At 36.2% G+C, this 230686-nt stretch carries 217 protein-coding genes (1 of these 217 cut by a window edge); 87 read left to right on the top strand and 130 right to left on the bottom strand.

Annotated features, from left to right (window positions below; translation table 11 throughout):
* Positions 1–156 carry the 3' end of a hypothetical protein gene (locus B5X53_RS10705; RefSeq protein WP_079713222.1) on the top strand. The gene continues 324 nt to the left of window position 1, outside the view, so the window shows 156 of its 480 coding nt (coding positions 325–480); the start codon falls outside the window, past its left edge; it ends in the stop codon at positions 154–156.
* Between the two features lie 142 nt (positions 157–298).
* On the opposite strand, the gene B5X53_RS10700 is transcribed toward B5X53_RS10705, so the two are convergent.
* The 3 genes from B5X53_RS10700 to epsC form a co-directional block, all read right to left on the bottom strand.
* Positions 299–1813: a DEAD/DEAH box helicase gene (locus B5X53_RS10700; protein ID WP_079713221.1), complete on the bottom strand. Its 1515-nt coding sequence runs from the start codon at positions 1811–1813 to the stop codon at positions 299–301.
* 363 nt (positions 1814–2176) lie between these two features.
* Complete coding sequence (cysM, locus tag B5X53_RS10695; RefSeq protein WP_079713220.1) at positions 2177–3061, bottom strand: cysteine synthase CysM; 885 nt, start codon at positions 3059–3061, stop codon at positions 2177–2179.
* Complete coding sequence (gene epsC / locus B5X53_RS10690; RefSeq protein WP_079713219.1) at positions 3061–3849, bottom strand: serine O-acetyltransferase EpsC; 789 nt, start codon at positions 3847–3849, stop codon at positions 3061–3063. The genes cysM and epsC overlap by 1 nt, the downstream gene beginning before the upstream one ends.
* A 460-nt stretch (positions 3850–4309) precedes the next feature.
* On the opposite strand from epsC, the gene B5X53_RS10685 reads away from it, so the two are divergent.
* Positions 4310–5524, top strand: a complete 1215-nt coding sequence (locus tag B5X53_RS10685) for an MFS transporter (protein ID WP_079713218.1) — start codon at positions 4310–4312, stop codon at positions 5522–5524.
* Here the strand turns inward: B5X53_RS10685 and B5X53_RS10680 are convergent.
* The 3 genes from B5X53_RS10680 to B5X53_RS10670 all read right to left on the bottom strand — a co-directional run bounded on the left by B5X53_RS10680 (position 5513) and on the right by B5X53_RS10670 (position 10244).
* On the bottom strand, positions 5513–7366 hold the full coding sequence (locus tag B5X53_RS10680; protein ID WP_079713217.1) for a T9SS type B sorting domain-containing protein: 1854 nt from the start codon (positions 7364–7366) through the stop codon (positions 5513–5515). The genes B5X53_RS10685 and B5X53_RS10680 overlap by 12 nt on opposite strands.
* 112 nt (positions 7367–7478) lie before the next feature.
* Positions 7479–8000: a DUF6155 family protein gene (locus tag B5X53_RS10675; RefSeq protein WP_079713216.1), complete on the bottom strand. Its 522-nt coding sequence runs from the start codon at positions 7998–8000 to the stop codon at positions 7479–7481.
* Positions 8001–10244, bottom strand: coding sequence for an FUSC family protein (locus B5X53_RS10670; protein ID WP_232764164.1), 2244 nt, complete (start codon positions 10242–10244; stop codon positions 8001–8003).
* 294 nt (positions 10245–10538) lie between these two features.
* Here B5X53_RS10670 and B5X53_RS10665 point away from each other — a divergent pair, with 294 nt between their 5' ends.
* Positions 10539–11534, top strand: a complete 996-nt coding sequence (locus B5X53_RS10665) for an NADP-dependent oxidoreductase (RefSeq protein WP_079713215.1) — start codon at positions 10539–10541, stop codon at positions 11532–11534.
* A gap of 306 nt (positions 11535–11840) precedes the next feature.
* On the opposite strand, the gene B5X53_RS10660 is transcribed toward B5X53_RS10665, so the two are convergent.
* The 5 genes from B5X53_RS10660 to B5X53_RS10640 all read right to left on the bottom strand — a co-directional run bounded on the left by B5X53_RS10660 (position 11841) and on the right by B5X53_RS10640 (position 16070).
* Positions 11841–12587 (bottom strand): SDR family oxidoreductase, encoded by a 747-nt coding sequence (locus B5X53_RS10660; protein ID WP_079713214.1) that lies wholly within the window; start codon positions 12585–12587, stop codon positions 11841–11843.
* Positions 12588–12752: 165 nt separating this feature from the next.
* The gene (locus B5X53_RS10655) at positions 12753–13808 is read right to left on the bottom strand and encodes an ArsO family NAD(P)H-dependent flavin-containing monooxygenase (RefSeq protein ID WP_079713213.1); all 1056 of its coding nucleotides are present in this window, start codon (positions 13806–13808) and stop codon (positions 12753–12755) included.
* Positions 13808–14857, bottom strand: coding sequence for an ACR3 family arsenite efflux transporter (gene arsB / locus B5X53_RS10650; protein ID WP_079713212.1), 1050 nt, complete (start codon positions 14855–14857; stop codon positions 13808–13810). The genes B5X53_RS10655 and arsB overlap by 1 nt, the downstream gene beginning before the upstream one ends.
* A gap of 72 nt (positions 14858–14929) precedes the next feature.
* Positions 14930–15262, bottom strand: a complete 333-nt coding sequence (locus B5X53_RS10645; protein WP_079713211.1) for an ArsR/SmtB family transcription factor — start codon at positions 15260–15262, stop codon at positions 14930–14932.
* Positions 15263–15359: 97 nt separating this feature from the next.
* A complete protein-coding gene (locus tag B5X53_RS10640; RefSeq protein ID WP_079713210.1) occupies positions 15360–16070 on the bottom strand; it encodes an SDR family oxidoreductase in 711 nt (236 codons plus the stop codon).
* Positions 16071–16337: 267 nt separating this feature from the next.
* Between B5X53_RS10640 and B5X53_RS10635 the strand changes: the two genes are divergently transcribed.
* The 4 genes from B5X53_RS10635 (at position 16338) to B5X53_RS10620 (ending at position 18820) form a co-directional block, all read left to right on the top strand.
* Positions 16338–16712, top strand: a complete 375-nt coding sequence (locus B5X53_RS10635) for a hypothetical protein (protein WP_079713209.1) — start codon at positions 16338–16340, stop codon at positions 16710–16712.
* Positions 16713–16903: 191 nt separating this feature from the next.
* A complete protein-coding gene (locus tag B5X53_RS10630) occupies positions 16904–17521 on the top strand; it encodes a YqaA family protein (protein WP_079713208.1) in 618 nt (205 codons plus the stop codon).
* A 272-nt stretch (positions 17522–17793) separates the two neighbouring features.
* Positions 17794–18570, top strand: coding sequence for a DUF1206 domain-containing protein (locus B5X53_RS10625; RefSeq protein WP_079713207.1), 777 nt, complete (start codon positions 17794–17796; stop codon positions 18568–18570).
* 91 nt (positions 18571–18661) lie between these two features.
* The gene (locus B5X53_RS10620; RefSeq protein ID WP_079713206.1) at positions 18662–18820 is read left to right on the top strand and encodes a YqaE/Pmp3 family membrane protein; all 159 of its coding nucleotides are present in this window, start codon (positions 18662–18664) and stop codon (positions 18818–18820) included.
* Positions 18821–18892: 72 nt separating this feature from the next.
* Here the strand turns inward: B5X53_RS10620 and galE are convergent, their stop codons facing one another.
* Entirely contained in the window at positions 18893–19933 is a 1041-nt protein-coding gene (galE, locus tag B5X53_RS10615) for a UDP-glucose 4-epimerase GalE (protein WP_079713205.1), read from the bottom strand.
* 154 nt (positions 19934–20087) lie between these two features.
* Here galE and B5X53_RS10610 point away from each other — a divergent pair, with 154 nt between their 5' ends.
* The 6 genes from B5X53_RS10610 (at position 20088) to B5X53_RS10585 (ending at position 26956) form a co-directional block, all read left to right on the top strand.
* The gene (locus B5X53_RS10610) at positions 20088–20372 is read left to right on the top strand and encodes a DUF3817 domain-containing protein (RefSeq protein ID WP_079713204.1); all 285 of its coding nucleotides are present in this window, start codon (positions 20088–20090) and stop codon (positions 20370–20372) included.
* A 3-nt stretch (positions 20373–20375) separates the two neighbouring features.
* Positions 20376–21683 carry a mechanosensitive ion channel family protein gene (locus B5X53_RS10605; RefSeq protein WP_079713203.1) on the top strand — a complete coding sequence of 436 codons (1308 nt, stop codon included), beginning with the start codon at positions 20376–20378 and terminating at the stop codon, positions 21681–21683.
* Between the two features lie 118 nt (positions 21684–21801).
* Positions 21802–22887, top strand: coding sequence for an endonuclease/exonuclease/phosphatase family protein (locus tag B5X53_RS10600; RefSeq protein WP_079713202.1), 1086 nt, complete (start codon positions 21802–21804; stop codon positions 22885–22887).
* A gap of 232 nt (positions 22888–23119) precedes the next feature.
* Positions 23120–24964: a peptidase MATCAP family protein gene (locus tag B5X53_RS10595; RefSeq protein ID WP_079713201.1), complete on the top strand. Its 1845-nt coding sequence runs from the start codon at positions 23120–23122 to the stop codon at positions 24962–24964.
* The gene (locus tag B5X53_RS10590) at positions 24964–26013 is read left to right on the top strand and encodes a glutathione synthetase (protein ID WP_079713200.1); all 1050 of its coding nucleotides are present in this window, start codon (positions 24964–24966) and stop codon (positions 26011–26013) included. The genes B5X53_RS10595 and B5X53_RS10590 overlap by 1 nt, the downstream gene beginning before the upstream one ends.
* A gap of 22 nt (positions 26014–26035) precedes the next feature.
* Positions 26036–26956, top strand: coding sequence for a M14 family metallopeptidase (locus B5X53_RS10585; protein WP_079713199.1), 921 nt, complete (start codon positions 26036–26038; stop codon positions 26954–26956).
* A 115-nt stretch (positions 26957–27071) separates the two neighbouring features.
* Here the strand turns inward: B5X53_RS10585 and B5X53_RS10580 are convergent, their stop codons facing one another.
* Together B5X53_RS10580 and corA are read right to left on the bottom strand one after the other, a co-directional pair.
* Positions 27072–28190 (bottom strand): lactonase family protein, encoded by a 1119-nt coding sequence (locus tag B5X53_RS10580; protein WP_101023138.1) that lies wholly within the window; start codon positions 28188–28190, stop codon positions 27072–27074.
* A 12-nt stretch (positions 28191–28202) separates the two neighbouring features.
* The gene (gene corA / locus B5X53_RS10575) at positions 28203–29279 is read right to left on the bottom strand and encodes a magnesium/cobalt transporter CorA (protein WP_079713198.1); all 1077 of its coding nucleotides are present in this window, start codon (positions 29277–29279) and stop codon (positions 28203–28205) included.
* Positions 29280–29550: 271 nt separating this feature from the next.
* On the opposite strand from corA, the gene nhaA reads away from it, so the two are divergent.
* From nhaA to B5X53_RS19465, 10 genes are all read left to right on the top strand, one after another.
* Positions 29551–30873, top strand: a complete 1323-nt coding sequence (nhaA, locus tag B5X53_RS10570) for a Na+/H+ antiporter NhaA (RefSeq protein ID WP_079713197.1) — start codon at positions 29551–29553, stop codon at positions 30871–30873.
* 77 nt (positions 30874–30950) lie between these two features.
* Entirely contained in the window at positions 30951–33350 is a 2400-nt protein-coding gene (locus B5X53_RS10565; protein ID WP_079713196.1) for a heavy metal translocating P-type ATPase, read from the top strand.
* Positions 33351–33410: 60 nt separating this feature from the next.
* Entirely contained in the window at positions 33411–33605 is a 195-nt protein-coding gene (gene ccoS / locus B5X53_RS10560) for a cbb3-type cytochrome oxidase assembly protein CcoS (protein ID WP_075326798.1), read from the top strand.
* Between the two features lie 2 nt (positions 33606–33607).
* Positions 33608–35809 carry a cytochrome-c oxidase, cbb3-type subunit I gene (ccoN, locus tag B5X53_RS10555; protein ID WP_079713195.1) on the top strand — a complete coding sequence of 734 codons (2202 nt, stop codon included), beginning with the start codon at positions 33608–33610 and terminating at the stop codon, positions 35807–35809.
* A 2-nt stretch (positions 35810–35811) separates the two neighbouring features.
* A complete protein-coding gene (locus B5X53_RS10550) occupies positions 35812–36000 on the top strand; it encodes a cytochrome C oxidase subunit IV (RefSeq protein ID WP_079713194.1) in 189 nt (62 codons plus the stop codon).
* Positions 35997–36878, top strand: coding sequence for a cbb3-type cytochrome c oxidase N-terminal domain-containing protein (locus B5X53_RS10545; RefSeq protein WP_079713193.1), 882 nt, complete (start codon positions 35997–35999; stop codon positions 36876–36878). The genes B5X53_RS10550 and B5X53_RS10545 overlap by 4 nt, the downstream gene beginning before the upstream one ends.
* Positions 36879–36902: 24 nt before the next feature.
* The gene (gene ccoG, locus B5X53_RS10540; protein WP_079713192.1) at positions 36903–38318 is read left to right on the top strand and encodes a cytochrome c oxidase accessory protein CcoG; all 1416 of its coding nucleotides are present in this window, start codon (positions 36903–36905) and stop codon (positions 38316–38318) included.
* 66 nt (positions 38319–38384) lie between these two features.
* Entirely contained in the window at positions 38385–38831 is a 447-nt protein-coding gene (locus B5X53_RS10535; protein ID WP_079713191.1) for a FixH family protein, read from the top strand.
* Complete coding sequence (locus tag B5X53_RS10530) at positions 38832–39533, top strand: sulfite exporter TauE/SafE family protein (RefSeq protein WP_079713190.1); 702 nt, start codon at positions 38832–38834, stop codon at positions 39531–39533.
* Between the two features lie 15 nt (positions 39534–39548).
* Positions 39549–39683 carry a hypothetical protein gene (locus B5X53_RS19465; protein WP_262507281.1) on the top strand — a complete coding sequence of 45 codons (135 nt, stop codon included), beginning with the start codon at positions 39549–39551 and terminating at the stop codon, positions 39681–39683.
* A 96-nt stretch (positions 39684–39779) separates the two neighbouring features.
* Here B5X53_RS19465 and hemN read toward each other — a convergent pair whose 3' ends face one another.
* Entirely contained in the window at positions 39780–41135 is a 1356-nt protein-coding gene (gene hemN / locus B5X53_RS10520; RefSeq protein ID WP_079713188.1) for an oxygen-independent coproporphyrinogen III oxidase, read from the bottom strand.
* A 292-nt stretch (positions 41136–41427) separates the two neighbouring features.
* Between hemN and B5X53_RS10515 the strand changes: the two genes are divergently transcribed.
* From B5X53_RS10515 to B5X53_RS10485, 7 genes are all read left to right on the top strand, one after another.
* Positions 41428–41892, top strand: a complete 465-nt coding sequence (locus tag B5X53_RS10515) for an SRPBCC family protein (protein WP_079713187.1) — start codon at positions 41428–41430, stop codon at positions 41890–41892.
* Between the two features lie 75 nt (positions 41893–41967).
* Positions 41968–43035, top strand: coding sequence for an AI-2E family transporter (locus B5X53_RS10510; protein ID WP_079713186.1), 1068 nt, complete (start codon positions 41968–41970; stop codon positions 43033–43035).
* 43 nt (positions 43036–43078) lie between these two features.
* Positions 43079–43909, top strand: a complete 831-nt coding sequence (locus B5X53_RS10505; protein ID WP_079713185.1) for a DUF1853 family protein — start codon at positions 43079–43081, stop codon at positions 43907–43909.
* An 81-nt stretch (positions 43910–43990) separates the two neighbouring features.
* Complete coding sequence (locus tag B5X53_RS10500; protein WP_079713184.1) at positions 43991–44881, top strand: cation diffusion facilitator family transporter; 891 nt, start codon at positions 43991–43993, stop codon at positions 44879–44881.
* Between the two features lie 98 nt (positions 44882–44979).
* Positions 44980–46140: a baeRF7 domain-containing protein gene (locus B5X53_RS10495; RefSeq protein ID WP_079713183.1), complete on the top strand. Its 1161-nt coding sequence runs from the start codon at positions 44980–44982 to the stop codon at positions 46138–46140.
* 183 nt (positions 46141–46323) lie between these two features.
* A complete protein-coding gene (locus tag B5X53_RS10490; RefSeq protein WP_079713182.1) occupies positions 46324–47064 on the top strand; it encodes an NYN domain-containing protein in 741 nt (246 codons plus the stop codon).
* A 79-nt stretch (positions 47065–47143) separates the two neighbouring features.
* Positions 47144–47542, top strand: coding sequence for a GlcG/HbpS family heme-binding protein (locus B5X53_RS10485; protein WP_079713181.1), 399 nt, complete (start codon positions 47144–47146; stop codon positions 47540–47542).
* Positions 47543–47680: 138 nt separating this feature from the next.
* Here the strand turns inward: B5X53_RS10485 and hisIE are convergent, their stop codons facing one another.
* The 20 genes from hisIE to B5X53_RS10385 all read right to left on the bottom strand — a co-directional run bounded on the left by hisIE (position 47681) and on the right by B5X53_RS10385 (position 68633).
* Positions 47681–48298 carry a bifunctional phosphoribosyl-AMP cyclohydrolase/phosphoribosyl-ATP diphosphatase HisIE gene (gene hisIE, locus B5X53_RS10480; protein ID WP_079713180.1) on the bottom strand — a complete coding sequence of 206 codons (618 nt, stop codon included), beginning with the start codon at positions 48296–48298 and terminating at the stop codon, positions 47681–47683.
* 241 nt (positions 48299–48539) lie between these two features.
* Entirely contained in the window at positions 48540–49295 is a 756-nt protein-coding gene (hisF, locus tag B5X53_RS10475; RefSeq protein ID WP_079713179.1) for an imidazole glycerol phosphate synthase subunit HisF, read from the bottom strand.
* A 102-nt stretch (positions 49296–49397) separates the two neighbouring features.
* A complete protein-coding gene (gene hisA / locus B5X53_RS10470) occupies positions 49398–50135 on the bottom strand; it encodes a 1-(5-phosphoribosyl)-5-[(5-phosphoribosylamino)methylideneamino]imidazole-4-carboxamide isomerase (protein WP_079713178.1) in 738 nt (245 codons plus the stop codon).
* Between the two features lie 182 nt (positions 50136–50317).
* Entirely contained in the window at positions 50318–50902 is a 585-nt protein-coding gene (hisH, locus tag B5X53_RS10465; RefSeq protein ID WP_079713177.1) for an imidazole glycerol phosphate synthase subunit HisH, read from the bottom strand.
* A gap of 77 nt (positions 50903–50979) precedes the next feature.
* Entirely contained in the window at positions 50980–52122 is a 1143-nt protein-coding gene (gene hisB / locus B5X53_RS10460) for a bifunctional histidinol-phosphatase/imidazoleglycerol-phosphate dehydratase HisB (RefSeq protein ID WP_079713176.1), read from the bottom strand.
* 163 nt (positions 52123–52285) lie between these two features.
* A complete protein-coding gene (hisC, locus tag B5X53_RS10455; RefSeq protein WP_079713175.1) occupies positions 52286–53332 on the bottom strand; it encodes a histidinol-phosphate transaminase in 1047 nt (348 codons plus the stop codon).
* Between the two features lie 134 nt (positions 53333–53466).
* Positions 53467–54756 carry a histidinol dehydrogenase gene (gene hisD / locus B5X53_RS10450; protein WP_079713174.1) on the bottom strand — a complete coding sequence of 430 codons (1290 nt, stop codon included), beginning with the start codon at positions 54754–54756 and terminating at the stop codon, positions 53467–53469.
* A 1-nt stretch (position 54757) separates the two neighbouring features.
* Positions 54758–55621 (bottom strand): ATP phosphoribosyltransferase, encoded by an 864-nt coding sequence (gene hisG / locus B5X53_RS10445; RefSeq protein ID WP_079713173.1) that lies wholly within the window; start codon positions 55619–55621, stop codon positions 54758–54760.
* A 329-nt stretch (positions 55622–55950) separates the two neighbouring features.
* Positions 55951–57249, bottom strand: coding sequence for a serine hydrolase domain-containing protein (locus B5X53_RS10440; protein ID WP_079713172.1), 1299 nt, complete (start codon positions 57247–57249; stop codon positions 55951–55953).
* Between the two features lie 10 nt (positions 57250–57259).
* On the bottom strand, positions 57260–58078 hold the full coding sequence (locus B5X53_RS10435; protein WP_079713171.1) for a prohibitin family protein: 819 nt from the start codon (positions 58076–58078) through the stop codon (positions 57260–57262).
* 14 nt (positions 58079–58092) lie between these two features.
* A complete protein-coding gene (locus tag B5X53_RS10430) occupies positions 58093–60123 on the bottom strand; it encodes a hypothetical protein (RefSeq protein WP_079713170.1) in 2031 nt (676 codons plus the stop codon).
* Between the two features lie 52 nt (positions 60124–60175).
* Complete coding sequence (gene fabG, locus B5X53_RS10425; protein ID WP_079713169.1) at positions 60176–60922, bottom strand: 3-oxoacyl-[acyl-carrier-protein] reductase; 747 nt, start codon at positions 60920–60922, stop codon at positions 60176–60178.
* Between the two features lie 131 nt (positions 60923–61053).
* Positions 61054–61929, bottom strand: a complete 876-nt coding sequence (gene sucD, locus B5X53_RS10420; protein WP_079713168.1) for a succinate--CoA ligase subunit alpha — start codon at positions 61927–61929, stop codon at positions 61054–61056.
* A gap of 141 nt (positions 61930–62070) precedes the next feature.
* Positions 62071–62466 (bottom strand): nuclear transport factor 2 family protein, encoded by a 396-nt coding sequence (locus B5X53_RS10415; RefSeq protein ID WP_079713167.1) that lies wholly within the window; start codon positions 62464–62466, stop codon positions 62071–62073.
* A gap of 6 nt (positions 62467–62472) precedes the next feature.
* Positions 62473–63402: a UDP-3-O-(3-hydroxymyristoyl)glucosamine N-acyltransferase gene (locus tag B5X53_RS10410; protein ID WP_079713166.1), complete on the bottom strand. Its 930-nt coding sequence runs from the start codon at positions 63400–63402 to the stop codon at positions 62473–62475.
* A gap of 191 nt (positions 63403–63593) precedes the next feature.
* Positions 63594–64160, bottom strand: a complete 567-nt coding sequence (gene efp / locus B5X53_RS10405; protein WP_079713165.1) for an elongation factor P — start codon at positions 64158–64160, stop codon at positions 63594–63596.
* A gap of 9 nt (positions 64161–64169) precedes the next feature.
* Positions 64170–64955 carry an acyl-ACP--UDP-N-acetylglucosamine O-acyltransferase gene (gene lpxA, locus B5X53_RS10400; protein ID WP_079713164.1) on the bottom strand — a complete coding sequence of 262 codons (786 nt, stop codon included), beginning with the start codon at positions 64953–64955 and terminating at the stop codon, positions 64170–64172.
* Positions 64956–64960: 5 nt separating this feature from the next.
* A complete protein-coding gene (locus tag B5X53_RS10395) occupies positions 64961–66361 on the bottom strand; it encodes a bifunctional UDP-3-O-[3-hydroxymyristoyl] N-acetylglucosamine deacetylase/3-hydroxyacyl-ACP dehydratase (RefSeq protein WP_079713163.1) in 1401 nt (466 codons plus the stop codon).
* A complete protein-coding gene (lpxD, locus tag B5X53_RS10390) occupies positions 66351–67379 on the bottom strand; it encodes a UDP-3-O-(3-hydroxymyristoyl)glucosamine N-acyltransferase (RefSeq protein WP_079713162.1) in 1029 nt (342 codons plus the stop codon). Before lpxD ends, B5X53_RS10395 begins: the two co-directional genes overlap by 11 nt.
* 24 nt (positions 67380–67403) lie before the next feature.
* Positions 67404–68633 carry an HD domain-containing protein gene (locus B5X53_RS10385; RefSeq protein ID WP_079713161.1) on the bottom strand — a complete coding sequence of 410 codons (1230 nt, stop codon included), beginning with the start codon at positions 68631–68633 and terminating at the stop codon, positions 67404–67406.
* Positions 68634–68822: 189 nt separating this feature from the next.
* On the opposite strand from B5X53_RS10385, the gene porX reads away from it, so the two are divergent.
* The 6 genes from porX (at position 68823) to B5X53_RS10360 (ending at position 73499) form a co-directional block, all read left to right on the top strand.
* The gene (porX, locus tag B5X53_RS10380; protein ID WP_079713160.1) at positions 68823–70373 is read left to right on the top strand and encodes a T9SS response regulator signal transducer PorX; all 1551 of its coding nucleotides are present in this window, start codon (positions 68823–68825) and stop codon (positions 70371–70373) included.
* Positions 70374–70456: 83 nt separating this feature from the next.
* The gene (gene tsaE, locus B5X53_RS10375) at positions 70457–70861 is read left to right on the top strand and encodes a tRNA (adenosine(37)-N6)-threonylcarbamoyltransferase complex ATPase subunit type 1 TsaE (protein ID WP_079713159.1); all 405 of its coding nucleotides are present in this window, start codon (positions 70457–70459) and stop codon (positions 70859–70861) included.
* 280 nt (positions 70862–71141) lie between these two features.
* Positions 71142–71294, top strand: coding sequence for a hypothetical protein (locus B5X53_RS19195; RefSeq protein ID WP_198550782.1), 153 nt, complete (start codon positions 71142–71144; stop codon positions 71292–71294).
* Between the two features lie 232 nt (positions 71295–71526).
* Positions 71527–71826, top strand: coding sequence for a hypothetical protein (locus tag B5X53_RS19355; protein ID WP_232764165.1), 300 nt, complete (start codon positions 71527–71529; stop codon positions 71824–71826).
* A gap of 59 nt (positions 71827–71885) precedes the next feature.
* Positions 71886–73085, top strand: coding sequence for an alanine dehydrogenase (locus B5X53_RS10365; RefSeq protein ID WP_079713157.1), 1200 nt, complete (start codon positions 71886–71888; stop codon positions 73083–73085).
* Positions 73086–73124: 39 nt separating this feature from the next.
* On the top strand, positions 73125–73499 hold the full coding sequence (locus B5X53_RS10360; protein ID WP_079713156.1) for a DUF4258 domain-containing protein: 375 nt from the start codon (positions 73125–73127) through the stop codon (positions 73497–73499).
* A gap of 84 nt (positions 73500–73583) precedes the next feature.
* Here B5X53_RS10360 and bcp read toward each other — a convergent pair whose 3' ends face one another.
* Positions 73584–74039, bottom strand: a complete 456-nt coding sequence (gene bcp / locus B5X53_RS10355; protein ID WP_079713155.1) for a thioredoxin-dependent thiol peroxidase — start codon at positions 74037–74039, stop codon at positions 73584–73586.
* Between the two features lie 124 nt (positions 74040–74163).
* Here bcp and B5X53_RS10350 point away from each other — a divergent pair, with 124 nt between their 5' ends.
* Complete coding sequence (locus B5X53_RS10350) at positions 74164–74820, top strand: endonuclease III domain-containing protein (protein ID WP_079713250.1); 657 nt, start codon at positions 74164–74166, stop codon at positions 74818–74820.
* Positions 74821–74984: 164 nt separating this feature from the next.
* Here B5X53_RS10350 and B5X53_RS19190 read toward each other — a convergent pair whose 3' ends face one another.
* Together B5X53_RS19190 and B5X53_RS10345 are read right to left on the bottom strand one after the other, a co-directional pair.
* Entirely contained in the window at positions 74985–75137 is a 153-nt protein-coding gene (locus tag B5X53_RS19190) for a hypothetical protein (protein ID WP_198550783.1), read from the bottom strand.
* 59 nt (positions 75138–75196) lie between these two features.
* Positions 75197–75781 (bottom strand): RNA polymerase sigma factor, encoded by a 585-nt coding sequence (locus tag B5X53_RS10345; RefSeq protein ID WP_079713154.1) that lies wholly within the window; start codon positions 75779–75781, stop codon positions 75197–75199.
* Positions 75782–76019: 238 nt separating this feature from the next.
* Here B5X53_RS10345 and uvrA point away from each other — a divergent pair, with 238 nt between their 5' ends.
* Positions 76020–78806, top strand: coding sequence for an excinuclease ABC subunit UvrA (gene uvrA / locus B5X53_RS10340; RefSeq protein ID WP_079713153.1), 2787 nt, complete (start codon positions 76020–76022; stop codon positions 78804–78806).
* Positions 78807–78898: 92 nt separating this feature from the next.
* Positions 78899–80200 (top strand): hypothetical protein, encoded by a 1302-nt coding sequence (locus B5X53_RS10335; protein WP_079713152.1) that lies wholly within the window; start codon positions 78899–78901, stop codon positions 80198–80200.
* An 82-nt stretch (positions 80201–80282) separates the two neighbouring features.
* Here the strand turns inward: B5X53_RS10335 and B5X53_RS10330 are convergent, their stop codons facing one another.
* The 4 genes from B5X53_RS10330 to B5X53_RS10315 all read right to left on the bottom strand — a co-directional run bounded on the left by B5X53_RS10330 (position 80283) and on the right by B5X53_RS10315 (position 85821).
* Complete coding sequence (locus B5X53_RS10330) at positions 80283–81746, bottom strand: MATE family efflux transporter (RefSeq protein WP_079713151.1); 1464 nt, start codon at positions 81744–81746, stop codon at positions 80283–80285.
* 4 nt (positions 81747–81750) lie between these two features.
* Entirely contained in the window at positions 81751–83040 is a 1290-nt protein-coding gene (locus tag B5X53_RS10325; RefSeq protein ID WP_079713150.1) for a glycosyltransferase family protein, read from the bottom strand.
* Positions 83041–83048: 8 nt separating this feature from the next.
* Positions 83049–85466, bottom strand: a complete 2418-nt coding sequence (locus tag B5X53_RS10320) for a YfhO family protein (RefSeq protein WP_079713149.1) — start codon at positions 85464–85466, stop codon at positions 83049–83051.
* A 79-nt stretch (positions 85467–85545) separates the two neighbouring features.
* Positions 85546–85821, bottom strand: coding sequence for a DUF4834 domain-containing protein (locus B5X53_RS10315; protein ID WP_079713148.1), 276 nt, complete (start codon positions 85819–85821; stop codon positions 85546–85548).
* Positions 85822–85927: 106 nt separating this feature from the next.
* On the opposite strand from B5X53_RS10315, the gene B5X53_RS10310 reads away from it, so the two are divergent.
* The gene (locus B5X53_RS10310; RefSeq protein WP_079713147.1) at positions 85928–86902 is read left to right on the top strand and encodes a transporter; all 975 of its coding nucleotides are present in this window, start codon (positions 85928–85930) and stop codon (positions 86900–86902) included.
* Positions 86903–87083: 181 nt separating this feature from the next.
* Here the strand turns inward: B5X53_RS10310 and B5X53_RS10305 are convergent, their stop codons facing one another.
* From B5X53_RS10305 to B5X53_RS10295, 3 genes are all read right to left on the bottom strand, one after another.
* Positions 87084–88349, bottom strand: coding sequence for a cysteate-C-fatty acyltransferase (locus B5X53_RS10305; RefSeq protein ID WP_079713146.1), 1266 nt, complete (start codon positions 88347–88349; stop codon positions 87084–87086).
* Positions 88350–88495: 146 nt separating this feature from the next.
* On the bottom strand, positions 88496–89536 hold the full coding sequence (locus B5X53_RS10300) for a cysteate synthase (RefSeq protein ID WP_079713145.1): 1041 nt from the start codon (positions 89534–89536) through the stop codon (positions 88496–88498).
* Positions 89537–89623: 87 nt separating this feature from the next.
* Complete coding sequence (locus B5X53_RS10295) at positions 89624–91684, bottom strand: S9 family peptidase (RefSeq protein WP_079713249.1); 2061 nt, start codon at positions 91682–91684, stop codon at positions 89624–89626.
* A gap of 99 nt (positions 91685–91783) precedes the next feature.
* Between B5X53_RS10295 and B5X53_RS10290 the strand changes: the two genes are divergently transcribed.
* Positions 91784–92137, top strand: coding sequence for a YbaB/EbfC family nucleoid-associated protein (locus B5X53_RS10290; protein ID WP_262507280.1), 354 nt, complete (start codon positions 91784–91786; stop codon positions 92135–92137).
* A 45-nt stretch (positions 92138–92182) separates the two neighbouring features.
* Here B5X53_RS10290 and B5X53_RS10285 read toward each other — a convergent pair whose 3' ends face one another.
* The 3 genes from B5X53_RS10285 to B5X53_RS10275 form a co-directional block, all read right to left on the bottom strand.
* Positions 92183–92695: a redoxin domain-containing protein gene (locus tag B5X53_RS10285; RefSeq protein WP_079713143.1), complete on the bottom strand. Its 513-nt coding sequence runs from the start codon at positions 92693–92695 to the stop codon at positions 92183–92185.
* 101 nt (positions 92696–92796) lie between these two features.
* Positions 92797–93825 carry a threonine aldolase family protein gene (locus B5X53_RS10280; RefSeq protein ID WP_079713142.1) on the bottom strand — a complete coding sequence of 343 codons (1029 nt, stop codon included), beginning with the start codon at positions 93823–93825 and terminating at the stop codon, positions 92797–92799.
* Positions 93826–93919: 94 nt separating this feature from the next.
* Complete coding sequence (locus B5X53_RS10275) at positions 93920–96331, bottom strand: zinc-dependent metalloprotease (protein ID WP_079713141.1); 2412 nt, start codon at positions 96329–96331, stop codon at positions 93920–93922.
* Between the two features lie 98 nt (positions 96332–96429).
* On the opposite strand from B5X53_RS10275, the gene prfB reads away from it, so the two are divergent.
* The 4 genes from prfB (at position 96430) to B5X53_RS10255 (ending at position 100988) form a co-directional block, all read left to right on the top strand.
* Positions 96430–97528 (top strand): peptide chain release factor 2 gene (gene prfB, locus B5X53_RS10270; protein ID WP_143533256.1). Its coding sequence is split into 2 segments (ribosomal slippage): positions 96430–96492 and positions 96494–97528, totalling 1098 coding nucleotides; the frame shifts between segments, so codons are not numbered across the junction.
* Between the two features lie 68 nt (positions 97529–97596).
* The gene (gene arsC, locus B5X53_RS10265) at positions 97597–97941 is read left to right on the top strand and encodes an arsenate reductase (glutaredoxin) (RefSeq protein ID WP_079713139.1); all 345 of its coding nucleotides are present in this window, start codon (positions 97597–97599) and stop codon (positions 97939–97941) included.
* Between the two features lie 28 nt (positions 97942–97969).
* Positions 97970–98341: a hypothetical protein gene (locus B5X53_RS10260; protein ID WP_079713138.1), complete on the top strand. Its 372-nt coding sequence runs from the start codon at positions 97970–97972 to the stop codon at positions 98339–98341.
* 118 nt (positions 98342–98459) lie between these two features.
* A complete protein-coding gene (locus B5X53_RS10255) occupies positions 98460–100988 on the top strand; it encodes a TonB-dependent receptor (protein ID WP_079713137.1) in 2529 nt (842 codons plus the stop codon).
* 93 nt (positions 100989–101081) lie between these two features.
* Here the strand turns inward: B5X53_RS10255 and B5X53_RS19185 are convergent, their stop codons facing one another.
* Positions 101082–101258, bottom strand: coding sequence for a hypothetical protein (locus tag B5X53_RS19185; protein WP_093302571.1), 177 nt, complete (start codon positions 101256–101258; stop codon positions 101082–101084).
* Positions 101259–101440: 182 nt separating this feature from the next.
* On the opposite strand from B5X53_RS19185, the gene fumC reads away from it, so the two are divergent.
* On the top strand, positions 101441–102838 hold the full coding sequence (gene fumC, locus B5X53_RS10250) for a class II fumarate hydratase (protein WP_079713136.1): 1398 nt from the start codon (positions 101441–101443) through the stop codon (positions 102836–102838).
* A gap of 165 nt (positions 102839–103003) precedes the next feature.
* Here fumC and ccsA read toward each other — a convergent pair whose 3' ends face one another.
* The gene (gene ccsA / locus B5X53_RS10245; protein WP_079713135.1) at positions 103004–106192 is read right to left on the bottom strand and encodes a cytochrome c biogenesis protein CcsA; all 3189 of its coding nucleotides are present in this window, start codon (positions 106190–106192) and stop codon (positions 103004–103006) included.
* A gap of 122 nt (positions 106193–106314) precedes the next feature.
* Here ccsA and B5X53_RS10240 point away from each other — a divergent pair, with 122 nt between their 5' ends.
* From B5X53_RS10240 to B5X53_RS10200, 9 genes are all read left to right on the top strand, one after another.
* Positions 106315–107076, top strand: coding sequence for a Rossmann-like and DUF2520 domain-containing protein (locus B5X53_RS10240; RefSeq protein WP_079713134.1), 762 nt, complete (start codon positions 106315–106317; stop codon positions 107074–107076).
* Positions 107060–107572, top strand: a complete 513-nt coding sequence (locus tag B5X53_RS10235; RefSeq protein ID WP_079713133.1) for a KdsC family phosphatase — start codon at positions 107060–107062, stop codon at positions 107570–107572. Before B5X53_RS10240 ends, B5X53_RS10235 begins: the two co-directional genes overlap by 17 nt.
* Positions 107573–107899, top strand: a complete 327-nt coding sequence (locus B5X53_RS10230) for a DMT family transporter (protein ID WP_079713132.1) — start codon at positions 107573–107575, stop codon at positions 107897–107899.
* A gap of 8 nt (positions 107900–107907) precedes the next feature.
* Positions 107908–108825, top strand: a complete 918-nt coding sequence (locus B5X53_RS10225; RefSeq protein WP_079713131.1) for a geranylgeranylglycerol-phosphate geranylgeranyltransferase — start codon at positions 107908–107910, stop codon at positions 108823–108825.
* A gap of 75 nt (positions 108826–108900) precedes the next feature.
* The gene (locus B5X53_RS10220; RefSeq protein ID WP_079713130.1) at positions 108901–109491 is read left to right on the top strand and encodes a Maf-like protein; all 591 of its coding nucleotides are present in this window, start codon (positions 108901–108903) and stop codon (positions 109489–109491) included.
* A gap of 151 nt (positions 109492–109642) precedes the next feature.
* Positions 109643–110182 (top strand): mechanosensitive ion channel domain-containing protein, encoded by a 540-nt coding sequence (locus B5X53_RS10215; protein WP_079713129.1) that lies wholly within the window; start codon positions 109643–109645, stop codon positions 110180–110182.
* Between the two features lie 166 nt (positions 110183–110348).
* Entirely contained in the window at positions 110349–112835 is a 2487-nt protein-coding gene (locus tag B5X53_RS10210; protein ID WP_079713128.1) for a PIG-L family deacetylase, read from the top strand.
* 108 nt (positions 112836–112943) lie between these two features.
* Positions 112944–114650, top strand: coding sequence for a sodium:solute symporter family protein (locus B5X53_RS10205; protein ID WP_079713127.1), 1707 nt, complete (start codon positions 112944–112946; stop codon positions 114648–114650).
* Positions 114651–114662: 12 nt separating this feature from the next.
* On the top strand, positions 114663–115631 hold the full coding sequence (locus tag B5X53_RS10200; protein WP_079713126.1) for a Gfo/Idh/MocA family protein: 969 nt from the start codon (positions 114663–114665) through the stop codon (positions 115629–115631).
* Between the two features lie 166 nt (positions 115632–115797).
* Here B5X53_RS10200 and trxB read toward each other — a convergent pair whose 3' ends face one another.
* Complete coding sequence (gene trxB / locus B5X53_RS10195; RefSeq protein ID WP_079713125.1) at positions 115798–116790, bottom strand: thioredoxin-disulfide reductase; 993 nt, start codon at positions 116788–116790, stop codon at positions 115798–115800.
* Positions 116791–116952: 162 nt separating this feature from the next.
* Between trxB and B5X53_RS10190 the strand changes: the two genes are divergently transcribed.
* A complete protein-coding gene (locus B5X53_RS10190) occupies positions 116953–117582 on the top strand; it encodes a trimeric intracellular cation channel family protein (RefSeq protein ID WP_079713124.1) in 630 nt (209 codons plus the stop codon).
* 31 nt (positions 117583–117613) lie between these two features.
* On the opposite strand, the gene B5X53_RS10185 is transcribed toward B5X53_RS10190, so the two are convergent.
* The 9 genes from B5X53_RS10185 to B5X53_RS10145 all read right to left on the bottom strand — a co-directional run bounded on the left by B5X53_RS10185 (position 117614) and on the right by B5X53_RS10145 (position 126376).
* Positions 117614–118027, bottom strand: coding sequence for a DUF6691 family protein (locus B5X53_RS10185; RefSeq protein ID WP_079713123.1), 414 nt, complete (start codon positions 118025–118027; stop codon positions 117614–117616).
* Between the two features lie 9 nt (positions 118028–118036).
* The gene (locus B5X53_RS10180; RefSeq protein WP_079713122.1) at positions 118037–118594 is read right to left on the bottom strand and encodes a YeeE/YedE family protein; all 558 of its coding nucleotides are present in this window, start codon (positions 118592–118594) and stop codon (positions 118037–118039) included.
* A 136-nt stretch (positions 118595–118730) separates the two neighbouring features.
* Entirely contained in the window at positions 118731–119633 is a 903-nt protein-coding gene (locus B5X53_RS10175; RefSeq protein WP_079713121.1) for an NAD(P)-dependent oxidoreductase, read from the bottom strand.
* A gap of 28 nt (positions 119634–119661) precedes the next feature.
* A complete protein-coding gene (locus B5X53_RS10170; protein WP_079713120.1) occupies positions 119662–120261 on the bottom strand; it encodes a helix-turn-helix domain-containing protein in 600 nt (199 codons plus the stop codon).
* 125 nt (positions 120262–120386) lie between these two features.
* Positions 120387–121928 carry an acyl-CoA carboxylase subunit beta gene (locus B5X53_RS10165; RefSeq protein WP_079713119.1) on the bottom strand — a complete coding sequence of 514 codons (1542 nt, stop codon included), beginning with the start codon at positions 121926–121928 and terminating at the stop codon, positions 120387–120389.
* A 29-nt stretch (positions 121929–121957) separates the two neighbouring features.
* Positions 121958–123400, bottom strand: coding sequence for an acetyl-CoA carboxylase biotin carboxylase subunit (gene accC / locus B5X53_RS10160; RefSeq protein ID WP_079713118.1), 1443 nt, complete (start codon positions 123398–123400; stop codon positions 121958–121960).
* A 56-nt stretch (positions 123401–123456) separates the two neighbouring features.
* Positions 123457–123942 carry an acyl-CoA carboxylase biotin carboxyl carrier protein subunit gene (locus B5X53_RS10155; RefSeq protein WP_079713117.1) on the bottom strand — a complete coding sequence of 162 codons (486 nt, stop codon included), beginning with the start codon at positions 123940–123942 and terminating at the stop codon, positions 123457–123459.
* A 182-nt stretch (positions 123943–124124) separates the two neighbouring features.
* On the bottom strand, positions 124125–125465 hold the full coding sequence (locus B5X53_RS10150) for an MBL fold metallo-hydrolase (protein WP_079713116.1): 1341 nt from the start codon (positions 125463–125465) through the stop codon (positions 124125–124127).
* Positions 125462–126376 (bottom strand): sterol desaturase family protein, encoded by a 915-nt coding sequence (locus tag B5X53_RS10145; RefSeq protein WP_079713115.1) that lies wholly within the window; start codon positions 126374–126376, stop codon positions 125462–125464. Before B5X53_RS10145 ends, B5X53_RS10150 begins: the two co-directional genes overlap by 4 nt.
* A gap of 223 nt (positions 126377–126599) precedes the next feature.
* Here B5X53_RS10145 and B5X53_RS10140 point away from each other — a divergent pair, with 223 nt between their 5' ends.
* A complete protein-coding gene (locus B5X53_RS10140) occupies positions 126600–127592 on the top strand; it encodes an aldo/keto reductase (RefSeq protein WP_079713114.1) in 993 nt (330 codons plus the stop codon).
* Positions 127593–127660: 68 nt separating this feature from the next.
* Here B5X53_RS10140 and B5X53_RS19350 read toward each other — a convergent pair whose 3' ends face one another.
* The 6 genes from B5X53_RS19350 to B5X53_RS10125 all read right to left on the bottom strand — a co-directional run bounded on the left by B5X53_RS19350 (position 127661) and on the right by B5X53_RS10125 (position 131261).
* Positions 127661–127813 carry a hypothetical protein gene (locus tag B5X53_RS19350; protein WP_232764166.1) on the bottom strand — a complete coding sequence of 51 codons (153 nt, stop codon included), beginning with the start codon at positions 127811–127813 and terminating at the stop codon, positions 127661–127663.
* A 42-nt stretch (positions 127814–127855) separates the two neighbouring features.
* The gene (locus tag B5X53_RS19345) at positions 127856–128005 is read right to left on the bottom strand and encodes a hypothetical protein (RefSeq protein WP_232764167.1); all 150 of its coding nucleotides are present in this window, start codon (positions 128003–128005) and stop codon (positions 127856–127858) included.
* A 17-nt stretch (positions 128006–128022) separates the two neighbouring features.
* Positions 128023–128241: a Fic family protein gene (locus tag B5X53_RS19340; RefSeq protein ID WP_232764168.1), complete on the bottom strand. Its 219-nt coding sequence runs from the start codon at positions 128239–128241 to the stop codon at positions 128023–128025.
* A 144-nt stretch (positions 128242–128385) separates the two neighbouring features.
* Positions 128386–128577, bottom strand: a complete 192-nt coding sequence (locus B5X53_RS19335; protein WP_232764169.1) for a hypothetical protein — start codon at positions 128575–128577, stop codon at positions 128386–128388.
* A 59-nt stretch (positions 128578–128636) separates the two neighbouring features.
* Positions 128637–129875: an MFS transporter gene (locus B5X53_RS10130; protein WP_079713113.1), complete on the bottom strand. Its 1239-nt coding sequence runs from the start codon at positions 129873–129875 to the stop codon at positions 128637–128639.
* 15 nt (positions 129876–129890) lie between these two features.
* Positions 129891–131261: a hypothetical protein gene (locus B5X53_RS10125; protein WP_143533255.1), complete on the bottom strand. Its 1371-nt coding sequence runs from the start codon at positions 131259–131261 to the stop codon at positions 129891–129893.
* Positions 131262–131399: 138 nt separating this feature from the next.
* Between B5X53_RS10125 and B5X53_RS10120 the strand changes: the two genes are divergently transcribed.
* From B5X53_RS10120 to B5X53_RS10100, 5 genes are all read left to right on the top strand, one after another.
* Positions 131400–132098, top strand: a complete 699-nt coding sequence (locus B5X53_RS10120) for an acetolactate decarboxylase (RefSeq protein ID WP_232764170.1) — start codon at positions 131400–131402, stop codon at positions 132096–132098.
* The gene (locus B5X53_RS10115; RefSeq protein ID WP_079713111.1) at positions 132098–132454 is read left to right on the top strand and encodes a hypothetical protein; all 357 of its coding nucleotides are present in this window, start codon (positions 132098–132100) and stop codon (positions 132452–132454) included. The genes B5X53_RS10120 and B5X53_RS10115 overlap by 1 nt, the downstream gene beginning before the upstream one ends.
* A 58-nt stretch (positions 132455–132512) precedes the next feature.
* Positions 132513–132914 carry a DoxX family protein gene (locus B5X53_RS10110; RefSeq protein WP_079713110.1) on the top strand — a complete coding sequence of 134 codons (402 nt, stop codon included), beginning with the start codon at positions 132513–132515 and terminating at the stop codon, positions 132912–132914.
* Positions 132915–132950: 36 nt separating this feature from the next.
* Positions 132951–133367 (top strand): DsrE family protein, encoded by a 417-nt coding sequence (locus tag B5X53_RS10105; RefSeq protein WP_079713109.1) that lies wholly within the window; start codon positions 132951–132953, stop codon positions 133365–133367.
* Between the two features lie 143 nt (positions 133368–133510).
* Positions 133511–135166, top strand: a complete 1656-nt coding sequence (locus B5X53_RS10100) for a bifunctional metallophosphatase/5'-nucleotidase (RefSeq protein ID WP_079713108.1) — start codon at positions 133511–133513, stop codon at positions 135164–135166.
* 45 nt (positions 135167–135211) lie between these two features.
* On the opposite strand, the gene B5X53_RS10095 is transcribed toward B5X53_RS10100, so the two are convergent.
* The 7 genes from B5X53_RS10095 to trhA all read right to left on the bottom strand — a co-directional run bounded on the left by B5X53_RS10095 (position 135212) and on the right by trhA (position 141628).
* The gene (locus B5X53_RS10095; protein WP_079713107.1) at positions 135212–135829 is read right to left on the bottom strand and encodes a class I SAM-dependent methyltransferase; all 618 of its coding nucleotides are present in this window, start codon (positions 135827–135829) and stop codon (positions 135212–135214) included.
* Positions 135830–135835: 6 nt separating this feature from the next.
* Complete coding sequence (locus B5X53_RS10090; RefSeq protein ID WP_079713106.1) at positions 135836–136450, bottom strand: class I SAM-dependent methyltransferase; 615 nt, start codon at positions 136448–136450, stop codon at positions 135836–135838.
* Positions 136451–136452: 2 nt separating this feature from the next.
* The gene (locus B5X53_RS10085; RefSeq protein ID WP_079713105.1) at positions 136453–137484 is read right to left on the bottom strand and encodes a cytochrome d ubiquinol oxidase subunit II; all 1032 of its coding nucleotides are present in this window, start codon (positions 137482–137484) and stop codon (positions 136453–136455) included.
* A gap of 2 nt (positions 137485–137486) precedes the next feature.
* Complete coding sequence (locus B5X53_RS10080; RefSeq protein ID WP_079713104.1) at positions 137487–138857, bottom strand: cytochrome ubiquinol oxidase subunit I; 1371 nt, start codon at positions 138855–138857, stop codon at positions 137487–137489.
* A 533-nt stretch (positions 138858–139390) separates the two neighbouring features.
* On the bottom strand, positions 139391–140188 hold the full coding sequence (locus tag B5X53_RS10070) for a sulfite exporter TauE/SafE family protein (RefSeq protein ID WP_079713102.1): 798 nt from the start codon (positions 140186–140188) through the stop codon (positions 139391–139393).
* 69 nt (positions 140189–140257) lie between these two features.
* Complete coding sequence (locus tag B5X53_RS10065; RefSeq protein WP_079713101.1) at positions 140258–140890, bottom strand: Crp/Fnr family transcriptional regulator; 633 nt, start codon at positions 140888–140890, stop codon at positions 140258–140260.
* 96 nt (positions 140891–140986) lie between these two features.
* Positions 140987–141628 carry a PAQR family membrane homeostasis protein TrhA gene (trhA, locus tag B5X53_RS10060; RefSeq protein ID WP_079713100.1) on the bottom strand — a complete coding sequence of 214 codons (642 nt, stop codon included), beginning with the start codon at positions 141626–141628 and terminating at the stop codon, positions 140987–140989.
* Positions 141629–141837: 209 nt separating this feature from the next.
* On the opposite strand from trhA, the gene B5X53_RS10055 reads away from it, so the two are divergent.
* On the top strand, positions 141838–143055 hold the full coding sequence (locus tag B5X53_RS10055) for an exonuclease SbcCD subunit D C-terminal domain-containing protein (protein ID WP_079713099.1): 1218 nt from the start codon (positions 141838–141840) through the stop codon (positions 143053–143055).
* Positions 143056–143058: 3 nt separating this feature from the next.
* Positions 143059–146082: an AAA family ATPase gene (locus B5X53_RS10050; RefSeq protein ID WP_079713098.1), complete on the top strand. Its 3024-nt coding sequence runs from the start codon at positions 143059–143061 to the stop codon at positions 146080–146082.
* A 28-nt stretch (positions 146083–146110) separates the two neighbouring features.
* On the opposite strand, the gene B5X53_RS10045 is transcribed toward B5X53_RS10050, so the two are convergent.
* Positions 146111–146986, bottom strand: a complete 876-nt coding sequence (locus tag B5X53_RS10045; protein WP_079713097.1) for a cation diffusion facilitator family transporter — start codon at positions 146984–146986, stop codon at positions 146111–146113.
* 168 nt (positions 146987–147154) lie between these two features.
* Here B5X53_RS10045 and B5X53_RS10040 point away from each other — a divergent pair, with 168 nt between their 5' ends.
* Positions 147155–148417 carry a carboxypeptidase-like regulatory domain-containing protein gene (locus B5X53_RS10040; protein ID WP_232764171.1) on the top strand — a complete coding sequence of 421 codons (1263 nt, stop codon included), beginning with the start codon at positions 147155–147157 and terminating at the stop codon, positions 148415–148417.
* Between the two features lie 357 nt (positions 148418–148774).
* Here B5X53_RS10040 and B5X53_RS10035 read toward each other — a convergent pair whose 3' ends face one another.
* The 4 genes from B5X53_RS10035 to B5X53_RS10020 form a co-directional block, all read right to left on the bottom strand.
* The gene (locus B5X53_RS10035; RefSeq protein ID WP_079713095.1) at positions 148775–149758 is read right to left on the bottom strand and encodes an alpha/beta hydrolase; all 984 of its coding nucleotides are present in this window, start codon (positions 149756–149758) and stop codon (positions 148775–148777) included.
* 901 nt (positions 149759–150659) lie between these two features.
* Entirely contained in the window at positions 150660–151154 is a 495-nt protein-coding gene (locus tag B5X53_RS10030) for a MepB family protein (protein ID WP_079713094.1), read from the bottom strand.
* Positions 151155–151248: 94 nt separating this feature from the next.
* A complete protein-coding gene (locus B5X53_RS10025) occupies positions 151249–152196 on the bottom strand; it encodes a cation diffusion facilitator family transporter (protein ID WP_079713093.1) in 948 nt (315 codons plus the stop codon).
* Positions 152197–152243: 47 nt separating this feature from the next.
* Positions 152244–152666, bottom strand: a complete 423-nt coding sequence (locus tag B5X53_RS10020) for a Fur family transcriptional regulator (protein WP_079713092.1) — start codon at positions 152664–152666, stop codon at positions 152244–152246.
* A 452-nt stretch (positions 152667–153118) separates the two neighbouring features.
* On the opposite strand from B5X53_RS10020, the gene B5X53_RS19630 reads away from it, so the two are divergent.
* The 8 genes from B5X53_RS19630 to B5X53_RS09980 all read left to right on the top strand — a co-directional run bounded on the left by B5X53_RS19630 (position 153119) and on the right by B5X53_RS09980 (position 163808).
* Positions 153119–153349 (top strand): IS110 family transposase, encoded by a 231-nt coding sequence (locus B5X53_RS19630; RefSeq protein WP_232764173.1) that lies wholly within the window; start codon positions 153119–153121, stop codon positions 153347–153349.
* A gap of 1032 nt (positions 153350–154381) precedes the next feature.
* A complete protein-coding gene (ggt, locus tag B5X53_RS10010) occupies positions 154382–156085 on the top strand; it encodes a gamma-glutamyltransferase (protein WP_079713247.1) in 1704 nt (567 codons plus the stop codon).
* Positions 156086–156178: 93 nt separating this feature from the next.
* Positions 156179–159052 (top strand): TonB-dependent receptor, encoded by a 2874-nt coding sequence (locus B5X53_RS10005; RefSeq protein WP_079713090.1) that lies wholly within the window; start codon positions 156179–156181, stop codon positions 159050–159052.
* Positions 159053–159570: 518 nt separating this feature from the next.
* Entirely contained in the window at positions 159571–160377 is an 807-nt protein-coding gene (locus B5X53_RS10000; RefSeq protein ID WP_232764174.1) for an SDR family oxidoreductase, read from the top strand.
* 358 nt (positions 160378–160735) lie between these two features.
* The gene (locus B5X53_RS09995) at positions 160736–161200 is read left to right on the top strand and encodes a DUF2243 domain-containing protein (RefSeq protein WP_198550784.1); all 465 of its coding nucleotides are present in this window, start codon (positions 160736–160738) and stop codon (positions 161198–161200) included.
* A gap of 257 nt (positions 161201–161457) precedes the next feature.
* Positions 161458–161892 carry a transporter substrate-binding domain-containing protein gene (locus B5X53_RS09990; protein ID WP_079713088.1) on the top strand — a complete coding sequence of 145 codons (435 nt, stop codon included), beginning with the start codon at positions 161458–161460 and terminating at the stop codon, positions 161890–161892.
* The gene (locus tag B5X53_RS09985) at positions 161889–162836 is read left to right on the top strand and encodes a cation diffusion facilitator family transporter (RefSeq protein ID WP_079713087.1); all 948 of its coding nucleotides are present in this window, start codon (positions 161889–161891) and stop codon (positions 162834–162836) included. The genes B5X53_RS09990 and B5X53_RS09985 overlap by 4 nt, the downstream gene beginning before the upstream one ends.
* Before the next feature lie 288 nt (positions 162837–163124).
* Positions 163125–163808, top strand: a complete 684-nt coding sequence (locus tag B5X53_RS09980; RefSeq protein ID WP_079713086.1) for a site-2 protease family protein — start codon at positions 163125–163127, stop codon at positions 163806–163808.
* A gap of 57 nt (positions 163809–163865) precedes the next feature.
* Here B5X53_RS09980 and B5X53_RS09975 read toward each other — a convergent pair whose 3' ends face one another.
* Positions 163866–164594, bottom strand: coding sequence for a YqjF family protein (locus tag B5X53_RS09975; protein WP_079713085.1), 729 nt, complete (start codon positions 164592–164594; stop codon positions 163866–163868).
* A gap of 441 nt (positions 164595–165035) precedes the next feature.
* Between B5X53_RS09975 and B5X53_RS09970 the strand changes: the two genes are divergently transcribed.
* Positions 165036–166298, top strand: a complete 1263-nt coding sequence (locus B5X53_RS09970) for a DUF389 domain-containing protein (RefSeq protein ID WP_079713084.1) — start codon at positions 165036–165038, stop codon at positions 166296–166298.
* A 106-nt stretch (positions 166299–166404) separates the two neighbouring features.
* Here B5X53_RS09970 and B5X53_RS09965 read toward each other — a convergent pair whose 3' ends face one another.
* The 23 genes from B5X53_RS09965 to B5X53_RS09855 form a co-directional block, all read right to left on the bottom strand.
* The gene (locus tag B5X53_RS09965) at positions 166405–167121 is read right to left on the bottom strand and encodes a hypothetical protein (protein ID WP_079713083.1); all 717 of its coding nucleotides are present in this window, start codon (positions 167119–167121) and stop codon (positions 166405–166407) included.
* A gap of 153 nt (positions 167122–167274) precedes the next feature.
* Positions 167275–168114, bottom strand: a complete 840-nt coding sequence (locus tag B5X53_RS09960; protein WP_079713082.1) for a hypothetical protein — start codon at positions 168112–168114, stop codon at positions 167275–167277.
* 101 nt (positions 168115–168215) lie between these two features.
* On the bottom strand, positions 168216–169304 hold the full coding sequence (locus B5X53_RS09955) for an AI-2E family transporter (protein WP_079713081.1): 1089 nt from the start codon (positions 169302–169304) through the stop codon (positions 168216–168218).
* A gap of 152 nt (positions 169305–169456) precedes the next feature.
* Complete coding sequence (locus tag B5X53_RS09950) at positions 169457–170263, bottom strand: SDR family NAD(P)-dependent oxidoreductase (RefSeq protein ID WP_079713080.1); 807 nt, start codon at positions 170261–170263, stop codon at positions 169457–169459.
* Positions 170264–170427: 164 nt separating this feature from the next.
* Complete coding sequence (locus B5X53_RS09945) at positions 170428–171285, bottom strand: MBL fold metallo-hydrolase (RefSeq protein WP_079713079.1); 858 nt, start codon at positions 171283–171285, stop codon at positions 170428–170430.
* A 123-nt stretch (positions 171286–171408) separates the two neighbouring features.
* A complete protein-coding gene (locus B5X53_RS09940) occupies positions 171409–172278 on the bottom strand; it encodes a manganese catalase family protein (protein ID WP_079713078.1) in 870 nt (289 codons plus the stop codon).
* A gap of 44 nt (positions 172279–172322) precedes the next feature.
* Complete coding sequence (locus B5X53_RS09935) at positions 172323–172676, bottom strand: SPW repeat domain-containing protein (protein WP_079713077.1); 354 nt, start codon at positions 172674–172676, stop codon at positions 172323–172325.
* A gap of 24 nt (positions 172677–172700) precedes the next feature.
* The gene (locus B5X53_RS09930; protein WP_079713076.1) at positions 172701–173186 is read right to left on the bottom strand and encodes a YciE/YciF ferroxidase family protein; all 486 of its coding nucleotides are present in this window, start codon (positions 173184–173186) and stop codon (positions 172701–172703) included.
* Positions 173187–173651: 465 nt separating this feature from the next.
* Entirely contained in the window at positions 173652–174665 is a 1014-nt protein-coding gene (locus B5X53_RS09925; RefSeq protein WP_079713075.1) for a Gfo/Idh/MocA family protein, read from the bottom strand.
* Between the two features lie 134 nt (positions 174666–174799).
* Entirely contained in the window at positions 174800–175822 is a 1023-nt protein-coding gene (locus B5X53_RS09920; protein ID WP_079713074.1) for a helix-turn-helix domain-containing protein, read from the bottom strand.
* 46 nt (positions 175823–175868) lie between these two features.
* Positions 175869–176888, bottom strand: coding sequence for a helix-turn-helix domain-containing protein (locus B5X53_RS09915; RefSeq protein WP_079713073.1), 1020 nt, complete (start codon positions 176886–176888; stop codon positions 175869–175871).
* A 180-nt stretch (positions 176889–177068) separates the two neighbouring features.
* Positions 177069–178052: an NAD-dependent epimerase/dehydratase family protein gene (locus B5X53_RS09910; protein ID WP_079713072.1), complete on the bottom strand. Its 984-nt coding sequence runs from the start codon at positions 178050–178052 to the stop codon at positions 177069–177071.
* Positions 178053–178063: 11 nt separating this feature from the next.
* Positions 178064–178342 carry a hypothetical protein gene (locus tag B5X53_RS09905; RefSeq protein WP_079713071.1) on the bottom strand — a complete coding sequence of 93 codons (279 nt, stop codon included), beginning with the start codon at positions 178340–178342 and terminating at the stop codon, positions 178064–178066.
* Positions 178343–178361: 19 nt separating this feature from the next.
* Positions 178362–179156: a TIGR04290 family methyltransferase gene (locus B5X53_RS09900; RefSeq protein ID WP_079713070.1), complete on the bottom strand. Its 795-nt coding sequence runs from the start codon at positions 179154–179156 to the stop codon at positions 178362–178364.
* Between the two features lie 5 nt (positions 179157–179161).
* Positions 179162–180232, bottom strand: coding sequence for a CgeB family protein (locus tag B5X53_RS09895; RefSeq protein ID WP_079713069.1), 1071 nt, complete (start codon positions 180230–180232; stop codon positions 179162–179164).
* A 12-nt stretch (positions 180233–180244) separates the two neighbouring features.
* Positions 180245–181351, bottom strand: a complete 1107-nt coding sequence (locus B5X53_RS09890; RefSeq protein ID WP_079713068.1) for a CgeB family protein — start codon at positions 181349–181351, stop codon at positions 180245–180247.
* Positions 181352–181354: 3 nt separating this feature from the next.
* Positions 181355–182467 carry a CgeB family protein gene (locus tag B5X53_RS09885; protein ID WP_079713067.1) on the bottom strand — a complete coding sequence of 371 codons (1113 nt, stop codon included), beginning with the start codon at positions 182465–182467 and terminating at the stop codon, positions 181355–181357.
* Positions 182464–183567: a glycosyltransferase family 4 protein gene (locus B5X53_RS09880; RefSeq protein ID WP_079713066.1), complete on the bottom strand. Its 1104-nt coding sequence runs from the start codon at positions 183565–183567 to the stop codon at positions 182464–182466. Before B5X53_RS09880 ends, B5X53_RS09885 begins: the two co-directional genes overlap by 4 nt.
* Positions 183557–184564, bottom strand: coding sequence for a Gfo/Idh/MocA family protein (locus tag B5X53_RS09875; RefSeq protein ID WP_079713065.1), 1008 nt, complete (start codon positions 184562–184564; stop codon positions 183557–183559). Before B5X53_RS09875 ends, B5X53_RS09880 begins: the two co-directional genes overlap by 11 nt.
* Positions 184557–185588 (bottom strand): MDR/zinc-dependent alcohol dehydrogenase-like family protein, encoded by a 1032-nt coding sequence (locus tag B5X53_RS09870; protein WP_079713064.1) that lies wholly within the window; start codon positions 185586–185588, stop codon positions 184557–184559. The genes B5X53_RS09875 and B5X53_RS09870 overlap by 8 nt, the downstream gene beginning before the upstream one ends.
* Complete coding sequence (locus B5X53_RS09865) at positions 185575–187605, bottom strand: SDR family NAD(P)-dependent oxidoreductase (RefSeq protein ID WP_079713063.1); 2031 nt, start codon at positions 187603–187605, stop codon at positions 185575–185577. The genes B5X53_RS09870 and B5X53_RS09865 overlap by 14 nt, the downstream gene beginning before the upstream one ends.
* 9 nt (positions 187606–187614) lie before the next feature.
* Entirely contained in the window at positions 187615–188727 is a 1113-nt protein-coding gene (locus B5X53_RS09860) for an NAD-dependent epimerase/dehydratase family protein (protein ID WP_079713062.1), read from the bottom strand.
* Between the two features lie 17 nt (positions 188728–188744).
* Positions 188745–189443 (bottom strand): SDR family oxidoreductase, encoded by a 699-nt coding sequence (locus tag B5X53_RS09855; protein WP_079713061.1) that lies wholly within the window; start codon positions 189441–189443, stop codon positions 188745–188747.
* 318 nt (positions 189444–189761) lie between these two features.
* Here B5X53_RS09855 and B5X53_RS09850 point away from each other — a divergent pair, with 318 nt between their 5' ends.
* From B5X53_RS09850 to B5X53_RS09840, 3 genes are all read left to right on the top strand, one after another.
* Positions 189762–190223 carry a DUF2267 domain-containing protein gene (locus B5X53_RS09850; RefSeq protein ID WP_079713060.1) on the top strand — a complete coding sequence of 154 codons (462 nt, stop codon included), beginning with the start codon at positions 189762–189764 and terminating at the stop codon, positions 190221–190223.
* Between the two features lie 379 nt (positions 190224–190602).
* Positions 190603–190800, top strand: a complete 198-nt coding sequence (locus B5X53_RS19030; RefSeq protein WP_159447902.1) for a histidine kinase dimerization/phospho-acceptor domain-containing protein — start codon at positions 190603–190605, stop codon at positions 190798–190800.
* A gap of 215 nt (positions 190801–191015) precedes the next feature.
* Positions 191016–191453, top strand: coding sequence for a hypothetical protein (locus B5X53_RS09840; RefSeq protein WP_079713058.1), 438 nt, complete (start codon positions 191016–191018; stop codon positions 191451–191453).
* A gap of 99 nt (positions 191454–191552) precedes the next feature.
* On the opposite strand, the gene B5X53_RS09835 is transcribed toward B5X53_RS09840, so the two are convergent.
* From B5X53_RS09835 to aceE, 12 genes are all read right to left on the bottom strand, one after another.
* Positions 191553–192101: a hypothetical protein gene (locus tag B5X53_RS09835; RefSeq protein WP_101023140.1), complete on the bottom strand. Its 549-nt coding sequence runs from the start codon at positions 192099–192101 to the stop codon at positions 191553–191555.
* 35 nt (positions 192102–192136) lie between these two features.
* The gene (locus B5X53_RS09830; RefSeq protein WP_079713056.1) at positions 192137–193195 is read right to left on the bottom strand and encodes a class I fructose-bisphosphate aldolase; all 1059 of its coding nucleotides are present in this window, start codon (positions 193193–193195) and stop codon (positions 192137–192139) included.
* 244 nt (positions 193196–193439) lie between these two features.
* Positions 193440–193796: an SPW repeat domain-containing protein gene (locus tag B5X53_RS19725; protein ID WP_079713055.1), complete on the bottom strand. Its 357-nt coding sequence runs from the start codon at positions 193794–193796 to the stop codon at positions 193440–193442.
* Positions 193797–194128: 332 nt separating this feature from the next.
* The gene (locus tag B5X53_RS09820; protein WP_079713054.1) at positions 194129–194995 is read right to left on the bottom strand and encodes a DMT family transporter; all 867 of its coding nucleotides are present in this window, start codon (positions 194993–194995) and stop codon (positions 194129–194131) included.
* Between the two features lie 10 nt (positions 194996–195005).
* Positions 195006–195383: a sensory rhodopsin transducer gene (locus B5X53_RS09815; RefSeq protein ID WP_079713053.1), complete on the bottom strand. Its 378-nt coding sequence runs from the start codon at positions 195381–195383 to the stop codon at positions 195006–195008.
* On the bottom strand, positions 195383–196573 hold the full coding sequence (locus B5X53_RS09810) for a D-arabinono-1,4-lactone oxidase (RefSeq protein WP_079713052.1): 1191 nt from the start codon (positions 196571–196573) through the stop codon (positions 195383–195385). Before B5X53_RS09810 ends, B5X53_RS09815 begins: the two co-directional genes overlap by 1 nt.
* The gene (locus B5X53_RS09805; protein WP_079713051.1) at positions 196574–196945 is read right to left on the bottom strand and encodes a sensory rhodopsin transducer; all 372 of its coding nucleotides are present in this window, start codon (positions 196943–196945) and stop codon (positions 196574–196576) included. It abuts the gene before it with no gap.
* Positions 196946–197133: 188 nt separating this feature from the next.
* Entirely contained in the window at positions 197134–198759 is a 1626-nt protein-coding gene (locus B5X53_RS09800; protein WP_079713050.1) for an alpha-amylase family protein, read from the bottom strand.
* A gap of 30 nt (positions 198760–198789) precedes the next feature.
* On the bottom strand, positions 198790–199743 hold the full coding sequence (locus tag B5X53_RS09795) for a TIGR03885 family FMN-dependent LLM class oxidoreductase (RefSeq protein WP_079713049.1): 954 nt from the start codon (positions 199741–199743) through the stop codon (positions 198790–198792).
* Positions 199744–200305: 562 nt separating this feature from the next.
* Positions 200306–201712, bottom strand: coding sequence for a dihydrolipoyl dehydrogenase (gene lpdA, locus B5X53_RS09790; RefSeq protein WP_079713048.1), 1407 nt, complete (start codon positions 201710–201712; stop codon positions 200306–200308).
* A gap of 18 nt (positions 201713–201730) precedes the next feature.
* Complete coding sequence (locus B5X53_RS09785) at positions 201731–203122, bottom strand: 2-oxo acid dehydrogenase subunit E2 (RefSeq protein ID WP_079713047.1); 1392 nt, start codon at positions 203120–203122, stop codon at positions 201731–201733.
* Between the two features lie 10 nt (positions 203123–203132).
* On the bottom strand, positions 203133–205799 hold the full coding sequence (gene aceE, locus B5X53_RS09780) for a pyruvate dehydrogenase (acetyl-transferring), homodimeric type (RefSeq protein ID WP_079713046.1): 2667 nt from the start codon (positions 205797–205799) through the stop codon (positions 203133–203135).
* A 366-nt stretch (positions 205800–206165) separates the two neighbouring features.
* On the opposite strand from aceE, the gene B5X53_RS09775 reads away from it, so the two are divergent.
* Both B5X53_RS09775 and B5X53_RS19330 read left to right on the top strand, forming a co-directional pair.
* Positions 206166–206525: a helix-turn-helix domain-containing protein gene (locus B5X53_RS09775; RefSeq protein WP_079713045.1), complete on the top strand. Its 360-nt coding sequence runs from the start codon at positions 206166–206168 to the stop codon at positions 206523–206525.
* A gap of 77 nt (positions 206526–206602) precedes the next feature.
* Positions 206603–206725, top strand: coding sequence for a VOC family protein (locus B5X53_RS19330; protein ID WP_232764175.1), 123 nt, complete (start codon positions 206603–206605; stop codon positions 206723–206725).
* Between the two features lie 419 nt (positions 206726–207144).
* On the opposite strand, the gene B5X53_RS09770 is transcribed toward B5X53_RS19330, so the two are convergent.
* Complete coding sequence (locus B5X53_RS09770; protein ID WP_143533254.1) at positions 207145–207591, bottom strand: hypothetical protein; 447 nt, start codon at positions 207589–207591, stop codon at positions 207145–207147.
* 339 nt (positions 207592–207930) lie between these two features.
* Between B5X53_RS09770 and B5X53_RS19625 the strand changes: the two genes are divergently transcribed.
* Both B5X53_RS19625 and B5X53_RS19620 read left to right on the top strand, forming a co-directional pair.
* Positions 207931–208098: a response regulator gene (locus tag B5X53_RS19625; protein WP_079713246.1), complete on the top strand. Its 168-nt coding sequence runs from the start codon at positions 207931–207933 to the stop codon at positions 208096–208098.
* Entirely contained in the window at positions 208043–208282 is a 240-nt protein-coding gene (locus B5X53_RS19620) for a response regulator (RefSeq protein WP_079713043.1), read from the top strand. The genes B5X53_RS19625 and B5X53_RS19620 overlap by 56 nt, the downstream gene beginning before the upstream one ends.
* A 576-nt stretch (positions 208283–208858) precedes the next feature.
* On the opposite strand, the gene B5X53_RS09755 is transcribed toward B5X53_RS19620, so the two are convergent.
* Positions 208859–209338, bottom strand: coding sequence for an Hsp20/alpha crystallin family protein (locus B5X53_RS09755; protein ID WP_079713042.1), 480 nt, complete (start codon positions 209336–209338; stop codon positions 208859–208861).
* A 688-nt stretch (positions 209339–210026) separates the two neighbouring features.
* On the opposite strand from B5X53_RS09755, the gene B5X53_RS09750 reads away from it, so the two are divergent.
* Positions 210027–210614: a porin family protein gene (locus B5X53_RS09750; protein ID WP_079713041.1), complete on the top strand. Its 588-nt coding sequence runs from the start codon at positions 210027–210029 to the stop codon at positions 210612–210614.
* A 603-nt stretch (positions 210615–211217) separates the two neighbouring features.
* Positions 211218–212213: an Acg family FMN-binding oxidoreductase gene (locus B5X53_RS09740; protein ID WP_079713039.1), complete on the top strand. Its 996-nt coding sequence runs from the start codon at positions 211218–211220 to the stop codon at positions 212211–212213.
* Between the two features lie 322 nt (positions 212214–212535).
* Here the strand turns inward: B5X53_RS09740 and B5X53_RS09735 are convergent, their stop codons facing one another.
* The 7 genes from B5X53_RS09735 to adhP form a co-directional block, all read right to left on the bottom strand.
* Complete coding sequence (locus B5X53_RS09735) at positions 212536–213129, bottom strand: TlpA family protein disulfide reductase (protein WP_079713245.1); 594 nt, start codon at positions 213127–213129, stop codon at positions 212536–212538.
* A gap of 267 nt (positions 213130–213396) precedes the next feature.
* Positions 213397–214779, bottom strand: coding sequence for a serine hydrolase (locus tag B5X53_RS09730; RefSeq protein ID WP_079713038.1), 1383 nt, complete (start codon positions 214777–214779; stop codon positions 213397–213399).
* 95 nt (positions 214780–214874) lie between these two features.
* The gene (locus B5X53_RS09725; RefSeq protein WP_079713037.1) at positions 214875–215324 is read right to left on the bottom strand and encodes a hypothetical protein; all 450 of its coding nucleotides are present in this window, start codon (positions 215322–215324) and stop codon (positions 214875–214877) included.
* Positions 215325–215490: 166 nt separating this feature from the next.
* Positions 215491–215790, bottom strand: coding sequence for a ribosome small subunit-dependent GTPase A (locus B5X53_RS19180; RefSeq protein ID WP_198550785.1), 300 nt, complete (start codon positions 215788–215790; stop codon positions 215491–215493).
* Positions 215791–215831: 41 nt separating this feature from the next.
* Positions 215832–216005: a GTPase RsgA gene (rsgA, locus tag B5X53_RS19175; RefSeq protein WP_198550786.1), complete on the bottom strand. Its 174-nt coding sequence runs from the start codon at positions 216003–216005 to the stop codon at positions 215832–215834.
* Between the two features lie 399 nt (positions 216006–216404).
* Complete coding sequence (locus tag B5X53_RS19170; RefSeq protein WP_198550787.1) at positions 216405–216581, bottom strand: hypothetical protein; 177 nt, start codon at positions 216579–216581, stop codon at positions 216405–216407.
* A gap of 81 nt (positions 216582–216662) precedes the next feature.
* Complete coding sequence (gene adhP, locus B5X53_RS09715; protein WP_079713244.1) at positions 216663–217697, bottom strand: alcohol dehydrogenase AdhP; 1035 nt, start codon at positions 217695–217697, stop codon at positions 216663–216665.
* A 239-nt stretch (positions 217698–217936) separates the two neighbouring features.
* Here adhP and B5X53_RS09710 point away from each other — a divergent pair, with 239 nt between their 5' ends.
* Complete coding sequence (locus B5X53_RS09710) at positions 217937–218560, top strand: WG repeat-containing protein (protein ID WP_157822138.1); 624 nt, start codon at positions 217937–217939, stop codon at positions 218558–218560.
* Positions 218561–218653: 93 nt separating this feature from the next.
* On the opposite strand, the gene ppsA is transcribed toward B5X53_RS09710, so the two are convergent.
* The gene (gene ppsA, locus B5X53_RS09705; RefSeq protein WP_079713035.1) at positions 218654–221032 is read right to left on the bottom strand and encodes a phosphoenolpyruvate synthase; all 2379 of its coding nucleotides are present in this window, start codon (positions 221030–221032) and stop codon (positions 218654–218656) included.
* A gap of 493 nt (positions 221033–221525) precedes the next feature.
* Here ppsA and glk point away from each other — a divergent pair, with 493 nt between their 5' ends.
* A complete protein-coding gene (gene glk, locus B5X53_RS09700; RefSeq protein WP_079713034.1) occupies positions 221526–222581 on the top strand; it encodes a glucokinase in 1056 nt (351 codons plus the stop codon).
* Between the two features lie 277 nt (positions 222582–222858).
* Here glk and B5X53_RS09695 read toward each other — a convergent pair whose 3' ends face one another.
* A complete protein-coding gene (locus tag B5X53_RS09695; RefSeq protein ID WP_232764176.1) occupies positions 222859–223941 on the bottom strand; it encodes a transporter family protein in 1083 nt (360 codons plus the stop codon).
* 223 nt (positions 223942–224164) lie between these two features.
* Between B5X53_RS09695 and B5X53_RS09690 the strand changes: the two genes are divergently transcribed.
* Positions 224165–225433 carry a sensor histidine kinase gene (locus B5X53_RS09690; RefSeq protein ID WP_079713032.1) on the top strand — a complete coding sequence of 423 codons (1269 nt, stop codon included), beginning with the start codon at positions 224165–224167 and terminating at the stop codon, positions 225431–225433.
* Positions 225423–226124 carry a response regulator transcription factor gene (locus B5X53_RS09685; RefSeq protein ID WP_079713031.1) on the top strand — a complete coding sequence of 234 codons (702 nt, stop codon included), beginning with the start codon at positions 225423–225425 and terminating at the stop codon, positions 226122–226124. Before B5X53_RS09690 ends, B5X53_RS09685 begins: the two co-directional genes overlap by 11 nt.
* Positions 226125–226277: 153 nt before the next feature.
* On the opposite strand, the gene B5X53_RS09680 is transcribed toward B5X53_RS09685, so the two are convergent.
* The 5 genes from B5X53_RS09680 to B5X53_RS09660 all read right to left on the bottom strand — a co-directional run.
* Positions 226278–227216: an NAD-dependent epimerase/dehydratase family protein gene (locus B5X53_RS09680; RefSeq protein ID WP_079713030.1), complete on the bottom strand. Its 939-nt coding sequence runs from the start codon at positions 227214–227216 to the stop codon at positions 226278–226280.
* Positions 227213–227650, bottom strand: coding sequence for a dTDP-4-dehydrorhamnose 3,5-epimerase family protein (locus tag B5X53_RS09675; RefSeq protein ID WP_198550788.1), 438 nt, complete (start codon positions 227648–227650; stop codon positions 227213–227215). Before B5X53_RS09675 ends, B5X53_RS09680 begins: the two co-directional genes overlap by 4 nt.
* Positions 227632–228735: a CDP-glucose 4,6-dehydratase gene (rfbG, locus tag B5X53_RS09670; RefSeq protein ID WP_079713029.1), complete on the bottom strand. Its 1104-nt coding sequence runs from the start codon at positions 228733–228735 to the stop codon at positions 227632–227634. The genes B5X53_RS09675 and rfbG overlap by 19 nt, the downstream gene beginning before the upstream one ends.
* Positions 228736–228753: 18 nt before the next feature.
* A complete protein-coding gene (rfbF, locus tag B5X53_RS09665; RefSeq protein WP_079713028.1) occupies positions 228754–229524 on the bottom strand; it encodes a glucose-1-phosphate cytidylyltransferase in 771 nt (256 codons plus the stop codon).
* A 267-nt stretch (positions 229525–229791) separates the two neighbouring features.
* On the bottom strand, positions 229792–230686 hold an 895-nt coding region (locus tag B5X53_RS09660), incomplete at its 5' end, for a malectin domain-containing carbohydrate-binding protein (protein ID WP_143533252.1).

The raw sequence follows: 230686 nt of genomic DNA, 5'->3' as shown, positions 1-230686 counted from the left end.
GAAGTTTGCTTTGAAAACTTCCCATTTGTACTCACTACCGAAGGCCAGTATATTATTAAAAACCTGGTGTTAATTAGCGCAGCTATAGTAGTTGGTGGCTCGGTTAGGGAAAGGGAATTTATAGAGCGTGATATAAAATCGGCAGACACCGATTAGTTTATTTGTCTTTAAAAAAATTCTGAACCCGCCAGACGCCTAAGGCAGGTTCAGAAAAAAACTCTTTTCGAAAACTATCGAAATGAGATCTTTTGGGTTGAGTTTTTAATTTCAGCTTGTTCTGAGCTAATCGAGAAACTGTTTAAAATTCTTTATTAATTGACATTCTCAATTTTCGGGAGTAATCTTCTTCCAGCCAGTCACGGTAGTTTTTAGTACTCTTACTTATACAATAGGAATATTGCTTAATGCGGGAACTAATATCATCTTTAAGCTCTTTTGCAAGGATTCTCGCATCAAAAACATCTTCAGAATTTTCTACGCACATTTTTACATGTTGTTCCATAGACCATTCTAAAACCGCTTTAGATTTTAGTCCTTTTTTAATCACTATATCGTATGCTTCTTCAACATCAAAATCTACATCTTCGGTATTAGAAAATTGTTCCCTTATTTCGGGAGGCATTACGTATTTAAACTCACGCTCAATTTCTTCATCACTTAATAGGTTTTCAAAATAGAAATCTGGAGCCCTAAAGATTTGTTTCCAGTCTACCGGAGAACTCCACTCGCCAAAACGAGCCAGGTTATTACCTAAATCTATCACATTGAATTCAGATTTTCCCGGTAAAACCCTGGAGCCACGGCCAATCATTTGAAAATAAAGTGTCAGGGATTTTGTAGCCCTGTTCAATACAATGGTTTCTACCGTAGGTTCATCAAAACCGGTGGTAAGAATACTTACTGAAGTTACAATGGCATCAGGCGTGTGCTTAAACCATTTTAAAATATCCTTTCTATCCTGTTTACTCGTGGTATTATCTAAATGCCGAATAGGTAAACCGGCATTTCTAAAGGTTTCATATACTTCAATTGAAGTATTGATACCGTTATTAAAAATCAGGGTTTTCTTTCCTTTGGAGCGTTCGTAATACGCTGTAAGCAATTTTTCCTGCATGGAAATATTAGAATATAATTCTTCAGAAGATTTTACGGTATAATCTCCATTCATTCCCACCTTTAAACTGGTAAGGCCTACATTATAACTAAAAGTATTGGCACGTGCTAAAAAGCCTTTTTCAATAAGCGAACCTATGGAATCTCCAACGATAAGTTCGCGGTAGTTATCCTTCATAGGTAGTTTTATGTTAGAGCTTAGCGGCGTGGCCGTTACTCCAAGAATAAAACACTTTTCAAAGAATTTGAATAATTTCCGGAAAGAATTATAATGCGCCTCATCTATAATTACAAGACCAATATCTTTAATTTCTAGCTTTTCATCGTGAAGGCGGTTATTTAAAGTTTCTACCATCGCCACAAAACACATATAGTCTTCCTGATCTGGTAATTCTTTAACCTTGGAATTTATAATTTTATTACGCACTCCAAACCCGTCTAACATATTAGAGGTTTGTTTACATAATTCTATTCTATGGGTTAGAATAAGGACCTTTTTTTGAGTACGTTGAATATACTCACGCACCATTTGCGAAAAGATAACCGTTTTACCTCCACCGGTAGGCAACTGGTAAAGCAGGTTATAATGTTCAGGATGCTTATCTATCACATTAAAGATTTTATCAATATCTTTTTGTTGATAGTCATAAAGTTCCTTGTCAACTTTTTTGTCTTCTATTCCAAAGGTTTCCACCGCCATAATTTTTTTTCAGATCTGCAAGTTTGCAAAAATAGCTGATTTCTTAGGTTTAAAGAAATTTTTAGGACAGAAATACAAATAGGGAATCTACACCTGCGTGGAAATAAGGTTCATTTTTACTGATTTCTGCAGAATTTAATAAGTAAACGACCTCGGAATAAGCTCATGGGATATTCATTGAGAACCATTGTTTAATTTTCGAGAGAAGCTCCCGATTATTGAGTAAAACCTTTGATTAGGAATTAAAAAGGAAAGATAATGAGTTACCATTAATTCTATATAAAAATATAAGAACTGCATTAGGCGCAGCTGATGCCAAAGCAAGAGCTCCGAATGTGCTGAAACCATTTCCGGAGTATTTTTTTAATCGAAAATATTGGAAGACAAATACCTATCTCCGCGATCGCAAACTATACTTACCACAATCCCCTCTTCCAGCTCATTACATAATCTTACAGCTGCAGCTGCAGCACCGCCACTGCTCATTCCGCCAAAAACTCCTTCTTCTACGGCGAGTTTTTTAGTCATTGCCACGGCTTCATCCTCACTTACTTCCAAAATGCGATCTACTCTCTCAGGCTTAAAGATCTTAGGTAAATAAGCTTCAGGCCATTTTCTAATTCCGGGGATACGGGAATCATCGGTAGGTTGAACTCCCACAATTTGTATGTCTTTATTTTTTTCTTTTAAATAGGCAGAGGTTCCCATAATAGTTCCAGTAGTTCCCATTGAAGAAACAAAGTGGGTGATTTTATGTTTGGTATCGTTCCATATTTCCGGTCCCGTAGTATTATAATGTGCCTGCCAGTTATCGTTATTACTAAACTGGTTAATCATAAAATAATCGCCCCCGGCCATTTTTTCTTCCGCATGATCACGTGCTCCTTCAATCCCAACATCTGCATCGGTAAGGGTAACTTTAGCCCCGTAGGCGCGCATAGTTTGTACCCTTTCAATAGTAGAGTTTTCAGGCATAACCAGTTCTATATCCAGTTTAAATATTCCGGCAATCATTGCCAGGGCAATTCCAGTATTTCCGCTGGTTGCTTCAATAAGCTTTGTTTCCTTAGTAATATCTCCCCGGTCCAATGCGCTTTTAATCATATTATAAGCAGCCCGGTCTTTTACACTACCTCCGGGATTTTGACCTTCTAGCTTAAAATAAAGCATAACCTTTGGGTTTTTAACCAAGGTTTGCGCTTTTACCAGAGGCGTATTTCCTATTAGATCTAATATAGAATCGTTCATTATTTACTCGTCTTTTTAATATTGATTTGAGGCGTATGGGAAACCATAGAATCTTTAGGTACCGATGCGGTTAACCAAACATTTCCTCCAATTATACTATTGGCTCCTATTACTGTCTCACCCCCAAGAATAGTGGCATTTGCGTAAATAGTCACATTTTTTTCTATGGTAGGATGCCTTTTTACATCCTTCAGGTTACGATCTACAAAAAGGGCGCCGAGGGTAACTCCCTGGTAAATCTTTACATTATCTTCAATTACTGCAGTTTCCCCAATCACCACACCAGTAGCATGGTCTATAAAAAATGGAGTTCCTATTTGCGCCCCGGGATTAATATCGGTTCCCGTAAGTCCGTGGGCACACTCCGTCATTAAACGTGGAACCAAAGGAAGTCCGAATTTATAGAACTCGTGGCTAAAACGATAAATTGCAATGGCGAAAAAACCGGGATAAGAAAGAATTACCTCTTCCAGCGAGTTTGCAGCAGGATCGTTCTCTGAAATAGCCCTTGCATCTTTATTGAGTTTCTCAAGAATTCCCGGTAATCTATCTAAATATTCCTGCCAAATATCCCGGCAGGGAGTTTTCGGTTCCCAGCAAACAAGATCTGCCAGTTCTTCAAAATCTTTACCCAGTTTTATAATATTCTCTTCTACCGGTGTTTCTTCATCAAACAACGTGTAAAAGAGGTTATTTGTAAAAGCCTCTGTTTTCTCTTTTATACTGAATTTTAAATTCGGTAGTTTCTTTTGTGCTTTTATCTGCTTTATAACCTCATTCTGGCTCATTTAAAACTATAATTTTAGAATGATAATCTTTGATTTTTTCAAATGTAAACAATAGCCAGTCAAATTGCATTCAAATTGCCATAAATGCTTTCAATACACCTATTTAATTTCCGGGGTATTAAATATTCTTCTAGTTAATATTTTCATAATTATCTACTAACCAGTTTATTATAAGCATATCTTTATTCTATTAATCAATAAATATAAATAAAATGGCACAGCAAGGAAATCACAAAAAGGACGATGCAAAGAAGGAGCCTAAAAAACCACAGGCATCAAAAAAGCAACCCGCCAGAGAAGAAAAACCTAAAAAATAATTAGGTTTAATTTATTAGAAAAAAGAATCAGGCCACCTCAAAAGGGTGGCTTTTATATTTAAAGGAATTAAAACACATACTTTTATCTATTGTTCCCTCGTAGCCTTACCTTTGCAACTTTCAAAAATTGAAAAAAAAACAGTTTGAAAGATTATTTCTACTTTTTACGAGAAAATTATAGGAAAGTCAGTTTTGGGTGGCTTCTTACATTTCTATCCAGTTTTGGACAAACTTTTCTAATTTCATTATATGTTCCAGAAATTGTAAAAGCATTCTCTATCACTGAAGGTACATTTGGTGCTATTTATGCCGGTTGTACCGTAGCGGCTTCAGTAATAATGCTTAGTGTTGGTCATACTGTAGACCATAAACCGGTAAAAAAAGTAACCGCTTTTACCGTGCTAAGCCTGGGACTTTCCAGTATTCTGCTAGGACTTTCTTATCATATTGCTATACTCTTTTTGGCTTTAATCGGACTTAGATTATGCGGGCAGGGATTAATGAGTCATATAAGTATGACTATAATTTCCAAGTATTTTGATAAAAACCGCGGAAAAGCACTTAGCATTTCTTCCCTAGGATATTCCATGGGAGAAGCAGTTTTTCCTATTATAATCACTTCAATAATCGCTTTTTTTGACTGGAGAATGGCTGCAATTATTAGTGGTATTGCCCTCCTACTCTATTTAATTCGTCTAAAATTCACAAATTTAATAGCTTTTGACCAACAACTTTCTACCGAAGGAAAACCTTCTACCTGGTCGCTTTTAAAAGATTACAAAAGCGTAGTAGCCGATAAACGTTTTGGGATTATGATGCCCGCCAGCTTTATTTTGAGTTTTACAAACACTGCTATTTTCTTTTATCAATACGTGTTTGTGGAAAACAAAGGCTGGTCTCCGCAACTCTATGCTACATTTTTCACTGTTTATGCAGTTTCCAGGTTTATATTTTCCCTGGTTGGCGGCACCTGGGTTGATAAATTTACAGCGAAAAAATTGTTTAGGATCTACCTGGTTCCAATGACTTTGGGATTAATTCCCTTCGCTTTAATGGATAGTATTATTGGAGCACTTCTATTCTTGATTACTGCCGGAATTACCGGTGGGATGGCCGGAACGGTAAAAACCTCGTTAATTGCTGAAATCTACGGCACTGAAAAAATGGGAGCCATACGAAGTGTTTTTACTATGTTTATGGTTATTAGTACCGCTTTAGGCCCTTTATTAGTTGGTTTTATGATTGATGGCGGATTTGATTTTAGTACCATTATCCTGGTTTTATTTGCAGCAATGCTATTGATTAGCATTAACTCACAGCGAATAAAAAATATTTCTAAAACAGCCTCACCGCTTTAAACTGAAAGAACCTTTTAGCGTTTTAAAACCTTCAATTTTAATATGATACCAATAATCATCTGACGGAAGGGAGCGCCCATCTAAAGTTCCGTTCCAGTTAAAAGTTTTACCATCTTCGGCTTTTAGTAACTTTCCATAGCGATCAAAAATTCTAATTTCTGAAGAAGGAAAATATTCGAGGCCGTCAATGCTGAAATTATCATTATAACCATCACCATTGGGGGTTATAAACTTTGGAATTACAATATGAGGAAACTTTTGCACTACGGTGTTACAGGACGAAAGATCACGCATATAAATCGTATAAATTCCGCCGGGAACCATGGTAAAAATGTTTGAAGATTGAAAATTGGTGCCATCTATAGAATATTCAAAATCACCTTCATTCGCCGAAGTAATCACAATATTTTCTTCATCTGAAGTTACCGTTTCAATTTCAGCAATATCTACCCGGTTAATTTCAAAGTTTTTAGTTGCAGAACATCCTTCGGCAGTAGTAAGAACTACGCTGTAATTTCCTTCGGAAGTTATTTCAATTTGGTAAGAATTTTCCCCGGTGGACCATTCATACGAAAGTGCGGATAAACCGGCTTCAAGGATCAGGCTGGCACCAGCACAAATTTGTAAAACTTCATCTTCAACCTGAGGGGTTTCATTGATAGTAAATTCAATCGCTGTTTTAGCACTTGGAGTACATTCTAAGCCTTCGTTTATCGCTTCAACATAATAAGTTCCGGGTGATTCCGGCAGATAAGAACTGGTATTTTGCGCCAGTAAATTGCTATTTTCATCATACCAATTTGCGACTTCATTTTCTTCAACTTCAACATTTAAAGTTGGAATTTCTTCATGACTGCAGATACTAATATTACCCGCACTATGTGGTGGCGAGGGAGTTTGTAAAATATTCACCGTAAAAATTTCTGAAACAGAACTGCAAAGATTTGCGTTTAAATTCACAGGATCTTCAGCCACTTTCACCCTGTAGTACCGGGAATTATTTAAAGGCGGAGTGTTATAAATTTCATTATTTTCGCCGGGAATATTTGTCCAGGTTTGGTTATTGTTACTTTCCTGCCACTGGTATGCGTGCGTGTTATATACCGTATTATCTGGAGTCGCTTCCAGCCTAAGGTTTACAGGTGTTTCTTCAGCACAAACATCTATTTTCTTTTCGTCATTTTCAGCAGTAACCGTAGTTAAATCACCGCAAGATCTAAAAATTATATCGTCTATGGCAAGATCGTTTCCGCAGCCACCATCACCATTATTAAACATTTTTAGAATTACAGCATCCTGCCCTACTTCGGTTTGAAAAGTTAGCGCGTATTGCTCCCATTCCGGACTGCTTTTCGAGGGAATATTCCCAGTATTTCCTTCTTTTAATAAGTTCTCATCATTCTCATCCCAGATTTCAAAACGTACATTTATGGGAATTCCACCATCTGGACATACCGTGCTTGAACGATTGTAAATATTGATTAAGTAAGCAGAAAATTCATAGGTGGTATTTTCGCAAAGTCCACTAATCTCTGTTCGGTAAAATCGGCCTGAACTAAAAGAAGCATTTACAATTAAAGCGTCCCGATTGGAAACGGTGCCGTTGGGCAAACTTGAATGCCAGGAAGTGATTACACCACCTATTTGACTGGAAAGTGTATATTCCCCATCATGTGGATCTTGGTCAACATAGGTATAATTGGTAGTGCCGGTAGGTAATTGCGAGACGGTTTCAAAATCTTCGTAAAAAATAGGATCTCCCTTGCTCCCTTCACAAAAGCCTAACTGGGCAAAACCTGAAGTGCATATTATAAGAAAACAAAAAAGAAAGAAAACTTTCATTAAATATAAGGTGAATCCCATAGCAAAAATCCCTGGCTTAAATCTATTTCTGGTATTATGCTACTGTTAGATTCCAGCATCATGCTGGTTTCATATTCCCAAATGTACACAATTACGGCGCTTCCTGAAATTGCATTTCAATTTTTTCAAACCTGTAAGCGTTTGGCCAGCTTTGATTTTCGGCTTCTGCAGCTATTTTCAGAATTCTATTTTTAAAATCGGGTAGTACGCCTTCCTTCAAAATAAATTTTACGACTTCTTCATAAGATTTGAAGATACTTTTACAAAAAGCCTCCTTTAAATTGCTTTTTTCCTCAGCAAAAGTTTGGGCAATTTCGATATTAAAAAGCATTAAATCTGCAGTTAAATGTGGTTCTACCCCAAGTTGCTGAAAATGCTTAATTTCCTTTTGCGCAATAGATCTACGGGCTTTTGGTTTGCGCCTGGTTTCAGGAAAATACTCTTTAGAGATCTTTAATTTGGCTTTTCGAATTAATTCTTCTTCCCGCGGATTAAACACAAAATCGTAAAAAATCTTTACCGGTTTAAAGCGTTCGTAAAGATCTACAATTTGCTCTTCCAGCTGTTCTTTATCTAATTCCTGAAGGTATTTTTTTAATTGGCGTTTACTCATTTAGCTGAATTTTGTTTTCGCTATGGTTTTTTGAAGGTTTTCTGAAATTTCTAATAACCACTGCACCTGGCTACTTACCAATTGCGCTTCCTGTAACCTTAATTGCACATCTTTTTGGTCTTTATCCGGATCTTCTTTTAACTGATTTTCCCTTTCTGCGAGTAATTCCTTATAGGTTTTTAATAAAGCAGAAGCTGCTTTTTCTGTGCGGGCAGCATCAAAATCTTTTAAAGTCTCCTCCTCCGCTAATCCCTTTATTGCATTTTCTAAATTAGTACAAATATGAGAAACAAAAACATCGAAATTCTTAGAAGCAGCTGTAGTTTTATGATTCTGAATAAAAGTCCCCAGCGAAGCCAGCGCCGAAAGAAAAGTTTGATTTAAACCTACAATTTTATAAAGCTGTGCCAATTCTTTCTGCTTGTATTTTGGCTCCTGCGTCATTCGTTGAAAAGATGCACTTAAATTCCCCATTTCTAAAAATGCCTTTTTTCTCGAAAGTTTATAAGATGTTGGTAAAGTTCCTTTTTTATGATAAAACCTATCAATTTCTTCCAGGTATTTTTTGTTGGCGCCAATACTTTCTTTAATCACATTTTTAATATGCTGTGATTCCCAGGCCGGCCATAAAACAAAATTTCCCAGGGCAGCTAGGCCGGCACCCAATACCGTGTCTATAACCCTAAATTGAATTACATTAAAAACATCTGGCTTTAAAAGCGAATAAATAAAAACAATACTCAAAGTAATAAAAACGGCAGCGGTACGGTAGTTTCGTTGAATTAGAGAAAAAGCAAGAGTGAGTGAAAACAGCCCAAGAATCCCATAAACTACCTGGTTTTTTGTTATAAAAACAATTCCCAGGGCTATTACCGCACCAATCAAGGTTCCCACAATCCGCTGTTTAGAACGGTCTTTTGTAAGTCCGTAATTAGGACGCATAATTACCACAATAGTGAGAATTATCCAGTAAGCATTTTCAAACGAAAAGTATAATCCTATGCTGAATCCAACCAGAATTACAATAGCCAGCCTTAAGGAATGCTTAAAAATTGGAGAGCCAAAATTGAAGTTTTCAATAAGCATTTTAGGATCGTAATCCTGCGGAGTAATAAATTGGGAAACTTCTTTATTCTTCAGTAAAACTGGCTCGCGGGTATCTAAATTATGTAAAACCCTCACGATAGTATTTATCTTCTGACCCTGCTTTTCTAAATAATCGAATAAATTCTGAAGTAAAAATGTTTTCTCATTATTTTCTAAAGAAATAAGCACCCGTACTTCCTTGAAATTTTCTTCTACAGCCTTTAAATATTGCCGAATCTCCTTGGTGGTAGATTTCTTTTTCTTCTCAATAACCACAGATATTTCATCGAGCTGAGATGCGATTTTTTTAATCAATTTCTTGAAACGTTCCAGCAATTCCCGGTCTTCCTGTAAAACTTCATCCATTTTATTATAGTCTACAGGATTGGCCATTGCCAGCTCTAAAATATCTACTAATTCAATGAAAATAAGTAGGCGCTTTCGGGCGTAATTCGAATTTCCCGAAGCGCGTCTTGAATTTATAAGAATATTCCGCAGACTTTCGTGCTTCTCATTAAGATCGGTTTGGAGTATAAATAATTCTTTCTGAAGCTTTTCCCTTTCGGCGGTTTCGGTGAGTAAATGTGCCCTTGTCTTTAAATATTTTGCAGTGAGTTCAAGACATTCGGCTAAAAGCTGTTCGGTATGGTGTTTAGGATTTAGAAAATTCCAGATATTGCTTAAAAGTAAATACCACAAACCACCTCCAACGATGAGCAAACCGCGTTCCCAGGGAAGAATTTCAGTAGAAATATTTGCAAAACTTAGTACAATAGCAAACAAACCGGCAAAAGCCACAAGTGATGCCCTAAAACCATAAACCGCCAGATATGCAATCCCAAACATTAAGATTCCTAAAAGTGGCAAAACCAGCCAGAGATAAGCGGAGGCATAACCCATAATAATAGAAACAATTCCTGCCAGCAAAGCTGCGAGAATCACCCCTATATTCCTATGTCTAAAACTACCAGGAATATCACTAGGCGAACTTAACAGTGCACCCATTGCCAGAGCAACACCAATTTCAAAATTACCCAGCCAGATAAAAACCCCCACGGGCGAACCTATAGCAAAAGTGAGCACCATAGCCTTAGAGAAATCGGTGCTTCTAATATATTTCAGGAATTCCTGCCAGTAAGTAAGTATAATGTTGGGCAAATCTTATGCATTTATCGAGGCAAAGTTACGGTGTATTATAGAGTATCAACCAATACTTTAAGAAATGATAACATTTGCCATATAACGAGAATGAATACCCCCGTGAGCTAAAAGCAACAGGATTCAGAATATTTATCAATAATGCTAGGTAGGAAGGATGATTTTAAGTTTAAATTAATATTCGTGAGTTGCAGGGCTACTTTCTTAGCAGTAATTTACTCGATAAGTAAAATTTTTGAAGACCGGATTACCGGTTTGAGAATTTCAGTATTAAAATAATTAAATGGTTTAAAAATGAATAAGAGTATACTTTTAAAGAACCGTCCAAAGGGAAAGCCTTCCCTTTCAGATTTTGAAATCAACGAAATTGAAAAGCCTTCTCCTAAAGATGGAGAGATTTTACTAGAAACCAAATATATTTCGGTAGATCCCTATTTACGCGGAAGAATGCGCGATGAAGAATCTTATATCCCGCCATTTGAGTTGAATGAACCCATAGAATCTATGTTAGTTACCGAAGTTATTGAAAGCAACAACAAAAATTTTAAAAAGGGAGATTTTGTAAGTGGAATGTTGAAATGGGAACTTTTTCAAACCCATAGCGGTGAAAATTTAAATAAAATTGACACAAATCTGGCAAAACCCAGTGCCTATCTTGGCATTTTAGGTTTAACCGGCTTAACCGCACACTTAGCGCTTAAACATATTGGAAAACCCGAAAAAGGTGAAACCCTGGTAGTTTCAGGTGCCGCCGGTGCCGTAGGGAGCGTGGCAGGACAAATCGGGAAAATTAAAGGCTGCAAAGTAATTGGAATTGCGGGAACCGATGATAAAATAGATCATATTAAAGAGAAGTTCGGTTATGATGCTGGTATCAATTATAAAACTACCGAAAATATGAAAAAAGCTATCGCAGAAAACTGCCCGGATGGTGTTGATGTTTATTTTGATAACGTTGGAGGTGAAATTCTGGATGCGGTAATGATGAATATTAACCAATTTGCACGAATTATTAATTGTGGTGCGATTTCTATTTATAATGAAAAAGAAATGCCTACCGGCCCAAGACTGGAAGGAATTTTAATTAAGAAAAGCGCACTAATGCAAGGCTTTTTGGTAAGAAATCACTTTGATGAATTTGAAAGTTCTATAAAAGAACTCGCCGGTTGGTTAAATGAAGGAAAATTAAAATACGACGAAACAATTGTAAAAGGTTTTGATGAAACCCCGCAGGCTTTTTTAGACCTTTTTGAAGGAAAAAATACCGGAAAAATGGTTGTGAAAGTTTAAGTGAATATATATGCGATTTCATTTAAAAAAGAATACTTTCCTTTTTTTGTCATTCGGAGCGCAGTGAAAGGGTCAATAAAAAAGTCTCTACTGCGCTCAACGTGACATTTTTTAATTTGAATTTTGAGCATAACCAGGAATGGATAAACAAAAAAAGAGATTGGCTGAAAAGTCTAGCCGTAAAGCTGAACTTGTTTCAGCTTCTAAGATGTTTTGATATCAACATTTTTAAATCCTGAAATAAATTCAGGATGACGAGTAAAAAAACTTTTCAGGCAACCTCTTTCTACTTATTTCCAATTACACTTATTGTTCTTGGTCTGTGGGCATAATATAAACATCATTGATGTTCGCTCTTTTCGGCTGACTTAAAGAATAGAAGATCGCATCAGCAATATCTTCAGCCTGTAAAGGAGTTAGTTCCTTAAACATGGGCTCCATATCCTTTTTAATTTCGTCGTCGGTAATTGTATCTGTTAATTCTGTAGATACAAAACCGGGATCTATAGAAGTTACGTTAATTCCGTAATTAGGAGCTAATTCTGCTCTTAAACCTTCGGTAAACATTTTTACGGCTGCTTTGGTAGCACAGTAAACCGCGCCGCCAGGATAATATTTATGTGCTGCACTGGAAGAAATATTAATTATATGTCCGCTTTTTTGTTCCATCATAGTTGGCAATACCGCGGAAACTCCATTGGTTACACCTTTAATATTTACGTCTATCATTTTATCCCATTCCTCTACGTGGAGATTTTTAACGTAAGAAAGAGGCATTAAACCGGCATTATTTATTATCCCGTCAATACTTCCAAATTCTTCTAAAGTCGAAGAAACAATCTTTTTAAAGTCTTCTTTTTTGGTAACATCTCCCGGAATCACAAGAGTCCTACCGCCGTTCTTTTCAATTTCATCTTTTAAAGATTTCAATCTATCTTCACGGCGCGCACTTAATACTACATTTGCGCCTTCTTGAGATAATTTTTTAGCAGTAGCTTCTCCAATTCCGCTGGAAGCGCCGGTTATAATTATAGTTTTTCCTTTAATACTCATATCTAATTTTTTTAGGTTTTAATCAAAACTATAGGAATGAAAAGATGGAAACCAATAATTTTAGATTTTTAGTACGCCTTTAACGGCAGTGCCTAACATATATCAATATTTAGGAGCTATACCTCTTAATTTTTTTAGAAAATAAACTATTAAAACAAAATTGACTCACTCTTTTAGAAATTCAGTAATTTCTTTTACTGTTTCTCGAGCACTCCTCCCTACTCCAATTAAGGTTGCTGAAGCATAACCTGTCCAGCCACCATAACCTACTAACCAAAGTCCGTCAATATTATCAGCTTTAGTTCCAGCTGTTTTGATCTTACCTTTAGAATCCGGCTCCACAATTTTATTCAAATGACTCGTGGCATAATGAAAACCCGTACACCAGATAACGGCATCAAAATCTTCTTTGGTCCCGTTTTCCCAGATCACACCGGTTTCAGTAAACTCTATAAAACTTCCGTTAGATTGAAGCACTCCCCTTTCCCGGGCATCTTTCACGGTTGGAACCATCACAATATTTCCCAGACTGTATTGTGCAGGATTAAATTTTTTTCCTTCTTTTTCGGCTTTATACTTTGCGGTAGCTACGTTAAAAAGTACACGTCCGTCAACATTATCGGGTAAATACTCGGGGGCGTTTAAAGTAGCCCAGCTTGTTTTAGCTACTTTTGAGACTTCAGCTAAAATTTGTGCACCAGAATTCCCCTCACCTATAATAAGTACATTTTTACCTTCAACATTATTTGCATTTTTATAATGAGCTGAATGAATTTGTTTTCCGCGGAAAATATCTATTCCTTGTATTTTAGGGGTAAAGGGGGCTTTCCAGGTACCGGTTGCGGATATCACAGCCTTTGCTGAAAATTCTCCTGCAGAAGTTTTAATCTTGAAAACCCCTGATTCTTTTTCAACGTTTTCAACTTTTACCGGACGTTTTACCGGAATTTCATATCGCTCTTCATATTTGCATAAATAATTTATCACGTGATCTTTTGGCGGAAATCCGTTTTCATTTTTCGGCATTAACCAACCCGGAAGCGAAGAATGATCGGCAGGGGAAAAAAGCCTTAACGAATCCCAGGTTTGTAACCAGGCGCCGCCACAGGTTTCCTGCTCATCAAGAACTAAATAATTGAGCCCCGTTCTTCTGAGGTAATACGCACAAGCGAGACCGCTTTGACCACCACCAATTATTATTACATCATAAACTTCAGCCATTATACTAATTTTTCTTTAGGATAATATTTATGTTTTAACCAAAATGCTACGCTTACCAAACCAATTAACACCGGTACTTCTACTAAAGGCCCAATCACGCCGGCAAATGCCTGGCCACTATCAATTCCGAAGACAGCAATAGCAACCGCAATGGCGAGTTCAAAATTATTCCCGGTAGCGGTGAAAGAGATAGAAGCATTTTGCCTGTACCCGGCACCAAAGAATTTGGAAACAAAAAAGCTAATAAAAAACATTAAAATGAAATAAACTACCAGCGGAATTGCTATTAAAACCACATCTATTGGAATTTCTACAATAGTTTCGCCTTTTAAACTGAACATTACTAAAATTGTAAATAACAGCGCAATAAGGGTAAGCGGTGAGATTGCCGGAAGAAAGTTTTCTCTATACCAGGTTTCTCCTTTGGCCCTAACCAAGAAAAACCGACTTAAATATCCGGCCAGGAAAGGAATTCCCAGGTAAATAGCAACGCTTTCGGCAATTGTACCTATAGAAATATCTACGATAGCACCTTCAAAACCAAAATATGGAGGTAATACACTAATAAAAATCCATGCATAAAAACTATAGAAAAACACCTGAAAAATACTGTTTAAAGCTACCAAACCGGCTCCATATTCGCTGCTGCCTTCCGCAAGATCGTTCCATACTAAAACCATAGCGATACAACGAGCAAGACCAATTAAAATAAGGCCTACCATATATTCGGGATGATCCTGGAGAAATATTATGGCAAGGAAAAACATTAAAATTGGCCCGATGATCCAGTTAAGCAATAAGGATACGCTAAGGATTTTTACATTTTTAAAAATCTTGGGCAAATATTTATAATTCACTTTCGCCAGCGGCGGATACATCATTAAAATTAAACCAACAGCAATGGGAATATTGGTAGTGCCAACACTGTAAGAATCTATAATTCCGGCGCTTTCGGGAGCATAATACCCAATGGCCACCCCAATAAACATTGCCAGGAAAATCCATAATGTGAGATATTTGTCGAGGAAATTCATCTTTTTTCGAGCCATAACAAAAAGAAGTTTTTATTCTGTAAATAAGGTTTGAGTAGAAAATTTAATACCAGGAAGCTGCCTGTAAGATTAGCAACATTCATCCCCGGGAGAAATATTAGAATTAAGAAAAGTGGTAAAAAGTTCTTTTATCTGATTCCACTTTTCAGGATTTATGCAGTAACAAACCCGAGTACCTTCAATATCTCCTTTTATGAGTCCTATATTTTTCAGCTCTTTTAAATGTTGGGAAATTGTAGGTTGCGCAAGTCCTACCTCTTGTACGAGATCGCCGCAAATACAGGATTTAGATTTAATAATCTCCTGCAGAATTGCAATTCTTGCCGGATGGCCCAAAACTTTGGCAATTCCAGCCAATTCGTTTTGCAAAGGGCTAAATATTTCAGATTTTGTAACACCCATTTTTAATCGTTTATTGCAATATTACGATAAATAGATTGCTAAAAAAAGAGGTTTTAAAATTTAAACTTAAAAACCTCTTTTAGAAAAAATCTCTGTATTATTTCTTTGGTGGTTGCGATGGTCTCACCTCTATTTTACTTGGTAAGGTACGCTTATTCATTTTGAGTAGATCTACCACCAATTCACCAATATCTTCCGGCTGAATTTTCCACGCATCTTCTTCGTTTGGCGTATGATCGTTAAAATGTGTCGCCACAGAACCCGGCATAATCGTACTTACATTAATTCCTTTTTGCCTAAGATCTAACATAACAGCTTGGGTAAATCCTGTTAAACCAAATTTACTGGCGTTATAGGCGGCTCCTCCGGCAAAGAAGTTAGTTCCTGCAAGACTGGAGATTGTAATAAGATATCCTTTAGATTTTTCTAAAGCATCTAAACTGGCTTTCACACTATAGAAAACGCCGGTTAGGTTTGTATCTATAGTTTCCTGCCATTTCTCTGGTGATAACTCGTCTATAGATCCAAAATGACCAATTCCCGCATTTGCAACCATCACATCCAATTGACCAAATTTATCAATGGCTGCTTTTACAGCTTTCTCCTGACTTTCGTAATTTCTTACATCGGCTTCTAAACCTATAGCATCAGTAGCGCTTAATTCTTTCGCAGCTTTTTCGGCAGCATCTTTAGATCGGCTTGTTATAGCTACATTCATACCCAAATCTAAAAGAGATTTGGCCACGCCGTAACCAATACCTTTACTTCCACCGGTAATAAATGCAACTTTTCCTTTTAATGAACTCATAGTATTTTTAATTTTTAGTTAGGTTAAAGCTACTAAACAATGCAATTTTGCTGAAATCTGAAGAACTAAGATATTGTTAATTTTAGAGGCTATAACCCACACTATATCTAATTAGGGATTAAGTTGAAGTTGTAAGAAATAAAAATTATAAAAACTCTTTTATAGTCGTATTAAAGCTTCTTAATTTCTGTGTTAAATTGTTTCATAAAACTACGAAAGCAGTACATTTGCAAAAAAATTAGTTTAACCTGATTAACCTATATTCTCTTGAATAATATCAAAGCCCAAAAATTACTCAATAAGATTCAGCGTGATTTAATGCGCAACGGAATAATTACCAATACGTTGGTAAACGACCTGAAAGAATTAAGAACCCTTGTGGTAGAAGAAGGACAGCCTTTATTGGCAAAAACCATCAGGTTAACCTATGAACACGTAGACGCATACGATTCTTTTAATATCGCTATCCCCGAGGATGATCCGGTAGAAGAGGGTGAAGAAGCACCTGTACAGGAAGAAGCAACTGGGCAGGAAAGCCTTGATTATCTACTTTCTTTAATGGCAGACCCTTCTAATCGCGTAAATGAATTGGAGCTACGTGAATACGTAAAAGCTTTCAATGAATATGCTGATGAAAACTAGATCTTAGCCCAAATGGGTAAACTGGTCTGGTATTTGAATATATTCGGCATAAAAAACCTTATTGAAGTACCTCGATAAGAAAAAATCCTCGGGGTAACCCATAAGGCATTAGGTGAGATTATTAAAAGGAGCCGATATAAATCGGAATATTTAAATCTCGCTTAGTGAGTAAATTGCTAAAGGAGAATTTGATGAAGAAAGATGCGAAATCTAAAAAGAAGTCGCGCATACGCTTATTGCACCAGTATTATAGTTATACCGGTTTTTACAGCTTTGTTTGGAAAAGTGTAAAAAAGGCAATTTTACCCATAGTTTTATTTGTAGCAGCGCTTTGGGCAATAGATCGTTGGGTGCTGGATATTGAGCAAATGCTGGTAACGGTAACCGAAACTTATTCGCCGCTAGGTATTATAAGTGTTTTCTTTGCTTCAGAATCTTTACTGGGATTAATCCCGCCTGAACTTTTTATAGCCTGGTCTGGAAAATCTTCCAGTCCTATTCTATACCTTTCTTTACTGGCTTTAGCTTCCTATTTAGGAGGTGTTATTTCTTACTTTATAGGTAGATGGATGACTAAGATCCCGGCAATACACGAAGCCATTGAAGTAAAAATGGCGCAACATATTAAAAACACCAGAAAATGGGGTGGATTTTTAATTATTGTGGGTGCCCTACTTCCTATTCCGTTTGCGATGACGAGTATTGCTGCCGGAATTATAAAATTCCCCTTCCCGAGTTATCTGATGTTTGGCTTACTGCGGTTTGTAAGATTTTATCTGTACGCCCTGGTAATATTTGAAATGGTTTAAGGTTTTTGCTTTAAATATATATCATATTTATCCTTTCAAAAGTCAGGAATTTAAAGATCATTTCCGTTTTTTAAATCTTCACTAAACTTCCTCTGGGCAAGCTCCCGAAGTATTCTCCCCGAAGTATTCTCAATGAACCATTATTTAATTTTCGAGGCAAGTCTCGGAGCATTAAACCTCTATCGAGTAACCTTTAAAATTTTCCCAAGTTTTCGTTTATCTGTTTTCAAAGAATTAAATTTAGTTTACTAACCAAACAAATTTTTAAGAAAATGGATTCTAAACTGAAGAAAATAGCCCGGGTGGGTTATGTCGCCAAAGCTACTGTTTATGGTATCATGGGAATACTTACATTTCTCGCGGCCTTTAATATGGGTGGACAAAAATCAAGTAATTTACAGGTAATAGAATTTTTGCAGAAACAGGCATTTGGAAATGCATTACTGGTTTTAATAGGCCTAGGGCTTTTGTGCTACTCGGCTTGGCGATTTATTCAGTCAATTCAGGATCCCGAAAATATTGGTGATGATAAAAAGGGTAAAGGAAAACGTGTAGCCTATTTTATAAGTGCCGTTTTGTATCTGGGTCTGGCCGTTTACGCATTTATGAAGTTGATAAATGCCGGCTCGTCCTCGGGTGGCGGCTCTGGTGGCGGACTTACAGGAACTCTTGGTGTCGTGGTTTTTTCAATTATAGGCGTAGGACTTGTTGTAGCCAGTATTGCCCAATTTAATAAAGCAAAAACAAAGAAATTTCTTGACGATTTTGGCTACAATTCTATTACAGATGAAAAGAAACGAAAAACAGTTAAAAACACAGGCTATCTCGGCTTGATTGCGCGCGGGATTATTTTTGGGGTTTTAGCTTATATTTTTATAAGGGCTGCCGTAGAATCTAATACTTCAGATATGAAAGGAACTGCTGATGCTTTTTCTTTCTTACAGGATTCACCTTATGGTTCGTGGCTAATGGGTTTAGTTGCTGCAGGTTTAGTTTGCTACAGTATTTATGTATTTATGCTGGCCAAATACCGAAAATTTAAAGCATGATATTTTGTTAAACCCATACCAAGAACCCGTTAAATCTAATTGGAGGATTGACATTTCTATGTAATTTCGATAGAAATAACCAATTAAAAAAATTATTATGTTAACGATCATTTTAAATATTCTACTACCTCCTTTGGCCGTTTTTATGAAACATGGTCTGGGAGTTACTTTTCTAATAAGTTTATTATTAACCGCCTTAGGCTGGATTCCCGGCGTAATTCACGCCTTTATAGTAAACGGCTCACGCTAAACTTTGAAATCAACCAACCAATAAAAAGGTCTGAAAATACTTCAGACCTTTTTATTTATAATTAACAGGAAACTAATTTTCTTCCTCTTCTCTCTTTACCACTTCTTTCTGCCATTCCCAGGCGCTTTTTAAAGCTTCATCTAAATGTTTTTCAGTCTTCCAGCCTAATTCTTCGTTTGCTTTCTGCGTATCGGCGTAAGCAGCAACAATATCGCCTTCTCTTCTTCCTACAATTTTATAGGGTAATTTTTCACCGGTAGAACGTTCAAAAGAATTAATTACTTCTAAAACCGAACTACCTTTACCTGTTCCGAGGTTAAAAACTTCAAAATTGCTCTTTTCTTTATTCTGCTGAAGTCGCTCTAAAGCCACAACGTGAGCTTTGGCAAGATCCATTACGTGAATATAATCTCTAATACAGGTACCATCTGGTGTTGGATAATCGTCTCCAAATACCGAGAGCTCTTTTCTTTTGCCAATGACGGTTTGCGTGATAAAAGGAATTAAATTCTGTGGCGTCCCAATGGGCAATTCTCCAATTTCAGCTGTAGGATGCGCGCCAATAGGATTAAAATATCTAAGGGAAATGGCTTTAAAATTTTTATTTATTTTAGCTGTATCAGTAATAATCTCCTCTCCTATTTGCTTGGTATTTCCGTAAGGAGATTCAGCTTTTTTAACGGGAGCATTTTCGGTAATGGGCAAACTATCGGCCTGGCCGTAAACGGTGCAGGAAGAGCTAAAAATAAAATAAGCGTTTTCCTTTAATTGCAGTTCCTGAAGCAGGTAAATTAAGCTCGCCAGGTTATTTTCGTAATATAATAACGGATTTTCAACACTTTCTCCCACTGCCTTAGAAGCGGCAAAATGAATAACTCCTTCAATATCGGGATATTTCTCAAAAAACTCTTTTACCTGATTTTTATTTCTAAGATCTATATTTTCAAAAATTGGGGTTTTTTGAGTGATTTTTGTAATCCCTCCCAGTACGTCTATAGAAGAATTTGAAAGATTATCTATAATTACCACTTCGTAACCTTGTTCCTGAAGCGCAACAACCGTGTGAGAACCTATAAATCCGAGTCCGCCGGTTACCAATATTTTTGAGCTCATTTTGTTTATTTTAATGAAGATGCAAATTAATAAAAATGAATTTGCTAAACCTCAAAGGAAAATATTAATTCCCTGCTAAATATTTCAAGGAAAAGTCTATTCTAAATTACCAGATTCTCTATAAAACCTATCTTTGCAATCTAAATTTTAAACTATGCCCTTAGAAAAGCAAAAAAAGGTATTTAAATATGTAAGTATCCTAGAAGGACTTTCATTTTTACTATTATTATTTATCGCTATGCCGCTAAAATATATCTGGGAAATGCCGCAAATGGTACAACAGGTGGGAATGGCTCACGGTGTACTTTTTATCGCCTATGTAATGGGAGCCATCTGGCTTTTTAAACCTTTAAACTGGAATTTTAAAGAGTTGCTAATCATACTTGGTTGCTCCTTGGTGCCTTTTGGCCCTTTTTACGTAGAAAAAAAATACCTTTAAACTATGAATATAGAGGAAGGATTTAAAAATCTCATTTGTCTTTTTGAAACTTTTCTAATAGACCAGGGTGTAAACCCCACACTCGCACTGTATCTTAATTTACTGCTGAATATCCTGGTACTAATCATGATAATTATAGGAGTAAATTACCTGATTAAAACTTTTGTGATTGAAGCTTTTAAAAGTTTCAGTAATAAGACAAAAACCACTTTTGACGATTTTTTAATCCAAACCAATTTCCCAAAATATATTGGGCAAATTCTTCCTCTGGTTATAATTTATTTTACGGTTCCTTATATCCTGGTCGATTTTCCGCTGGCTATCAAAGCTTTTTATTTTCTAATTGATATTTATATCATATTCCTTATTGTATGGTTAATTAGAAGCTTCCTACGCACCACCAAGAGCTACCTTAGAACTTTGGAGTCCTTTAAGGATAAACCGGTAGAAAGTTACATTCAGGTAGTAATGATTATCGTGTGGTTGTTCGCCTTTATCTTTATTATCGCAGAAATTACCGGGAAAGATGTACTTAATTTTATTATTTCCCTAGGTGCTGCATCGGCAATTTTACTATTAATTTTTAAAGATACCATCTTAGGTTTTGTCGCTTCCATACAGGTTAGCGTGAACGATATTGTAAGAATTGGCGACTGGATTACTTTTAGCAAATACGGCGCAGATGGTACCGTGACCGAAATTACCCTGGCCACCGTTAGGGTACAGAATTTCGATAATACCTTTACTTCTATTCCCACCTATAGTTTAATTTCTGAATCTTTTCAGAATTGGCGCGGAATGCAGGAATCTCCCGGGAGAAGGATTAAGCGTTCGGTTTTTATAAAACAGAATTCGGTTAAATTTATTACTCCTGAAGATTTTGAAAAGTATAAAAACATACAACTTATTTCTTCTTACCTCGATGACCGGCAGAATGAGATTAACGCTTATAACACCACTAACGAAATTGATAAAAACCTTCCGTTAAACGGAAGAAACCAAACCAACCTGGGTATTTTCAGAAAATATATAGATACCTATTTAAACACCCACTCGGCCGTACATAAAGAAATGTACATTATAGTAAGACATTTACAACCCACCGAGCACGGGATTCCATTAGAAATTCTTTGTTTCAGCCGTGATAAACGTTGGGAGAATTTTGAATATATCACCGCGGATATTTTTGACCACATTATCGCTGCGGTTTCATATTTTGATCTTCAATTATTTGAAGCCCCATCGGGGGATGATATACGGGATTATTTCTCTAAGATGAATCCAGAAAGTCCTAAAAAGGAAGATGAATAGGTTTTCCACGCTAAAGAATACGTTTAAAAATTATGTAACTCTATTAATATTTAAACTCAATTCCGGGGAAGATTAAATAAACGATTATCTTTCAGCCGCCTAACCAATCAAAATAACTATGACTTTAAAAGGGTTTCTTCAGGTCTTTGGGATTATCGCCATAGTAATGACATTAGTTCCCTTAGTCGCTGCAGATTTTTGGTGGATTCGTATTTTTGATTATTTGCACATCCAGTTAAGCCTCCTCACCCTAACAGCAATTTCGGCATATTTTATAAGATTTGATATTAAACGAGCCGAAGATTATATTTTTATGGTGGCTTTAGTGGCTTGTTTTACTTTCCAGGTCATTAAGATTTATCCCTATTTTCCGCATAAGAATTATGAAGTTGGCCAGGTTACTGAGGAAAATTTCAGCAATAAATTTAGCCTTTACGCTGCCAATGTTCTTCAGAAAAATGAAAATCCAAAGCTGGTTTTAGCTGATATTAAAAAGCAAAATCCCGATATTTTACTTTTTACAGAAACCAATACCCGCTGGAAAGACGATCTTTCTCCCATAACCGATACTTATCCTTATAAAGTTGAAATTCCTTTAGACAACACTTACGGGATGTTATTCTATTCGCGATTAGAGCTTAAAAATCCTGAAATTAAATATTTGGTAGACGATAGCATACCCTCGGTTCACAGCATTTTAAAATTACGCTCTGGTGAAGAAGTGATGTTTCACGCTATACACCCAACGCCACCAATGCCGCAGCACAATCCATCATCTTCAGATAGAGATGCCGAAATGATGAAAATTGCATTTATGGCCAAAGATTCTGAGTTGCCGGTGATAGTGGCCGGAGATTTTAATGATGTGGCCTGGTCTTCTACCACGGCACTTTTTCAGAATGTAGGTGGTTTACTAAATACCAGGATTGGCCGTGGTTTTTATAATACTTTTGATGCCACCAGTTCTATTATGCGCTGGTCTTTAGATCACGTATTTGTAACCGAAGAATTCAGGGTTGCCGATTTTAAACTGGGGAGTTCTATAGATTCAGATCACTATCCACTTTATATTGAGCTTAACCTTGAACCTGAAAAAGCCGAAGAACAAAAACCCGAGCCGGCTACTGAAGAAGAAATTAAAACCGCCCGGGAACAAATTGAAGCCCAGGAAGAAGAATCTAAAGAAGACGCTCAGAATAACTAAATGCTTTCTGGTTTTCGTTATTATTTTCAATTTCCATCGAATATTTCCTTTACTTTAAGTAATTCTTTACCTAAATTCTTAAATAAAACCCAAAGTAAGTTTAAGGGTTAGTTTTCCTTAGTTTTCTTTCTAAATTTAATTATTGTTTAGCCACGTTTAAGCCACTTATCTAACTAAGAAACAGTGGTTTTAATTTAATAATATTCAATAAAAAACTTTAGAAGAACTTAGAATGCTGAATATATCTGAATTATCGGAAAAATCAATTAAACAAATTTTAACAATCCTTGAAGAAGATGGCAAAATAAGTGCTTCGCTTCCAGGAGCTGGTTTAATTCATATAGAAGATAATTTACCCTACCTGGTTGTTTACAGAAAACGAGAAGATGATCCCGGTACCGAAAGAATAGTTATTAGCGAAGCATCTTATCTTTTAATAGGTAATAAATTTTTTGAAGCTTACCAAAGATTAATTTACGCCCTCGCGGATAAGCTTTCTTCAGATTTTAAATCTTATATGATTTTTGAAATCTATACGGGGGATCCTAATAATTGCTTTACCATTAAAGCTCCGGCTCAAAAATTACCAAGTTCAGTAAAAGTTTTAGAAAAAGAACTTAACAACATAAACGATACATTTTCGGGACTGTATTTAAAAGCCGAAATAAAAGATACTCCCCATCGTCAAAAAGAAGGAGATGAGGATATTTTAAGTATAGATGAAGCAAAAAAATCCGGTGCAGTAATCGTAGGACTTGAAATTCCCCCGGTTTTTCGTAACGAAAACAATGAAGTTTATCCCGTTTTTTTAAGGCAATTTAAAGATTACCTTATTACCTCTATTCACAAAGCATTGTTTGATTATGTGAGAGTGCAAACTACCAGTGGTGTGGGCAGTTACCTTGCCCTTGGCAGAAAACATTTAAAAGAAAAAGTCTTTGAAATTGATAAAGCCCTGGCCAAAATAGAGCGCTCGTACCAGTTTTTATGGCTGGTTTCTCCCGCCAATATTCAGGATATAAAACAAAACTTTTTTGAAAGTAATTATGAAAAGGTTTTAGATTATCACTATAGATTACTTCCTATAGACCCCGATCTTTTAAAACGGGAACTTTATAACCTTAAAGTTGAAGAAATAGACGATCCCGCGATGTCTCATATTTTTAGGGAAAAACGTGAAGAACTGGATCAACAAATCACGATGCTAAGTGAACGCGGTACCCCTAATTTCTTTTATAACAGTATTAGATTATATAAAGGTTTAGACTCCAACTTAAGTCAGGAAGCAGGGCAGATTCTTAGGGAAGTAGACGAAGTTGCCGAAGAAGATAATGCCGAGTTTATTGATGCTAAAGGTTTTAGTAGCCTGGCCCGCCGTGAGTTTGATTATTTTGCTGAGCAAGACGAAAATTTTAAAAGTAAGGTTCACATTCGTAAAGATGTGAATATTATGATGGTGAATAAAGGTGAACTTTATATCCCCGCCGATTATAGAATGAATAAAACCGAAGCTACGGCGCTAATTCAACACGAGGTCGGCACGCACGTGCTAACTTATTACAATGGTACTCGCCAGCCTTTAGAACTATTAAGCAGTGGCCTGGCAGATTACGATCCACTTCAGGAGGGACTGGCAGTTATGTCTGAATTTTTAGTAGACGGGCTTACAGGTAATAGATTAAGAACTTTAGCCGGAAGGGTAATTGCCGGTTCGGCATTGATGGAGGGCGCTGAGTTTCCGCAGTTATTCCGGTTGTTGAAAATGGATTATGGTTTTACAGCCGAAAGAGCTTTTAATATTACTTCCCGCATTATGCAGGGCGGTGGATTCTTAAAAGATATAATCTATTTAAAAGGTCTGGTGCAACTTCGTGATCACCTACAAAACGGAGGGGATTACGAACCTTTACTGGCTGGCAAATTTGGCCTAAAACATACCAAAATAATCGAAGAATTAACCGAAAGAAAAGTATTAAAAACGAGCGCACTGCGTCCGAGTTATTTATTAACCGAAAATGTTACTAATAAATTAAACCTAATCAGAGAGGGGCTTCCCCTTTCACAAATGATAACCTAATGAAAATTTGCTTTGTATTAAACGATATTAAAAACGAAAAATGTGGAACCTCGGTATTATTAATGAATACCGCTCACGCTCGTGGACATGAGGTTTACGCTATGGGAGTTGGAGATTTTAATTTTCATCACGATGCACCTATTAGTATAAATAGTGTACAGGTACCTAAAAACACTAAAACAAAATCACCGGCTAAATTTCTGGAAGCTTTACAGAGTTCAAAAGCGCGTAAAAAGACAATTGCAGCCAATAAACTGGATGTACTTTTTATAAGAAATAATCCCACCGAAGAAGAATCGGGGCGGGAATGGGCAGAACACGCGGGGGTTGCCTTTGGTAGAATGATTCAACAAGAAGGCGTTTTGGTTTTAAATGATGCTAATGCCCTATCTAATGCATTTATTGATAAACTCTATTTTGAAGAACTTCCGCAGGAAATAAAACCCGATTCTTTAATTACCAGGAATAAAGAAGATATTCTAAAATTCTGGGAAAAGAATAATAAGAAAATTGTTCTAAAACCCCTGGAAGGTTCCGGCGGCCAAAATGTTTTTCTAATAGATGAGAATGAGAAGAATATCAATCAAATTATTGAAACCATTAGTCAGCATGGCTATGTAATTGCGCAGGAGTACTTACCGGCAGTTAAGGACGGTGATGTTCGAATTTTGCTTATGAATGGCCGTGTAATGGTAAAAGATGGAAAACAGGCTATCATTAGGCGCGTTAGTGGTGAAGGAGAATTCCGTAGTAATTTCGCCCTTGGTGCTACTGCAGATAGCAGTGACCTTACTCCAGAAATGCAGCGCATTGTAGATCTAACCGCTCCAAAACTTATTCGCGACGGACTCTTCTTTGTTGGGCTTGATGTGGTGAAAGATAAATTAATTGAAATAAATGTTTTAAGCCCGGGTGGAATGGAGCGTTTTAAAGATATAGGCTTACCAGATTTCACCCCTATGGTTATTGAAGCCATTGAGCGTAAAGTTGAATACAAAGAGTTATACGGTCATCAATTTGATAACAGGGAGATTGCCTGTATGGAATAATTAAAAGCTAAAGAATTTTATTATGAGTAATAAACCAGAAAAACATATTCCCAGGATAATTGGAAAGTATACCAGCAATAATAAAGGACCTTTGCTTTTTGTCACTGCGGGCATTCACGGCAACGAACCGAGTGGTGTAAAGGCATTGGAAGAAGTTTTTAAACAACTTGAAAAATCTAAACCCGAAATTAATGGAACTTTGGTTGGAGTCTCCGGAAATCACAAAGCGCTTAATCAAAATAAGCGTTATATAGATGAAGACCTCAACCGGGTTTGGACCGAAGAGAATATAGAGCAAAAAAAATCCGAAACCCACGAGCAAAAAGAAATGTGGGAAATTATAGATATTTTAAAGCAATTTCCGGAAGAAGATTATACCAAGCGTTATTTCCTGGATTGTCACACCACCTCATCAGCGAGTTTACCTTATGTCTCGGTACAGGAAGTGAATGATAATGATGAATGGGCGCATAATTTTCCCACCTTTATCGTACGTGGATTTAGCGATATAATTACCGGTGATATAGATCATTATTTAAGCAGAACTGGGATGACAGGCTTTGTTTTTGAAGCCGGGCAGCACGAAGATAAAACTTCAGTTGAAAATCACGAAGGTGTTATTTGGCTGGCTTTAAAAGAAGCCTGCAAATTGGATCTTTCAAAAATCGAAACTTACCCTGAATGTGTAAATCGTTTTGCTGAAAAAAATGCTCCTGATCAAAAAACATTTGAATTAATTCATCGTCACGGATTGGAAGATTCTGATGAATTTGAAATGGAACAGGGTTATGGGAATTTTCAGAAAATTAAAAAAGGAGAACTTCTCGCGAAACAAAATGGTAAAGAAGTAAAAAGCGAATGGGATGCCCGCATTTTTATGCCGCTATACCAATCTCAGGGAAATGATGGTTTTTTTGTGATTGAAGAGGTTGAAGGGAAATAATTGAAAACATAAAATAAATATTAACATCTTAGATCCTGAAATAAATTCAGGATGACGTATAACCTTATATATGTCCTCACAGGTTTTTAAAACCAGTGAGGACTTTTTTATAATTTTAATTTTCAGCAAATTCCACGCATACCGGAGACATCACCTCAACGGGAAGTAAATGTTCTCCTAATTCCCCGGTTTCCAGGTTGACTTTAAAACTGCTAATGGTAGAAGTATCCTGGTTCGCTGCATAAAGGAATTTTCCCTCAGGTGAAATCGCAAAATTTCGTGGAGTTTCGCCTTTGGTTGGATAATGACCAATCACATTTAATTTCCCTGTATTTTCATCAACTTTAAAAGCTGCAATACTGTTGTGGCCACGGTTTGAGGAGTAAACAAACTGCCCGGAAGGATGGAGATGAATATCGGCTCCCGAATTTTCTCCTTTAAAATCTTCAGGAAGCGTTGAAATATTCTGAATAATTTCCATTCCGTCCTCTTCTATTTTGAGCACACTCAGCGTTGAATTCAATTCATTCATTGAAAATGCAAATTTTTCATCTTTAGAAAAACTGAAATGTCGCGGACCTGAACCTTTTTCTAACTCTAAAAAAGGTTTTTCTTTCGGATTTAGTTTTCCGGTTTTCGCATCAAAATTAAAAATCCAGATTTTATCATTTCCAAGATCAGAGATATAAGCGCTTTTATTATCTGAGGTAATTGAAACCGAATGCGCGTGCGATGCTTCAGGATTTTCTAATTGAATTTTTTGCTGCTTTTCGAGGGTACCATCTCCTCCCCTTTTATAAACCAGGACCACACCTCCCATATAATTCGAGACAAAAACAAATTTTTCGGTTTGATCTAATTCAATATGGCAGGGGGCAAAACTTTCGGTTGAAATTCTTCCTAATTCCTCTAAACTATTATCCTTATTTCTTTTAAAAGAGTAAATAAATCCGGATTCGGCATCACCACCACCTAATTCGCTCACCGCATAAAGATTTTTTCCATCTCTCGAGGCTTTTACAAAACTGGGATTGGTGATTTTAGCTACGGTTTTTTCAGGATGCAAACTTCCATTTTCAGAATCCTGCATGGCTAAAAATATTCCTTTTGCTTTGCCATCTACGTGGCCTTCTTTTTTGGTGTAAGTGCCTATGTAAACAGGTGTTTCCGCGTGTTGAGCGGCACAAGTTGTGGTTAGTATCACAGCCAGGCTAATTAGCGTAATTTTTATCATATTTCAAATTGGTTAAAGCCATTTTTTTCGTTTAAAATAGTAGATCATAAGTAGAAAAATAACAATCATTACTCCCCATAATACAAAGTAACTGTATTCCCACTGCAGCTCGGGGATATATTCAAAATTCATTCCGTAAATTCCTGCAATAAAGGTTAGCGGAATAAAAATAGAGGCCATAATAGTTAAAACCTTCATCACCTCGTTCATTTTGTTACTAATGGTGGTCATGTACATATCCATAAGTCCCCAAGCCATCTCGCGGTATAAGTCTATATTTTCTGAAACCTGGAGAATGTGATCGTGAAGGTCGTTTATGTAATTTTTAGTTCGGTCTTTAATGAGATCATTCTCCAAATTTTGAAATCTGGAAATTACTTCTTTAAGCGGAAAAACCGCCCGGCGAACCCTTAAAATAGCTCTTTTTAAATCCTGAATTTCATAAGTTATATCGTCACTTGGCTGACTTTCAAAAAGTTGTTCTTCCAGCTTTTCTACTTTTTCGCTCAACTCATCTACCACCAGGAAATAATGGTCTACAATTGCATCTAAAAGTGCAAAAACCAGGTAATCTGATCCATTGGTACGAATGCGCCCGTAAGCTTTTTCAAGTCTACCTCGAACTCCATCAAAAACATCGCCACCTGCTTCCTGAAAGGTAAGTACATAATCTTTCCCCAAAACAAAACTGATATGTTCATTTACCAGCTTACCATCCTGATGATAAAGCATTTTAGCGACGATAAATAAATAATCTTCGTATTCATCTATTTTAGGACGCTGTGTTGTATTTACAATATCTTCAATAATTAAGGGGTGGAGATCATAATATTTACCCAGTTTCTCTATCTCTGCCGTATTGCTTAAGCCGTCAATATTAAACCAGGTAATTCGGTCTTCAGCTTCAAATTTAAAAGCATCTTCGGTAGAAGAAGAAATATGCTTTTCATAATTATCTTTATTATAATCTATAACTTCAAGCCTGGTTCCGCCAGATTCTTTTCTACCAACATAGGTTACCGTTCCCGGCGGTTGATTCACCGATTTCATCTTTGGCCGGCGTAAGCTTTGCGTAATCTTTTTTACCATAATCGTACTTTGTAGGCTAAAGGTAGCAAAGTTTTGTTTTTGGATGTATTAAAAGCCGCGCTAAAACTATTCCGCTGAATTAAAAAATACCAACAAGCCTACCTCTGCCTATTAGATATTTTTGGAAAATATATCTTGATTTCGAGGTCAGCCATTGAGAATTAAATTTCGATTATTGAATAAAACTGAGTTTAATCATATTTATATGAAGAAAACGATAATAAATTTACCTAATTCTATTAATTGAATATCTCGCTACAAACAGGTTATTATGAAAAAATCGCCCCTTGATCTCTACCTGCTGTTACCGATTAAAAATTTTATCGAGAAAAAAACTTCAGTTGGATTACTTCTTATTTTCTCTGCAATTCTCGCAATGATTGTGGCAAATTCACCGCTTGCCGATGCCTACCACAATCTCTGGAAACAATACATCCACCTGGGAATTAACGATTTTGTAATTAGAAAAAACCTGCTGCACTGGATTAACGATGGCCTGATGTCTATTTTCTTTTTTATGATTGGGCTCGAACTAAAACGAGAAATACTACAGGGTGAACTTTCCAGTTTTAGAAAGTCTATACTTCCTATTGCAGCTGCTATTGGTGGGATGGTTTTTCCGGCTTTAATCTATTTTTATTTTAATACCGGTTTAGATTCTATTTCGGGATGGGGAATTCCTATGGCTACCGATATCGCTTTTGCCCTGGGTATTCTCTATCTCCTTGGAGATCGTGTTCCCCTTCCGTTAAAAGTGTTTCTAACTGCAATCGCAATTGTAGATGATCTTGGAGCGGTGCTGGTTATTGCCTTTTTCTATACTTCAGATATTTCTGTACAAAGTCTCGCCATTGCAGGAGTTTTTGTACTTATCCTTGCGGCTGCTAATTTAATTGGCATTAGAAACACCTTATTTTATGCAATTATGGGAATTGGAGGCTTATGGCTGGCTATTCTACTTTCGGGCGTTCATGCCACAATTGCGGCGGTTTTAGCGGCCTTTGCCATACCTAATACCAAACGGATCAATACCCCGTTATTTCTTCGGAAAACAAAACTTTTAGCCTACGAAATTAAAGAGGAATTTAGAAACCGAAATAAAACTCCAAAGGAAGCTGATGACCATATTTCGCATACCATTCAGAAATTCACTTCGCTAACCGAAGATGCTACTCCACCCCTACAACGTTTAGAACATGCACTTTACCCCTTTGTGAGTTTCGTGGTGCTTCCAATTTTTGCATTTGCCAATGCAGGTGTAAGTCTGGGTGATGTTTCTTTTAAGACACTTGTAAGTCCGGTGACGATTGGTGTTATGTTCGGACTAATTTTTGGAAAATTTATTGGTATCGTAGTTTTCTCCAGGATAATGGTTTGGACTAAAATAGCCAGTTTACCGAATAAAGTAAAATGGAAACACGTCTACGGAATTGGATTCCTCGCAGCCATAGGCTTCACTATGTCCCTATTTATTACCGAACTCGCTTTTAAAAATGAAAATTACCTGGCCCAGGCAAAAATAGGAATACTCTCGGCCTCTTTAATTGCCGGACTCATTGGATATTTCTACTTGCGAAAAACCGGAAATGAATAATAATTAATCCTAAAGCTGATTTCCATCATATTACCTGAGTCAAATTTTCTAAAAATTTGCGGTTAAATTACTTAAGAATGAACAGCTGTTTTCACTGCGGGGAAGAATGTAAGGAAGATCACATAGTTTTTCAGGAAAAGGATTTCTGTTGCACAGGTTGCAAAACAGTTTTTGAAATTCTGAATGAAAGTGACCTTACCTTTTATTATGATATTCAGGAAAAACCGGGAATTTCTCCCGGTGCTTCAGAAGGAAAGTTCGATTTTCTTGATAACGAGGAAATAACTGAAAAACTGCTGGAGTTCAATGAAAACAATAACCAAATAGTTAATTTTCTTATTCCCTCTATGCATTGCAGCTCTTGTATTTGGGTGCTGGAGAATCTTGGAAAATTGAACACGGGAGTAAAATCGGCCCAGGTAGATTTTCCTAAGAAAACCGTTCGTATTAGTTTTTCTTCGGAAAAAATAAGTTTAAAAGAGCTTGTGTATCTTCTTAGCAGAATTGGTTACGAACCCTATATTTCCCTGAAAGATTACGATGAAAAGGACCACAGTGTAAACCGAAGCTTAATTTATAAATTAGGCGTTGCCGGTTTTGCATTTGGTAATGTAATGTTTCTCTCTTTCCCTGAATATTTTGAAGTAAAAGAGTTCTGGCTGGAGCAATTCAAACATTTATTCAGGTGGTTGATGTTTGCTTTTTCTCTTCCAGTAGTTTTCTATTCAGGCTCCGGTTATTTTGTTTCAGCTTACAAAGGTTTACGAGCAAAAATTTTGAATATTGATGTTCCTATAGCACTGGGAATTGCAGTACTTTTTATTAGAAGTACTACCGAAATTCTCCTTGATCTCGGCACCGGCTTTTTTGATAGCCTTACGGGCCTTATTTTCTTTTTATTACTTGGGAAATTCTTTCAGCAAAAAACCTATTCCTATTTATCGTTTGAGCGGGATTACAAATCTTATTTCCCAATGGCGGTAACGAGATTAAAAATTAATACTTCAAAAGAAGTTATAGAAGAACAGGTTCAGGTTTACCACATACAACCCGGTGACCGAATTTTGATAAGAAACGGGGAGTTAATTCCTATAGATTCGGTCTTAATGAAAGGCAAGGCTAATATCGATTACAGTTTTGTAACCGGGGAGGCAGAAGCGGTTAAAAAAGAATCTGGTGAAACGCTTTACGCAGGTGGCCGCCAACAAGGCGGAATCCTGGAAATTGAAGCTATAAAAGCCATAGACCAGAGTTATTTAACCAAACTTTGGAGCAATGAAGTCTTCAAAAAAGACAGGAAAGGACAATTCCAAAGTTTAATCAATCAAATAAGCAAACGCTTTACCGCCGGGGTTTTGAGTATTGCATTTTTATCAACGCTTTTCTGGTTGATTTACGATCCTTCTATAGCGCTAAATGTATTTACAGCAGTTCTAATCATCGCCTGTCCCTGTGCTATTGCATTAGCTACACCGTTTACACTTGGCAATTTGCTGCGCATCTACGGAAGAAATAAATTCTACTTAAAAGACGCCGTGGTGATAGAACAAATCGCGAAAATAGATTGTCTTGTTTTTGATAAAACCGGCACTATAACTTCCAATAAAACAACCGAAGTTTTCTACGAAGGTTTAAAACTTAATGCAGAAGAAGAACAATTGCTTAGTAGCAGTTTAAGAGCATCAGGACATCCACTTAGCCGGCAACTCTACCAGATACTGGATAAGAATAATATTCTGAGTTTAGATGAATTTAATGAACATACCGGAAAAGGAATCAGCTCCGGCAGTAATGGTAGTAAAATGAAAATTGGTTCCTCTTCTTTTGTTAGGGAAACTGAAACCAAAGAACTCAACAAAACAGCGGTTCATATTAGTAGTAATGAAGAATATAAAGGTTGCTACGTTTTTAAGAATTCCTACCGTGAAGGTCTTGCGGATTTGTTCAAAGAATTAGGAGAAAACAAGAAGCTCTTTATCCTTTCTGGAGATAATGATGGTGAAAAGGAGAGGCTGGAAAATATGCTGCCCTTGAATACTAAGTTTTACTTCAATCAAAAACCTGATGATAAGCTCAATTTCATAAAAAAGCTCCAGGAAGAAGGGAAATCGGTGATGATGATTGGCGACGGACTTAATGATGCGGGCGCACTTGCACAAAGTGATGTAGGGATCGCAGTTTCCGAAAATATAAATGTGTTCTCACCGGCCTGCGATGGAATCCTGGAAGCTTCAAATCTCAACAGGTTGAGTGAATATTTTAATCTTTCAGAAAAAGGGATGAAAATCATTAAGTGGAGTTTCGCGCTAAGTCTTTGTTATAATTTAGTAGGTCTTGCATTTGCCGTAACCGGAAATTTAATGCCGGTAATCGCAGCTATTTTAATGCCACTAAGTTCTATTAGTATCGTGGCCTTTACAACCCTTGCAACAAACCTGGCAGGGAAAAAATTAAAACCTGTATTGACCAAAACCTGATTTCGATCATATTTTAAATTTTAACACCGCTTTAAGTTTGTTGAAAATAATTCATTCTAGATGAACATCATTTACCTCTTACTTGCCTTAAGTGTTTTAGTAGCCCTCATTTTCTTTGTCGCCTTCATCTTTTCAGTAAAAAAGGGACAGTATGACGATGTCTATACACCATCGGTAAGGATGCTTTTTGATGATGAACTAGTTAAAGAAAAATCAGATAAATCCAATTCCACCAAAAACAAGAAATCTAATTAACTATGGAAGTAGAACAGTTTCATTACGATAATAAAATCGTAAAAAAGTTTACTATGGCTACCCTGTTCTGGGGTATAGTGGGTATGAGTGTTGGGCTACTGCTGGCCTTTATGTTTATATTTCCCGATATAACCGACGGAATTCCGTGGTTAAGTTTTGGCCGTTTAAGACCATTACATACTAACGCGGTGATTTTCGCTTTTGTTGGGAACGCCATTTTTGCAGGGGTTTACTACTCTACCCAGCGCCTACTCAAGGCCCGAATGTGGAGTGATTTCTTGAGTAATTTCAACTTTTGGGGTTGGCAGGCAATTATTGTAGCAGCCGCTATTACCCTTCCAATGGGTTTTACCAGTTCTAAAGAATATGCGGAACTAGAATGGCCTATAGATATTGCCATTACTTTAGTTTGGGTTGCTTTTGGTGCCAACCTTATTGGTACCATGATAAAGAGAAGGCAGCGTCACTTATATGTTGCGATTTGGTTCTACCTCGCCACTTTTGTAACTGTTGCCGTGCTTCATATTGTAAATAATATTGAAATTCCCGTTTCAGCATTTAAAAGTTACTCGATTTATTCCGGAGTTCAGGATGCCTTGGTACAGTGGTGGTACGGGCATAATGCGGTAGCATTCTTCCTAACTACACCTTTCTTAGGTTTGATGTATTATTTTGTTCCGAAGGCGGCAAACAGGCCGGTTTATTCTTATAGACTTTCTATTATTCACTTTTGGTCCTTGATCTTTATTTACATCTGGGCGGGACCACACCACTTATTATATTCAACTTTACCCGATTGGGCGCAAAACCTAGGAGTTGCATTTTCTGTTATGTTATTGTTCCCATCCTGGGGAGGAATGATCAACGGACTCTTAACCCTGCGTGGTGCCTGGGATAAAGTACGTACAGATCCTGTTCTTAAATTTTTTGTCGTAGCTATCACCGGTTACGGGATGGCAACTTTTGAAGGACCAATGCTATCGCTTAAAAATGTAAATGCTATTGCGCATTTTAGCGACTGGATTATTGCACACGTGCACGTTGGGGCTCTAGCCTGGAACGGTTTCTTAACTTTTGGTATGGTTTACTGGCTAGTGCCAAGGTTATTTAAAACAAAACTGTACTCTATAAAATTAGCCAATGCCCACTTCTGGATTGGTACATTAGGAATTATTATTTACACCTTACCAATGTACGTTGCCGGATTTGTACAGGCTTCTATGTGGAAACAATTTAATCCAGACGGAACCCTTACCTACGGAAATTTCCTGGAAACGGTTACTTCTATTATGCCAATGTACTGGATGCGTGCTATTGGTGGTAGTTTATACATAGTTGGTGCATTCATTTTACTTTATAATATTATACAAACTGTTAGACAGGGAAGCGCAGTTGAAGATGAGTTAGCTGAAGCCGCTCCTTTACAAAAAGTAACAAGGAAAAGAACCAAAGGCGAAGCTTATCACTCTTGGTTAGAAAGAAGACCGGTAAAACTTACCATTTTCGCTACCATCGCCATTTTAATTGGTGGGGTGGTACAAATTGTTCCTTCGTTGATGGTAGATGAATATGTACCGGTAATTTCCAGTGTAAAACCATACACTCCGTTAGAACTTGAAGGTCGGGATATTTATATCCGGGAAGGTTGTGTGGGTTGTCACTCACAAATGATCAGGCCTTTTAGAAGTGAAGTAGAACGTTATGGGGAATACTCTAAAGCGGGGGAATATGCATACGATTATCCTTTCCTATGGGGAAGTAAGCGTACCGGCCCCGACCTTATGCGGGTAGGCGGTAAATATTCCGATAACTGGCACCTTAACCATATGTACGATCCGCAGAGCACTTCTTCAGGTTCTATTATGCCATCTTACAAATGGATAATTACAGACGAGCTGGATAAAAGTGATACCGAAGCTAAATTGAGAGCTCTTAGTAAACTTGGCGTACCCTACACTTTAGAGGAAATAGAAAACGCCCAGCAATGGATGGCAGAACAGGGAACTCAAATTGAGAAAAACCTCTATGCAGATCCAGATTTTGTGAAAACTTATGAAGCTGAGAAAGAATTTGCAGAACAAAACGGTACCGAATTCGTAGAAATGCGAAACCGCGAAATTGTAGCGCTAATTGCTTATTTACAGCGCCTGGGAACCGACATTAATGCGAAAGATTCAGAAGTATCAACCACTAAAACCAACTAAGCATGTTTAAATTCGTAAAAGGCCACATGGAAAGTATAGACGGGGTAATGATCTACCCGTTAATTTCCCTGCTCATTTTCTTCATCTTTTTTGTAGTGCTTTTCCTGTGGGTAATTACCGCAAAAAAGAAAGATATAGAAGAGGTAAGCAAATTACCCTTGGATATTAACCCCGAAACCGAAGAATTATGAAAACAGTAGGATATTTAAGAATTCTTGGGTTTTTGATTCTTGCCCTGGTTTTAATAGAATTAACCATAGAAACCGAAAGCGGGTGGGCAATTGAAGAATACCCGGTTATTTGGTGGGTTTTAGGTGTAGTTCTCGTGATTGCTGTAGCCATAGAAATTTCTATAGCAGCTTTAGAAAATATGGTTTTTAAAAGCATGAATTCTGAAGCCCAGCAACATTACACCAAGTTGAAAATTGAGAAATCTGATAAGCAATTTATAGGCTTAAAGAAGTTCTATAAGAAAATGCTAAATCAACAGCCTGTAGAGAAAGAAGAAGAAATTCTTTTAGATCACAATTACGATGGTATAAAAGAACTGGACAACGATCTTCCCGCCTGGTGGCTTTATGGGTTTTACGTGAGTATTGTATTTGCTTTTGTGTATATGGCTTACTACCACATTTTTGATGGGGAAAACCAAACAGAAGAATACCTGGCCTCTGTTGCCGTAGCCGAAGAAGAAATTGAAGCCTACAAAGCTGCAAATCCAGATCTCATTGACGCCTCTTCTGTAGAGTTGTTAACTGATGCTGCCGATTTAGAAGCGGGGGAATCCATTTATATGGCAAGCTGTATGGCCTGTCATCGTGCCGATGGTGGTGGTGCTATTGGTCCTAACCTTACCGATGATCATTGGATTCTTGGAGGTGGAATTAGCAATGTTTTTCAAACAGTTTCTGAAGGAGGCCGTGACGGAAAAGGAATGGTGGCCTGGAAATCTGAATTAAATGCTCAGGAAATTGCCCAGGTATCCAGCTATGTATTAAGCCTGCAGGGTACCAATCCGCCAGATGCAAAAGCACCTGAAGGAGAAGTTTGGGAAGGAGAAACCGAATAAATTAAATCTTAAGAAGGAAAAGTTTTGGAAAATAAGGAAGAATTCAGGGATAGTATTGCCACTGCAGACGACAGGGGTAAAAGACTGTGGGTTTTTCCGAAGAAACCTTCAGGAAGATTTTATGAGTATAGAAAATATGTAAGCTATGTATTGCTCATTTTACTTTTTGCCGCTCCGTTTGTAAAAATAAACGGCAATCAATTTATGATGTTCAATATCCTGGAAAGGCGTTTCAATATTTTCGGGTTTCCTTTCTGGCCACAGGATTTTCACATTTTTGTAATTATGATGGTAATTGGGGTGGTCTTTATCATCCTCTTTACCGTAGCATTTGGTAGGATTTTTTGTGGTTGGTTTTGCCCCCAGACCATTTTTATGGAAATGGTTTTCCGCAGAATTGAATACTGGATTGAAGGCGATCGCGGAAAACAAATGCGCCTGGAAAAACAAAAATGGGATGCAGAAAAAATTAGAAAACGTTCTTTAAAATGGTTTTTGTTCTTTGTAATCTCTTTTCTAATTGCCAATGTTTTCCTTGCTTATTTAATTGGAAGTGACCGTTTAATACAATACGTAACCGATGGCCCACTTAATCATTTAAGCACTTTTATTTCCTTATTGATTTTCACTGCGGTATTCTATTTTGTTTTTGCCTGGTTTAGAGAACAGGTTTGTGTAATAGCCTGCCCTTACGGTAGACTTCAGGGCGTACTTCTGGATAATAAATCCATAGTAGTAGCCTACGATCACAAACGCGGTGAAAAAGAAAAAGGAAGGGCGAAATTCAAGAAAAATGAAAGCCGTGTAGAAACTGGAAAAGGTGATTGTATAGATTGTTTCCAATGCGTGCAGGTTTGTCCTACGGGAATAGATATTAGGAACGGAACGCAGTTGGAATGTATAAACTGTACGGCTTGTATAGATGCCTGCGATAGTATGATGGAAGCCGTAGATCTTCCAAAAGGCTTAATCAGGTATGCCAGCGAAGAAAATATTGAAAAGAAAGCAAAATTCAAGTTCACGCCCCGGTTAAAAGGCTACAGTATTGTTTTAGGAATTTTAACCGCAGTTTTGGTTGGGATGTTATTTATAAGGAGTGAAGTGGAAGCGAGAATTTTAAGATTGCCCGGCCAGTTATACGAACGAAAAGCCGATAACATAGTGAGCAATGTTTTTACCTATAAACTGGTAAATAAAACTACAGCCGATTTTGAAGATATTGAATTTAGATTATTGTCTCATAAAGGAGAAATAAAACCTGTAAAGACTTCAAATATTACCGTGCCGGGACAGGAATTAACTGAAGGAACCCTCTTTATTGAAATTCATACAGCAGTATTGGAAGACGAAAAGGAAAAACTAAAAATTGGGGTTTACAGCGGTGGCAGGTTAATAGAAACAACCAGTACGATGTTTATGGGGCCACGTAGTTTTAATTAAAAATAATCAATATCGAGCTAAGCCTCGAAATATTAAATCTCGAATATCAAGTAAATACAGAAAAAGATGAAAATAAACTGGGGAACAGGAATTGTGATTGGAATGGCACTTTTTATCACTTTCATAATGTATTTAGTGATTAATATGCTCACTGATACCAAGTTTGACCACGATTTGGTAACTGAAGAATACTACCAAAAGGAATTGCATTACCAGGAGGAAATTGATGCAGAAAATAATGCATTTTCCCTGGAAGAAAATATTAGTGATCGCCGAGTAAAAGATGGGTGGATCGTAGAATTTCCTAAAAACCTGGAACTTTCTAAAATTTCAGGAAATTTAAATTTTTATCGCCCTTCTGATGCTGAACTTGATTTTAATATCCCGCTTGAATTAACCTCACATCAAATTTTTATTTCTGATAAAAACCTGGTTAATGGGCGTTGGAATATCAATATTCACTGGGAATATGAAGAAACTCCCTATTTATATAAAAATGAAATAGTTTACTAAATGTGGATTTCGGCATTAATATTCGGACTTTTAGGAAGTTTTCATTGCGTGGGAATGTGCGGTCCTATTGCCTTTTTATTGCCGGTAGATCATAAAAATAGCTTTAAAAAATTAGGCCAGATTTCTCTTTATCATTTTGGACGAATAAGTTCTTATGCCCTCATTGGAATTTTATTTGGCCTACTTGGCAAAAGTTTCAGACTATTTGGGCTTCAGCAGCAACTTTCAATTTTAGTGGGAGTTTTAATGATTGTAGTGATCCTTATTCCGTATAAAAAATTCAGTGACTACAACGGTTCAAAATTAATTTTCAAAATTGTTTCAAAAGTAAAAAGTAACCTGGGTAAACAGCTAAAACAAAAATCACCCGATACTTTTTATACCATTGGATTTTTAAATGGATTTCTTCCCTGCGGACTCGTTTATATGGCAGTTTTTGGAGCTATAGCTTCGGGAACAGCTTTAGAAGGCAGTTTGTATATGGCACTTTTTGGCCTGGGAACGGTGCCTTTAATGACTGCCGCAATTTACTTGGGGAATTTTATTAACCTTAATCTTAGATCAAAAATTAGAAAAGCGGTTCCTGTGTTTGTGGTAATAATGGGATTGCTGTTTATACTTAGAGGAATGGGACTCGGAATTCCATACCTCTCCCCTATGGAAATAACTCCGGAAATTACAGCAGCGCAAAGCTGCCATTAACCTAAAACACTTGTTATGAACTTATTTGAAACTCTTGCGTTGGTAAATTGGGAACTGGGAACATTCCTAATCGCTATGTTTGTTGTTGTTTGTGCCGGTTTGGTGCTTATTGTTTTAAATATGATAGGCAGCGGAAATGACAAAGAATAAAAACTGAATTTGGAAAAAATAATCCCCATAAAAATAAAATAGTCCGTCTGGGAATTTCCAAACGGACTATTTTGCATTCCTACTTTCAAACTAAAATTAAACTGTCATAGAAAATAATTGCGTATTTGGTTTCTGTGCCTGCATTCTTAAATCGAAAGCCATACAAATATTACGAACAAAAGGTCTTCCCTTTTCGGGAATGGTTAATCCTTTTTCAGAAAAAATAACGAGGCCGTCTGCTTCCATTTCTCTTAATTTAATAAGTACGTCGGGTAATTCTTCAAAATAATCTTCGGGTGCTGCCCAGCTGGTTTCCAGGCGACACATTAAATTAAGAATGTGTTTTCTTATCACAAGATCTTCTTCATTTAAAATATGCCCTCTGAAAACCGGAATTATTCCGTTGGCAATAAGCTCCTGGTAAGTTTCAACGGATTTTTCATTTTGGGCAAAGCCGTACCAGCTGTCACTAATTGCTGAAACTCCCAAGCCAATCATAGATGCACCAGAAGAAGTGGTGTAGCCCATAAAATTCCTGTGCAATGTTTTATTTTCTACCGCTTTATAAAGAGAATCGGTTTTAAGGGCAAAATGATCCATTCCTATTTCTATATACCCTGCATCTTCCAGCATTTTTTTCCCGGTTTCGTACATTTCGCGTTTTTCATCACCCCCGGGAAGATCAGAATCTTTAAAGCCACGCTGCCCGTTTCCTTTTATCCATGGTACGTGCGCATAACTGTAAAACGCAATTCGATCTGGCATTAATTGCTTTGTCTTTTCTATAGTATCAATAATATCATCTTTAGTTTGAAATGGCAAACCAAAAATAATATCATGCCCTACCGAAGTAAAACCGGCTTCCCGGGCGTGCTCGGTGGCATTCTTCACATTCTGAAAAGGTTGAATTCTATGTATCGCTTTTTGAACTTTCTCACTATAATCCTGTACACCGTAACTTACTCGTCTAAAACCAAGTTCTGCCAGGACTTTTAAATGTTCTTTGGTCGTATTATTAGGATGCCCCTCAAAACTTAATTCTGCTTTACAATCTCTTTCTGCTTTACGAAATAGCATATTAAGTAAAAGTTTCAGATTCTCTGGAGCAAAAAAAGTTGGTGTACCACCACCAAGATGCACTTCCCTAATAATTGGTTTCTCTTCCAGCACTTCCAGGTAAAGATCCCATTCCCGCAATACGGTTTCTATATACGGAGTTTCAACCGAGTGTTTTTTGGTAATTCGCTTATTACAGCCACAAAAAGTACAAAGGCTCTCACAAAACGGAAGGTGTATATAAAGACTAATTTCCCTATTCCCTTTGAAGCTGCGTTTTAAACTGCTTTTCCAGGCACTGGTAGAAAATGTATTATCGTCCCAATATGGCACCGTTGGGTAACTGGTGTATCGAGGCCCCGGAACGTTGTATTTACTAATAAAATTAGAAGACATAAAGCAATAGATTTTTACAAAAATAAAATACACATGGCTTATTTGATATGAGTAAGATCAGGTTCTGTATAAAAAATCAACTAATTTGCCTTTTCATCCGGTTTCAATACTAGAAAAGCGAAATCCTTATTTTTCAGAATTAATAATTACGATTTATATAATATAACTTGTTAATTTTTCTTAAATTTAAATAAATAAACAAATGGAAGTGGGTAATTTTTAATATTCGCATTTATATCTTTTCAAGAGAGAAATTTTATCGGCTTCACTGTTTAATTTAAAAATCAAATATATGTCCCGAAAAATCAATAAGGAAATTCGAATTAACGAAAATGGAAGTAAAGTATTTAAAGCGCTCGTAACTCCAAATTTAATTAAAGAATGGTGGGGCGCTTCTCAAGCCATTGTGGTTCCTGATGAAAATGGTGTTTTTGCTTTAAGCTGGGGAGAAAATCCTGATAAAGCCGACTATATTGCTGCTGCTACTATTTCAGAATTTAAACCGCACGTAAAACTTACTTTAAGTGACTATATTTATTTAGCCGACAATGAATATTTACCATTTAAGTCAAAATTTAAAGTGAAATTTAGAATTCACTGTGAAACTAAATATTGTGTCTTAAAATTAGAGCATTCCGGTTTCCCTAATAAATCTGAAGCAGATCAATTTTATTCTGATTGTGAATCGGGTTGGGAAGAAAACCTGGAGTCGTTAAAAAATCTTGTAGAAAAGGAGAATGTGCCGGTTTATAACTAAAATGTATTTCATTTTAATGAAGAATATAAAAATTAAATTTCTTTTTCTACCTTCAAAGTTTTAAACCAACTTTAAATGAATTCGGCACAAAAAACATTGCTCTACCCGCTTGTGGCATTAATAGTAGGGGCTTATTTTCTATTCACAGGACTGGTTGACGCCAAAGGCTTTCTTGCTCCTTTAGTAACTGCCATAATTCTCGCCCTGCTGCTTATTCCATTGGCTAATCTTATGGAAGGCAAGCTAAACCGGCTGTTTTCATCGCTCTTAAGTACAGTATTATTACTCCTGTTTTCTTTTGGAGTCTTTATTTTACTCTCATTCCAAATTAAAAATTTTGTAGATGATTGGGATAAAATTAAAGAAACCATGACTCCAAAAATTGAACAGCTGCAAAGCTATGCTTACGAACATACAGCTTTAAGCAGCGAAGATCTGGAAGAATATAAAAAGGAAAATGATATAAAAAGTATGCTCACTTCTGGAGGAAATTCAGGGCAACAGGCTTTTAATTTTCTTAATTCTGTAACCAGTTTTTTAAGTAATTACTTACTCACTTTTATTTATATATTTTTCCTACTTAATTACCGAAGACGCTTTAAAATATTTATTCTCAAACTATTCTCAAATCAGCGAAAAAAGCAAGTCAAACAAATTATTGATGAAACTGCGCGCGTGGCCCAGTTTTATTTAAGAGGGAAATTAATCTTAATTATAATACTTTCCATTCTTTACAGCATAGGCCTGGGAATTTCAGGTGTGAATAATTATATTTTAATTGCAGTAATAGCTTCCTTCCTTACTCTTATACCTTTTATAGGAAATATTATCGGGATGGGACTGGCCCTGATATTTGGTTACCTTACACAAGGTGAAACCAGTATTTTAATTGGGGTAATCCTCACTTTTACCCTCGTTCAATTTATTGAAAGTTATGTTTTAGAGCCCTTTATTGTAGGAGATAAGGTAGATATTCATCCGTTTTTCGTGATCCTGGCAATAATTTTGGGAAATATGATTTGGGGTGTTATGGGAATGATTCTGGCAATTCCGGTTTTGGGAATTTTAAATGTAGTCTTTAATCACGTTCCTGCCTTAGAGCCTTTTGGATATCTATTGAGCACAGATGAGGAGAAAGATTAGATTTAAATCTTCCAAAACTATTTCGGGTCTCTAAATAATATGAATGCAAAATCGTGCAGCTAAGCAATTTGAAGGATTTTTAAAAACCCCTCCACTTTGGACGAACTCATTTCTGAAGATAGATCAATTTTTACTTCCTGAAATCGAAGAACCTTTAAAGCAACCCATCACCGAAGATTTACCTTCACTTGCATCCAATTTTGTAATGGGAAAGCGGGTAGAAAGATTCTTTGAATGGATAATTAGAAAAAACCTGAATTATAAATTGTTGGCTGAAAATATGCAAATAAGTCGCAATAAAATCACCCTGGGAGAGCTCGATTTTCTGCTTGAAGACTTAATTACCCGGCAGGTCTTTCATATTGAAATGGTTTATAAATTTTATGTTTACGATCCTTCTTTTTCAACAGAAATGAAGCGCTGGATAGGCCCCAACCGCCGCGATACTTTATTGCAAAAAACTGAAAAGCTAAGAGAAAAGCAGTTTCCCTTACTTTATAAACCTGACACCAAAGACCTATTAAATTCATTAGGATTAAAAGCGGAAGAAATACTTCAGCAAACCTGTTTTAAAGCCAGTTTATTTGTGCCCAAACATCTTCAGGATAAACAGTTCCAGGAAATCAATAATGATTGTGTCGCGGGGATATGGCTTCATCTTAAAGATTTTATTTCAGCTGAATATCGCGATTTTCAGTTTTACGCCCCTAGAAAGCAAGACTGGCCAATGTTACCGGAACACGGTGAAAACTGGGTAAATCATTCAGATATAATTACTAAAATTGAAAATTCATTCCAAAGAAAAAAAGCACCATTAATCTGGGTAAAAAAACCCGGCCATAAATTTGAACGGCTTTTTGTCGTTTGGTGGTAGAAACGATTTTTAAGAAACACTGGTTAATTCCCAGAGAATAATATTATTCCCATTAAATTTGCAGTCTGAACCACACACCCAATGGATCAAAACACCAATGAAGCAATAAAGGCCTCCTGGCTTAGCATTATAGGAAATGCTTTATTGGCTATTGCGAAATTTATAACCGGGGTTTTTGGGAATTCTTACGCCTTAATCGCCGATGCCATTGAATCTACCACCGATGTTTTTTCGTCGTTTTTAGTATTATTAGGGCTTAAATATTCGAGTCGCCCTCCAGATAAAAATCATCCCTATGGCCACGGCAAGGCCGAACCCTTAATGACATTTGCCGTAGTGGGATTTTTAGTGGTGTCGGCCACCGTGATCGCTTACGAAAGTATACAACACATTAGAACTCCGCATAAAGTTCCCGAGCCTTATACGCTTATCGTACTTGCCGTAATTATAATTATTAAGGAATATTTCTATAGAAAAGTTTCTAAAAAAGGAGATGAAACAAAAAGCACCTCACTAAAGGCTGATGCCTGGCACCATCGCAGCGATGCCATTACTTCTTTAATGGCTTTTATAGGAATTTCTATCGCACTTTTTATGGGAAAAGGTTACGAAACAGCCGATGATTGGGCTGCGCTTTTTGCATCCGGTTTCATTTTATATAATGCCTATCTTATTTTACGGCCCGCGCTTGGCGAAGTTATGGACGAGCATATGTACGATGATATGATTGGTGATATTAGAGAAATTTCTGGCCGGGTTCCCGGAGTTTTAGATACCGAAAAATGTTACGTAAGAAAAACAGGAATGACCTACCACGTAGACCTTCATATAACCGTAAATGCTGAAATTAGCGTAAAAGAAGGTCACGATATTGCCCACAATGTAAAAAACGAACTCCTGGCCCACTTCCCCGAAATTTATGACGTACTAATTCACGTTGAACCTGATGATTTTGCTAAACCTGTTTCTTGACATCTTCTTAAGATTAGCGTTAAAGCCCTGCTAAACCCCTTTGAAATAAAGCGAAATCAACTTATCTTGAGTATTCAGTTAACCAAAAAATTAATAAGATGAGTTTGATTAATGAAAAAGACTTGCAAAAATTAAGCACCCAAGACAATAAAACCTGTATTTCTATTTTTATTCCAACTCAAAGAGCGGGGAAGGAAGTACTGGAAGAAAAGAATAAAACCCATCTGAAATCGCTTTGGAAAGAAGTTGGCAACGAGCTTAAGAAAAAAGAAATTTCCGAGGAAAAAATTCAGGAAATTGGGAAACCAATTGAAGAACTTCTAAACGATAAATCTTTTTGGCGCCATCAAAGCGACGGACTCGCAATTTTTGCCGCTGAAGGTTTTTTTGAAAAATACACCCTGCCGGTAAACTTTGAAACGCATTCTTATATTTCCAATGAATTTTATATAAAACCTCTGGTTCCAATGTTTTCTGAAGATACCCGTTTTTATCTACTGGCTCTTCAATTAGAAGATGTGGTTTTATATGAAGCTACCAAATACAGTATAGGTAAAGTAGAGGTAGACGATCTAACCCCTACCCGCCTCGAAGAACGTGTAGGCTTTGATTATAAACAAAAACACTTAGATTTTAGAACCCAGGGTTCCGGGGGAGAAAAAACGATATTCCACGGGCACGGCAGTGGTAGCGAAGAAGAAAGAAAAGAGGAAATTCTAAAGTATTTTAGAGCAATAGATAAAGGCCTGGAAACAATTTTACACGATGAAAATGTTCCATTGGTGGTATCTACACAAGATTACCTTTTCCCAATCTATAAAGATGTAAACACTTATAAGCATTTGTTTGATAAAGTAGTTCCCGGAAACCCTGCAGATACAGATATGTTTGGCTTGCACGAAAAGGCACTACAAACTATAGAGCCGTATCTTGAAAAGACTAAAAGGGAGAAAATGAAGAAATTCGAAGAACTGAACAATACCGATAACACCGGCACTTCAGTTACCGATATTCTACCCGCAATTCAACAGGGAAAAGTAGATACATTATTCCTTGAAAACAGAAGCGAAATTTGGGGTACTTACAATAATGATAATATGAATGTAAGTATAGACGATGAGCAAACGAGTCAGAACTATTCTTTAATGAATTGGGCCGCAAAAGAAGTTTTAAGACAGGGAGGAAATGTTTTTCTAATTCCTGGCGCACAAATGCCCGAAAAACAATCAAAAATGAATGCGCTTTATCGCTTTAATTAAACAAAGCATTTTAATCTAAGAAATAGGAAAGACGGCCACGAGCCGTCTTTTCTAGTAACTAAAAATGCGAGTAAAAAGAGATATTCATAATGACCAATTGTTCAATTTTTGAGATAAGCCCGGGAGCATTTAATCTTTATTATCGAGTAAAAAAAGTATCTTTACCACTTAATTTAAAGTTTTATGGATACAAATCTTGCGGTATTAATAGATGGTGATAACATTCCATCTGCCTATATTAAAGAAATGATGGAAGAAATTGCCAAATACGGCAATCCAACTATTAAAAGAATTTATGGCGACTGGACAAAACCCCATTTGGTTAAATGGAAGAATGTTTTACTGGAAAACGCTATAAATCCCATTCAGCAATATGGTTATACGCAAGGAAAAAATGCTACAGATTCTGCGATGATCATCGATGCCATGGATATTTTGTATTCAGATAAAGTAGATGGTTTTTGCCTGGTTTCCAGCGATAGCGATTTTACAAGATTAGCCACCAGACTTAGAGAGGCCGGAAAAAATGTTATTGGTATTGGTGAAAAGAAAACTCCTGAACCGTTTATCGTTGCCTGCGACCGATTTATTTATATTGAAATTTTAAAGAATTCTGAAAAAGATAGCGAACAGGAAACCGAAAAAGGCGGGAAAACTACCAAAAAGAAAAACGTAGATAAAATTACTCCAAAAGTGGTTCGGCTTATTTCCCAAACAATTTCAGATGTTGCCGATGAAGACGGTTGGGCATTTCTTGGCGATGTGGGAAGCTTACTTCAGAAAAAACAACCCAATTTTGATTCCCGTAATTACGGCTTTCAAAAACTCACCCCAATGATTCATTCTATAGATAAATTTGAAATTGAATCACGTACCAATCAAAGCAGTAAATTCAAATTAATTTACGTCCGCAACAAAGATTAAATATTCGTTATATTCCTCTTAAAATCAATAAATTCCATTTTTCATTCTATAATCTAGGGGAAATTTAAAACCTTAAATTATGAATATCACTTTAGCACAGGCGCAAAAAGTTATTGCTGCTGCCGAAAAGAAATCGAAAGAATTAGATGTGAAAATGGATATTGCGGTGGTAGACTCTGGCGCAAACTTAACAGCTTTTGCCAGGATGGACGGTGCCTGGCTGGGCTCGGTAGATATTGCCATTAAAAAAGCCGAAACCGCAAGATTCTTTGATATGAACACCGGGGAAATTGGAAAATTATCACAACCCGGCGAAGCACTTTTTAATATTGAGCATTCCAACAACGGACTTATAACTTTTCCCGGCGGAGTGCCTTTAAAAAATAAAAGTGGAGACATTATAGGCGCGGTTGGCGTTTCGGGTAGCAGCGTGGATAATGATCACGCAGTGGCAACTTTTGCCGCCGAAAGTATCTAAATAAATGAGCCGTCTGAAGGATACTAAAATTCGTCATTATGAACCAAATTCAGAATCTAAGATGCTTAAAATTAAAGCATTTTAGAAACTGAACTAAGTTATAACTGATGAAATTTGATCTTTCTTGGCGGCCTTTTTTTAATGTCTTTTTTCCAGAACTTCGCTAATATCTTTTAAAGAATATCCTTTAGCTTTTAGTAAAATGAGGTAATGAAAAAGTAAATCGGCACTTTCATTTAAAAATAATTCTGCGTTATCATCTTTAGCTTCAATAACAGTTTCTACAGCTTCCTCACCTACTTTCTGGGCTATTTTATTCATTCCGGCATCAAAAAGTGACACTACATAAGAGTTTTTATCTTCCCGAAGTTCAGGCTCCACTTCGCTCATTCTTTTACGTTTCGCAATAATTCCTTCCAATTTAGTCAGAAACCCAAAATTTGGTTCGTTTTTCTCACCCCAGCAAGTATCAGTTCCTTTATGACAGGTTGGTCCTTTAGGATTTACCGAGATCAATAAGGCATCATTATCGCAATCATTTTTAATATTCACCAAATGAAGATAATTGCCGCTTTCTTCGCCTTTAGTCCACAGGCGCTTTTTAGTCCTGCTGAAAAAAGTAACTTTTTTAGTCTCATTAGTTTTCAAAAAAGCCTCTTCATTCATATAGCCCAGCATCAAAACATTTTTAGTAGATGCATCCTGAATTATCGCAGGTACTAAACCGTCGTTATTTTTATTAAAATCTATATTCATATTTATTTTTTTACTCGATAATCGAGATTAATTTCTCCGAGGCTTGGCTCGGAAATTAAACAATGTTCCCAATGAATGCCCCGTGAGCTTGCTCCGAGGTAGTGCATGCCATCCTGAATTATTTCAGGAACTAATATTTTTGTTGATATAGAATAGAGATGAAAGAGCAAAGAATAAAGATTTCTCTATTCTATTTTCTTTTCTCTCTTTTCTTGAATCCTGTCTTTTTATTCTTATCTCTTTAAAGTCTAACTTCCACCCCATTCCTGCGAAGCTCTTCCTTTAAATCTTTAATTTCGATTTCCTTAAAATGAAAAACACTGGCTGCAAGTGCGGCATCTGCTTTTCCTTCAATAAAGGTATCGCAAAAATGCTGCATATTCCCGGCTCCGCCTGAAGCAATTACTGGAATGTTCAATTCTGAAGATAAAACCGCTAATGCTTTATTGGCAAATCCGGCCTTAGTGCCATCATTATTCATTGATGTAAATAGAATTTCTCCCGCACCGCGTTCTTCCACTTCTTTGGCCCATTGAAATAAGTTTAAATCGGTTGGAACTTTCCCACCAACTAAATGTACCATCCATTCGCCGTTTATCTCCTTGGCATCGATTGCGACGGTAATACACTGGCTCCCAAATTTCGCCGCAAGTTCATTAACCAAATCAGGATTTTTCACCGCAGAAGAATTTACCGAAACCTTATCGGCACCATTTTTTAGTAAAATATCTACATCTTCCACCGAGGAAATTCCACCACCAACGGTAAATGGGATATTTACTTTTTCGGCTACTCTTCGCACCAAATTGGCCAGGGTTTTCCGTTTTTCTTCTGTAGCTGAAATATCAAGAAAAACCAGTTCATCTGCCCCCGATTTCGCATAGATCTCAGCCAACTCTACAGGATCACCCGCATCGCGTAAATCTTCGAAATTCACGCCTTTTACGGTTCTTCCGTTTTTGATATCCAGGCAGGGTATAATTCGTTTTGTAAGCATTTTTTATATTTTAAGTTCCTTCTTATTTTTAAAAGAAGTTTCGAAAGTTTGAAGTGACTCACCCGCCCGCCTTCCAGGCATCCCTCCTTTAAATGGGAACACTTAGTTATTTAAAATAAATTTCTCCAGTTCTTTTAGCTGAATACGGCCTTCATAAATCGCCTTTCCGATTATGGTTCCTTCGCAGCCCAGCTCAGCCAGTTTGGGTAGTTCACTAAAAGTTGAAATCCCTCCGGAAGCGATTAAATTTAACTCTTTATCTTCTGAAGTAGTTTCTTTTAAAATTCTTTGATAAAGTTCAAATGCCGGGCCTTCAAGCATTCCATCTTTAGAGATGTCGGTGCAAATTACATAATTTACACCTTCCTGCTGATATTCCTGGATAAAAGGAATGAGTTCTTTGGTGGATTCTTCCTGCCAGCCGCTCACCGCGATCTTTTCGTTATTTGCATCAGCGCCCAGAATTATTTTTTCTGAACCAAATTTCTGAAGCCAGCTTTTAAAAGTTTCTGGATCCTTCACCGCGATACTTCCACCGGTAATTTGATTTGCGCCACATTCAAAAGCAATTTTCAGGTCTTTATCGGTTTTAAGTCCGCCGCCAAAATCTACTTTCAAACCGGTTTTTGAAGCAATCTCTTCCAGGATTTTGTGATTCACGATGTGCTTTGACTTTGCGCCATCTAAATCTACCAAATGTAAATTCTGAATTCCGTGTGCTTCAAAGTTTTTAGCCACCTCCAACGGATTTTCATTATAAATTTTCTTGGTATTATAATCACCTTTGGAAAGTCTTACGCACTTACCTTCAATAATATCTATAGCCGGAATTATTCTCATTTTTAAGTATCTAATTAGTATTTATTATTTAGCCACAAATTCACTAATATTTATTCTTGCTTCTCTACCTCATTACGAGGGAGCGACAAAGGAGCGTGGTAATCCTTCGATAGATTTTTTCCAGATTAGAGGATCACTTCAGTCGTGCCTCCATCGCAATGACGCGTTCTATTGAAATCTACTTACGTGGCTTTTAAAAAATTCTCAAGAATTTTTTCTCCTGCATCACTGCTCTTTTCCGGGTGAAACTGTACACCATAAAAATTATCTTTCTGGATTGCCGAAGTATACTCCACACCATATTCTGTCGATGCGATGGTTTCTTCGCATTCCTTTACATAAAAACTATGCACCAAATACACGAATTCCTGCTCTGAAATTCCGGTAAATAATTCCGATTTTAAATCATAAATACGGTTCCAGCCAATTTGTGGTACTTTAAGTTTATTATCGAATTTAACCACATTGGCGTGAAAAATCCCAAGTCCGTCGGTATCGCCTTCCTCGCAATAGGTACACATTAATTGCATACCAAGGCAAATTCCCAAAACCGGTTGTTTCAAGGTAGGAATCACTTTATCCAATCCGGTGGATTTCAGCATTTTCATAGCGCTACTCGCCTCTCCCACACCCGGAAAAATCACCTTATCTGCCAACCTGATCTCTTCCGCATTGCTGCTAAGAATTGCATCGTAGCCAAGACGCTTTATTGCGAACTTTATGCTTTGGATATTCCCGGCGCCATAATCTATTATTACAATGTTCATTTTCTTTTATTCAGTAGTTGGTATTGAGTGCTGTTCTTCCATATATTTCATTACTCAATACTCATGTCTATCATCTTTTATAGCATTCCCTTTGTTGAAGGTAAAATCATCTTTTCAGCATCTCGTTTTACTGCCATTTTAATAGCTTTCGCAAAAGCTTTAAAAATCGCTTCGATTTTATGATGTTCGTTCTGGCCTTCGGCTTTTACGTTTAGGTTTGCTTTTGCACCATCGGTAAAGGATTTAAAGAAATGGTAGAACATTTCAGTTGGCATTTTTCCAACCATTTCCCGCTTAAATTCAGTTTCCCAAACAATCCAGTTTCTTCCGCCAAAATCGATGGCTACCTGAGACAGGCAATCGTCCATTGGCAAACAGAACCCGTAGCGTTCTATTCCCAATTTGTTACCTAAAGCTTTACTGAACACTTCTCCCAGGGCGATAGCTGTATCTTCTATAGTGTGATGCTCATCAACTTCTAAATCACCTTTAACATCAACTATAAGGTCCATTTGGCCATGACGGGCTATTTGATCCAGCATATGATCAAAAAATGCAATCCCGGTGCTAATTTCTGATTTCCCCGTTCCGTCCAGATTCAGCCGAATAAAAATATCGGTTTCATTGGTTTTCCGGGAGATTTCGGCAGTCCTGTCGTTCAACTTCAGGAACTCATAAATCTTCTTCCAACTATCGGTTTTTAAAGCAATGGTTCTTTTAACCTTCTCCTGATCGTTCTGTACTTCATCGGTTGCAAGATCTTCGTGGGTGTCAATAAAAATCCCTTTTCCATCAAAATTGTAAGCGAATTCAATATCTGTAAGCCGGTCGCCGATCATAAAAGAATTTTTAAGATCGTATTCCTTTTCATTATTTAAATACTTTTCCTCTAACAGCCCGGTGTTGGGTTTTCGGGTTGGAGAGTTCTCTTTGGCAAATGTGCGATCCATTAAAATTTCACTGAATTCTACGCCTTCATTTTTAAAGGTTTGTAGTATAAAATTTTGAATAGGCCAGAATTTTTCTTCCGGATAAGCTTCAGATCCCAAGCCATCCTGATTGGTAACCATTACAAACTCAAAATCCAATTCAGATGAAATTTTCTTTAAATAATAAAGAGCTTCGGGGTAGAATTCCAGTTTTTCTATACTGTCTACCTGGTAATCTTCCGGCTCGTGAATTAAAGTCCCGTCACGATCTATAAATAATACTTTTTTCATAACTTATTCTTAGTCATTTCCGCCTTCGCGTAAATCTATATTAATTTTAACTCCAAAGCTGGGTTTTCAGCATCCCGTCCTTTAAATAACATTTTCTAACAACTTAGAGCCTGAAATAATCCCGAAACTTCGGGACAGGATGACGCCTAAAAGTTTTTATTACTTATTCTATACTTTTTAAAACTTCTATTAACTTTCTGTTCTCAGCCTCAGTTCCTACCGTAAACCTCAATGTATTTTCGCAAAGAGGTTGGGTAGTTCTGTTTCTAATTACGATTCCTTTTTGAATTAATTGGTCGTAACGTTTATTGGCATTATCAACCTTTACAAGGATAAAATTAGCATCAGAATGATAAATTTTTTCAATAAACTTTACTTCAACTAAAGCTTTACCTACAGCATCTCTTTCTTCAAGTAAATCAGACACTTCGGAATTTACTTTATCAGAATTTAGCACGCGATCTAAAGCTCTTAGTTGGGTTAATTCGTTTACATTATATGGGGGTTTAATTTTATTTAAAATCCCGATAATTTCTGCGGAAGCATAACAAATTCCCAGGCGAATCCCCGCCATCCCGTAAGCTTTAGAAAGGGTTTGCGTAATCACTAAATTTGGGTACTGCTCCAGTTTATTCAACCAACTTTCTTGTGCTGAAAAGTCAATATAAGCCTCATCAATAATAACTAAACCGTTGAAATTGTTTAAAATTTCTGAAACATTTTCTTCTGAAAAAGAGTTGCCGGTTGGGTTATTGGGGGAACATAAGAAGATCATTTTCGTGTTTTGATTTACCCATTTCAGAATTTCTTCAACATTGGGTTCAAAATCTGCATTTAGCAAAACCTCCCTGTTTTCAATATTATTGATATTTGCCAACACTTTGTACATCCCATAAGTTGGAGGCAAAGTGATAATATTATCCTTTCCCGGTTCACAAAACGCTCTAAAAAGTAAATCTAAAACTTCATCGCTCCCGTTACCGAGTAAAATATTCCCCTGGACCACATTTTTTAGCTTTGCCAATTCAACCTTAAGACTGCGTTGCTGCGGATCTGGATAACGGTTAACATCAGTTTGGAATGGATTCTCATTAGCATCTAGAAAAACCATTTCTGATCCGGTAGATTGATATTCGTCTCTGGCCGATGAATAAGGTTTCAAACCTGCAACATTGGGCCGTACCAGGTTATTTATGTTGAAATTTTTCATTCTTTTTTATGGTCTTGTGGAATCAGGACGTAACCCTGAACTCGTTTCAGGGTCTAGTTCGAAACTAATTGAAAATCTTAGATTCTGAAATAAATTCAGAATGACGACTTAACAGCTTTTCCAGACTACCAAATTTATTTAGTTCTTAATTCCTTTAAACGTAAACTCACTGCATTTTTATGGGCCTGTAAACCTTCGGCTTCTGCCATTAGTTTTATAGCCGGACCAATTTCACGAATTCCATTTTCAGATATTTTCTGAAAAGTCATACTCTTCATAAAACTATCCAGATTCACTCCGCTGTATTGTTTTGCATAACCATTTGTTGGCAAAGTATGGTTGGTTCCTGAAGCGTAATCGCCGGCACTTTCTGGCGTGTAATTGCCAATAAAAACCGAACCTGCATTTTGAATCCCTTCAGTATAAAAAGTTTCATCTTCAGCACAAATTATAAAATGTTCCGGGCCATATTCGTTTATTAATTCCAGTGCATCATTTTTATCTTCAGTATAAATAAGACGGGAATGTGCAATAGCTTTTTCCGCAATACTTTTTCGGGGTAAATCATTTAATTGATTTTCAACTTCAGCTTCAACATTTTCTATAAGCTCTTTGGAGTTAGAAACTAAAATAACCTGGCTATCGGTGCCGTGTTCTGCCTGGCTTAATAAATCGGAAGCCACAAAAGCAGCATTTGCTGTATCATCAGCAAAAACCAATAGTTCTGAAGGGCCAGCCGGCATGTCGATTGCAACATTATGACGGGTAGCCAATTGCTTTGCTACGGTTACAAATTGATTTCCGGGGCCAAATATCTTATAAACTTTTGGCACATTCTCCGTACCGAAAGTCATAGCGGCAATAGCCTGGATGCCTCCGATTTTAAAGATTTTCGTGACTCCGCATAGCGCAGCTGTATAAAGAATAGCGGGATGCACATTTCCCTCTCTATCGGGTGGCGTACAAAGTACAATCTCTTTGCAGCCTGCGATATTGGCCGGAGCGGCAAGCATTAAAATGGTTGAAAACAAAGGAGCGCTGCCCCCGGGAATATATAATCCGACTTTTTGAATTGGTCTTTTCTCCTGCCAGCATTTTACACCATTTGTAGTTTCTACTTCAATTCTCTCCGTTTTTTGAGCGCTGTGGAATTTTTCTATATTCGTTTTAGCTAAATTTATCGCCTGCTTTAAATCCTCAGAAATTTGAAATTCAGCCGAACTCACTTCTTCCTTAGAAACCCGGGTTTCTTCAAGGTTGATCCCGTCAAAAAGTTCGGTATATTTTGAAACGGCATCATTGCCTTTCGCTTTTACTTCAGCAAAGACCTGATTCACTGTTTCTTCGATATCTTCTACGGTTTGTGTGGGTCTTTTTAAAATTTCGGACCATTCTGATCTGGTGGGATTGTAAAACTTTTTCATTTTAAAGTACCATTTTTTCAATTGGCGCTACCAAAATTCCTTCGGCACCGTTTTGTTTTAATTCGTCAATAACCTCCCAAAAACGTTCTTCATTGATTACGGTGTGAATTGAACTCCAACCTTTATCAGCAAGCGGTAAAACCGTTGGGCTGCGCATCCCGGGTAGCAATTTAATGATATTATCCAGGTTATCATTTGGAGCGTTTAAGAGAATATATTTTGAAGTCCGTGCATTTAAAACCGATTTTAGCCTGAATTGTAATTTCTCAAGAATCGTTTTTCTTTCCGATGAAATTTTAGGAGAAATAGCGAGCACTGCTTCACTTTTCAGCATTACTTCCACTTCTTTGAGGCCGTTTTTAAAAAGTGTGCTTCCGCTGGAAACAATGTCACAAATCCCATCGGCCAGGCCAATATTTGGAGCGATTTCAACTGAGCCATTAATAATATGCAATTCGGCAGTTATTCCTTTCTTTTCAAGAAATTCATTTACCGTATTGGGATAGGAAGTGGCAATCTTTTTTCCGTCTAAATCTTCAATTCCCGTATATTTCATCGACTTTGGAACTGCAAGTGAAACACGGCATTTTGAAAATCCGAGTTTTTCTCCCTGTATAATATCTTTTCCTTTTTCGATTAATACATTTTCACCAATAATAGCGACATCTACCACACCATCTCTTAAATACTGCGGGATATCCCCATTTCGCAAATACATCACTTCCAAAGGAAAATTACGAGAAGAAGCTTTTAGTTGCTCTTTTCCGTTATCTACAGAAATTCCTGCGTCTTTTAATATTTTGAGCGAATCTTCATTTAATCGACCCGATTTTTGAATAGCAATTCTTAATTTTTCCTGACTCATTTTAATTTTTTTTTATAAATCACAGGGTTTAAAAATCTGTGAGGCTTGGTTTTGATTATAAAACAAAAAAACCCGTTTGAATAGCTCAAACGGGTCTTAAATATGCTGGAAATTACAACACACCAAATTTACCTCGCCTGAGCGCAGTTGTAAAAATGATGGTGATGTAATTGAAACTTCTTCATTGTGAATACAAATCTAAATATAAATTTTAAACTGCAAAACAGCTTTCTGCTTTTTTATGAATTGTTTTATGCGATAATCGGAATTATACAAAAATGTTACCTTCTCGGAAAGTAATTATTTATGGGCCTACAGCGGGCTTTTTCTTAATCATCTACAGCACTAAAAAGCATTTGCCTGAATTTCCAGCCGGTTTCATCACCGGTGTTGCCTTGGGTTTGCTTCAACAAAATACCGATTATTTGTTCTTCGGGATCTGCAAAATATTGCGTGTTGAAATAACCGCCCCAATCAAATGTGCCGGCACTACCCTGCCCTCCTGCAATTTCTCCGGTTTCACTTACAATTCCGAACGAAAGACCGTAGTACTGATTTGGATAATTAAATTTCTCACCCGATTGGTTTCCCATAATAATATCTACCGTTTTTCGACTTAATAAGCGTGTACCATTGTATTCTCCTCCGTTTAGATACATTTGAAGGAATTTAGCATAATCTTCAGCAGTTCCCGATAAACCGGCGCCACCGGAAAAGAAAGAACCGTTTTCGGCTAACGGATAATTAGTATTATAAAATGTATTTGGATAATTTTCCCATTCTCCCTCTTTTTTATGCTGTACCGCCACTAAGCGATCCTTTTTTTCTGAAGGCTGATAAAACCTTGTATCATCCATTTGAAGTGGATCGAAGATTCTTTTTTTCAGAAATTCATCAAAATCCTGTCCTGAAATTACTTCAATAAAATAACCAAGCACATCCAAACCTAAACTATACGTAAATTTTTCCCCGGGTTCGTGGTGTAATGGTAAAGTCGCCAGTTTCTTTACATTTTCTCCAATGCTCACCTCGTCTTCAGTGAATAATTCGGTGATTCCGGCCTTGGCGTAAATCTTTTTGATACGATCATCACTATCAATCATCCCGTAACCAAGTCCGGAAGTATGCGTTAGCAAATGCCTAATGGTAATTTCATTTTCAGCCGGCGTAGTAGTAAAGGTGCTGTCAGATTCTTTAAAATCCTTTAGAATATTAGGATCTTTAAATTCAGGAATATATTTTGAAACAGGATCATCTAAACGGAATTTCCCTTCTTCCCAAAGCATCATTACGGCTGTAGCTGTTATCGCTTTTGTTTGCGAGGCCAATCTAAAAATGGCATCTTTTTCGAGTTCCTTTCCTGAAGCATCTGCTTCACCATAAGCTTCGTGAAAAACAATTTTCCCATCGCGGGCTATTAAAGCTACAGCTCCCGGAATCTGGTTTTCATCAATTGCCGATTTCAGCATTTCTTCAATCTTCAAAATTCTTTCTGAAGACATTCCTACTTCAGCAGGAGCAGCTGTTTCAAGTGTTCCTGAATTATTAATCGAACTGGTTTGTGCTGAAATTGCAAGGCTTCCTATAAAAATAGAAAGCCTTGCAATATTTAAGAAAATAGATCTCATTTTCAATATTTTAATTTGATCCGCCTAAAATTAAAGGTAATCCCCCTTCGCCAGAACCTATAACAACCGTCTTGGCGTTATTAGACTTGGCAAGCTCAACCGTGGCCTGGATACCTTTTTCCTTTAAAATGTTAGGAGTTAAAGAGGCATTCAAAATCTCGTTTGCACGCGCCTTACCTTCGGCATCAATACGCTGACGTTCGGCTTCCTGGGTAGCTTTGGTCAACCTAAATTCGTATTCTAAAGATTCCTGTTCCTGGCGTAATTTACGCTCAATAGCTTCTTTAATATTATCGGGAAGTGAAACATCTCGCACCAAAACTTCATTCACCTGAACATATTGATCCTGAAGTAAAATTTGGGTTTCTTCTAAAATTTCTTTCTGAATAGCTTCCCTTTTACTGGCATACAATTGCTCTGGGTTATATCTACCCACAACCGCCCTTGCAGCCGATCTTACTGCGGGTTGAAGTAAACGCCTTATGTATTCCTCACCTTTTTCACGGTGCAGGCTTCCAAGGTTTGCGTAAGAAGGTTGAAACCAGGTAGAAGCATCAATATTGATCTCAAGTCCGTTAGAACTTAAAACCTGCATTTGTTCTTCAAGCGACTGTTGTCTTACTTCGTAAACAAAAACTCTGTTCCAGGGAGCTACCAGGTGAAAACCTTCATTTAGCGGTGGTTCATCTGTAACTACTCCACCTCCAAAAGTTTTATAAAGCACGCCGGCCTCACCAGAACCTATGGTAACAGTCGATTTTGCAACAAATATTATTAAAAGTACGATTCCTATAATAATAGGAATTCCGAGTTTAGGTAATCTTTCCATCTATGTAATTGTATTTAAATTAATCCTTTGTATTTTCTGAAAAACCATTCTGCGGCGAGTATCAAAACAAGCAGAAATAGAAGGTAATACCAGTCTATCAAAGGTACAATTTTTTGACGGCTTTTTTGAACGGGTTTGTATTTATCGTTACTTAGAAGTGCATTACTTAATTGCTGAAGTTGATTCTGATAATGAACCTGTGTGCCTGAATTTTCTGCCAGGGCTTCCATCGCATTTTTATTGGCCGAAATAAACTGTTGCTCAATATTGTAAGCAATTACTTCAAAGCTGCCGGAACGTGCTATTTGAGAACCTGTTTCAGTAATTTTAAAATCATACTTTCCGGCCGGTAAATTGCCTAAATCTACTTCATAACCGTTATGTTTTAGAACCAATTGAGATTCTATACGCTCTTCTGAATATTCTACGGCAATCACCAAATCGGCATTGGGATCAAACTGATAATTTTGATCGAAAAAATTTGCGGTTAGTTTTATAGCTTCATTTTCATAATAAAATGAGTTATAATCTATGGTTAATCGCTCTCTTTGTTGTGTTGAAGTGATATTTTGAACCAGCTTACCAATAAAATTATCAAATTTTTCGAACGATTTATTCTCTAAATATGTATTGGAGCGCCATCTCCAGATATTTTCTCCAAAAATAAAGGCATATTTATTCTGGCCTTCCCCGGCGATGCCCATTAAGGGCTGTGAAGTTCCCAAATTTTCAATTTCCTGAAAATAAATACTTTCAAAATTATTATTCTGAACGCTAATATTTCCAAATTTATCTTCCAACGGCGGAAATTCCGAAAACCCGGTTTCCTCAAATTGAAACTGATTAAAATTCGGGTTTTTTACAGCGAAAATTTCTTGGAGCTGATTGGCAAAATCTTTTTTCACAAAATCCTGGATTCTATTAAGAAAATTCCAATTGGTTTGTGTGCCCGAAACTAACAGGTAGTTTTGATTATTTTCTTCTAAATCTTCAAAAACAGGAGTAAAACCTGAAGCTGGCTGATATAAAATAATTAGCTGATATTCTTCTAAATTCGATAAATCATCCTCGAGATATTTTATATCGAGTTGTCGTTGCTTATTAGTTTCTATCGACTTTTTAAAAGTTCCAATATCGGGGTGTGGGGCAGCGCTTATCAGTAGAATCTTACTGCGTTCGTCAATAACTTCTACTGCGAACTGTACGGTGTTATTTGCTTTGTTTTTTTCATTTTCTAACGGAATAATTTCGGCTTCATAAGAAAGAACACCCAAGCTTGAAGCAGGAAGTTCAGCCCTAATCACTGCGGAATTATCTTCTGAATCAAGTGAAATTTCTTCAGATAAAATTACATTCTCCCCAGATCTAATTATGAATTTTGAATCTACCTGTTCTTCTCCTGAATATGAAATGAAGGCTTCAACCGGAAAACGATTATTTAAAAAAGCATAGGTATTTACATTTAATTGAGATAATTCTAAATCTGAATATTGTGTGGTATCGCCAACGACCACAGGATAAATTTCCTGGTTATTTCCCGGTTTGAAATAACGAAAATCTCTACCGGTACTTTGATTTCCGTCGGAAATGAGCAATACGGCGGTAGGTTTTTTTCGAGAAAACTCCTTTACCGCTTCCAGAGAAGCGCTAATATTGGTTTGAGTAGCTTTGAATTCAGGTGTAGTTGAATTCAATAATTCATTTCCAAAATTATATTGAATTAGCTCAAAACGTTCCTGAATTATTTCATTAGACTTTAATTCTTCTAAAATATTCTGAACTGTATCTGCCTGCTCTAAATGTGCAATAGATTCAGAGTCATCTACAGCAAGAATTAAATTAGGTTTTTGGAGTTCGTAAGTTGTGGAAGTGATCTTAGGGTTAATAAGCAACAAAAGAAGTATAAAAACAGAGAGAAAACGTAAAGCAAGGTAGATGTAAGTTTCCCTACTCTTGTTTTTATTCTTAAAGAGGTACTGAAAAAAAGCAAACCCCAGCGCAATAATTATGGCCGGGGCTATGAGTATGATGGTGCTTATATTCATTTATGGAAAATCGAGATAAAAGTTAATAGCAATTCTTATAACTACTAACTTTCTAAGTGTGCATTCCACCGTCTACGTGAAGTACCTGGCCGGTGATATAAGAACTAAGATCACTACCAAGGAAAACACAGGCATTTGCTATATCTTCGGGAGCGCCGCCACGTTTTAAAGGGATAGCCTGTCTCCAGCCGTCCACAACTTTTTCGTCCAGTTTCTCAGTCATTTCGGTTTCTATGAACCCAGGAGCGATCACGTTGGTTCTAATATTTCTGGAACCAAGTTCCTGCGCCATAGATTTAGAAAAACCTATAATTCCGGCTTTTGAAGCGGCGTAATTTGCCTGTCCCGCGTTCCCGGTTACTCCAACCACCGAACTCATATTAATAATGCTTCCTTTGCGTTGTTTTAGCATAGTTCGCTGCACCGCTTTGGTCATATTAAAGATAGATTTCAGGTTTACTTCAATCACCTTATCAAAATCTTCTTCGCTCATTCGCATTAATAAATTGTCTTTGGTGATTCCGGCATTATTAACCACAATATCAATTTCACCAAAATCGGCAGCTACATCTTTCACTAATTGTTCTGCTTCCTTAAAACTGGCTGCATTAGACTGATAAGCTTTAGACTTTACTCCCAGTTTACTTAATTCTTCGGCAAGTGCATTTGCAGATTCGGCAGATGAATTATAAGTAAAAGCAACATTGGCACCGTGTTCAGCAAATACTTTTGCGATTCCTTTTCCTATCCCACGGCTCCCACCGGTTATTATAGCATTCTTTCCTTCTAATAATTTCATATTTGTAAAAAGATTGATGTTAATTTATTAGTTCCAAATATAACAAAAGCAAAAGCTAAGAAATAAAAAATCCTCCTGTATTTAGCATTTACACCAAATCAAGGAGGATTAAAATATCACTTAATATGAATTTAGCCTTTCATAACCTCGGCTACTTTCTTGCCAATTTCTGCTGGAGAATCCACAACGTGAATTCCATTTTCTTTAAGAATAGCTTTCTTAGCCTGAGCGGTATCTTCGCTTCCGCCAACAATTGCTCCCGCGTGACCCATAGTACGGCCAGCCGGTGCAGTTTCTCCAGCGATGAAACCTACCACCGGTTTTTTATTTCCGTTCTCTTTAATCCATTTTGCAGCATCTGCTTCTAACTGGCCACCAATTTCACCAATCATTACGATACATTCGGTTTCATCATCATTCATCAATAATTCTACGGCTTCTTTAGTTGTAGTTCCAATAATTGGATCTCCACCAATTCCAATAGCGGTAGTAATTCCAAGCCCTTGTTTTACAACCTGATCTGCAGCTTCATAAGTCAATGTACCCGATTTGGATACAATCCCTACTTTTCCTTTTTTGAAAACAAAACCTGGCATAATACCAACTTTTGCTTCTCCCGGAGTAATTACACCCGGGCAGTTAGGGCCTACCAAACGGCAATCTTTATCCTGAATATAATCGTAAGCTTTTACCATATCGGCAACAGGAATACCTTCAGTAATTGTAATAATTACTTTAATCCCGGCATCGGCAGCTTCCATAATTGCATCTGCAGCAAACGCCGGCGGTACAAAGATTATCGAAACATCTGCTCCTGTTTTTTCAACAGCATCAGAAACTGTATTGAAAACTGGTTGGTTAAGGTGTTTTTGACCTCCTTTTCCGGGAGTTACCCCTCCAACAACATTGGTTCCGTATTCTATCATCTGTTCAGCGTGAAAAGTACCTTCGCTACCGGTAAATCCCTGAACTATTATTTTTGAATTTTTATTGACTAAAACGCTCATAAATTTTTTGATTTTTGCGATTACAAAAGTAGGTTTTTAAATATAAAACCTAAAGTTTTTTGGTGGTTTATTGGGCTTGTACTCTTAAAATTGAATTAAAGTTTTAACTCAAAACCTTTAATTAATGCGAATGTCTAAAAATTAAGACCAGGGACTTTCATCTATCTCTTCGCCAAGTTGTGAGATTTGTACTCCTTTAAAAAGCTTCTCATCCTTTAATTCCCAAATAGCCATAAAATGCGCAAGTGGCATTTCTTCATCAGGATTTTCTATGGTTTTTACGTGATAAGTAAACTGAATAGCGATTTGATGATCTTCCTCAACCGTCTTTTCAATTTCGGCTTTAAGCGATTCATAGTTTTTAGCCATATCATTTCTAATGGCCAGGATCTCATCAAAATCCAGTTTTTTAAGTCCGGTAGTGCCGTACCACGTGAGGTCTACATTGGGATGCAAAAAATTGTCTAATGTTCCCTTTTCATCATTAAATAAGGAAGTATAAAATTTCTCAACAATCTCTTTACTTTTTAAGCCCATAGTCTTTTACTTTAATTTTTCCAGCAATTTAGGTAATTGCCTTAAGAGCGCCAACTCTTTTAATTTTGCCCTGGCTTCCATTGCCGGATTTCCGGTATAGATTTTATTTGCTTTGGTAGATTTCGTTATTCCGGCTTTTCCCATAAGTACGCCGCCTTTTTCCACGGTTATCCCGCTGCGCATTCCAACCTGGCCCCAGACGGTAACCTCGTCTTCAATAGTGACAGCACCGGCTATTCCTACCTGGCTCGCAATTAGACATTTTCTTCCAATTACAGTATCGTGCCCAACCTGAATTAAATTATCCAGTTTTGTACCTTCTTTAATGGTGGTATCCCCGGTAACGCCTTTATCTATGGTACAATTTGCACCAATTTCCACATTGTCTTCTATAACTACTCGGCCACCAGATCTTAATTTATCAAAACCTTGCGGCCGGGTTTTATAATAGAAAGCATCGCCACCCAAAACGGTACCGGAATGTATAATCACGTTATTACCAATAACGGCATTATCATATATACTTACATTGGAATGAATAAGGCAGTTACTGCCTATTCTCACATTATGTCCGATAAAAGTATTTGGCTGAATATGCGTGCCCTCCCCTATTTGTGCCGAATCTGAAACAGATTTTTCCGCTTTTTTAAAAGGTTTAAAATATTGGGTTAGTTTATTAAAATCTGAAAAAGGATTTTCTGAAATAAGTAAAGCCTTACCTTCAGGACAATCAACTTTCTTATTGATCAAAATTACGGTCGCGGCCGAATTTAAAGCTTTATCGTAATATTTTGGATGATCTACAAAAACAATATCGCCGGGCGTTACCACGTGAATTTCATTCATTCCCAAAACCGGGAAATTGGCATCACCAATATATTGTGCATCAATAATAGTGGCAATTTGCTGCAGCGTATGTTCTTGTGGGAATTTCATATTGATTAATATTAATAAAAACTACCTGAAAAGTTCCGTTATCGTCAAGCTGAACTTGTTTCAGCTTCTCAAATGTTTTAATTGTAAATAGCTTAGATCTCCGAATAAGTTCGGAGCAAGCTCTGAAATATCCCAAAACTTCGGGACAGGATGACGATTTTAAAATTTTTCAATGAATCGTTCTTAAAAAGCTACTCCTTAATTCTTTCTTTATATGTACCCTTTTCGGTTTCAATTCTAATTTTGTCGCCTTCATTGATAAATAAAGGAACATTCACTTCAGCCCCGGTTTCAACCGTTGCCGGTTTAGTAGCGTTTGTAGCTGTATTTCCTTTAACTCCGGGTTCAGTATGAGCTACTTCTAACACAACACTAGCAGGCATTTCTACCGAAAGTGGCGCATTATCTTCAGTATTGATAATAACGGTAACCACTTCACCTTCCTTTAAAAGTTTTGGCTGATCTAATGCATTTTCTGTCAGACGAATTTGAGTGTAATCTTCAACATTCATAAAATGATAAAATTCATCATCATTGTATAAATACTGAAACTTATGGGTTTCTACACGAACATCTTCAATTTTATGACCCGCAGAAAATGTATTTTCAATAACTTTTCCCGTGGTGACACTTTTTAGTTTGGTTCTTACAAAAGCAGGTCCTTTTCCCGGTTTTACGTGTAAAAATTCAGTGATCTTATAAATATCGTGGTTGTAACGAATACACAATCCGTTTCTAATGTCACTTGTACTAGCCATTATTTTGTTTTAATTAGAGCTAAAGTATCCTTTCATGATACCTCGCTGTGAGTTTTTAATAAATTCTAAAATTTCGTCCCTTTCTGCGGTTGCCTGCATTTCAGCTTCAATTATTGCAACAGCCTGGGAGTTGTTATAGTTTTTCTGATATAAAATTCTATAAATATCTTGAATTTCACGAATTTTTTCAGTTGTAAATCCTCTTCGGCGTAAGCCAATAGAATTTATACCAACATAAGAGAGTGGTTCTCTTCCCGCTTTTACAAACGGAGGAACATCTTTTCTTACCAAAGACCCGCCGGTAACAAAGGCATGTCTCCCAATACTACAAAACTGCTGAATTGCTGCCATTCCTGCAAGAATCACGTAATCTCCAACATTTATATGGCCGGCCAGGGTACTATTGTTAGAGAAGATACAATTATCTCCCACTATACAATCGTGAGCAATATGGCAATAAGCCATAATCCAGCAATTTTCCCCTATCACCGTTTTCATTCGGTCTGTGGTACCACGATTAATGGTTACACATTCCCTAATTGTAGTATTATCTCCAATAACCGTAATGGTATCTTCGTCGTCAAACTTTTTATCCTGCGGAATAGCAGAAATAACGGCTCCCGGAAAAATACTGCAATTCTTTCCAATTCGGGCACCTTCCATTATAGTTACGTTAGATCCTATCCAGGTTCCTTCGCCAATTACTACATTATTATGAATTGTAGTAAAAGGTTCTATCACTACGTTTTTAGCAATTTTGGCTCCCGGATGTACGTAAGCTAAAGGCTGGTTCATATTTTTTATTTTGATTTTACAATTTGCGCCATAAGAATGGCCTCGGTAGCCAGTTTTCCATTCACATAAGCATAGCCCTGCATTTGGCAAATTCCGCGGCGAATAGGCGCAAGTAATTCTAATTTGAATATTAATGTGTCTCCAGGCACTACCTGTTGTTTAAATCTTACATTATCTATTTTCATAAAATAAGTAAGGTAATTTTCTGGATCTGGCACCGATTTTAAAGCAAGAATACCCCCAGTTTGAGCCATAGCTTCCACCTGAAGTACCCCGGGCATTACCGGTTTTCCCGGGAAATGACCCACAAAGAAAGGCTCGTTCATGGTTACATTCTTTAAACCAATTACACAGGTATCCGTACAGCTATAAATTTTATCTACCAAAAGGAACGGAGAACGATGCGGCAATATATCCATTATATCGGTCACATCCATTAATGGTTTTTGATCAAAATCTATTTTTGGAACATTATTCCGTTTTTCAGCTTTAATTATTTTCGCCAGTTTTTTGGCGAATTGGGTGTTCACATAATGTCCAGGCTTATTGGCAATAACTTTTCCACGAATCCTGGTCCCTACTAATGCAAGATCTCCAACAACATCTAAAAGTTTGTGCCTTGCAGCTTCATTGGGATAATGTAAGGTTAAATTGTCCAGTATTCCATTTTGCTTAACCGAAATATTATCACGATTAAAGGCAATACGAAGTTTTTTAAAGGTTTCTTCGTTTATTTCTTTGTCTACATAAACAATAGCATTATTTAGATCGCCTCCTTTAATTAAACCGTGATCTAATAGAGTTTCAAGCTCATGTAAAAAGCTGAAGGTGCGAGCATTTGCAATTTCGTCTTTAAACTCAGAAAGACGAGAAATGGTTGCGTTTTGTGTCCCCAGAACCTTTGTTTCAAAGTCTACCATAGTGGTCACCTGGTATTCATCGGCGGGCATCACAATAATTTCGCTTCCGCTTTCATCGTCGTGGTAAGTAATTACCTCCTCTACCACAAATTCTTCACGCTCGGCTTCCTGTGCAACCACACCAGCCTTTTCCAAAGCTTCAACGAAAAACTTTGAAGAACCATCCATTATTGGAGGTTCAGAAGCATTTAATTCAATTACAATATTATCTATATCCATACCTACACAAGCGGCAAGGACGTGTTCTGAAGTTTGAATTTTCACCCCCTTCTTCTCCAGGTTAGTACCTCTTTGGGTATTTACCACATAACTTACATCTGCCTCAATCTCGGGTTCTCCTTCAAGATCCATTCTTTTAAAAACATAACCGGTATTCTCTGCAGCAGGTTTAAAAGTCATTTTCACTTTCTGCCCGGTATGCAGCCCAACCCCTTCAAGAGAAATCTCTTTATCTATGGTATGTTGTTTCGCCTGTTTATAAGCCATTTTTAATTTTTTTTTCTAATTGGTTAAGTGTATCTATGGTTTTAGGTAAGTTTTTAAAATGAACATAAGATTTGGCAAAATCTCCATAGCCAAATGCGGGAGAACCCTGCAACATTTCATCGTCTTTCACATTTCGACCAATCCCGGATTGCGCTTGAATTTTCACCCTGTCACCAATTTGCAAATGTCCTGCAATTCCTGCCTGCCCACCAATTAAGCAATTCTCACCAATTTTGGTAGAACCTGCAATCCCAGCTTGTGCAGCTATGGCAGTGTTAGAGCCAATTTCCACATTATGGGCAATTTGAATTTGGTTATCCAGTTTTACTCCTTCTCTTATAATGGTAGAACCCAGTGTTGCCCTGTCTATTGTGGTACCGGCCCCAATATCTACATTATCTTCTATAATCACATTTCCAATTTGCGGAACTTTTGAATATATCCCATCTTCTCCCGGGCTAAATCCAAAACCATCGGCCCCTATTATAACTCCGCTGTGCAAAACACAATTACTACCAATAACTGTTTCAGAATAAACTTTCACTCCCGGAAAGATTATAACATCATCTGCAATTTTTACATTATCACCAATATAAACATTGGGATAAATTTTTACATTTTTACCAATTTTTACGTTTTCACCTATGTATGCGAAAGCACCTAAATAAAGGTTTTCACCAAACTCAGCTGAATCTGAGACAAAGCTTGGTTGTTCAATTCCCTGTTTATTTAATTTTATTTGGTTGTAATATTCCAGTAATTTAGAGAATGCTTTATAAGCATCTTTTACTTTTATTAGAGTGGTGGTAATTGGTTCTTCGGCTTCAAAATCACTATTTACAATGGTTATAGATGCCTGTGTAGAATATATATAGGAAGTATATTTCGGGTTACTTAAGAAGGTAAGAGAACCTTCACCGCCTTCTTCAATTTTAGCTAATTCAGATACTTCGACCTCAGGATTGCCCTCAATTTTTCCGTCGAGAATCTCTGCTATTTGTGCTGCTGTAAATTTCATTCTGGCAAAAGTAAAAAAAAAGCGTTAATGTTTGGCCTTCGGGTAGCATATATAATACTTAACCACTGTTTTTGAGAGGGCTTTTAAATTCAATTGGTCTGATGCTTTAGCCACATCGCTAATCTTTCCGTTTTTATGTAAAATATTAATATTATTATTTTCACTTTTATAGGCAGTATTGGTCACTTCACCGCTAAACACAAAATAATCGGCTTCTATTGCTGAAATATTTTCCTTTTCCTGAAGTGCCTTTCTACGCTTTTCAAGTTTTGCTACCGATGGTTTTTTCTTCTTGATCTTTACTTTTAAAAGATCACGGTTTATAATCATATTGCATAAATTACTCAACACAAAATCCTCGTGATCCTGCCATTCTTTCATTGCCGAAATAATATCGTAATCGTCTAAACGGGCAAAAATAGATAAGGTTTCCGAAGAAAAATTCTCGGGTCCTATTTTGTTGTAAAGAAAATATGAAAGCGCTTTACTGGCATTAAGTTTTTCACCTTTTTCAACAAGCTCTTTGGCTCGTTTTAAAACTCTGATTAAAAGCTGTTCGGCTACCAGACTGGTTTTATGCAAGTAAACCTGCCAGTACATTAATCTTCTGGCGACTAAAAATTTTTCTACGGAATAAATTCCTTTTTCTTCAATAACCAAATCATCCTTCACCACGTTCAGCATGGTGATTAACCGCTCACTATTTATGTTTCCTTCAGCCGCACCCGTATAAAAACTATCGCGTTTTAAATAATCCAGCCTATCCATATCAAGCTGGCTAGAGATTAACTGATTTAAAAACCTTCGGTTATAGGTTCCGCGGAAAATTTGCAGTGCCAGCGTTAAACTTTGGTTAAAGTCACGGTTCATTTCTTCCATAAAAAGCAAAGAAATACTTTCGTGATCAACGCCTTCCACAATGCTATGTTCCATGGCATGAGAGAAAGGTCCGTGACCAATATCGTGTAATAAAATGGCAATTTGCAATGCCTCTTCTTCGGCTTCAGAAATTATAACTCCTTTATGCCTAAGTATCTGCACCGCTTTTTGCATTAAATGCACACAACCAATAGCGTGATGAAAACGAGTATGATGGGCACCCGGATAAACCAAATAAGACATTCCCATTTGCGAAATTCTACGCAGGCGTTGAAAATAAGGATGCTCAATAATACTGAAGATACGCTCACTCGGGATGGTAATAAATCCGTAAATTGGATCGTTTAATATTTTGAGTTTATTAGTTGAAGTCAAGCTTGGTAACGTATTAATTTAGAACAAAGATACATAGATAGACTTTGGAAGTTGAAAAAGCAATTATTAAGTTATAAAAAACCTCAATTTTCAAAATATCAGAAGAAAACTATTAATTAAAGACGATCAATAGAAGGTCAAAAAAACATAGAAGAATTAAATCTCAGTTAATGAGAAAAAATATAAGATATGAATAAGATAAAAATACTTTGGGTAGATGATGAAATAGATTTACTGAAACCGCATATTTTGTTTCTGGAATCTAAGGATTACGAAGTGGTTACCAGCCAAAGTGGAACTGAAGCATTAGAACAAATTGAAGAAGAAAGTTTTGATATAGTATTTCTTGACGAAAATATGCCGGGACTTACCGGCCTGGAAACCCTTGCTGAAATTAAAGAGAAAAGAGAGAATCTTCCGGTTGTAATGATTACCAAAAGTGAGGAAGAGTATATTATGGAAGAGGCTATTGGGTCTAAAATAGCCGACTACCTTATTAAACCGGTGAATCCAAACCAGATTCTGCTTAGTATAAAAAAGAACCTGGATCACTCCCGACTTATTTCTGAAAAAACTACTTCGAATTATCAGCAGGAATTCCGGAAAATTGCGATGGATTTGAGCCAGGTGAATACTTTTGAAGAATGGGCTGAGCTTTACCAGAAATTAATTTACTGGGAGCTACAACTGGAAGGCCTGGAAGATAGCGGAATGTTTGAAATACTGGAATCTCAAAAGAATGAAGCCAATACACAGTTTTGCAAATTTATAGACAAGAATTATCCGTCCTGGTTTGAGAAAGGTGTAGAAGCGCCAATTATGTCACACACTATTTTTAAAGAAAAAGTGGTGCCCGAAATTAACGACAAACAACCTACGCTCCTTGTTGTGGTAGATAATTTAAGATACGACCAGTGGAAAGCTTTAGAACCGGTAATTGCTAATTATTATAAGAAAGAAAAGGAAGAACCTTATTACAGCATTTTACCCACAGCTACCCAATACGCGCGTAATGCAATGTTTTCTGGTTTAATGCCAAGTGAAATGGAAAAGTTATTTCCGCAATACTGGAAAAACGATACCGAAGAAGGAGGTAAAAATAATCACGAAGCCGAATTTTTAAACGAACAGCTAAAAAGACTGGGGAAAAGCTTTAAACACGAATATCATAAAATCACCAGTTTAAAAGCCGGAAGAAAACTGGCAGAAAACTTCAAAACACAGAAGGATAACGATCTTACTGTTGTAGTTTACAATTTTGTAGATATGCTCTCCCACTCCAAGACAGAGATGGAAGTAATTAAAGAACTGGCTTCTAACGATAAATCTTACCGATCTTTAACCTATAGCTGGTTTAAGAATTCGCCGTTGTTAGATATTATTCAGCAGGCACGGCAACTAGGATTTAAATTGATACTCACTACGGACCACGGAACTATAAATGCTAAAAATCCTTCAAAAGTTATTGGAGATAAGAACACCAGTTTAAATCTGAGGTATAAAACGGGTAAAAGTCTTACTTACGAAGAAAAAGATGTACTAGCGGCTTCAAATCCTAAGAGCATACATCTGCCCAGTATTAATATGAGTAGTTCTTTTATTTTCGCTAAGGGAGACCTTTTCTTTGCTTATCCTAATAATTACAATCACTATGTAAGCTATTATCGAAACACGTATCAACACGGTGGCGTTTCCCTGGAAGAAATGATTATTCCATTTGTAGTCTTGGAACCAAAATAGGGGATTAATCCCTGATTTTTAGCATAATATAGGGTATATTAATTTATTCCCTATCTTTGTATTGCCAAAAATCTATTATTTATATGCCGGTTACCTACAATTTAGCCCAAATTGATGAGGCTGTACAGTACATAATAAAAAACGCTAAAAATAATGTTCTGTTATTTTATGGCGAAATGGGTGCCGGTAAAACCACCCTTATAAAAGCTCTGGTAAAAGCTTTAGGAAGCGAAGACAGAGTATCAAGCCCCACGTTTTCATTAGTTAATGAATATCATACTCCCCGGGAACCGATTTATCATTTTGATTTTTACAGACTGGAAGACCCCAATGAAGCCCTCGATATAGGTTTGGAAGAATATTTGAATTCTAATGGATGGATTTTAATAGAATGGCCACAAAAAATACAGGAATTCCTGGAGGAAAACTTTCAAAAAATTGAAATTTCCATACAAGGTGAAAACACAAGAATGTTAAACTTGTGTTAATGAAAAGTTAAAGAAACTCTAACTACATAAAATCTCCGGTGTTAGCACTTTAGAAGGTTTTGGTAAACAGTATTAAACAGAAAACCAGAAGATTTAGAAAATTTTCATATTTTTGCTATTAAATTTTTAGCAGTGTAAAGTAAAAACCGCTAAAAAATAGCCATTTTTTTGCTTAAAAAAAGGCGCAAAAGTACGATTAATGTATTAATTTTTAGTGTATTATAATTTTATAGGTTTGCTTCAGTAAACAAAACGAAACAACAATTTAAACTATAATATTATGAAACTTAAAGCAGTACTTTTCGCAGCAGCAATTTTTGGAGCAAGTTTTTTTGTAACTTCAACTACTGATAACGATACAAACAATAATGAACCAATTATCAAGGAACAAGCAGTGGAAAGATCAAAGATCAAAGTACCTACTCACGGGTAGTATTTTAGGCTTAGTTATAGCCTTTTCCCCTTATATTTTTTATTTATATGAAATTTTCCCAAGCGGTCCCGTTTGGGAAAATTCTTTTTTTACTTATGAAAGTAAATATTATGAAGATGTTCTTACAGTCGCTTGGACATATTTAGGCAAGATAGTTCCTTTAATATTACTTTTTATATGGTTTTTCACCTGTAAACATTGGTGGTATCATACCATTTTGATTCCGATTTCTATGTATTCTTTTCAACTTGTCACTATTTTTTATGAAGATGTTTATTTAGAAGTAAATCTTATGGATACCAATCAACTAATTTATCTTGCCCCTTTTTTTATAATAATTCTTTCCTTAGTTTATCTTATCCGTATCAAAATTTTTGATAGAATTTACGGTATAGACCTTAGCGAAATTGATGAAACCGACGTTTCTGTTTTTTCTCCTATTTCTGAATCTGACCGCAGGGAGGTAAAATCTTTCCAGGAAGAAGAGGAATATTGGGAACCAACTCAGGAAGAATACTATACCCGACTTTAATTCCCGCTATTTTTAAAAATAGTTGTAATTTCCCTTTTCTAAAGTTTTAGCATTTAACTATGGGCAAACAGGTTTCGCCTTTTACCAAAGAGCAATTAATTCCGCAGGAAGAAACCTTGGAAATCTACAAAAACAAGGGACAGCTATTTATTGGCGTTCCTAAAGAAACCTCTTACCAGGAAAAACGCATTTGTTTAAGTCCCGATGCCGTTGCGGCAATCACTGCTCACGGCCATAGGGTTATGATAGAATCCGGAGCCGGAAAATGGGCTCGTTTCAGCGATAAAGATTACTCCAATGCCGGTGCAGAAATCACCAAAGACACCAGCAAAGTTTTCTCCTGCCCTACTATTCTTAAAATTGAACCTCCATCTATTGAAGAATTGGATTTAATAAATCCCCAAACCATTTTAATTTCTGCGCTTCAGCTTAAAACACAGTGCAAAGAATATTTTCAGAAATTAGCTTCTAAGCGAATTACGGCTTTAGGCTTCGAATTTATTCGGGATGATGATGGAAGTTATCCTATTGTTAGGGCTTTAAGTGAAATTGCTGGGACTGCTTCTGTATTAATTGCTTCAGAAATTATGAGCAATAACGTAAACGGTAACGGTCTAATGTTTGGGAATATAAGTGGTGTGCCCCCGGTAGAAGTAGTAATTCTTGGCGCCGGTACAGTTGGTGAATTTGCTGCCCGTTCGGCTTTGGGTCTTGGTGCAAGTATTAAGGTATTTGACAGTTCGCTTACCCGGTTAAGAGATATTCAAACCAATCTTAATCAAACTTTCTATACCTCTACCATTCAGCCTAAAAATTTAAGCAAAGCCATAAAGCGTTGCGATGTTTTAATTGGTGCAGTTCGCGGCAAAAATCGTTCTCCGGTTCTAATTACCGAGGATATGGTAACCAGTATGAAACGTGGGGCTGTTATTATAGATGTAAGTATAGATATGGGTGGTTGTATTGAAACCAGCGAAATTACCACGCATGATAAACCTATATTTACCAAACATAATATTTTACATTATTGTGTTCCAAATATTCCGTCCAGGTACGCGAGAACTTCCTCACTTTCAATAAGTAACATTTTTACACCTTATCTTTTACATATTGCCGAAGAAGGCGGACTCGAAAACACCTTACGATTTAATAAAGGTTTGAGAAATGGTTTGTACTTTTACCACGGAATTTTAACCAACAAATCTATAGCCGATTGGTTTGATCTTTCTTACCGGGACATTAATTTGCTCATTTTTTAGATCAATTTTCAATCAAATTCACTTCCTTAAAATAATTAAATGAAACTAATTCATAGAATTGGATATTTCTCCGTAGGCCTGTTCTTCGGAATTATGATTTTACTTTTCTTTTTAAGCGGAAAAAAAACTTCCTGTGATTATTCTCCCGATGCCCGCGTTTTAAAGAATATTAGAATTAAAGAGCGGGTTTTTACCGAAGAGGCTTTTAGCTATTTTGAGAATAATAAATTAGATACGGCTTTAGTCTCATTAAGCCTGGAAGATGGTGATGTTGATTTTAGCCGAAGCAATACCGAAACCGGTCCTTGCAATATTTACCTGATTACTAACGAAGTTGATTCAGCTATCCTGGAGCTTCAAATTGAAAACTGCGATAGCACAGCTACGATTCAGAAAGCAGTTTTAAAGGATTAATTCTGAAAATAATTGTCACCCTGAGCACAGTCGAAGGGTTTTTAAACATTTCAACTGCACCAGAAGTGACATTTTATTTATAATTTATTCAGAAAGAATTTGAGCAGTATGTTCTTTGGTTTTAACCTTCTTGATCACTTCTTCAATTTTACCTTCTTCGTCAATAATAAAAGTAGTTCTGTGAATTCCGTCATACTCCTTGCCCATAAATTTCTTTTGTCCCCAAACACCGTAAGCCTGAATCACTTCTTTATCCTCATCGGCCAGTAGCGGAAATGGAAATTCATATTTATTTTTAAAATTACTCTGTCTTTTTTGAGTATCGGCGCTAACACCTAAGATCGAATAACCTTTTTCCCGAAAACGCTCCCAATTATCCCTAAGGTTACAGGCTTCAGCCGTACAACCCGGAGTACTGGCTTTGGGATAGAAAAATAAAACCAGTTTTTTACCTTTAAAATCTGATAAATTTACTGTATTTCCATCCTGATCTTTTACTGAAAATTCTGGGGCCTTGTCACCCGCTTCTAGTGTTGTCATAATTCTTATTTTTGCAATGATTAACCGCCGGGTATCCCCTGAGGTATTAATTATTAAATTTCCGAAATTTATAAATCAATTGGAAATTCCTTTTAATCTCACTTATCGAGTAAATTTAAACAATATGACCAAACAAGAAAAGGTACAGTTCGTAATTGATACCTTAAACGATATTTATCCTGAAATTCCAATTCCGTTAGATCACAAAGATCCTTATACCTTATTGATTGCCGTTTTACTTTCAGCCCAAAGTACCGATGTAAAAGTAAACCAGATTACTCCCAAAATTTTCGAAATTGCCGATAACCCAAAGGATATGGTAAAACTTTCAGTAGAAGAGATCAGGGGAATAATTAAACCGGTCGGTCTTTCGCCAATGAAATCTAAAGGAATCCACGGGTTATCTGAAATTCTACTGGAAAAATATAATGGTGAAGTTCCTGCCAGTTTTGAAGCTCTTGAAGCTCTACCCGCGGTTGGGCATAAAACGGCGAGTGTGGTGATGGCTCAGGCTTTTAATGTTCCTGCATTTCCTGTAGATACCCATATTCATCGGTTAATGTACCGTTGGAATTTAAGCAATGGCAAAAATGTTATTCAAACTGAAAAAGATGCGAAGCGTTTATTTCCAAAAGACCTATGGAACAAACTTCATTTACAAATTATTTGGTATGGGCGCCAGTATTCACCGGCAAGAGGCTGGGATTTAGAGAAAGATATAATCACCAAAGAAATTGGTAGAAAATCTGTCGTTAGCGAATATTATAAAAAGAAGAAATAAATATAAAAGTAAAGAGGCTGTCTGAAATGATCTATTTTTCATCAAGCTGTCCCGAAATTTCAGGATTCAGCTTCTAAAATGTTTTGAATATCAACAAATTAGATCCTGAAGCAAGTTCAGGATGACGGCCTTAATAAATTTTCAAACAGCCTTTTTTCTAAAATCTAATTAAGAATGGTACCGAATTTAATTCCGTTATTTTCTACCACTCTTAATGCTTTTGAATAATTTAAAAGAAACTGTACCGTTTCTTTTTGGGGTTTCAAATCCTTAAACTGATCTTTTTTTGATAGTTTTTTAGTGTAAAGTTTCCTCATTAGATAATATTTTGCGTTGGTTTCTTATTCTAACGCAATCTTTTGAGGAATATTATAGATTAATTTGTTAAAACCAAATTATGTTTTTCAATAATCTTCCTAAGATTGATTAATGCGTAGCGCATTCTCCCCAAAGCCGTGTTTATACTCACTCCAGTGCGTTCAGAAATTTCTTTAAAACTCATATCCTTATAGATTCTCATAGTAAGAACCTCCAATTGATCTTCGGGCAGCTCTTTAATGAGCTCTTTAACATCATTTTCAATCTGGTCTTTAATAATTTGAGTTTCAATATTCAATTCAGAAGCACTCAAAACCGAAAAAATATTAAAGTCGCCACTATTATCAAATTTAGGCATACGTTTATTTCTTCTAAAATGGTCTATAACCAGATTATGTGCAATTCGCATCACCCAGGGAAGAAACTTGCCTTCTTCATTGTATTTCCCTCGTTTAAGCGTGTTAATGACTTTAATAAAGGTATCCTGAAAAATATCTTCAGCAACATCCCTGTCAAAAACTTTAGAGAAAATAAAACTATAAATTCGGTGTTGGTGCCTATTAATAAGCTTGCTTAGGGCAATTTCGTTTCCTTGCATGTATTCACGCACAAGAACAGCGTCAGTTATTTCAACGTTATTCATATCAGTTACTTTTGTTCAGGATGGTTGGGGCTCCTGAGGTTAGGTTATTTAGTTTCTAAAAGTAACTTTGTGCTATAGGCAGGTGTGGTTTTTAAATTTTTGAATGACCAAATATAGCAAGATATATTTAACAAAAGCAAACAAAAGTTTAATTTTTTAACATTACAATAGGATTTTTATGGCTTTTTACACTGCTGCTTATTAAGTACCTTTGCATTCTTGAACTAGAAAAATAAGCATGAATATTGACGTTGCCAAGGTAAATCCTAAAGAAAATATAATCATAAAAGGTGCAAAACTGCACAATCTTAAGAATATAAATGTAGTTATCCCCCGTAATAAACTGGTGGTAATTACAGGCCTTTCCGGTTCAGGAAAGTCCAGTTTAGCATTTGATACGCTTTATGCTGAAGGCCAACGCCGCTATGTAGAGAGCCTTTCGTCTTATGCAAGACAGTTTTTAGGCCGATTAAACAAACCTAAAGTTGATTATATTAAAGGAATTGCACCTGCTATAGCTATTGAGCAGAAAGTAAATTCTACCAATCCGCGTTCTACCGTGGGAACTTCTACTGAAATTTACGATTACCTGAAATTACTTTATGCCAGAATAGGACGAACCTACTCCCCTGTTTCAGGAAACGAGGTAAAACGCGATCGCGTGGCCGATGTTATAGATCACGTAAAATCTTTTGAAGAGCGGGAAAAATTATTATTGCTGGCGCCAATTTATATTGAAGAAGGCAGAACACTCACTGAAAAAATAAAAGTATTGGCCCAGCAAGGTTATAGTCGTATTAAAGTAAAAGATGAAGTTCTTAGAATAGACGAAGCTGATCTTACAAAAATTAACGCTAAAGATACTTTATTAGTTGTTGACCGAATTATTACCAAAGACGAAGAAGATTTTTATAATAGATTGGCCGATGCCACTGATGCTGCTTTTTTTGAAGGAAAAGGAGAACTTTATATCGAAAATTTAAAATCAGGTATAAAGAGACATTTCAGCAACAAATTTGAGTTAGACGGAATAAGTTTCCTGGAACCAAATGTACATTTATTCAGTTTTAATAATCCGTATGGTGCCTGCCCAAAATGCGAAGGTTACGGCGATGTAATTGGAATTGATGAAGATCTTGTAATTCCAAATACTGGGCTTTCCATTTATGAAAACGCGGTTTTCCCATGGCGCGGTGATAGTATGAGCTGGTATCGGGATCAACTGGTGAATAATTCTCATAAATTCGATTTTCCAATTCATAAACCCTGGTTTAAACTTACCGACGAGCAAAAAAACTTGGTTTGGAATGGAAATAAACATTTTGAAGGCTTAAACGATTTCTTTCAGTTTTTAGAAAGCAAAGCTTATAAAATTCAGAATAGGGTAATGCTTTCCCGATACCGCGGAAAAACACGCTGCAGCACCTGTAAAAGCAAAAGATTACGACCTGAAGCCGAATATGTGAAAATTGCCGATCACAGCATTACCGATTTAGTGGGAAAACCATTAGATAAAGTGCGCGAATTTTTTGCCGATTTAAAATTGAATGAATATGATCAGCAAATTGCTAAAAGGCTTTTAACAGAAATCAATAATCGACTCAAATTTTTATCGGAAGTTGGTTTAGATTATCTCACTTTAAACCGAAAATCGAATACGCTTTCCGGTGGGGAATCACAGCGAATTAACCTCGCCACTTCCTTAGGAAGCAGTCTGGTGGGTTCAATGTATATTTTAGATGAACCTTCAATTGGTTTGCATCCGCGTGATACAGAGCGCTTAATTGGCGTACTTAAAAATCTTCGCGATATTGGGAACACCGTGATTGTGGTAGAACACGATGAAGATATCATGAATGCGGCCGATGAAATTATTGATATTGGTCCTGAAGCAGGAACGCACGGTGGTGAAGTTGTAGCAACCGGAACACTAAAGCAAATCTTAAAATCGAATTCCCTTACCGCACAATATTTAAATGGAAAAGAAGAAATTCCGGTTCCAAAGGAACGCAGAAAGGCCTCGGGAGAAATCAGGATTTTAGGAGCGCGCGAAAATAACCTTCAGAATGTAGATGTTACAATTCCTCTTAGAACTTTTACCGCAATAACCGGGGTTTCCGGAAGTGGAAAAAGTACTCTGGTTAAGAAAATACTTTATCCTGCAGTTCAGAAGAAAATTGGAGGTTATGGAGAAAAAGCCGGACAATACACCGATATCGAAGGTGATTTTAATAATTTAGGCAGCGTAGAATACATTGATCAAAATCCTATTGGAAGATCTTCTCGCTCAAATCCGGTAACCTACATAAAAGCTTACGATGATATAAGAAACCTGTTTTCAGATCAAAAATTATCGAATATTCGAGGTTTTAAGCCGAAACATTTTTCATTTAATGTTGAAGGTGGGCGTTGCGAAGTTTGTAAAGGAGAAGGTGAGGTAACTATAGAAATGCAGTTTATGGCTGATGTTCACCTGGAATGCGAAGCCTGTAATGGAAAGCGCTTTCAAAAGGATGTACTAGAAGTTCAGTTTACCGGGAAAAATATTGACGATGTTTTAAATATGACCATAGACGATGCAACTAACTTTTTTGCCGATAATAATCTCGATAAAATTGTTAGAAAATTAAAACCGTTACAGGATGTTGGTTTAGGCTATGTTCAGTTAGGACAAAGCTCCTCTACCCTTTCGGGCGGGGAAGCTCAGCGAATTAAACTGGCCTCTTTTCTTGTAAAAGGAGCAACCAAAGAGAAAGCCTTATTTATTTTTGATGAACCGACCACCGGACTTCATTTTCACGATATCAAAAAATTGTTGAAATCATTTAACGCGCTTATTGATAAAGGCCATAGTGTGGTTGTTATAGAGCACAATATGGATTTAGTAAAATGCGCCGATTATATTATAGATATTGGTCCCGGCGGTGGTGAGAAAGGTGGAAATATAGTAGCTCAGGGCACACCGGAAGAACTGGTTAAATCTAAAAAATCATTTACTGCAAAATATTTAAAAGAAAAACTATAACTAATTTATTCTGAAATAAATTGAAATTTATTCCCGTTTTTTATAAATAATTTAGCTAAATCCGTAATTTTAAAAACAAAACCTCTAAAAACATGCTTTTTTTAGAGGTTTTCTATTTTGGCACGCCGTTTGTATTTTATGTATTGATTATAAGTGAGAGTCACTTTAATAACACTAAAACGCAAACCATGAAAAATATCGCCTTTTTATTCAGCTTTTTATTTATTGGTATTTCGGCTACGGCAGCTTCAGAAGCTATGCCACGTAATGCCTATAATAATGCCTTTATTTTCGTTGAAAACGGCGTTGAGTTTGCCGTTTATCCGAACGGGGAATTTGATTTCTATTTTAACCCCGAATTCAGAAGTACCAGTATAGTAAATATTTCCACTCCAAATATGAATATTAGTTATAACGCAGGGCATAATTATGATGCTTATGTGCAGTATGACGATTATGGAGCGGTAATTCAAATTGAAAACGTACCTGTTTTTTATGATTACTACGGAAGAATAATCAGGGCCGGTGACGTGTTTATAGATTATAACCGTCGCGGGCGGATTGCAAGAGTTGGAGGTTTACATATTCAGTACAACCGTTTTAACCGAATCACCAATTATTCAGGATTTATAAATCATTATAACAACAGTTATGTTTACAGGCCCTGGCACCAGTATTATTCAAGACCTCGCAGTAGTGTAAGCATAGTCTTTGGTCAGCCTTACAGGGCTTATTATCAGCCAAACCGCGTTACTTACGTACAACATGTAAATTATTACAATAATCATTATTCAAATAATGTGCATCAAAATTTTTACAGGCCAAATCAACAAGCGGTTTCTTATAATAAAGGAAGAAGAACTTCTGAAAGACGTGATATAAAAGATATTAGAGGTAATGAAAATCGTGTAGCTTCAAATACAAGAAATGTGAGAAGCAATGCCAATTCTGAAAGATCTAATAACACCGCGAAAAGAAGTAGAACAATTAGATCAGAAAAGAATAGCAGTACCAATTCACGTGGAAATGCAGTGAGATTGTCCAGAAGTGTAAATAATAATGATGTGGTAAAAAACAGAAATAGCCGCTCCAGGACTGAAGCAAATTCAAGCGGAAATACAAGAAGGGCTGCAGTAAACACCAGTAGATCTTCTAACACAAAAGTAAATTCATCTGCAAGTAATAGTAGAACTGTAAAAAGTACTCCTACCAGACAAACCAGCAGAGCCACTACCGCTCCAAGCCCAAGAAAAACGCAGGCTACTACCAGAAGTAGTAATAGAAGTAATAACACCAGAGCGGTAAAAAGTAGTACAAATACAAGATCTTCGGCTAGAACTTCAAATTCTTCTTCGCGAGGAGGAAGTTCGGCACGAAATGTGAATAATAGATAATAAAGAATTCATAATTTAATTTTTTTGGTTGGTTAGTTGGAAACCCCTTGAGATACGAAAGTGTTTCGGGGGTTTCCCGTTTTTAGGAGGTTTTTATACCTAAAACATTATTGATTATTTCATTTACTTCTGAAGAGAATTTCAGGAAGTAAGCTAAACCAATATAACTTATTCCTATTAAAATAGATTTAAGCGCAATGTTTAAAATAGGATGATAACTGAAATCCCAGAAATAAAAACCAAATGATAGAATTACTCCTGTAAAAAGTACCAACCAGGTTTTTGAAGTAAACGGAAGAAAATTAAACTTTTTATGTACCAGCCAGATTTTAGAAGAATTATATATAAAATAAGCAATAAAACTCGCAATCGCTGCTCCCTCTATCCCGAAGGTGGGAATAAACACCAGGTTTAAAGCAAAAGCCACAAAGACCAGTAAAACCCCAATAAAGAGAACAATCCGGTAATAATCTGAATTAAAAAGGATGCTGTTATTATTGCCGAGCAAATTATCATAAAGCTTCACCAGCGAGATCAATAAAACTGCTAAAACACTTAGTTCATATTCATCTGGAATAAGTTCGTAAAGCTGTTTTACGTTTGTGAGAATGAGGATAAAAATCAGGAGGCTAATGATTAATAAATTCAGTGAACTCTTTTTATAAAGGTCTTTAAGACTTTTTTTGTTTTTGGTATTTAGAAATTCAGCCGTCATCGGATTGGTAATTTGGTGCATCGCTTTTTGCGGCACAGAAATCACCGTAGCGATATAAATTGCAATTCCGTAAATAGCCACGTTTTCTATCGGCATAAAATATTCTATCATCACTTTATCTAGATCTAATAGCGCAGTAGCTACAGAGCCGGCGATTAGAATTAAGGAAGTATATTTTAAAACCGGGGATAAATTATCTGGAAACTTAAAATTTAAACGCGGTAAATAGAGGGAAAACGCATAGATCTTCATTGCGATAAGGCGCAAGATAAAAACTCCGGCAATACAATAGATAAATTGATGAACCGTAATCCAGTTAAAATAAACGGCCAAAAGCAATAAACTAATACAAAACCTATGGAAAACCTCTTTCATAAAGTTTCCGAATACACTTTTATAAAAGAGTTTCGACCACGCGAAAAAGATTTCAAAATAGGCAGTAGCTAAAGCTATTAGAAAAATTAGCCAAATATATGGGCGCACCAATCCGTTTCCCTGGGTGAAATAGCTAATTAGAAATGAATAAGCAAAAGCCACGCTTATTCCCAGGATCAGTGAAACTATTAGGGGTAGAAACAGTACCAAATTTAGCAGCTTATCTTTTTCTTCTTTGGTTTTATAAAAAGTAAAGAACTTTATTAATGTGCTGTGCACTCCAAAGCCCATAAAAGGCCAAAGTAAGCTTGCCGCTGAAAGTAAAAAGGTAATCAAACCGTAATATTCCGGTTCTAGAAAATAGGTGAAAAGAAACAAAGTATTAATCGCGCCAATCGCAAAACCAAAATAGGTAGTAATTAAGTTTTTAAAAGATTGTTTGATTATTATTCCCATAATTCTAAACGCTCTTTATTAAATTGGCCAGTTTCTGAGTCAAGTTTTTTCTATGATATTGCTGAATATTTTCCTTTAAAAAATTGAAGTCACCATTTCTATAAGCCTCGTAATGCTTTAAAATTAGGCTTTTAAGACGGCTTTTTTCTGAATATTGAAAAAATTCTCCTGAACCGGTTTCTTCTAGTATTTGCTGAACATCCCATTTCTCAGGCCCAAGCGCTAAAATTGGTCTTTTAGCACTTAAATATTCAAATAATTTCCCCGGAATTATCCCACGGGTTTCTTCGCTATCAATTTCAATCAATAAAAGTAACCTGCTTTTTTGCTGAAGCGCAATTGCCTGCGTATGACTTACATATCCGGGTAACTGAAGCTTCTTCCCTAACCCGACCGACTTGATCGAAGCAATTACTTCTTCACTTACTGTTCCCGCCAATTTTAGTTCAAGATCCTCGGCGAAGTTTGAATTTTCCTTTACAAGTTCTGAAATTGCCAACCATAAATTTTCCGGATTTCTTTCTGAAAGTAAAGAGCCAATGTGAGAAATACTGAATTTTTTATCCAAATCACTTCCTCTTTTTTCATTCAAATTTCCGTCAAATCCATTAGTGATTACGCTTATGGGTTTACAGGTTTTTGCTGTAAATTCAGCTTTCGTGGTAAAACTGGTTGTAATAATTTGATCGGCTGAACTTAAAACTTCCTTTTCCAGGTTTAAATGTTTCTTTCTGCTGGTTTCGGTGAGCTTCAGCTTTTTATGATAACCTATCTGCGTCCACGGATCCCGGAAATCGGCTATCCATTTTAAGTCGAATTCTTGCTTTAATTTTAACCCAATAAGGTGTAAACTATGCGGCGGTCCGGTAGTTATTATTTTCTTGATGCCTTCTTCTTCCAGGTAGTTTTTTAAGAAATTAACCGAAGGTTTTATCCAGAATTTCCTGGCATCAGGAATAAACATATTCCCGCGAATAAAAAGAAGGCTTTTCTGTAATATTGACTGATTTTTCTCGGCAGCAATAATTCCTTTGCTAATTGTTTTGGTTTGGTCTTTTGCGAATATTCTGGCTAATTGATAAGGTTCGAAAATTGATTTTTTTAGAATAATAATTTCCTGAGGAATTTCAGCTTCAAAAGATTTATCTAATATAGGATAATTAGGATTTTCAGGAATATAAACTACGGGTTCTATATCAAAATCTCTTAAATACTTCACAAACTTAAGCCAGCGTTGCACGCCTGGACCACCGGCCGGAGGCCAATAATAAGTTATAATGAGCACTTTCTCCATTCCAGAGTTTATTCCCTTTTCCGGGATTTATAGTAAAATCCGCCTAAAATAATTAACACTAAAATTATAGAACTTGCCAGGGCAATGCTGCTTCCGGTATTTACAACTTCAGGTTCAAATCTAAAAGTCACTGTATGTTCTCCTGCCGGAATATTCATTGCTCGCAGAACATAATTTGCTCTAACGTGGTCTACTTCTACCCCATCTAAATAAGCCTGCCAGCCCGGCTGATAATACATTTCAGAAAACACTGCCAACTGCGGTGCTGAAGCATTGGTTTTGTACATCAACTCATTTGGTTGATAACTTTCAAGGGTAACTTCAGCATTTCCTGAGTAATTAAAATCTTCGGAAACTTCATTTTTAAATTCCGAATTAATTACCGCGGTATTTTGTAGATCAACTTCTTGTAAATTCAATATTTCTTCATTCGCAGATTCTACCCAAAGAATATCATTTACAAACCAGGCATTTCCAAAAGCGTTCGGGTTTTGCTGGGCTTGCGGCTGGCCTTCTTCAGAAGGAACAATAAAATATTTAGCATTCAACATATTCAGGATTTCCATATTATTTTGAGAAATATAGAAATCGTATAAATCCTGCATTCTTCCCGGTTTAGCAGCGTGATATCCGCCAATGGCATTATGAAAATAAGAGGCACGAGAAGAATTAAAGGGATCTGCTGAAACATCAAACACCCGGTAATGTGCATCATCCTGTAAAATCTGTTGGTCGGCTTCGTTTGGCTGAAACGGGCGATCCATCTGTCTTGCGTTTACAAAATCGTCATCATTTACATAACGCTTATCTACCGGAATTAAATCGACCAAAATCAGGAGCGCCAAAGCGGGCACTAACCAGTTTTGTGTAATTTTCTTTTCAATATACAACCAAAGTGCGGCCGCAGTTAAAGCTGAAAAAATAAGCGAACGAATAAGATCTTCAGTGTAAATTGCTTTCCGATCTTCTTTTAACGATCTTACAAAATCGGCTCCCATTTGCTGAATTAAAGCCGAATCTCCAGCACCGCTAAAATCGAACAATACCGAACGGAAAAGCAACAAAGCAATTCCAATTACGCCGACAATTATCCCAGACCATTTTAAGGCGTAAACTTTCGCCTCTTTCTGAATCTTGGAATCGAATAATTTATAAAGCCCGAAAACCGCTAAAACCGGAACACATAGCTCTATAATTACTTGGATAGAAGAAACAGCTCTAAACTTATTATAAAGCGGTACGTAATGGATGAAAAATTCAGTAAAAAATCCAAAGTTTTTCCCCCACGAAAGCAGTAAGGCTAAAATACTTCCTCCTACAATCCACCATTTTAAACGGCCTTTAACCAGGTATAGCGCGAAAATAAATAAAAATAAAACTGTCGCACCAATATATGGTGAACCTCCAACATAAGGCTGATCGCCCCAATACGTGGGTGCATTTTCGGTAAAATTAGCCGCCTGGGCCGGAGATGCTCCAAGTTTAAGTAAAGAATCATAAATTTGAGAATCTCGGCCAATATCTTCTGCATTTGAGCCACCCATAAATCTGGGAACGAAGAGGTTCAACGATTCTATTATCCCATAGCTGTAGGTGGTAATATAATCATAAGTTAAGCCAGATGCGGGTTTATCAGATCCGTCGGGGGTAATGGTTAACCCGGTATCTCCACGCGTACTGTGAGCTGTATATTCCTGGGTGGCGAGCAAGTTTGTTGCATTAGCTCCAATGGCCAGCACAACCGCCACTACCATTACTCCCAAGGCTTTAAAAAACTTAGGAAGTATATTTTTTTGATAGGCATCAATTAAATAAGCTATTCCCAATACGATTACCAGTAGCAGTAAATAATATGTCATTTGGAAATGGTTCGCTCCAATTTGCAGCGCCATTCCAATAGCCAGTACCAAAAAGCCCCATAAATATCTTTGCCTGAAAGTGAGAATAATTCCTCCTAAAACCATTGGCATATAAGAAATAGCGTGTGCTTTAGCATTATGCCCTACTCCCAGAATAATAATAAGATATGTGGAGAACCCAAAGGCCAGTGCACCTAAAAATGCAAGCCTGAAGTCGAGTTTTAAACAGAGCAATAAAATGTAAAAACCTATAAAATACAGAAAGAGATAATCGGCCGGTCTAGGCAAAAACCTTAAGACAGAATCAAGTTTTTTTACGTAGTTATGCGGATAATAAGCGCCTAATTGAAAAGTTGGCATTCCACCAAAAGCAGAATCGGTCCAGTACGGTTCTTCGCCGGTTTGATCGCGAAAATCGTTTTGCTCTTTGGCCATCCCGATATACTGAACTATATCGCTTTGGAAAATCTTTTTTCCTTCTAGAACAGGACTAAAATAAAATAAAGAAACTATTACGAAGCCTACCAAAACGAGAAGATGCGGTAGAAACTTTTTAAGATTGGCCATCTGAAATTTTTTAGATCACTTTCTGTTAAATTGAATGGGCAGCTTCTTCCCGGTTCAATATAAAAAATTGATCCCGAAATTAATCAATTTCCTCGTAATCTATATATTCCCCCACGTTTTTATTAGACTTTTTGCCGCTTTTCGGTTTTTTATCAATACTTACTTTTCCTTCTTTTTTCTGAGAAGCAGGACCTTGTTGTTGCCTGAATTGTTCTTCAAAACGTTTGCCCATTTTCCGAAGGAAATATTTCAGAATAAGCGGCCCAAACCATTTTATTAGCATTTTAAAAGCAAAATATACTAATAGAATGATTAGAATCGTTTGTAATACATCGGAAAAAGAAGCTTCTAACATTTTCAGGACTTTCTGCAAAAATAAAAATAAGCCATGAGAATAGAAGCTTTCGGCTCCTAAAAAAATAATAAATCTGCTATCTTTGAAAGTAACAAACCAATCTAATATGCACTATTTAAAAGTAGGTATCGCTTTTATTTTCCTCGGAATCTTCAGCGCAAACGCGCAATACACTGAAACAATTAATTCTAACAGACCCGGAGAATCGCAGGGCGCGTATGCTGTAGGTAAAAATGTATTACACCTAGAAGCAGGTGGCTATTTGGGAAATGATAAGCACAGCTTGTTTAACAGCGATACCGATATTCTAGGAGCAAGTTATGGACTACGATACGGTTTTTTAACCGAAATCCTGGAACTTAATTTCTTTGGCTCTTTTCAGGACCAGGTGACTTCGGTGCCGGTGGGTAACGGTGCCGATGAGTTTAGAACCACAAATTTTAGAAGCAATACTATTGGCGCTAAATTCTTAGTTTTTGATCCGGGGATTAGTGTAAAAGAGAGAAAAGTAAACCTATATAGCTGGGACGCTAACCAGCGTATAAATTTACGAAGTTTAATTCCTGCTGTTTCTGTTTATGCAGGCGCGAATTTTAGCTGGTGGGAGAATCCCTATATGTTTGAGGGCGAATCTATAATTAGCCCGAAAGCCGCTTTAATTACACAACATAACTGGGGCCGATGGGTTTTAGTTATGAATTTTATAGCCGATAAATTCACAGAAGAATATCCATCTTACGGGGGAATTTTTACTTTAACCCACGCTATTACTCCTAAATTTGCCGTTTTTGGGGAATTCCAAACTTATATAAGCGATTTATACGCCGACGACCTGGTTCGAGGTGGTGCGGCTTATTTATTTGGAAAAAATTTTCAGGTAGATATTTCCGGGCTTGTAAATTTTAAAGATACTCCATCAAGATGGCAGGTAGCTGCCGGCGTTTCTTATAGATTCGATTTTCACGAGGATGATGAATATATTGAAGACACTTATGAAGGCGACCGAAATCAACGTGGTGAAGAATTAGAGGAAACGGGCTTTTATAAGGAAAATGAAGATGATGATGGCTCAAATGAATAATTTTGAACCTGATTTTGCTGAAATTTAGAATAGAAAAGCCGTTTAAAATTTCACTTTTTGTCACCCTGAACTTGTTCCAAGGTCTAGTTTAAGACAAATTAGATTCTGAAACAAGTTCAGAATGACTTTAAAAAAAAGAATTTTAAACGGCTTTTATTATTTTTCTAAGAATAAATATTTCTTATTCCTTACTCGCCATTGCAGCAGAAACTGAAGCAGATAATCTTTTGTAAGTTCCGTTTTCCAAACGCTCTCTAATTGCTGAAAAAGCAGTTAGGGTTTCTTCAATATCCTGAAGGGTATGCGTAGCGGTAGGAATCATTCTTAATAAAATAAGTCCTTTTGGAATTACCGGGTAAACTACAATAGAACAGAAAACGCCGTGGTTTTCTCTAAGATCTTTCACTAAAGCCATCGCTTCCGGGATACTTCCTTTTAAATATACAGGAGTTACACAACTTTGCGTGGTTCCTATATCAAATCCGTTTTCTTTAAGTCCGTTTTGGAGTGCGTTCACATTTTCCCATAGCTTTTCTTTCAGCTCTGGCATTGTTCTTAGCATTTCCAAACGTTTTAACGCTCCCACCACCAATTGCATTTGCAATGATTTCGCGAACATTTGCGAACGTAAATTATATTTTAAATAATCTATAATTTCTTTATCGGCTGCAATAAATGCACCTGTGCTAGCCAATGATTTTGCGAAAGTGGCAAAATACACATCAATTTCATCCTGAACGCCCTGCTCCTCACCTGCTCCGGCTCCTGTTTTACCAAGAGTTCCGAATCCATGCGCATCATCAACAAAAAGCCTGAAATTATATTTTTTCTTCAGCTCAACAATTTCCTTTAATCTTCCCTGTTCTCCACGCATTCCAAAAACACCTTCAGAAATCAATAAAATTCCTCCCCCGGTTTGCTCTGCAATTTTAGTAGCGCGTTGCAGGTTCTTTTCTATACTTTCAAGATCGTTGTGCTTATAAGTGAAGCGCTGACCTAAATGCAATCTCACTCCATCAATAATACAGGCGTGGGCATCAACATCATATACAATAACATCGGCTTTTGAAACCAGTGCATCTATGGTAGAAACCATACCCTGGTAACCAAAGTTAAGCAGATAGGCCGATTGTTTATGAACAAAAGACGCAAGTTCGTCCTGCAGTTTTTCGTGCAATTGAGTGTGCCCACTCATCATTCTAGCACCCATTGGGTATGCCGAGCCATATTCTGCTGCGGCTTCAGCATCTACTTTTCTTACTTCGGGATGATTGGCAAGCCCTAGGTAATCGTTAATACTCCAGGTAATTACTTCTTTCCCTCTAAATTTCATTCGGTTAGAAATTGGCCCTTCCAGCTTAGGAAATACAAAATATCCTTCAGCCTGCTCGGCCCATTTTCCTAATGGTCCTTTATCTTTATATATTTTTTCAAATAAATCCCTCATCGATCTTTTTTTAGTCGAGCCGCAAAAATACTTAAAATTGGCTCAATTGAACAAAGTTATTTATTCAGGAAATTCAAATAAAAGAAAAGCATCCTACGCGGGATGCTTTTATAAACTTTATTTCTGAATAAATTTCAAAATACTGGTTATTTTATAAATTCTATAGGCTGTGCCTCAATTTCATTTTTAGTATCAAAAAAGCCCTGTTCTTCCATCCAGTCGTCGCTAAAGACTTTCCCCATATAACGTGAGCCGTGATCTGGAAAAATCACCACAACTTTACTGTTTTCATCAAACTCTCCTTCTTCAGCAAGTTGTTTTAATCCCTGGGTGGCCGCTCCACTGGTGTAACCTACAAATAAACCTTCGGTTTTTGCAAGTTCCCTGGCGGTATGCGCGCTATCTTCATCACTAACCTTTACAAAACGATCAATAATTTCAAAATCGGTTGCTGAAGGAATTAGGTTTTTTCCCAGTCCTTCTATTCTGTAAGGATAAATTTCTCCCGAATCAAATTCTTTTGTTTCGTGATATTTCTTTAAAACAGAACCATAAGCATCAATTCCAATTACCTTCACTTCGGGATTTTGCTGCTTCAAATATCTTGCGGTTCCCGAAATTGTTCCACCGGTTCCACTACAGGCAACAAGGTGGGTTATTTTTCCTTCGGTTTGTTTCCAAATTTCAGGTCCTGTAGAATTAAAATGAGCATCAATATTCAATTCATTAAAATACTGATTAATATAAACCGAACCTTTAGTTTCTGAATGCAACCTTTTCGCCACCTGGTAATAAGACCTGGGATCGTCTGCTGAAACGTGCGCCGGGCAAACATACACCTTGGCGCCCATTGTTTTAAGCATATCAATCTTATCGTTAGAAGCTTTAGAGCTAACAGCGAGAATACATTCATAACCCTTTATAACACTCACCATAGCTATACTAAAACCGGTATTACCAGAAGTAGTTTCTATGATTGTGCTATCGGGTTTAAGAATGCCTTTTCTTTCGGCTTCTTCAATAATATAAAGGGCAATGCGATCTTTAGCAGAGTGTCCAGGATTAAAGGCTTCTACTTTAGCGAAGAATTCTCCTTTAAATTCCCGGGTTATTTTATTCAGTTTTATCAAGGGTGTATTGCCAATAAGTTGCAATACGTTATCATATACTTGCAAATCTTCTTTCATAAATCGAAGTTCTTTACAAAATTTGGGTTAACTATTTCACTCTTTTGAAGAATGTAAAATCCCCCAAATTTAAGGCAAATTTTTTAATTAGTGGTCAATTCCTTCTAAATCCAGTAAAAACGCATACTCTTCGGCTACTTCCCTTAAAGCTTCAAAACGTCCTGAAGCCCCGCCGTGACCGGCATCCATATTGGTATGAAACAATAATAAATTATTATCCGTTTTTAATTCCCTTAATTTGGCTACCCATTTTGCCGGCTCCCAATATTGAACTTGGGAATCGTGTAAACCGGTTGTTACCAGCATATTTGGATAATCTTGCGCAACTACATTATCATAGGGCGAATATTGCATCATATATTCGTAATAATCCTTTTCATTTGGGTTTCCCCATTCATCATATTCACCAGTCGTTAAAGGAATACTATCATCCAACATCGTGGTTACAACATCTACAAAAGGAACGGCGGAAATAACTCCGTTATAGAGCTGCGGCGCCATATTGATCACCGCTCCCATCAATAAACCTCCTGCCGAACCGCCCATTGCGTACAGATGCGCTGCTGAAGTATATTTTTCCTGAATTAAATATTCTGAAACATTTATATAATCGGTAAAGGTGTTCATTTTATTGAAAAGCTTCCCATCTTCATACCAAATACGTCCCAAATATTCCCCACCACGAATGTGTGCGATTGCATAAATAAATCCGCGGTCTAATAAACTTAGCCTTACCGTAGAAAAATAAGGGTCTATGGTAGAACCATAAGAACCGTAGGCATATTGTAACAAGGGACTATTCCCGTCTAACTTGGTTCCTTTTTTATAAACCAAACTCACCGGAATTTTAGTTCCGTCCTTTGCGTTAGCCCAAATTCTTTCTGAGAGATAATTATTTTTATCAAAATTTTCATCTAAAACTTCCTGCTCTTTTAGAACCGTCTTTTCGCGGGTTCCCATATTAAAGTCTACTACCGAAGTTGGCGTAGTCATAGAGTTATAAGTAAACCTTAAAATATCGGTATTAAAAGCGGGATTTATAGAAGTATAAGCGGTATAAGTTTCATTATCAAAAGGAATATAATATTCTTCTGAATCATCCCAGCGAATCACCTTTATTTTATTCAATCCATTGTGGCGTTCACTTACCACCAGGTATTTTTTAAAGATATCTATATCTTCCAGTAAATAATCTTCCCGATGAGGAATCACGTCAACCCAGTTTTCTTTTGTTGTTTTATCAACCGGGGTTTTCATCAATTTAAAGTTGGTAGCTTTATCCTTATTGGTCATCACATAAAAATCTCCTTCATAATGGGCAATGCTGTACTCCAAACCACGCTCCCTGGGTTGAAAAACCTTGAATTCACCCGAAGGATCATCAGCCTTTAGAATACGATATTCCGTAGTCAAGGTGCTGTGACTTCCTATTATGATATATTTTTTGGACTTTGATTTATAAACATAGGTATTAAAAGTTTCATCTTCTTCTTCATATACCAGTTCATCTTCAGCAGAATCTGTCCCTAAAATGTGCTTGTAAATTCTATAAGACCGAAGTGTTTGCTCGTCTTTTTTAGTATAGAAAAGTGTTTTATTATCGGCTGCCCAGGTAGAACCTCCGGTTGCGTTTTCAATTTTATCAGGATAAATTTCGCCGGTTTGAAGGTCTTTTATCTGAATAGTATATTTTCTTCGGCTTAAAGTATCTACCCCAAAAGCAACCATTTTATTATCTGGGCTAACATTTAAACCACCAAGGCTGTAATATTCAAAACCTTCTGCCATGTGATTAACATCAAACAGCAATTCTTCGGGAGCATTCAGTTCACGCTTTTTTCTGGAATAAATAGGGTAATCTTTTCCGGTTTCAAATCGGGTTAAATACCAGTAATTATTCAATTTATATGGAACTGATTCATCATCTTCTTTAATCCGGCCCTTCATTTCCTCAAATAACCGCTGCTGAAAATCTTTGGTATGAGCAGTCATTTTCTGGTTATATTCATTTTCCTTATTTAGATAATCAATCACCTCGGGATTATCGCGATTGTTCATCCAGTAATAATTATCTATTCTCACGTCCCCGTGAAATTCCAGGGTTTTAGGGATTTTCTTAGCTTTTGGCGGTAAAATTTCTTTTTTCAAATCTGCATTATTTTTAAGCGCTTGCAAAGGTAAGGCTTCCCAACTAAATACATAATTAGTCGCTTCATATTAACAGGATTAAACCTGTAATTAGTAAATTTGTGTTTATTAAATTTTAAAAAAGAGACTATGTTTGGAGATATGATGGGTATGATGAATAAAATCAAGGAAACCCAACAAAAAGTTGAAGAAACTAAAGAACGCCTAAAAACAGTAACTATAGAAGAAAAATCCAGCGACGGACTTCTAAAAGTAACTATTAGCGCTACACGTGAAATTAAAAATATTAGCGTGGCAGATGAATTGATGGAAGATAAAGAACAGCTGGAAGATTACCTGGTTTTGACTTTAAACAAGGCAATTAGCAAAGCATCAGATATCCACGAAGCTGAACTCGCTGCTGTCGCTAAAGATGGTATGCCGGATATTCCCGGGTTAGACCAGTTAAAGTAAATTTATAACCTCACAGGCCTTAAAAACCTGTGAGGTCTCTAATTTTTAAGCTTCTCCCCTTGCAGGATAATCTTTATCCAAAATAAAATCTATAGCTTTTAGCAATTCATTAAATTTTGGCCTGGCAAAAGGCATCGTTTGAATAGAAGCCGCGTAAAGTGTATTATCAGGTTGTATCAGGAACAAGCCCGGTTCAAAGAACACTTCGGGTTCATCTTTCATTCCTTCAGAAATATATAAATCCCATTTCCTGGCATCTTCAGGATTAAAATCATAACCTATAGTAAGATTATCTACATCCCATTCTTTTACGGTTTTTTCTGCCAGGGATTTATTATTGGCGCTAATGCAAATAACATCTACACCTCTATCCTGAAATTTTTCTGCTTTTTTATTTAATTCCTCTAAATACGATTTGCAAACCGGGCAGTGCAAACCGCGATAAAATATAACTATCGTAAAATTCTCTGTCTTCTGGTCGCGTAGATCCCATTGCATTCCGCTGGTTGTTTCAACTCTTAATCTTGGTACTTCTTTTCTTGGCAATACATTTTTCATAATTCATTTTTTGATTAATGTAAATTAGGAAAATTAATCGCCGAGGAATATTAAAAGCTTTATAACCTTAGGTTAAACTTTAGAGTAGTTGCTACGATTTTCTACAATTTCGTTTCCCTAAGTACTTTTAAAAACTTCTGATGCATTTCTTCGGGATAATCTAAATGAGTCACAATTCTTAATTTTCCCTGCCCCATATTGCTTATCCTGATATTTTCCTGCTGAAGTTTCTTCATAAAAGCAGTTTCATCAGAAGCATTTTTTAGATAAAAAATCACAATATTGGTTTCTACGGGCTCCACCTCGCCTACATAGCTCCCTGCATCCAGCGTTTCAGCTATTTCTGTAGCTCTTTTATGATCCTCGGTCAAACGTTCTACGTGATTATCCAGGGCGTAAATTCCGGCAGCCGCCATAAAACCAACCTGGCGCATTCCACCACCCAAAATTTTACGCACCCTAATGGCGTTTTTCATAATTTTCTTATCACCAATAAGCACCGATCCCATTGGAATTCCCAGTCCTTTAGAAAGACAAACCGAAATTGTATCAAAAAGTTTCCCGTAATCTTTCGGGTCTTCATTTCTGGCCACCAGGGCGTTAAATAATCGCGCGCCATCTAAATGTAAACCGAGTTTATGGGTATTGCAAACCTTTCTTACTTTCTTGATTTCTTCCAGATCGTAACAAGCACCACCACCTTTATTGGTAGTGTTTTCCAAACAAACCAAACTCGTTAACGGACTATGATAAAAGTCCGGCGGATTGATATTTTCTTCTACCTGAGCAGCGGTGATCATTCCACGGTCCCCATCTACCAATTTGCAGGAGACCCCACTGTTAAAAGAAGCGCCACCGCCTTCGTAATTGAAAACGTGCGCCCATTTATCACAAATAAGTTGTTCTGCCGGTTGGGTATGTAATTTAATCGCTGCCTGGTTCGCCATACTGCCCGTAGGAAAAAATAAGGCTTCATCCATCCCGAACATTTTTGCCAGTTTTTCCTCCAAAGCATTTACCGTAGGGTCTTCTTTGTATACATCGTCGCCTACTTCAGCGCTCATTATGGCTTTTAACATTCCGCTGGTTGGGCGGGTTACCGTATCACTTCTTAAATCTATTTCTTTCATAAAATAACTTTGTCATTTCCGTGGAGACGGAAATCTTTTTTATTTATTCCTTTCTGGTTATTTCCGCACCAGCGGAAATCTTTTCAATTTCACTTTAAAAATCCATCCTTTCACACCTAAAACTCCCAATAGGACTTCCGTCAGGGATTTTAGGAACATTCATTTTTGATTTATACTCACTGGGATTTTCCCGGTAATTCTCAATCTCTCTAAACATTTGCTGATGCAAAGCCGCATCTTTATTCCTTAACCAATCTTTCAGATCATCAATTTGAACATTGGCAAGCGCTTTTACTTTTGTGGTAGCCGATTCATTTTCAGCAAGTTTTATCAACTGTAGCAAAACCTGGTAATTTATCGCTTGTTGCACTTCATTTAAATATTCGTCACGATGCGACTTTTTTATGGTTTCGCTAATTAATTTCTCCAGAACTTCTTCCGGCCCAATCTGTTTTTTATCCAATGCTTTTTGCTGAACCAGTCTCACCATTCTTTCCGGATGCAAAAGTAAGGAAAGTGATAAGTTTGCAGCAGTTACCGGCGCACCTAAAGCATCAAATGCTACGCCCGAATTGCTTTTAAAAGATTCCTGGCTGCGATTATAACCAAAAGCACGCGGTGGAAATAATTCCAGTTTTTCCTTCGGAATTGTAATTACTTCTGCATCTAAGGTTTTTAAAATTGAGCTTAGCGCATTATCCTGCATTTTTAAATCAGCACTTTCCCACAACTTATCTTTTCCTCCTTTGACCGCATAATTATAATCGAGTCCGCCGATGATCTTGACCGCGGCTTCAACCTGATAGCGATGTAAAAAATATAAAGGCACAAAGACATCCTCCAAAACCGAATATGCCTCGTTGGTTCTAATATTGTCTTCAGAAAAATTTTCAATTCCCTTTTCCCTGATTTTTAAGATTTCTTCTAATTCTTCGGTTGCGTTTTGACCATTATCCCATAAATGCGCATTAATATGTGCACCGCCCTGTGCCCGGGCATCGGCATCGGAGATAAATTGCAGTCCTTTTTCCTGTGCTTCTTCTAAAACCGAATTTAGAAATTCTCTTTCTGAAGTATTTTTAGGAATATCAGCATAAGAATATTTTACGGTGACTTTGTCCCACTCGCCAATGCCGGTATCGTAAGCATTATCAATACTAATTTCGTCATTCTCCCACCTATATTGCGGATGCGGATAATCCATTACCGAAGCATTATCGTTTACACTGGCCGCAAAATTGTGGGCGAAACCAATGGTGTGACCAACTTCATGCGCAGAAAGCTGCCGAATTCTCGCGACCGCCATCTCCATCATCTTTTCGTGATTTTTATCACTTTCAGCAAAAGGTTTATTTAGTAAAGCCTGGGCTATCATAAAATCCTGACGGATTCTCAAACTCCCCAAACTCACGTGTCCTTTTATAATTTCACCGGTTCTGGGATCTACCACGCTGGCTCCGTAACTCCAGCCCCGGGTGGAACGATGCACCCACTGAATCATATTATAACGTGCATCTAAAGGATCGGCATCGTCGGGTAGCATTTTAACCTGGAAAGCGTTTTTGTAACCAATTTCTTCAAAAGCTTGGTCCCACCATCGCGCTCCTTCTAATAAGGCCGATTTAACCGGTTCAGGAGTTCCCGGATCCAGATAATAAATAATGGACTCTTCGGCTTCACTAATTTCAGCTTCGGGGTTTTTCTTTTTTAAGCGGTGGCGAATAGCAAATTTCTTTTCTATAGGCTCATATACCGGTGTAGAATAATCTAAATAAGAAATAGAAATCGAACCGCTGCGTGGATCAAAAATTCGCTTTTCATAATTATCATCAGGTAGTTTCAAAAAGGAGTGATGCTGTATTACACTAAGATTTTTAGCATTTGGCGCCACACTTTGTACAGTTCTGCCTTTCGGTTCACCTTCAAAAGTAAGCAACGCTTCAAATTCTACATTTTCAGGAAAAGCTTTGGTGCGTTCTAAGGAAAGTGCGCTTTTAGATTTATCGAGTTTGTATGTTCCATAATTGCCTTTTTTAAGTCGGACGGCAACATCATGAGCGTCTTCCATCAAAAATGGAGTAAAATCTATAACATACACCGAATCTTTCTCCTCTTTTATTTCAAAACCATAGATCACCGATTTCGCAAAAGCTTGCTCTACACTTCGCTTTTCCAGTTCATTCTCGGTTTCAGCTCTGTATTTCTGATTGGGTTGAACCAGCAATAATTTATTTCCTGCTTTCTGAAATTTTACAACTGCTTCATTTCCGAGCTGACCACGATCTAATCCAATATCGTTAGAACCGAGTCCGCTGGTTAGGGCATGCACATATAAAAATTCGGTTTCAAGCTTATCTACTTCAAGATAAATTTCATCTTTTTCTTCATTATAATGAAAATTGAAAAAGCCTTCATATTCCTGGAGATTTTCTTTTTCAGAAAGAAATTGAGCCGTTACCGGAACTGAGAAACTGACTAACAGCAAAATAAGTAAAAATTGCTTCATTTACGTGGTTTTATAGGAAGTCTAAAACTATAAAAATATCGTTAAATACTTTCCCGTCGCAGTCTTAAATTCTATTTTTACCTTATAAAATTTAGTATATGATCACAACTGAGCAGATCAAAGATCTCAGAGAGCGCCTTGGTGCGTTAAGGAGGTATCTTTGACATTGATGCCAAAAAAATAGAAATCTCCAACCAGGAAGAAAAAACCTTTGCTCCAGATTTTTGGGACAATCCTAAAAAAGCTGAAGCACTAATGCGTGATCTCAATACTGAAAAACAATGGGTAGACGAATTTGAAAAAGGCGAAACCTTGGTGGAAGATTTAGATGTTTTGTATGAATTTTATAAGGAAGATGAAGCTACGCAGGAAGATGTGGAAGAAAAATATAAGCAGGCGGTAGACCTTATAGAAGACCTTGAGTTTAAAAATATGCTTTCGGAAGAAGGTGATAAATTAAGCGCGGTATTACAAATCACTGCAGGTGCCGGCGGTACCGAAAGTTGCGACTGGGCAGAAATGCTAATGCGCATGTACCTGATGTGGGCCGAAAAGCGCAAGTTTAAAATAAAGGAACTCAATTACCAGGCCGGAGATGTTGCCGGAATTAAAACGGTGACGCTTGAAATTGAGGGCGAGTTTGCATTCGGTTGGTTAAAAGGTGAAAATGGTGTCCACAGATTGGTACGTATTTCCCCATTTGACAGTAACGCGAAAAGGCATACCTCCTTTGCTTCGGTCTACGTTTATCCGTTAGCCGATGATTCTATCGAAATTGACATAAATCCTTCTGAAATTTCTTGGGAAACAATGCGTTCCTCTGGAGCCGGAGGACAGAATGTAAATAAGGTTGAAACCGCGGTTAGGTTACGCCACGCCCCTACCGGGATAGTTGTTGAAAATTCTGAAACCCGGTCTCAGCTGGAAAACAAAACCAAAGCCATGCAGCTTCTAAAAAGTCAGTTGTATGAAATTGAACTTCAGAAGCAGCAGGCGCAGCGCAGGGAAATTGAAGATTCTAAGATGAAGATTGAATGGGGATCACAAATTAGAAATTATGTAATGCATCCTTATAAATTGGTTAAAGATGTAAGAACAGCTGAAGAAACCGGCAATGTCGACGCTGTAATGAATGGTGATATAGATATATTTTTGAAAGCTTTTTTAATGATGATGGGACAACGGCAGGAAGATTGATAAGTTTATGCTCATAAATTTTAGATTTAGAATTTATTGTTTATTTTAAGAAGCCAAAACCAAAAATAATGATTACAGTTTACCATAACGCCAGATGTAAAAAATCCCGGGAAGGATTGGAAATCGTTAAAAACACCGGAAAAGAATACGAGGTGAGAGAATATTTAAAAGAACCTCTTTCTGAAGCAGAATTGAAACAAATTCTGGATAAATTAAGTTTTTATCCTATGCAGCTAATTAGAACAAACGAAAAGATCTGGAAGGAAGAATATAAAAATAAAGATCTTAGCGATAAAGAATTAATTACTGTAATGGTTAAAAATCCCAAATTAATAGAAAGACCTATTGTAGAAACTAAAAACAAAGCAGTTGTAGGTCGACCGGGTTCTAAAATTGAAGATTTATTACAATAAAAGTTTTGGTAATTCAAACCAGTAAAAAATGAAAACTCAACATAAAATAGCTATAATTGGGGCCGCCGGATTTTTAGTGGCGGGATTTATTTTTTCCCATTTTTACCTGCATAGAAAAAGCAGGAAAGAACTACTTGAAATTGCAAGGGAACTAGCCTATACCTGGAAAAGAGAATTAGAACTGGATTTTGAACAAACCGGCAAACTGGAGGATCTTATTATAGAATATACGCTTAAGAAAAATGAAATTCTTAATACCACGGCTTTAACTGAAGATGAAATAATCTTTAAACTAAAGGAAATTCAGAAAGCTGAACATAAAAAACTGCAAAAATTAATGAGTAAAAAGCAGTTTGAAAAATATCTTGAATTAAATAAGAAAATCAGTCGTAAATCTTAAGTATTGGTTCTCAGGGATAAACGTATTTTTAACATTTAAAAGATGGATTTAACGCGAGTTTAACCCAATTTCCATTAAACCATTTCCAAAAGCTGGGGTCAAAGAATAAAAATTTTCTATGACCACCAAAATCTTGAGTACGCTCAGTATAGCGTTTTTTCTTTTTTTCAGCCTTAGCGGCTTCGCCCAATCTGGGCCCCATAAAGTTTCCGGAAAAGTAATGGACGAGGAGATGGATGCTCCTCTTGAATTTGCAACCGTTTCTATAGTTAATGCTAACGATCCCGCAGATGTTACAGGAGTAGTAACAAATTCACAAGGAAATTTCTCTATAGAAGTACCGGAAGGTACCTATAATGTTATTGTTGAATTTATTTCTTACGAAACAAAAAGATTCAATGACCGCAAGGTAGATTCAGATCTTAGTTTAGGAACTATCACCCTGGGACTCGATTCAGATAGTCTTGACGAGGTTTTAGTTCAGGCCGAAACTACACAGGTTAGCGTTCAACTTGATAAAAAGATTTATAACATTGGTAAAGACCTTACCACTGCCGGTGGTACCGTAAGTGACGCTCTAAATAACGTTCCTTCGGTTTCAGTAGATGTTGAAGGCGGAATTAGCCTTAGAGGAAATCAGAATGTTAGGATTCTAATTAATGGAAAACCTTCTGCAATGGCAGGTTTTGGAGATACCAACGTGTTAAGTCAACTTCCTGCTGAAGCTATTGAACGTGTAGAAGTTATTACTTCCCCTTCGGCAAGATATGATGCTGAAGGTACAGCTGGTATTTTAAATATCATTCTTAGGCAAAAAGAAACTTTAGGTTTTAACGGTTCGGTAAATCTAAATTTAGGTCATCCAGATAATGCAGGACTTTCAGCTAATTTGAATTACAGAACAAATGACTTCAATATATTTACCAACATTGGATGGCGATATTTTGATGCTCCCCAAAATAACTTCAGCGATACAGAATATTTAAGAAGATTTAATTCTGATGGAGAAATTATAAGGCCGGAATATGAGAGAATTCGCGAGGAAAGAGAAACAGAGCGGTTAAATAGAAACTACAATGGGAATATTGGAATTGAATATTTTCTTACTGAACAATCTTCTTTAACCGCCAGTCTATTTTATCGCTACGGTGAAGATGAGGACGAAACACTAAACAATAGTGACCGTTATAATGGCGGTAGTTTGGTTGAAGAAACCCTGAGAAGAGAATTGCAGAGCGAAGAAGATAACAGCTACCAGATTTCTATAAATTACCAGAATAAATTTAATGACGAAGGTCACGAACTTACCGCCGATTTTCAGTTTGAAAACGATGCCGAAGTTCAAAACACTTATATAAACGAAGATTATATTTCTACAGATCAGGATAATCCCGGCGCTTTTCAACGCGAGGAAGTTTATACTGAAGAAGACCAAAAAGAATATTTAATCCAGGCCGATTATGTATTACCTCTTGGGGAGAATGCCAGGTTTGAAGCCGGTTACCGCGGAAATTTTGAAAACGAAGTTACAGATTACCGCTTACAACAGGAAGATTTGGCTACCGGGAATTTGGTAACCAACGATACGCTTACCAATATTTTTGATTACGAAGAGAACGTAAACGCCCTATATTCTCAATACGGAACTAAATTTGGAAAATTCTCTTTCCTTTTAGGTTTAAGATTAGAAAACACACAGCTTAAAGGAGATATAGATTCAAGATTAAGTGATGAAGAACTTGTAGCAGCTTTTGGATTCCCAATCCAAACAGAATTTGACAATAATTATTTAGGCCTGTTTCCAACGGTTAATTTAATTTACGAACTGTCAAGTGATGGCGGGGAAGAGGAAAATATAACTGTTGGTTATAACAGAAGGATTAACCGCCCAAGAGGTTGGTATATTAATCCATTTCCATCTCGTTCAAGTAGAACCAATGTATTTCAAGGGAACCCAAATTTACAACCGGCTTTTGCCAGTGCCTTCGATATTGGTTACTTAAAACGTTGGGAAAAACTAACTTTTACTACATCCGTTTATTACCAACACGAAACCGATTCATTTGAAAGGGTTGAAGAAAATACCGGTCAGGAAACAACAGATGGTATTGATATTATTAGAACCATTCCTATTAATTTAGCTACTAATAAAAGAACCGGTGGAGAGCTTGGTATTCTTTATAACCCTGCAGATTGGTTAAGGTTAAACAGTAGTTTTAACTTCTTCCAGTTTGAAACTGAAGGTGAATTTAACGGTATAGATTATGGAGCAAAAAATACGAGCTGGTTTGCAAGATTTAGTTCTAAGGTAACCCTCCCGGGAGCTGTAGATTGGCAAACCAATGCGTTTTATCGTGGTCCTCAGGAAAACGCTCAAACTAAAAACGAAGGGATTTTCTCTATAGATTTAGCTTTGAGTAAAGAAATCCTAAATGAGAGCGTTACGCTTTCTCTAAACGTTAGAGATTTATTAAACTCTAGAAAAAGAAAATCCTTTACTTCTACGGAGTTCTTTAACCGGGAAAGTGAATTCCAGTGGAGACAAAGACAAATTAATTTTTCAGTAATTTATAGATTTAATCAGCAAAAGCGCGAACAACGACGTGGTAGTGACGAAGATTTTGATGATCCTGGATTTGAAGGATAATCGGGAATAAATAAAACCGGCTTGAATAAGCCGGTTTTATATTTTATTTTTTAAAAACAAAGCATAAAAAAGGGACATTAACTGTCCCTTTCTTTATGCTTTTTCTTCTTTAGCTTTTTTTCTAGCCTCTTTCTTTTCTTTAAGCAATTCAGCAACCGAACCGCCTATCCAATAGGGTAAGATAGCCATTAGGAAAATCATAAGCCAGAATCCCATAGTTAAAATAACCAGGAAAGCCAGGAAACCGAGGTATTGGTCGAATTCGAACATAATATCAAAAGTTTTTTGATCTGGTCAAAGATAGTAAGCTTTGACGGCTTATCACAATTAAATTGTGAGAAATTCATACGCAATTGATGAAAATCACAAAATTTACTGGCCAAATTCTTTGTTTTTATACCTTTAAAAAAGCCGCTAACTTGTAAATTTGTGACACAACTAATATATTAATTATGGACTATAGAATAGAAAAAGATACTATTGGAGAAGTGAAGGTTCCGGCCGATAAACTCTGGGGTGCACAAACTGAACGCTCCCGGAATAATTTTAAAATTGGGCCTGCCGCCAGTATGCCTCTGGAAATAGTTTATGGATTTGCTTACCTTAAAAAAGCCGCCGCTTATACCAACTGCGAATTAGGTGCATTACCGGTAGATAAAAGAGATTATATTGCCCAGGTTTGTGACGAAATTCTTGAAGGAAAACATGACGACCAGTTTCCTTTGGTAATTTGGCAAACCGGTAGCGGTACACAAAGCAATATGAACGTAAATGAAGTTATTGCCAACCGAGCACACCAACTTGCGGGAAAAACTTTAGGCGAAGGCGATAAAACCCTTCAGCCAAACGATGATGTAAATAAATCTCAATCTTCAAACGATACCTTTCCTACGGGAATGCATATCGCTGCTTACCAAAAGATTACGAAAGTGACACTTCCGGGTGTAAGACAACTTCGCGATACTTTAAAGAAAAAATCCGAAGAATTTAAAGAAGTGGTAAAAATTGGACGTACGCATTTTATGGATGCCACTCCCCTAACCCTCGGGCAGGAATTTAGCGGTTATGTTGCCCAACTTGACCACGGAATTAATGCCCTTGAAAATACGCTTCCGCATTTAGCCGAATTAGCTCTTGGTGGTACCGCCGTTGGTACTGGATTAAACACTCCAAAGGGATATTCCAAACGTGTTTCTGAATTCATAGCGAAATTCACTGAATTACCATTTATTTCCGCAGGAAATAAATTTGAAGCCCTTGCCGCGCACGATGCTTTTGTGGAAACTCATGGTGCTTTAAAGCAAATAGCGGTTTCCCTGAATAAAATAGGAAACGATATTAGAATGCTTTCATCAGGACCAAGAAGTGGAATTGGAGAGATCAATATTCCTGCAAATGAGCCTGGCTCTTCTATTATGCCCGGAAAAGTGAATCCTACCCAATGTGAAGCTTTAACTATGGTTTGCGCACAGGTAATGGGTAACGATGTGGCGATTGGGGTTGGCGGAATGCAGGGCCAGTTTGAATTAAATGTATTTAAACCGGTTATGGCGGCTAACTTATTGCAAAGTGCAGTACTTATTGGTGATGCTTGTGTATCTTTTGATGTTAACTGTGCCCGCGGAATTGAAGCGAACACACCAAGAATCAAAGAACATTTAAATAATTCTTTAATGCTGGTTACTGCTTTAAATACAAAAATCGGATATTACAAAGCTGCTGAAATTGCCAATAAAGCCCACCATGATGGGACTACGCTTAAAAAAGCTGCTGTTGAGTTAGGGCACCTTACCGAAGAGCAATTTGATGAGTGGGTACAACCTAAAGATATGGTAGGGAATATTAAATAGTTTTAATATTTCTGATAAATAAAAGGGCTGTTTGAGAAGTTTTATTTCGTCAAGCTGAACTTGGTTCAGCTTCTAATGTGTTTCGACAACAACTTAGATCCTGAATTAAATTCAGGATGACGTTCCTTAAAACATTCAAACAGCCCTTCTTCTATTATACCAAACTTATTTCTCTATTTTCTTCTTGCTTTTCTTCGCATAAAATTTCTGGAATCTCCAGTAAGAAACTGCTCCCAGCAGGGCTACTACTGCAATTGCGTAATAAATAAATGTTGGGGTAATTACTTTATCTCCGCTAGCATAAGAGTGTAAACCAGCTAAATAGAAGTTTACTCCAAAGTAGGTCATCATAATACTTGCAAAAGCTACCACAGCCATTAAATTAAAGAACCATCTGCTACGTAATCCAGGAACCAGTCGCATATGTATTACAAATGCATAAACCATAATACTAATTAAAGCCCAGGTTTCTTTAGGATCCCAGCCCCAGTAGCGTCCCCAGCTTTCATTAGCCCATTGCCCTCCAAGGAAGTTTCCAATAGTTAGCATTACTAAACCAACGGTTAAAGCCATTTCAGTAATAATGGTGATCTCTTTGATATTGAGATCCATTTTCTTTTTATTTTTTTCCGTAGTAAAAATCATTAAAAGTAATGCCACAGCTCCCAGGATCATTCCTAGCGTAAATGGACCATAACTTCCTACAATTACCGAAACATGAATCATTAACCAATATGAGTCTAACACGGGCTGCAGGTTTGCAATAGATGGATCCATCCAGTTCCAGTGTGCGATCATTAAAATCATTGAAGTTACAAAGGCGGTAGATGCAATGGTTAAAGTGCTTTTTCTTCCAAAAGCCAACCCAAAGAACATCGTAGCCCAGGCAACATATATCATAGACTCATATGCATCACTCCACGGTGCGTGGCCTGAAATATACCATCTGGCAATTAAACCCAAAGTGTGTAAAACGAACAGGAGAATTATTACACCAGCACTTATTTTAACCAGCCAGTTAATGAGATTATTTTCTTTAAAAATCTTCACAATCACAATAACCAGCATAAATAAACCGGCTACCATATACATCCAGAAAAGATTCCTAAAAATATCATATTTGTTATACGCTATCTCTGCGTCAATTCTATCTTGGGAAGGCAATACTTCTGAACCGAATTTCTTCTGAAATCCTTTTATACTTTCCAGAAACTGATTCGCTTTTGAGTAATCCCCAGTTTCAACCGCATCAGAAAGAGAGGTCATATAAAGCGGAAGGATTTGTTTGGTATATACTGAATCCATTCCCTTAAAAGCGCCTTCTTCATCCTCTAATTCCGGATAAGAAACCCATTTATTATTTTTGTGTTCAGGAATTGGGAAAATTCTCAAAATCTTGCCCTGAAGCGCACGATATAATAAATTCACCTTTTTATCGGTATTGATAAAATCTTTCTGAAATTTATTAGGAACGGCTGCCTGGTAGGCTTCTTCCAATAGTGGTGAAAGTTTATAATTTCCGGTTTCATCAAAGAAACTACTTAGCGTAAGGTATTTTTTTCCTTGCTTTACCCCAAGAAGATTATGTAAACTATCATTATGTTTTTCAACATAAATAATTGGCACATTATACCAAATCATAGGGTTTTGGGTCAGGGAAACTAAAATCTGGTCTGAATTTAAACCTTCATAAGAATCAGATTTACTTAATTTCCGAAGCAATTCTGAAGAATACGTATTAGCGGGTTTCATTCTTCCGCCCGCATCCTGAATCACGAGTCGGCCAAAATCAGCCGCGTGTTCTTCGCTTATGGCGTTGCTTTTAATAATAGAATCAACCTCCCTTTTAGCCGATTCAGCGTGTTCGTGCTCGTCTCCCGGAATTTGCGCAAACATAGAGCCGGTAGCCATAAAGAAAATAAGAACGGTAGTTAATTTTTTCTTCTTATCCTTTACTTTTTCAAGCATATCCTTAAGGTTTCCAAAGCGTGAGCCTTTATCAAATAAAATTAGCATCAAGCCTAAATAAAGCAGGAAGTAGCCAATATAAGTCACCCAGGTACCCCAGAAATCGTGATTTACAGAAAGCACGGTTCCGCTTTCATCTGGCATAAAACTGGCCTGGAAAAACCTGAAGCCCTTGTGATCTAAAACGTGGTTCATATAAATCTCGTAGGGAACATTTTCTTTTCCTTCTTCCACAATTTCAACTTTACTTTTAAATGAAGAATAACTGTTTTCAGTCCCCGGATATCTATTTGCAATAAAATCGTTGAGTTTTAAAGCAAAAGGCAATTCTATCTCTTTACTACCATAATTCAAAAATAATTCCAGTCCGGCGACTTCTACTTTATGAGGTTCGCTGGGAATTCCCTGCCCACCCATTATAGTAACGGTTTCAAATTCTCCCTCAGAAGTGACCTTAACTGTAAGCGCATCGCTTTGGCCATCAGTTTTTTCAGGGGTTTTTACAATATCGTATTTTCCCTTTACCACCGGTTCAGGAATTACAAATTGCATAGTCCCTATATTATAAAGAGAACGCAGCATCAAATTCTGGGTAGAATCTTTTGCTAAATCTCCTTTCTCCTGGTCGGCCATTCGCATATAATCGCCTTCAAATGGAGAGTTTATAGTGTATTTTCCGGTTTCTTCTTCATAAGTTATATTAATTGCACCATCGGTAGGTTCATTTAGCGCAAATAAAACATTATGAATATTTTGAACTTCGCCCTCTTTTAAATAGTGATCGTGACGATTACCACCCCCGGCTTCAACCAGTTTAAGGTGATTTTCCCCATCATCGGCAGGGACTAACTCTTCTTTAGCTCCATAAATAAAATTGGTAGCTTCTATCGTGACCGGTTGCCCGTTATAATCGGTATTCAGTACGTAATCATTTTCGGTTTCCGGAGCAAAAAGCACCGGTTCTTCCAAAACCCTTCGGCGGGGTTCCCCGTCAATTTCACCATCAATAAAGGCGGTGAAATAGGTTTTTTCTGAAAGCATGATATTGGTAGTTTCACCTTCAGTAATAGGCATTACCCCTTCGTAACTAATATACCGGGTAATAAAGGCACCCACTAAAATTAAAACAAACGATAAATGGATTAAAAGTGAAGACCATTTTTCGCGCTTGTGAAGATTATATCGTTTAATATTTCCGGCGAAATTGATCACAAAAAACACCATAATTGCTTCAAACCACCAGGCGTTATATATTAACACTCTTGCGGTTTCTATACTGTACCAACTTTCAATAAATGTTCCGAACGCCAGGGCTATTGCATAGACCACAAATAAGACTGCCATTATACGTGTAGAAAATATGACAGAGGCTATTTTATTCTGCATGAAGTAACTCTTTTAAGCCCGCAAATTTAAGGAATTTTAACGGTTTGAAACAGTAAAAACCAATACATTCTCCTACACGAATGTTAATTTTATTGCCTCATTATTTTTAATAATTTAGCCGAATGACAGAAGTGGTAATTTTAGGTGCCGGGAATGTTGCTTTCCACCTTTTTAAGGCGTTTTCTAAAGCAGAAAACACCAGGGTAATTCAGGTATATAATCACCGGAAAGAAAGCCTAAAATATTTTGAAGAGCACACCGATACTACAAGCAATATCAGCGATTTAAAACCGGCCTATTTCTATTTACTCGCTTTAAAAGATGATGTGATTTATGAAATTTCCGAAAATTTAAAAGATATCCCGGGGATTGCTTTACATACTTCGGGCGCGGTAAGTATAAAAACTCTGGAACGTTTGGATAATTTCGGGGTGTTTTATCCGCTGCAAACTTTTTCAAAAAACAAATCGGTAGATTTTGCGGAAATTCCGGTTTGTATCGAAGCAAATTCAGCCAAAAATTTAGGAAAAATTAAAAAACTGGCGTTGGAAATCACAAAAGACGTTCGAGAAATAGATTCTGAACAACGCAAAGCTTTACACCTGGCGGCAGTTTTTGTAAATAATTTCAGCAATCATTTATATACAATTGGAGCTGAAATTTGCGAAAAAAATCAGGTAGATTTTAGTATTTTAAAACCACTTATTAAGGAAACCGCTTCAAAAATTGAAAGCTTATCGCCAGAAGCTGCACAAACTGGCCCGGCTATAAGAAATGATCAAAAAACAATTGAGGCACATTTAGCACTTCTATCAAAAAATCATAAGGATATTTACAGCCTTTTAACCCAATCTATTCAACATTTCCATGGAAAAAAATTATAAAGAATACCTAAACCAAATTAACACCTTTGTTTTTGATGTAGACGGAGTGCTAACCGATGGAAGCATTCAAATTAGTACCGAAGGGGAGCTCCTGCGAACTATGAATATTAAGGATGGTTATGCACTAAAAGCTGCCCAAAATGCCGGTTATACGGTTTGTATTATTTCGGGCGGGAAAAACGAAGGCGTTCGCAAAAGGCTTAAAGATCTTGGTATTACCGATATTTATCTTGGTATTCACGATAAAGTAGAACAAATGGATGAATTCTTCGATATTTATGAAATCAACGCAGAAGATGTTCTATATATGGGAGACGATATCCCTGATTATTATCCTATGAAACTCGTGGGTTTACCTTGCTGCCCTCAGGACGCTGTAACCGAGGTAAAGGAAATCTCCAAATATGTTTCGCATAGAAAAGGCGGAAAAGGCTGTGTTCGCGACGTAATTGAGCAGGTGATGAAGGTACAGGGAAAATGGATTGACAAAGAATAAATGAATTGGATAATACTTATTTTCGCCGGACTTTTTGAAGTCGGTTTCGCATTTTGCCTGGGAAAGATGAAAGTCACATCGGGGAATACCAGCACCCTTTGGTTTGTTGGTTTTTTAGTGTCACTTACCTTAAGTATGCTGCTGCTTTATAAAGCCACTCAAACCTTACCCATAGGTACTGCTTACGCAGTTTGGACGGGCATTGGAGCTGTTGGCACAGTTTTGCTGGGTATTTTTATCTTCAAAGAACCTGCGCATTTCTGGCGCATCTTTTTTTTAAGCACCTTAATTATTTCCATTATAGGTTTAAAATTTGTTTCTGAATAACTCAAAATATGATGGCATATCTAAAGCTAATTCGCTGGTCTAACCTTATTTTTATCGCACTGACTTTAATTCTGGTAAAATTTTCATTTTTTGAAGAATTTGGTGCCGCAATTACGCTCAGCACTTTTGGTTATGCACTGCTGACCCTAGCCACGCTTTGTATTGCCGCCTCGGGTTATGTGATTAATGATATTTATGACGTACAGGCCGATAAAATTAATAAGCCTGAAAAGCTGATTATTGGAAACAAAATTTCAGAAAAAAAAGCGAATAACTTATTTATTATACTGAATGTAATTGGCGTAGGAATTGGTTTTTACCTGTCTAATTTACTAGGTAAACCGGGTTTTGTTGCAATATTTATCTTCTCTTCTGCATTACTCTATTTGTATGCAAGCTATTTAAAACAAATTCCTGTGCTCGGAAATGTTTTAATTAGTTTGCTTGTTGGTTTTGTGGTGCTTTTACCTTCGGTGTTAGATCTTTTTCCCGCGATAAATGCACAAAATAAACAGATTCAGTCTTTACTATTTTCAATTTTACTGGATTATGCGATTTTCGCTTTTTTAATCAATTTCTTACGGGAGATGGTAAAAGATCAGGAAGATGTAAATGGAGATTACAATGTCGGAATACAAACCCTTCCCATTATACTTGGGCACAGACGTACTAATAAGATAATTTTTGCAATTGGTATATTACCGGTCGCTGCTATTGTTTCTTATACTTACAATTACCTTATTGAAAATACTTTTCTAGTAATCTACGCTTTGGTTTTTATCCTTGCTCCACTACTCTATTTTCAGGTTCGAATTTGGGAAGCTAAAAAGAAAAAAGATTATGCTCACCTGAGTTTAATACTGAAAATCATCTTGTTTTTCGGACTTATCTCTATAGGCTTTTACCAGTTTATTCTTACTTCGTAGCATTTATAGTCGGCACTTTGCAATGAACCAATTTTCCAAATAATCTTATCTTACAGGGATTTTAATAATATAACTATGCTAAAAGCACTTTTAAAAAATAAAGAAATAATTCTCGCTTCAGGCTCACCGAGACGTCACCAATTTTTTAAAGACCTGGATATTCCCTTTAAAACCGATGTAAGGCCGGTGAAAGAAGTTTGTCCCGACTACCTTAAAAAAGAAGAAATAACCGATTTCCTGGCCCAGTTAAAAGCCGAAGCTTTTCAGAAAGAATTAAAAAAAGACCAAATCTTAATTACGAGCGATACCATTGTTTATAATAAAGAAAAAGCAATGGGAAAACCTGAAACTGCAGCTGAAGCTAAAGAAATGCTTAGATCATTGTCAGGTAAAACCCACAGTGTTTTTACCTCCGTATGTTTTACCACTCGCCATCACCAATCTACCGTAAACTGCGAAACCAAAGTAACTTTTAAAGATCTTACCAGCGGCGAAATTGATTATTACGTTGAAAATTTTAAACCCTTTGACAAAGCTGGAGGTTATGCCATCCAGGAATGGATTGGCCTTATTGGCATAAGCAATTTGGAAGGAAGTTATTTTAATGTTGTTGGCCTGCCTACACATTTAGTTTATAATGAACTACTTGATCTTGCATCTTTTTAATTTTAATAGTTTGATTTTAAATATATTAAATATGAAAAATTAAAGCTTAACATCAACTAAAAACCGAGAATATAATTTTTAAATTAGTCGACAAATTTTATTTGAAAATAGCTTTTTAAATTTACCTTTATATAAAATTATAGGAACTAAAATGCTTGAAGTTTTTACTCAGTACAGAACTGAAATTACCTACACGATAATTACGGTATTTGCCTTGTTAATTGTTCAGTTTTTACTTAAAAAAGCAGCACATAGGGTTGGAAAACGCAGTGAAATAGATTTCACCAGAACCCGGCTAATGTTTAAATATATCAATATTCTTATCCTGTTTATCGCGGTTTTCTTATTAGCCATTGCCTGGGGCATGGGTCTAACCGAGCTTTCCTTGATATTTTCTTCGGTTTTTGCAGTGCTTGGCGTTGCGCTTTTTGCTATTTGGTCAATTCTTAGCAATATCACTTCCGGGGTAATTCTTTTCTTTTCCTTTCCGTATAAAATTGGAGACAAAATAAAGATTCACGATAAGGATATGCCTATTGAAGCTATTATTGAAGACATTAAGGCTTTTCATTTACACCTCAGGACTTTAGAAGGGGAATTAATCACCTATCCAAATAACTTAATTCTGCAAAAAGCGGTTTCTTTAATAGCAAAAGATGTATACCTTGACGGTGATAAAAGCAGTCTTTAAAGAACGTATCACGCCACAAATCGCAAAAAATTTACAGGTTACATTGTAATCTTTAAAAAGCCTCCGCATAAATAAATCTCGATTATCGGGTAAAAGCAGTTAATTTTCTATCTTCAGGCGACTAAAGTTTTTATATTTGGATGTCTTATTAACCGCCGTGAAATTTATGCGAAAACTATTTAGTTTACTTTTCTGTTTTTTCCTGTTGAATTTACACGCACAGGAACCCGAAAAATTAAATGCTTCTGAAATATTTCAGGAAATAAAAAAGCTAAATTTCCTAGGTTCGGTTTTATATATTGGCGCCCATCCAGATGATGAAAACACCAGATTAATCTCCTATTTTTCGAACGAAAAAAACGCGCGTACAGCTTATTTATCACTCACCCGTGGCGATGGTGGGCAAAACCTTATCGGTCCCGAATTAAGAGAACAACTTGGCCTAATTAGAACCCAGGAACTTCTTGCCGCAAGACGAATAGACGGTGGTGAACAGTTTTTTACCCGTGCTAATGATTTTGGTTATTCCAAAACTCCGGAAGAAACTCTTGAAATTTGGGATAAAGAAAAAGTACTAAGTGATGTGGTATGGGTAATTAGAAACTTTAAACCCGACGTGATTATAAATCGTTTTGACCATCGTACTCCCGGAAGCACTCACGGTCATCATACTTCCTCTGCCCTTTTAAGTTTAGAAGCTTTTGATGCTGCTGCTAATCCGGAAAAATTTCCAGACCAATTAGATTACACCGAAACATATCAACCAAAACGGGCTTATTTTAATACTTCGTCCTGGTTTTATGAGGGCGAAGAAGCTTTTGAAGAAGCCAGTAAAGACCGATTTATAAGTTTTGATACCGGCGTTTATTTTCCGCTACTCGGACTTTCAAATCCTGAAATTTCATCTTTAAGTCGTAGCCAGCATCAATCACAAGGTTTTGGAAGCACTAGTTCCCGTGGGCGCCAAATAGAATATTTAGAGCCTATCAAAGGAGATACCATTCGCTCACAAGATGTTTTTGAGGATATAGATATCTCCTGGAACAAATTAAAAGGTGGCGCTGAGATTGGTGAAATTCTAAATGAAGTTGAAGAAAATTACAGTTTTACAGATCCTGCAGCCAGCCTTCCTAAACTTCTTGATGCTTATAAACTGATTCAGGAATTACCAAATGAACATTGGCGGAAATTAAAAACAAAGGAGATTAAAAAAATTATTTTTGCCAGCGCAGGTTTATTTTTAGAAGCAGTAGCATCTCAGCCTTCAGCTACTCCAGAAGACAGCGTAGTAGTTAACCTGGAAGCTATTAATCGAAGTGATTTCCCGGTAACATTGAGTTCGGTAGAGTTAAGTCCGAATAACTCTAAAATTCAGCCCGATGTAAAACTTAAAAATAACGAAGACTGGCAAAATGAAATCGCTTTAAAAGTTCCGGGAAGAACATCTTATACTACTCCTTATTGGTTAAAAGAAGAGTCTAAAAATGGAATGTATATTGTAAAAGATCGCGAATTAATAGGTCTGCCGGAGACACCAACACATACCAAAGCGGTTTTCAACCTGGATTTTAACCATGTTTCCCTGAGTTTTGAGAAACCTATAGTTTATAAATATAACGATGCGGTTTTTGGCGAAACCTACCAGCCTTTTGAGATTATTCCTCAAGTTTCCCTCGCTTTTGAAGACGATGTAATCATTTTTGAAAATCAGGAATCCAAAAAAGTTTCAATAAAGCTTACTTCCGGAAAACCGAATATTCAGGGAGAAGTTAGTCTTTCCGCAGGAAAAAACTGGAACATTAAACCAGAAAACCACAAATTTCAGCTTCAACAAAAAGGAAGTTCAGTTACAGTTACTTTTGAGGTTTCTCCACCTAAAGATCAGGATGAAACTTTTATTATTCCCACAGCAACAATAAACGGAAAGGAATTTTCAGAAAAATTAATCAGTATAGATTATAAACACATTCCGAAGCAAAACCTGGTAGTTCCTTCTAAATTAAAGGTTGCGCGATTGGAAATTGAGAAAAAAGGAGAATTGATTGGTTATATTGAAGGCGCCGGCGATGTGGTCCCTGAAAGCCTGGAGCAAATAGGATATCGTGTGAATAAACTTAATGTTGCTTCCATTTCACAGGCTTCGCTTCGAAAATATGATGCAGTGGTACTGGGTATTCGCGCTTTAAACACTGTGGAAGCTCTAAAATATAAGCAACAAGTCCTTTTGGATTATGTGAAAAATGGGGGCAATCTTATTGTACAATACAACACTAACCGCGGATTGGTAACGAAAAATATTTCTCCTTTTCCGCTGGAATTATCACGCGACAGAGTTACCGATGAAACGGCTGAAGTTCGATTTTTAGCTGAAGATCATCCTATTCTAAGTTCTCCCAATAAAATCACTGAAAAAGATTTTGACAATTGGGTCCAGGAACGCGGACTCTATTTTCCAGATTCATGGAGTGAAGAATTTACGCCAATTCTTTCTATGAATGATGAAAATGAAACTCCCAAGGATGGTAGTTTAATAGTTGCAAAATATGGAGAAGGATATTTTATTTATACCGGTTTAAGCTTTTTCAGGCAGTTTCCGGTAGGGGTTCCCGGCGCTTACAGGCTTTTTGCTAATATGATTTCAATAGGAAAATAATGGAAAAATCCGAAAAATTTACCTGGAAGAAATCTTACACATACGTTCTTGTGGCGAACGCAGCCTACATTATTGTGTTCTATTTTATAATGTCCCAATTCACTTAATATGCAATTAATAGACTGGATTGTTCTTCTTGGCACACTCGCTTTTATAGTAATTTACGGCGTTTACAGAACGCGAAATACACAGGGAGCCCAGGATTATATTCGCGGTGGTAATGAAACCCGCTGGTGGACAATTGGGCTTTCTACAATGGCAACTCAGGCCAGTGCCATCACATTTCTTTCAACACCGGGCCAGGCTTTTCATGATGGGATGGGTTTTGTGCAATTCTATTTTGGGCTACCTATTGCTATGGTTGTTATTTGTATGTTTTTTATTCCCATTTACCGCAGGCTAAACGTTTATACGGCTTATGAATATCTAGAATCCAGGTTCGATAGAAAAACCCGAACATTAACTGCAGTTCTGTTTTTAATTCAGCGTGGTCTCGCTGCCGGTTTAACCATTTTTGCCCCAGCTATTATCCTTTCAGCTGTTTTGGGCTGGAATCTCTCTGGATTAACTGTGCTAATTGGTTCTTTAGTGATTATATACACGGTGGCCGGTGGCACAAAAGCCGTGAGTGTAACCCACAAACAGCAAATGGCCGTAATTCTTACGGGAATGTTTGCCGCATTTTTTATCATTTTAAGCTATTTACCCGAAAATATTAATTTTAGTAATGCTCTTGAAATTGCCGGTGCCAGCGGTAAAATGGATATTCTGGACTTTTCTTTTGATTTTGAAAACCGTTATACTTTTTGGAGCGGAATTATTGGCGGTAGCTTTTTAGCACTTTCCTATTTTGGAACAGATCAAAGCCAGGTGCAACGCTATTTAAGTGGAAGATCGGTTAACGAAAGTAGAATGGGAATGATTATGAACGGAATGCTAAAAGTACCGTTACAGTTCTTTATTTTACTCGTAGGTGTATTGGTCTTTGTATTCTACCAGTTTAACAACGCCCCTTTAAATTTTAATCCCGCGGCCACGGAAACCGTTTTAAATTCCGATTACGGAAATCAATATGAAGATTTAATGCTGGAACACGATGAGATACAGCAGGAAAAACAAAACCTGCATTTACAGTTTGCCGAAAACAATAATTTCACCCCTGAAAATAATTCGACTTACCGTGAAAATCTGGCCACTTTAAATGCTTCTGAAAATGAAACCAGGCAAAAAGCAAGGAAATTAATAGACGCATCAGATAAAGATGCCGAAAGCAACGATAAAGATTATGTGTTTATTCATTTTATTCTGAATAATCTACCACGCGGATTAATTGGCTTATTACTGGCAGTAATCCTATCGGCAGCAATGTCTTCTACCGCTTCCGAATTAAATGCGTTATCCTCAACCACTTCCATAGATCTATACAAACGAAGCCGAAAAACGGAAATGTCTGACGAACATTACGTAAAAGCTTCAAAATGGTTTACCCTACTCTGGGGCGCTATAGCCATTGCATTTGCCAGTTTTGCTAATTTATTCGACAATCTTATCCAGCTGGTAAATATCATCGGATCCATTTTCTACGGAAATGTTTTAGGAATATTTTTACTGGCGTTTTTTATTAAAATTGTAAATAGTAATTCGGTTTTTGTAGCCGCAATAATTACACAACTTATAATTCTAATTCTCTATAAAATTAATGTGATGCCCTATCTCTGGCTCAATTTAGTAGGATGTATACTTGTAATGGCCCTCGCTTTAATCCTGGAATTATTTATAAAAACCCCGGAACATAAGATTAAAAAAAACTCATAAATTCTATTTAAAATGAAAAATATAAAATGGGGTATTCTTGGCCTCGGAAAAATTGCAGGAAAATTCGCAACCGGATTAAAAGACGTTGAAGGTGCCGAACTTTATGCTGTTGCCAGTAGGTCTAAAACCAAAGCTGAAACTTTTGCAAAAGAACACAATGCTACTAAATTGTTTTCCAGTTACGAAGCAATGTTGCAAGATGAAGAATTAGACGTGGTTTATATCGCTACACCACACGTTTTTCATTACGAGCAGACCCTTCTTTGCCTTGATCATAAAAAAGCGGTTTTGTGTGAAAAACCATTTGCTATGAATAAAAAGCAGGTGGAAAAAATGATAGCCAAAGCTAAAAAAGAAAAGGTTTTTCTTATGGAAGCGATGTGGACACAGTTTCTACCGCATTTCAAGTTTGTCATAGAACAAATTAAATCTGAAAAATATGGTAAGATTAAAAATCTAAAAGCCGATTTTGGATTTCCGGCGCCGGTAGATTTAGATAAGCGACTTTATAACAAAAAGCTGGGTGGCGGCAGCTTACTGGACATTGGAATCTACCCAATTTTTATGGCGATGAGTGCATTGGGCATTCCTGAAAGAATTCAGGCGAAAGCCGGTTTTCATGAGACTGGAATTGACGAAGACTGCGATATCATTTTTGAATATAAAAATGGAGTTGAAGCAGAACTGGGAAGTTCCATTATAAAACAGACGCCTACCACCGCGATCATTCAATTTGAAAAGGCAACAATTACCATTAAAACAAGATTCCATGAACCTTCAAGCCTCATAATCCAAACATCCGAAGGCGAGGAAATCAAAGAATTTGAAGTAAACTCCAACGGTTATAATTTTGAAGCCGAACACGTTCAAAATATGCTACGTGAGGGTAGAACCGAAAGTTCCGAAATGACTTTTGAAAAAAGTCTGCGATTAATTGCATTACTGGATAAGGTTAGAACTGAAATTGGGCTGGAATATTAGTATTTATAATACCAATTATCAATTTAACGTCATCCTGAACTGGTTTCTGGATCTAAACTCTTTGGATTCTGATTATGAAAAAACTACGCTAATAAAATATACCGAATAAAAAAACCTCACAGATCCTTTAGATGTGTGAGGTTTTATAATATAAATTTCAGAGAAATTAAGCTTCTACTTTTTTTGTAGTTTTCACTTCTTCTCCTTCTTCGCTTTCAATTTCGGCTAAATAACGTTCAGCATCCAACGCGGCCATACAACCGGTTCCTGCTGCGGTTACCGCCTGGCGATAAATTTTATCCTGAACATCACCCGAAGCAAAAACTCCAGGAATATTGGTTTTAGTAGATTTCCCCTCGGTAATTAAATATCCGGTATCATCCATCGTTAATTTTCCTTTAAAAATATCGGTATTTGGTTTATGACCAATAGCTATAAACAACCCGGTGATTTCGATTTGCTCTTTTTCGCCGGTTTCATTGTTTATCATTCTAAGGCCTTCTACTACCTGCTCACCTATTACCTCGTCTACTTCAGTATTAAATCGAACATCTATATTTTTAGTACTGTTTACACGGTGTTGCATTGCTTTAGATGCACGCATCTGGTCACCTCTAACCAACATTGTAACTTTACTGCAAATATTAGCTAAATAGGTCGCTTCTTCAGCCGCAGTGTCTCCTCCCCCAACTATAGCAACATCCTGACCTTTATAGAAAAATCCGTCACAAACGGCACAGGCTGAAACTCCACCGCCACGCAAACGTTGTTCACTTGGCAAGCCAAGGTATTTTGCAGTGGCACCGGTAGAAATAATAATGGATTCGGCCTCAACCCAGGTTGCGTTATCTACACAAGCTTTGTGAATTCCGCCTGGTTTATCGCTTAATTCGACTTCGGTTACCATACCCATTCTCACTTCGGTACCAAAACGTTCGGCTTGCTTTTGTAGGTCCATCATCATTTTTGGTCCGTCTACTCCATCGGCATAACCGGGAAAGTTATCCACTTCAGTAGTTGTAGTTAACTGTCCGCCGGGTTCCATTCCAGTATACATAATGGGTTTAAGATCGGCTCTTGCCGCGTAAATTGCTGCAGTATATCCTGCCGGTCCAGATCCTATTATTAAGGTTTTTATTCTTTCTATTTTATCGCTCATTTTTATCTTGTTTTTCTGTCTTACAAAAGTAATAACTTTAGTTATAAACTTAAGCTGTTCCTAATTAAGTTTTCCTATTAGCAAATAATTTGAAGGTATAGATTTCATTCAGAAAATAAAAATTAAGGGCTTCCAGAATTTAACTATACCTTTGTTTATTATATGGAACTTACTCTTTTCAATATACTGGATATCCTGGGAACCATAGCCTTTGCTATTTCTGGAGCTTTGGCTGCCATGGATCGGCGACTTGACCTTTTTGGCATTTTTATTATTGGTTTTGTAACTGCCATTGGCGGTGGTACTTTGCGCGATACTTTGATAGGAAACACTCCCGTAACCTGGATGGAAAATACCATTTATATTTACCTGATTGGCGCGGTAACCATTCTTGCCATTATTTTTAGAAATAAAATCAACTATCTTAAAAAATCCCTTTTCCTATTTGATACCATAGGTTTGGGTGTTTTTACCATAACCGGTGTAGAAATTGGAATTAGAAACGGTCTGGATCCTATAATTTGCGTCGCACTCGGCGCTATGACCGGTACTTTTGGAGGGGTAATTCGAGATATTCTATGTAACGAAATCCCTGTAATTTTTAGAAAAGAAATTTACGCCACCGCCTGTATTTTTGGCGGACTCGTTTTTGTAATAATGCACGAGTTTGGCGTAAACCGCGATATCATTTACCTAACCACCACGCTAATTGTAATTTCAATTCGACTCGTGGTTGTAAAATACCATATATCACTCCCCTATTTCTATATTTCTTCGGAAAACAAAAACTGATTTCCTCCCTTAAGAAATTAAGCATTTGCTTTTAATGCGGAAGTCTTTTCCGAAGCAATCCGTATAAAAATGTTCCTAAAAGTGAACCAATAAATACAATTAAAATCGGTAAAAATCCTGCACCAATTAAGGTGAAAATTGGTCCCGGGCAGGCTCCGGCAAGCGCCCAACCTAATCCAAAGATAATTCCACCGTACATATAGCGGCTAAAACCTTTCTCCTTTGGAATAAATGAAATACGTTCACCAAAAAAAGATTTCAGGTTTTTACGCTTTATAATTTGAACACCAATAACTCCTAAAAGCAATGCCGACCCCATAATTCCATACATATGAAACGACTGGAACTGGAACATTTCATAAATTCTGAACCACGAAGCGGCTTCAGACTTAAACATTACGATTCCAAAAAATATACCAATCAATAAATATCCTATACTTCTCATAATTTCAATTTAAAATATTAGCGGAAATAATAAATGCACCATCACCAAACCACCGATAAAAAATCCAGTAACAGCAATTAAAGAAGGTAACTGCAAATTACTAAGCCCGGAAATAGCGTGCCCCGAAGTACAACCACCGGCATACCGAGCGCCAAAACCAATTAAGATTCCGCCAACCAATAGAATGATAAGCGCTTTAATTCCGCCAACGGCTTCCCAACTGTAAATTTCGGTTGGTAAATATGCTTTACCTGCACTATTAAAACCTAAGTCTTCCAAAATTGTAACCGTATCAGGATTTATCGCTACAGAAAGATCATCGCTCAATAAATTTGCTCCAATAAATCCACCGATAATTGCTCCTGCAACTACAATAAGATTCCAGCGTTGAGATTTCCAATCGAAATCAAAGAAATCGGCTTTAGAATCGGCGCCGCACATGGTGCACATAGTTCTAAGGTTAGAAGACATGCCAAATTGCTTCCCGATAAAAATTAACAAAAACATTGTAAAAGCTATAAGCGGACCCGATACATACCAGGGCCAGGGCTCAAAAATCCATTCCATAGTCCATTTTTTTAATGAGGTGCAAATTAAATAGAATTTACGAAGGAAGACAGTAACAAATGTTACAGGAAAAAATTTTAAAAAACCTTCAAGGTCGAAGAAAAGTAGACCCTGAAATGAATTCAGGGTGACGTACTTATTTTTTAAAATAAGATTTCAAATTTTCCAGCACTTTTTCAGATAAACGCCTTTGGGTTTCGGCGCTCCAACCGGCACTTTTTGTATGAGAAGTCACCCGGTTTATTTTTTTTGTTTCTTCAGAAAGTGAAGCTCCTCCATCACCATCAAAAATTGCGTAATTACCATCAGGTTTTATCCAGTTTACAAAAGCTTTTTCCTCAAACGGAAGTCCAAGCGAAGTATTGATTAAAATTTTTCCTGAACCAAAAGCTTTAAATTCCTCTTCTCCCAATAATTTGGTGTTCTTCGGAAGATGAAGTGAAATAATTTCGGTAATTTTCAGCAATTCTTTCAGGTTTAAATATTTGACTTCTTTTGTTTCCCATTCTTTTTTTCTGCTTCTACTGAAATAATAAAGATCGGCTCCAAGCGGCAGTAAAGCTTCTGCTAGCATTTGACCTGTTGTGCCCAAACCTATAATTCCAATCTTTTTATCGGTAAGTTCTACAGGCATTTCTCGCCATTGGTGTTTGCCAAAACCATGAAGTAAACCAATTAATTCTGAAACGATAAACTCTATAACTCCGGGATCTCCATAATCAAAAATCCCTTTTACTGTAATTCCCTGATCCCTTGCAAAATCTACCGCTACGTTTGCTGATTCATCATCATACAGGCTGCAAGCCATCCCGATATATTTAAGATTCCCACATTCCTTAATAACACTTTCTGGAATTTGGGTTTTCCAGGAAACTATTACAGCTTCAGCTTCGCCAATTCGTTCTAAAAGTTCCTTTTCAGAATCCGGACTTTCTCTGTAAACCTCAACTTTAGACTCGCTGTATTCTTGAAGTTCCTCTATAGCCCAGTCTTCCAGTTTCGTGTGATCTACACAAATAATTTTATTGAATTTTTGCATTTTATTTTTGACTTAAAATTCTTGAAAATTATTTCAAAAAAGGTATTCTGATATAATATAAAGCTTCTTTACCTGATTTTAACCTAGATGAATTAAAAAGTATAAGAACTAAATTAAGTAAATATAAAAAACAAACACTTAACCAAAGAAATGCGGGATTTAGTAATAAAGAAGGGGATATTTCTGAGGCACTTTTCACTCGATAAAAATTACTCCCAATATATATAATAAAACAAAAGGAGAGAAGAAGACACCAAGTAATCTCAAAATTCAATATTTCTTTGCTTGTTTTATTTATATTATGAATTTCATTTTTCTTAGATATCCACATCACCAATGGAATAAGAATACCTAAAAATGGAAAGAAAAGAAAACTTATTGCTGAACTATTCAGTTGGGTCAGGTAAGAATTGTTTTTTTCTAACTTCCAGTCAATAAGCTCTTCAGATGTCACACCAAGTCCTTTTGCTATTCGCTGTAAAGTATCTCCTCTGGGCTGGGTTTCTCCATTTTCCACTCGCTGAATGGTTCTAAGACTAACTCCAGATTCTTCCGCTAAAAATTCTTGCGAAAATCCCTTTCTATTCCTTAATTCAAGGACCCTGTTTGCTAATTCATTGTTCTCCATAATTATAAATTTGTATGTTTCAGCAAACCTACAGTGAGTTGTAAAAAAATCTTGCGACAGCCTTACGACATATTTACGTCAAATCTGTCAGACCTAGTAAAAATGGGATTTAAACTGTAAATAATCTATAATGGAATATTTCCGTGCTTTCGCTTGGGTCTTAGCACTTCTTTATTTTCTAACATACTAAAGCCTTTTAATAATTTTCTTCGGGTGTCACGTGGCATAATTACCTCATCAATAAATCCACGTTGAGCTGCTTCAAAAGGATTAGCGAAGGTTTCAGCATATTCAGCTTCTTTTTCGGCTAGTTTTGCTTCGCTATCATCTGCTGCCTGAATTTCTCTTCTAAAAATAATTTCACTGGCTCCTTTGGCCCCCATTACTGCAATTTCGGCTGTAGGCCAGGCAAAATTAAGATCGGCGCCAATATGTTTGGAATTCATTACATCGTAAGCTCCACCATAAGCTTTTCGAGTAATCACTGTAACTTTTGGCACTGTGGCTTCACTAAGGGCGTAAAGCAATTTTGCGCCATTCAGAATAATTCCATTCCATTCCTGGTCGGTTCCTGGTAAAAAGCCTGGAACATCTACCAACACCAGCAGCGGAATATTAAAACAGTCGCAAAAACGAGTGAATCGAGCCGCTTTTTTAGACGAATCTACATCTAAAACCCCGGCAAGGCTCATTGGTTGGTTGGCAACAATCCCAATGCTTCTTCCGCCTAAACGCGCAAAACCTACAATAATATTATCGGCGTAATCTTTATGAATTTCGAAGAAAGAATCTTCATCAATTATTCCCTTAATAACCTCGTGCATATCGTACGGTTTATTAGAACTATCGGGAACTATACTGTCAAGCTCATTTCTGACTTCATCGCCTAATTCATATGGCAATTTTTCGGGTGCTTTTTTGTTGTTCTGGGGCATATAGACTACCAGTTTCTTAATATCTTCAAGGCAGGCGATATCATTAAAAGAAGTAATATGCGTGACGCCGGATTTTGTTGCGTGCGTTGAAGCACCACCTAATTCTTCTGAAGTTACCTCTTCGTTGGTTACCGTTTTTACTACGTTTGGACCGGTTACAAACATATAACTGGTATCCTGGACCATAAGTGTGAAATCAGTCATCGCAGGCGAGTAAACCGCCCCGCCGGCGCAAGGACCCATTATCGCAGATATCTGCGGAATTACCCCGGAAGCTTTTACATTTCTATGAAAAATATCGGCGTAACCGCCAAGCGATTTTACGCCTTCCTGGATTCTCGCTCCACCCGAATCGTTAAGTCCAATCATTGGCGCACCAACTTTCACGGCAAGGTCCATAACTTTACAAATTTTCTCGGCGTGGGTTTCTGAAAGTGAACCACCAAATACAGTAAAATCCTGCGCGAATAAGTAAACGAGTTTTCCGTTAATTGTCCCGTATCCAGTTACCACCCCGTCACCAGGAATTTTTTGATCTTCCATTCCAAAACCGGTGGTTCTGTGAGTTACCAAAATGCCTATTTCTTCAAAAGAACCTTCGTCCAGTAAATAATCTACACGTTCCCGGGCGGTAAGTTTCTTCTTTTCGTGCTGCTTCGCTATGCGTTTTTCGCCGCCACCAAGATGTGCCTGCTTAATTTTATCGTTTAATTTTTCTATATTATGACTCATCAATTTATTTTTTACTCGATAATCTAGATTTAGTTTGCTGGTAACCTCAACTCCTGCTGATCTTTGAGATATTGTTTTAAAGCTACAATAGCAGCTAATTTTGCCTCTTCTTCAATTTCATTTTCAAGTTTTTCTGCGGAATAATAATTCTTTACAAAATGAGTATCAAAATTTCCGCTTCTAAAAGCCTCGTGCTCAAAAACAAATTTACCGAAAGGAAGCGTGGTCATTACACCCTCCACTTCATACTGTTTTATAGCTTTCAGCATTAACTGAATCGCTTCTTCACGGGTTTTTCCGTAAGTAATTAATTTTGCCAGCATCGGGTCGTAATAAATGGGAACTTCCATCCCTTCCTCAAATCCGTTATCAACCCGAATATTCTCACCCTTAGGAATAGTATATTTTTCTAAAATCCCCACGCTAGGCATAAAATTGTCCAGAGGATCTTCGGCATAAACCCGAAGTTCTACTGCGTGGCCTGTTATTTTAAGATCTTCCTGAAGTAATCTCAACTTTTCTCCTCTTGCAATTTTAATTTGCTGTTCTACAAGGTCTACCCCGGTAATATATTCCGTTACGGGATGCTCTACCTGTAAGCGGGTGTTCATTTCCAGAAAATAGAAATTCTGATTTTCATCGAATAGAAATTCCACCGTTCCGGCGCCTACATAATCACAGGCTTTTGCCACTTTTACAGCGGCTTTTCCCATTTGTTTCCGAAGTTTAGAATCTAAAACTACAGATGGTGCTTCCTCTACCACTTTTTGATGCCTGCGCTGCACGCTGCATTCCCGTTCAAAAAGATGGATATAATTACCATGTGCATCGGCTAAAACCTGAATTTCAATATGTCTTGGTGAAGAAACATACTTCTCGATAAAAACCGAACCATCGCCAAAAGCCGATTCGGCTTCACTGATAGCACGCTTCATTTGGTCTTCCAAATCTTTTTCCTTTTCAACAATACGCATTCCTTTACCACCGCCACCGGCAGAGGCTTTAATCAAAATAGGAAAACCGATCTCTTTAGCGATTTTCTTCGCCTTTTCGGGATCGGTAATCGCTTCGTCAATTCCGGGAACCATTTGGATATCGTAATCTTTAACCGCATCTTTCGCGGCAAGTTTACTACCCATAATCTTTATAGCCTTAGATCCAGGACCAATCCAGGTAATTCCGTTTTTTTCAACATTTTCAGTAAATACGGCATTTTCACTTAAAAATCCGTATCCGGGATGAATCCCGTCAACACCAAGTTCTTTGGCTACTTCAATAATTTTATCGCCTTTTAGATAAGACTCGTTGGAAGGCGCTTCCCCAATGCAAACCGCTTCATCAGCAAATTTTACGTGGGGCGCATTCCTATCGGCTTTAGAAAAAACGGCTACGGTTTTGATTCCCATTTTTTGAATGGTTTTCATCACCCGCAAAGCAATCTCTCCCCTATTGGCTACTAATATTTTCTTCATTATTTTTTATAAATTTTGATTCCATGATAATTGCCTAATGCAATTTGCTCACGGAATTATTCCATTTCAATTAACAACTGGTTCTTCTCCACGGTTTGCCCTGTTTTCACTGAAACCGATTTTACCACTCCGTCTCTGGGCGCGGTAAGCGTATTTTCCATTTTCATAGCTTCCAGAACCAGCAAATAATCACCTTCCTTGACCTCTGCACCTTCTTCCACATTTACCTCCAGGATAAGTCCCGGCATTGGTGCTTTTATATCATTGATCATTTGCGCGGTTCCCAGGGAAAGCCCCATCTCTTCAATAAGTAAATCCAGCTCATTGGAAATAGCTACTTTATAAGTGTTAGAATTGATCTTGATATCGTACTTGCGTTGAAGAAAATTTTCGGTAAGAACCTCAGCCTTAAAACTGCGATTTTCTTTTAATAGGTGGTAATGCTTAGTGGCAATTTCCTGCGTATCTAAAGCGGTAATCTGGTCTTTGGTAAATTCAAATTCAAATGAATTATTCACCTTAACCTTATATTTTTTTTTCATATTTCGTAGTTTTCAAATCTAATTTGAAGCTTGTGTTGTAAATATAGAAAAAGTTTGTAGCAATTACTTATGAGTTTTTAAGATTTAGATTTTGTATCAGGCAAATGAGTTTACAATTAAATACAAAAAAAGCCCTGCGGATTTAAATATCTACAGGGCTGGTTATAAATGTGATTGTATATTTATGAAAACTCTTTAATCGCTTCACTTAGATCATAAACTTTGGTATTCTTAAATTTATTCTCAAGAATACTACTTCCTGCTGCAGAACGATATCCACCGGCACAATGTACCATAAACGGTTTATCATCTGGCAATTCATCTGCACGGTTTCTAAGCTCATTCAACGGAATTGCCTTAGCATCGTCAAAAATCTTTCCTTCAGCAATCTCGCTTTCATTTCTAATATCAACAATCGTATACTTATCTTTATTCGCTTTAAAATCTTCCAAATTAAACTCATCTGAAGATTTTGAAACTTTTTCAGATAAAGTTACCACACCTTTCATTTGCTTTTCATAACCGATTTTCGCAGTTCTTTCCAGCAACTCATCAATTTGATCTACACCTTCAGCTACCAAGTAGAATTCCTCTTCCGGCTCAATAATAGCACCTAACCAGGTTTCAAATTTATCACTTTCTGAACGTGCCATAATATTAATACTATTCGGTAAATGTCCTTTTTTGTAAGCATCCCCGTCACGTGTATCTACCACAGTAATTCCTTCTTTTTTTACAGAATCTACATAGAGTTTCACCGGAACTTCATATTTCGCTTTTTGAACATTTATAGCTCCTTTTCGGTTTAACTCTACACTAAAACCAAAATATGAAGGAATAAAGGGCTGGTCTTTTAGAATTTCTTTTACAAACTCTTCTTCAGTTTGATCTTTAAAAGCCCAGTTCCCCTGGCGTTCATTTCCTAATGTACTGGAAGAGGCATCACTCATATTTTTTCCACAAAGGGAACCTGCACCGTGAGCCGGATAGATTATGGTATCATCTGGCAAATCGTTAAATTTGGTTTGCATAGTTTTATACATCTGCTTTGCCAATTCTACACGTTTAGCCTTCATATTCCCGGCTTTTTCACGTAAATCTGGCCTTCCAACATCGCCGATAAAAAGTGTATCTCCACTAAACATTATGGTTTCACCATTTTCTTCAGCTATAAATGTTAAGCTATCTGGTGAGTGACCTGGAGTGTGTATCGCTTTGATACTGGCATTTCCAATCTTTACCTCATCGCCTTCATCAAAAGGAGTATGCGTATATTCAACGCCAACTTTTTTACTAATATAAATGGTTGACCCAGTCTCCTGCTGAATTTGCAAATGTCCACTTACAAAATCGGCGTGCGGGTGAGTTTCAAATACCGCTACTAATTTAGCATTATTTTCTTCGGCATATTTATAGTATTGCATTGGATTACGGCTTGGATCTACCAAAGCCATTTCTCCATTACTTACCAGTGCGTAAGAATAATGCGCTAAAGGATCGTCTTTAAATTGTTTTATTTTCATTTTTTTGACTCTTTTAAATTATAAACTGTTTTTTGTGCGTTCTTTTTTCGAAATGGAAACACCATTTGATTTTTAAAATCTTTAGGAAAATCTTCGTCTCCTTCAAAACCTAATTCTATATCTTTTCCTTCCTGCGGAATATAAGCTGTGCCGAACAAATAATCCCAAATACTCAGGCTCAAGCCGAAATTCATTCCGTAAGGTCTGTCTTCAGGCAGTGCCTTAGAATGATGCCAGATATGCATTTTAGGATTATTCAACAGATATCCAAAAACACCATAATTCCAGCCCACATTCGCGTGGTTTAAATGCCCGATAAAAACTGCAAACATATGCACCACAAAAAATTCCTGGATTCCGAAACCTATCATTGCCAGTGGAATGTACTGCACGGTTTTATAAACAATAGTTTCCATAAAATGAAACCTGAATTGTGCGGCAAAACCCATTTCCTTAACGCTGTGGTGTACTTTGTGAAATTCCCACAGCCACGGTTGCTTGTGCAATTGCCGATGAACATTCCACTGGATAAAATCGGCTATAACAAACATTATTAGCAGTTGCACCCAAATTGGAAAATTTTGAACTTCAATAGCCACAATATTCGTGATTCCAAATAAACCAAGAAAGTCATTGAACAATTCTACGGCCACATTTGAAATCGCGTTATAACCAACCAGCGAAAACAGGAAAAAATTAAATAAAATATAGAACGTATCCAGCCAGAAATCCTTTCGAAATATCTTTTGTGCCTTTCTCCAGGGGATTATAATTTCCAATATCCAAACCAACAGTGACAAACCAATTAACCAATAAAAATAATTGGTCCACGACGGATTGCTAATTTCATTAACGAGGTAATTAAAATACCCGCTAAAAGAATCTGCAATTATATTTAAATACTTTTCCAACCGGTTTAGTAAGTTTTACAAGGCAAAAATATAATAATCCTACATTTAGGGCAGTAACTTTTGTTACAGTATTAAAAACCTATCCGCTTTCTTTATTTAAGTGCTTCTTAACATTGCCCGGGCATAAAATGTTAGTCTTTGTTAAATGGCGGAAACTTCAGGCTTTTCTATTTAATTTTAATACTGAAAATGATCAGAAATCAACATATAAAACAATAAAATTATGAGTCAGTTTAAATTACAACGTAAATTCGGTTTAGGCGGAGTCGCCATTGGAAACGGATTTAAACCATTAAGTGATGCTGAAGCCGAAAAAACCCTGGAAGGAGCCTGGGAAGCGGGAGTACGATATTATGATACCTCGCCCTGGTATGGGTTAGGCTTAAGCGAAAGAAGGTTTGGACATTTTCTGCATAATAAAAAACGGGAAGACTACGTGCTTTCTACCAAAGTAGGTCGGGTTTTAAAAGCTACGAAAAATGTACCCGAAACAATGTGGAATAATCCTGCACCTTTTGATTATAAATATGATTATTCTGCTGAAGCTGTACGCCGCTCTATAGAAGATAGTTTACAGCGTTTAGGTGTAGAAAGTATAGATTATGCTTTTATCCACGATCTTTCTCCCGATCATAACGATGATTATGAAGAAGGAACTACCTGGGAAGATCATTTTGAAGTTGCCAGAACGGGCGCCATTCCAGAGTTACAAAGAATGAAAGAAGAAGGTCTTATTAAAGCCTGGGGAATGGGCGTAAATACTTTAGATCCTATTTTAAAACTCCTTGAAGTTTCAAAACCCGATGTTTTCCTTTCTGCTATTCAGTATTCTTTGGTTCACCATAAAGATGCTTTAGAACGTTTATTACCGGCTATAGAAAAAAGCGAAGCGACACTGATAAATGCCGCACCTTTTAATGCAGGATTGCTTGCCGGGCAAAAGCGTTATAATTATGCCGGGGAAATGCCGGATGATATTTCAGAACGTTATAAAAATATCCTGAAAATTGCTGAAAAACATAAAGTAAATCTTGTTGCTGCATCACTTCAGTTTTCCTTAGCACCGAAAGTGGCGGGCACGGTATTGGCCGGAGCCAGTAAACCTGAACAGGTGCAGGAAAATATAAAAGCCCTGGAAGAAAAAATTCCGGCAGAATTCTGGTCAGATTTAAAAAAGGAAAAATTAATTGAAGAGAAAGCCGAAGTTCCTGCATAAATTTATAGCCACGAAATCACTGAGAATAAAATCAGTGAATTCGTGGCTTTTAATTTAAGTTTTACATTTCAACGTTTCCGTTGTCTTTTTTCAATATAGTCTTCAATGGCTTTCTTAGTAGTAACCCAGTTTCTGCCTTCTTTATAAGCATCAATTTTTCCCTGCCGGGCCAGTAAACTGATATATTCCTGGCCATGGGGTAATTGCTCCTCCTCTACCAAATTAGAAATTTCAGTATAATTAGCATCATTATCCGGTAAGGCTCAAATATAAATGCTTATGGTGCGCTCTAAAGCCTGGCACATTAATAAACCTGATTTTGAATAATTACCTTTATTGGCCGCATTTAAAGCTGCATAATATTTCTTACGATCGTTGCGTAAAAATAGGGCCGGCGGAAAACCTTCTTTCATTAAAATAAGATTCATCGCTAAACTACCGTTCTTCCATTTCCATCAAAAAATGGATGTATCCAGACAAATTTATGATGAAAAACCATTGCTAATTCTATATCATTTAGCAGCAGCGGATTTTTATACGTAAAATCTACCAACTCACCATACAAACCGGAAACCTTTTGTGCATTGGGAGGAACAAATTGCCGCGCCCCTTCTAACGCCTGAGTTTCGTATCCTGCCGGCAAAATCATTTTCGATACTTCATAAAACCAGTTCTTGAAGCTTTAAAATGTCTTTACTATTTAAATAGTACTTTGGTTTCACCAAAGTATATAAATAATCTTATACAGTTTCGTGATTTTTGGCTTCAAAATGCTCCCGAAGCGACTTCCCTTTTATGTTATTCCTTCCTGCAAAACCATTTGTGTTTCGAGCAGACTTAAGGTATGATCTTCTATGCTGTTTGAATTGTAAGTCCATTCTATACTAAGAACTTCCTTCATTTTTTGCAAAGCAATTATAGGCAAAGGCCGCGCTTTTTCCAGCATTGCATTCTTCTCGAATAATCGCTCAGAGGTATTATTCAATTCTTTTCGATATGTAATTATTGGTTAACTATATAAATAAACCTATCCGCTATTAAAGGCTAATTCTTAAGTTTTAATAATTTCAGTGCTTTATTATCTTTATAATCCATTCTGAAAAGAATAATAATTGCAGAAATTAAAGTAAGAATGCCAATGAGCATAATGGCGGCTTCTATATTAACCAAATCGGCAATCACCCCTGTGAGCACTGCTCCAATGGCATAACCCATATCTCGCCAAAGCCTGAAGATACCAATACTTTTTGCCCTGTCTTGTGGATGGGTATTATCGGCAATAGTTGCCAGGAAAGTGGGATAAACCATAGCTGTTCCCCAACCGAGTAAAGAAGATAGTATTACAAAATGCGTCATCGTTTCAGCCCAAATTAAAATCACCAACATTATTGCCTGTAAAAGCATCCCGATAAAAAGCATATCTTTCTTACTAAAAATATCTGCCATTTTTCCCGTAAATAATTGGCCTATTCCCCAAACTGCAGGATATAGTGCAGTTACAATTCCTATTTGTTCAAGGTTAAATCCTTTTCCGGAAAGTAAAATAGGAAATAAACCCCAGGCCATCCCGTCGTTAAGATTATTAATCAAACCCGCCTGACTTACAGAACCAAGGTTTTTATCTTTCCAGGTAGTATCCCAGAAAATATTTTTTAAACGGGACATGCCGCTGCTGCCCTCTTCTTTTGCCACGTGATGCCGGGTATCTTTTATAAAGAAAATACTAAAAAGTAATCCCAGGATCATAAGTACAATTCCCAGGTAAAACGGATAAGGCCTAACCCCATATTCTGAAGCGATCCACCCGGTCAAAAAAGCTACCACCGCTACGGCAAAGTAGCCGGCAAATTCATTTAATCCCATGGCAAAACCACGCTGCTTTTCCCCTACTAGATCAATTTTCATCACCACTGTACTACTCCAGGCAAGCCCCTGGTTAATACCCAGCAAAACATTTGCAACAATAATCCAGTTCCAGTTTTCAGCATAAATCAGGATAAACGGAATTGGAATAGCAAAAATCCATCCCAGTACTAAAAGATTCTTTCTTCCAAACCTGTTGGCCAATGCACCGGCGTAATAATTAGTAATCGCCTTTACCACACCAAAAACCACAATGAAAGATAAAATAGCACTGGTTGCTGCTATGCCAAATTCCTTTTCGGCAATCTCCGGCAGAATACTGCGTTCTAAACCAACCATACCACCAACAAAGGCATTAACAAGAACCAATAAGCTAAATTGCTTCCAGTTTTCTTTTAGACCTAATTTTATATCATTCATATTTGGTTTTTAATTTTAAAAATTAAAATTCGTCACAAAATTCAATTGATTAAAATTACTTTTATTAAAAATACTTTGCGCATCGGTGTGGTTTTGATTCTCTCTAAATATCCATAAAATATCAAAACTCAATCCCTCCAAAAACCCGTGAGCTTGATAACTTAAATGGCTGTTTACCTGGAAAGATTCATCTATATTATACTTATTAAACTTAAGCTTTCCGGTTTCCGGGCCATCCAATTGTTGCATCTCAAGGCCAAAATGCAAATTTGGTTTTGGCAGATGATATTCGGCTTTAATGGTAAACACATCAGTATTTCCTAAACCTTCCAGCCGCGATCTTGGAATGGAAGTAAAAAAGCGATCTCTCCCTAGTTCTTTAGGAAATAAAAATCGGCCCGAATCAAATGCGTGGGTATATGCAAAAGCTACATTAAACCTTGTTTTTTTCCAACTCAGCTGCGAACTCAAAACCTGCCCGTTTTCATAGGGTTGCACATAGCGATTCACGGATGCAAGATCTTCAGAATAAGATAAAGGATTTTGGTAAACATATTGAAATCCCAAATTGAAATCCGCTAAATCGTACCCAAGTTCCGTCCAAATTGTATTCATTACCTTATCAAGATAAAAATCATAAAAATTCATCTGAAAATTATCTTTTCTAAAATGGTAATTTAATATTCCAATTCCGGTAGTAGAGTAAATCTCGCGGTAGACTGCTACCTCTCCATTCGGCTGAAAACCATTATAAAAAAGCCCAATTGCTTCATCCATAGCAAACCATCCTGTAGTTGAGCGAGGAGAAACACCATCTAACCAACCTAAGTTTAGTTGGTGATTTTCACTTATATTTAAATGTGACCAGGCACCACGATGTGCAAAAGGTTTCATTCGGCCATTACTATTGTTTAAAAGCGGAGAAAACTCGGTTTCTAGTTTTCCATAACTTATATATGAATTTCCAAATCGATAGCGAATAAACAGCCCTTGCAGCCCGTTGAGATCCTGAAAATTTCCTTTGTTCAAGACATCGTAAAGTTCATATTCCCATTTGGCATTTTTTCCTGTAACCGCATCTCTAACTCCCAAATCACTACCAAAAGTTCTGTACGTAAATATCCCTTTTACCCCAAATTGAAAACCTTTAAAATTTCCAGTTGTAAAACTGACAGCCCCGCCAGTGGCGTTGGTATAATAATCTTTTAGCTCACCCCGGTTTATCGTGTTCATATAAAAATTACGAATATGGCCGTGGAAATGACCCTCGGTAAAGTCGTCTTTGAGTTTAGGTTCATCCTCCTTCACTATCTCTTTATTCTGAGCAGAAAGATGGAGATTAAGAAGGAAAATAAACAGAAAAGTAGGTAGTTGTAAGCTTTTCAAATAATTAAATTTATAGATTCGGAATGCAAATGTCCTGAATCTTCCGGCCTGCCACAGTAACATGCGTTACTTTGCTAAAAAGGGCTTTGTAACATTAGTTACGCTAACTTTAAATTGTTCTAATTATATTTGCCGCAAATGGGAATACAAAAAACTTTCTTTCTTTTTAGCCTTCTTATAGGCTTTTCTGCTCTTGCTCAAAATAGCAGTGTGAATGTTGCCGGTGCAATGAAAAATGTGATGATGAAAGGAGAACTTGGAGGTAGCATTTCTTTAGATTCTTTGGCAAATAAAGGTGTTTATGGACTTGGGCCCATAGAATTCCTTAGGGGTGAATTGCTGCTTTTAGATGGAATCATTTATAATTCTTCAGTGGGGGATGAAAATTCAATGCAAGTTGAAGAAATCGAATCTGTAAAAGCACCGTTTTTTGTTTATGCTGAAGTTTCAAAATGGAAATCAGTATCACTTCCCAGTTCGGTCACTTCGTTGAAAAGTTTAGAGGATTTCCTGGATAAATTGACCCCTAAGAATCATGAAGCTTTCCCTTTTCGACTTAAAGGAAAAATTAATTCAGCAGATATTCATATTGTAAACTTGCCAAAAGGCAGTAAGGTTAGCTCTCCAAAAGAAGCTCACGAAGGACTTACAAATTATAACCTGACCGATAAAAAGGTAGAAATACTTGGTTTTTTCTCTCGAAAACATCAGGCCATTTTCACCCATCACGATACTTTTATACATCTTCATTTAATTACAGAAGATCAAAAAGAAATGGGTCATTTGGATCAGGTTGATTTCGATCCAAAGAATTTAAAACTATACCTACCGGAATAATGCAATTAAAATCTTACATAGCGATTTTTCTTGCCGTGGTTTTCTTCGGAAAATTCCTAATGCTCGATGCGAAAGTGTTGAATAGCATTTTAGATACCGAAGAAATCGCATTGGTAAATCCTTTCTGTAAGAAAAAAATACACCCCTTGGGTTCTACTGATACTTATTCACAAGAATCTTCAATATTGATTATTAGTTCAGATGCCTTGTGTAATTCACCCTTTCATCTTTCTAAAATCAGCTTACCCGAACCGCAAAAAGTAAATAATCACCTGGATTTTGGATATTTAAATCCTACGGTGATTTCTATTTACTTTTTAAAAAATTACCCTCCTCCAAAAGTATTAGTGGCTTAATAAGATAATTCCGGGCACAAATCCGGAGAAGATTATTTTTCACTAATTCTAAATTTCAATGAATACAAAAATTTTAGTGAGTCGTCGCTCTATACAAGTGTTACGAGGGATGCTCAGCGGGATATTTCTCGTGGCCAGTTTTAATCATTTGCTTAATCTTGAAAAAACAGTTAACAGGATTGATCAGGCCAATTTTAAAGGAATCGCATATTTTTTCGGCAATCCGGAGTTGCTGGTAATGATCTCCGGAATTGTGATGCTTATTGCGGGAGTCGCACTATTATTAGGCTTTAAGACCCGCTGGACAGCAGCAGTTTTACTTGCTATTTTAATCCCTATTACCTTAACTGTGCAGGTGGGGCAAATTACAACACTGGGGCCGCTATTTAAAAATGTAGCGATTTCCGGCGGACTTCTGTTTTTCATCCTAAACGATTTTAAAGATCAACAAAAAACATAAATATAACCGGCTATTACAGCCTAAAAAATTTAAAAAATGAAAAAGATAATTTTAATATTTACAGCTTTTTTAATGCTGTTTTCAGTAAAAACACAAGCACAAAAGCACGACACAGAAAAAAATAACTACGTGGTTTTGACCAAGAAAATTCCGCAATTGCAACCCATTTTAATTACTGCGGAAGAATTGAAAAAAGAAGACGGACACCATTTTGGAGATTTCCAGGTTATTGTTTGCGGGCAGACCGTAAAAGGTTTAATCAATCTCGAGGAAATGAAAAAATTTACACACAGGGCAGAAAAAGCAGGAGTAGAACTTAAAGCCTGCGGATTTTCCCTGAAAAAATTTGGAGTAGACCCGGAAAAAATCCCTTCTGAAATGGAAATTGTTGAAAACGGTATTCTATACGATTTTCAGCTACAGAAAAAAGGTTATTTCAGTATCGAACTTTAATAAGAACGTCAACATGTACTTGATTCAGAGCCTGCTGCGATTTTTATTGGAGGTTTGACTGGTTAAGAAACTAGATGCTAAAACAAATTCAGCATGACGTACACATTTTAGCTATATAAAACTCAAGAAAGAAAAAACATAATATGATTTTCAATAAAAAAATAAAATCAATACTCCTTCTATTTTCAGGAGTTTTGGGACTTACACTTTTTACTTCGTGCTTAAATGCAGAAGGTAAAGACAAAGAAGACAGGAAAGAAAACGCTACTAAAATTACCATTCTTCAAACTGCAGATATTCACGGTCAGTTAGATGCCCATCCCGAATTATTCTGGGAAAATGAAGAAATAGTTTTTAAAGAACGTGGCGGACTGGCACATATTCAAACCCTGTTCGAAGAAGAAAGAGCTAAAAATCCGAATACAATTATTCTAGATGGCGGCGATCTGATCCAGGGTAGTGGATATGCCGCGCTGTCTGAAGGGAAAATCTTCCCGGACATTATAAAAAATATGGATTACGACCTTATTGTGCCGGGAAACTGGGAAGTAGTTTATGGTAAGCAAGTGATGATGGACGTTTTACAGGGTTTTGAAACCCCGGTGATTGTTCAGAATATGTTTCACGATAAAGATCAAAAAGAGCTTTTCCCCCCTTACTGGACTAAAGAAATTGAAGGCGTAAAACTGGGATTTATTGGAATTAACGATCCAGATGTTCCCGTGCGACAAAATCCAATTTTTAGCGAGGGAATTGGTTTTAGCGGACTGGAAGATGGTGTAGAAGAAGTGATTCAGAAAGTAAAGAATGAAGAAAAAGTTGATGCGCTATTTCTCGTTACTCATTTCGGAATTTTTAAACAGGTAGAATTAGCAAATAGCCAGATTGCGAAAGATGTAGATTATATCTTTGGGAACGATACGCACGAACGCGTTCGGGAACCCATTCAGGGAAAATACGCCAAAGTGACCGAACCGGGCGCTTTTGGTTCTTTTGTGGGAAAACTGGATCTTTATTTTAAAGATGGTGAAATTGTAGATCAGAAGTATGAATTAATGGAAGTAGACCCTGAAAGATATCCGGCTGCTCCCGAAATTGCCGAATTGGTTAAAAAGGCAAAAGCTCCTTACGAAGAATATTTAGAAACCGTGGTTGGCTATACCGAAACTCCGCTTTACCGCTACCTGACTGTGGAGAACCCAATGGATAATATGATCACCGATGCGGCTCGATGGAAAACCGGTGCCGATATTTCGATTTCTAACGGATTCCGCTTCGGAAATCCTATAGTTCCCGAAAACGGTGAGGCTGCGCCCATCACCCGAGCAAATTTGTGGAATTTATTACCGGTAAATGAAAAAGTTAAAACCGGGAAAGCCAGTGGAAAACAAATTAAAAACTGGCTGGAAAATGAAATGCACAATGCATTTGCCCAAAATTCAATTGAACGTTTTGGGGGCTGGCTGGTAAGATTTTCTGGAATGGAAGTCGATTTCGATTCTCAAAATGAAAAAGGGGAACGTATACAATCGGTTACTGTAAACGGAGCAGAAATGCAGGAAGATGAATACTATACGATTTCAGCCTGTGTTCGCCCTGGTGATCCAATTGACAATCTTTGCCGAATGTCAAATGTAAAAGATGTAGAAGTAAAAGATTATACTATTCACGAAGTAGTAGAAGAATATTTACAAAAGCATTCTCCGGTCTCGCCAAAATTAGATGGCCGGGCCTATTGTGAATATCTGGGAGAAAAATCTTTTTCAACAGTTCCGGGAACGGATTATGAGTTTCAATAGAAAATAAAACCTCACAGGTCGTAAAAACCTGTGAGGTTTTATATTTCAGTTTAATGGTTTTCGCGCTACAAAACGAATTACTGCTGCTTTTCCCTGGTGAAACTTTCCTTCTGAAAGCTCGGTGATTAAATCCTCAAATTCCTCGAATTCATAACCGCTAAAACAGGTTTGCAATTCTTCTTTAGAAAATAGCATTTCAGCATTTTTAGGGCCACCAGATTTTGGATTATCTTTCTGAATATCTATTTGTTCTTTACTAAAAGCTTCAAAAATAATTACGCCGCCTCCTTTTAATAATTGTTTAAACCGCTTCAGGTAGTTATCCTTTTTATCTTCTGAAAAATGGGCGAAAATTAAGGCAATACAATCAAACTGTTCCTCTTTATAATCAAGTTGGGGTAGACCTCCTACTTTATAATCAATTTCAACATTTTCAGTTTGGGCCAGTTTTAAAGCTTTTTCCTTTCCTTTTATGCTAATATCAAACGCAGAAACCTCCCACTCCAGGACTGCCGCGTACACAGCATTTCTTCCTTCGCCTTCGGCCGGTAACAAAATTTTACCGGGTTGCATTTCATCAATTTTCTCTTTAAAATATTCGTTAGGTGCTTTGCCGTAAACATAATCTGCATCGGCATAACGTTCGTTCCAAAATTCTTTCATAAGCTTTTATTTTTTCTTGAAACAACAAAATGTAAAGTTCTGAATAGCCCCGCCCGGGGTTTTATGATCTATATTTTTGAATTTTAAAAGTTGAAATTTATGCTTTAATAATTCCTGAAGATCTTTTTTTGAATATTGCTTAATGGTTCTTCCACTACATTTTTCCGGCCCTTCTGTTGAAAATGTTGCCAGAATTACAAATCCGCCTGAAGCTACCGAATTTTCTAGGGTTCGTATATAATTTTCTATCTGTTTACTTTCAGTTAAAAAATGAAAAGCAGCGCGATCGTGCCAAAGATGATAAACCTGTGTGGCTTCAAATTCTGAAGCATCAGCAACGATCCAATTCACCCTTTCAGCATCTTCTTTTAGACGTTTTTTGGCCTTTTCAATGGCTCTTTCAGAAATATCCAAAACAGAAATATCCCGAAAGCCTTCTTTTAATAAATGGTCTACAAAATTGGAATCTCCTCCCCCAACATCTATAATTTTTGAACATTCAGATAATTCCAGTTCTTTGATAAACTCCAAAGATGTTGCAGGTGTTTCCTGGTACCAACTGGCATCTTGGTGTGATTTTTTATCGTAAACCTCTTCCCAATGTGATTTTGTTTCCTTCATAATTAATCTTTTTCAGGTTTTTCAAGTAACTTAATCATATTAAAAGATTTCATTAAATGAAAAAGACCCGGTAGAATAATAAATCCGCCAATTAGCAGCATAATCGCCAGGTTACTGATGGTAGATTCTGGTGCAAGGTTTTCTAACAGACTTATCTCTTTTTCGGCAGTTATTATAATATAAGGAAAATGTGCATATAAGGCTGCAAAAAGTATTAAAACTACCTGGAAACCTGCCAAATACCTACTGGCAATTCGATATTCTTTTTTTATAAATTTCCAAAGCGGAAATAAAAGGATTCCCGATAAACCAACGCAGGCTAAAGAAATCGGATTATGAATAAAATCTTCTGCAAATTTTATTTCGCTGAAATATCCATAACTAATAAGGATAAAGCCAAGCACGACGAGTACAATGGTAAAAAAAGCCGAATTTTTCGCGTAATGTTTCCGTGCTTTTCCATCGGCTTCTCCAATCAATAAAGTGGAAGCTAAAAAAGCACAAAGTGCGGCATAAAATAATCCAACCAGTAAGGCAAAAATACTCAGCCAGTGCTGCATAAAAAGATCGTAAAAACCGTAGGTCTCATAATCTTCGGTAATAATAATTTCACCACCGATTAACGCCCCAAAAGACATTCCCAGGAAGACCGGTGTTACAAAACTTCCAATTCTAAAAAGCCAGTTATACCAAAACTGAGATTTATCTAAAACCGCATCATAATGACGAAAAACAAACGCTACACCACGTAACGTAATTCCCAGTAAAACAAGGCTTAAAGGAATATGCAGGTAAATTATCATCACATTAAAATACGCCGGAAAAGCCACCCATAAAATTACAAGCATTATAATAAGCCAGATATGGTTTGCTTCCCAAATTGGGCCCATTACACGGTAAATTGTATCCCGGGTATGCTCCTTGTTTCTGGCTGAAGAAAATAACTCAACGATACCGGCACCAAAATCAGCGCCACCGAGGAGCACATACAATAACAGCGAAAACAAGAGGAAAAATAGAACTACATACAACATAACTAATCTTTGTTTTTATTTCCACCTGTGGGCTTAAAACTCTTTTTCAAAGTATTTCCTGTGCCCTTCTCTTCAGAAGTTTCCTGATTAAGGGATTTTATTTGTCGGTTCATCAACCAGGTTACTGTTATAGCCAGAATAGTATAGAGAAAAAGGTAATAAAAGAAGCTATACTTCATACCCGGCATTGGGGTTACGGCATCTTCAGTCCTCATAATTTGGTGGATAATCCAGGGTTGTCTTCCAACCTCAGTAACTATCCAACCGGCTTCTATCGCTACAAAACCAAGAGGCGCAATTATTATAAACAATAACCAGTAATATTTATTCTGAAGCCAGCTTTTCTTTCTCAAACTGATAAAATAAATTAGTCCTGCAAACATCAACAAAGTACCTATCCCGACCATAGTTTGGAAAGCATAGTGTACAATGGCCACAGGCGGGAGTTCATTATCAGGGAAATCGTTTAATCCTTTTACTTCGGCATTAAAATCGCCAAAAGCCAGAAAAGAAAGTGCTTTTGGAATTTCAATTTTATTGGAGACCGTTCGGTTTTCTTCATCTACAATTCCACCAATATAAAGTGGGGCGCCCTTTGAGGTTTCATAATGCGCTTCCATAGCAGCGAGTTTTACCGGTTGGCGTTCGGCGACATCTTTGGCTGAAAGATCACCGCTGATAGGTTGTAAAAACGCAGCTATTGCTCCAAAAACAATAGCGATTTTAAAAGCTTTGGTATGTAATTCTACATTTCTTTTCCGGAAAATTTGAAAAGCATGAATTCCAGCCACTCCAAAACTGGTGGCTACAAAAGCAGCAAGCGTCATATGCAAGGCTTGGGTAAACCAGGCCGGATTTAACAATGCCGCAACCGGATCTATATTTGTGAATTCACCATTTATATATTCAAAACCTGATGGTGCATTCATCCAGCCATTTGCTGAAACCACGAGTATTCCTGAAGCTACTCCCGCTACACCAATTATCACACCAGTAAACCAGTGGAATTTTTCGGGAAGTTTATTCCAGCCGTAAAGATAAAATCCAAGGGCGATGGCTTCAACGAAAAATGCAGCACCTTCTAAGGAAAATGGCATCCCAATAATGGGACCGGCGTGTTTCATAAATTCCGGCCATAGCATCCCCAGTTCGAAAGAAAGCGCAGTACCTGAAACTGCCCCGGTAACAAAAAAGATTGCTACTCCTTTTAACCAGGCCATAGTTAACCTTTTATAAATAGGATTTCTGGTTTTTAACCATTTGTAGTGCGAAACCACCATAAAAAAAGGCATAACCATCCCAATACAGGCAAAAATAATGTGAAAGCCCAGAGTAAAGGCCATTTGCAGGCGGGCATAATCTAAATTCTCCATCCAGTTTTAGTTTATTGATTTCAAGTCCTTTCAAAAAGGCTTATCAATATAATTTTCAACGAATAAATTTAGGGAAAAATCTACCGGTGACCTTCCGGTATTTGCGATAATTTGGATATTTTAAGCATAATTGCTGTTCTTCATATTCTGATTTAAACCAGAATAAAATCAGCAATAAAACCGCAATTCCTATTCTATACCCGGAAGCAAAATACAGGGAAAGAAAAAAGAGAAAAATTATAATACCGGAGTAAATAGGATGTCTTAATATATTTAAAGAGTCCATTTGTTATTAAAATTGCGTTTTCTTTTGGCTTTGGAAATGGGGATAGATTGGTGTTGAGTTGTAGGATTGAAATTAAAACGATTAAAAAACCTATTCCGCTTAAAACTAAAAAAACCGGCTGAAGAAATTCTAACCGGTTTAACTTTAAAGCTTCAATATCGAATATCCAGGCTATAAAAAGCACAAACTGCATTCCGACAAAAAAGTAGTTTTTAAATGGCATCGCTTCAGTTTCCCTGATTAGAATTTACGAAATTTCAGCCCAAATTATATAAATACCCATTATTAATACAAACCAGCCGAAACCTTTTTTCAGTTTTTTTCCATCTATAAATTTATTGAGATAAATTCCTATAAACATACCTACCATGGAAAGTCCCGTAAAAATTGCTAAAAACAGCCAGTTAATATCCATATTTTGAACATCACCAATAAAACCGATAAGCGATTTAATGGCAATAATTAGCAAGGAAGTCGCTACCGCTTTTTTCATAGGAAGTTTTGCTAAAAGCACTAAAGCCGGGATAATTAGGAACCCACCACCTGCACCCACAATTCCGGTGAGAACACCTACAACAATTCCTTCAAGAACAATTAAAGGATAATTATAGCTGATTTTTTCATTTTCGGTTTTTTTCTTTCCATTCTCCCTAATCATAGAAACTGAAGCCAGGATCATAATAATGGCAAAAAACAGCATAATACCAATGTTCTTGGTGATTTCAAAATCTCCAACACTAAAAAGAGACTCAGGAATGGCAGGTACCATCCATTTTCGAGTTGCGTATACCGCAATAAAAGCAGGAATCGAGAAAACAATGGCAGTTCTAAAATCTACCAGTTTTTTCTGCATATTTTTAAAAGCGCCTACCAGGGAGGATGCTCCAACAACAAAAAGAGAATATGCAGTGGCGGTTACGGGATTAATGGCCAGTAAGTAAACCAGCACGGGAACCGTTAAGATAGAACCGCCGCCACCAATAAGACCTAAAACAATACCAATTACCAATCCACCAACGTAACCCAGTATTTCAAGTATTTCCATATTATATTTTATTACGCTGCAAAAATACCTGCAATATGGGTGTTGTACAGTAACAAGGGTTACAAAGAACTAAAGTTCCATTATTTCTATACTGTTACGCTGCAGTTTTATTCTACCGTCAATTTCCAGTTTTTTTAATAACCTGGAAATCACTACCCGTGAGGTATGCAAATCGTAAGCAATTTGTTGATGGGTAGCTGCAATTACTTCATTCTGATTGATTTTTGCCTTATCCTGAAGATATTTCATTAAACGCTGGTCCATATTCATAAAAGCAATGGTATCTATGGTTTCCAGCATTTCATTTAGCCGGGCGTGGTAACTTTCAAAAACAAAATCGCGCCAAGATTTATATTTGGAGGTCCATTCTTCCATTTTTTCAATGGGAATCATAATCAACTTAGTATCGCGTTCGGCAATGGCTCTAATCTCACTTTTGGTCTGGCCAAGACAACAGGAAAGGGTCATTGCGCAGGTATCGCCACGTTCAAGGAAATACAGCAGAAGTTCGTCGCCATCCTTATCTTCGCGCATAATTTTAATTGCTCCTTCAATTAGTAAGGGCATCATTTTTACATAATCTCCAATTTCAATGATTTTTTCACCGGCAGCAACCTGTTGTAGACTACCTACCTCTCCAATCTCTTCAATTAAATCGTCTTCAAAAATAAATCCGTAAGCTTCTTTTAATTCCTGTAGCATAATCCTGACTGAACTATTATTAATTCTGAAATTCAATTTTTCAGAATCTAAAATTAATATTTAAATTCAGAAGAATGCGAAATTTTAGCCGAAAGTCTATCCCGGTAACACATAAAAATAAATAGAAAGATAATGGCAAAACGTACCAAATAGCACGAAAATATGAAAGATGGCGTGGTTGAACTTTACTTTATCCAAACTAAATAATACAGCTCCAATTGTGTATGAGAGTCCGCCGCCTATGAGCCACCATAAACCTTCAGAACTTAAATTATCGTAGAGAGGTTTAATGGCAAATACAATAATCCAGCCCATTACTACATACATTATTGTAGACAGTGTTCTATACTTACCAATGTAAAAAAGTTTAAGAATAATACCGGTAAGGGCACAGCCCCAAACCACACCAAATATGGTCCACCCTACCCAGCCTTCTAAAGTAACCAGTGCAAATGGCGTATAACTTCCCGCAATAAGCACATAAATAGAAGCGTGATCCAGTATATTTAACCTGTAGCGCCAGTTCTTATTCGTGGCAGAATGATATAAAGTAGAAGCTGCATAAAGTAAGATCATACTCGCGCCAAAGATAATAAAGCTCACCAGGTGTACCATTTCGCCAAATTCGTTGGCTCTTAATATCAATAAAACAAGACCTAGTATACTTAAGGCAAAACCAAAAGCGTGAGAGATCACGTTTAATTTTTCTTCAAAAGGCTCATATTGGTTAAATGACATTTTTTAAATGTTTTGGTCGGAGAATTTTAATTACATCAACTTAAAATTCCTGCGTTTGTCTACTTTTTATACCTACAAGATTAAAAAACCTTTGCAGGAAAGTTGATGATATAAAATTAAAGATATTCAAGCTTAATTCGAATATTTTAAACGGGCAATTTTTATTATTTTCGGGCTTTCACACCGGCACAAATCCTTAACCGATTCCTATGAAAATTCTGCATACCGCCGACTGGCATATTGGTAAAAAATTGCATAAACATGGTCTACACCCAGATTTTGATCTTTTTACAGATTGGCTTTGCGATTGTATTGCTGAAAATAAGGTAGAAGTACTTTTGGTTTCCGGTGATGTTTTTGATCTCGCCAATCCTTCTTCTGAAGCCAGACAGCAATATTTTAAAGCTTTAATGAAGCTGAAGCGTCTGGACTGTAAAATTATTATAACCGGTGGCAACCACGATTCCCCTACGATGCTAAATGCCCCGCAAGAAGTTTTACGGGAATTAGATATTCATATTATTGGTGGACTGCCGAATGAGATTTCAGATTGTATAATTCCTATAAAAAATAAAGAAAACCAAACGGAATTGGTGATTGCTGCCCTACCCTATTTACGCGATGCTGATTTGCGGACTGCCAGCCAGGGAAATGCTTATGAAGACAGACTCGAAGCCTTGCGAAAAGGAATTCAGCAAACATTTTTAGATGCCGCTGAAATTTGTAAAACGCAATATCCAGGCGTTCCCGCGATCGCTATGGGTCATCTTTTTGCCGCAGGCGCCGAAACTTCAAAAAGTGAACGCGATATTCAAATAGGGAACCAGGCGGCTTTTAATGCGCTCCAATTTGGCGATTATTTTAATTACATCGCGCTGGGTCATATTCATAAACCACAAAGGGTAAATGCGGCTACTCCTACTTTCTACAGCGGTTCGCCTATTCCTCTTTCGTTTAGTGAACGTAGCAATAGAAACCGGATTCTTCTTTTAAATAACGAAACAGGTTGGGAACCACAAAATATTGAAATTCCTGGTTTTAGAAAATTACTGAAAATAGCCGGCACCCTTGAAATTCTTCAGCAAAAATTATGGGAATTGCAACCTCGCTCCGGACTCGCTTCTTTAATTGAAATTGAATTAAAAGAAGAAAATTTTGATTCTAATAAAATCTATGAACTGGACCAGTTAGTCGATAATTTTAAAGTGGAAGGTTATGAGATCGTAAAACACCGCGCCACTTTTGAAAATAAAATAAGCGGCAGCGGCGAACTTTATGAGGAAAAACAGCAGTTGGAAGATATTAAGCCCTTAGATGTTTTTCAGAAATTAGTAGACCGTCAGGAAGAAGATGAGGATACCCGCCAGGAATTATTGAGCGCTTTTAATGAAATTCTTGAAGAAGTGCACCAATCTAAACAAGTTTAAACAATGAAGATTCTTAGCATAGCTTTTAAAAATATCAATTCCCTTAAAGGCGAAAATTTTATAGATTTTGAAGCTTCCCCGTTTTCGGGAAATACACTATTTGCCATAACGGGTCCCACAGGTAGCGGGAAAAGCAGTATTCTGGATGTGATTTCGCTGGCGCTTTTTAATCAGGTGCCACGATTGGGGAAAATAAGTAAAAAGGAAATCAGGGAAAAAGGTGCGATTCTTACGCGAAATCAAAAAGAAGCCTATGCTAAAGTTACCTACCAAACCAATGCCGGGCGTTTTACTTCTTCCTGGAGTATTGAGGTGAACCGAAACGGAAACCTGAACGATTATAATATGGAGATTGCCAATCTTCAGGACAACTCGATTTTAGATCTAAAAAAGTCTGAAATTCCGGCGAAAAATGAAGAACTAATCGGGTTAAATTACGACCAGTTTATTAAATCGGTTTTACTTGCCCAAGGAGATTTTGCCAAATTTCTTTCGGCTAAAAAAGAGGAACGTGGCGAACTATTAGAGAAAATCACCGGCACCGGAATTTACCGACAATTGGGAATAATGGCCTATGAACGTTTTAAAGCTGAAACTTCTGAAATTGAAAAGCAGCAGGACGAGATAAAATTGATTAACTCGTATTTACTATCTGATGAAGATCTGGAAATTTTCAAGAAAGATTTAAAAGCAAAAACCACTCAAACTGAAAGTTTGCAGAAGGATTTAAGGTTGATTGAAAAACAGCTGGAATTAAAGCAAAACATTCAAAAACAGGAAAAAGAAATTATCGGTATACAGGCTGAAGAATTAAAACTGAATGCGCAGCTAAAGGAATTTGAAAACCAATACGGAGAAAGCCTTAAACAACACGAGAAACTACAGCCAATTACTGAAGAAATACAATCCTGGAAAAGATTTCAGCAAGACTTAGGTGATTTAAAAACTGGTTTAAATAAAACTTCGGAAAAAATTGAACTGAATAAAGAAAATACAAGCAATTTTATACAAGAGGTAAGAAGTTTTATTCACGAGGAAGTTTACGTAGAAAACCTAAAGGAAAAACTCACTGATTTTACTGAGAAAATAAGGAAACTTCAGGAAGAAAAAACTTCTTTGGCACACGATTATAAAAGTAAACTCCAATTATTTAAAACCGAAATCAGGGAAATAAACCTGGAGTTCCCGGAGAATGATTTAAAAGCCGGAAAAGAAATCCTACAGAATCTTAAAGCTGAAAAAACTCAACAAAAACAACAGCTAGAGAATGATTTAAAAGAGGTGGATTTAGAAAATATTGCTTCGGAAAAGAATCGACTGAAAACCGAATTAGAAAAAAGCCGTGAAGCCAGGAGTTTTTCAGAAAAAAACCTGGAACAAAAGCAGAAACAGTCAGATCTCAAAAAGGAAATTGAGTCCCTTAAACCGGAAATAGAAAATTTACCTAAAACAATTCAGGAAGAAAAAACTATCCTTATTTCTTTAAAAAAGGATTTGGAAATCCTTCAGCTAAAAAAGGAAAATCAGTTAAAAACTGCACAATTAAAAGATCTTAGAAAATCTTTGAAAACGGGAGAAGCCTGTCCGCTTTGTGGCTCAAAAGAACATCCTTATTCTGAACATTTTCCAGATTTTGAAGATGATCTTGCGGTTAAAATTTCAGCAAAAAGTTTAGAAATAGATGAGCATAATTCCAAGCTTACGCAAGTGCAATCTAAACTATTGCATTTAGAAGACTCATTGGAAAATGTCAAAAAACAATTAAGTGAAATCGAAGCTAAGATTAGCAAAAATGAAGATAATTTCAAGAAAAAAAATCCCGAATTTGAGAAGCCTGAAACTATAAATTGGGAAAGGCAGATTGCTACTTTAAAAGCAAAAATTGAGAATATAGAATCTTTTGAGGCTATAAATCCGCAATTAAAAGCGATAGCCGGTGGATTACCAGTTTTAGAAGAGTTAAAAAAAATACTTCAGCGGGGAAAATTACTGCAGCAGCAACTTCTGGAGCAGTATCCAGGAAAAAATATTGGTGAGGATAGTCAGCAATTAATGGATAATTGGAATTCATTACTACAGGAAAAAAAATATCTCCAAGAAAACGAAAAACAGCAAAGAGAACAGTTTCATAAAAAATCGAAAACTTATGAAGATTTAAAGGAAAAACTGCAACAGCAGGTTTTAGAAAAAGATTTTGAAAGTATTGAAAACGCTTACCAATCGCTTTTACCCGGAAATAAATTCTTTGACTTAAAAAAGCAAAAAGATGATTTTCTAAAACAAAAAAGCATTGTTGAAACCGGCATTTCTACCCTTAAAAAGCAATTAAAGCAGTTTAAAGAAAATGAAAGCGAACGCTCTACAGAAGACTTAACAAGGGAGCAACAACAGAAGCAGGAAGCTTTTGAATCCACTCAATCGAATTGCGAAGAATTAAGAAGAAAGCTTAATAATAATACTGAGAATATTTCCCATTTAAAAAGCCTTGAAAATCAAATTGCTGAAAAGGAAAAGGATTGCAAACGCTGGCGACTCTTAAATACGCTAATTGGAGACCGGCAGGGAAAAAAATTCAACGATTTTGCACAGGATCTTACCTTATCCCAGCTCATTTATCTAGCGAATATTCGATTAAAAGATTTAAGTGAACGTTATAAAATTGATAAAGCTATGAATGGCGAAGATGACGGTTTGGTGGCGATAGATGAAGATATGGGCGGACAAAGGCGATCGGTTAAAACACTTTCGGGTGGTGAAACTTTCCTATTAAGTTTGTCTCTCGCCCTGGCTTTATCTGACCTCGCTTCGAGAAATGTAGAAATAAACAGTCTCTTTATCGATGAAGGTTTTGGAACTTTAGACCCCGAAACTTTGGATCAAACGCTGGATACATTAGAAAAACTCCAAGTCGAGTCTGGTAAAACTATTGGAATTATTAGCCACGTAGCTTCGCTTAAAGAGCGAATTGGAACTCAAATTCAACTAACCAGAAATGGGCAGGGATATAGCAGTTTGGTGGTTAAATAATGTTGCGGGTTGAAAATAAAAATTATAATTATTCTAAACTACAGGTTTCAGAATCCAGCTCAAATTGAATGGTAAAATGTTCAAAATTATAGGTTTTTAAAGACTCTAAGACTTCAGATTTACGGTTTAGGTATTCCTTAACGCTATTAATATCTTCCAGTTTTACGTGAGCTGTAAAAACGTGATGCTCTCCCTCCTGCGACCAAATATGCACGTGATGCGTGGAAGCCACACCGGGAATTTTCTCAATGTTTTGTTTTATCTCATCCAGATTAATATCAGACGGGGTGCCTTGTAAAAAAATAAAAAGCGTCTCTTTTAATCTTTTGAAAACATTCCATAAAATATAAAGCGTGATTACCAAAGATAAAGCCGGATCCAGGTAATGAATGTCTTTAAACTGCAAAATAATAGAAACTACGAGGATTGAAGTCCATCCCAAAACATCTTCTATAAGATGCCAGGAAATCACTTTTTCGTTTAAGGTTTTACCACTGCTTAATTTCCAGGCGGCGAATCCGTTCACTGCCACCCCTATAATTGCAAAGATCATCATCCCTTCGGCATCAGAATGTTCCGGAGCCATAAGTCGGCCCACCGCTTCATAAATCACATACACCGAACCTGCAATAAGTATCAAACTATTGAGTAAAGCTCCTAAAAGGGAAAATCTTCGGTATCCAAAAGAAAATTTAGAGTTGCTTTTTTGTTTCGATTTATGATCAAGGTACCAGGAAGTCCCCAGTGAAAGACTATCACCGAGATCATGAACTGCGTCAGAGATAATGGCAATGCTGTTCACGTAAACTCCACCAATAAATTCAATAATAGTAAAACCGAGATTGAGAAAAAATACAAGGCGTAAATTTTTTTCAGAAGAATTCTTATGATGATGGTGCCCCATACTTTTGAAAAACTTAGGTCAATTGATTTTCACTCCGAAATTAGTCATTTTTAGTGTATTTATAAACCTTCCTCGTCTTCAGTAAAAAATATTGTGCTCAGCTTAAATTTTACTATTAATTTTATTCAAAATTTCGTATATTAGAATGAATATCAAAAACTTATAGCTGTGAAAAATTTAAAATCCCTATTGCTTTTTTTAGTGGGTATGCTTATTTACTACGCGCCCCTAAATGCTTCGCCATTTTTACAGGATTCCGATCAGGATTATGTAGAGTATAAAGGTGAAGTGATCAACTCAAATAACGAGGATGTGATCGTAAACGCACACTTGTCGGTAAATGAAACCAATATCTCTACGGTTACGAATTCCGAAGGAAAATTTTCTCTTAAAGTACCAAAAGGATCCAGTCCTGCCACTGTAAATATTTCTTATCTGGGGTACCAGAGCAAGAATTTACCTTTGAGCTATTTTAAACCCCGGGGAACAATTATATACCTGGAGCCCGTGGTAGAAGAACTTTCTGAAGTAAAAGTTTATGAAGCAGGAGATGCCAGAAGGCTGGTACGTAATATGTTAGATAACAGAGGAGATAATTATATAGATGACCCAACCCAAATGACAGCTTTTTATAGAGAAAGTATAAGTAAAGGGAATAGAAATGTTTCCCTGAGTGAAGCTGTGGTAAAAATTCATAAAAAACCCTATAGTGATTTTGGTGAAGAAGACATAGAACTCGTTAAAGCGCGAAAAACTGCTGATTATGAACGTCTAGATACCCTGGCCTTAAAATTGCGTGGCGGCCCTTTTAATACGCTATTTATAGATGTGATGAAGTACCCAGATTATCTCTTTTATGAGCGTGATTTAGATAATTATGAGTTCAGTTTTGAAGAACCCACACAAATCGATAACCGGTACTTGTATGTGGTGAGCTTTGAAGATATGAATAAAAATATGCCCTGGTTCTTTGGGACGCTATTTATAGACGCCGAAACCCAAAGTCTGGTAAGAGCAAAATTAAATATGAATGTAGATAACCGGCGTGCAGCTACCAATATGTTTGTTAATAAAAAACCCGGTGGCACCAAAGTCTACCCTATTGAAGTGATGTATGATATAGATTATCATCAGCAAGACGGCAAATGGTATTTTGGCTACTCCAACGCGCAGCTTCTTTTTGTAGTAAACTGGAAAAGAAAGTTGTTTAATTCCAGGTATCTTGTAGATTCTGAAATGGCAGTTACCAACTGGCATCCACAAAGTGAAGACAGAATTAAGAAAAGGGATAATTTTATCAATAAAAGAGTAGTAATGGCCGATGATATTTCCGGTTTTACGGACTTACAATTTTGGGGAAGTAATAATATTATAGAACCCGATAAATCTATACAAAATGCCATAGAAAAGATTCAGGAAAATATTCAATAAATTCCTAATAAAACTTATTTTCGAATAAAGTATTTTTAAATAGAATATTGAAGGTTGTTTAGAAAGTACATTAAGCTTTTTAGACAACCTTTGATATTTTAAAACAATTTCAATATTGCTATAAGCTAGATAGGTGAGTTTTTAGGGTAAGATATTTGACTTTTAAAATTCAAGTCTCAAGTAAAAATTGTAAATGGATGGCTATCAACTAGTACTGGGGCCACGACTCCTCCTTTTTTTTTATCCGGAAATGAAATAAACAAAGAATTCATTGGGTACTGTACGATTGAAAAATACTAGGAAATTTCAAAAATGGGATTTTTTCTTGTTTTTAAACGTCTTGGCAAATGTTTTTAATTAGTTTGAAATCCAATTCTTAATCTCTGCTAGAACTTCATCGTTTTTTACAATATCCAAATGCTTGGCTTCAGGAATAAGATTGACGGTTACAAAACTGTTTGCTGGCTCAAAAACTTTTTCAAAACGATTTGGATAAAAGCTTTCATCCCTTTCTCCAACAATAACCAGTGAGTTTGTACTCAGTTGTTTTACTTCATCTTCAAAATCCTTCGGGGCAAAATTTACAGCCATCTTATAAGAATACGATTCAACTTGCAGGCTATCATTATATGCTCTAGGTCTATTAAAAAATAAAACTGGCATTTCATTGAAATAGGTTATTCCTATAGGATTTAATAGTGATATTCCCACCCATCTTTTAACCCCTACAGTTATCCAATCTCCGCTATTGGGTTTTACAGTAGGAGAATCGTGCCCTAAGTATGGTGAAATCATAATGGCTTTATCTACATTCGTGAGCCTGGTATTTCCAATGTATCGTAAAACAAGACCTCCGCCAGAGGAATGCCCAGCTAAAATTACCTTTTCTGCTCCCAAATTTTCTTTTGCATAATGAATAATATCCTCTATGTCATACTCTAATTGGCCGATATAGTCTATATCCACTTCAGTGGAGATATTTCTTCCGTGGCCTCTTAAGTCGGGAGTTATTACCGTTGCCAGATTGGTACTTGATAAAGAGTTAGCTAAATGGGCTAAATATCTACTTTCTGTACCGGAACCATGAATAAGTATTACAGCGGTTTTGGTATTGCTGGCATAAATTCTGGTAAATAATTTTTGAGTATTTCTAGTTTTAATCCATACTTCCTGAGCTTTTGAGAGCGAGTTAGTGGCTGTGGTATCTATAGAACTATAATTAAAATTTTCAATACTCTTTTTTGTTGGAATCGGCCAATAAATAAGAATTAAGACTACAGAAAAGAATAGAATACAATTGATTATTAGGAATATGAAAATTTGTTTTAAAGTTCTGTTCATCTTTTGATCTAAAAAGGTTATTCAAACTTATTTCGAAATAGTTTGGGTATAAACTTTATTAATCTGAAATGTTAATTTAAAGCGACGAATTGTAATTTGGCCACGTCCTATGTCGAGTAGGTAAAGGGGAATTTCACCCCTAAACCTCTCACAAAACCGTACGTGATAGTCTCCCATCATACGGCTTTTGTTATACAAATCCCTGAGGATTTTTGTTTCATTCCGTGAACTCATCCTCTTATAGAGTTGGTAAATGTAATGAAACTGTATAACCTAACCCCTTCGCTCCATTCCCATTACAGGAACTTCATCACTACTACGGGTTAGTCCGTCCCTGGACAATATCTTGGTATTCTGCCTCTAGTTTGATCCTATTGTGCATTTCCCTTAACACTATTGTACAGGTTCCCGAGTTCCGTAAATGAGCCCGAATAAAAGTCATGCCACCTGAATGACGCCTGCCGTACAGCCAGTAATTAGCTTCCGCTGTACTTGTCACTGCATTTTTACCTCTACAGCTTTTGACAGAGTGTAAGCACATTCTCGACACCTCTTCAGTGGTTCACTTTCGTTCATCTCTTTTATCCATACCTGATAAACTCATGGTTTACCTTTTCCTAAACGCTCAGTACCATGGCTCTTTACCATAGAACCTTTAGGTGGTTTGCAAGCCCCGCCTATACAGCGCTTGCGGTGGATCGTCCAGTAAAACTGGATCCCACCATCTCAAATACAGCATGCAATGATATTTTGCCGTCATTGCTTCTCGGCACACATAAAAATTGTGCAAGCTGGTGAGAGTGACGATGTGCAAGATAACCCCCTAAGCTCAGTAGGAAATTTCAATTTAAGACCGGTTTTAGCAGTGTTTTATATGTTGAAAGTAGTACTTCCCGCACGGTTATTCAGTATTATATAACCCCACTACTTTTTTGAAATCTGTCGGATACGTTATTTCGTAAAAATAATTTAACTGCCATTTTTGAGTTCTTTCCGCTTGTTTATTATTTGCATTGACCCAACTCGGGTACACGCGAATTGCCCTTTTTCCTTCTTTTTTCTCTGTTGATATGATTCCTTTTTTCATCAACACAGATTTTGGAAAAACAAATTGTCCCAACTCGTTTTCAGACTTTACGTTTACTGTAAAAAAATCAAATTGGTCATTTTCTTTAAAAGGTTCAATTGGTCCATTTCCATTCCGTTTCCAAAAAGTAACAAACTGTCCTACTTTTTTAGGGGTAATTTTAGCGTTTCTGCTTATAATTTTTCGACCGTTTAAATCAAATCTGCAAGCTTCATACTCTTTACTTTCCGTTTCAAGTAGAAAATCCGATATTTTAAATCCGCATTTTTCATAAATTTCCGTCTTTATTCGGTTAAGATTATCATCCATATTTCTTACTTAGTTTGATTTTTAAAGAAGCGAGCACTGACTTTCGATTTAAGATTGATTCAACACCTTTGTTGGCAGCTGGCTTTTTTGTGTACTAACAATGTTTTAATTGACATCTGTTGAAGTTTGTTTCAATCTGAACAGTAGGATGCTGAATACGATGTTTTCGCATAAGTTTGATTATTTTGTTTAAAATATCCTGTTCAGCTTTTCCTGTTGCGTTGTTGACAACTGCGTGTAAGGAGCCTACATTGTAACTACCGTCCAAACTCCACACGTGAAGATCGTGTATATTGGTAATGCCTTCTATTTTGTGTAAATCCGTTTCTAAATGGCTCAGATCTACATTTTCAGGTACCGACTGCAACATTACTTTAAGGGTATTGATTAAATTTTTAGAAGCATTGATCCCTATATATAAAGCAATAGCAATCGTTAAAAATCCGTCTATCCAATTCCAACCTGTAAAGTGTATGATTGCAGCTCCAATCAATACGACCGCCCAACCCAATACATCTTCGAACAAATGAAGCATTATAGATTCGCTGTTATGGTTATGTCCCTGATGATGATGTCCGCCCTCATTTTTTATTCTAAGGAAAGCAAACCCATTTACTGCAAGCCCTAAAACTGCCAACCATAACATTCCTACACTGTGAATTTCTTTAGGATTTATAAAAGAGTTGTATGCAGCAAAAACCATTGTTACTGAGCCTGCCAATAGAAATATGGACAAACCTAATGCTGCTAAAAGCGAAAAACGTTTGTAACCATAGGAAAATTTAGCGGTGCGTTTCTTGTCCGAAACATTTTCTAACAATATTGCCAAACCTATTGCTCCTGCATCCATAAAATCGTGAAACGCATCTGCAATAATTGCTGTTGAATTGGTTAAGATACCACCAATTAGTTCAATTATTGAAAAGAAAAAGTTGAGCCAAAAAGCTAATGACAATGCACTTTTTTTAGAACGTTTATTTCCTGCAGGGTTGTGGTTGTGATTGTCCCTGTTACAATTTATATGTTCGTGATTATTTGCCATTTTATTTGTTATTTAAATACAAAAATAATGGCTTATGTTGTGCAATACTATTGCAAACTTTCATCGAGACAATTTTCGCAAATCCCTTTGGCGAAGAAGCGGATTTCATCAATCCTGAAATCTCCCTCTATCTGGTTGGGCAAAAGAATATTTTCCCTACAAGTGGTTTGTTTACATATTTTACAGTAGAAATGTAAATGCCAATCTTTATGTGTACTTTCACTACATTCATCATCACACAAAACGTATTTTGTGGTGGTGTTTTCCTGAATACTATGTACAATTCCTTTCTCTTCGAATGTTTTTAAGGTCCGGTATATTGTAGTTCTATCTGCAGTAAAAAGCTGCTCTTCAATTTCCGATAATGACAATGCCACATTTTGGGTTACAAGAAAATCGTATACCAAAATTCTCATACTTGTCGGTTTCGTACTTCTATTTAATAATTTGTTTACAGTAACCTTGTCCATTCTGCTTTTCCATTAAAAAAAAGTGTCTTAATTCTTCAAAACACCTATTTATTCTATTTCTATATTACGTCATTTTTTCGCTTGCTGCTAAGGTCCCGTATAAAAACAGTGCGAACAGGCGAGCTTGATTTTCCGCAGGAGAATCAGGCGCTGCAAGCAAGCACGGACTTTCGATTTGGGACTGGTTTAAGCATCTTTTTTACATCGATGAAAAAGCAGTAAATCAAGTATCTTAAATAAAAAAAACGATAAGATATGGACACTCAATCTACTACTTTAATTCCAAAGTTATACGTTGCTATTGATATTCACAAGAGAAGCTGGAAAATACATTGCAGCACTGATCTTTTTGCAGGTAAATCCTTTTCCATGCGACCTGTTCCTGAACAACTGTTTCAGTACGGTTTGGTTCCTTAAAACACCTGGCAGGATATGTCGGTCTTGCCCCGGGAATGCATCAAAGTGGTGCTTCCAATAAAGCTATGGGAATAAACCCCAGATCCAACCGCCTGATCCGATCCTATTTTGTGGAAGCTGCCTGGCAGGCCATTCGCACAGATTCTGTAATAAAGGCTTACTACCCTACTCATTTAGAAAAAGAGGATAAAAAAAATATTGTCAAAATCGCTCATAAACTTATCAGTAGAACACTGGAAGTTATAAAACAGAAACTCCCTATGTAGTAGGTGTCGTTGGATAAATTTTAAAAATTAATACTAACCAGCTCAAACCAATTTCAGCATATATCACAAAACAGTATACATGGCCAATTCTGGATCACATTTTTTAGCTAGTGGACAGGTTTTTAGAATCAAAATCATATGATGCCAGAGTGAGGACCACATATAGGATGCGGAGTAGGTTATAAGTATTGAAATATTGACAAGTAAGCAAGTGCTGAAAAACTTGCCAACATTTCAACACTCCAAAAACATCATCAAGATGAAATAAAATAGAAAATAAAACATTAAATCTGAGAGAAGGGCTTATTGCTTTTCAGAGGATATTTTGTTGGCAACAATTTTATTTCTTTAAACTTTTGTTTTCCTCTAAACAAGAGAATTCCAGGTTATAAGGGGTGTCTCGATTGTTCCCAAAAGCATTAACTTGTAGACTGTTCGGGTTCTTAGAAATTGAATTGCCTATTTTTAAAAAATCAAAAAATCCACTTGTTTACCAATCTAAAAGAATTACCTCGGTTCCTGAACTTTTATCAAGAATCACTTTCTCAGACATATGTTGATCTTGATCAATGTACTTTTCTATTATTACTCCGCTATATTCATTCGATTTTTCATTTTGAATTAATGATTCACAGTATACTTTGGTATCAGCAGTACCACTGAAAAATGCTAAACCTATTACCCGTTTAAGCCCGGTATAATATTAAATTTTTTCATTCAGAAAAGGGTCTTTGTTCAAATTTAGGGACATCCTTTACAATTTGATATGGAATAATGACATTATAAAAAACTGGAGAGGAATGGAAGCTTTAAGAGATAAAAATAATAGTATTAATAAAATTTGTAAAATTAATTTTTCGCTTTTATAAGAATTCATTGTCTTCTATAAATAATATATTTATACTTCAATCGCTTTTCCGAACAATAAGTGCCTATTGGTAGTTATTTATAAATTTGAATACATCCAAAAGTCGTATACTTTTGGATGTATTCAATAAATTCAATTTTAATTTTGCTATTACCATTCATTCTATGAGATTATATATCCTGATTTTAATATCCCTGCTTACACTTTCTTGCAAGGAATCCCCTGAGCAACTCTCATCAAATTCACAATCTTCCAAAGCTCTGGTGACTCCAAATGCAATGGTAGTTTCTGCACGGGCAGAAGCCTCCGATATTGGTGTTTTAATAATGCAGAAAGGAGGAAATGCTTTTGATGCTATGGTAGCAACCGAGATGGCCCTGGCAGTAACTTATCCTTTTGCCGGCAACCTGGGAGGTGGTGGCTTTATGGTATACCGAGAAGCAAATGGTAATAAAGGATCACTTGATTTCCGGGAAAAGGCTCCCCTGGCCGCTACTAAAACAATGTATCAAAATGAGAAAGGCGAAGTAAATAGTATGGCTAGTCGCTATGGTGGTCTGGCAGTGGGAGTGCCCGGTACTGTAGCCGGTATATTTGCTGTCCATGAAAAATTTGGCACCCTGCCAATCGATACTATCCTCAAACCGGTAGTGGAGTTAGCCAAAAAGGGATTTGTAGTTACAGAAAATCAACAAAATAGACTGAAAAAATATCAAAATGAATTTTTAGAAAACAATGAAGATACTATAATGTTCGCTTTAGATCATAAATTAGGTGATACCATTAAAAATGAAGCTCTCGCAGCTACACTAGAAAGGGTTATAAGAAATGGAAGAGATGAGTTTTATGGTGGCTCTACCGGGAATAAAATAGTCGCTTTTTTAGATCGAAAGGGCGGCATCATCACCTTGCAGGATTTTAAAGATTATCAAGTTCGTTGGAGAAATCCAATTGAAGTTGATTATAAGGATCTTAAAATAATATCTATGCCTCCCCCTTCAAGTGGAGGAATTGTATTAGGACAAATCCTTAAAATGTTAGAGCACTATCCACTCACTGAATACGGACATAACAACTTGCCTTATATCCAATTATTAACGGAAGCCGAAAGAAGAGCATATGCCGATAGAAGTTACTATTTAGGCGATCCAGATTTTGTCGAAATCCCCACCGATAGCCTACTTTCAGATTACTATTTGAAAAACAGGATGGAATCCTTCACACCTAATCAGGCTACACCTTCCAATGAAATAGATTATGGAAGAATAAGTGGTTTTGAGAGCATGGAAACTACCCATTATTCTATCGTTGATTCTCTTGGCAACGCAGTTTCCGTGACGACAACACTTAATGGAGCCTATGGTTCTAAGATGTACATAGAAGAACTAGGCTTTTTCTTAAACAATGAAATGAATGATTTTAGTTCCAAACCAGGTGTACCGAACATGTTCGGATTAATTGGTGCAGAAGCTAATGCTATTGCTCCCGAAAAAAGAATGTTAAGTTCTATGACCCCAACCATTGTAGAAAGAGACAATGAACTCTTTATGGTTTTAGGGAGTCCTGGAGGATCAACCATTATAACCTCCGTTTTACAAACAATTTTAAATGTTCAGACCTTTGATATGTCGATGCAGGAGGCCGTGGATGCACCCCGATTCCATCATCAATGGCTGCCAGATGAAATACTCTTCGAACCCAAAGCCTTTGAAGAAGAATTACTTGACTCCCTGGAGCTACGGGGCTATGAGATAAATCAACAGGACTCTCAGATTATTGGTAAAGTAAACGCTATTAAGGTGCTTTCCAATGGAATGTTAGAGGGAGGTGCTGACCGAAGAGGAGATGAATCCGCAAGGGGTTATTAACGAAAACGTTTAACGTTAAAATTTTAAAATTAATAACATATAGATTTACTAGGGTTTTGGTTTTATTATCTTTGATTATAAAACTATAATATTATGATAAAGAATTACTTAGTGATTTGTTTTCTTTTTTTCGGAACTCTTGTCTTTAGTCAGGAGACGGAAATTTCGGGAACAGTAATAGATGATCAATCCCAGCCACTACCCGGTGTTTCGGTTGCGATTAAAGGAACCAATCAGGGAACCATTACCGATTTTGATGGTAATTATTCTATTAATGCTTCTATGGGAGAAACGTTGGTCTTTACCTTTGTGGGCTTTGATGCCAGGGAAATAGTAATAGACCAGACTACCATAGATGTAAAAATGGTTGCGGGTACTGCCCTGGGAGAAGTAGTGTTGGTAGGCTCCAGAAGTCGTAGCCGAACCGTAACGGAATCTGCCGTTCCTGTCGATGTATTGGACATGCAGGAAATACAAACGGCGGTACCACAAGTAAACCTTAACCAGATGCTTAATTATGTTGCGCCCTCATTCTCTTCAAATACGCAAACAATTGCAGATGGTACAGACCATATTGACCCCGCATCCTTAAGAGGACTTGGTCCAGACCAGGTTTTAGTACTCATCAATGGGAAAAGAAGACATAATTCTTCTTTAATTAATGTCAACGGCTCTTTTGGACGGGGAAGTGTTGGAACCGATTTAAATGCAATTCCGGCAGCGGCTATTCAAAGAATTGAAGTATTGAGGGATGGTGCTGCCGCACAATATGGTTCTGATGCTATTGCAGGGGTAATTAATATTGTTCTAAATGAAGAAGTTGGGGAGTTGAATTTAAACGTAACTTCTGGTGCAAATTTCTCGAAAAATGCTAACAAACAAACCGGAGGAATAGACGGCGAAACTGTAAACGTTGCGGCAAGCTATGGAATTGGTCTCGGCGAGAATGGCGGATTTGTAAATTTCGCCGGGGACTTTGATTACCGAGAGCCTTATAACCGAATGGCAGAATGGGAAGGTTCTATTTTTAATGCCTACAATGCCATTGAGCGCGTTGCCACTAATAGTGGGGCCGATATTTCAGATCTTAGCGATAATCAAATTAAGCAATTTGCCCAACAGGTTTCCTATTTCGATTCTGATTTTCAAAATGATATTGCTTCCGCTGAAGACAGATCAGCTTTACAAGGGCTACTTGGAATGAATGTTACCGAAGCAGAACTTGAAGCCCGTGGGCAACAGCGAAGCGATTACAATATGAGGGTAGGTCAATCTGCGCTTCGCGGTGGTCGATTCTTTGCTAATCTTTCACTCCCCCTGGATGATAATGGGACTGAATTATACTCTTTTGCGGGAATTAGCTCTCGACGAGGAGAGTCGGCGGGCTTTTACCGATTACCAAATCAAAGCCGAACCTATACCCCTATTTACATTAATGGGTTTCTTCCACGAATTAATTCAAAAATTAAAGATAAATCCTTATCGGCTGGTATTAAAGGAATGATCGGCGAATGGAATGTGGATTTCAGTAATACCTACGGGCAAAACAGGTTTGATTATTTAATTTCAAATACTTCTAATGCGTCTTTAGAAGGTGCCTCCCCTACCAGTTTTGATGCCGGGGGGTTTTCATTTTCACAAAACACCACCAACCTTGATATTTCCAAATATTTTGAAGATGTTTTTGATGGCCTAAACGTGGCTTTCGGAGCAGAACATCGTTGGGAGAATTACGAAATTAATGCCGGTGAAAGAGCATCTTACGAACAATATACTGAAGAGGGTGATGTAATTACCAATGCTTCTCAAGTTCCCGCACAGGATTTCTTCGGAAATGCTCGGGCAGGAGGATCTCAGGTATTCCCAGGTTTTAGTCCGCAAAATGAAATTTCTCGCGAACGAAGCAGTGTAGCTGGATATTTTGATGTTGAAGCAGACTTTACCGATAAATTCCTGCTAACCTTCGCTACTAGATTTGAAAATTATTCTGATTTTGGATCTACTATTAACTTCAAACTGGCATCTCGTTATAAGCTTAGTGAAAATGTAAATATTAGAGGTGCAGCAAATACAGGTTTTAGAGCGCCATCGTTACACCAGTTAAATTTCAATTCAACATCTACCGTATTTAATGATGAAGGAGTTCCAGTAGAGGTTGGAACATTTTCTAACGATAGCCGAGCAGCACAGTTGCTGGGTATTCCAGAGTTAAAGGAAGAAACTTCACAAAGTGTGAGTGTTGGCCTTACTGCAAAAATTCCTGATGCAAATCTTACTTTCACGGTGGATGGATATTTTGTTGCTATAGATGATAGAGTTGTGTATACCAGACAGTTTAGAGGTCCGGGAACAGGTACGGAATTGGATCAGTTACTCTCTCAAGCGAATGCAACAGCCGCTGCATTTTTTGCAAATGCCATAGATACTGAATCAAAAGGTATCGATGCAGTAATTACCCATAATGCTGTTTTTGGTGAAAATCTTCAGTTAAAATCAGATCTTGCGGCTACATTCTCCAAGACAAAGCAAGTTGGAAATATTCAGGCTTCTCCTGAATTGGAAAGAGCCGGTTTGGTAGATACTTATTTTCCGGAAGATAGCCGTATTTATTTAGAAGAGGCTGTACCAAGAACAAAGGTTAATTTAAGTAATAGCCTTGTAGCCGGAAAATTTAATTTTTTCCTTAGAAACGTTTACTTCGGTAAAGTAACCGAAGCAATTTCAGATCCGCTAAGGCAACAGGAATTTGACGGAAAAGTAATTACTGATCTTTCTGTAGGTTTTAAAGCTACTGATGTTTTAACACTAACACTAGGATCAAATAACATTTTTGATATTTATCCTGAAGCAGCTGATCCAGGATTTGGGAATCGTAGTGATGGTAGATTCGATTGGTCAAGATCGGCCCAGCAATTTGGATTTGCAGGTAGATTTTTATTTGCCAGACTCAGTATTAATCTAAAGTAGCATTAATGGCTTAATAAGATAATCCCTGGAAAAATTTCCGGGGATTATTTTTATGCGGCCTTTAAACTTTTATTTCTATAATTGGTGTTTGTCATTTAAAAGTACATGATCATTATAAGAAAATATCCACCGTTCCATCTTTGGCTTCCCATACCAATATTTTCCGCGTTAAATCCAAGTCCATGCTTCTTTGATAGCATTAAAGGAGTAGCAAGATTGGGATTTCCCCACATAATTATGCGGGTAGGACGTAAAATCTTGTAGGTATTCATTAGATTCTAAAATGGAGATATTCTTTTAATTATTTGTTATCCTTTGAATATTATGGCCTCTGCCATACTAAAAGTTCTCATATCAAACTTTTATATATTTGTGGAGGCATCTTAAAATATTCATAATCTGCTATTTAAAGTTCATTTTAATCGGATTTTCAATTAATTTCACAGTAAACAATATTCATTCTCGTTTTGAAAAATTTTATAAGGATTAAAATTTAATGTTGAATTTTAAATATGAATATGGAAAAAGATAATAAACGGCTGAAAAACCCTGTAGAAAAATATAAATCTGAGCCTTTTAAGGAACAAGAGGTGCCCGTAGTTGAAAAAGAAATGGATCCGAAACCGGATCATAAAGAAGAATCCTATCTAGGTTGTAATAAACTATTAGGAAGAAAGGCGCTAATAACCGGGGGCGACTCAGGGATTGGAAAAGCCGTAGCCATTGCATTCGCTTATGAAGGAGTTGATGTTCTTATATCATATCTAAATGAACACGAAGATGCTAAAGAAACAGCCAAATATGTTGAAGAAACAGGGAAAAAAGCCATCCTGGCACCAGGAGACATACAAGAGGAGTCTTATTGCAAAGAGTTAGTAGAGAAAGCGGTAAAAGAGTTAGGAGGTTTAGATATTGTTGTAAACAATTCCGCTTTTCAGAGGTTTCGGGAATCTCTCCAGGATATTTCTACCGAAGAGTGGGATCGTACTTTTAAAACGAATCTTTATCCCTTATTTCATATTTTTAAAGCAGCAGAACCACACTTAAAACCCGGCAGCACGGTTATAAATACAACTTCAGTGAATGCCTCTAATCCTAAACCAACGCTGGCACCTTATACAGCTACCAAAGGGGCTATTCAAAATTTTACTGCTAGTTTAGGTCAATTATGGGCTGAGAAAGGGATTAGGGTAAATTGCGTTGCATCCAGACCAATTTGGACTCCTTTAATCCCCGCAACTTTTCCTGCTGATGAAGTAAGTAAGTTCGGGCAGGATAAACCTTTAGGTAGAGCCGGTCAACAGGCAGAGATGGCTCCTATTTAATGTAATGCTGGCTTCGGATGAATCCAGTTATATGGTTGGTTCTACAGTACAGGCTACTGGTGGGGCTCCAACTATTTAAGAAAACCAGAAATATATTAAAATGAATTGATTACCCTAATTAGGTGCTCCAGTTAAAATACATTTTATGTACCACTTTGTAAAAGGAATAGCTAACTGTATAAGTTGTAATAAAGAAGTTCAGAATGCGCTGTACAACAGTAACTTCCTTCCTAACTTACTCACTATTATTAGCGGTTTTCTTTTATTATTTATAATAGTTGTATTATTTACCTATTTTTCTACCAGGAGATTCCAAAAAAATAGGAGCTTAATTCGAGACAAAAAAATTTTAAATCCAGTGCCTCTATCAACGGCTTCTGTGGTTATTGGGTTAGGTCTGGGTGGCTTTATTGATGGAATTCTCTTTCATCAAATACTTCAACTCCATGGAATGGTTTCAAACAAATTACCTATTACAGATCTGGTTGGAAAAGCCGTGAATATGTTTTGGGACGGAATTTTTCACGCCACCACTTTTATGGCAGTCCTCATTGGCTTTGTTTTATTGGTAAGGCTATTAAAACGAAAGAATATTAATCCTTCCCCAAAATTAGCTACCGGTGGAGCTCTTATCGGTTGGGGCATTTTTAATACCGTAGAAGGCATTATTCATCATCATATTCTAAAATTTCATAATGTAAATGAATTTGCTATGAATACCGATCTATGGAATTATGGTTTTCTTCTAAGCGGTGTTTTACTCTTGGTTATTGGATATAGAGTTGTTTATAATAGAGACCATTATCCTTCCCGATTGGAATGACCTTAAATATTTAATTTTATATAATCTTTGAATTTTGTGAGAGAGTTTTTAAAACTTAAGCCCTCCTATCCTCCCTGTATTTATAAAGTAATTTTTCTTCTCGAGCATAAATAATACTATACCAAATTTCAACTATTTATGTATTTTTTAACAGCTGTTGAGTGAGGAAAAACTAACTTCATAAATAGACTTAGCAGTATTGGTTAAAAAGTAATAAAGAGAAAAATGTCTTACAATTAAAGAAATTAAATATTTAAATGATGAAAATTCCCATACTTGTTGTATTCCTAATACTTTTTATGGCGTGTGATTTTCCTAAGGATCCGGAAAACTCATACCAGCAGGCAGAGAGTGGTCATTTACTAGTTGGAATTACAATAAACCCTCCATTTACTCAAAAAACAGAAGATTCCTTATTTGGAAAAGAAGTAAGTTTTATTAAGGAATTTGCAGAAGAAAATAAATTAAAGGTTGAGTTTATGGAGGGCTCAGAAAGTGAACTTATTAAAAAAATAGAAAAATTTAAACTCCACCTGATAATAGGAGGATTTGATAAGAAAACACATTGGAAAAAGAAGGTGGGATTATCTGCTCCTTATGATCAGAAACATGTAATTATAGTCCCTAAAGGGGAAAATAAACTCCTACAAAAATTAGAAACTTTTATCTTCAATCAAAAACCTAAAAGATGAAAAGTATTCATGATTTTGAATTGCCAGAAAATTTAAAAAAAACTCTAAGCAAAGCAATTAAATTAGAATGGATTACCTTATTCTATCTACTCTCGGTTGTTATACTAATGTATTTAGTAATGGGATCCTCTCAGGCTATGAAATCTGCCTGGCTGGAAGATGTGCTTAGTTTAATTCCTTCCATCGCTTTTTTAATCTCTACGAAAATATTCAGAAAAAAACCGAACAAGGAATTTCCTTATGGATACCACCGGGTTTTTTCTATCTCCTTTTTAACGGGGGCCGTTGCACTTTTGGGAATGGGTATATTTTTAGTCTTTGATTCTTCCATGTCGCTTATAAAAGCTGAACATCCTACAATCGGAAACAAAATGTTTTTTGGTCAACAAATATGGATGGGATGGATAATGATTGCTGTCCTACTATATAGTGCCCTCCCTGCTATGGTATTGGGTTTTAAAAAATTACCACTAGCTAAAGAACTCCATAATAAAATTTTGTTTACCGATGCAAGTGCCCAAAAGGCTGATTACATGACTGCCTTTGCAGCCATTCTTGGTATCATTGGAGTAGGAATAGGATACTGGTGGGCCGATGCCGTAGGCGCCCTTTTTATTTCCTTCTCAGTATTAAAGGATGGAGTGAACCATGTTAAAACCAGTATATTGGATTTAATGGATAGACATCCTAAAACTATCAAAGAACAGAAGGATGATGAAAAGATAGAAGAGATAAAACAACTTGTCACGTCATGGGAATGGGTGAAGGACGCCAATGTTAGATTTAGAGAAAATGGCCAGGTATATTTTGGAGAAATTGCTTATATCCCAAATGGAGATATTGATCTCGATCAGTTACACCAGGGATATGAAATCTTGAGGAATCACCACTGGAAAATCCATGATTTTACTATTGGTCCCGTTAAAGAACTTCCAAAATGGTAACCTCCTAGGCTTATTCTTTCTGTACAAAATGCAAATGATATATTTTTAATTTGAAAAATATTTTTGTCGATCAGAAAATTATATTATCAGAAAACCGTGTATCTTTTTCAAGATTAGTTCGCGATTTGGAACAGAAAACGATATCAGCGTTTTTTCCACAATTACTAATTAGTAGTATTTTCAGATCCCAAAGAGAATAGAAAATAACTCTGTTTTCAAATAGTCTTGGCAAGTAATAGGGAAATACTGCTAGAATTAAAACGGAAAATATAAAATTAACTTAGGATAATGTTCGAAATAAAAGATATTCCAAAATTATTCCTGGCATTTTTTATTATTCTGCCTATTATTTCCCTAATTCATGAATCGGGCCATGTGTTTTTTGCCCGGATTCTTGGAGCCAAGAATATTCAAATCGTTGTAGGTACCGGCAAGACAATTACACGTAAATGGTTTTTTGAAATCAGAAAATATTACTTTTGGTATGGGTTCTGTTATTTTGATAATATTGATGAGAGTCAGAGGTGGAGAAATATCTTGATCTATCTTGGTGGATCCATATTTAATATTATTGCTGCATTTTTGATGGTTTACTTAGTCAATACAGAATGGCTGGAACAAGGAATATTTTCTTATCAATTTGTGTATTTTTCTCTTTATTATGTTTTTTTCGCTTTTTTTCCTATGAAATATCCAGATGGAAATTTCAGCGATGGTAAAATTCTTCTAGACCTGCTAAAAAATAATTATAGTTTAATTAATCAAAAAAAATATAGGTTAGCATGGGAAAAAGAACAACATCTTTGGAAGTTATACGATAACCAGAAACAGGAGATTAAGAATTTTGAAACTTTGGAGGAAGGGCTAAAAAAATCAGTTGAAACCGCGAAAAGAAACCGACCCAGCCGTTTAGAAATAATCAAAGAGAAGGGCTTAGATGAAGTAAAAAGTTTCCCTCGTAATCCTTTATAGCTTAAATTTTAGATAGTCGGAAGCTTACGTTAAAAGGGTTCTTTATGTACTTTAGATTTATACAATAGAACTTTTCCACTTCTCTTTTCCCCAGACCAATACTTCAACACCAGGGGAATAACCAAGCCTGTCTGGCTCATTAATAAAAAATCCAGCGAAAGGGGGATATTTGATCATTTTTGAAGTTAGATTTAAATTACGCAGCTCCCAGGGTTGATGAAGAACCTCAAATACTATGATATGTTCCCTTCCATCTTGAAAAAGGGCATATCGCTCCATCAACCAGGAATCTAACTTATCTTTTTCTTTAATTTCTTTAACTTCGTATTTAACATCAAAAAAACTATTATAATCCTTGTTTTTTCCACTAAATAAGCCTTTTTCTCTATTAATTTCCGTAAATATATAAGGTAGTTCGGTAATTAGTTTCGTTAATTCAGCTGAGATAATTTTTGCAGCTTCCAGACTTAAAAAATATATTCCGCTTCTTTTACCGTCTTTTATATAGGTTCTTATATTAATTTCATGAAAATCAGAAAGAGGAGAAAATGAGGGAAGGCCTCGAGGTTTGACATTTCGTGTGGTAAAAGCCACTACAGATATCCAGGCATCACCATCAAAAGTATCAATAGATAATTCGGCAGGTACATAATTTTTAAGCGCGTCTATATCCACCTTATAATGTAAAAATATTACATCTTGCCACTCCTGGTAAATTTTCCACGAACTGTCCGGTATTGGCCAAGGCCTATGCTCAGTATGTTTTAAAATCTCTTCAGGTCTCATTCTTCTTTATGATTAGTTGCAATTGAAACAATTAAAAACGGGACATCCCAATTTCTAATTTTAAAGAAATTAGAAGACAGTACCGATGAATGATGTCCGGCTTTTTCTATTTAACCCTCTCCTTCTTTAAATAATAGATTTAAAAATACAGAATGATTGGTTTTGATTTTAAATGTTTAACAGGTTATAACACAGAGTTTTATTTTTTATCTTAAGAAAAAACTAAAAATTACAATTTTTTTTTGAACTTAAAGAACACCTAATTTATTATAAATCAACTTCTAAAATAATCCAGGGATTTGTATCTTGATATTTGATTCAGGCATATATACATAAACTTGGAGAACGGATTTAAAACAACATACGGTATATTTTTATGGTTTTTAAATCTGATAAAAAGTGTTTACGTAGGTTAATCAAAATGATTAAAAATCATAATTTATGAGGCAGGTAATCATTAAAATCCCAAAAGGAAATCAGGATAAAATTTTCCAAGCCATATCAAAATATGAAGGAAAAAACACTTTTCATTTTTCTTCTGATGAAAAGGAGGTTTATTTTACATATTTACCTAACGAGAAAGTAAATAATTTTTTAAAAAAAATAGATGAGCTGGAAGAGCCAGAAATAGTTCTGATCCCAAGAGGAGTTGTTACTTTATATCCTCCGGCTTCTGAGGCACCTCACCAGGCGACAGATGTACAAATCAAAAGCTCCTTGGAAATTTACCTTGGTGGTATTCAGAGTGTAGGTTCACTTTTTGGTTTAGTAGCCTATTCATTTGTTGCAGGAATAATTGTATGGATTGGTCTCTTTACTACAACCACTTACCTTTTAGTTGCGGCTATGCTCGTAGCGCCTTTTGCTGGGCCGGCTATGAATGCTGCACTGGGAACTGCAGCTGGTAAAATGGGCCTCTTGAAAAGTAGTTTGGGCAGATACGGTGTTGCCATAGGTACAGGAATTATAGCCAGTATTCTAATGAGTCTTTTTTTTCCTCTAAATACACTTACACCTTTAATGGAAGAAGTTAGCCAGGTTTCAAAATTTGCCATTTTCCTGCCTCTGGTTTCCGGACTTGCAGGAGCAATAAATATATGCCAGAGTGAAAGAGATAGTTTGGTTTCTGGTGCGGCTGTGGGTATTTTAGTAGCTGCTTCTTTAGCTCCTCCTGTGGGACTTATAGGAATAGGAATCTATATGGGCGATTGGCAAGTTGTATTTAGTAGTTTTTATAGAATCGTTCTTCAATTATTAGGAATTCATTTAGCTGCTACATTAGTATTTTATTTCTACGGCAAAGTAACACCTAACGGAATTAGATTTATAAACGGAAAAAAACGAGCAGGAATAATTACTACCGCTATTGTTGTGTTGGCTATAGGAAGTATGATGTTCTGGCAATTCAAACAACCTCCCTTTTATCTAAAAGCAAGTCTAAATACTGAACTCACAGATGAACTTAATTCTCAACTCAAAAAATTAGACACTTCTATTGCGATTCTCAATAAAAGTGTCTCATTCACTAACACTAAATATAAAAATACGCCGGTGGCAATCTTTAAATCAACCGTGATGAAGAAAGATCCTAATATTTCAGATAGTCAACTCAAAACGGAAATAATAAATCACCTTAAAGAAAATATGGAATATGAAATAGATAACTTATATGAAGTTTATCAAATAGATGTGGTTAGGGAGTAGAATTTTATTTGATTATAATCCTTTACTATTTAAACTCAAAAAATAACGCCCCTATTTACATAATTCTTATTACACCTATTCATTAATTCAGAAATTTGATTAATAACTATTTTAATCCTGATTCACCAGATGAAAGACGTTTAAGCAGGGTAACTCGTGTTCGATCATCTATTTGTATACCTAGTTTCCCCTGTCTAGGAAATAGAAATTCAAATTCCTTTATGAAGCCTTTCCAGAATTCTTCGACGGCTAAAGCTATTTCCTTATCTTCTTCTCTTCCACGAGTAAAAATAAACTCATCACCACCATAGTCTGATCCCATTGCACTATTACCGGTAAAAATTATTCCGTTATGGCGATCACAATAAAGGATTATTTGTCCTTCCTTCTTCGGTACTTTATACCCTTCTAACTCAAACTTTTTAAGTAAGGAATCCTCATCGGTAAGATCTTTAGTTTCTACGCCCTGAGGTGAAATGTCAGTTGAAATATAAACCTCAGCATTTCCTAAGCTTTTTGATAAACTATCCGGATCAATATAACAGTCATTTAGAACATCTTTACCAGTAATTAAAATTGCGCGAATTATAAAACCATTACTTAAAAGATTTGCAATAGCTTTCTGATAAGCTTCTTCTACTGCATCAATTAAAATTAGTTCTTTCTTTTGGTTGAGGATCATGTAGGCCTGGTCAAAACCTCTGTCATTTTTAGCCCCTTTAATAATAAAAATTCCGGGGAGGATTTCCTGAAATATTCCGGTATGTAAATTATCAATAAAATTAGCAGTGGGTGTAATTGCTGATGAATTATATTGTAACATAACTATAGTTTTTATTTACTTTAAATTACTAATTCGTTGATCTAAGAGCAAACTACTAAGAAAGTTTAACCTCAGATTATCAATTATTTAACTATGATATTATATAAATTAATACATATTTAGGTTTTGGAGTCATATGCAAAAAGATTTGATTTATTTTCTATTTCGTTCTTCAAAAAATTGCGCTGGAGGGGTATTTCCAAATATTTTCCTGGAAAATTCGAGAAGTTCCTGGTCAAAAAGGGACCAATAATTATCATCTTTTGCATAATTTTTCCACCTTTCATTAACTTTCATTTTATGGGCCATACCGGATAAATTTGTCCCATCAAATGAACTACCTCCTGCCACTGTTGTGACTTCTCTATAACCGGCGTCAGAAAAAGGAATATTAAGAGCTTTGGCTACTTTTAACCTATAATTTTCATTAGAAGACCAGGTATTAAAATTTATAATAACTTTATTTCTTAGATTATTATTTTCTCCTAAAAATTCCCGTGCATGCTGTTTATAAATACGGCATAGAACTTTTTCTGAAATAGGCCTTGTTGTATGGTCTGCGATATTTCCTAGTAGAAGACCAGCCTTTGCTCTACTAGCGAATAGATTAAAAGGATCCCTTATGATTAAAATATCCTTTTGTACTTCTGAAGAACCAACCCAACCGGCTATTTTTTTTCTTTCTTCTTTTTTATTTAACGAACCCAAAAAACAATCTTCATGACTAAATAACAGGTATTTTTTTTTAGAAAAATTACCTTTTTTTTCTCTGTTAAGTTCAAAATTATACAGATTTGTTCTATAAGTGTAACCCTCCTTATCTAAGGGTCTTGCGGTATCATAAGGATTATATTTAGGCTCTGTACAATTTAAAAAAAGGTAATCTCCCTGAAGTTGATTTATAATCCAATTTATTATTGCGTGATTTCCACTTCTAGACAATCCCACAATTCTGAAAACATACTTCTGAACGTCGCCTTCTTTCTGCTCCATACTTCAGAAAATTTGGTGAATTATTTAATTTTTTTTTATAAATATTTTATTTCCCAATGAAGACTATTGGGGAAGTAAAGCACTTCTCTATGGGGCTGCTTTCAACTCCCTGAATTTTCTTCTGAAGCAGATTTTTTGCTCAGAAGAAATCCAAAAGGATGTAGGGGAGAAACATGTAAAAATATGATGGTAATTATTGCGGTAACAGGTATGGCCAAGATCATACCAATAACTCCCCATAACGCGTTACCTATCACTACAACCAGAATAACAAAAAAGGGATGAAGGTCAACTTTATCCCCAACTACATATGGTTGCAGAACATAACTTTCCAGAAACTGCGAAACAGTAAAAGTTATAGCAACACCAATTAGAACACCCATTTCTCCTGAGGTAAGATAACCAAATGCCATTGCTAAAATAAGACCTATAATATTACCTATATAGGGAATTATGGTTAATAAGGCGGCAATTATGCTCACAAGAATAAAATTACTTACACCAGAAAGCCCAAGGCCAATAGAATATACAACAGCTAATAGACCCATAAGGATGAGCTTACCCAATAGGTAGTTTTGAACTACCTGTGCTGATTGATGAATCACATTTTTAACTTTTTTCCTTTTTTCATCTGGAAACAATCGTATCAGAAACTTTTTAAAGCGATCACGATAATTCAATAAGAAAAAAATATAGATAAATACCAGCAAATAAGTTCCAGAAAAACTCATGATTTTAGTCAAAAAACTTACTGACTTTTTTCCCTGTCCAGATCCTGACTCAATAATTGACGAACTAGTACTTTTGCTCTCAATTTTCTCTTTACTTATAGGTGTTTTCTCTGCAGCAAATGTTTTTAATTGTTCAATTTTTGGCTTCATAGTTTCTTTTATTTTCGGCCATTTACTTACCATGCTTTGCATCTGAAAAAAAACTAAAGCTATAAAACCAAGCGATATAATAAATAGCAAGAATGTATTAGTAAAAGAACTTAAACTACGTTTAGCACCACTTTTCTCAAATTTTTTACATAGCGGAAGAACTACTAAAGACAAAATTACCGCTGTTAAAAACGGAGCTAGAAAGACTTTAGCTTTAGCAAGACCAAGGAACAAAAAATAATTTCCAACAATTAAAATTACTGAGATTATCAATATTCTATGACCAAGTTTAAATCCGCTCTTATTCATAAAATTTTTTAGTTTTTATTTATTTGTTTATATGAAAATTTATTTTTTTATATTTCTGCACCTTAATAATCTGTCAATTGCCCCACGTATTGTTAGAAAACCAATAAAACTTTTTGAGTTAAGATAAAAGGACATTGCTTCTATCATGCAAATTATTCTGACGAATGTTCATAAAATTTCATTTGTAATTTAGACTGTGTACTTTTAGGTATAACTCTTCTTATAAAAGTGGTAACATTATTTTTAGCACCTGGTATGTAAATTCTCTCGTTATCCATTAAAGCTTTGTAGCCTCCTTTGGCCACTTCTTCTGCAGATGCCATAAATTGATCTTTGTGTTCTACAACATTAGTATCTTCTAGGTCCCCCCTGGAAAAGAAATTAGTATCTGTAGGACCTGGACATAAACAGGTTATACTCACATTGCTGTCCATATCTTCAAGTTCTGTGATCAATGCTTCTGAAAAACTCACTACGTAGGCTTTAGTTGCGTGATAAACTGCCATAAGAGGGCCAGGTTCAAATCCTGCAATTGATCCCAATTGAAGTATTTTTCCATAATCACGTTCAATCATATCGTTTATAAAGAGTTTTGTCATTCTGGTAAGAGCCAGAATATTTAGACGAATCAATTCTTCATATTTCTCTATAGGAATATCATTAAAATATCCTCGTTGGCCTACTCCCGCATCATTGACTAAAATATCAATCTCCATACCCATTTTTTTTACTTCTTCATAGATAATAGAAGCGCCATCCTCCGTGGTAAGATCCTGGGAAATTGTATAAACTTTTTGCTGATAGGTAGATGTAATTAATTTTTCAACTTGATCTAAATCTTGCTGGTGTTGTGAAACTCCGATAATATCAAATTCATTCTTTGCAAATTCCTGAGCAAGGGCTTTACCGATTCCACTGGTTACCCCCGTTATTAGAACTATTTTATTTCTGGTATCCATATTATTGAATATTTAATTAATTATGAAAAACAGGTTATCCGGCAGAAATAAACTTAATATTAGACGAAGGAAAAACACATCTGCCGGAATACCTGATTTTATGACCGGAAAGAGATATGGTTAGTTAGAACTTCTGGTAGTTGAATCCTTCCCGGCTTGATTTTTTAACCAGAAGTCTTTTTATTTTCATTTCTTACGAATTTTCCGTGTGAAGGGATAGCTTCCTTTTCAAAGTTTCGAACTAGCTCCAACAAACCTTCTGTGAGTTCTGTTCCTTCCATATATTCTCCGTGTCCTGTTATAACCATCTCTGGTTCTAATTGCTGTAGTTTTTCTGCTGATTCCTGGGCCATTTCCCAGTTTGTAGTTAAATAAACAGGCGGGCCATATACACCTTTTTTCTGAATTAAAACCTTGTATAAAGAGTCTTGTTTAACAGTAGTAAATGTATCTCCCGCAATTAAAAATCTATCTTTTTCTCTAAATAGGGCAATTTGACCAGGAGCATGTCCTGGAACATGATACCATTTCCATTCTGGAAGTCCTGGGACAGATCCATTTTCGGGCAATTCGTTTAACCTACACTTTATGTTAATAGGTTCAATAGGATAAATTGAAGAAAATTTGGCCAGCATCCCTCCTTCTACACTATCATCAGGCTCCGGATATCTTTTTTCGCCAGTTAAATAAAGAAATTCTAAAGGATGGGCATAAACTGTGGTATTCCATACATCTAAGAGATGAATAATGCCTCCAACATGATCAAAGTGACCGTGGGTAAGAATAATAGCTTTTGGTGGGTTATTTTTTCCGAATCTTTTTTCTGCTGCATTTTGTATTTCTTGCCCAGAATTTGGCATACCTGCATCAATTAGTACCCAATCATCACTATGTGGTTCTCCTATCATTATTACATTAACAATCTTATTTGTATAGTAAAAAACATCATTAGAAACTGCTTCTCCTTTTCCACTTCTAATAGAGGTAATTGGTATTGTATGTTGGTCTTTTCCTTCTTCCATTTTGATTAGATTATATTTTCCTTCCTAAACCTTTCTAATATATTCGTTTTTTACAATGTATAAAAAGTCATTCCGATCCTTCCCTCCAATCAGAATTCACGGAATGACACAACACAAAGTCTTTTATTTCAACTTATTAATGGTGTCTTCTGCCATAGAAGGGTTAGCCTTCATTTGTTCTTTTTGAGCAAAACCATCAGGATGCGGTTTTCCGAGATTAGGTTTTTTCCCTAAAGGTTTAGCTTTTTCAAATGTGAAAGATCCCTTACCATCTATGGATTGTCCTTCACTCCACCTACCTTTAGCCTTAGATTCACCATCAATATGTGTAGAAATAAAGTTGTAGTTAAAATCAGGATTTTCTTCAGCTTGTGGGAAACTGTTAGGTATTGGATGATTACCTTTTACACCACCTAATTCTTCCAAAACTGCCAGCCACTGGTTCTGGTGCATAGTATCTCTGGCAATTAAAAAGGCCAGCATGTCCTTCATACCCTTATCATCCGTAGATTTCCATAAGCGCGTAGCTAGTATTCTTCCCGCTGACTCAGCGGTTACATTGGCATACATATCAGCTGCCAAATTTCCTGTAGCTACTACATAGGCTCCGCTAAAGGGTACACCACTACTATCTACTGCCATAGCAGACATGCCACTAGACAAAATATGACGGGGATTTGCTCCACCCATTATTTGTTCCATAAAAGGGTCTTTAGCTACTTCATCTTTTAAATCGTTTGTTGCTCCTTCCAAGTTTAAAGCGACAGCGGTAGCTAGCAATTCTATATGTGCCATTTCTTCTGTTCCGGTTTCCAAAAGCATATCCCTATATTTTTCAGGACCTCGTGCTCCCCAGGCCTGGAACATATATTGCATACAAACCTTCATTTCTCCTTCAATACCTCCAATGGCTTGCTGTAACATTTTAGCAAATTGAGGGTTAGGTTTATCGACTTTTACATCGAATTGTAATTTTCCATCGTGATAAAACATAAATTAATTTTTTAGTTAATAAATAATTAAAAAGATCATCTTCTTTAAGCCTTCTCTGGATATCGTGGCTTCTTTGCTGTAATAAAACTGATTAAGATTTCTCCTATCCCTATAATTAGAAAAGGCCAATAAATTTCATCCGCAAAGCCAAATAACCAGGGTGCAACTGCGAGAAATAATCCTGCTAGAATATCAATAAACAGATGAATTTTAAAGTTAATTATCCCAACTAGTCCCATTTCATAATCCGTAATAGCACTATAAAAAATAGTACTAACGCCTAGGCCTATTAATAACCATTTAGCGGTAGGATTATTTATGACCAGGATAAATGGTATGATGATTAAGAATAATCCAACTAAATAATCGATATAGCCGTGAATCTTTGTTGGTATCATATTTACTAGATTTGATATTTGTATTTAGGCTTCTGCTTTTTTATTGATTTTATCTTTCGCGAGATCATTTAGATCTTCATCTGCCTTATACTCTTCTTCTAGGCTTTGTACAAGTTTTTCTGCTTCCTTATCATATCCTAATTCTTTTGCATATCTTATAAGAGTGCCATATCCAGATATTTCATAGTGTTCAATTCTTTGAGCTTCTGCAATTATACCTGCATCTTTCACATCATCTTCAGCATCTTCAGCCAGGAAACTCTCTGCTTCCTCTATCAGTCCCTTCATAGCTTTACAATCTTCTCCAGATGGTTCTATATTGAGGTTTTCGCATACTTCTTCTATACGTTTTTTTTGGGATCTAGTTTCTTCTAAATGATTTCTAAAGGAATTTTTAAGGTTTTCGTTTGTTGCTTGCTCGAGCATCTTTGGAAGCGCCTTAATTAATTGATATTCTGCGCTATATAGATCCTTTATTTGGTGTTCAAACAAATCTTTTAAAGTTTTCATAGAATACTATTTAATGATTAAACGATCAGAACTATTTTAAAATTAATAAAGAAATAAAGGATCCTATATTAATTAGACTTCAAACATTTGTTAATATCAATAATATTTGGATAATTATTAATTATCTTTAATGACAGGCACTCCAGGCTTTTTTAAATTAAAATGAACTGCCTAAATGTTAAAACCACGAGTGAGATAAAGTGATTTTTTATTAATGTTTTCCTATTGCTTTAATTACCTTCTTAAATCAAACTTATGACATTGAAATTTTGGCCAAAAATGTCAAAGAGATCTTACAGGAGAAAGATTGGGTAATACAAACAGCATAATAACAAAAAAGGCTGCCCTATTAGACAACCTCGCTTATTTACAAATAATAAATATATGTACGATTTAAATTTCTTTCCTTAAAGGAAATACCTTCCTTGAAATATTCAGGTTGAAAATTTAGTTACAAGAAGGAATTTACGGTGAGGGTTGATTATAAATTTGATGGACCACACCTGCAAGGGCTAACATTTCTTTTGCAATTTTTTTATCATATCCTTTTTCAGCTCTTAAACTCCAAATCCACTCTTTTATGGCCGCATCAACAAATACATCTGGAGGGGAGCTTACTATACTTAAATATTCATTTTTATACTCCTCCACTATTAAATCATGTTCCGATTTATCGTGGTTTCTTAATCTAAGATCCCCCTTCTCTCCATGATAATCTGCTTCTATTGTCCGTTTTCTGGTTCGAGGAAGGTTTCTGGAACACCTAAGGTTTATTAATGTTCCGTTTGCAGTTATACAAGTCAGTAATAAATAATCTTCGCAGAATGGATTCTGTTTTTCAATTTTTTTCCCTCTTTTATAAGGGATAGCGGTTAAATATTTAATTTCCGGATAATTGAGAGATTTTAGAGCAATATCCAGCAAATGAACGCCAGTATCCATAAACCCTCCAAAAAAGTTAGTGTGATTTTTACAAGAAGCCGTACCTTCATCCGATTGATTCTTATAATAGGTAAGATCAATTTGGTGAATTTTTCCTAGTTTACCCTTTCTTACAATATCATTAAGCTCTAAAAAGCCTCGGGTAAACCGAAAAGGTAAATTAAAACAAACCAGGATATTCTTTGATTTGGCAATTTGAAGAAAATGTTCTAAACCCTCAAGCTGACTTAAGAAATTGGCATTACAAAAGAAGGAGGTTGCTTTTTTAAAGGATGGCTGATATTTTTTTAATTGTAGATCCACATAATCTGCCAATATTATTCCATTCGTTGCACTTTTAAAGAATTCTTTTTCACAACTTAAAAATTCAGCAGAAGGAATTTCGTTAATTATTTCCTTTGGGTTATTTAAATTCTTATCAAGTACTACAAAATCGATATTTAAATTTTGCTCATTCTTTAAACGAGAAATTTGATTTACACCAAAGCGACTAGCCCCTATAATACCTATCCTTAAAAATTTCCCTTCGTCCTCCATTTATAAAAATTTAAAGATTCTAAACTTTTATTTCTCAAATTGAGAGATCAAAATTAGGTATGATTATGAAAAGGAAATGTAATATTTGAATTAAAATATAACAAATTCAATTTTTTCAATCTGTTGTCTCAAAATTATTTTGCTAACTCAGCTTTTTTCTTAAATTCTTTAGGTGTTAAACCATATTTTTCTTTAAATACTTTTGAGAAATAACTTTTACTATTTATTCCTACCCTATCGGATATTTCGTTAATCTGTAAATCTGTGTTTAATAGCAGGTCTCTGACAAGTTGGAGTCGATGTCTTTTTATAAAATCGTGAACGGTCAGTCCATATAAGGTTTTAAAACCATTTTGCAATTTGTTCTGGTTAATTCCCACTTCAATGGAAATCCCTCTCACCACGAGGTTTTTAAAAATATTTTCTTCAATAAATTCAGCTGCATCTTTTACTGCCCCTAGTTCATAACGCGTTAAAATTTCAGCATTTCCCTCCTCTCTCAAGGCATCTTCATACTGCAAGATCTCCTCAGCTAACATTTGAATAGTAAAAGCTTCCAAAAAAAGTTTCCTTATAAAATTCTCTTTTTTATAACTATTCATATCCTCAAAAAGGTCTGCTATTTTTAAGGAATAATAACCATTATGGTAAAAACTATTTAATGCCTTTACATCGTAGAAGACTTGTGTTAAACTTGAAGATACACCTAACAATTTACAGGCAAGTTTTTGTTCAAATTCTATTCTATTTAGCTCTATGCTCGAAAAGCATGTTTCTTTACCTTTTTCAAACTTTAAAATATGCCCATTATTTTTTTCGCTGGCCACAATTGCATGTTGGTATTGATCAATCTTATGGAGCTGATCACCATTTGAAAACCGGTGTTTAAGTTGGCCTTCGGTTACATATATGAATTTCAAAGGATGAACTTCACTCTTAATAAAATGAATTTCTGTATTTTTATGAAACTTACAATCATATTGTATAAAACCCAATCCGTTAGGGAATTGAATTCCTGAAATGTTACCAGTACCTAAGGATGTTGGTAACTTTAATTTTAGTTCCTTACAAGTTTCTTCTACCTCTACCCCAAAAGCTTTCCCTAAATCCAACATCACATCATCAAGAGGGATAGCATTTACTTTAATTACTAGCATGCATATAATTTATGGTTAGTGTAAAAGGTACGGTTTATATATTAGATTAACTTACGGTTCTATTCTTAATTCTAAACTGAGAAGGCGAAACTTTAAACTTTTCTTTAAATAACTTGGAAAAGTAACTATTACTATTCAAACCTATTTTAGAAACAATTTGACAAACTGTTTCTTCTGAATTTATTAAAAGCTCTTCAGCTTTAGACATTCTGGCATTCCTTATAAAACTATTTACACTTATATTAAATAGTTGATTAAAACCTCTTTGTAATTTATTGCTATTTAAGCCTACATATCTAGCTACCTGCTCTACTGTTTTAATTTCGTCCATATGATTTTGTATATAAACTGCTGCCGTGTGGATAGCCTTTACTTCATAAGAGAATAAATTAGATGTATTAGCACTATTATCAATATCTCTTTTGTATTGCAAAAGATGTTGGTTAATTAATTCATGGATTTTTGCTTCTAAAAATATATGATGCTCGAAAGAAGAAAAATTTTGAAGATTTATCTCTTTAAGAATATTAGCTATCTGCAAATTATAGGTTCCATTGTGAAAAAAATCTGGAGTACTATCCTTTTCTTCAAAAATAATTTTTAAATAATCAGCAACAGTTTGGGTACAGTAATTTCTATTATTAAGATATACAGCTTTTGATATGGAGATAATATAACTGTAATAAAGTTTATTAGCTTTTAATTTTACCTTAGTATTGGTTTTGGGAGAATTGGAAATAATAGCGTGTTGAAATTGGTCTAGCTCCCGCCAGGTGTTATTATTCCCATGCTTATAATCAAATGGGGTATTATAATTGTAAATAAAATTAAGAGGATTCTCTACATTGGTTATCAGATGCAATAGAAGATCATTTTTAAAGTGGCCACTAACTAATATGACAGATATATCATTATAAATATCAAGTGCCAAAATATTTCCTTTACCTAACTTTTCTGATATTTCCAGAATAGGAAGTGGAGAATTGATAGTTCTATTTTCCAAATGATTGGCTAACTTATTAAAAGTTTTAAATGCCGGAAATGTAAAGATTTTTATAGGCTTCAATGAATATTTTTAGCCGGCGAAATTATAAATTAAAATAGCTGCTTTACCTACAGGTAAAGGAATTTAAGCTGTTTTGTTAGTATTTATTGCTTTTTTACTATAATCCAATACTACTTCAATTGATAAGTTGTGGATTAAATATATTCTCCTAAATTATTAAAACAATTTTCTATTACATATTTACATATTTAAAGGTTCAAAATTCCTCGGATTTTTATTTAGCAGAGTGGGATTAGATAGATTTTTAAAATAATCCAAAGTTAATCTTAAGCCTTTATCTCTGCCGGTTATAGGTTCCCAATTAAGAATTTTTCTGGCCACTGAGGTATCTGGTTTCCTTTTTACCGGATCTCCTTTGGGCAATGGTTTAAATAGAATTTCTTTTTCCTCCCCGGCAATTTTTATGATTTCCCTGCTCAGTTCATTAATTGTGATTTCCTCTGGATTTCCAAGGTTAATAGGATAAGGATAATCGTTGAAAAGCGCTGTATATATCCCTTCAACAAGATCGTCTATATAACAAAAAGACCTGGTTTGAGATCCATCTCCAAAAATGGAAAGAGGTTCATTGTTTAATACCTGTCCTAGAAAAGCCGGAATAACTCTGCCATCATTTAATCTCATTCTCGGTCCATAGGTATTAAAAATTCTAATAATACTGATGGGTAGATTATACGTAGTATGGTAAGCCATAGTTATCGCTTCCATATATCGTTTCGCTTCATCATAAACACCCCTGGGGCCAATAGTATTAACATTTCCCAGATATTCTTCTTTTTGTGGATGAGAAAGCGGATCCCCATAAACCTCAGAAGTAGAAGCAATAAGAACCTTGGCGTTTTTAATTCTGGCTAATTCCAGGACATTATAGCTTCCCATAGCCCCCACTCTTAAAGTTTCAATAGGTATTTTCAAATAGTCAATTGGGCTAGCGGGGGAGGCAAAATGCAGAATGTAATCTACATTTGCCTGTACGTCTATAGATTCAATAATATCATTTTCATAAAAGATAAAATTAGGATTATCTGCTAAGTGGTCTATATTGGCAGGACTTCCCGTTATGAAGTTGTCCATACCTAAAACCCGATAACCTTCATTTAGAAAACGATCACAAAGATGAGATCCAATAAATCCGGCAGCCCCTGTTATTAAAATTGTTTTCATTGCAATAAAGATTAAGTTCTAACAAACTTGAAAAATCTACTCGTATTCCCTTCTTTGGTCTCGTCCTGATAAAGAAATTCCAAGCGATTTTCATCAAAAATGGTAAAGAATTTAGGCCAGGTAATTGTTTCTAAATTTTCTTCACTTTGATCTTTGGAGAATTTAATTCTTAAGAGACCATCTGCCGTACCAGTATTTTCATTAGATTTTACTAATGCGGGTTTACCCTTTCTTTCTTCTACCCATTCCTTTATTTCCTGGTGATCTTTGGTCTTTTTTGATTCTGACATAGTATTTAATTTTTAATGGTTAATATTTATTAATTTTATCTTTAACCTCATCTCTCCAATTTTTTCCAATTGCCGATAAATACTCTGAATTATTCCATCGTTCCTGGTGGGATATAGCGTTATTCTTTCGTGCAATGTAAGTTTCATCTTCCGGGGAAGCGATTATCTTGAAGCCACAATTATTTAATATCCCTTTTATAGCTGCAGCATTGGGAACCCACCAGTTGGTAAGATCTCCGGCAAATTTCTTCTCAATAAATGCCATGGAAGGCCAATCTTCACTCTCCAGTAAATGCCTTTCTTCAAAATCTACATTTTCAGGCACTTCTTGGCCAGAAGACCCTTGCAGGGATAAACTTTGAAAAACCAAATAATCACTGGTTTTTCTGGAAATAATATCCATTGCTAATAGTGGATATCTTAGGTGATAAAAAACCCCCATGAACCAAATCAGGTCATAAGTTTTATCTTCCTGAGCCAGATCATAAACCTGCATATTCTTAAATTCAATTTGATTAGAAACATTGAACTTTTCTGCAGCCCACTTTGCCTGATTCAGATAGTGATCATCCAGATCTATAGCGGTAACCTTAGCTCCACGCCGGGCCAGAGAAATGGCATAAAATCCTGCATTACAGCCAATATCCAAAACTTCCATTCCCTGAAGATCTTCAGGTATTTCATGTTTAATTTTTTCCCATTTAAATTGAGGAAAATCTCCAAGGAAATGATTCGGTGCCGTTTGGAGACCATCAGGTAAATGCAGGTTATGAAACCAGGGTGCTAACTCTTCTATTTTCTTTTCTGTTTCCATAAGGTTTATTGTGAGGGTTGTAAGACTTCATTAATATGTGCTTCCAATTGCTTTGCCCGCGCCTGGGAAGTATGATGTATTAATACTTTCTCCCTAGCGTTTTCAGCCAAAGCCAGACGTTCGCTTTCATTTATTTCCTCAATAAAACATGCTACATCTTTTGCGTCTTTTGCAATAAGAATTTCCTTTTCAATAGAAAAAATATCATCTATACCTTCCCAGAAATCCGAAATAATAGGTACTCCACAAGCAGCAGCTTCAAAAAGTCGTACACTCGGAGAGTGACCAAATTTTATCATATCCGCCCTGGTTACATTTATCGTATAGCGTTGGCTATTGTAAAAATTACAATGTTCGGCCGGGGGCAAATGATCTATATGATTTAGATTGGTTGGCCAATGAAGTTTATCTGGAAATTGAGAACCTGCGAGAATAAATTTCTCATTAGGATAATTCCATGCTGTTTCAAAAAGTAATTTACTAAGTGTAGATTGCCGATCTTTACTGTAAGTGCCCAGGTATCCTAAAAGATATTCTTCCTCCTTTTGATTTGGATAATATAGGTCCGGATCTACTGAACAAAATAAGTCTTTGGCACGTGGAGACCCATATTTTTCTTCGAGAAATTCCAATACTGTTCCTCCTGAAAAAGAAAGATATAGATCATATTTAGCAATTAGTTCAGGAGTAATATATTCATAATCCTTTTTTTCCAGTTTACCTAAGGTAACTGGGGTATCAATATCATAAAAAGCTTTTAGTCCCTTAGCGGAATCTATTACCCAATTTCCTACAGCTACTCCTTCGGGGACATATGAACCTACAATTACTACATCAGCCGATTCAATTAAGTGCGTATGCCCTTTCTTTAGTTCTTCTAAATCTTTATAAAGATTTACTTTACAAAAAGAAGGATTTGGTAAATCGCGGTGTTGGGCGTAATAAGGTACATCTCTTTCCAGAAAATGGATTTCGTGCCCACGCGCTGAAAGCGCTTTTAATAAAGACCTGTATGTAGTTGCATGTCCGTTACCCCAAGACGAAGTAATTGATAATCCAATAATTACGATATTCATATTTTTAATTTTTTATTTAACAGATTCTTCTCCAAAAAGTTCTTTCGAGAAAATTTTCTCCAGCAGTTTTGCCCGATGCTGATAAGTATGTTCACCCAGAACTCTTTTTAAAGCAGCTTTCCCAATTTTTCGAGCTTCTGCATCATTTAGTTCTTTCAAGATTTTTGTTAGTTCATCTCCATTCTTTACCACAAGAATTTCCTTTCCCGGTTCAAAAAATTGTTCGATACCTTCCCAATAGTCGGTTATAATACAAGCCGCTGCTCCTGCTGCTTCGAATACACGTGTAGCCGGCGAAAAACCAAATGTTGCCATACTATTTCTACTTATGTTTAAAACTGCTCTAGGGCTGGAGTTAAAAGCATTATGATCAATTGTATACACATGTCCCAAATAATTTACATTCGATGGAAGATTTTTATCTCCCCAGCCACTGCCACCTAATATGAAATTTTCATTCGTTAATTCATTAGCGGGTTTTATAAAGAATTCTTCTACACGTTTTTCCCTGTCTGGCAAGCGATTACCAAGAAAAGCTAAAGTAGCATTGAATTTTTCCTCTTCTTCAACTGGAAAATGTGTTTCGGTATCAAGGGCGTTATATATGGGGATGCACTTTTGCGCACCAAAAGATTCATAGGTTTCTATTACCGGCTTTCCACCACCATAAGTAAGGATGAAATCATATTCAGGGACTAATGGAATAAAGGGATCGGAATTATCCTCTTCCATTCTTTCCAGGGTAGCTGGGGCATCCACATCCCAAAAGATAACAAGGTTGTCTTCTTCTTTCATCATAGCCACTTCGTATTCTAAGAATTCATCAAAAACACCTACTCCGCTGGCTTTAATAATCACATCTGCCTCTTCCTGAACTCCACGAAGCAGTGATCTCAGATTCAATTTATCCTTTTCATAAATAATTACCTCACACCAATCCGGATCTTCTATATCCCGATTTTTTTGTCGCTCAAAGATATTCGGCTCATAAAAAGTAACCGAGTGACCCATTTTATTAAGGGATTTAACAATACCTCTGTAATAGGTGGCTGCCCCGTTCCAATAAGCTGAAACAATACTAGAGCCGAAAAAAGCGATCTTTAAATTCTTTTTAGCCATAATTTAGTTATCTCGTGGGGAAACCATCTTTTCCCCTATTTCATTAAATATTTTTTCCAATTCATCTACCCGGTGTACACATGTATGCTTCTCCTTAATTACCTCAACTCCATTTTCAGATAGACTTCCTGCTAGCTGAGCACTTTTTATGACCTCGGAAATTCTGTACGCCATCTCGTCTCCATTTTTAACCATTAGGTAATCTTTTCCGGACGTAAATAAGCCTTCTACATCTTTCCACGGGGCTGAAATTAGAGGAATACCACAAGCAAGGGCCTCAAAAGGTCTAATAGTGGGAATCCCAGGCAACATTTCTACATAAGGCCTTCTTGGTACATGCACAGTAAGTTTATATTTACTGAAAATTTCCGGTACCTTGTAATTAGGCAACCATCCACCATATTCAATTCCTGCATCTTCCAGTGCTTTAATTGCATGTTTTGGATATCTAACGCCATAAACCTTTGCTTTTATTCCCAGCTCCTTTACAGGATTGATTAAGAATTCCATCAATTCATCTTCACGTTCGTCGTCTCCCCAATTTCCTATCCACACGAGATCACCTTCCTTATCTTCATCCCTATTGGGTTTAAAAAGAACCGTATCTGCCGCTTCATGCCAGGTCCATATTTGCTTTGCCCACTTCTTTTCTTCGTAAATCTTTTTAATAATATCCCCGAATACAAGAGCACCGTCATAATTTGATAAATCTATTTCGTCTAAACTTTCAGGATCAGAAACTGCTCGGTGATGGGTGTCGTGGAATAAAAGTCGAAAACCTTGCGTCTTTTTCTGCTCGCCTATAGTCTTTATAAGATTTTTATCATTCCATTCATGCACAATCACATAATCGGCTCCTTCCAAAGCAGTAGTTAAATCTGGCTCAGCAGGATCGTAGTAATTAGTTTCCAGGCCTGGATAATATTCTTTTAGTTCCTGTAACTTTTCGGCGCCGTGATCTTGAATTAAATTTTCAAGACTCCATCCATTTTGTGGCTCGTAAACCTGAACATCGTAATTTTTATTTTTAAATTCCCTGACTATCCCTCTTAAAAAATGGGCATTACCATGGTTCCAATCAGAATAAAGGGAATGATAAAACATGACTAATTTCATAAGTTTAATTTTAGTAATTGATTGACTTTATTCAGCTTTTTATAAATATCGAGATACGTCCTGGTACTTTTTTCAGAAGAAAATTTATTACTTCTATTGTATGCTACCTTACCAAGATGCTGCCTGTATCGAGAGTTGGCTATAAGTTTATTCAGTGCCTCTAAAGCTTGAACGGGAATACGTGGGTCAAAAAATATTGCAGCATGAGACCAATTTTCTTTTAGAGTATCTATATTACTAATAACAAGAGCACAGCGTGATCTTGCAGCCTCCAATATGGTTAATCCAAAAGGCTCATATAATACCGGACTAAAAAATATAGCGGATTTGGACATCCATTTCAACAACTCTTTCTGCGGAAGCCTACCGAGAAAAATGACATTTTCAATGTTAAGCTTTTCCCCGTTATTAGGATGTTCATTGGAGCCCGCAACTACTACTGGATAGGATAATTTCGGGGCTATAGTTTCCAAAAGTTTTAAATTTTTAGCATCGTCCCAAATCCGCCCGGCACAGAGTATAAATTCCTGCTTATCTTCTTCCGGATAATTGTAATCTGTGGCATTTGGAATACAAATTCCATGGAAATCATTACCATAGAGCTCCCTGGCCGATTTCAAAATAGATTGGGTTGGTCCTACCACAATATCTGCATTCTTCAGAGAAGCTTGAACTAATTCCTTATATCTTAGCCATTCTTCAGGAGCAGGATTTCCTTTAACCGATTCCCACCAGCTTAGTACGCAAGAGTGATAAACATTTACGATAGGAGTTAGAATGTTTTCTAAATCCATAAAATTACTAAGGTGAATAACATCAGGTTTATGAAGTTCGCAAAGTTGCTTAACATAGATATGCGCCTTTTCAACATCCTCCCAAGGGTTTTCCATCCATTCCAGTTTGTAGGTAGTAGGGTAATATTTCAGATTTTCTATAGCCTGTACTTCATCCAACTGATCGGAGGAAGGATTACCTCCAAAAGATAATAGGATTACCTCTGTACCAAACTTACTAAGGTACTGACATAAATGCATGGAATAAACCCATACTCCTCCAATGGTATCGGTAGTCATTAATATTTTTAACTTGCTACCTTCCATAAATCCTATCGATTATTGCTGCGTTCATTACAAGTTGTTCTGCAAAAGGTTTATCGTATGTTTTTCCCTCGATAAGACTATCTGCCCATTTTAAAGCAGCTTTGCCTCCCCAAAGATCTGGTGGTTCCACCAGGGTTTCTGTTGTGGTGTTGTTTAATTTTTCAGCAGTAAAATCATAAAAAGAACCATTAACATTTTTAAAAGCTACCCCACCCTCACTTCCATAAAAACTAGCTTCTATTATTGCTTCTTTTCCGGCGGGAAGATTCCACGAACATTGTAGGTTAATTAATGTTCCGGTTTCAGCAATCATACTTACTGAAGCAAAATCTTCTACTTTTCTATCATCTGGCTCCAGAATTTGACCGTTGGCAAATAGGTAACTTTTTACCTCTTTTATTTCGCAAAAATTTAAACCAAGTAGAGCGATATCTATTAAATGGATACCTAAATCTATAATACAACCCCCACCTGATTTCTCATATTGATAAAACCATGATTTATCTGGACCGTAGGCATTGTGAAAAATTAAATTGATTTGCCTTAATTCACCGATTTCGCCATTTCTAATTACCTGTAATACTTTCTTAAAAGCATCAGTATACCGATAAGACAAGTCTACAGCAAGATTTTTATTAGCGGTTTCCGCAGTTTTTAAAATTTCAGAAACTTCTTTTTCAGTTCTACCTAATGGTTTCTGACAAAAAACTGCTTTACCAGATTTTAGCGCATTGATAGATTGTTCTTTATGCATTGCACTTGGAGAAGCGATTACAATACCATCTAAATCAGGATAATTATATAAATCTTCCGGGGAATTAAGACTTTTTGCTTCGGGTACAACTTCATGTACTCTTTTTATATTCTCTTCTAATGGTTCATAAAAAGATGTAATGTTAATCCCATCAAATGCATTCAAAGCTTTTAAACGATCGAGACCAATCCATCCCACGCCTAGGAAACCAAGGTTTATTTTCTGATTAACTGGCCTAAACATCTTCAGCCTTTTTATTTATTAATAAAGCTTTAATAAAACCCTCTGGTCTTTCTTCCATAAGTTTAAAAGCCCTATCAGCCTGTTGTAGCGAAAACCGATGTGTAAAAAGATGGAAAGGCTTCAGGTTTCCTTTTTGGATTTCGTCAAGGGCCATTCTTATTCCCTCTAAGTAGACAGGAATTTCCCGTTCGTGGGCATTTATCATATCTATCCCACGCCAGTTTAACATTTGCATATTCACGGAACGAAAACCACCCTGATGAAAACCTGCTACTATGAGTTTCTTTTTTACCCCAGTAATTTCGATTGCGGTATTTAATGCATTTTCTTTTCCCGTGCATTCTATCACTCTATCACATAATTGATCTTTGGTGATTTCCTTAACTTTAGCAACAACATCTTCAGTCTTATCTAATTTTATCAGGTAATCTGCACCCTCTTTTTTTGCCTCAGTAAGAGAAGATTCGCTTCGGGAAACTCCTATAACTTTTGCTCCTCTGGATTTTGCCAGCTGAACTAACATAAGACCTAAAAATCCACAGCCAACGATAGCTATTACCTGTCCTTTTTGGATATCACTCCTTGTATATATATTCGCTACACAGCCCAATGGTTCACCGGGAAAAGGTTTATTTTTAATAAAATTCGGGATTTTTATCAGGTTTTGTTCCGGTGCATAATCATATTGAGCAAAGGAATTAAAAGACATACCAGTAACGCGGTCTCCAATTTCTAAATTTTTTACTTCAGGACCAACTGCATCTATAAAACCCCATCCTTCATGCCCGGGATTACCATCTTCTACAGGATAATTAAACCAAGGTCTGCCTTCCCATATCGGCTGGCTTGAAGCGCAAACTCCACAACCTTCAAGAGCGATTCTTACCTCGTTTTTTTTAGGTTGACGATAAGTAACTTCTTGTAGTTGAAATTTTTTAGGAGCTTCAAGGGATAGGGATTTTCCTTTTACCTCTACACATTCAGTTTTTTTATCTATTACTTCAGTGGTTTTATTGCTGAACATCTATTAATTTTTTTGTTGATATTTTAGTCTGTTTTTTAAAGCTTCTATTTTTAGTTAACCAGCGTGTCAAGTTTTCAATACCCTTATCTACCTCAACTTCAGGTTTCCAACCCGTAGCATCTTGAAATTTCTGAGTATCTGAAACATAATAGAGTTGATCTCCCTGTCTCCATCTATTGAAAGAAAGATCTAACGAGGATCTTGTAATCTTCTGGATTTTCTTTAATAGTTCAATAAGACTTACCGAATTATGAATTCCTCCACCTATGTTAAAGGCCTCCCCGGAAAGTTTTTCAATATTTTGAGATGCTAACATAAAGGCATCAACGAGATCATCTACATAGAGTATATCTCTTACTTGTTTACCGTCTCCATAAATTGTAATATCCTTACCTTTGAGAGCACTAATTAAAAAATGTGCTACCCAACCCTGATCTTCTGTACCAAATTGGTGAGGACCATAAATACAGCTCATCCTAAACACAACACATTTAAGATCATAAGTTCTTGTATAATCTAATATATACTGATCTGCGGCTCCCTTTGAACACCCATACGGGCTATGAAAACTTAGCGGCTGTAACTCATTTATACCATTTTTAGCTAAATCAGAATCTTTCGGATAATACCTGGTTTTAGACTCTTTGAATTCTGAATTACTTAAATCTCCATATACCTTATTGGTTGAAGTAAAAAACAACGGGGGCTTTTTCTCCGATTTTCTAATGGCTTCCAAGAGTTTTATAGTTCCTTTCAAATTAACATCAAAATCTGTTTCGGGCTCTTCAATGGAAGTTGTAACAGCTACCTGCGAAGCAAAATGATAAACTTCATCTGCCATTTCTATACACTTCTTTAGCAAATATTCTTCATTTATATCAGCTATTTGAACCATCAACTGTCTTCCGTAATTGTGCTTTAGCTCTTTGAGGTTCTTTTCTACACCATCACGAACAAGTGCATCATAAATCATTACTCGTTTACCAGATGAGAGAAGCCTTTCGGCTAAGTTGGTACCAATAAAACCTGCTCCTCCCGTAATAAGGATAAAAGGACCCAGCTTCTCTACATCATAGAATTTCTGAATATAATTTAAGTCCCCTATTTTTCCCAGTCCTTCTTTTTCTAAAAGTTTGTACAACAATTTTGGAGTAAAGCTTTTAGTTTTCAACCCAAAATAATATTCTCTTTCATCTAAGTGAAAACCACCCACAGTAGCGTTTTTTGGATCTAAATCCTTAAGGCTATACCAATAAATTCTGTCAGCGTCACAATTCAGTACTTTGACAAACTCATCATATTGCTTTACCTGATCGTTTTGCCAAGTGGAAAAACCAACTTCTGAAATCCACAGTTCTTTCTGAAGCTTAAAACGCGATAATACCGCTTTTACCTCTTTAATATTTGTCTCCCAACCTTGCCATTGCTGATCGAACACGTGTGGAAAACCGTGAATACCCACAGCGTCAATATTTTCAAGGGTGCCTTTTTCTATAATCATTTGCAGCCAATTGGGATCTATAGGACTCATGCCTCCCAAAACGGTTTTTTTCCCTTTCTTTTTGGCCCAATAAGCCGCTAATTGAATCATCTCAGAGAACTTATTCCAGGAAAAATCCAGGGTATAATCGTATTCAATTTTATTATTGGGTTCGTTCCATAATTCAACCCAATCAAAATGATTCCCATAAGTATCTATCATCAGTGAAGTAAAATCAGAATATGATTTAAGGTCTTTAGGTGGAGAAGATGTTTTGGGGGCTTCTCCAATTGAAGGAGGTGTATAGAGAAAACAAGGTAAAACTTCAAAATGTTTACTTAACTCTGGTATCATCCAATCGTACCATTCTTTGGTTCCTTCAACATGCCAATCGGCCCATGAGATACCGGTCCTCAAATGTTTTATACCAAGACGGTTTAAATCGTTTATTGCAGCTTTTACCTCTTTATACTCTCCAGGTCTAAACCATTCAAGTATTCCTAATTTTGCACGTTCTTTTGTTGCTATCTCCTTCATGATTTAATTTTAAATGGTTAATCCTCGTTTTGATAACTCCTGGTTAGCTTTTTCAATAGAGTCATTGGCAATCTGATGCTCTAACCACTGGGAAAGCTCTAAAAGTCCATCGTCAAAATTTTTCTGCGGTTCAAATGATAATAATTTTCTGGCTTTTGATATATCCCCGAAACAATGACGAATGTCTCCTACCCGGTATTCTCCACTTATTTCTGGTTTTATTTCTTTACCCATTACATGGGCTAATTTCTGGGCTACAAAGGAAATCTTATATTGTTTTCCACTTCCAATATTAAATACCTCTCCATTTGCTTTTTCGCTTTCCATAGCTAATACGCACGCTCTTGCTACATCACTTACGTGAATAAAATCTCTTTGTTGATTTCCGTCTTCAAAAATGACCGGAGGCTTATTATTGATAAATCTTGATGCAAAAATTGCCAATACTCCTGTATATGGATTTGATAACGCCTGCCTTGTACCATACACATTAAAAAACCGGAGTGCAGTGGTAGGTATATTATATGCTTCACCGGTAATAAGACTTAATCGTTCCTGATCGTATTTTGATAAAGCATAAACAGAAGATAAAGCAGGAACTTTATTCTCTGAAGTTGGTACAGGCTGAAGTTCCTGCCCGTCGTTATATAATTCCCATTTTTTATTTTTTAAATCCGAAACATAACGCTTACTGTTATGATGAATTGTTCCAAACCCATCCTGATAAGCACCTTCTCCATAAATACTCATGCTGGAAGCTGTTATTAATTTCTCTACGCTAGAGTCTATTAAACATTCCATAAGAATTGCTGTTCCCAAATTATTTACATCAGTATATTTTCTTATTTCATACATGCTTTGTCCAACTCCTACCATTGAAGCTAAATGAAAAACTATTGAAACATCTTGAAGGGCTAATGAAACAATTTCTTTGTCCCTTATATCACCAATAATAAGTTCTACATCTTTATGTAGGTAATTTGGTCTATCTCTTTTTTCTCCATGAACTTGTGGAGAAAGACAATCTAGGGCTCTAACTTCATATCCTTCTTTTAGGAGATCATCAGCAAGGTGAGAACCAATAAATCCGGCTCCTCCGGTTATTAAAACTTTTTTAGACATAATTTTAGTTCTATATATTAAAATGATTGTTTTACAGGTCTAGTTATTATTTTATTTATAGCAGTATCTTTTTTCTTAGTGAGGGCGTAAATGAGGTCATCAGCAATTTCATCAGGTGAAATTGCACCCATGTTAAGGTTTTCCACAGAAGTAAAACCAGAAATTTGATTCTGAAAAAACCTGGTATCAGTTATTCCGGGAACAATAGTGGTCACACGGACAAATGGAACTACTTCCAAGCGTAAGGTATCGGCAATGATTTCCAGTGCAGTTTTTGTTGCCGAATAGATTCCTCCGTAAGGATGAGGTTGGTGAGCAGCTACAGACGATATTATTACCACATCTCCAGCTTTCTTTGACATCATCTGGGGCACAAATTTTCTTATAAAACGTAAGGGCGCCATAAGGTTCAGATTAATGATCTCCTGCCATCTTTCAGGATCTCCTTCCGTAAGTTTTTCTTGTATACCTCTGCCGGCATTAAGTAGAAGAAGATCAAAAACACCGAATTCCTTTGCTATTTTAGGAAGAGCTAATGCAATTTCTTTTTGATCTTCTAAATCTATGTTCAAAAAAGAAATATTCGGATGCGATATTTCCGGTGAAACCTTATCTACAATCACGATATGATTGTGGGAGTAAAGTTTTTTTACAATAGCTTTTCCTATTCCGCTAGATCCTCCCGTTATTAATACTTTTTTATTTCTGACAGACATATTTCTTTTTTTATAGAGCTCTTCTTCAATTATCTAGAAATGCTACTAATTTAAAATTAGAGGAGCTTCAGCAGAACAGGCTTTAAAGTTTTTTTAAACAATTGTTAATTCTTTCGACAATGTTTAAGCCCCAATACTAGGCTCCTGACGTGCTTTTAGTCATAAGATGTTAAACCAAGCGGTGCTAAACCAGTATTAAAAGGTTAAGATTATTAAAACGTAAAAATGAAGAATTCAAATTGTTTTAATTTTATATAAAAAGGTTCCTTCGTGTTATAAAAAAGGATATTTAATATTAACTTTTAAAATTGTAAGAAAATGAATTCTAATCTAAATTTTGAGACATTTAAACAAGAGGCACATGAATATATTAATGATCTGGCAACGGAATTAGAACATCCCGAAGAAAAGGAAAGAGTATTAAGAATATGGAGGTCCGTTATGTTTACCATACGGGACAGAATTGATTTTAATGAAGCTTTTCTCCTAATGCAACCTTTACCCACAATATTACGAGGAATCTATATTGAAAGTTGGGAGTATTCCAAAAAACCCAAACTTGATTATTCTACTTTAGAAGAAATGAAATCGGAAGTAAAGAAGAATCAAAGGAAAAAAGGAGAAAAAGATTTTCCCTGGAAGTTATCTACTGAGGAGATTATTACTATAACTATTAAATCATTAAACAAGTATATTTCCCTCTTCCAAATTACAGATATCATAAATCAAATGCCTGGGGAAATAAAGACTTATTTAAATCAAAAAATAAAGGCCGAATAAACCTTTGATTAAACTCAAAGATATCTATGATGGATTTTGGATTTTGTTTGAAAAAAACACTACTACTATTTATTAATATAAATCTCTGATAGACTATTCATCTATACTTTAATTATGAGGTAGTCTTACAGAAGATGTTGAAAATGTTTGGAATTCATTTTGAACTGATACTGAATAATAAAGATGAAACCTATTGGTATAAAGAATACAGAATATATTCAGAGGATGGTTCATTAGCTTTCTTAGTAGATAGATGATAGTGCGGGACAAAAACGGTAGTCCTATTCGAAGTGTAGGATCCGCTTTGTATGTTACAACTTCCAGACAACAAATTAAAAAAATCAGAAAACAAAATAAAAAACTTCGTGAAATAGCATGGATGCAGTCACATTTGGTTCGAGCTCCACTTACATCAATTATGGGTCTAATTTATCTTGCGAAGGAAACCGATAAGAATGAAGAATCATTCGAAGAAATCCTGGATATGCTTTCAGAATCTGCCGAAGAGTTAGACAAGATTATTCTTGATATCGCACATAAGACAGAGAAATTACAAATAAAAAGTCCTAGAAACTAATTTTTACAGTTTCTATTGTAATTTATATCGTCTAAACAAAATTAAGGGTTTATTAACATTATTATATTAGAATCTATTAAAATTTTGTTGGCTTAATATCGTTTAAGCCCTTTAATAAAAGGGGAGATTTAAAAACAGGTTAATTAACTTTTCTTCAAAGTTCACATATAAATTTTCATTTAATTTAGGATTGATAACCACTAAATTATTTAAAATTGAAAAATCTTGAACTTAAAGAACTGGAAAAAATCTATAAGTGGAATTTTAAATGGGGAATGTTTTATAAACAATGTATACTATCTTCCAAAAAACCATATATAAAAAATCTTTATAAGAAATTAGTTTGTCAAAAAATTTCATTTCACAAACTTTTAATGGAACAATTGTTGAAAAAAGTAGATCAGAAATATCTCCAAAAACTGGATCGGGAGTGCAAGAATGAGCTCAGAGAAATACATCAAAAATACCACCCAGACTTAAATAATAAACATAGTTTAATGTGCTGCCAGATTGAAAAAAAATTATATTCAGCGTATTGTGAGTCCTTGCGAAAAATTACAGATGGAAAAATTCGTGCTTTAATATTAAATCAAAAGTATCAAATAAAATTACTACAACATGAAATGGAAAAAATAGAAAAATATTTAATTTAAAAAAGAAAAGCCACATATGGATAGTGGTTTCTCCTTTATGTGGCCAATTGCTGTTTATTCTAATTAGGTCAGGAAAATAGAAATTATAAGTTCGTTTGCTTAGCTACCTTTTGCGTTCATCTTTTGGAGTAATTCACCCGCCTCATCAAAGAAATTTTTAATTTTATTATTAGATTTATCATTTTTATTTACGCTTATTTCTTCAACAGTTTTTTCTAGTTCTTTCGTATCGATCGCTCCTTCAAATGAACCGCTATTAGAACTATCTTTAAAAGCATTTAATAGTGTAACGAAATCTGTCTTACTAATACTGTAATTCTCGGCTTCATTAATATTAGTTAGCTTTTGGAGTTCATTACTGGAATTTACACCTGCTGCTTCATTTTTTTCGGAAATAGCTGAAGCTAATAATTTAAGTGCCTTTTCCGGATCTGGATAATCTGCAGAGCGTTCTTGAGATATATAGTTTAAATATTCTCCTACTGCATTTTCAGGATAAGCATCATCACCGGCTGTTTGTTTTTGATGGCCTTCAATACGGATATCCTGGTCATCTTCATCTTCAATATTCCCCTGCTGATTATTGTTACAACTGTAAATTGGTACGAATAACAGGACGCACATCAACAATTTAAATACTTTTTTCATAATATACATTTTAGTTAATATTTAATATTTAGATTTTAAGCAATGGTGATTTTGGAATCAAGATAAATATCCTGTACCAGATTCAAAATTTCAACTCCCTCTTTTAAAGGCTTTTGAAATGCTTTTCTTCCCATAATCAAACCTGAACCTCCTGCTCGTTTATTTATAATAGCAGCCGTTGCTGCCTCCTTTAAATCAGAACCACCCTTGGAAGCTCCACCTGAATTAATAAGCCCAATTTGTCCCATATAACAATTAGAGACTTGCCACCTACATAAATCAATCGGATGTTCTGTTCCTAAAGCATCATACATTTCATCATCAAATTTACCCGAATTAAGGTCACGAAATCCATAATTAAGAGTGGGAAGCTTTTGTTTGATAATATCAGCTTTAATAGTGACCCCTATGTGATTAGCCTGGCCAGTGAGATCGGCTGCAGTGTGATAATCGGCATCATCTCTTTTAAATTGTTTATTACGGATATAACACCATAGAATTGTAGCCATTCCTAATTCATGGGCCTTTTCAAATGCCATAGCAATTTCCTGAATCTGCCGGTCACTTTGTTCCGACCCAAAGTAAATTGTAGCTCCAATTCCGGTTGCGCCCATATTCCAAGCTTCTACTACAGAACTAAATTTAATTTGATCATATGTATTGGGGTAAGTCAAAAGCTCATTATGATTAATCTTAACAATAAATGGAACCTTATCTGCATATTTTCTAGAGTGCATGGCTAAAAGGCCTTTTGTACTGGCCACGGCATTACACCCACCTTCTAAAGCTAATTTTATAACATTTTCTGGATTAAAATAATCCTGGTTTTTATAAAAAGAAAATGCTGCGGAATGTTCTATTCCCTGATCGATAGGAAGTATGTTTAAATATCCGGTTCCTTTCAATCTTCCGTTATTATATAATTGGGATAAGCTTTTAAGTACTGGTATACTTCTATCAGAATTTCTAAAATTATCTATAATGGAGGGACCCGGAATTGTCAAGTTATCTTTCACAATCTTTTTAGAATGATGACTAAGGTAATAATCGGCATTATTGCCTAATAATTCCTGTATTCGTTCAAATGCTTCCATAATTAATTAGTGGATTGTTTAAGATATTCCCGCTTATTTTTATTAATATTCAGATCCATATGCTCTTCAGACAAAACAAGATTTTGCAAAAATTTAAACACTTAAATGTATAGGGTATAATATCATCCCAAATATTAAGTATTCATTTCATTAAAATTAATGAAATTAAAAAGGTTCATTCTCCGGTTTAACAGACTATAACATGATGAAAACTTTATTATATTAAAGAAAACAAAAACTTTATTCAGAAGATGGCTCTTGCATTGTAAAACTTCCTATTTGTAAATAAGCTAATTATAACCTCCCCTATCCCTAAGAGTAAAAAAGGAATAAAGATTTCTTTTTGAAAACCAAAAACCCACGGAGATAAGGCCAGGAAAAACCCAATAATTATATCTATGATTAAATGTAATTTGAAACTAATTAGACCAGCAATACCCATTTCATAGTCTGTTAGTATGCTGTATAAAATAGTTCCTATTCCAAATCCTAATAAAATCCAAGAGGGTAAATAATAGGTTTTTGAAAATATTAAAGGAATTAGTATTAATAAACCTCCGATGAGATAATCAAGGTAACCGTGAACTCTGGGTGGTATCATATAAAGAGGGATTTTACTTAAACAAAAAGATATGAACTCACAATCGTACCTTTAAATACGATTTTGGTTTACTCTAAATTTAAAAATGAGTGAACATTTTTTGTATTAAAAAGAGGCCAAACCTTTATTAAAACTGAATTAACAAAACCCTCATGAGAATGCCAATTAATATCTAGTGTACTCTTTACTATCAGTACTGTAGAATTATTCCGTATGTTAAAAACAAGTTTTAAGAAAAGGTTTTTTTGTTAAAAAAACTTTAATCGCCAAACCTACATTTTTATAGTAATACAAACTTTCTAGACCACCTCTCCTGCGAAAGTTTATTTTAATTAGGAAATTGCTATAACAAACAGCCCTAAGAGGATTGTTATGATTCCTATCATCCTGTTTCTAAAATTATGCTTTTCATTAAGAAAAAAGAATGCAAAAAGGATTATAAAAAGTGCGCTAGCTCGTTTAATAGAAATTACATAAGCCACCAGAATAAATTGAATAGCATACATTTGAGTAAGTACACTAGTACTCTTAAACATACCAACTAAAAGTAAACCTACTTTTCTATTTTTAATTTGCTTGAGAGGTCTTTTAGATTTAATTGCCAAAATTGGTATAAGATAAAAAAGGATCAGAAAATCTTTTGAAAATGCCCAGAATACAGGGGAAGTCTCCTCTACTCCTATTTTGTCAATATTTGCCGTTATACTCCATAAAAAAGCAACGATCAACATATACCGGCTACCCTGATTTTTTACTACGGAGACAAACGGCGCAAAAATATTTTTTTGATTTGAATCTAGATTAGAAATATATGTCCCTGTCACAATTAAAACAATACCTAGTATCCCCAACGCATTGGGAAACTCTCCAATCATTATTGGAGATGTAATCAACATAAACAACGGGGTGAGAGTTATAAGAGGAACGGTAACTGAGAGTTCCGATCTTTTTATAGCTTTAAAATATAGCAATATAACAATAAGTTGCAGGATTGAACTGGCCAGAAGCGCCAGGAGGAATTTACTGGACATTACCTCTATCCCAAGGTATAGAACGATAGGTACAAGAAGGATACTTTGAATTAAGTGTAATGAAAATGCAGCTGTGTACTCGTCAATATGATGTAGATTGTATTTGCTAGCTATATCCTTTAAAGCTTCAGATATAGCTGTCATAAAAGCTAATAAAAATCCTAACATCCTTATTGAATTATGATTCTACTGGAAACGCCATACTACTCATCTCTGAAACCTTATTATTACCAGTATTCATTCGACTAAACTGGATCACCACTTTTACATTCGTTTTAATATAGCAACTATAATTTTGTTCGAGCATTATTGCCTCCGGATCAATTAAATCGTTAAATCTTATCTTTTTAAGCCGAAGTGGCTTAATTGTCACAGAATAAGGACCCATTGGTTTCCTATTTTCATAGAAAATAAAAAGTTCAATAATTGCTTTCTCTTCTGAAGTATTTAAAATTGCTAATTTATCATTGCTAGTAAACTTTGGTTCTTCACCAATACTTTGAAGAGGTATCTTGCCGGCACTAAAAGCCCAGTCCAATTTTCCTATTGCTTTCATTATTTAGTTATTAATAATTTTTCCATATATGGAGTCAGAAACACGGCCGTGGGATCCAATTGTTTTCTTATATCATGAAATTTATCCCAGTGGGGATACAGATCCCTGAGTTTATCCGCTTTCAAAGTATGTTTTTTGCCCCAATGCGGCCGGCCACCATATTTTACGAAGATGGGCTCTATTCCCTGAAAATAATCCCAGAATCTAAGACCGGCATTATGATGTAAAGATATAGTTACAGATTCCCTCCCAGCCATAGGACTTATATAAGCCTCATCTGATTTGATAGTTCGCACTAGTACCCGCCAAGCAACTCTTTTGCGCCAATATTTCTTAATGAGCTCTCGTACTTCCAGAAAACAATCAAGAGCTTTATCGGCGGGGAGTACATATTCCATCTCGTCAAATTTGAGAGGTCGAGATCGCGGCAAAATCTCATGACTGGGTCCTTTTTTTTCCATTTCTAGACTGCCATAGAAGATTTCCGGCACTTCTTGCTCTACCTTATTCATTACTCGAATCTTTGCAAGGTCACTACGGGGATACCAATAAAAATCAAAGTTTCTATTCTTTTTAAGATCATTAAAGTTTTCAAGACATTTTTCTATAGGCACACACCACTCTTTTCTATGAAGGTGATACGTTTTTTCAAGCTGTAATCGCATTTTTAGAAAAATACCGCAGGTTCCCATTGCAAGCTGTAAGGCACGGAACAGCTCCTTATCATTATCAGAGGTAGTTTCAAGGATCTCGCCAGTTCCTGTAACCATTCTAACTCCTACTAACATCGAGGATAGGTTTTTTAGCTTTACCCCTGTACCATGAGTTCCTGTACCAATAGCTCCTGCAATAGTTTGCACGTCTACATCCCCTGTGTTATGCATTGCCAAGCCATACCGAAAGGCCTCTTTACCAGCATCCTTCACCGTCATCCCTCCCAAAATAGTAAGACGGTGTGAATCAGTATCCGGTTCTTCTGCCCCCTGAAAGTGCTTTAGAGACAACAAGATATCCTTGGTTTTAACTAGAGGAGAAGATGAGTGCCCCGCGCCGACTACTCTAATTTTTCGGTTTTCCCGTTGCGCGGTTTTTACAAGTGCTACGACCTCTTCTTCACTTTCGGGTGTAACTATCTTGCCCGGTGTAAATGACAGGCTTCCACTCCAGTTCTTCCACCTAAAATCAGTCATCTATTCAGAATAAGCTATCGTTGTTAATATTGCGTTTTCCGCCTGTCTGGAATCCAAACGGGTATGTTGCACCACTATAGGTACACTGGATTCTATCACACAGGCATAATCCGTATCACGAGGTACTGGTTCAGGATTTTCAAGGTCATTGATTCGTAAATGTTTTGTACGTTGGGCTTCAACTTTAATTTTATAGGGTCCGACCGGGTCTTTGTCTGAATAAAATAAGGTTAACTCCACTTCTGCACCCTTATTTGAAGTATTAAGTATACAAACGGTCTCGTGACTGGTCATTTCCGGTTCAGGCCCTGTACCATATGAGGGAATGTATCCTTCGGCAATTACCCAGGTTCTTTTTCCAAATGTTTTCATTTCTTCTGTTTTTTACTATTAACTAGTTTCATAAAGCTATTGGATAATTTATAACTACTTCCGACTTTAAGTCTTACTGAAAGCCAAGATCTTACCAGGTCCTATCTAAGAGAATAAAAGGAATTCTGCTCCTAAATACTCCTATAATTCTCCTTCTTTTTTTAAGAATTAGATAAAGTTATCTCAATTTATACAAAATTTGTACTCTTATGCATCCAACGATATCCGTATGCATTTAATTTCACTTTTTGTTCGCTTGGGTTAAAGCCTTCATATCTTTCATCTCCAAAAATATCTTCGATATCTTCCGGATCTTCAATATCAATTTTCACCGTAATTTCTTCATTTGAAAAATTATGAAATGAAAGTGCCAGCCCCTTTTGCGATTTTCGATAAACTGCTAACACCCTTTTATCGTCTACATCTAACACCTTATAGTTCCCCCATCCAAACTCCGGAAATTCTTTTCTAAACCGTATTGCACTTGTCATCCAATTCAGAAGGGATTCTTTCGTTCGGTGTTGATCATTTACATTTACCTTTTTGTACCCGAACTCACCCTTAGAAACCAGATTTGTAACCAGCTTCTTTTTTGCTGCATCTGAGAATCCTCCATTTTTTGCAGATGACCATTGCATAAGTGTTCTAACACTATCCCTTCCATCTAAATTAAGATCCTCTCCCATCCCAATTTCCTGGCCATATCTTAGTACTGGAGTACCCGGAAGCGTGAAAAGCAGGCTATAGGCAAGTTCAATTCTTTTTCTGTCATTATTAAGCATGGAGGCCACACGTCTTCTTATTCCCCCTAACATTTGCATATTCTCATTAGGAGCAAAAGCTTTAATTACTTCTGTCCGTTCTTTTTCTGAAAGCCTGTCTAAATTAAGTTCATCATGGTTTCTAATAAACATGGCCATTTGTTCTTTTTCCTGAGTCTGTGCCATTTCCTTTAATGCTTTTGCCACTGGAGTGGCTTCTTCCCTAGCGAGAGAGAGAAACAGATAATTATTGACATAGAAATTAAAGAGCATATGCATTTGATCCTCATCTCCGAAGAAATTCTGATAATTTTCAGGTTCAATGTCCACTTCAGCCAATAAAATGGCATCGGGTTTTTGGGTTTCAACGAATTCTCTGAAATTTCTAAAGATCTCATGAGGATCTTCTTGAAAATCGACTTGTCCTTTTTCTGTAAACATGTGAGGTGCGGCATCCATCCGAAAACCCGAAACCCCAAGTTTTAACCAAAAATGCATAATCCTAAAGATTTCTTTTTGCACATCTGGATTAGAAATATTGAGGTCTGGTTGATGCGGGAAAAAAGTATGATAGTACCAAGCCTTGGCTTTTCGGTCGTATTTCCAATTTGAACCTTCTCCATTTTCAGCCATTATATTCTCTCCATCGTCCTTTGGTTTTTCGTCTTGCCAGATATAAAAATTATGGTATTTATTCTTTTTACCTTTCCTTGCCTCCTGGAACCAAAAGTGTTGTTCACTGGTATGATTAACAGGCAGATCTATGAGTACCCTTATCCCCACTTCGCTGGCAGCATCGAGTAATTCAGTAAAATTCCCCAGATCTCCCAGGCGGGGGTCCACCTCATAATAATTTCTTACATCATATCCATTATCTTCATCAGGAGTGCCAAAAAATGGCATTAACCACAGGCAGGTTATTCCTAGACTAGATAAGTAGGTGAGAGCATTTTTAAGCCCTTTAAAATCACCAACACCATCATTATTGGAATCCTTGAAAGTCTCTACGTCAAGACAGTATATAACTGCATTTTTATACCAGTATTTATTCATTTAAAAGGTATTTATATTGCAAACCCAAATTTAAAATGAGGACAAAACTTCATTACCAAAAAAATCTATAAATTTTTCTTGCTCCTTATTTACATTATGTATAATAATCTTTTCAAATCCAAGATCCTGGTATTCCTTAATTCTGGAAATAAAGATTTCCGGCTTATTACCAATAATTACATGTTTCCTAAGATCCTCCTTTCTCACCTTTTCACCCAGGTCATCGAATTGATCTGCTGTATTAATATCAGACAGAAGTTTACTCGGAAAAATATTATTCTTCCACTGTTTCCAGGCTTTAACTAATGCTTTCTCCTCATTTTCATCATAAGATATCTGTACCTTAAGGACCATTGGCTTTTCCCCGCCACCGCCTTCCTTAAATGCTTCAACTACATTTTTTAACTCTTTTAGAGGTTTAGATACAGTAATTAGCCCGTCTACCCAATCGCCCAACCACCTGGCTGTTTTCGAAGTGATTGCAGCTCCATAAACTGGTATTTTTTTTACCGGTTGGGTAAAAAGTTTAGCTTTTTCCACGTTAATCAGCCCGTGGTGCGTTACATAATCGCCTTTCCAAAGCTCTCTTATAACTTGTACCGATTCTTTTAACCTAGCATTCCTTAATTCTTTGGAGGGCCATTTTTGGCCTGTGATATTTTCATTTAAAGCTTGTCCACTGCCTTGACATAACCAAAACCTGCCGGGGAACATTTGACCTAAGGTTGATGCTGCCTGTGCTATAATCGCAGGATGATATCGCTGCCCAGGAGCATTTACAATTCCATATTCTAAATTGGTAACCTGCATTGCTGCCCCCAACCAGCTCCACGCAAAACCACTCTCCCCTTGTTGATTGCTCCAGGGGTGAAAATGATCTGAAGATAATATTGATTCAAAGCCTGCTACTTCTGCCTTTTGGACCAATTCCAGTAAATGCCGGGGAGTAAATTGTTCATGGGATGCGTGAAAACCTATTTTCATATAAAAAATATTTGAATGCTATTCTAAATTAGAAAATAAAGCATACATGAAGAAGAAACAACCCTATTATCCATCTTAAATAAAAGATAAATATTCAAAATTATAGTTAAATATATGTCATTATAACAAAACATATTCGCTTATTAAGCCTTGAATTGCGAGTAAATTTTCATCAACCAACACTATTTTAACGGACTGAAGAAAGAATATAATTTGGTTGAAAAGCTTTAATAGCAGAAATAACATTTTCTTATAAATGCTGCAGAGACCGGTAAAGCTGTTGTAACCAATTATCAACGTTTCCTTTAACTCTATAAAATTTTTGTGATTATTTTAGTAGATAATAGAAATCATAGTAGAATGTTTTTAGAATCGTTCCCGGTTTTCACCTTTAAAAAGGCACAAAATTTTGTGGTCTTAATAATTACATCTATCGGGAAATAGCTTGGCACCAGATACAGATTTTTTTTGCTCTCTTTTCTTGACCACACTTGAATTCTATATATAAATAATTCCGTTCATTAATTGCATAAAATTAAGTTTTTATAGGCCCAAAAATTGGTTACTTTTTATAATGCGTAGCTCCACCATAAAATAGCTCGGCACTCTCCATTATAGTTTCAGAAAGTGTAGGATGTGGATGGATGGTAAGCGCTAAATCACTGGCAGTGCTGCCCATTTCAATAGCTAATGCGATCTCAGGAATTAAGCTGCCTGCATTTTTTCCGGCTACGGCCCCTCCTAAAATCACTTCAGATTCAGGATCTATTAAAAGCTTGGTTAATCCCTTATTTTCACCAATAGCAGCTGCCCTTCCGGAAGCCGCCCAGGGAAATTTTACTATTTTAACCTTCCTGTCTTTTTCTTTTGCTTCTTTTTCGGTTAGCCCACACCAGGCAAGCTCGGGGTTGGTAAAAACGATGGCCGGAATCACTTTTGGATCGTAGCCGGCACCTCTCTTGCCGGCAATAACTTCAGCAGCAATTCTACCTTCGTGGCTTGCTTTATGCGCTAGCATAGGCTCCCCGGTGATATCTCCAATGGCGAAAATATGCTCCAACTTTGTACGGCGTTTAGGATCCACTTCTATAAATCCGTTTTCATTCGGGGAAACTCCCAGTTTATCCAGACCCAGATTTTTAGTATTTGGCTTTCTTCCAACAGCGACTAAAACACAATCAAACTTTTTGCTTTGCTCTTCTTCTTTTCCTTTTAAAGTAACCCTCACGCCCTTTTTGGTCATTTTTACTTTTTCAATTTTAGTTTCAAAATAAACATTTTTAAAGGGTTCGTTTTGTTCAAAAACTTTTATCAAATCCCGATCTGTTCCTGGTAGAAATCCAGGAGTCATTTCAGCTACAGAAACTTTGCTTCCGAAAGCTGCATAAACACTACCCAATTCGAGTCCAATATATCCACCACCAATCACCAACATCTTTTTGGGTATTTCTTTAAGCTCCAAAGCATCGGTAGCATCCCAGGTTTTATTATGGTCTATTTCAATATCAGGTAAATCCATCGCAGAAGAACCGGTAGCGATAATCGCCTTTTCAAAATTTAATTTGAACTTTTTTCCTTTTTTAGGGCTTACTTCCAATTCATTCTTTCCTGTAAATCTGGCTATGCCCTGTACATATTCTATTTTTCTGGATTTGCTTAATTGTCCAAGGCCTTCGGTGAGTTTCTTTACTACATTTTTTTTCCAGTTGGCAATTTTTTTGCGATCTATTTTGGGTTCTTCAAATTTCAATCCCCATGCAGAAGCTTTCATAGCCTCTTCTTTGGTTTTCGCCAAATGCAAAAGTGCTTTGGAAGGGATACACCCACGGTAAAGGCAAACTCCACCGGGATTAACTTCAGGATCAATAAGCGTTACTTTTATTCCCAGATCTGCTGCGTGAAAAGCTGCGGCATAACCTCCAGGGCCGGCACCAATAATAACCAATTCCTTTTTATCATTTTTTGCCATTGTTTTTTATATTAAAGATTAACCCAAAAGTGCTTCGTATGGATCTTCTAGGGCTTTTACCATCCAGTTCATAAAAGATGCACCATCTGCCCCGTCTATTAAACGATGATCATAAGACAAACTGAGCGGAAGTATGCTGCGAGGTTCAAAATTATTGTCTATATAAACCGGTTTGATTCTTGCCCGGGAAACCCCAAGAATCGCAACCTGCGGATGATAAACTATGGGGGTAAAATTGGTACCTCCAATCCCTCCTAAGTTGGAAATAGAAAAATTACCACCTTCCATATTTTCTTTTGAAAGTTCTTGATCCCTTGCTTTTTGGGCTATTTGTGAGATTTCTACCGATAAGTCTTTGATACTTTTTTGATCGGCATTTTCTATGACAGGCACCAAGAGGCCTTCATCTGTAGCTACCGCAATATTGATATTTACATATTTTTTAAGGATCATTTCTTCCTTATTCATATCTACACTGGCGTTAAACATTGGAAACTTATGCAGGGCCGTAGCAACCACCTTGGTAAGTATCGCAGTGAGCGTAAGCTTGCCCCCTGCTTCTTCTACTTTTTCCTTATGTTCCTCTATATAATTTTCAATTCCCGAAATATCTGCCTCCCCAAACTGAAAAACGTGAGGTATAGATTGCCAAGACTGCAGTACATTCTTTGCTGTGATTTTTTTAATATTATTTAATGGCTTTGTTTCTACCGCTCCCCATTTGCTAAAATCGGGTAATTCAAGTTGTGTGCTACCGGATTTTTCTCCACCACCTTCTTTATATTTTTTGACGTCTTTTTCAGTGATCCTACTACTCTGCCCGCTGCCTTCTATCTCCTGAATATTTACTCCCAATTCACGAGCCAGGCGGCGTACGCCCGGAGACGCATAGACTTTCTTTGATGATTTTTTGTCGTCAGACTCATCTTTTTCAGATTTCTCAAATGATTTTTTCTTCTCTATTTCCTCATCTCCATTTTTGGTCTCATCTTCTTCCTCATCAGACTTCTCCTCGCTTTTTTCCTCTTTTTTTCCTTCTGAAGTCTTTTTCTTCTTTTTCTCTTTTTCTTCAGAAGTTCCTTCCTTTTCCTTTTTCTCTTTTTTTCCTTTTTCTTCCGATGCTTCTTTCTCTTTATCGTCGCCTGATTCTTCGTTTTCTTCTGAATCTTCATCAGCTTCTTCCAAGATGATAATAACATCTCCTACACTTACTTCCTCACCTTCACTCACTTTTATCTCTTTAACCGTTCCGGCGAAAGTAGAAGGGATCTCGGTTGAAGCTTTATCGGTTTCCACTGCAATTACTGACTGGTCTTCTTCAATTTTGTCTCCTTTGGAAACAAGAATTTCAGAAATAGTCGCGGTATCTACACCTTCTGATATTTGTGGTATTTTTATTTCTTTTGCCATAACTAAGATTTTACGCCGTTCTTGGATTGGTTTTTTGTGGATCTATTTTTAATTTTTTGGCCGCCTTCTTTAGTTCTTCCAGACTAATTTGCTCCTGGTTAGCCAGGCCGTAAAGCGCTGCGTAAGCAATATGGGCTGCATTCACTTCAAAAAATCCACGAAGGGCTTCCCTGTTATCGCTTCTCCCAAAACCATCGGTTCCCAAACTAATAAGCTCATCGGGAAAATAGGCGGCGATGCTTTCAGGAAGGGCTTTTACATAATCTGAGGCTGCCACAAAAGATCCTTTTTCATCTTGTAGTTGCTGCTCTATATAGTTTTGCTCCTTGTTCAGCTGGGCTTTTAATCGGTTGTCGCGTTCGGTATCAATAGCATTATCATATAAAGCTTTATAGCTGGTAATACTCCAGATATCGGCACCCACATTAAATTTATCTTCCAAAATTTCTGCAGCTTCAAGCACCTCCTTCATGATAGCGCCACTACCAAATAAATGAGCCTTTCTGGTTCTTCTACGTGATTTTGACTTTTTGAATTTATAAAGCCCCTTAAAAATTGCTTCCTTATCTAGATCTTTATCCATTTCAGGCATTGGATATGTGTCGTTACTAATTGTGATATAATAGAAAATATCTTCTTTATCTATATACATTTCTTTAATTCCTTTTTCTACGATTACCGCAAGTTCATAAGCAAAAGCTGGATCGTACGCCCTTAAATTAGGGAATGCCAGGGCGTACAGATGGCTTTGCCCGTCCTGATGCTGTAAACCTTCTCCAGGAATACTGGTTCTTCCTGAAATTCCACCCATCAAAAAACCTTTTGCACCGGCATCTGCAGCGGCCCACATTAAATCGCCGGTTCGTTGAAAACCGAACATGGAGTAGAAAAAATAAAATGGAATGGTATTGATTCCATGCGTGAGATAGGTAGTGCCTGCGGCAATGAATTCGGCCATACAACCGGATTCGGTAATTCCCTCTTCCATAATAGCGCCGTTTTGAGCCTCTTTATAGTAAAGTAGACTTTCCTCATCTACGGGATCATATTTTTGACCGTGGGGCGCATAAATACCCGCCTGTCTAAAAAGGGATTCCATTCCGAAAGTTCGGGATTCATCAGGGATAATTGGAACTATTAACTCACCCAGATTCTCATCTTTCATTAATTTGCCAAGAATCTGGACCATAGCCATGGTAGTCGCTACCTCATCTTTTCCGGATCCCTTTAAAAAGTTCTCGAATATCTTTGTATCCGGGGCTTTTATAGCTAAGCTTTTATCACTTCGCTGCGGAATATAACCTCCTAAATCTTTCCTTTTTTCCTGAAGGTATTTTAATTCTTTACTGTCTTTTTCCGGTTTGATAAATGGAATTTTCTTCAGGTCCTTATCAGAAACAGGCACCTTGAAAAAATCCCTGAAATATTTGAGTTGATCTTCATCAAATTCTTTGGTTTTATGAGACACATTACTGGCCTCCCCCGCGCTACCCTGTCCATAACCTTTAATTGTTTGGGCTAGAATTATAGTAGGTTTTTCTTTAGCTTCTACTGCAACTTTGTAAGCATTGTAAATTTTTTCTGAATCGTGGCCTCCGCGTTTAAGATTTTCGAGCTCTTCATCTGAATAGTCTTCTACCAGCTTGTTCAGGTCATCATCGTTTTCAAATAAATCCTTCCGAAGAAATTCTCCATCGCTAAAAGCGTATTTTTGAAGCTGACCATCAGTAAGTTCGTTTAATTTTTTACGTAGTTTTCCACTACTATCTTTTTCGATAAGTTTATCCCATTCTTTACCCCAAAGCACTTTGATTACATTCCAACCGGCCCCTTTAAATAATCCCTCCAATTCCTGAATAATCTTAGCATTACCCCGAACGGGCCCGTCTAATCGCTGTAGATTACAATCTATTACAAAAATAAGGTTGTTCAGTTTATCCCTGGAAGCTATATTAATTGCTCCACGGGCTTCCACCTCGTCCATTTCTCCATCTCCTATAAATGCCCAAACTTTGCTATTATCTTCATCTATAAGTTCACGGTTATAGAGATATTTATTAAAACGGGCACGATAAATAGCCTCGATAGGACCTAAACCCATAGAAACCGTGGGGTTGTTCCAGAAATCTGGCATTAAATGCGGGTGGGGATAAGAACTAAGTCCTTTTTCAGACTGTATTTCGTGACGAAATTCTTCCAGGTTTTTTTTAGTTAAACGTCCCTCTAAATATGCTCTTGCGTAAATACCCGGTGAAGCGTGGCCTTGAAAATAAACTTGATCTGCAATGTTATTTTTATCAATTTTAAAAAAGTGATTAAATCCGACTTCCCATAGCTGAGCAATCGAGGCATAAGTAGAAATATGCCCTCCAATGCCGGGATCTGCCTTATTAGCTTTTACTACCATAGCCATAGCATTCCACCTAATATAAGAAAAGAGTTTTTCTTCTATTTCTAAATTGCCGGGATATTCCTCCTCTTCATCTTTTGAAATAGTATTTTCATAAGGAGTATTAAGAGATTCAGGAAGTTGAATGTTGTGTTTTTCGGCTTCTTCCTGTAAAATGAGAAGTAATTCTTCCGCCCTTTTTGTAGATTTATTTTCAATTATCCAGGTTAGTGAATCTATCCACTCCTGATTTTCCTTTTGTATATTGTCGTTTTTGCTATCTGTCATGAGTTGTAATTATTATCTTAGAACAGGCAATTTTCTGGCCGGGGTAAATGAGTGAAAAAGGAGATGTATCTTATAATTCATGCCTCCATTAACTATCTGTTAGGAATGGATTAACAATACTTTCCTAATTAATTCATTCTAATAATTTCGCCTTCATCGATATTTGTATTTATAAGCCCATCTTTATTATGGGTTATAATTTATAAAATATGAGGGTTATCGTCAATTGATTAACATAAGATTATACCGACGTGTTAAATAATAAATGACAGAAAAAAGTCTTGAAATAATTATTAACTTTCAATATGTCCTGATCAAGAAAGACACATAAATTGAAAGATTTTTGAAGAAGGGAAAACATAGGCTATGACCATCTATCAGGCTGAAATAAATCGAATTAAAAGAAATTGCTACTCCAATAAAAGTCGAATTAATACTGTAGTTGAAGCACGTCGTTCTATTGAGCATAGCTTCGATAAAGCGTTAACCTTAAATTTACTATCCCATCACTGTTTTACTTCTAAATATCACCTACTGCGGTTGTTTAAAAGATACTATGGACAAACACCAACACAATACCTTACAGAAAAGAGAATTTCAATTGCAAAAGAACTGCTGACTAATGGATATAATGTAACAGATACTTGTTATGAAATTGGAATTGAAAGTCCGAGTTCTTTTAGTACCTTATTTAAAATGCATACAGGAGTAACCCCCTCACAATAAAAAAGAGCAATTTTCGCAAAGTCCAGGGAATTTTCATTTAAGAAATTTGTACTGGTAAACTTTTAAAATTATAATTAATGGAAATTTCAACATTCCTTAAATTTCAGAATGATAATGCAGAACAGGCAATGAACTTCTACGCAGCAACCTTCAACGGTATGGAAAAGAAAAACCCAGTCCAGCCAAAGAGGAATCTATAAATATGGCCATTTTTCAAGGATAAAGGCAAAATAGTAGCAATGACCGGTGAAGGAGTGAATGATGCGCTGCCTGGCACAGGCAGATGTAGGAATAGCTGTGGGTTCCGGTACCGATGTTGCAACCGATAAGGCAGATATTATCCTTCCCAATTGTCTTCTGTTGGAGTTTTAGAGGAGGTGCTGCTAGCTTGATTTTCATCCTCTTTCTGATGTTGTTTTTGGCCTTTGTTGTCCATTATCTGAGGTTTAACGATTCAGAATACTGAATTTTCCACCTGAAAAATGATCGTAAAACATAGCCAGGATCAAAAGCAGGCAGTGGATTTCCTACACTAACGGAAATATTAGTAGTGTATCTAAGACAAATTTAATTTAATTTCAGGCCTGCCATTCTACCAGTGATATTACGCCACAGTATTTTAGATAAGGTATTTATTTACCAGAAGCAATTTCTCCCTTAAAATTTGTGATTTATATTTATGGGATAAGAGGGTGTTTCTCAAACTTCCATCGGTTAATAATTTGAGGCTTTCCTGCAGATGGTGAAAAAATCGACCTTCAATTTTGGTGCAAATTTGGCCATATTTCGGATTGGTATTATCTCTTAAATACCTGTCCATTTTTAAAACTTCTTTTTTACATTTTAATTGTAGCTCGTCCAGATAATCCTGATCCCGGGCTTCCAGAATATGTTTGTCCAAATCGCTTTTTATTGCTTTTTTTTGATTATACAAAGATTTAAAAAGCTTTTTTAAAAAGGTTTTTTTGGTCGTCATTATGCTGTGTTTATAGTATATCGCCGAAGTATAAGTAGTGATATAATAGTTTTCCAGATAGTCTATTTCGGAAGGTTTCCTCAACATCATTTCACGTTTTCATTTTTACATTCCTTTCAAACGGGTATAACAACTTATTAGAATTATTAGAAGAAAATTACGTACCGTTCACTCCTGAAATTGGATTTCTTTCATTTCCCTAATAAAGTAATTAAAGTCAAATTTAATTCAATCTAAGATGCTCTTTTAAGCTATTCAAAAATAGTATGTCTTTAAATATCCATATATGATAATTATCATATTTTCAGCCACTTATATTCAAAACACTCAAATTAAATTTTGAAATCTTAATAGAATAAAAACGAAAAGCCGGATAAATTTTTCATCCTTTAATTTAACAATTGTTAAATTAAAGGATGAAAAACACTACTGATCATAGAAGACGACAAAATTAGAAGAGAAAACACAAAGGAGCTCTTAGAGTTTTCCAACTTTAAAGTAATTACCGCTGTAAATGGAAAAGAAGGTAGGAAAATAGGTTATGGTCTTAAACCGGATATTGTTCTATGTGACATCCTTATGCCCTGGTGTAAGTAGATATGAGGTATTAAAAAATCTAGCAAAGAACAAAGAAACCGCCAACATTCCATTTATATTTTTATCGGCCAAAAGTGATAATCGAGAAAAAAGCAAAGGTATAAATCTTGGATCAGATGATTTTATTAGTAAACCATTTAGTGCAAAAGATCTATTAGAAGCTATAAAAAGTAGATTGGCATAAATTTGAAATCTCTAAAAAAATTTTTAATTAGTATTCTTCATCTTATCGACATTATCAAATATCAACACTGCCGGAGTTCAAAAGCATTTATAAAGTCAATAGGGAAAGGGTAGATATAAGAAGAAAATGAATTTACACAGAATTTTAAATTGCCAACCGTATATAATGTCTGGACAGAGAAGTAGTAAAAGGTATAAAATTTAATTAAAAACATGTCATACATAAAAATCTTCTCGTAATGATTATCCTATATTTTTGCTTATTCCATAATATTTGGACTGATCCATCATTTCCAAGCTAATAATGTAAAAGAAGCCGTCTAAAAAGTAAATGGGTGAGGGAGTATAAAATAGTGATAAGTACAAATAAACTATTTAATTAAAATTAATGATAAATATCATAGATTTACCTGACCATATGTGGGAATTAGAATGGGGTGGGAATTGCGAACCATAGAATTTATAAAATTTTAATCGTTCTCACATAATTGAAAATAAGATATGGACTTCGCTTCTAAAACCAGAAAGTTCAAAAAAGAAAAATCCCGAAAAAAGTTTCGGGATTTTTCATTCTTTTTTAGGATACATTTACCGTTTTAGTTTCTTTTGTCTTATCCATTTCTCTTTTTTTCAGGTTCATTTTTAGGATACCATCCTTGTATTTTGCTTCAACATCTTTTTCCACATCTACTTCCCCGGGTAGCGTAATATTACGTGAAAAACTGTTGTAGCTAAATTCTTTTCTCACAAAACCTTCTTTTTCTTCTTCGATTTTATTTTCATTCTCTGCTGTGATAGATAAAATACCATCCTCAATAGAAATTTTAAAATCTTCTTTAGAAAGGCCCGGTGCTGCCAGTTCGATTTCAAACTCCTTTTCTTTTTCCTTTACATTTAATGCAGGAAATAGATCCTCATCAAAATATCCATTAAAAAATCTGTTTAGGTTAAAGATTCCTCTTTTAGTATCCATTAAGTCTGCAAAAAATGGATCCTTTGCCAAAAAAGAACTTCCTAGTGCGGGAACTTTACGATTGTTTGATCTAGTAAGAGACATAATATAAGTATTAAATGGTTAATAATTAAATTTTAAATTCATACTAATTTAAGAGGTTATAATAAAATATAATATGATGAATATCAGTTAAATGAAAAATTTAAATTAAAATATGAGGAGGCTTTAAGCACAGAAACAGGAGACGATAGCCTCTGTTTCTTAAGAAGATATTAAGTATACTCTTTAATTTAGTTTGATATCATTGATCTTACCCTAGGCAAAATCCATATATCAGGTTAAAGAATATCTTGGATATCTTCTAACTATGATTTCTAACGCTAACAAGAACATAGAAATCAGATTCTCTTTATATCTTCAGTGTAATATTTATTATTTTAAAAGTAAAACATAGCAACGATAAAAATTATGACAAATATCAGAAATAAAGAATTAACAAATTTATAATTGCCAGCCAAGCGATTAGGCCGTTAGTCTTAAAGTTTTGAGTTATTAAAAAACCAATGGATAAGATTTTTATCAGCTGGCTATGGAATAATATAATGGATCTTTTTTCAAAAGCAAAGACACCTCAATTTCTTCATAAAGTTTAAAAGTGATATCTCTAGGTTAAACAGGTTTTTCGAGTTTACCTGCACTTATATGATTATATCACTGATACCCTGACATTTATCATTGTGTAGATAAGGTTTACATAATATATTTAATAAAATTTTAAACTTATTTTATTATGAAAACTCTAAAAGCATGTTTTATCGGAATTATTCTTTTGTTTTCAACTGTTAATTTATCTGCCCAGGAAAAATGGTCAGCAGAACTAAGGCCAGGTATAAATTTCGCGACTTCTGATTTAGGGGATGCGGAACTTAAAACCGGTTATGGTGCCGAGGTAGCTTTGGGGTATCGATTTATGCCCCATCTGGGTGCTTATGTAGGCTGGGGTTGGAACCAATTTAGTTCTGATAATAATTCCTTTGCTGGAACGGGCGACACAGATTATGAAGAGACCGGATATACATTCGGACTTCAGTTCATTCACCCAATTGCAGAATCCGCCACTTCATATTTGATCAGAATCGGTGGGATTTATAACCACATTGAGGTCGAAAACAGTACTGGAGATATTACAGCCGATTCAGATCACGGACTCGGTTGGGAAATCGGAGCCGGTATTCAGGTCGATTTAGGCGGCGACTGGAATCTAAGACCACAAGTGGGTTATCGGGCACTTTCAAGGGACTTAGACTTAGGGTCCGTGACTACAAATGTAGATTTGAATTATTTCACAATTGGCATTGGGATAGCCAAGTTATTCTAGCAAAACGTGTTTGACTTGAGAAATTACAACCAATCAGTCAGCCCTCTTTCCTCGAGAGGGCTGACCACTTTTTAGCTGGATTTATCATTCCCACGTGTATTATTAGGTCAGTTTAATTTAACAATGAAGAATAAAAAGTTGTTTGTAATCAAAAGCATTCATACCCTTATCTGGCTATTCTATAATGTGGTCATTTTTTATCTTTTTTACGCCGTTATAGTGGATAAAATAGACAAATGGGTATGGATATGTATCGGTTTAGTCGTAGCTGAAGGTATCGTTTTGCTTGTATTTAAATGGTTTTGTCCCTTGACTCTTATTGCGCGAAAATATTCCGATTCGATAAAAGACAATTTTGATATTTTTTTACCGAACTGGTTGGCGAAATATACCAAGGTAATTTACACGAGCATTTTTGGGCTGGCCATTTTGATTCTAATCTATCGGATTTTTACCTCACAAAGCTAATTCATAAAAATGAAAATATGGAACAACCTTTTTCATGAAAATCAGGTGTAAAATTTCTATCCAAATGCATAATACTGAATATAAACATTATGTTGATAATTGTCATTTCAAATCATCACATCTGTCGGTACTTTTATGGTTATATTAATAGATGAGATCATGCAAATAGCTTCAGAAATTCGAAAAATTATCGAATACGGTACTAAAGCACCTTCTGGACATAATACTCAACCCTGGAAGTTTAGATTATGCGAAAATGAAATTCAGATTCATCCTGACTTCGAGAGGGCTTTACCGATTGTTGACCCTGACAATCACGCTCTATATATTAGCTTGGGATGCGCTGCCGAGAACATCATTTTAGCAGGCAGGAACCTAGGCTGTAATCCAGATCTAAAAATTGAAAAAGATACTGACGGAGTGAATTTCATAAGTATAAAAGTACAGCGCGACAGCGCGGCACAAAAAGATGATTTGTTCAACTACATTGAAAAAAGACAGGTTACCAGAAATGCCTATGATGACACTTCGATCGTTTCCAAAGATTTGAAACAATTGATAGATGCGGCAGAGTTTAAAGGCGTTCATATCCGGTCCTTCTCAACCCAGGAGGAAATTGATCAATTAGTACCTTTTATCATTGAAGGAAGCAACCTTCAATTCCATAAAAAGGCATTTGTTAATGAATTGGTTTCCAGAATTCGATTTTCAAAAAAAGAAGTTGAGGAAAAGAGAGATGGAATTTGGCATTCCAGCATGGGCATGCCTGGAGTTGGCCTGGTCTTGGGAAACCTGATCATGAAAAAGTTTGTAGACACGAAAAGTGAGGCCAAACGATGGAAAAAAATAATTCGCTCCACCCCTACCTTTATACTGTTCCTAGCCGAAAAGGATGATGTTGTACACTGGGTAAATACTGGCAGGGCGTTACAACGTTTTGGTTTAATGGCTACCAAGCTCCAAATCAATCATGCTCACGTGAACATGCCCTGTGAGGAAATTGAGGTCCGTAAAAAAATGGCCTTAGCCTTAGGTATAGAAAAACAACATCCACTCCTGCTCGTTCGGTTGGGATATTCCAAGAGAATGCCCTACTCCTATAGAAGACCAGTAGAAGAAGTATTCGGATAATAGATTTCAGAAATTGGAAGAATACATTTCTCGATTATTTTTGGTCAGGTGTTTACGATTATACGGTATCCTACCCATTGGCAAAGAAATATTTTGATAGACTAGACGCGCCCATAAAGGATTTTATACCTTTGAGAAATCGGCTCACAGTCCCTATTCGAAGAACCGGAAAAAATGCAAAAAATCTTGAATTTAGATGTATTGAAAGGTAAAAATAACCTGGCAGATAGACAATAATGAATAGGTCATCCAAATCTACGTAAAAACACATCTTGCATGTTACCAATACCCTTGGGTAATCCAGAGATATTAACTTCAAAAATTAATAAAGCTCCTTAAGATATTCTTTAAATTCATTAGTATTGTAATCGCCCATTCCCATATGTGTAAGTACCAACTCTCCCTGGGAATTTATTACATATGTAGTTGGGAGGCTTTGAGAACTAAACATTGAGGGGATACCTCCATTACTTTTGTAGATTTCAAAATCGTATCCTTTTCTTTTATTAAAATCTATAGCTTTTTGAAAATCCTGATCTACAGATAGCATAATAAACGCTGTTTTATCTTTATCAATATCCTGAAAAAGTTTATTAATTCCTGGCATTTCAGCAACACAAGGAGGGCACCAGGTAGCCCAAACATTTATAAAGATCACTTTACCCTTTAGTTCTTCCATAGCAACATTTTCCCCCTTTGAATCGATAAGCTTCATTGAAAAATCTGCTTCGGGATAATCGGTGTTCACAGCATGCCCAGAATCTTTATCAAAATCTGGATCCATTAAACCGGTTGCAAGTATTCCCCGTTGAAGAAATCCTAAAACTTCTGTATGCAATCCTGTAAAATAAAATCCACTAAAAATGGCTATTATTACCCCATATTCAATGAAACTTTTTTTAGTTTTTTTCTTCATTTTATTTTCAATTAAAAGTGCACCAAAGAACACAGGAATATCCAATATTCCAGAACCTTAGATTTTAATTCCTCGTAAAAGTAAGCTTAGATGATTTTCTGGGAGGTAACAAGTGTTACATACTTCAGGTTTAGTCATAAAAACACTATGGATGTGTGCTGAAGATTAATTTCATCCTTTATTTTTAAATCTTATAACAATTATCAAAGGTGTTGAAATTTATAAAGTCGATTTCTGACAGACAGGTGTTTTTATTATTAAGATACGTTACTGTTCTATCTTCTTACCCAGTGTTTCTTGCCCACCTTGAATTAGGGTCATACTCTCAACAACACCACTTTTAATATTAAAAATGATTTTTGCCTTTACAACAGTTAGGAAAAAGACCGTATCATTTTCTGGGTAAATCTCAAACCTATCCTGGCCGGTGGGTTGCGCAAATAACTGTTTACCTTCTTTAGTTATTTTAATTTTGAATTCGGATTGCAACTCGTATAAACCAACGTACTTCTCAAGGGTTGGTTCTGGTAAATCAACGACGTCACTTTTGTATTTTATATCTGTTAATTCGGAACCTGGATCAAGTAAATGAAAGCCAATATCATCAAAACTCTGTGATGAGTTTGAAAGAAGTACAACCCCCTGGCCCGTTTCTTTTAAAAAACCAGTAAAAGCCCTGTAGCCTCCTGTACCACCATTATGCCAGATAATATCTCCCTTACTTCCTTTCTTGATATGCCATCCCATTGCAACGCGCATATCACCGGCTTTATTATGCCTTATTTTATGCGAGAGCTTCATTGCTTCAGTTAAAGAAGTTTTTATATAACCCAAATTAGCAGCAATAAACTTTGCCATATCGGAGGTGGAACTTTTAAGTGCACCTGCCCCGGCAAGTATAGAGATGTCCCAATTTTCAACAATTTTTCCGTTACTATGTCCCAAAGCTAGATTTTCTTTCATCCTGTTATTCATCTCGATACGGGTGACATTCATACCCAATGGTTTAGCAATTGTTTGAATCACCAATTCTTCATAATTACTATTCTTATTTAAGGCAAGGAGGTGCCCCAAAAGCCCTTGCGCAAGATTTGAATACTCATATTCAGACCCTACTGTTCTGACAGGTTGATAATCTGAAATAAATTCATACATCTGGCTTACAGTATAATCCGCATAGGGATTGCCGGGATTGGTCGAGTTTAAATTTGCTGGTATTCTGGGAAAACCCGAAGTATGATCTGTAAGATGCCCAAAGGTGATTTCTGTATCGCCTATTACAGGGACATTAATATCATTTGGCATGAAATTATTTATCTCATCTTCCAGTTTAAGATCTCCATCCAGAACTTGTTGTGCAAGCAATATACCTGTAAACACCTTTGTTACAGACCCAATTTCATAAATGGTATTTGCATCTACTTTTCTTCCTTCCTTGGAAATTTTCCCAAAATTAAAATACTGGATCCCTGTGGAGTCGATTATGGCTATTGCGATGCTTGGTGTATAATCTTCCTTTATACGTTCTTCAATCGCCTCAACCACTTCAGGGGGAAGGTTTTTTTCATTACTCGTATGTAAATCTTCCTGACCCTGAAATTTTCCAGAAATAATTAGAAAAATAATTAAAATTATTTTAGAATTTTTCATAGATGATTTATTTGATAATAACATAATGTCCCTGGATAGAATGAGATAACAGTAGGATCACTATTTCTCAAGAGTAATTTTTTTTAGACTATTCTTCACTTTTTGTATAATTCCCTCATTTGAGGAGAAATTCCTATAATAAGAATACAAATTGCCAGAAATATATAAAAAGTATGTAGCCAACTAACTTTTTGAAGGAACATCATTTGAACCTGTATCCAAATAATTAGTACAAAGGCTATATAGATAGTATAAGACCAAGCCCAATGCAAGTCTTTAAAAACATTAAATTTCTCAAGGAATTTACTAACAGGTTTTTTTACTAGTGAAAAGATTAACAAACATGGAACCAACCCCAGAATAGAAAATAAAATAATACCCGGTATCAAATAATCATTAAATGGAGATTTTTCCAGTAATGATAAGGGCATTTTTAATATTTCACCTGACGGATAAAGGATTAATACCCCGCCCCCATATAATGCTCCAACACCTAAAAATGCCAATAAGAAGAGAAAAATATTTCTTATTATTTTAGTTTTCATAAAATTCGTTTGTGATCGATTAAAATACCTTACTTATTTTGCAGTTGACGTCGAGTAATTTATATACTTAGATAAATAAACAAAGTTTAGGGGTTGAGAGTCCAGATTAGAACAATGATTTCGAAATAAAAACTAGAAGCAATGTGTATCACATCCTATTATAGGCTTAGTATTTTTTTCTATTCATGTCTATTTTATATTTCTTTAGGCTTTTTCCAAATTCTTTATCTTTTTTATGTCTCTCGGCAATTGTTGATTTAAAATGTGCGTTCTCTCTTTCAATTTTTAAATAGTTTTCATAGGATGCCTTGTCTATTTCTCCCTTTTCAACGGCTTCAAGAACCGAACAACCAATTTCATTTGTGTGAGTGTAATTTTTGAACTTACAATCCTGAGAAAGTCTGATAATCTTATCGAAAGTGATTTCTAATCCGCTTGTTGAAACAGCAATTCTTACTTCTATCATCCCAGGATTGTCAATTAATATTCCACCGTTTTTAAGGACAATTAACTGCCTGTAACTTGTGATATGCCACCTCTATTTGTGCTCTGGCTTATTGTATTTGTTTTAATTATGGTTTTACCAGAAAGGTTGTTTAAAAGGGTAGATTTTCCAACTCCTGAAGAACCTAGCATACTATAGGTTTTACCTTTTTTAATAGTTGATTTTTTTTTATTCATCCCGGGATTTATTACTTATTGCAATTACAGGCACATTTTTAACTCACATTTATATGCTCCCTAAAATTTCAGAAATCTCTGGCTGATCTAATAAATCAATCCTGGTAAGCACTATTATAGGACTAACCTGTGCTGAATAACAAATGGTCAGATATCTTTCAAGTCTGTTATATTGAAATCCCTATCAGCGGCTTGCAATATTAGCCCCAAATCGATATTTGCTACAATTATTTGTTTTTCTCCAGATTGTCCAACATAAGGTCGTTAATTAAAAGAGAATCTGGGTCATACCTTATGAATTATAGAAATACCAGAATCATATATTGTCAAAGCCACCCAATCATCAAGTGGAGGAAAATCCTCACGATTATTTGAAGAAAATCGTAAATGACCTGTTATCTAGGCTTCCAATTCCTCTTTTGAAGTTTTTACAATATACCTCTCTTTATGTTCTGAAACGATTCTTCCTGCCTCAAAGCCTTCCAGGTCATTCTCAATCCTGAACTTTTCAAATATATCGTTGTAACCAAAATCTTCTAACTTCATTTCAGTATCCCCTTGAATCACACCAAACATCTGTTGTCCTTTAATAAAACTTTTAACCTCATCGTGAAATGAAGTGTTATTTCATAATGGACAGTTACCTCCCCGCAGGCCTTAGGCTTGCATGTCTATCACCATTCGTCCTTCAATTTTATTCTGTTTCATATCTTCAAACACCTTATTAACGTCTTCCAACTTTACTTTGTGAGCGGTGGTATGCACCTTGCCTTCCACGGCAAAATCGATAGCCTCTTGTAGATCTTTACGTGTACCCACAATAGAGCCCCGAATAGTGAACCGATTTAATACCATCTGAAAGATTGGGAGGTTGATGCTGCCAGGAGGAAGCCCTACCATAGCGATAGTTCCTCTTTTTCTAAGCATATCAATGGCCTGTTCAAAAGCTACAGGTGCAACGGCCGTAACTAATACACCATGAACTCCGCCTTTAGTTCGTTTTTTTATTTCTTCGGTGGCTTTGGGATCTTTACCATTCACTACAAAGTCAGCGCCGTGCTTTGTTGCCAGATCTAGTTTTTCCTGAGAAATATCTACTGCTACCACGTGATAACCCATAGCTTTGGCATACTGCACCGCCAGGTGGCCCAACCCTCCAACACCTGAAATGGCAATCCATTCCCCGGGTTTTAGATCTGTTTCTTTTATCCCCTTGTAAACTGTTACTCCCGCACAAAGAATAGGCGCCATCTCAAAGTAGTTAACATCTTTTGGAAATTTACCTACAAATGCTGCATCTGCCAGCACATATTCAGCAAAGGTACCATTTACGCTATAGCCTGTATTTTGTTGATGATCGCAAAGGGTCTCCCACCCGGTGATGCAATATTCACAGTGGCCACAGGCCGTATGAAGCCAAGGCATACCTACAATATCACCCTTTTCCAAAAAGTCTACGTCTTCTCCTAAGGCCAGTACCTCGCCAATACCCTCGTGCCCGGGAATAAAAGGTAAGGAGGGCTTAACGGGCCAGTCGCCTTCAGCCGCATGGAGATCAGTATGGCAAATGCCACTGGCAAAAACTTTTACCAGTACTTCTCCCCTTCCAGGTTTTTTAACGGGTACGTTTTCAATAGATAAAGGTTTACCAAATTGGTTAACCACCGCAGCCTTCATTTTTTCAGGTATCATAGTTCTAGGTTTTATATTATTCATTTACTAATTAAAAATATACTTTTATTGTTAAAATAAATATGATCACAATCAGTAAATGAAATAATTAACCCGCTTTCTTAAGAAAAGTTATTATTTATTTTGGTATTCAATTTCAAAATTTAAAAATCAGGATAACTTTAGTACAATATGACAGGTATCATATTTACTATCAATATCTTATGGTAATTTTGGATATGTTTTTAAAATCTATAATTATGAAAAATTTTATATTAGGAATCTTAATAAGCATTCCGGTTGTATTACTTGCACAAGAGTCAGACGAGTTTGATTTCGTGTCCAATCAAGAAGAAGGATATAGCGCAGTCAGGCAGGGGGTTAATTGGAGTTTTTTAAATTCCAGTGGTGAATTAGTATTTGATTTTAGAAATGATCTTATTTCAAATGAAGATCCAAGAACTGGAATTATTGGTGTTGCGGGGATGCAATATCCCCAATTAAAGGATGAACGAGCTATTATCAAAGAGCAGAAGGATGGTGTTAATTATTATGGTTTTATAAATTCGGAAGGAAAAACTATAATTGAACCCGAATTCCTGAATGTTTCTAATTTCCATAATGGAAAAGCCCTTGCATTAAAATTAGAAGAAGAAAGGCTTGGTGAAAATGCCTTGCTGGGTAAGAATGTAATTTCTTATAAATATGATGTGGTCTTAATAAATAAAAAGGGGGATATATTAAAATATTTAGAGGGCCCATTTCCGGTTTCTGTTTCTAAACAAAAATTGAGAGAAGCACCTCAAATTAATGCCAAATGGTTGGGTAAAAATGTGTTGACCGTAAAAGGACCCAATAAAAAATGGCGGGTTCATAAAATTTAGGAAATACAAAAGGCTGTAACGAAACTTCGAAACAGCCTTTTGTATTTATAGGATGTTATAAGACTTGCAAGTTCAATTTTAAACTGTAGAGAATCATTTAGTGATTTTTCTAAGTTTTTCCGCTTTGTTTATATTGTTTATTCCATCTAAAAGTGCATCAGAATTGAAGGAAATGCTGTCGATCCCTTCAATGACTAAAAATTCAGCGAAATCGGAAAAATCGCTGGGTGCCTGTCCACATAACCCAATTTTTTTACCTGATACCTTAGCTTTCCTTATAGCTGTCGCAATCGTTTTTTTAGCTGCAGCATCATTTTCATCGAAATGAGAAGACATCAATTCGGAATCCCGATCTATTCCCAGGGTTAACTGTGTTAAGTCATTAGATCCGATCGAAAACCCATCAAAAATCTTTGCAAATTCCTCTAAAAGAATAACGTTACTTGGAATTTCCACCATCATATAGATTTCTAAATTATCTTTGCCACGAACTAGTCCATTTTTTTCCAGTACCTCTATTGTTTTTCTACCTTCCACTAAAGTTCGGCAAAACGGAATCATTATTTTAACATTTGTTAACCCCATATCATCTCGGACTCTTTTTATTGCCTTGCATTCTAGAGCAAAAGCTTCACGATATAATTCGTGATAATATCGAGCAGCTCCTCTAAATCCCAGCATAGGATTTTCTTCAATCGGTTCAAATTGTTTGCCTCCAATTAAATTAGCGTATTCATTACTTTTAAAATCACTCATTCTAATGATTACTTCCTTAGGAAAGAAACTTGCAGCTATAACTCCTATTCCCTGGGAGAGTTTATCGATAAAATATTCATCCTTCCGTGAATAATTTTGAGTTAATTCATCGATAATGGTTCTTACTTCATTATCTCTAATTTCGTTAAATTTAATCAGTGCCATCGGGTGGATTTTGATTTGATGTGTAATTATAAATTCCATCCGAAGAAGACCCACCCCATTATTTGGTAAAAAACTAAGTTGAAAGGCCTTTTCTGGGTCTGATAATATGAACTTAACTTCTGTATCTGGTAACGTCAGTTTGTTAAAGTCCACTTGATTCTCTTCAAATGAAAGAGCTCCCCGATAAACAAAACCTGTTTTTCCTTCACTGCAGGAAACAGTTATTAACTCCCCATCTTTAATATTTTCTGTGGCATTAATTGTACCTACTACCGCGGGAACACCAAGTTCCCGTGCTACTATTGCCGCATGACTGGTTCTGCCTCCACGATTAGTAACTACCGCACCTGCCTTTTTCAGCAATGGATCCCAATCCGGACTAGTAGTATCAGTCACTAATATTTCTCCATCCTGAAGTAAACCTGCCTGGCTTGGAGAAGTTAATAAGCGAGCTGGTCCAGCATAGATTTTATTTCCTATAGCGTTTCCGCTAACAACTATTGTAGACCTCTCCTTTAATGAATAGATGTTATGAACCTTTTTATTTTTAGTTTGATGTACAGTTTCAGGTCGTGCCTGTGTTATAAATAATTCCTGGGTTATTCCATCCTTGGCCCATTCAATATCCATAGGACGCTTATAATACCTTTCAATAATTAAAGCCCATTGGGCAAGGGTCGTTATTTCTGGATTAGTAAGGACAAATTGATTTTGTTTTTCTAAAGGTGTTACCATATTTATTACAGAAGAATGTTCAAAAGATTGAGCATATGTCATAGTTTTATCTTTGGTACCTAACTTCTTCTGAATAATCGAGTATTTTCCCAGTTCTAAACTAGGTTTGAATATGAAGAATTCATCTGGATTAACAGCCCCCTGGACGATGTTTTCACCGAGGCCATATACTCCTGACAATTGAATAATATTTTCAAACCCTGATTCCGGTTCAATGGTAAATCCTATACCAGAACAGGCTAAATCGGAACGTACCATTTTTTGGACTCCAACTGATAGCGCAATATCGTGATGAAAAAAGCCTTTATCCTCTCGATATTTTATGGCTCTATCGGTATATAGTGAAGCCATGCATTTCTTTACAGCAAGTAGAACGGACTCATCCCCATTCACATTAAGGAAGGTATCGTGCTGCCCAGCAAAACTAGCTTTTGGTAAATCTTCTGCTGTAGCACTACTCCTCACAGCTACGGGAATATTATTGTTATTTCCCATATGGTGATAAGCATCGAGTATCGATTCTTTAAGGTTCTTAGAAAAATTTCCTTTTAAAATACATTCCCTAGCTTGGTTTGCAATAATAGACAGGTTGGAAAATTTATTCTTATCTAAATTTTTCATCAAATTCTCTAAGTGTTCCTTTAAGTGGTTCTCCTTTAAAAATAACCAGTATGCATCTGCAGTGGTAGTAAAGCCATCGGGAATTCTTATTCCTTTACCCGATAATTTATTGTACATCTCTCCTAAAGATGCATTTTTTCCACCCACCTGGCTCACATCCCCAATTCCGATCTCAGAAAATTTTTTAATTAGCATCGTAGTATATTTTAGTTTTTAAAAAGAAGTTTGGTCAATTATTAATAAAAACTCCACCAATAACTAAAATTAGTCGAACCGTTTGAAAATAAATATGATTTTCATCATCTTCATGACTTCTATTATTTGTTTTATTAAGTATTAATCAAGAGATTACTCTTTATATCTAAAACCTTGATATTTCATTTTTAAGGGTAAATATTTCCCTCTAATTTTAGAAAACATAAAAAGTTATAACACTCTGTTGCACTTAAAAGGGAAGGAGTAGAAAATAGATCAAATTGCTCTTAAACCACAGTATGCCTTAGTTAAATGTAATAAGAGATTTTATAATTGGCATTCACATTTCATCTATCTGCTAGGAATAATGTGTAGTAAACGTGCTAAGAAGCTACCACCATTTTCATAATTAAACTTCATTTTTTTAGAGTAAAATTATTTGTGATACTTTGAGATACCTTTAGAACATTACAAATTTGAAAAACTGAACACTATGAAAACGTCCCTTCAAGCAGGTATGCGCTGGCGCATTAATATGGAGATCAATCCGGAATTACAAAACAAACGTGGTTTATTATTGGCAGCTGATATTGGTGGGACAAACGCCCGGTTTGCTATATTCAATTTTGAAAATGGAAATCTTTCTCTCGTACGAGAAAACTCTTACAAAACAAAAGAATACTATTCCTTCAAAGAATTAGTTATAAAATTCTGCGGGAACGATACATTGAAGATAAAAAGTGTGTGTATAGGGGCTGCTGGTCCTGTAAAAGATGGAAAAGTATTAGGTACAAATTTCACGTGGGAAATTGATAAGAAAGATATTATTGATATTACAAAGAATAGTTCGATCCGTATAATCAATGATTTGGAGGCTACAGCTTATGGTCTAAAAAATATAGAATCCAGCCATTTCACGGAGATAAAAAGTGGCTCATCTGATTCTGGAAATTTAGCGATACTATCTCCGGGTACCGGGCTTGGAGAAGCTGGAATCTTTTGGGATGGTAATAAGTATCATCCAATTGCTTCTGAAGGAGGACATTGTGAATTTAGTCCTAGAAACGAGCTAGATATTGAATTATGGAGATATTTACATTATAAATATGATCATGTTAGTTGGGAACGAGTAATTTCGGGTCCTGGCATTATTAATATATATCAATTTCTTAAATGGTACCGCCAAGTTTCAGAGCCTAAATGGTTTCAAGAACGATATTTAAATGAAGATCCGGCGTTTTTAATTAGTCAGTGTGCTATGGAAAACACATATAATACTTGTGTAGAAACTATGGCTCTATTCTTAAGATTTCTTGCAATAGAATCTGCACAACTAGCCCTTAAATTCAAAGCTACAGGGGGTATTTATATAGGAGGAGGAATAGTTCCCAAAAATATACAGATTATAAATAAGAAAAAATTTGCAAATGACTTTGTAAATTCAAATCGTATGAAGTCATTATTAAACTTAATACCTATCCAAGTGATTTTAAATCCAAATACTGCACTACTGGGTGCAGCATTCTCTGCAGCACAAAATATAGATTAAACTGAAGAAGATCATTAGCAAACCAGAAAGATTGGTGCGGCTGGACTTGGAGTACAAATTAGAAATGAAGAATATTTTAAAGATTAAAAATTACCCCCTCGAGTAATATTTAGACATTACAAAGCATCAAAATTTATATATCGTCCATAAAATCACAAGTAGATTTTGAGTAATATTATAAGTCTGAATTCTATCAAAAGAAAAAGCTCCGGATCTACCAGAGCTTTTCTATTCCCTTATTTTCAACTTGGTTTAAATATTCACCATAAGGACTTAATTAATCAAACTGTAAATCTGACTCAGGTTCGATTTCAGAAATCGACTTTCCACCTCCTATGCGGTAGGAAATTCCAAGATTTATAAGATAATCAGCGAACGCAGCATCTCCATTACGAGGTTCACCTGTGGCCAGTTGTGTTTCAAGATCTGTAACGCTCTGGGGGCGATCTCTCCTTAAAGCAACGGGTACATTTAGATTTACAGAAAAATTATGTTTCATAAAAGATATTCCAGGATCTATAGAAAGTACATTTCCCGGTCTTCTAAATCCACCGCTTCCACCAATAACATCTTCAACAGGAACCCCTTCAAAACGGGCACCAAGGGAAGCAGAGAAGGTATGTGATAAAGCATAACCAAGACCGGCGCGTAAAGCAAATTGGTCTGGCACTGACATTATGGATTCATTGTCAAGGATAGGACTCAAGGTTTCTCTAAAAGTCCTAATACCGTTAGTTTCTTTCGGGTTAAAAAGATAGAATCCACCACCATACATGAAAAGATCATCGGTTATGGTTTGGTAAAACTGAAAATCGACGGTCAAACCAAATCCGCCGTCTCCAGGCTGAATAGACTGGTCAACCGGCCTGGTTTGAGGCGAAGCTTCAGGGCCAACGTTATAAAAAACATCTGTTGCATTATAATTTCCGGTTGGTAGCTTTAAGCCAAGACCCAGTGCCAAATTTCCGTTTAGGTGAGTTTCAGGATCAAACAGCCAGTAACCCATTCCTACTCTAATATCGGCAAGGCCTCGGGAAAAAGTTTTATGACGTTCTTCACGCCCGTGTTCATATAAAGAAGAGCGTTCATTAAGAACAGTGGGAATAGTAATTCCTGCATATAATCTATCAGTAAGTCCATAATTCAAACTGAAATCCCAGGAATGGGAATAATTTATTACTTCAGTATTATTTGAAACCCTATCCGGTTCCTCTTCAGTTCCCTTGAAATGCCTAAATGATTTAAAGTAGCGATAATTCATACCTACCTGAAAATCACCTTTGCCGAGCAAATTACTTTCCAATTCATTCCCGATACTGGAGGAAAAATGCCTAATAGCAACACAACCTTGTGCTTTCATCGTTTGAGGAAGAATTAATATTGATATAAGGAGAAGGAAAAGAGCGTATTTTGTTTTCATAGGTTTATAAATGAATATTTTTACTTTGTTGAAGACCAAAGTAGTTTTATTTTACACAGGTTTAGGGTAACAAAAAATCAAAAAGATTAATCAAAGGTTAATTGAATTAATAAGGAGTTAATTAAGCAGTAGAGCGTTAATTTTTAGTAATATAGTTGCTGATTTGAAGCGGAGAAAAATTTATATAGCCATTTTTATAATTTCGGTAGTAGGACTCTTCGTTGTACAATTTCAGTATTTAAGAATTGGACTTAACCTTGCTGAACTACAGTTTGAGCAAAAAATTGAACGCGCCGGGAGTGATTTAAAAGAAGACCTTTCCAACGAGAATCAGCTTAGCTTTCTAATTGCACAATCACTTGAAGGTAGCAATTATTTCACCCTCAGTCAGGATAGTTTACAAGATGCTTCCAAACATTTTTTAAACGATTTTATAAGAGACAGGTTGGTGACTAACAGGATAAAAACCGATTTCTCCTATAACCTGTATTCAAAAGACGGAAGTATTGATCTCAAGTCACCGGTCAATTTTAGCCCTGAAGATTCTATTATAAAATACCCTGTACAATTAGAGGGCTATCTCCCGGAAACCCTTGAAAAGGATGTCACCCTGGAACTTCATTTTAAAGACCTTAACTCCTATTTCCTTTCCCAATTACATGGACTGCTTATTCCAGGCTTACTCTTTCTGGCTATAATTATCTTCGTAGTGATTTGGATGCTTCGGTTATTTTATTGGCAGAGAAATTTGATTATCATTACCAATGATTTTATTAATAACCTGACTCACGAACTTAAAACCCCAGTTTTCTCAATAGGTGTAGCAACTAAAATCCTGGAGAAAGATTTAAATGAGAATCAAAAGCCAATTGTTTTTCATATTAGAAAACAAGTGGATCGCCTTAATAAACATATTCTACAAGTACTTGACCTGGCTAGTTTAGAAACGAAAAAAAGATTTATAGACTATAAAGTGCTAGATCTACGACCAAAACTTTTGCAATGGTGCGAAGATTTTAAAATGCAATCTGACCTGGAAAATTTCACCTTCAATTTTGAACTTCAATCGGGAGAATATAAAGTAAAAGTAGCCGTGCCTCATTTTGAAAACGCTATCAATAACTTATTGGATAATGCTAAAAAGTATTCCGATAATCCACAAATTAGCCTAACAGCATATTCTGAAAAAAGTAAATTGCATATTTGCATTAGCGATAATGGAAAGGGAATTTCAGAAAAAGAAAAACAGCGAATTTTTAAAAAATTCTATCGTGTTCCCGAAGGCGATTTACACACTGTAAAAGGCTATGGTTTGGGGCTTAGCTATGTTCAGGAAGTTATAAAAAGGCATCAAGGCCGCATAAAATTAGAAAGTGAATTACAAAAAGGCACACAAATCACCCTGATAATCCCTCTAAAAAATGCCGGATAAAAAGCATAAAATATTACTGGTTGAAGACGATGATTCCCTAGGATATCTCCTATCGGAATATCTAAAGATCAAAGAATTTGAGGTTTTCTGGGCGCAAACAGGAAAAAAGGCCTTAGAGCTAATTGAAGCAGATACGCATGACTTAATTATCCTGGATGTGATGTTACCCGATATTGATGGGTTTAGCCTGGCAAATAAATTGAAAATCAATTATCCAGAAACACCGTTTATTTTTTTAACGGCCAGGTCTATGAAGATTGATGTCTTAAAAGGATTTTCACTTGGTGCCGTAGATTATCTAAAAAAGCCGATTGATGAAGAAGAACTGGTAGTAAGAATTCACGCACTTCTATCAAGAGTGCATTCATTTCAGAAGGAATCAGAACCAGAAGAATATATATTTAAAATAGGTGAGTATGATTTTAATAGTAAAAGTCAGGAGCTTATCTTTAATAAGGAAATTATTTACTTAACCGCAAGGGAAAATGAATTACTAAATTACCTTGTACAAAATAAAAATAAGCTTTGCAGCCACAAGGATATCCTGGTTCAACTCTGGGGTAAAAACGATTATTTTAATCGAAAAAGCCTAAACGTTTTTATTTCCCACCTTCGTAAATATTTAAAAAAAGATTCAAAAATTAAAATTGAAAATCTTCATAAGAAAGGTTTTATCTTAAAGACTGATTAATTCTTTTATTCTCAAAAAACTAGAAGTTTTATGGGTCTGTAAATCAGACAGAGTTTAATTTACAGACCCAAGCCCTTGGGAAAAGAGTTAGTTTAAAAAAATGCCTAATTCATAAAATGAAAATAAATATTGATATACCTTCCTATTTCCAAATCACATTTTATTTTTTTTTATAAAAAAATCGAAGGTTTGTTGGATTTCATCTACATCTTTGTGTGGAGTAGGATTCCATCCGGATTTTTTAATTTTTTGACTTGATAGTTTTAAAGGAATAATTGGAAGATCTTTAGATGCATCAAATGAAAATTGGATTTCCTCACCAAAATAATTTTCCGCAATTTTTTTTATCCATAAACCTATCTCAAAAAGAGTTCTACTTTTTCCATTGCTTAAATTGAAGATTCTATTATCTCCCTCAGGTATAGAATAATCAATTAATTTTTCAATTGCTTTACAAACGTTTGATAAAGAAATAAAATCTCTTTCCTGTAGTCTGTTAGATTTGATTTTGAAGCTTCTGTCCTCAACAATACTCTTGCAAATATCATTTATCAAGAGTGTCCATCGATTAGCTGTTGGAAAGGCAGGATATCCAAAGGAATTTGAAAGTCTTACTACTTTCGTGTTTAGGTTATGCTTGTGAAAATAAGCAATTACATAATCCTCTGCGCACCTATGAGTAATAGAATATGGGTGGCTGGGAACGGCCTGGGTATACTCATTTAAATTTCCCACTAATGGACTTCCGTAAACATGTGCAGTAGAGAAAAAAATAAATTGTTTTACATTATTTTTCTTTGCCCACATCAACCAGTTCAACGTTCCTTTGACATTGACGTCTATAGCTTCAAGAGGAAAATCGATGCATTCATGCTCATTCATCGAGGCCAAATGAATAATACATTGTATGGAAATATTTTCAAGTTTGTTTTTCTCTAACACGTCGACATTACTCAAAACTTCCACATTTTCATAATATTCATCCAGAGATTTGTGTCTGGATAAGGCATAAACTTGATTGCCCTTTTGGGAAAAATAGCTGGTTAAACGACCTCCAACATATCCTAAACCCCCAGTAATTAGGATATTCATATAGAAAAGTAACTGAAATCCCTTGTCTCTGCTTCAGAAGGATCATGGGTAATACTAGCAATATTTAATAACATATTATCTTCCTCCATTCCTTCAAAAGCAATCCAGCAGCCAGGGGGAACAGTCAGCCGGGAATAGTTTAAAAGGGATAGTTCTACCTTCATATTCATATTATACGTACTACTGCCCTTTTTATGATCAATCAAATAAAATTTTATAGCTCCTAAGGGAACTATAATATTTAACTTCATTTTAGAATGTTTTTTCCATCCTTTAATTTCTCCCTTCTTGATTTTAGAAAAATAAGCCTCCCCGAATTGAGAAAAGACCTCTTCAGTATTCTTTAGCCCGTGAAGGATGTTTCCTTTGGGATTCTCGATAATCTTAAGAGAGGTTAGATAAACATCCTCTAATATTATTTTCTCTGAGTCCATGCCAATTTTTTTTCAAATGCTTTGTTAGTATATTCGTTGATCTGCTTCTTTGTGTAATCCATCATATTTTCATTTCTTTCGTAGTATGTTTTATACCATTCTGCAGTAAATCTGGCCGTATCATCAAAAGATAGCACAGATATCCAATTAAGATCTGCCAGGGCTTTATCGCAATTCAATTTAAGCAAACCCGCTTCATGAAATTTACCTTCCTCATTCACTTCAAACAGTCCTTCGCTATGGACAGGATTCCAGTAATGCGCGATTTTTTCGAGGATTTTTTCTACTGTGTGAGAATGATCACCGGGTGGACCAAAATTAAAAGAATTCCCATTCGGAATTTTATTTTGAGAAAGTTTCTGGCCCGTTCTCAGATATCCACTTAAAGGTTCCAATACATGTTGCCAGGGCCTTGTTGAATAGGGATTTCTTATCTCCACCTTTCTGTTTTCCGACCAAGCTCTAATACAGTCCGGTACGAGCCTTTTATCTGCCCAATCTCCGCCCCCAATTACATTACCTGCACGTACAGAAGCAAGCTTTAAGTGACGAATGTTCTTAATAAAAGATTCATAGTAACCGTGAATTATAACCTCACAAGCACCTTTGGATGCGCTATAAATATCCTTCCCCCCCACAGGATCTGTTTCTCTGTAGCCATACGTCCATTCCACATTTTCATAGCACTTATCACTTGTGATAAATATCCCTGTGCATTCATTTTGGAGCAGCCTGAAGGTTTCTAAAACATTCGTGGTACCTAAAACGTTCGTCTCTATCGTTTCTACAGGGTTTTGATAGGATAAACCAACTATTGGCTGGGCTGCTAGATGAAAAATGAAATTTGGGGCAATTTCATTAATAATTTTTTTAGTTTCTCCCAGGTTTCTGATATCACAGAAATGGTGTTTAATGATATCTTTTAGAGACAAGCTTTCGAAAATTGAAGGCTCTGTAGGAATTCTGTCTGAAAGACCATAAACATCAGCGCCTAGTTCATGCAGCCAAATACTTAACCAAGCACCTTTAAACCCGGTATTTCCGGTAATAAGCACTTTCTTGTTTTTATAAACTGATTCAAACATTATTATAAATTTTATGATTTACCAAACTTTCCAAGGTGCTTTCTCTTCACTCCATAACGTTTCTAGCTCACGCTTATCCCTCAAAGAATCCATAGGTTTCCAGAAGCCCATATGTTTATAGGCTGCCATTTCCCCCTCTTTTGCTAAGCTTTCAAGAGGCTCTTTTTCAAAAACAGTATGATCATTTTTTATATAATCAAATACTTCTGGTTGGCAAACAAAAAAGCCTCCGTTAATCCACCCACCATCTCCTCTAGGTTTTTCAAGGAACGAATCTACGTCGTTGCCATCGGTTATACTCATAGCCCCAAATCTTCCCGAGGGCTGAACAGCAGTTACAGAAATCAATTTATTTTTAGATTTATGAAAATCAATCAACTCTTTGATGTTAACAGATCCTACACCATCCCCATAGGTTAATAGAAAAGGTTCATTATTTACAAAAGGTTTAATCCTTTTTATCCGTCCCCCAGTCATAGTATGAAGTCCGGTTTCAATAAGTGAAATTTTCCAAGGTTCACAAGTGGTATTAAGTATCTCAACTGTATTTGTGCCAAGATTTATACTTATATCCGATAGATGCCTGAAGTAATTAAAGAAATACTCCTTAATTACATACCCCTTGTATCCTAGACAGATAACGAATTCATTAAATCCATAATGTGAATAAATTTTCATTATGTGCCATAAAATAGGTTTCCCCCCTATTTCTACCATAGGTTTTGGCTTTAAATCTGTTTCTTCGCTTAATCTCGTGCCAAACCCACCGGCTAATAGAACTACTTTCATACTGATGCTTTTAAGTATTTAAAAATTATTAATTAAGTTATTTTAAAGAAGATTTATTTTTCCTGAATGCTCTTTGAATAATATAGGGACTCCTATTTATTACTCTTTGATACTTAAATGCAAGACAGGTTTAGAAGATTATGAATTAAAGTTGAAGTATAAACTTCGCTAGGAAGATCTGAAATAATAACCTTGTAAAAACCTGGTTCTTTTATTTAATTGTACAACAATGTGGGATCATAAGCTATCACTGAAACCTTGAACCTACTAGTCTTTTTTAATCAACCTGAGGGTGAATACGTCGAAATTTTCAGTAAAAATTTTGAGTATATAAACTCCATCGGACATTCCTGATATATTGAACCGATATTCACCTTTACCCTTTTCGATAATCTGAAACTTATCAAAAAATTTTAAGAAGCGGCCGTTGAAATCGTAGACGCTAATGTTAGAAATTTTCAACTTTGGATCTGAAAATTGTAGGTAAACATCAAATTGTGCAGGGTTGGGGTAGAGTTTAACTGTTGTAGCTTCTGCTACTACCATTTTAACATCTTCATCAGGAATTATTGCCTCAGCCTCTTTAATCTGTTCTTCAGAAGTCTTTATATCGAGGAGAGATGTTGATCCTAGAATTTCTATTCCATTGATAAGAGGATTTTCCACCCCATGAATAAAGGAAATATTCAGGAAGCCATCGGTAACATTAACCGTTTTATTAATAACCGCCCCTACCTTATGCCCAAAAGTTCCGGAGATATCTATCCCTTCAAGTTCAGGATGAACTATGCCTTCCATCTCAACATTATAAATCCGTTGCCCTGCTTTTGAGGTTCCATGGTAACCATTGCCTAAATATAGGCGTATCTCATAAGTGCCGGGATCCAGTGGAAATGAATACATGACATTTGGCATGCCAGAGAAATAATCTGACCTTTCTGAGTTAAAAATACTGGTCGGGGTTGTTTCCAGATCAACTGAATCGGTATAATTCTTCATGCCGGAACTAGCGGTATTATTCCCTCCAGCTTCAGCCAGGTATGGGGAATTCTCCGAGGACGTGTCTGCCCCCCAGTCTATTTCACCATCGATGGAAGCTATTGCAGGTCCACCAGAATTAACACGGTATAGTACTGTAGGAGGCGCAGGATCTGAAGTTTGT

Source organism: Salegentibacter salinarum, from assembly GCF_900168115.1.
Lineage (GTDB): Bacteria > Bacteroidota > Bacteroidia > Flavobacteriales > Flavobacteriaceae > Salegentibacter > Salegentibacter salinarum.
This window is presented reverse-complemented; position numbering and strand designations above follow the sequence as displayed.

Excerpts from the sequence above, each read along its gene's own strand:
- B5X53_RS10700 (WP_079713221.1), bottom strand. The coding sequence starts at position 1,813 with ATGGCGGTGGAAACCTTTGGAATAGAAGACAAAAAAGTTGACAAGGAA.
- cysM (WP_079713220.1), bottom strand. The coding sequence starts at position 3,061 with ATGAACGATTCTATATTAGATCTAATAGGAAATACGCCTCTGGTAAAA.
- epsC (WP_079713219.1), bottom strand. The coding sequence starts at position 3,849 with ATGAGCCAGAATGAGGTTATAAAGCAGATAAAAGCACAAAAGAAACTA.
- B5X53_RS10680 (WP_079713217.1), bottom strand. The coding sequence starts at position 7,366 with ATGAAAGTTTTCTTTCTTTTTTGTTTTCTTATAATATGCACTTCAGGT.
- B5X53_RS10675 (WP_079713216.1), bottom strand. The coding sequence starts at position 8,000 with ATGAGTAAACGCCAATTAAAAAAATACCTTCAGGAATTAGATAAAGAA.
- B5X53_RS10665 (WP_079713215.1), top strand. The coding sequence starts at position 10,539 with ATGAATAAGAGTATACTTTTAAAGAACCGTCCAAAGGGAAAGCCTTCC.
- B5X53_RS10660 (WP_079713214.1), bottom strand. The coding sequence starts at position 12,587 with ATGAGTATTAAAGGAAAAACTATAATTATAACCGGCGCTTCCAGCGGA.
- B5X53_RS10655 (WP_079713213.1), bottom strand. The coding sequence starts at position 13,808 with ATGGCTGAAGTTTATGATGTAATAATAATTGGTGGTGGTCAAAGCGGT.
- arsB (WP_079713212.1), bottom strand. The coding sequence starts at position 14,857 with ATGGCTCGAAAAAAGATGAATTTCCTCGACAAATATCTCACATTATGG.
- B5X53_RS10645 (WP_079713211.1), bottom strand. The coding sequence starts at position 15,262 with ATGGGTGTTACAAAATCTGAAATATTTAGCCCTTTGCAAAACGAATTG.
- B5X53_RS10640 (WP_079713210.1), bottom strand. The coding sequence starts at position 16,070 with ATGAGTTCATTAAAAGGAAAAGTTGCATTTATTACCGGTGGAAGTAAA.
- B5X53_RS10630 (WP_079713208.1), top strand. The coding sequence starts at position 16,904 with ATGAAGAAAGATGCGAAATCTAAAAAGAAGTCGCGCATACGCTTATTG.
- B5X53_RS10625 (WP_079713207.1), top strand. The coding sequence starts at position 17,794 with ATGGATTCTAAACTGAAGAAAATAGCCCGGGTGGGTTATGTCGCCAAA.
- galE (WP_079713205.1), bottom strand. The coding sequence starts at position 19,933 with ATGAGCTCAAAAATATTGGTAACCGGCGGACTCGGATTTATAGGTTCT.
- B5X53_RS10610 (WP_079713204.1), top strand. The coding sequence starts at position 20,088 with ATGCCCTTAGAAAAGCAAAAAAAGGTATTTAAATATGTAAGTATCCTA.
- B5X53_RS10605 (WP_079713203.1), top strand. The coding sequence starts at position 20,376 with ATGAATATAGAGGAAGGATTTAAAAATCTCATTTGTCTTTTTGAAACT.
- B5X53_RS10600 (WP_079713202.1), top strand. The coding sequence starts at position 21,802 with ATGACTTTAAAAGGGTTTCTTCAGGTCTTTGGGATTATCGCCATAGTA.
- B5X53_RS10595 (WP_079713201.1), top strand. The coding sequence starts at position 23,120 with ATGCTGAATATATCTGAATTATCGGAAAAATCAATTAAACAAATTTTA.
- B5X53_RS10590 (WP_079713200.1), top strand. The coding sequence starts at position 24,964 with ATGAAAATTTGCTTTGTATTAAACGATATTAAAAACGAAAAATGTGGA.
- B5X53_RS10585 (WP_079713199.1), top strand. The coding sequence starts at position 26,036 with ATGAGTAATAAACCAGAAAAACATATTCCCAGGATAATTGGAAAGTAT.
- B5X53_RS10580 (WP_101023138.1), bottom strand. The coding sequence starts at position 28,190 with ATGATAAAAATTACGCTAATTAGCCTGGCTGTGATACTAACCACAACT.
- corA (WP_079713198.1), bottom strand. The coding sequence starts at position 29,279 with ATGGTAAAAAAGATTACGCAAAGCTTACGCCGGCCAAAGATGAAATCG.
- nhaA (WP_079713197.1), top strand. The coding sequence starts at position 29,551 with ATGAAAAAATCGCCCCTTGATCTCTACCTGCTGTTACCGATTAAAAAT.
- B5X53_RS10565 (WP_079713196.1), top strand. The coding sequence starts at position 30,951 with ATGAACAGCTGTTTTCACTGCGGGGAAGAATGTAAGGAAGATCACATA.
- ccoS (WP_075326798.1), top strand. The coding sequence starts at position 33,411 with ATGAACATCATTTACCTCTTACTTGCCTTAAGTGTTTTAGTAGCCCTC.
- ccoN (WP_079713195.1), top strand. The coding sequence starts at position 33,608 with ATGGAAGTAGAACAGTTTCATTACGATAATAAAATCGTAAAAAAGTTT.
- B5X53_RS10550 (WP_079713194.1), top strand. The coding sequence starts at position 35,812 with ATGTTTAAATTCGTAAAAGGCCACATGGAAAGTATAGACGGGGTAATG.
- B5X53_RS10545 (WP_079713193.1), top strand. The coding sequence starts at position 35,997 with ATGAAAACAGTAGGATATTTAAGAATTCTTGGGTTTTTGATTCTTGCC.
- B5X53_RS10535 (WP_079713191.1), top strand. The coding sequence starts at position 38,385 with ATGAAAATAAACTGGGGAACAGGAATTGTGATTGGAATGGCACTTTTT.
- B5X53_RS10530 (WP_079713190.1), top strand. The coding sequence starts at position 38,832 with ATGTGGATTTCGGCATTAATATTCGGACTTTTAGGAAGTTTTCATTGC.
- B5X53_RS19465 (WP_262507281.1), top strand. The coding sequence starts at position 39,549 with ATGAACTTATTTGAAACTCTTGCGTTGGTAAATTGGGAACTGGGAACA.
- hemN (WP_079713188.1), bottom strand. The coding sequence starts at position 41,135 with ATGTCTTCTAATTTTATTAGTAAATACAACGTTCCGGGGCCTCGATAC.
- B5X53_RS10515 (WP_079713187.1), top strand. The coding sequence starts at position 41,428 with ATGTCCCGAAAAATCAATAAGGAAATTCGAATTAACGAAAATGGAAGT.
- B5X53_RS10510 (WP_079713186.1), top strand. The coding sequence starts at position 41,968 with ATGAATTCGGCACAAAAAACATTGCTCTACCCGCTTGTGGCATTAATA.
- B5X53_RS10505 (WP_079713185.1), top strand. The coding sequence starts at position 43,079 with ATGCAAAATCGTGCAGCTAAGCAATTTGAAGGATTTTTAAAAACCCCT.
- B5X53_RS10500 (WP_079713184.1), top strand. The coding sequence starts at position 43,991 with ATGGATCAAAACACCAATGAAGCAATAAAGGCCTCCTGGCTTAGCATT.
- B5X53_RS10495 (WP_079713183.1), top strand. The coding sequence starts at position 44,980 with ATGAGTTTGATTAATGAAAAAGACTTGCAAAAATTAAGCACCCAAGAC.
- B5X53_RS10490 (WP_079713182.1), top strand. The coding sequence starts at position 46,324 with ATGGATACAAATCTTGCGGTATTAATAGATGGTGATAACATTCCATCT.
- B5X53_RS10485 (WP_079713181.1), top strand. The coding sequence starts at position 47,144 with ATGAATATCACTTTAGCACAGGCGCAAAAAGTTATTGCTGCTGCCGAA.
- hisIE (WP_079713180.1), bottom strand. The coding sequence starts at position 48,298 with ATGAATATAGATTTTAATAAAAATAACGACGGTTTAGTACCTGCGATA.
- hisF (WP_079713179.1), bottom strand. The coding sequence starts at position 49,295 with ATGCTTACAAAACGAATTATACCCTGCCTGGATATCAAAAACGGAAGA.
- hisA (WP_079713178.1), bottom strand. The coding sequence starts at position 50,135 with ATGAGAATAATTCCGGCTATAGATATTATTGAAGGTAAGTGCGTAAGA.
- hisH (WP_079713177.1), bottom strand. The coding sequence starts at position 50,902 with ATGAACATTGTAATAATAGATTATGGCGCCGGGAATATCCAAAGCATA.
- hisB (WP_079713176.1), bottom strand. The coding sequence starts at position 52,122 with ATGAAAAAAGTATTATTTATAGATCGTGACGGGACTTTAATTCACGAG.
- hisC (WP_079713175.1), bottom strand. The coding sequence starts at position 53,332 with ATGAAAAATTTCAACATAAATAACCTGGTACGGCCCAATGTTGCAGGT.
- hisD (WP_079713174.1), bottom strand. The coding sequence starts at position 54,756 with ATGAAAAAGTTTTACAATCCCACCAGATCAGAATGGTCCGAAATTTTA.
- hisG (WP_079713173.1), bottom strand. The coding sequence starts at position 55,621 with ATGAGTCAGGAAAAATTAAGAATTGCTATTCAAAAATCGGGTCGATTA.
- B5X53_RS10440 (WP_079713172.1), bottom strand. The coding sequence starts at position 57,249 with ATGAGATCTATTTTCTTAAATATTGCAAGGCTTTCTATTTTTATAGGA.
- B5X53_RS10435 (WP_079713171.1), bottom strand. The coding sequence starts at position 58,078 with ATGGAAAGATTACCTAAACTCGGAATTCCTATTATTATAGGAATCGTA.
- B5X53_RS10430 (WP_079713170.1), bottom strand. The coding sequence starts at position 60,123 with ATGAATATAAGCACCATCATACTCATAGCCCCGGCCATAATTATTGCG.
- fabG (WP_079713169.1), bottom strand. The coding sequence starts at position 60,922 with ATGAAATTATTAGAAGGAAAGAATGCTATAATAACCGGTGGGAGCCGT.
- sucD (WP_079713168.1), bottom strand. The coding sequence starts at position 61,929 with ATGAGCGTTTTAGTCAATAAAAATTCAAAAATAATAGTTCAGGGATTT.
- B5X53_RS10415 (WP_079713167.1), bottom strand. The coding sequence starts at position 62,466 with ATGGGCTTAAAAAGTAAAGAGATTGTTGAGAAATTTTATACTTCCTTA.
- B5X53_RS10410 (WP_079713166.1), bottom strand. The coding sequence starts at position 63,402 with ATGAAATTCCCACAAGAACATACGCTGCAGCAAATTGCCACTATTATT.
- efp (WP_079713165.1), bottom strand. The coding sequence starts at position 64,160 with ATGGCTAGTACAAGTGACATTAGAAACGGATTGTGTATTCGTTACAAC.
- lpxA (WP_079713164.1), bottom strand. The coding sequence starts at position 64,955 with ATGAACCAGCCTTTAGCTTACGTACATCCGGGAGCCAAAATTGCTAAA.
- B5X53_RS10395 (WP_079713163.1), bottom strand. The coding sequence starts at position 66,361 with ATGGCTTATAAACAGGCGAAACAACATACCATAGATAAAGAGATTTCT.
- lpxD (WP_079713162.1), bottom strand. The coding sequence starts at position 67,379 with ATGAAATTTACAGCAGCACAAATAGCAGAGATTCTCGACGGAAAAATT.
- porX (WP_079713160.1), top strand. The coding sequence starts at position 68,823 with ATGAATAAGATAAAAATACTTTGGGTAGATGATGAAATAGATTTACTG.
- tsaE (WP_079713159.1), top strand. The coding sequence starts at position 70,457 with ATGCCGGTTACCTACAATTTAGCCCAAATTGATGAGGCTGTACAGTAC.
- B5X53_RS19195 (WP_198550782.1), top strand. The coding sequence starts at position 71,142 with ATGAAACTTAAAGCAGTACTTTTCGCAGCAGCAATTTTTGGAGCAAGT.
- B5X53_RS19355 (WP_232764165.1), top strand. The coding sequence starts at position 71,527 with ATGTATTCTTTTCAACTTGTCACTATTTTTTATGAAGATGTTTATTTA.
- B5X53_RS10365 (WP_079713157.1), top strand. The coding sequence starts at position 71,886 with ATGGGCAAACAGGTTTCGCCTTTTACCAAAGAGCAATTAATTCCGCAG.
- B5X53_RS10360 (WP_079713156.1), top strand. The coding sequence starts at position 73,125 with ATGAAACTAATTCATAGAATTGGATATTTCTCCGTAGGCCTGTTCTTC.
- bcp (WP_079713155.1), bottom strand. The coding sequence starts at position 74,039 with ATGACAACACTAGAAGCGGGTGACAAGGCCCCAGAATTTTCAGTAAAA.
- B5X53_RS10350 (WP_079713250.1), top strand. The coding sequence starts at position 74,164 with ATGACCAAACAAGAAAAGGTACAGTTCGTAATTGATACCTTAAACGAT.
- B5X53_RS19190 (WP_198550783.1), bottom strand. The coding sequence starts at position 75,137 with ATGAGGAAACTTTACACTAAAAAACTATCAAAAAAAGATCAGTTTAAG.
- B5X53_RS10345 (WP_079713154.1), bottom strand. The coding sequence starts at position 75,781 with ATGAATAACGTTGAAATAACTGACGCTGTTCTTGTGCGTGAATACATG.
- uvrA (WP_079713153.1), top strand. The coding sequence starts at position 76,020 with ATGAATATTGACGTTGCCAAGGTAAATCCTAAAGAAAATATAATCATA.
- B5X53_RS10335 (WP_079713152.1), top strand. The coding sequence starts at position 78,899 with ATGCTTTTTTTAGAGGTTTTCTATTTTGGCACGCCGTTTGTATTTTAT.
- B5X53_RS10330 (WP_079713151.1), bottom strand. The coding sequence starts at position 81,746 with ATGGGAATAATAATCAAACAATCTTTTAAAAACTTAATTACTACCTAT.
- B5X53_RS10325 (WP_079713150.1), bottom strand. The coding sequence starts at position 83,040 with ATGGAGAAAGTGCTCATTATAACTTATTATTGGCCTCCGGCCGGTGGT.
- B5X53_RS10320 (WP_079713149.1), bottom strand. The coding sequence starts at position 85,466 with ATGGCCAATCTTAAAAAGTTTCTACCGCATCTTCTCGTTTTGGTAGGC.
- B5X53_RS10315 (WP_079713148.1), bottom strand. The coding sequence starts at position 85,821 with ATGTTAGAAGCTTCTTTTTCCGATGTATTACAAACGATTCTAATCATT.
- B5X53_RS10310 (WP_079713147.1), top strand. The coding sequence starts at position 85,928 with ATGCACTATTTAAAAGTAGGTATCGCTTTTATTTTCCTCGGAATCTTC.
- B5X53_RS10305 (WP_079713146.1), bottom strand. The coding sequence starts at position 88,349 with ATGAGGGATTTATTTGAAAAAATATATAAAGATAAAGGACCATTAGGA.
- B5X53_RS10300 (WP_079713145.1), bottom strand. The coding sequence starts at position 89,536 with ATGAAAGAAGATTTGCAAGTATATGATAACGTATTGCAACTTATTGGC.
- B5X53_RS10285 (WP_079713143.1), bottom strand. The coding sequence starts at position 92,695 with ATGAAAAATGTATTGCCAAGAAAAGAAGTACCAAGATTAAGAGTTGAA.
- B5X53_RS10280 (WP_079713142.1), bottom strand. The coding sequence starts at position 93,825 with ATGAAAGAAATAGATTTAAGAAGTGATACGGTAACCCGCCCAACCAGC.
- B5X53_RS10275 (WP_079713141.1), bottom strand. The coding sequence starts at position 96,331 with ATGAAGCAATTTTTACTTATTTTGCTGTTAGTCAGTTTCTCAGTTCCG.
- arsC (WP_079713139.1), top strand. The coding sequence starts at position 97,597 with ATGATTACAGTTTACCATAACGCCAGATGTAAAAAATCCCGGGAAGGA.
- B5X53_RS10260 (WP_079713138.1), top strand. The coding sequence starts at position 97,970 with ATGAAAACTCAACATAAAATAGCTATAATTGGGGCCGCCGGATTTTTA.
- B5X53_RS10255 (WP_079713137.1), top strand. The coding sequence starts at position 98,460 with ATGACCACCAAAATCTTGAGTACGCTCAGTATAGCGTTTTTTCTTTTT.
- B5X53_RS19185 (WP_093302571.1), bottom strand. The coding sequence starts at position 101,258 with ATGTTCGAATTCGACCAATACCTCGGTTTCCTGGCTTTCCTGGTTATT.
- fumC (WP_079713136.1), top strand. The coding sequence starts at position 101,441 with ATGGACTATAGAATAGAAAAAGATACTATTGGAGAAGTGAAGGTTCCG.
- ccsA (WP_079713135.1), bottom strand. The coding sequence starts at position 106,192 with ATGCAGAATAAAATAGCCTCTGTCATATTTTCTACACGTATAATGGCA.
- B5X53_RS10240 (WP_079713134.1), top strand. The coding sequence starts at position 106,315 with ATGACAGAAGTGGTAATTTTAGGTGCCGGGAATGTTGCTTTCCACCTT.
- B5X53_RS10235 (WP_079713133.1), top strand. The coding sequence starts at position 107,060 with ATGGAAAAAAATTATAAAGAATACCTAAACCAAATTAACACCTTTGTT.
- B5X53_RS10230 (WP_079713132.1), top strand. The coding sequence starts at position 107,573 with ATGAATTGGATAATACTTATTTTCGCCGGACTTTTTGAAGTCGGTTTC.
- B5X53_RS10225 (WP_079713131.1), top strand. The coding sequence starts at position 107,908 with ATGATGGCATATCTAAAGCTAATTCGCTGGTCTAACCTTATTTTTATC.
- B5X53_RS10220 (WP_079713130.1), top strand. The coding sequence starts at position 108,901 with ATGCTAAAAGCACTTTTAAAAAATAAAGAAATAATTCTCGCTTCAGGC.
- B5X53_RS10215 (WP_079713129.1), top strand. The coding sequence starts at position 109,643 with ATGCTTGAAGTTTTTACTCAGTACAGAACTGAAATTACCTACACGATA.
- B5X53_RS10210 (WP_079713128.1), top strand. The coding sequence starts at position 110,349 with ATGCGAAAACTATTTAGTTTACTTTTCTGTTTTTTCCTGTTGAATTTA.
- B5X53_RS10205 (WP_079713127.1), top strand. The coding sequence starts at position 112,944 with ATGCAATTAATAGACTGGATTGTTCTTCTTGGCACACTCGCTTTTATA.
- B5X53_RS10200 (WP_079713126.1), top strand. The coding sequence starts at position 114,663 with ATGAAAAATATAAAATGGGGTATTCTTGGCCTCGGAAAAATTGCAGGA.
- trxB (WP_079713125.1), bottom strand. The coding sequence starts at position 116,790 with ATGAGCGATAAAATAGAAAGAATAAAAACCTTAATAATAGGATCTGGA.
- B5X53_RS10190 (WP_079713124.1), top strand. The coding sequence starts at position 116,953 with ATGGAACTTACTCTTTTCAATATACTGGATATCCTGGGAACCATAGCC.
- B5X53_RS10185 (WP_079713123.1), bottom strand. The coding sequence starts at position 118,027 with ATGAGAAGTATAGGATATTTATTGATTGGTATATTTTTTGGAATCGTA.
- B5X53_RS10180 (WP_079713122.1), bottom strand. The coding sequence starts at position 118,594 with ATGGAATGGATTTTTGAGCCCTGGCCCTGGTATGTATCGGGTCCGCTT.
- B5X53_RS10175 (WP_079713121.1), bottom strand. The coding sequence starts at position 119,633 with ATGCAAAAATTCAATAAAATTATTTGTGTAGATCACACGAAACTGGAA.
- B5X53_RS10170 (WP_079713120.1), bottom strand. The coding sequence starts at position 120,261 with ATGGAGAACAATGAATTAGCAAACAGGGTCCTTGAATTAAGGAATAGA.
- B5X53_RS10165 (WP_079713119.1), bottom strand. The coding sequence starts at position 121,928 with ATGAGTCATAATATAGAAAAATTAAACGATAAAATTAAGCAGGCACAT.
- accC (WP_079713118.1), bottom strand. The coding sequence starts at position 123,400 with ATGAAGAAAATATTAGTAGCCAATAGGGGAGAGATTGCTTTGCGGGTG.
- B5X53_RS10155 (WP_079713117.1), bottom strand. The coding sequence starts at position 123,942 with ATGAAAAAAAAATATAAGGTTAAGGTGAATAATTCATTTGAATTTGAA.
- B5X53_RS10150 (WP_079713116.1), bottom strand. The coding sequence starts at position 125,465 with ATGAAAATAAAACAATTTAAAGACGATCCTTTAGCGCATTATTCTTAC.
- B5X53_RS10140 (WP_079713114.1), top strand. The coding sequence starts at position 126,600 with ATGAGTCAGTTTAAATTACAACGTAAATTCGGTTTAGGCGGAGTCGCC.
- B5X53_RS19345 (WP_232764167.1), bottom strand. The coding sequence starts at position 128,005 with ATGAAAGAAGGTTTTCCGCCGGCCCTATTTTTACGCAACGATCGTAAG.
- B5X53_RS19340 (WP_232764168.1), bottom strand. The coding sequence starts at position 128,241 with ATGATTTTGCCGGCAGGATACGAAACTCAGGCGTTAGAAGGGGCGCGG.
- B5X53_RS10130 (WP_079713113.1), bottom strand. The coding sequence starts at position 129,875 with ATGAATGATATAAAATTAGGTCTAAAAGAAAACTGGAAGCAATTTAGC.
- B5X53_RS10120 (WP_232764170.1), top strand. The coding sequence starts at position 131,400 with ATGGGAATACAAAAAACTTTCTTTCTTTTTAGCCTTCTTATAGGCTTT.
- B5X53_RS10115 (WP_079713111.1), top strand. The coding sequence starts at position 132,098 with ATGCAATTAAAATCTTACATAGCGATTTTTCTTGCCGTGGTTTTCTTC.
- B5X53_RS10110 (WP_079713110.1), top strand. The coding sequence starts at position 132,513 with ATGAATACAAAAATTTTAGTGAGTCGTCGCTCTATACAAGTGTTACGA.
- B5X53_RS10105 (WP_079713109.1), top strand. The coding sequence starts at position 132,951 with ATGAAAAAGATAATTTTAATATTTACAGCTTTTTTAATGCTGTTTTCA.
- B5X53_RS10100 (WP_079713108.1), top strand. The coding sequence starts at position 133,511 with ATGATTTTCAATAAAAAAATAAAATCAATACTCCTTCTATTTTCAGGA.
- B5X53_RS10095 (WP_079713107.1), bottom strand. The coding sequence starts at position 135,829 with ATGAAAGAATTTTGGAACGAACGTTATGCCGATGCAGATTATGTTTAC.
- B5X53_RS10090 (WP_079713106.1), bottom strand. The coding sequence starts at position 136,450 with ATGAAGGAAACAAAATCACATTGGGAAGAGGTTTACGATAAAAAATCA.
- B5X53_RS10085 (WP_079713105.1), bottom strand. The coding sequence starts at position 137,484 with ATGTTGTATGTAGTTCTATTTTTCCTCTTGTTTTCGCTGTTATTGTAT.
- B5X53_RS10080 (WP_079713104.1), bottom strand. The coding sequence starts at position 138,857 with ATGGAGAATTTAGATTATGCCCGCCTGCAAATGGCCTTTACTCTGGGC.
- B5X53_RS10070 (WP_079713102.1), bottom strand. The coding sequence starts at position 140,188 with ATGGAAATACTTGAAATACTGGGTTACGTTGGTGGATTGGTAATTGGT.
- B5X53_RS10065 (WP_079713101.1), bottom strand. The coding sequence starts at position 140,890 with ATGCTACAGGAATTAAAAGAAGCTTACGGATTTATTTTTGAAGACGAT.
- trhA (WP_079713100.1), bottom strand. The coding sequence starts at position 141,628 with ATGTCATTTAACCAATATGAGCCTTTTGAAGAAAAATTAAACGTGATC.
- B5X53_RS10055 (WP_079713099.1), top strand. The coding sequence starts at position 141,838 with ATGAAAATTCTGCATACCGCCGACTGGCATATTGGTAAAAAATTGCAT.
- B5X53_RS10050 (WP_079713098.1), top strand. The coding sequence starts at position 143,059 with ATGAAGATTCTTAGCATAGCTTTTAAAAATATCAATTCCCTTAAAGGC.
- B5X53_RS10045 (WP_079713097.1), bottom strand. The coding sequence starts at position 146,986 with ATGGGGCACCATCATCATAAGAATTCTTCTGAAAAAAATTTACGCCTT.
- B5X53_RS10035 (WP_079713095.1), bottom strand. The coding sequence starts at position 149,758 with ATGAACAGAACTTTAAAACAAATTTTCATATTCCTAATAATCAATTGT.
- B5X53_RS10030 (WP_079713094.1), bottom strand. The coding sequence starts at position 151,154 with ATGGATGATAATCTTAACCGAATAAAGACGGAAATTTATGAAAAATGC.
- B5X53_RS10025 (WP_079713093.1), bottom strand. The coding sequence starts at position 152,196 with ATGGCAAATAATCACGAACATATAAATTGTAACAGGGACAATCACAAC.
- B5X53_RS10020 (WP_079713092.1), bottom strand. The coding sequence starts at position 152,666 with ATGGACAAGGTTACTGTAAACAAATTATTAAATAGAAGTACGAAACCG.
- B5X53_RS19630 (WP_232764173.1), top strand. The coding sequence starts at position 153,119 with ATGCATCAAAGTGGTGCTTCCAATAAAGCTATGGGAATAAACCCCAGA.
- ggt (WP_079713247.1), top strand. The coding sequence starts at position 154,382 with ATGAGATTATATATCCTGATTTTAATATCCCTGCTTACACTTTCTTGC.
- B5X53_RS10005 (WP_079713090.1), top strand. The coding sequence starts at position 156,179 with ATGATAAAGAATTACTTAGTGATTTGTTTTCTTTTTTTCGGAACTCTT.
- B5X53_RS10000 (WP_232764174.1), top strand. The coding sequence starts at position 159,571 with ATGGAAAAAGATAATAAACGGCTGAAAAACCCTGTAGAAAAATATAAA.
- B5X53_RS09990 (WP_079713088.1), top strand. The coding sequence starts at position 161,458 with ATGATGAAAATTCCCATACTTGTTGTATTCCTAATACTTTTTATGGCG.
- B5X53_RS09985 (WP_079713087.1), top strand. The coding sequence starts at position 161,889 with ATGAAAAGTATTCATGATTTTGAATTGCCAGAAAATTTAAAAAAAACT.
- B5X53_RS09980 (WP_079713086.1), top strand. The coding sequence starts at position 163,125 with ATGTTCGAAATAAAAGATATTCCAAAATTATTCCTGGCATTTTTTATT.
- B5X53_RS09975 (WP_079713085.1), bottom strand. The coding sequence starts at position 164,594 with ATGAGACCTGAAGAGATTTTAAAACATACTGAGCATAGGCCTTGGCCA.
- B5X53_RS09970 (WP_079713084.1), top strand. The coding sequence starts at position 165,036 with ATGAGGCAGGTAATCATTAAAATCCCAAAAGGAAATCAGGATAAAATT.
- B5X53_RS09965 (WP_079713083.1), bottom strand. The coding sequence starts at position 167,121 with ATGTTACAATATAATTCATCAGCAATTACACCCACTGCTAATTTTATT.
- B5X53_RS09960 (WP_079713082.1), bottom strand. The coding sequence starts at position 168,114 with ATGGAGCAGAAAGAAGGCGACGTTCAGAAGTATGTTTTCAGAATTGTG.
- B5X53_RS09955 (WP_079713081.1), bottom strand. The coding sequence starts at position 169,304 with ATGAATAAGAGCGGATTTAAACTTGGTCATAGAATATTGATAATCTCA.
- B5X53_RS09950 (WP_079713080.1), bottom strand. The coding sequence starts at position 170,263 with ATGGATACCAGAAATAAAATAGTTCTAATAACGGGGGTAACCAGTGGA.
- B5X53_RS09945 (WP_079713079.1), bottom strand. The coding sequence starts at position 171,285 with ATGGAAGAAGGAAAAGACCAACATACAATACCAATTACCTCTATTAGA.
- B5X53_RS09940 (WP_079713078.1), bottom strand. The coding sequence starts at position 172,278 with ATGTTTTATCACGATGGAAAATTACAATTCGATGTAAAAGTCGATAAA.
- B5X53_RS09935 (WP_079713077.1), bottom strand. The coding sequence starts at position 172,676 with ATGATACCAACAAAGATTCACGGCTATATCGATTATTTAGTTGGATTA.
- B5X53_RS09930 (WP_079713076.1), bottom strand. The coding sequence starts at position 173,186 with ATGAAAACTTTAAAAGATTTGTTTGAACACCAAATAAAGGATCTATAT.
- B5X53_RS09925 (WP_079713075.1), bottom strand. The coding sequence starts at position 174,665 with ATGGAGGACGAAGGGAAATTTTTAAGGATAGGTATTATAGGGGCTAGT.
- B5X53_RS09920 (WP_079713074.1), bottom strand. The coding sequence starts at position 175,822 with ATGCTAGTAATTAAAGTAAATGCTATCCCTCTTGATGATGTGATGTTG.
- B5X53_RS09910 (WP_079713072.1), bottom strand. The coding sequence starts at position 178,052 with ATGAAAACAATTTTAATAACAGGGGCTGCCGGATTTATTGGATCTCAT.
- B5X53_RS09905 (WP_079713071.1), bottom strand. The coding sequence starts at position 178,342 with ATGTCAGAATCAAAAAAGACCAAAGATCACCAGGAAATAAAGGAATGG.
- B5X53_RS09900 (WP_079713070.1), bottom strand. The coding sequence starts at position 179,156 with ATGGAAACAGAAAAGAAAATAGAAGAGTTAGCACCCTGGTTTCATAAC.
- B5X53_RS09895 (WP_079713069.1), bottom strand. The coding sequence starts at position 180,232 with ATGAATATCGTAATTATTGGATTATCAATTACTTCGTCTTGGGGTAAC.
- B5X53_RS09890 (WP_079713068.1), bottom strand. The coding sequence starts at position 181,351 with ATGGCTAAAAAGAATTTAAAGATCGCTTTTTTCGGCTCTAGTATTGTT.
- B5X53_RS09885 (WP_079713067.1), bottom strand. The coding sequence starts at position 182,467 with ATGAAATTAGTCATGTTTTATCATTCCCTTTATTCTGATTGGAACCAT.
- B5X53_RS09880 (WP_079713066.1), bottom strand. The coding sequence starts at position 183,567 with ATGGAAGGTAGCAAGTTAAAAATATTAATGACTACCGATACCATTGGA.
- B5X53_RS09875 (WP_079713065.1), bottom strand. The coding sequence starts at position 184,564 with ATGTTTAGGCCAGTTAATCAGAAAATAAACCTTGGTTTCCTAGGCGTG.
- B5X53_RS09870 (WP_079713064.1), bottom strand. The coding sequence starts at position 185,588 with ATGTTCAGCAATAAAACCACTGAAGTAATAGATAAAAAAACTGAATGT.
- B5X53_RS09865 (WP_079713063.1), bottom strand. The coding sequence starts at position 187,605 with ATGAAGGAGATAGCAACAAAAGAACGTGCAAAATTAGGAATACTTGAA.
- B5X53_RS09860 (WP_079713062.1), bottom strand. The coding sequence starts at position 188,727 with ATGTCTAAAAAAGTTTTAATAACCGGAGGAGCCGGATTTATTGGTTCT.
- B5X53_RS09855 (WP_079713061.1), bottom strand. The coding sequence starts at position 189,443 with ATGTCTGTCAGAAATAAAAAAGTATTAATAACGGGAGGATCTAGCGGA.
- B5X53_RS09850 (WP_079713060.1), top strand. The coding sequence starts at position 189,762 with ATGAATTCTAATCTAAATTTTGAGACATTTAAACAAGAGGCACATGAA.
- B5X53_RS19030 (WP_159447902.1), top strand. The coding sequence starts at position 190,603 with ATGCAGTCACATTTGGTTCGAGCTCCACTTACATCAATTATGGGTCTA.
- B5X53_RS09835 (WP_101023140.1), bottom strand. The coding sequence starts at position 192,101 with ATGAAAAAAGTATTTAAATTGTTGATGTGCGTCCTGTTATTCGTACCA.
- B5X53_RS09830 (WP_079713056.1), bottom strand. The coding sequence starts at position 193,195 with ATGGAAGCATTTGAACGAATACAGGAATTATTAGGCAATAATGCCGAT.
- B5X53_RS19725 (WP_079713055.1), bottom strand. The coding sequence starts at position 193,796 with ATGATACCACCCAGAGTTCACGGTTACCTTGATTATCTCATCGGAGGT.
- B5X53_RS09820 (WP_079713054.1), bottom strand. The coding sequence starts at position 194,995 with ATGTTAGGATTTTTATTAGCTTTTATGACAGCTATATCTGAAGCTTTA.
- B5X53_RS09815 (WP_079713053.1), bottom strand. The coding sequence starts at position 195,383 with ATGAAAGCAATAGGAAAATTGGACTGGGCTTTTAGTGCCGGCAAGATA.
- B5X53_RS09810 (WP_079713052.1), bottom strand. The coding sequence starts at position 196,573 with ATGACTGATTTTAGGTGGAAGAACTGGAGTGGAAGCCTGTCATTTACA.
- B5X53_RS09805 (WP_079713051.1), bottom strand. The coding sequence starts at position 196,945 with ATGAAAACATTTGGAAAAAGAACCTGGGTAATTGCCGAAGGATACATT.
- B5X53_RS09800 (WP_079713050.1), bottom strand. The coding sequence starts at position 198,759 with ATGAATAAATACTGGTATAAAAATGCAGTTATATACTGTCTTGACGTA.
- B5X53_RS09795 (WP_079713049.1), bottom strand. The coding sequence starts at position 199,743 with ATGAAAATAGGTTTTCACGCATCCCATGAACAATTTACTCCCCGGCAT.
- lpdA (WP_079713048.1), bottom strand. The coding sequence starts at position 201,712 with ATGGCAAAAAATGATAAAAAGGAATTGGTTATTATTGGTGCCGGCCCT.
- B5X53_RS09785 (WP_079713047.1), bottom strand. The coding sequence starts at position 203,122 with ATGGCAAAAGAAATAAAAATACCACAAATATCAGAAGGTGTAGATACC.
- aceE (WP_079713046.1), bottom strand. The coding sequence starts at position 205,799 with ATGACAGATAGCAAAAACGACAATATACAAAAGGAAAATCAGGAGTGG.
- B5X53_RS09775 (WP_079713045.1), top strand. The coding sequence starts at position 206,166 with ATGACCATCTATCAGGCTGAAATAAATCGAATTAAAAGAAATTGCTAC.
- B5X53_RS19330 (WP_232764175.1), top strand. The coding sequence starts at position 206,603 with ATGGAAATTTCAACATTCCTTAAATTTCAGAATGATAATGCAGAACAG.
- B5X53_RS09770 (WP_143533254.1), bottom strand. The coding sequence starts at position 207,591 with ATGATGTTGAGGAAACCTTCCGAAATAGACTATCTGGAAAACTATTAT.
- B5X53_RS19620 (WP_079713043.1), top strand. The coding sequence starts at position 208,043 with ATGGTCTTAAACCGGATATTGTTCTATGTGACATCCTTATGCCCTGGT.
- B5X53_RS09755 (WP_079713042.1), bottom strand. The coding sequence starts at position 209,338 with ATGTCTCTTACTAGATCAAACAATCGTAAAGTTCCCGCACTAGGAAGT.
- B5X53_RS09750 (WP_079713041.1), top strand. The coding sequence starts at position 210,027 with ATGAAAACTCTAAAAGCATGTTTTATCGGAATTATTCTTTTGTTTTCA.
- B5X53_RS09740 (WP_079713039.1), top strand. The coding sequence starts at position 211,218 with ATGGTTATATTAATAGATGAGATCATGCAAATAGCTTCAGAAATTCGA.
- B5X53_RS09735 (WP_079713245.1), bottom strand. The coding sequence starts at position 213,129 with ATGAAGAAAAAAACTAAAAAAAGTTTCATTGAATATGGGGTAATAATA.
- B5X53_RS09730 (WP_079713038.1), bottom strand. The coding sequence starts at position 214,779 with ATGAAAAATTCTAAAATAATTTTAATTATTTTTCTAATTATTTCTGGA.
- B5X53_RS09725 (WP_079713037.1), bottom strand. The coding sequence starts at position 215,324 with ATGAAAACTAAAATAATAAGAAATATTTTTCTCTTCTTATTGGCATTT.
- B5X53_RS19180 (WP_198550785.1), bottom strand. The coding sequence starts at position 215,790 with ATGATAGAAGTAAGAATTGCTGTTTCAACAAGCGGATTAGAAATCACT.
- rsgA (WP_198550786.1), bottom strand. The coding sequence starts at position 216,005 with ATGAATAAAAAAAAATCAACTATTAAAAAAGGTAAAACCTATAGTATG.
- B5X53_RS19170 (WP_198550787.1), bottom strand. The coding sequence starts at position 216,581 with ATGTTTGGTGTGATTCAAGGGGATACTGAAATGAAGTTAGAAGATTTT.
- adhP (WP_079713244.1), bottom strand. The coding sequence starts at position 217,697 with ATGATACCTGAAAAAATGAAGGCTGCGGTGGTTAACCAATTTGGTAAA.
- B5X53_RS09710 (WP_157822138.1), top strand. The coding sequence starts at position 217,937 with ATGAAAAATTTTATATTAGGAATCTTAATAAGCATTCCGGTTGTATTA.
- ppsA (WP_079713035.1), bottom strand. The coding sequence starts at position 221,032 with ATGCTAATTAAAAAATTTTCTGAGATCGGAATTGGGGATGTGAGCCAG.
- glk (WP_079713034.1), top strand. The coding sequence starts at position 221,526 with ATGAAAACGTCCCTTCAAGCAGGTATGCGCTGGCGCATTAATATGGAG.
- B5X53_RS09695 (WP_232764176.1), bottom strand. The coding sequence starts at position 223,941 with ATGAAAGCACAAGGTTGTGTTGCTATTAGGCATTTTTCCTCCAGTATC.
- B5X53_RS09685 (WP_079713031.1), top strand. The coding sequence starts at position 225,423 with ATGCCGGATAAAAAGCATAAAATATTACTGGTTGAAGACGATGATTCC.
- B5X53_RS09680 (WP_079713030.1), bottom strand. The coding sequence starts at position 227,216 with ATGAATATCCTAATTACTGGGGGTTTAGGATATGTTGGAGGTCGTTTA.
- B5X53_RS09675 (WP_198550788.1), bottom strand. The coding sequence starts at position 227,650 with ATGGACTCAGAGAAAATAATATTAGAGGATGTTTATCTAACCTCTCTT.
- rfbG (WP_079713029.1), bottom strand. The coding sequence starts at position 228,735 with ATGTTTGAATCAGTTTATAAAAACAAGAAAGTGCTTATTACCGGAAAT.
- rfbF (WP_079713028.1), bottom strand. The coding sequence starts at position 229,524 with ATGAAAGTAGTTCTATTAGCCGGTGGGTTTGGCACGAGATTAAGCGAA.